This is a genomic window from Sinorhizobium sp. 7-81 (genome assembly GCF_030124405.1).
Taxonomy (GTDB): domain Bacteria; phylum Pseudomonadota; class Alphaproteobacteria; order Rhizobiales; family Rhizobiaceae; genus Sinorhizobium; species Sinorhizobium psoraleae.
In genome coordinates this window covers 1-162,163 of record NZ_JASKLT010000010.1, presented here as the reverse complement: position 1 = coordinate 162,163, position 162,163 = coordinate 1, and the positions used below count along the sequence as shown (strand labels likewise).

Sequence of the window (162,163 nt, the reverse complement as noted above, 5' to 3'; positions counted from 1 at the left end):
CGTGGCTAGCCGGAAACAGATTTCTGCGAACTGCCTCGAAATCGGAGATCATCTCGCAGCGCCCCTCATTGCTGTCGAGCAAGGTGATGTTTCTCTCGATGGACTTGGCTCTGCCGTGCAGGCATCTGAGATGAGGGCGCGTTAGGTGACACTCGGCTTTTCCACCAGCTTCTCGACCAATCGCCTGAGTTCCGACGGCGTCGTTTGGCGAGCCACGACCTCATGGTAGCCGATCCCAGCGCGGCGCAGCGCTTCCTTCTTTACCGCGTCGCGCGCGGCCGCGGCCCTTTGATGGTGCGCTCCGCCCTGATATTCGATAACGTGCCGCGGTTGGCAATTGCCATCCACCAGTAGCAAGTCGACACGTTTGGAGTTGATGCAACGGTAGGCGTCCGCGTCGGTGCTTCGGAGGATCTCGCCCAGTGAAACCTGAGCCATTACTTGCCAGGAAGAATTGCAGCCGATCACCATGCTGTCGAGTTCCCGAAACACGCGGGCTTCGCTCTTGTTCAGCAACGGCTGGATGGTGAAATCCGAGCGCATGACGACACGTAGTTGATCCGTGGCGTCGACCGGTCTCAATGGCTCCGCAGCTGGTATCTGGGGCCAAGGCCCCAATACGATGCGCTCGTGGCTGCGCCTTTCTTCCCAGCGTGACCTGTTTCTCTCCCGCCACGCCTGTTTTCTCATAGCGCCTAGGAACTGTTCAATGGCCATGCCGATGAGGAGGCCGATAAACAGCGCGGCGATCAGCAGTTCAGGCTTTTCGAAGTCTGCAACGGTTATACCGCCCGAAACGCCTACTGCGGCAACTCCGATGATCAGCCAAGGTGCTGCGAACAGCACCGACCTTTGCCGATAGTGCATGCCCCTCTCCAGATTTCCCGCCTGGATAGTAGAACGCGTGGACGACCCGCGAAAAGTCACCCAAAGGCATTAGATCTCGCACGAGGCCGGACTCGAATTCCAATGTCACTCGCGCGACGGTGGTTTACGGCGCCGCTACACGGCGTGTTGCTAGGTTGTTCACGTTCTGGGCCAAAATGATCGCATAATGTATCGACTGGAACGCTGCCTTCGACCTGCCCGTCTTGGGTTACTAGCCCACCTTGTAGCGGGCCGTCTGGCCATCTTGAGGTGGGTCACCGAACCCGACAGCCGAAATATGCACGAATGCGACCGCGTACACATGCTCGTGCCGAAGCGGTTCGTGACTGGAACCACCTGAACTTACAATTCTGGCAACCGCGTGCATCGGGGCGCTTTTTTGGTCGCACAGATCTGCTTAACCTAAGATTGAAAAAAGTCTTCGGGCCCGTATGGTGAGGCGGTCGCTCGAATCGAATTCATTGCCCGAGGTTTTCAGTGCCAGCCGACTCATACGAAGATACTCCAGCCGCCTTAAGAAGCCCGCGGCTTCAGAAAGTGGGAGGAAAAAACGGGATAGCAGGCGAGTTTTTCGTTCCGGCCTATCAACGCGGTTATCGTTGGGGACGACATGAAGTAGATGCGCTTCTGAACGACGTCTATGCCGACGGAAACCGCTCGCCGTCAGACAACTATTGCCTTCAGCCCGTTGTGGTGAAACGGCGTGCCGCGGACAACGCCTACGAGCTCATCGATGGCCAACAGCGTCTCACCACTCTGTACTTGATCTATCGTTATCTAAACCTGGAAGTGGGCGTTGAGCCGGGCCATCGGTTCTCGCTGACATACGAGACACGGCCAGCTAGCCAGGAATATCTGCGATCCCTCGATGCGGAGCGGATGAACGATAACGTCGATTTCTACCATATGCATGAGGCCTATGAGTGCATCGAAGACTGGTTCACGGCGACAGCGGCCCGTCTAGGCATTCCGTCGAAGCTCATCGCATTCAAGGTTTTGGATTATCTCGAAAATCTGGTTTACGTTATCTGGTACGAGCCCGATAACATCGACGCGACTACTCTTTTCATACGGCTTAACGTGGGGCGCATTCCGTTGACGAATGCCGAACTAGTAAAGGCGGTGCTTCTTTCCAAGGACCTCGACGCTCAAGACTACCAGCGACGTATCGAAATCGGATCGCAGTGGGACGCAATCGAGCAGGACCTACAACAACCGGAATTCTGGGCGTTTCTCAGCAATCTCGGCGGTGCGGATTATCCAACCCGTATCGAACTCCTGTTCGATCTGATGGCCAAACGCCGTCCGGATGAAAAAGACCGGTTCTTCACGTTCCTGCACTTCAAGAACACACTCGACGCACGAGCGAAAACCAACTCATCGAGCGTCTGGGCTGTAATCGTACAGTGCTACCAAGTCCTTCGGGAGTGGTACGAGGACCGCGATCTATACCACAAACTGGGCTACCTTATAGCGGCGGGCACGCCGTTGCGGCAGCTGCTGGATCTGTCGGAGCTGGAGCAAACGAAGTCGGCGTTCAGCCGCGCAGTCGATCAGTTGATAGTTCGTTCCATCGGCCTCCCTCAGGCAGGCATCATGGAGCTGAACTACGAAACCAGTTATCGGAAATGCGAGGACGTGTTGCTGCTGTTTAACGTTGAGACCGTACGGCGGCTCAAACATTCGACTGAGCGATATCCTTTCCATGCCCATAAGAGCGAGAAGTGGTCTCTGGAACATATACACGCCCAGAACGCGGAATTGCTGACGACGGTTGAGGAATGGCGCCATTGGTTGGCCGACGGTAAGGCAGCTCTGGGAAAGGTGCGCCTCAACGAACCGGACCTCGATACCGAAAGAATGGCCGTGATCTCGGAAGTGGAAAAAGCGCTGTCTACCCACCTAACCGAGAGCCGATTTACAAAGCTTTCTAGGAGGATAACCGCTCTCCTGAGCCCGGACGGAGATGACGACTCGATCCACAGCATCGCAAACCTGGCGCTTCTATCCCAGCCTATCAATAGCAGTCTCGGGAATCAGACATTTGCCGTGAAAAGATTGAAAGTTGTCGATCATGACCGGAAGGGAGCGTTCATTCCGATCTGCACCAGACAGGTGTTCCTGAAGTATTATGCCGACGCGGGAAGCGAGCAAATGCACTTGTGGAGCCGTAAGGATCGCGAAAGCTATTTGGAGGCGTTGATCTCCGCGGATCGTGGCGTGGGACAGTATCTGCTTGGTGCACAATGATGAAAACTTCATTCCGCAATATGTTTCGTTCTTCGGATATCAAGACTATTGAGATCCCTATAATTCAACGAGATTTCGCACAGGGACGACCGAACCCGGAGGTCAAGCGTATACGCCGGTCTTTCCTAGATGTCCTCAAGCAGGCACTGACGGGTAACGACGAAATAAGCCTGGACTTCGTGTACGGCGATACCAAAGACGGTCGATTCATTCCGCTCGACGGGCAACAACGACTTACGTCGTTGTACCTTCTGCACTGGTACATGGCCGTCCGCTGCGGCGTCGCCGATGCGGAGCGGGATTTCATCACAAGGTTTACCTATCACACACGCTTTTCGTCCCGCGATTTTTGCACGAAACTCGCAACGATCAGCCCGGAACTTGACGGACGTCCAATTTCCGCATGGCTTCAGGACCAGCATTGGTTTGCCGGTTCCTGGAGGAAGGACCCCACGATACAGTCCATGTTAGTCGTTCTCGACGACATTCAGGCGCTGTTCACCGACGTCGATATCGAAGCCTGCAGGGTCGCGTGGGGGCGTCTCACGTCGGAGGCGAGCCCTAATATCACGTTCGAGATCCTTTCGCTCGAAGAGATGGGGCTCACCGACGAGCTTTACATCAAAATGAACTCCCGCGGAAAGCCGCTCACGGAATTCGAACACTTCAAGGCGCAGTTCGAGCAGATCTTGAAGGAGTTCGAGGAAGCGTTGCCGGAGGATGCAAACCGAAGTAGCCGCTATGCCGAGTTCTCGAGGAAAGTCGACCAAGAATGGGCGGACCTAATCTGGCCCTTCCGGGGAACAAGCGACAACGCGGATGAGCAGTTTCTCCGACTTTTCAGTTTCATTACAGACATCACGATCTGGCGACACGGCTTGGAAACTCGGCCTGCAGACGAAGACTTGGAGGCCACTGCCAAGGCGATCTATGGAAGTTCCCATGCGGATGCCGCGTTGGCCGCACAAAAGTACTTGTTCTCGGTGCTCGATGGCCTCCGAGCAGAATTTGCTTCTGCAACCAAGATGGCGGAGATCGACCATTGGTTCGGAGCGCTGTTCGCGAACCACGAGCACAGCCCGGGCACCGTCACCATCTTCGACGACACCAATCTCCTCGATGATTGCTGCAGAAGCTACGGACTAAGCCACGGTCGCAACCGCGCGTTCAGCTTGCCGAGAGTACTCCTGCTCCATTCGGTTATCGAGTACATTGTTGCGAAGTCGAGGCCCTCGCGTGACGAGGTAAACGTAAGGATGCGTTGCCTGCGGAACGTGATCTTTGCGTCCCAGAACGAAATCCGCGTGGAAATTTTCCGGGCTCTTCTCGACGAAGTCTCTGCCTACGTCGTCAGCGGAGATCTGGCGGTGCTCAAGAGTTTCAACCGGGCACAGGTCGAGGAAGAGGTCGCAAAAGCGTCGTTTCTGTCGGCCCACCGATCGGCGGAACTTCGCGAGGCGTTGTACCGTCTCGAGGATCACGATCTTCTTCGCGGCAATCTCGCGATGTTCGACTTGAATGTAGACGAGCGGGTTTTCATTCGACGCGCCCGCGCGTTCGACGCTCTTTTCGGCGGAATAGCGTCGCACCAGGAAATATCGCAAGCGCTTCTGGCGTGCGGTGACTACTCGCAGAAGATCGCTGGCGACCGTTTCCAATTCGGAAGTCCATCGCTTCCGAGCGTCTGGCGCGACCTCTTCGTCGCGCGAAGCAGACCGGGGGTCGATAACACTAGGGCCACGCTTACGAAGCTGCTCGACGCACTTCAAGGCGAAGGCCTCGTCGACATCGAAGCGACCCTTCGCAGGATCTCGGAAGATTATCTGCGGGAGGCGGTGGCGTCGAAGAAATATGACTGGCGATACTACATGACCAAATACCCGGCCATGCGCTCGGGGAAGAGCGGCATCTTCATCTCGTCGAGCTACGAGATGGGCTTCGATCTCTGCATGATGGAGCAAACGCGGCTGAGCAGTTACTACTCCGATCCCTATGTCCGCGCAGTGCTGGAACTGGCTGGAGTGCCGCGAGACGAATACTTTTCAGTCTGGCACTACGGGTATGCCGGATACGAACCGGCTAGTCGCTGGAGTTTTTACTCGTCCAACACTCGGCACTTCGTGCGGGTTACACAAGAGGGCTTCGAGTTCAAATCCGGCCGTAAGTCGAGGATTCAGTCGATATTGGACGAACACTGCGCTGACGGCGATGGAAGACTGAATGTTCGTCAATCCACCATCGCTGGCACTGTGTTCGACAGAAAGGACCGCATCGTGGTGGCGGCCGATCTAGTCAGGGAAATAATCGAATGCGAAGACTAGGGCCTGTACTACGGGGCTTGAAGGAACCATGAGGTAGTGATTTTGATCCCAGTATTAACGGCGGCTGCGTAGAGGATACCAATTGAATAGTTTGGATTATCTCGTCTGAGGATTTTTGGGTTCGATTCCTTCAAGGCAAAGGATCTGAGATGGCGCCTTATGGCTGCGTTTCTGCTTTTCCGATGATGTGAACTGCCCCCCAATTTCGATTGGCAGTTGGCCCAAGCCTAAGTAGAAAGGCTCAAGCACAGGCTTTAGGTCAAGCTTATGTCCAACGAGTATCGACGTATTGAAGATGAGACTGCCGATTGTGACATGAATGGGGGTTATACTACGATTGGCACTGCAGAGGATAGGCACAGCGGCACCGGAAGGCGGGCAGCCAGGGCCCATCCGTTGATGACGCTTCTGAATTACCGTCCCCAATAAGGTGCACGCCAGCCGGCTTTAAGCGCCTGCGCTTCGTCGCAGAACCACCGTTCTCCTTGCTTGACGTCAATTTTGGTCTTCTTGTACCAGGGCGACCAAGGCGTATGGTATATCAGCCCGTTTTCAGAAATGTTACCCTTAATCGGGCATCCGTCAGGAGCTTCTTGCTGCCCGAGTTTCCAAAGTTCGGCGCGATAATCCCATGGAGCCGTTACTTTGTCGGTGATCCAAACTCCGATGTTATTTTGGTGGGCCCGATCTTCGAGATCGACATAGTCATTGGAATATTTGCGAAACGCCCAAGCATAACCGCTTGCAACCATCATTGCATTGATGTCTTTGCCGGCAACCTTGCAGACGGCGATTGTTCTCCCGTAGCCATCTTGACCACGGTCATCGCAGTCAACCGTTTGACCAAGGACGAGCCCTTCGAGAGCGGAGATGGCGGCCTTGCCGCAATCCCATGATGATTTGCCGTCCGGCTTCCTGCATTTTTGACCAGCCTCGGGCGCGTCGATCCCATGCAGCCGATAAACAATGCCATTCAGCGCTATTGTATCGCCGTCAATTACTCGCGTCGGAGATTTCGCCCAAGCATGGCCTCCAAAGACGATCGTGATTAGGCAAAGAAGGATTCGCACCACGGTTTCAAATTGTTGTTGAAGGAATCTAAAACTAAGCAATCAAAAAATCCCCGTTGGCTCCGCCAATTCTCGGTATAGGCCCGACACAAGCGTGTGTACCATTTGGCTGACATCTCCCGATCGCGCACTGTAGGATTTTTTAGCCAGCATACAGTCTCACCCAGTTTCGGTGAACCCAGCCAGATTTGCACGGTCCGGTATAAGGCTGTGTCGTAATCCACGGTGTGGTGACGTTGCAGTCTTGGCGCTGCTTGGAGTAAACGACACCAAGCCACTTGCCCTTTGTCTGACAGAGATACACCTGTTCGCCGTTGTAAAGGCGGTCGAGTTCAGCATACTTGGCTCCTGGCCCGCTTCTCACGGCAAGAAACCCGTCGCCTGATGGGTCGAGTCCCTCAATCACACCGTTCGCGCCGCATGCGTCGAAGTCGGGGTTGGCTACGATCACAATGGGAACCTCTGGCTTTCGGCGTGGTCCTTCGCTTGGGGAGGTTGCCGTTTCGACCGCCCCTTCTCGAGCCGGTTCCCGTTCGACATCCAATTTTCCGGTTTGAACCTTTTCCTGACCCGGTGGCGGAGTTGGGGGCCGATACCCGGCGATTGGGTTGCGGCTTCCCGCGTTCGAGGCGGAGTCCTGACGTGCGTTGCCTAGCGCAGCGAAGAGGCGGCATTGGTTCGTGGATGTTTGATGGTCGAAGCCAAGGCAGCCCTTCCTCTCGGTGCACACTTTGCGGCATTCATCGAGCGACATCAAAGTTTCCGCCGACGTCAGGCCGCCGAGTGAAGTTCCAGGATAGTTGAGGAGTTCACCAGTTGTAGCCTGTTGGGCAAGGAGCGAATGGACTGGGATAGTAAACAACAGGATGCAACAAAGAAACGCTGTGGCGACAATTGCCGCTGGGCGCACCTTGAAGTTTCCAGACAGGCGCATGCTCCCTCCAATTCTAAAACCAACACTTTGATGGGGGCTCCACCAGCGCGAGGCGTACTGCACAGATCAGCAACCGTCGAGAGCCTTGATCTGGGAAATGAGCGTCTTCCCAAAGATATAGACGGTAGTTACGTCTGCCCTGCCACGGCAGCGCCTGCCTTGATCCGTGACGTAGTCGTAGCTGACCCGAACGTTGTCGCGATCGTGGAGAGCCGTGCCGGTTAGGGTCAGCGGCTGCGACATCGCTCCGAAAAAGGACTGAATCGATACCACGCTAAACGGCCCTCTGCCACGTTTCTCTGGAACAACATGAGCCGAAGCGCTTTCGCCATCGGCCGCGGCAAGCGCGGAGTAGAAGGCGGTGACAGTTCCCATCGGGTCGTAAGGCGCTGCCGGCTCTTGAGCCCCGGGCGCGGTCCTCTCGACCGCTTTTCCTCGATCTACCGCCCGTTCAACATCTAATGTGCTGGTTTGAATACCTTCCCGGTCCGGTGGCGGAGTCGTGGCCCGATACCCCGCGATTCGACTACGAGTTCCCGCATTCGAGGATGGATCGGGAGTCGCGGACCCTACGCTCGCAAAAAGCCGACACTGGTTCGTGGCGGCCTGATGGTCAAACCCGACACAGCCCTGCCTGTCGACGCACAGCCTGCTGCAGGCACCGAGCGACGAACGGGTTTCCGCTGAGGTCAGCCCCCGGAGCGAAGTTCCAGGGTAGCGGAGGAGCTCACCGCCGGCAGCGGAGTCCTGGGCATGGACCGCCTGGGACAGGATTGACAGCGACAGGACGCCGCAAAGGGCGGCGACCGTTGCCGCTTCACGAACCTTGAAGCGCGCAGTCTGGCGCATGCTTACTCCATCATTCAAATCGATCATGGTCGGGGCTGAATTTTCGCGCCGCTTTCCATTCCGCCCCTCGGGAACCGATTGTCGGCGTGGTCGAACAAGTGACACTCCCGCTGCCGTATCGAGAAGCTGAAAGCAATGCACTGCTCTCGACCCCAGCACAAGTTCTCGCATTCGTCCCGTGAATTCGCAACGCGCGAATTGCCGATGCGGCTGCCGCTGATGATGTAGTCGCGATAGTATTCCATGACGACCGATGCGTCCCGGTAGCCGGGATGAGCCGTTCCGGTCAAGACGCCCGTAGTCGCCCTCGGCTCGAGCCTGAGTTCGGCAGTCCCGCTCTTCAGGAAGCACTTTTGGTTCCACTCGTTGAAGGTGAAGGCCCGGCATTGCTCGTTGCCCCGGCAGAAATTCTCGCATTGGGTCAGCGATGTCGCGGTCCCCTGGTCGAGATCGAATCCATACAGGTCATAGTTCGCGTAGTGGTCGAAGGTGCGGGGTGGTCCTGCGACCGGCGTCGGTTCCCTGTATCCGGTTATCGGGTAACGTGTCCCCGCGGTCGATGCCGTATCCTCGCGGGCGGACGCTATGCCTCCGAACAGCCGGCATTGGTTGATCGATGAAGAATGATCGAAGCCCGCGCAACCGGACCTGTCGGTGCATAGCTTTCGGCATTTGTCGGGCGTCATCGTGACTTCTGCGGTCACCAGGCCGTTCAACAGAGTTCCAGGATAGTTAAGGAGTTCTCCCGGGGACCCAGTTTCCTGGGCGAAGAGCATCTGGGCCGATACGACAGTCATTACCGCGGCGACCACGGCGCGCACGGTTTTCGTCCAATCGGAGAAGGCTACTTTGTACTGGTTCATGCTCTTCACTTTCGCAAGGACCGACGTAACGCAGAAAGAATTGAGAAACTCTCTCGATGGTTGAGGTGCTTCCGGTCGGGCGGTTTCTATCTCCGTGGCCTACTGTGGGTCGAAGCGCAGGTTGGCGTTCTCACCGGTGGTACTCCAGCTTTCGACAGTGCAGTCCCTGGCTCTTTTGGGCGCTGGTCCCCGGAGGAAGAACGGAACCGACGACGAGGGGTCGAACGTCCCCTGCACCTCATACTGAATGATGCCGCATCGGCTGTTGGTCAGCCGCGCATTGCCGACGAGACTGCCGCCCTCGTCGAGAGTACCCTTGAACAGAGTCGACCCGGAGCGGATGCCGACTTTCAGCAGTTTGCTCTTGGGGACGTCGTAGACGATCTCGATCTCGCTACTGCCGTTCTCCTTGGGCGTCTGGTGCAGGACCATGACGCTGCCATTGTGCAGCCAGGCCGATTGGCTCGGTTGGGGAAGGGGAGACGGCGGCAGATTTACGGGGTCGTGGTACCCGGAGACCGCCTGGCGCGTCGATGCGAACGAACCCCGTAACACCCTCGCAGACGTGATGTTAGTGAACATCCGGCAGGTATTGGTGGCGGAGGTATGGTCGAAGCCGGCGCAGCCCGAACGCTGATCGCAAAGCTGCCTACATCTTTCGAGCGGGTTGGGAACCTCAGCCGAGACGTTTCCACTCAGCATCGTGTCGGGATACTCCAGCAGCTGCTGGGCAGACGCCGGACCCCATATCCCAAATGAGGCTCCCGCCAAGAACAGCCACATCGCGCCGCGCGACATAGTGCGAAGACCGGCCCCGCATCTCTGCCCCGTAACAGCTGACTTCCGCGTAGCGACGCTGTCTCCTGTCATCTGCGGCCCCCTAAGTTGGATGCGGCTACGGCGTCCAAACCCCTCGGCTCCTACTCGACTTTGGCTGACGAAGAACTTGGGTACAGGCTGTTTTTCAGGCGCATCACTCTCCCGTAGGATTCCTTGATGCGGGCGAGGATCGTCGGATTGGCCCGCGCCTCCGTCAGGAGGAGATCGGAGATACGATCTGGAATTGTCGGATCGGGATGCTTGTCGTTGGCGAACACGAGCACGTCGTTGCCGGCGAGAACAGCCTGCCTGACCGTTTCTTCGAAACTTCGGGTTTTGATGATCGCTCCCATTTGCAGATCGTCACTGATGATGACGCCCTTGAATTTCAACTTCTTGCGCAGAAGTCCGACAAGGGTCGCCGGAGACATCGAAGCGGGAGTACCCTCGGCACCCGGGATGTTCCTGTTGATGACATGGGACGACATGATCATTTGGGCGTCGCCGCTGGTGATCAAGTCTCGATACGGAGCCAACTCCGCCTCGCTCCATGACTGGGTGACGTCGACGATTCCCTTGTGGGTGTCTCCGGCGCTCGATCCGTGTCCAGGAAAATGTTTAAGGGAGGTCAGCATGCCGTTCCGGCGGTGGCCGTCGACGAATGCCTTCGCAAAGGCTGAAACCTTCTGCTCATCCGACGAATAGCTGCGGCCGAGCCTGCCTATGATGGGGTTTTCGGGATTGGTGTTCAGATCGACGACGGGACCGAGATTGAGGTTGAAGCCCCACGATGCGAGTCCGGCCGCCATCTTCCCGTATTCCACCTCGGCCGCAGCCGGTTCCATCGTGTGCGCGACCGAAGCCGCGCTGGGGCTTTCCCTGAAGCCTACCGCCTTGGTCAGGCGTTCGATCCTGCCGCCTTCTTGGTCGACGGCCACCAGCAGGGGAGTGGGCGATTTGCTTTGGAGGCGCTCGTTCAGGTCCTTGACCGCCTTAAGGCCCCGGATGTTCCGCCCAAGATAGAGGACACCTGTTATCCGCCCCTGCGCGGCTTGGCCGAGTACGATCTTGTAGCCCTCGTCATCCGGTTTGTTGCCGACGAATCCCACCAGCACCATCTGTCCGATCATCTGCCGAAGGATGATGTCACCCGCGGCCGCTCCGGTTTTCGCTTCCCCTGCGTACGCGCCTCCGCTTGCGAACAGCGTGATCGCAGCGAAGATCGCGATGTTGACCCGTGATGTCCGTTTCGCCATGATTTCCACCTCAATCCCTGGCCGCGACGGGCCGGACGAATTGAGGCATCACCGTCCGGGTGATCTTGCGGGCGGACACCATGCCCTTGTTGCTGCGCACCGGATACAGACTGAAACCCTGTTTCAGGAAACAACGGTCCGGGCGGGTGAAGGTGACCCAGGTGAAGCCGCTGCAAAGGTTCGAGGCTTCGCAGTTCTGCTTGCATTGGTTGTATGATTGCGCGAAAGACTCGCCGAGATCGTTGCCCGGAAGATCGCTGAGGAGGAACAGTTCCCAATTCGCGTTCAATTCCAACGTGGCCTGAGATGGCTTCGCCCGGAAATACATCCCCGAAGTGACGCCCGCCACCGATTGGACGTACTCATAGCCGGTCTTCAGGAAGCATCGGTTCTGTTCGCTGTTGAAAGTGAAGGCACGGCACGAATTGTCCATCTCGCACCTGCTGGCGCACATGGACACGTCGTGAATCTCGAGTCCTTTCGGGACGAGGTCGCCTCCGTAGAGGTCAACGCCGACGAATTGCGCGAAATGCCAGCTCTCCAACTCTTGAGGCGGTGGCAGGTTCGCCGGATCGCGGTAGCCGGGAATTCTCGCGCGCGTGCCTGCGGTGTAGGTGAAATCAGCCTGGCCCGACGAGACGGCTGCGAAAAGTCGACACATGTTGGTGGTCGACAGGTAGTCGAAACCGACGCATCCGGAACGTTCCTCGCATATCCTGCGGCAATCCAGGCCGCCGCGTTTGAACTCCGCGCTGACAAAACCTTTGAGCATCGTCTGCGGGTACTCGAGAATGGCCGGGTCGGCCTGCTGCGCCGCGGCGGGCGCAAGCATGCCTGCCAGTGAAAGAACGGCGGCGAATGCAAAATTACGAAATCTCATTCTTCGAAATGTCCTCTGCCCATGCCTCCCTGGGCCATATCAAATGCTTTTTGTGCTACGGGTTGAGCGACCCCTCGCAGTACGTGCTTCCCAGAAAGCTGTCGAACGCGTTCGCGTGGGCCGACCCCGTGTTGCTTGCCTCGCGGCAGAGGGACGTCAGCAGGGTCACTGCCTTCTCGTTACCTTCCAGGGCAAGCTCGAAATAGGACCTGGCCGCCTTGTTCGCGTCGACGGCGGCGACACGGTCTGAGGCGAAGGTGCGCGGGTCGTACCACTGGGCGATCTCCAGCTTTGCGTCCGCGTTGCCGCGCTGCATGGAGAGCTGGATCGCCTGATTGCCGATATCCCGGTTTCCCTGCTTGAAAGCGTCATGGCTGAGAGCCAGCAATTCGTCCCCGTCGACGTCGGTTTGCTTCAGCTTTTCGAACCGTCCCGCGAGCGGCGGATTGGTTGGTTCGCCATATCCCGATATCAGACTGCGGGTTTCGGCGAGCGAGCCATCTGACGATCTGGCCGAGCCGATGCTGGAGAAGATGCGGCACAGGCCTTTCTCCGAGTGATCGAAGCCTGCGCATCCGGGGCGTTCAACGCATATCTTGCGGCATTCATCGACGGGCCTGGGAAACTGCGCGCTCGTATCGCCCCTGATCGCCGTGTTGGGATAGTTGAACAACTGGTTGGCTGCGTCTTGCGCATGGGCGGACGGAGCCGAGAGCGCAGCCAGGAGCAAGAGACTGGTCGTCGACAGTCGTCCCGAAGACGGCCCCAGCAGGCCGAACGATCTCGGAAACGTGTGCTTATTTATCATTGCTCTCTCCGATAGGGCTTTCGTCTCGCCAAGGTCATCTGTCATCCAGCATATCCAGCTTCCAGCCCGGCACTCACCGTCCCGCTGACGAGAGTGTCGGGATATTTGAACAGCTGGTTGTCAGCGAGACTTTCTTGGGCATGGGCGGAGGAAATCTCGAGAGCGAGAAGTATGAGGGTCGCTGATGATGCTTCGAGAAAACAACGGAGGAGGAGGATGGATTCCCCCCACGCATCCGATGGAGCCTCCCTCCCCAGAGCTTCGCGCGGCTGGTCACAGATCGAGGCTCCCCTGGCAATAAGTGCTGTCAAAGAAATCACGGTAGTTTTGTCCACCGGTCCGACTGTCCTCACAGATCGACGTCAGCAGTTGGCGCGCCTCGGCGTTGCCGCCGATTGCCAGTTCGAAATACGCGCGCGCGGCCCGGTTCGCGTCGATCGCCTGAGCGCGCTCCGAATTGAAGGTCCTCGGATCGTACCACTTGGCCTGCCTGAGTTTCGCGGCCACGTTTCCTCGCTGGACGGCCAGCTCGATCGCCTGCCACCCGATGCCGCGGTCATTCGCCTGGAACGCCTCCTCGCTCAGGGCCAGCAACTCGTCTCCGGCGTTGTCGGACTGTTTGAGGCGTTCGAACTTCGCCGCCAGCGACTCCGCCGGAGGCGTGGCGGGTTCCTGTTCAGTGGTAGTGGACTGGGGAGGCGTCGGAGCGGACTTCGGCCAGTACAAGTAGCCAAGTCCACCGCCGCCGACCAGCAACAACAGCAACAGGAAATAGACCCAGGCAAAGCTCCGCTTGGAAGGGGGAGGCGGCTCCTCCTTGACTGTCTCCAGTTTTGGAACGGGCGGAGGCTCGAAGACCGGAGGGGGTTCGAACGGAGGAGGTTCCGGCGGCTCCGGGGGGTCCTCTGGCTTCGTCAGCGTGACTTCAGGCCGGGATTTGACGCCCTCAAGTGTCCCGGAATATCCCTTTGGACTCTGCATTATCTCGGGCCAGAACGCCTGGCCATAGGCCTCCGCGCCGTCCAATTGCAAGCGGACATTCAGACTATAGGGAATTCGGTCGCAGATTTTCGGACCCGCCCGCAGCACGATCCGATCGTCGGATCGCGAAACGAGTTCCGCCTCCATCGCGGCTGGACCTGCCTGCCAACCGTCCGCCCCGAGATAGGGGGTGTCCGTCGATCTTCGCGAGACGACAAGCCGGACGGAGCCGTCCGCAACGGAGACATTGTGGAACGTTATGAGCGCGTGACCGAAATAACGCTCATCATCCTCGACTACGTCGACGCGGACCTCTCTCATCGAACGGCCTTCCCGAGTTTGACGGGTGATGCGGAGGGATCGCTCAGTCCGGCGATAATCGTCCTCAGGCGTTCGTTTTGCTCTACGTTGACCGTGAAGCCCTCTCCCGACATCACGTTGTCGATCACCAGTTGATGGAAGGCATACATCCATTCCGACAAGGCGAGGTAGGCGAAGTTGCGCCGTTCATGGGGAAGCTGATCGCAGTTTGTGTGCGACGGACGCTTGGCGAAAACGGTGAAGGTACCTTCGTCGCTGCCGTCCGGTGCCTTTGGCCGCTTGTCTTCCGGTACCGAGTCGAACCCGAGCGTGCTCGCGAAGCGGTTGATGTGGCTTGTCGCGAAGAAACCGGCCTTCTCGAGCAGGATGTCGGGGCGCTCGATCGCGTTGCCGGTGAGTTTCCCGAGATCGATGGCGATGCGGCTCTCAAGGTCGCAGCGACGCGCGCCGGCGACCAGTTCGGAAACCATTTCGCCCGCGGTCTCTGGGTCCAGGCCCATGGTTTGCAGGGCCTCGTCATTCCTGGTCAGGGCGAAAAGGTTCTCTGTCCAGTGTCCGACAGCGGCCCGCGCAAGGTAGGTCTCCTTTGCCATCGCCTTTGGCGTGGTGATGGTGGTGGAAACCACCGTTTGGGAAGTGTTCTCAGCCGCCGCCGCGAGTTTCTTCGCGCTACCGGGCAACGGCGGCCCGCCCTTTGTCGGCAGGGGAGGCGCTGGCGGGCGCTTGCCGTTCGGCTCGACAACGGCCCCCCGATTCTCGTCCGACAATGACAGGCCCCTCAGACGGCTTCCGTATGCTATGTGCAAGTGTTCGGCTATCCCGTTCTGGGATATCTGCAACATCCTGATGGCGCTGCCGAACTGGTTGCGGTTCCAGGATTCAGACAGGCCGGAAAGTATTCTTCCCGAAACTTCCTGGCGTTCCTCGAGGCGCTTGTTGATGTCGCTGTCCACGAAGTAGGGCGACACCACCCGGCGAATATCCTGGGCGATGGCGGCGATGCGTTCCCGAATCTGGTTGTACTTGATCTCCGGCCGGCATATCGGGGCGAGATTCTGCGCGAGGTAGGTGACCCCCCCGTCGTTGAGCTTCATCGCCTCGTCGAACGCGCGGGCGGGATTCAGGAAATGTTCTTGGACTTCCTCGACCTCGAGGTAAGCCTGCCTGAGTATCGCGACCTTCTCGACTTTTTCCGGCAGTATCTCCACTTCCTCGTTGCCGTCGTACCTGATCATGAACTCGGCTTTGAAATTCGGGTTCCGTAACCAGAAAGTGTTCTTGAAAGGGGTCCCTGGCGTCCATTCGAACGGCCACCTGTGCGCCTTGCCGAAATAGCTGGTCAACGACGCGCCCATGCGCGCCTTGAACCGGTCGGACGGATTTTGGCCTTCCTCGCCTGCCTTCTCGGTGAAGTGCTGGTCCATCATCGTCAGGATGAGGAAAAGCGCCGTCTCGGCTCGGGCGCGGTCGGCGGGTGTGGCTCCGTGCGTCGTCTGTATCCATCTGTCCATCATGTCGGGAAGTTCGACGACTTCCTGGTTCGACGGTTTGATACAGAGTAAGATGCTGGAAATCTCCTGCTCCGCGACGTAGCGGTCGAACAGGAAGGCGACCTTTCCTCGCCGGAACAAATCCTGGAGCGCGTCGGGCTTGTCCTCGAAAAAGGTTTCGAAATCGACCTTCTGTCTGCTTCTGGCACCGGGGAAATCGAGGAGATCGGTGTGTTCGAAGAACGGCCACGGCCGCTCGGCGATGGCTATCCTGAGTTCGGCCGCAAGCGCCGTGACTACCGACCTCGCCAGCATGACCGGGGGACCGTTCATCGAACGGATCGAAAGGTCCTCCTTCTGTTTATGGCTTCCAAGACCGCTCAGCGTGGCTACGTCGATGATGCTCTTTTCCCTCGGGATGAGCGCGTCGATCTGGCAGTAGGCGTCCGTCGGGAACCCCAGCCTCTCGAGCGCCGACACAAGCTCCACATAGACAGCCGTGAATTGGGGAATGCCGCCCCAGAGGACCGAAAGGAGTTCGGCGCGGTCGCGGACGGAAAGGCGCGGAGCGAGTTCCGCCGCTGTCTCCCAGTATGCGGAAAGGGTCTCGATATAGGAAAGCCCCGAGAACTGCTTCTCGAAGTAATCCTGCAAGTCCCAGACATCCTCCTCGCTCAGCCCGAGCGCTGGTTTCGACGCGGCGCGCCTTGCCGCCTCCAGCACGGAAAGCGCGGTTTCCGGCTTCAGCGGTGCCCTTTTCTTCGGTTCGCCGTCGAGGAAGAAGCTGTTGCCGAGGATTTTGGCGATGTCTGTCTCGCTCAGCATACGAAGTACGACCGGCGATCCTGCGGGGCTAGGTTCCTGCCGGATCGAAAAACGCGTGACCAGGCCCGTCGACTCGCGGTCGCCGCCCGGGTTGATCTCGCGGATGAAGTCGACGTCACGGCCAAGGTCGCCGAAGCGGGCCATGAGCGGATTGTCCTTGTCCCTTGCGAGGACCGAGACGAGGTAGGATTTTCCGGCCTGGCTGGGGCCGAACACGCCGACGCACATCGGGCGGTCGATGGCGGCGTTCACCTTTCTCGCTGCGATGATCGACTTCCTGATCTGCTGCTCGGCGATCTTTCGGCTCGCGCCCACGCGCTCGGCATTCGCGATATCGGAAACCCAGGTGAGGCTCTCCTGGGCCAGTTCGAGGGCGTTGCCGCAGATTTTCTTCAACTCAGCTTGCATGATGATCGTCCGAATTCATTGAATCGACAGTATCCCGGTGTCGAGCCAGTAGCCGTCGCCCGTGTCTATCGCCAGGGTGTCTAGCTTCAGTTCCATGAGCCGCTTGACCGGAGCGCCGGCCGCATCCTCCGCGTCCTCGATCACGAACTCCTCCCGCGTGAGCTCGCTGGACAGCAGGATGGCCTCGTTGGTTTCTTCCTCGTCCGCGTTCTGGGCGTTCCTCGCGATCGTGACTTTGATCGGCTTGGGGATGTTGCGGGTCGTCCGGGACTGGGCGACCGTGAGCTTGTACAGCGGTGTAGCCACCCAACGCTGCAACGGCAGCTGCCTGAAACCGATGCGTACGGGATTGTGATAGTCGAACGTGGCTTCCTCGACCTCCCCGACGCTGTCGAGATCGATGTCGTTGAACAGCAGTTTCTCGTCGGTCAACGTGGTTCCGCCCTCGAGGCGGCCGATGTAGCGCGCCGTCGAACGCATCCTCAGGTACTGGGAATAAAGCGTGAAATTGGTGATCGAGGATTCGGAGAGAGCGCAGAGCATCGCCCCCACGACCGCCGTCGTCTTGGGATCGTCGATATGTGTGTTGCTGACGCCGCGGAACGGATACCAGGTCCCGACCCTGTAATCCCTGATGGGAATAACGGCGTCGGTCCTCACCGCCATCTTGTTCGTGAACAGGCTGATCATCTGCGGGAGACGCATCGGACGTCCCGTCAGCAACACGACATCGGCGTTGAGGTGATTGATGGCCTCGCCGATATTGTCGAACACGCTGTCGAACGTCGCCAGAACGCATTCCTCAACGGCGACCGGGTCAATAAGAATCTCGCAGTCGGCGATGCGGAATTCTTCCGCTCCGAGGGCGTACGCCTTTCCCTTGAGGTATTCGAGTATTCTCTCCTCGATCGGGATTTCGGCTTCTTCGTCATCGTCGCCGCGCATGTCGAAAAAGTCGGCGGCCTTCCGTATCGTGGTATGTCGCTCGTTAGGCGACATCGCTTCGCATTCGGAGAGAACGCCGATGGCGATCGGCTGCAGGACCTCGAGCACGAACTGCCGTCTGAGGTGCTTTTCCTGCTCCGACATCGTCGGATTGTCGCCTGCGAAACGGTCCTTCAGGAAGTTGCGTGCGCTTCCGAGGCCCGCCGCAGCGAGTTGCTCCTCGAAACGGGGAATGATGAGGCTCTCGATGATCGTCTTCAGCAGATCGTCGCCGGCGATGCGGAACCCCTCGCGAAAGTTCTGATCCGGGTATAGGGCCACATTGTCGGTCTGGTAGTACGTCGTCACCATCAGGTCCGTGGTGCCGCCGCCGACGTCGACGCTGGCGATGCGCAGGCTCCGCTCTTCCTGTTTTGCCTTCGCCTTGTTCGACGGGAGGGATGCGGGCCTCTCCCTGTCCTTCCCGAGCAGGTCGAACAGCGCGCGTATCGAACCCAGTTTCTGCACCGCCTCGCCGTAGAGGTAGACGAGATGGACCGAACTCGCCTCGTCCCAAGAGCAGTGAACCTCGGGGCGCTTGCTGTTGATCCCGTTTTGCGTGTCGCTCCAGCCTGCCAATGACCACACGAGTTTGACCGCCGCCTCGGCCCGTGACTTGAGGATGCGCTGTTCCTGCACGGGGGTCGCCGACGGGATCGTCATGATGATTCGCCGCAGCCGCCTGGGCACGTCCTTGAGGCGACGTTGCCGCCTGACGCCCGGGTTGTTCATCATCGACATCGCCTGCGCGATCACCTCGGCGAGCATGAACGTGAAGAAGGATGATTTCGAGAAGGAGAACCGGCTAGCCGTCTGGAGTTCCTGCTCCATGACCTTCAGTTTGTATTTCTGTCGGTCATCCTCCAGTTGTTCCAGCACGTCGCCCCTGTCGTTGACGAACCTGTAGATCGTCCGCTCGACGAGGGGCTGCACAGTGCCGTCCTCGTCCGGCGTGGCGGACCGGAACTTCCACGGCTGCAGGACCGGATCGGAACTCCAGAGGTACCGTTTGGGAGACGACATGCCCGTCGCCGCTTCCGTGCCCTCGGATTCGCCGCGCAGCCTCGACGCTTCCGGGCCGATACGCAAAAGGCTCGGCCAAAAGAACGCTCTCGACCTGCCGGAACGCCGGGCCTTGTCCTCGGTGCCGAATTCGGCCGCGACAAGCTCGCACTGGCTCTCGAAAGGCTCGCGATAGATCAGCTCCGGCTTCGAAAGGTCGCGCAACTCCATCACCAGCGAATTGTTCAGGTCGACGTTCATGTCGTCGGGGAACGACTGGATGAGCAGACCGCATGAACGGGAGTTCCCGATGTCGAGCACGAGGTCGACGTCGATCGGTTGGACCGCCTTCGTTTCGCTCACGGTGTCGATCAGCGTCACCCTGCCGAGCTTGATGACGCTGGCGATGAACTGGACGAAGGTGATGTAGCGGGCGAGGTGTTCGAACTTGCCCGGGAAGTCCTCGGCCCGCAGCTCCCGTCCTCTCTTCTCCGCTTTCTTGTAACTGTAGAAAATGTCCCGAAGCCAGTCGTCCACCCATTGTTGGGCGTCCACGTCGCCCCTCTCGGGGACGTTGATCTTGTGGGACAGGAACGAAATGATGTCAGGAAGCCGGGTCATAAACCGGAACGACTCCGTTCGCGTGGCATCTTCCGGGGAAGGCGCGAGGTAGGGTCTGTTCGGTTTTCTCGGGGCAAGCGACGTGTCGAAGGCGAAGATGATGCGGTGGGTCGCGTCCTGGTCCTGGTAGGTCTTGCGCGTCTCCGTTACGCGCGCGCGGACCCAGTCGGTCGGCCCCTGCGCGTATATCTCGTTGCCGTAGTCGTCACGTCCCGGCTCGATCTTGAAGAACGGCATCGGCACCCATCGGTTCATGAAGGTGTTCAATGCAAGGGACTTGTTGACCTCGTAACTCGCCACATCGTCGGCATGCGACGAGTACGGGAAGGGCGCGCTCGGATCGTCTTCTTTCCAGTTCGTCAGCAACCGGACGAGCGTCTTGCCGTCAGCATCGACCTGGCCTGGCGATTTCCGTTCGACGAACGAGCGGGCCAGTCGCGGGGACTGGTCGAAATCGAACCCGAACTCGACAAACTGGATGCCGCTGTCTGGAACCAATGTGAATCCTTCGCTGAAATCCGCTAGGTTGGTCAGCATTTCTTCACCCTGGCGCAAGCTGTTTCGTAGATAGCCGTCACGGGACAGTGAACTCCAATAGTTTGGTATCGTTTATGGACTGGACGCTGCCAGATTGGACTATCGGCTCTTTCCCTTTCTGTTGTACAACCACTTTGAATGGCGTTGTTCCAGGGGCTTGTCCGCCGTTTACACCGTAGTACTTCACCTCGATGCCATATCGCCCCGGCATCAATGACCTCTCGCCAAAGCGAACGTGTTCTATGGGTTCTTGGCTGTATGTTTGATAGTTCTTGTCGATCTCCAGTTCCCCGCCGCATGCCTTCTTGTTGCCGTGGAAAATCCTCTCGCCGTTCGGACAAACGACGATAAGGTCGAGATCGTTTGTGTTGTTCCAGACGAGGCTTACCGTTGTCTCGTTCGGATTGAGATCGACCCCTTCCACACGGGTCCGTTCTCTCACCTCGTTTACCGGGTCGGGCGGGGGCGCTGGAATGCAGGTAGCGATCTTGACCTTCACCTGCTCGGCGAGACTTCCGAGTTCGGCCGTCAGCACATCGCTTTGTCTCCTGCTCGCCTCCATCTGCGGATTTGGAAGCTGCCTGCAAAACGCCCCGTCTCCCCAGCCGTAGAGGTACCGATCGGTGAAAGGCACCCGTATCCCGCAAGCGGGCAGCAGGAACCAGCCGATGACAAAAGACAGAACGAGCGCGACCGCCCAAAGTCCCGACGACAGGATGCCGAGCCAGTTTCTCGCAGCCGGTTTCCCCCCAACATCCTGGGGAGTGGGTTCGTCGTCGTTCTGGCTTATGAGAACCTGTCCGGGTTCGGGCAAAACCTTTACCGGTCTTTTGATGGCGTCACCGCGCCCGCCGGCAAGTTCCGAAGTTTGTGGTTCATAGCCCCAGGCGGTCAGGACAATGGCCGCCTTTCCGGAAGACACGTCTCCCAGAAGCCAGATGTTGTCGTCGCCGGGGAACTGTATCGCGTTGCGCAGCGCCGACGCAGTGTTTTGGGCGGCTTGGCCGCTCCGCGACTCGTAACCCGCCGCCGCGCTCGCGATTACCGACACGTCCGCCTGGAGGCGTCTCCTATAGTAATCCGCGAGTTCTGGCGGGATGGTGGTCAGCTGGGTAACAGCGTCGTCGCTGTCGACGTACCAGTCAACACCGGTTCTGTCGTTCCTTTCCACGGGTTCGGCAAGCCGGAGCGAAAGGCGTCCCTTGAACTCCCTCTCGAGTATCCCCTCCATTCGAGGCAAAGAGCGATCGGCGGCGGAACCGACGGGACGCATGTTAAGGAGGGATGTCGTCGTGATGAACTGGCTCATTGCGCATCACCCTGCTGGCCCGCTGGCGGATTTTGCGTCTGCGCTGCCTCTCGAGGCGGAAGCCCCACCAACCTCGGGTCGATCGCGCATGCGTCCTTGACGAACTCGGCTTTCAAATCGGTGATGTTCTGAGCGAGTTTTTCGTTGTCTGTCGCCAATTGGGAGAGAACGCCCTGGTCTGCCGGGCTCGCTGTTTCGTAGACCAGATTGCCCGGCCACGCCGTGTAGACGAGGATCGCTCCGAAGAATGCGACCAGTGCTGCCGGGACCCACCATCGGACCGGTCGTGGCGCTAGGGCAACGGGGGGCGGCGGCGACAGCATCGGACCCCGATGCGCCGATGGTGGGATGTCGCGCCTGCCGGGTGGCTGGTCTCTTGGCTCGATGTTACCGGAATTCGCCCACGGCTTTCCTGGCAGGCGCGCGGCCATATCAGTCTTCAAGAAGCGACCTATTGTGCCGTCGGTATGCTTCGCGTACGCGGCCTCGGAGCTTGTGGCCTCCAGTGGCAGCGCGCCCCAGTTGGTGAGTATCGCATGCTCTCCGACGGCCATGATGGAATTGTCGCCGTAGACGTTCAGCATGGCGGCGACCGTGTCCCCGATCTCTGGATCGCGCAGCGCCGGCCTGAGCGCTTCCAGCCGTTGGATCAGGTCTTCCTCGATACGGGACAGTTTCGCCCGGTCTATCGCACCCATTTCCTTCGGATCATCGTCATAGCTTCCGAACCAGGCGACGTTCAGAAGGTCTCCTCCATCCTCCCTCTTGACGTTCGGTTCCGCGAACACCCGAGACGCGCCCTCGCCACAAAGCGCGTCGATCCTAGAAAACGTGGCCGCGCAGGAGTTCCAAATAGAACCGCCCTTCGAGGACAGAACTTCTGAGGCTTTGACTTTCGTCGAGCGTACAAAATGAAAATTGCCCGCCTTTGCCATAAAGCACCCATGCCCAAACCGGTGTCCCCATGAGTATTTGCAACCGATGATCGATAGGTGTCAAGCTAGTGGAGTGGTGGTAAAATTCGGGTGTCTGAGTGACTACGATTCGGGTGAGGGGCAGTGGCCGAGTTTGAGAAGGACTTCGCCTCAGCGGCTACTTGCGGCGCGGGCGCGGATTATGATCGGAAAGAGCCGCGGACGTTCCGGCCGCGGTTCGGCGGCTCCGCCAGTAAGTCCGGATGAGAAGCGGTGCGGTACCTCGTTTGAAGCCGCAGCCCACTGCCCAGCTGCGGCAGGGTCGGGTTCCCACCCGGAGCGAGTGGAGTAAAGGCAAGACCGCCGCTTTGCGCCCCGGAGAGCAGAAACAACTGCCGTTTCTTCGTTGCCGTGACTGCCCCTCAAAGGCAAGGCACCCAGGTTGCAAACTACGGCCGCTGGCAATCAGAAAATCAGACTGAGATCAGGCCTTTTGAATAACCCAGGTTTGTTGGCGACTTTGTTAGGGCTGGTGCCTGCACAGAAGCCTAAATATCCGGCTTGTTAGCATTCACTTGTAGAAATGTGCAATGTGGGGTTTTATGTTGCAATAACATGCGGCAGCTTTTCGCGCTTGCCGCTCCGTGGCCAAGTAACATGCGTGAAACTCTGCGCTATCGGGCTTTCATCTCCTACAGTCACTCTGACGAGGCCTTTGTGCGCTGGCTGCATCGGCGGATTGAGACCTGGTCTATCCCGCGCGAGCTAATCGGGAGGGAATGCAGCTTCGGCAGGGTGCCCTCAACGCTCCGGCCGATATTTCGCGATCGGGATGACTTTTCGGGGGGTAGTTCGCTCAGGGTGGCCACGGCTGCGGCGCTGGAGGACAGCGAGGCCCTGATTGTCGTCTGTTCGCGCAGCGCAGCGAAAAGCCCGCACGTGGATTCGGAGATCCGCCACTTTAAGCAAATCGGTCGCGCGACACGTGTGATCCCTATCATCCTTGATGGCGAGCCGGGTGATCGGGAACATAACTGCTTTCCACCGGCACTCCTGGTCGATCCCGATCCGGACTACGCCGGACGAACGGTGCCGACGGAGCCGATCGCCGCGGATGCGCGCGATCAAGGTGATGGTCGTCAGCGTGCTACCGCCAAGGTGGTGGCCGGCCTGCTCGGTCTTCCCTTCGACGAAATCATACGACGGGATGAGAAGAACCGCCAAGCCCGTATTGCGGGCTGGAGCGGAACCGCGGCCGGTGCCATCCTGTTCGCCACCGCTCTCTCCTCCTTCGCGCTCTACAATGCCTACCAAGTGTCGTTGACCATCGAAAAGGGTGTCTTCGCGATCGGCGGCATGATCCAGGAGACCAGTCGGTCGCGCCTGGATCCGGCCGAACGCGACGCAATCATCGCCACCCAATGCGACCTGATGGACAGCCTAGCCGGCGAAAGGCGCGATCTTACCGGACCCGAGGAACGGGCAATCTGCTTCCATCGACGGGTATTAGCGGCCGACGACACCCAGCGCCCTGCAACGACCACGCGCGTAATCTGCGACTGGCGTGACGGCATGCTTCGGGAGATCAAGCAACAGTCAGACGGCGTTAAGGCGCTACAGATCAGGGCCGCGGCATATGCGCTGCAACAGGCCTTTGCGCGGCTTGTAGACAATCCCGAAACCATCGGGGAGTGCGATCCAAAGACTGCAGTCGATATCGACGCCCATGGCGACTACCTACTCGACCGGATCACTGAGTTGGTCAAGCTGAGGCCCGATCTAGACGATCTCAGGTCGACGCACGAGTACGTCACATGGGACGTAATCGCCCGCCACGAGGCCCGAAAGGACTGGCAGGGATCGGAAAGGATCATGCGCGATGCAGCAGATGTCCGGCTGCTGCAGGCTAACGGCGCGCTGGAAAACGACTATGTCCCGCAGTCGCTGATTGATCGTGCCGTTTATTTGAGGCGGTTGGCCTGGCTCAAACAGAGCTGGCTAGCCGACACTCCCGAGGCTGTGCGCCTGGCCGAAGAGGCGGTTACTCTATGGGACCGTATGGCAACTGTGCAGTCATCCGACGTCAAGCGCAACGCCGACCAAGTCGTGATCGCCCATTCCGTCCATTGCGAGGCCCTCGCCGCGGACGGGCAGAAGACTAAGGCTCTCATGATCTGCGAGGCTGCGCGGGCAATGGCCAACCGCTATCTCACGTCGTCCGAAGGCATCTCGAATGACATGCGAAAGTCTCTGGAGGCGATACGCGCCGAAATTTCGGCGCATATCTCCAACCTACGCCAGACAGGCACACCATGAGCCGCGTGCTCCTCCATCCACGCTTTTATGTTGCAATGGTCCTGACCTCGGGCCTGCTGCTGCTTGTTGGTTCCGGCCTAGCCTTTTTGGCCATAAGGGCGCCGCCGCGGTATTTTCGTACGACCTTCTTCGAATGGCCGATTCCGGTGGGATGGGAGTGCGACATCGAGGGTACGGAAACGGTCTGCAGCCCTGACGAGGACGGGCCAAAAGGTACCATTATCATCACCACCGCGAAGCTTCGCGGCCCTATGGATACGTTGGATGCTTACAAGGAACATCTGAAGATGCCGCTACCAGTAAAGACGAAAGATGGACATGAAGTTTTGTCGAAGCCCCTCTACGTTCGCGAGATTGAGCTCGGCGGGAGAACTTGGATTGACGGTCGCCACCATGGTAGCGAGATTCCAAACTACGACACCCGGTACCTGGCGACCGTAACCTCGCGGCTCGCCGTTTTGGCAACCTATGCCATTCATGCCGACCAATTTTACAAGTACGAAAAAGTCCTCAACAGCTCTTTCGAGCAAATGCAAATGTATGAACCCGCGACACTAGAACCGCTACCTTCAACTCGTTGAGCCGCCGTTCCTACCGCGCTCGGGTTCACGATGTGGGTTCACGAAGGCAGTCCAGGCGATCGGAATTGATGTCGAGACCCGCTCAACTGAAATGCCGAATTTGGACATGGCGAGCGTGGCGCTTACTGCCCGCCTGTTCCACGAACTACTGGCCTGGCGCCCGACGGGTGTGGCTCGCCAACTCGCAGACACGTCCGACCTGAGGCGCCGGAGGTAATGCCCGACGATGGGCCGCCGAGAGCCCCTCCGATACCGCGATCGTCGCCGATCGACAAACGGCGGGTTGCCCCAAATTCATGGTTGAGCGTGGCGCCGCATCTTAAATTCTAGGGTAGATTCGGCGCGGGAGCGAGCAGTCGAGATACGGTCCATATTATCCGAACTCGGAAGCCACCCTGCGCGCGGCGGCGATGTGGTTGGACCGGTGCCTTAGGACGGACTGCTCGCTGTTCGACGGCGAGCAGCTTTGGACTCCCGCGCTCCTCACCGAGGTTGACGCTTGGTTCAATGGACGACCCGTCAGGGATGGCTTCCATGTCAAAGCTTGAGCGGCAGATCGGTGAGGCATCGCCGAGCGCCTGCAAGCTGGTCGCCGAAATGCTCTGGACCCTCAATCTCTTCCCGCTAAACATGGGCCCGGACGACAAGCGGAGCGCCGTCGTCACCGCTTGGGGTTGGTCGGGGGACACGAGGGCCCCGCGCCACTCAACTCATGACCGACGAGGTGCTGGGTGGGCATTTTCGGTGAGTCCCACGAACGAACAAATCTCCTTCGCTCTCAACGGAGGCTATTGGGGTGTGACGCCCACCGTCACGGTCGGGCAGCCTGGGATTTTTTCTCGCCTAGGTGGAGGGCAGGGTGGTATAGTCAGGTCTATCTTGCGGCACGAGCACCAAGGGGGCTGAACGTGCGTGCGGCGCGGACCCTTTTTGGGATGAAATCCGAAGGCGCAATCCCGATCCGGGAGGGTGGTGCGGGCTATAGGTTTCGGGCATTTATTAGTTACTCCTCTTCGGATCGCTCGGCGGCAGAAAAACTCCAAAGGTCGCTGGAGTCATACCGGATACCTAAGCCACTCCGCAGGCCAGGGCTATATAGGAACGAGCGGGTCTCGCCAATCTTTCGGGATCGATCTGACCTAAAGGCCTCTGCAGACCTCGGTCAAACGATCCGCGAAGCCCTGGAGAACTCGGAATATTTGTTAGTGCTCTGCAGTCCCGCAGCCGCCAACTCACAGTGGGTAGACAAGGAGATTTCCTTTTTTAAGGAGCTCGGGCGGTCTGGCAACATTATCGCGGTGATCGTGCGCGGTGTGCCTACCGTTAACGATCCCGGCCGAGAGCCGCAGGGAGCTTTTCCAAAGGCTTTGGTCGGCCTACGCAGCGGTGATGGCTCCTTCACCGAGCCTTTGGCTGCAGACATCCAGGAGCCGACTGCGGACGGACGAGGCGGCGACGGGTTTAATCTAGCGAAGCTAAAAATCATCGCGACCCTACTTGGTGTTTCCCTTGCCGAACTCACGCAGAGACAGGCTGAGGTGGATCGACGGCGACGTCGCGTCGCGCAAGCCATTGCTGTCGGGATGCTTTTCCTTGCCGTTGTTGCGGGTGTAGGGGCATGGATAGCGTTGGCGCAAAGTAGGGCGGCCGAGCGACGCCTGCAAGGCGCCGTCGATAGCGCCGCCAGGCAAATAGGGGCCACTATCAAATATAGAGATCGATATGGGGTGCCGTCAGACGTGATCCATGAGCTGCTGAGATCTGCGGAGGTGGATTTCGGCAAACTGATCTCGGACGACGACACTTCGCCGATGCTCGTGTTTCAACGGGCGCGCCTTAATCTAGAATTCGCCGAATTGTTTAACCTTGTTGGCGATGAGCAATCGCAACAGAAGGTCGCGCCTCTCATCGCGGAGACGACAACAGCATTAGGTCGGCTGGAGCCACGGTTCCCATCGGCTTTGGAATGGATCGGCCTGTCTGCAACACCCGATCCCGCGGCGCTTGCGATGTTGCGATTGAAACTACTCGACGTGGTAGGGCGGGAAAAAAACTATGCAGGGAGGTTCAATGAAGCAATCGCGTCAGGGGAATCAAGGATTGCCTTGTCGCAGGCATGGTTCGTCAAGACAGGTGGCCTGTTATGGCTTCGGGAATTGGCCCAAGGACATTGCCGGCTGGGAGGATACAATTATCAATGGGGGAAGCTGATGGCTTCCGCGGCCTCATACGAAAAATGCCTGGAGACAACTAGGTCGCTCATGCAAAAGAGGAACCAGCCATCAGACCGCGGAGATCTGATGGCTGCGCTTTCCTCTCTGGCGACGACACTCGTGGAGATGGACCGTCGTCCCGATGCACTGTCGCGACAGCAGGAAGCTGCGAACACTGCGAAGGCTTTAGTTTCCGCCGAACCTCAAAACACCGAGTACCAGCGAACTGAGCTGGTCACGTTGACGAGGCTCGGCGATATGGTTCTTTCGGTGGAAATGGATGTTGCCAAGTCCCTAAGGGCCTATGAGCAGGCTTTGTTCATCTCTGATAAGCTCACAAGATCCGATTCCTCGCGACGCGACTGGCAACGGGACCGCTCTCTTCTGCTGGAGCGACTGGCGAGCGCCCACCTCCGTCTAGCAGATAAGGCGGATATCACGAGATCCTTGGAGAACTTGCGCCAGGCGGAACAATACGCTCGAGATGCTTTCGAGATCGCCGAGCGTATTCTGAATAACGATCCTCTTAATCAGGAATGGTTAAGAGATCGGAGCGTGCTCGAGGAAAGGCAAGGTCAAATAGCTTTCGCGACCTACAAGCGTGGGGGCGATACGAGAAAATTGGAGGACTCTGCGCGGTGGTACGCCAAAGCGATCGCCGATCGCCGCGTTATTCTAAAAGTGGATGCGGAGCGCTCGTTCTACAAGCTCGACTTGGCTGTTGCATTGGTTCAATTCGGCGAAGTTGCGATGGAAAGGCGGGAGAGCGATAGCGCGGAACGTTCACTACGAGAAGCGTTGTTGCTTTTGGAGGAGCTGACAAGCCGCAATGAAGCGCAGCCAATATGGTTGCGTGAGATTGCTAAGGTCCATTCTGCGCTTGCGAACCTCTTCCAACAACGGGGAAACATAGGGGGCGCCCAGGAGGAAATTCAGCTTGCTATAGCGCTAATCCGCGATTTGCGTGCAAAGTTCCCGGATATTGTTCAGTATCAACAGGATGAAGAGTACCTACTCGCCAAACGGGATGAACTTACGAGTTTGCAAAAATGACAGCTCGAGGCGTGGCCTCTGGGCATGTCTTTAGAATGCAACTCGCAACCCCCCTTTGACGCCATAATTCTCGACAAGGTCGTGTCCTAGGATGGCACGCCCGTCGATGTACGCCACCCCCCCATTAAAGATTTCGGCGACCATGCCGCTGCGTATCTCAAAGAAATCGCGGTCCGGTGGGTTTGATTTGAAAGTGAAGGAGAAGGGATCCGGACGCCCATCCTCGACAAAACTCACTCTAAGGGTACGTTGATCATTCGCGAACTCATGGATGTAATCCAGTTGAATGAATGGAACGATGGTTAGCGCGTTGACAACGAATGGCTTCGATACAGCCAGGCCGATTCGTGTCTGGACCGAGGAAATATCCTGCTCTTCATAACGAAGGCTGGCCCCGGTGATCGGAACGTTGAGACTGCCGGCGGCCTCCGATTCAGCGTACGCGTCAATGCTCTTCCACCATGTATTCAATGAAAACCGAGGACCAATGGCAATACCACCGAGATCCCAGTCGTATCCCGTGTGAATGTCTGCGGAAAAGCCAATATAGTCAGGATCGCCACTGATAATGCCCGCAGATGTATTTCGAGGGCCTAGGTTGAATGGGGGGTTTGTCTCACCTGCGACGTCGATTGTACAAAAGCCGTTACGGTATTTTTGACGGCCCTTGCTGAAGCCGACCTCGGCGTTGAAGAATCCATTGTCTAGGAAATGAGTCTGGTAAAATGCTGACCCACCGAATTCATCAGAATCCACGGCCCCCTCATTCGAGACGCCACATTCATTTTCGTAGTCGACGGGTAACACCCCAGAACCAACCCCCGGCGCCCTGAGAAAGACGGTTTCTGGCCCCGAATATCCACCACTACCCATCGAGTAAGTTCCTTTGAAACCTACGATGCTGTCACTCGAGATGTTCCAAGTTGCGCCAAGGTCCGCGCTGAAGGTGTCAATGTCCCAGGCAGGCTCATAGATCGTGGTCGACTGCTGATAATTTTGATATTCGAGCTCACCGAAAACGCTGAAACCATCGAACGGAATAAGTGCATTCGCGTTCAAAACCCCTCCACCATTGGCGAGTACACTAGAAAAAACGCTGCCCGATACGCTTCCCTGATAAAAATAATTCGAAACGGTATCGCTTGCGGGCCTTCTACATTCCGGGTCTTTAGTAGGATCGCATTCTTCGGATCTCCGCCGGCTCACATCAAACTGTGACACGGTTCGAGTTGACTGCAGGGAGGATAAGCTGCCCCCAATAACCGACCCGCCCGACAAGTTCGTCTCCTGATCGAGCGTTCTGCAATGCCGCAAAAGATTGGGCCCGATAAGTCCAGGTCCAGGGATGATGGGGTTACCAGTTGCAGTCTGAGGGATAAAGTTGCAAGTACCGCGCCCCGCCCCAAGGAGAAATCCCAAAGCCTGGCTGTAAGTCTCGAAATTATGCCTAAGGGGAGCACTCTGCGCATGTGCCCCATTCGAAAACAGAAGATTTGTGCAAGTTGCTGCGATGACCAGTTTTGCTCGCATCACGTCCCCCTCGACGCGTTGACGCCCCGCAGACCTGGCTCGCGGGGAGATGAAAAGCATTCTGCCGTCCGTATCGCCCTCTCACTGATTCCGATAATCGCGATTTCTCAAGTAAAGGCAATATAATGGACCCACTCTTTTTCTAATTCCGAGCAGGGATGCGTAAAGACAACAATCGCTAAAACAGAACCTCTTGGTATACTCTGCGTCGCGGCCCTCAACGGCGCGAGAGACGAAACAATGCAAGGGTGGCAAGCCGTCATAACACCGCCGCCTTACGGTGCGGCGGTTTCCAACTCTGGAACCCGGCTCGTTGTCTCGGTTTTCTGACCTCCTAGTCCCATTCATCAACTGCCCACGGCCGCGCAGAGATCGACAAGCGTTACTTCGGCGCCACCGGCGTACTCGATCATCGGAAACGGTTTGCTGGATATCCCCCGCGGGCAAAGCGTTTCGTCTGCGGTAACGCGATCTTGCGCTGCTCAAGATGTGATTGTCGGCGCCAAATGATCACTTCACAGAGCTAATACGCGATTTGTTAGAAGTTCCCGGACATTGTCCACATCGAGACGACGAAGAATAACTGATCGCCAGGCACGATGAACTTACTAGTTTTGCAGCAGTAACAGCTTGAGGCCCAGTCTCTGGGCGCACCTTAAAACGCAATTCTTAATCCACCTTTGACGCCATAATTGTCGACCCAGTCATGGCCTACGATGGCCCGTCCGTCGATGTAGGCTACCCCTCCATTGAAGATTTCGGCGACCACGCCGCTGCGTATCTCAAAGAAGTCACGGTCCGGCGGATTGGATTTGAAAGTGAAGGCGAAGGGATTGGGCCGACGATCCTCGACAAAACTCGCGTGTATAGTTCGTTGGTCATTCGCGAATTCATGAATGTAATCGAACTGCAAGAATGGAAGGACGGTTAGCGCATCAAAAACGAACGGCGTGGATACAGCAAAGCCGATTCGTGTTTGAACAGATGAAATATCCTGCTCTTCATAACGAAGGCTGGCGCCGGTGATCGGAACACCTTGTCGACCGCCGGCCTTTTCCGTTTCTGAGTACGCATCAATGCTCTTCCACCAAGTATTCAATGAGAACCGAGGGCCGATAGTGATGCCACTGAGATCCCAATCATACCCCGTGTGAATGTCCGCAGAAAATCCAACATAGTCAGGATCTCCACTGATGATGCCGGCGGTGACATTGGCGGGGCCTAGCTCACCTGGCTGCGTGTCGTCAATCGCTGCGTCGATTGTACATAAGCTGTTGCGGTATTTTTGACGGCCTCTACTGACGCCGACTTCGGCGGTAAGGAAGCCATTCTCTAGGATCTCAGTCTGGTAGAACGCAGATCCTCCGAATTCGTCAGTGTCGACATCACCTTCATTAGGGATGCCACAAACGTCTTCAAAGTTCGCAGACAGAAATCTTCCCGTACCCTGCTCCCTGATCAACACGGTGTTTGGCCCCGAATATGAGCCGTTTCCCGTCGAGTAGGTTCCCTTCAAACCTACGATGCTTTCGTATGAGATGTTCCAAGTTGCGCCGAATTCCGCGCTGAAGGTGTCGACGTCCCACGCAGGCTCGTAGACGGTAGGCGCCTGTTGATAGTTTCCATATTCGAGTTGACCAAAAACGCTGAAACCATCGAACGGGATAAGTGCATTCGCATTCCGCACCCCATCCCCACCATCGAGCATACTGGAAAAAACGCTGCCGGATACGTTTCCCTGATAAAAGTAACTCGAAGTGGTATCGCTTGCGGGTCTTCTACATTCCGGGTCTTTAGTAGGATCGCACTCTTCGGATCTCCGCCGGCTCACATCAAACTGTGACACGGTTCGAGTGGACTGAAGGGAGGATAAGCTGCCCCCAATAACCGATCCGCCCGACAAGTTAGTCTCCTCTGGTCTGCAATGGCGCGCAAGATTAGGTCCGATAAGATTGGGAACGGCGGCCGGGTTGTTCACGAATTTGCAAGGCTCCTCCCCCTGTCCGAGAAGAATTCTCAGCGCCTGGCTGTAAGTCTCGAAATTATGCCTAAGAGGAGTGGGAGCGCTTTGGGCATAGCCACCGCTAGAATACAGAACGCAGGCGCAAGTCGTCGCTGTTACCAGTTTTGTTCGCATCACGTCCCCCTCGACGCGTTGACGTCCCGTAATCTGGTTCCGGGAAGAAAGTGATGATCCGACGGCGGGTCAAGCTTTCACCGGATCGATGATCACATCATTTTTAAGGAAGACAACATATTATTCGGCTGCTCCTCTAGATTGCAGCCGAAGGATGCACAAAAACAACAGCCGCCAATTTAGTGGGAGCGCCCGGCGTGGATCGGTACTACAGCCCGCTGGTTTGCGACTGAAACCTTCCAGTGTGTAGATGGCGCCCAGACTCCGAGGCAGGAACCGATCCGAAAGGTGCAAGGATGGAGTAAGGGGACAACCGGGCAGTGAGCAAGCGGGTCTGCGTCAAGGAGTACGTGTCTCAATTTGCGACGGCGTTGCCTTCAGCTGAAGCGTAGGACCCGCGAAGAACCCAGGGCCTGTGAACGCGCGATGCAATTGCTGGGGTCGCGCAAGCTGAAATTTGTTATCCTTCGTGTACACTGCGGCGTTTTGAATATTCTGTTGGTCTCGTGCAGATCCCGGATCGGAGCGGCGATGGCGGTTTCTATTCTTTTCACCGGCCATATGATTGACCAACCGGCCCGGCCGAAGGCGCGTTTTCCCTCTGAACTGGAGACGGCGGCTGCAGCACGCATTGCTACTGCAATTGCACCCTACGCAACCTCAGAGAAGGGCTCTGTTATGGGGTTTGCGAGCAGCGCTCAGGGCGGGGACATATTGTTCCACGAACAATGCAGGGCCGTTCAAATCCCGACGACGATCGTGCTACCATTCGCTCCGGAGATCTTTGTCCAGACGTCGGTGAGCGGGATTCCCGGGAGCGATTGGGAGCGACGCTTCTGGGACCTGTGGAACACGACATCCGAGGCGCGGCGCGAGATCATGAACTTGCCGCAGTCGGAGGACGCATACAGCGCCTGCAATGTCCACCTGCTTGAGCGCGCTCAGCAGCATGGCGCGGTTCATTTGATCGCTCTCTGGGACGGCCAACAGGGCGATGGGCCCGGCGGGACGGCCGATCTCGTCGACCGTGCAAGTGTCTCGAACACGCCGGACATTTTTACGCCGGCGGATCTAGCGTCAGACCAGTAGCCGCTCGCTTCCAACCTCGTCTCGATCAGGGTGGGGCAGACAATCTCCCGACGAGAATTGATGTTCCGCCATGGTCATTGGCGAATTTAGGAATGCTATGTTACGATTAAGATTATCTGGCGTGAATCTTAGGAAATTAGTGACCTCCGCAAGTAAGCGCAAACATCTGCTAGACCAACGATTTGCCTGCAGGGATCGCGATGTCGTCGGGAAGGTTGACCCAGAAGTTGAAAGCAGCTGTAGCCGATAAGCGGCCCTTCTGCATTATCGCATGTACGTGCGCGTCGCCGTGAATACATACGGCAATGAGCGTCAGCCTTCTTATGGAGGATTAACGAATTTGGTTCCGGATGGGTGGCCGAACACCGCAAGTGATCGCAGCATTGCCGGGTGGTCCCGGAAATGCTTTGGCGTTTGTCGGAGCGGCTCCGTGATCGCGAGCTTCGGGCCGGATCAGGGTTCAGCTGTAATTTTCAGCGCCGTTGGAGCTACGCTTGCCCCCGTGCAGTGCGCCGTGAACGGCTGAGGCTAGATGCCACTTGCTCGAGCAATACCGCGGGCTGAAGGTACAACTGAGCTGAGGCCGTCCTTCGTGAACTACGAGCAACTGCGGGGAGGGACCAAAGCAGGTGAGATCAGTGCGGGGCCAAAGAGGCTGTAATTTGGTTCGCGTTGGCTTGCTCCGGCTTTCGATTGTGGGGAGGATCTGCATGGCCAGGGAAAATCTGCCAGATTCGATGCGTTTCATCATGAAGTGGGAGGGCGGCTTCGTTGACGATCCCGATGACCGCGGCGGTCGCACCAATAGAGGAATCACGCAGAAGGTCTACAACGATTGGCGGAGGGGCATCGGTCAGCCTTCGCGGGACGTCAAGCAGATCGGCGATGAGGAGGTTCAGGCCATATACGATGGCAACTACTGGATTCCTGCGGGATGTGATTTGCTGAGGCGTAACCTCGACTTGGCGCAGTTCGACACAGCGGTGAACATGGGAACCGGCCGCGCGATTCGGATTCTTCAGGAGGCTGTTGGCACGCGGGTTGATGGGCAGTTCGGACCCACGACGAAACGTGCCTGCGATGCCTGCGATCTCGGTACGACGCTGACTCATTACACTCAAATACGGGAAGGTCTGTACAGGAGATTTTCCGAGGCACCAGGACAATCTAAGTTTCTAAGGGGTTGGATGAACCGGTTGAACGATCTTCGCCGTGAGATCGGATTGCCGGGTTTCGAACACATTCCACAAAAACCAGACTTCGGGGATATGCCCTACATCGCTCGAATTCCCGATTTGCCGGAAAGCGCGCCATTGGAACACTGGGATTAGCGGAGGCGGCCCCTAGAGAAGAGAGGCGGACGCATGGCACATGTTACGATGATCCATGGCATCGGTCAGAAGCCGGAGGAGTCCGCGCTCCTGAGACTCTGGCGACGAGCGTTGGCGGGTGGTCCACAGGGGACAGGGATCGACCTCGGCGCGAAGGGCGTGAGCAGCTCGATGGTCTACTGGGCCGATGTGCTCTATCCGGCACCCGATCCAAATGTCGCGGCTCACGAAAGTGCAGATGAGCTGGAGGCGTTGAAGAGCGACGTCGACCACGTTGGGCAAGCGATAACAGTGGATGGGGCGGCAGACCCCGAGTGGCTCGCCAGACTGGCAGGACGGCTGCTTCTTGAGGATCCGGCGTTGAACGAGCCAGAATATCGGGCTGGTCTCGCCTCACGCGTGGAGGAGCGCTTTCCTCTCCCTTGGGCGCTTAAGCAACGCTTCCTTGCTGCTTTTCTGCGCGACGTGCATCACTATCTTTTCAACGTGGCCTGGACACCCCGACCAGGTGAGACCTACCAGGTTCAGCGCGAGATTCGGCGGCGCTTCATTGAAAAGATCGCAGCTGGCGCCGAAAAGGGGCGGCCCCATGTGGTCGTCAGCCATAGCATGGGCACCGTGATCGCTTATGACTGTCTAATGCGGGTACCGGAGTGCCCTGCCGTCGACGCCCTGATGACGCTCGGCAGTCCGCTCGGCATCGATGAGGTACAGGACAAGCTCACGCCAGAATGGACGCGATCGGATGGGTTCCCCAGCGAAAAAATTAAAGGTGACTGGATAAACATCTTCGATCGCCTCGATGTCGTCGCAGCACTCGATCCGGAACTGGCTAATGATTTTCGTCGCGGAGGACTTGATGTGGTCAGGGACATCCATGCGCCTAATAGCGGTCTGTGGCGTCACAGCCTGAGAAAGTATTTCGAAGGGCAACTGTTCAGGTCGGAGCTCCGGAGATTGCTGAAGCTATAGGGAACGCCGATGAACTGCTCGGCAGAGGCAATGAAGGTTCTCGTAGCGGCCGCGAGCCTTGAGGAAAATCAGGTTGAATCGGCATGCAGCGCCTGGATCGAGCGCCTGAGGGACGGGAGCGTAGTTCCGGAACCAGAGATCGCTCGACAGGTGCTGGGTGGACTTCGAAAGCACCGGCACATGGGCGCGCTAAAGCGGCTGGCCGACAATCTATTGCGCCTCGGATCGCGAGAGGACGTTGTCTACCGGCATTACAGCCAGGCCCTGATCGAGAGCGGCGAACTCATTGCAGCAATCGCGATGCTTCAGGACCTGGTAAAGAGAGCGCCCCCTGGAGCGAGGGAGTGGAACGAAGCTCAGGGGCTGCTCGGACGCGCCTACAAACAGATTTACATTGATGCCTGCGGCTCCAAGTTGGGAATGGCAGAGGATGCGTTGGAGGCTGCAATTGCTGCCTATCGTCAGGTATTTGACCGTGACCCAACGCAGATCTGGCACGGGGTCAATCTGGTCGCCTTGTTGGCCCGGGCTGAACGCGACGGTGTTAAGATTTCAGATTTCCCGCGAAAAGACAGCCTTATTGAGGGTTTGCGTCGCGAAGTCGAGCAGCGCTGGTCGGCAGGCACACTTGAGGCGTGGGACTATGCTTCTGCCGCTGAACTGTCACTCGCGCGTGGTGATCTGGCCGGGGTGCAGCGCTGGCTGAAAGAGTACCTGAGTGCGGCCGATGTCGACGCTTTCAAGATCGCCGGGACCCTGCGCCAGTTCACCGAGGTATGGAGGCTTCGCGCGGATGCGGGCGAAACGGGAGCTGTGATTGCCGTTCTTAGAGCCGCATTGCTTCGAAACAGGTCCGGCATGCTCAGCCTTACACCGCAGCAGGTCCAACGCACAGCTGCAGCGGACGTGGCGTCCTTCGAGCAGGTAATCGGGTCAAGTTTGGGTGAGACGTACTGGTGGGTGCGGACGGCGATGGACCGGGCACGCTCGGTTGCGCTGATCCGTCAGCCGGATGGGCGAGGCGTCGGAACCGGATTTCTGGTCCGCGGTCGCGACCTCCACGAACCGCTCGGCGACGAACTCTTTCTGCTGACCAATGCTCACGTGGTGAGCGATTCCCCAGAGCAGAGGGGAGTGCTCCGAAGCGACAAGGCATCCGCAGCCTTCGAAGCAACAGCCGATTTAGACCGGACTGCGCGGCGACATCGAGTGCGTGAGATTGCATGGAACTCGCCACCTGAACTCCTGGACGCCAGTCTGCTGCGTTTTGTGGAACCGCCGGTCGGGATAGAGCCTTGTCCCGTGTCGCAATCGCTTCCCGTGACAGATGAGGATCAGCGGGTCTACGTGATCGGCCATCCGCTTGGGGGCGAGCTCAGCTTCTCGCTTCAGGACAATCGACTGCTGGACCATGAAGGTCCGACCACCGGCAAGCCGACGATCGCCGGGCGAGTTCTCTTGCATTACCGAGCTCCGACCGAACCGGGAAGCTCCGGCAGTCCGGTTTTCTCGGCGAATTGGGACGTGATCGGTCTCCACCATGCAGGGGCGGACTTCATGCCAAAGTTGAACGGTAAGCAGGGAACCTACGCGGCTAATGAGGGGATATGGATCCATTCGATCAAGGAGGCGATTGCGCGCAGCTCCACAGGGGAAGGTACTCAGTCGACGGAACGCTAAGTGCCTCAGTCTAGTCATCCGGAGAACGACGCCGCGCATGCGCCCAGCAATGGCCCAGGAGAGGCAGAAGAACGGTGCCCGCGATGTCGTGCATGTCACAACCTGCTGCGCCGCGCGCGAGCGACCTGCTTCCCGTTTTCTGGACCGGGCTGAGCTGGAAAATACCAGATTAGGATGGGCTTGGAGGACGGGAAGCAGGTCGACACGGTGCCCTCGCCGCTCTCGGACTTCACCGGCGGTGGGACGAGATTGCGGCGTTGGTCGGGGTGCTGGAGGGGGCGACGCCCGAGCGATGATCAGCCTGCTTGCCGCACTAACGCGCCGCAGCTGGCACAACGACATTCAGCGAGGACTTGACCACCTCCGCATAAGACAACAGCATCACCCGTTTGCCCGCTGCCTGGAGTCGTTTAGCGCACGAAGCCGCCGTGGTTGAAAAAGTCCTTCCAGCGCGCACCGTCCCACCACTTCTGATAAACGGCACCGTCCGTTCCCCTCACGAACATGTCCAGTGGGTTGCGGCCCAGGAAGTCACCGAGAGCTCGCCGGTACCACAGTATGTGGACTGGAACCGCGTGGAAGGAAACTGGAAGCAGGTTAAAGGCAAGATCAAAGAGCAGTGGGGCAAGCTCACTGACGACGACCTCGACCGGATCGCCGGCAACCGCGACCAGCTTGAAGGCAAGATCCAGGAGCGCTACGGCATCGAAAAGGACCGTGCGCGGCGCGACATCGACGATTGGTATAATCGCCAGACCTGGGATTGGTAACGCCTAACGCACTCGCAATCCCCGTTACCTTGATTTTCTGGGCTTGGAACTTCTTCGGCCACTCTTGAGGGGCCCGATCTCCGTTGTGCCCGCCGGCAACTCTGCGAACAGCTCGGAAATATGACATTGCAGAGCCATTGCAAGCTTATCCAGCGTAGCAATGGTGGGGTTCTTGCTGCCGCGTTCCAAATGACCGGCGTAAGATCGCTCTATCCCGGCAGCAAGTGCCAAGTCGTCTTGCGATATCTCCTTCGCGACCCTCAAGCGCCGAAGATTCAATGCAACCAACTGCCGTACGTCCATGCGAACAAAACAGCATTTGACATTTTATGAAACCACGTATTATAGAACTATGAAAGCGATCAAGGCGTGCATCGGCTTGGACAAATGCTCGCCAGGGACGTCGGTAACATGGAACTGCGCCAGCTGAACTATTTCGTTGCGGTCGCCGAGGAGCTGCATTTCGGCCGGGCGGCGGCGCGGGTGCACATTGCCCAGCCGGCACTCAGCAACCAGGTGCAAGCGCTGGAGAAGGAACTTGGCGTCCAGCTGTTCACCCGGACGACCAGGCGCGTGGCGCTGACCCGGGCAGGGGAGGTGTTCTACGACCGCTGTATCCGGATCCTGAGCGAGGTCGATCTCTCCGCCGAAGTGGCGCGATCCGTTGCCGGCAAGCGGGTGAAGACGATCAAGATCGGAACCGTCTATCCGGCCACTATCGGCGTGCTGCCGGCGTTCCTTGCCCGCATTGCCAGAAAGTATCCGGAGATCCAGCTGCATATCGCAAGCGGCAGCACCAGCGACATCGTCCGTAACCTCGAGAACGGCCAGATCAATCTCGGTTTCATAAGGCCGGTCGAGAACATTGGCTCGCTGCGCTTTTTCTCGATCGCGCATGAGCGCTATCTCTTAGCGGTGGAAAAGACGAGCCCGCTTGCCGTCCAAAGCGAGATCGGCATCGAGGATCTTCGGGACCAGAAGATCATTTCTTTTTCCCGGTCGAATCTCTCCTACACCGAGCGTTATTTTGCTTCAGTGTTCGAGGAGCACGATCTGACGAAGAACATCGTCTATACCTGCGACGACACCTTCTCGCTCGTCTCGCTGGTCTCCGCCGGCCTCGGCATCGGCTTTGCGCCGGAATGGACGGAAGGCATGCCGAACCGCAATTTCGAACTGAGGAAGGTGACGGGCGTCGACTTTCGGATCGAGCTCGGGGTCGCCTGGAACAAGGAGGATCCGACCGCCGGCCGTGACGACATCATCGACATTGTCCGCTCACTGGCGCGGCCAGGAAGGTGAGGGGGCAGTGTGCCTCGATCGGAACAGGTGATTTCTCCTGATCGAGCGGAGCGGTTTACCGGCGGTCCCGGTTCCCGGCTGATACCGCCAGCGGGCTGAGCCGGCCGTTGGTGCCTGAGCGGCGATACGAGCCGGCGAGGCGACCGAAGGCCGGTGTCCCAGACTACGGTATCGCCGTTCTCGGCGATACCGTAGTACCTGGCACTTCTCGCTGAAGCGGACCGTCGGCGTGACACCCGTGCCGGGTCTCGCAGTGGGTCTGCGATCAGTGGGTTGCGCCCGAACCACCGGCTGCGACGATGGCGAAGGGTTGGCCCTCCACGGCAATCGTGCGCGTCTCCTTCAGCGTTTCACCATTCACGAGGCGCACAAGGCTGTGACGCGGGTCGGTGATGGCGACATGATCGCCCGGCACCGCCAGCCGCGGCCGTGGTCGCGCCAATGACCGTCCTTGCTGTACGGTTCGGTGACGGTTTCCGCCTTGGTGATCTTGCCGCTGACGATATCGAGCAGGTGGAGCTTGCCGTCTTCGGTCAGGACATAGGCATTGCGCGGCTGCGCCGGATCGAGCACGAAATCGACGCGGCGTGTCGGTAGCTCGACCAACCGGTAGTGCTCATCCTTGCTGTCCGGGTCGATTAGCACGATCTTGTCCTCGCCGTAGTTGCCGAGGAAGAACTGCATGGATGTGCCGCCCAGCAGCGTCGAGACCTTTCCCTCCGGCAGCGACGACGGGTAGGTCAGCATTTCGAGCTTCGGACCATCGATGCCGCCGGGCCGGACGACGAGCACCCCTTCCGCGCATCCGAAGGCCACGAGGCGCGCTGACGTCGCTTCGCCGTGAAGCCCTGTGCAGGTCGCGACGTCTCCGACCTGTTTGCCGTCATTACCGAGAACCCTTAGGCCAAGTCGCGGCGGCAGGTCGCCTTCTTTCACGGTCACTCTCATGTCCGGAACGGAGACGAGGAGATACCGACCCATCGAGACGGCGACGCCGTGATGTGCGGCAGTCGTGTCGAAGGATTTAATCTCCACGTTGCCGGTGCTGAGGGCGCTCTCCTTGAGGAGGTCGAACTTTCCGCCGCGATCGTAGAAGACGGCGATATCGTCGCCATGGGGAACGACGTGTCCGGGCTTCTCGCCCTTGATCGTCGTCGCGAGCAGCTTGGGATCGGAGAGCTCGATGTCGCGATGCTCGCCGTGGTCGGAGAGCGAGACGCCGGTGTCAATTGCATGGACGACGTTCCCTTCCCCTTGGACGGCGAAGACCGTTTTTCCTGATTGGCTCAGCGAAAGAGCGGCGTAACCGTCGCTGTCGAAGCGCCCGATTTCCCTCCCGGTCTCGACGTCGACGGCTCGGACGACAGGCAGAGTGTGATCGGCGATGAACAACCTCCAGGTGTCCTCGTCATCGGCGAGGGAAGGAAGGGCAAACAGCGAGACGGACGAAAGGATGGCGGCCGCGCCGAGGGTTGCGAGAGCAGATTCGGACATAATTACTCCTTTAATGTAATAACATTACAGGCGTACAGTGACCGGACGTGTACTATCTATTCCTGGAACGATGAACAGCAGATAACCCCTTCTGACGAGCGCCTACAACTCATCCGTTTCGGGCGAGGCGTCCGTTCTCGCGTAATTCTACACCTGCAGGGCGACGCCTAAGACGCCGGACTATTCAGCTGCTGCCGGCCACGATCAGCCGCTGAACTAGATCAAAAGATTCGATTTTCCTACGACGTAGCGTGCGTTGTTTCGCTTCGCTGCTGGACACGTGAAATTTGGCCGCATAGCGTGGGCGAATTGTCGAAATCTTACAACCAAATGAGATCATATGAACAACGCAGTTGTTAGTCGCGAGGCCGATTGGTCCGCGTTCTTGGATCGTTGGCCACTGGAAAGTTTGGCCAATATGAATTTGGAAGAGTACAGTGCTGCCGGTGATCAGGACTGTTTTGTGTATTGGCTAGAAACACGAACGGAAAGTGTAGGATCCATTTGGGGAGGATCTGCATTTAAGTTCGGAATCTAATGAAAGCCGTTACTATGGGTCAGACTATGCTTGGTATGCAAAGTACGGAAAAACTGCCAGAGAAGCCTTCGAGAGGGTCAGAGCTATAATAGTTGAGATTGCGACCGCCGCGCGGGGTGGCGAGCTTCGGTTAGTGGACCGAGCCGATCTAGGGCAAGCAGTGAAGTGGAAACTGGCATTTCTTTATCAAAACCGCCAGGCTCCGTGTGTGCTTCCCATTTTCAAAGCCGAGTACCTGCGCGCCTATCTCGGAAGCGGTGAAAAGCGCGCTTCGGAACTGCAAAAGCAGGTGTTGGCTAATCGCGTGCAGGCGGACGCTCCGCGCGACACTTGGTCGGGCCTGTTTGACTATGCGGATCAAGTTTGGAACGTAGCCCAACAAATTGTGCGTACAGAGCTTTCTCCTGCTGATGCCAAGGCATTTTTCGATAACCATGAACGCTTTGCGCCGATCAAGCCTCCAACTCAGAAGATTGCCGGATATCAAGCGTCCGACGGCGGCCAATTGGCGCTCGAATTGGAACGGCAGAAGACGACAATTTACCTGAGCGCTGGTGACTGGTTGAATAATGTCCCCGGACTTCGCGACATTGAGGAATATGAGGCGGACAGATCCCGCAGCAGCAATTTGCAGGCAAACGCACCACAGCTCGCTCTCGGCGAAGCAATCGTGAAGGTCGTGGTCCCCGATATGGCCACCCTGATCGCGCTGTGCGATGCCTATGAGACCGCTGACGCAAACATTGGAATATCGGGATCGAACACAGTGGAATTTCAACAGCAGTCCAATCAGCCGCTAAACCAGATTCTGTATGGCCCGCCCGGAACGGGAAAGACCTTCTCTGCGATTGACGCCACCCTGGAGATCCTTGATCCTTTGTTTCTGGCCGACCACCGCAAGGATCGACATCGAAGTCGATGTGCCAGACGTCGGATCGCTGGTCGTGGACATTGCCTATGGCGGCAACTTCTATGCGGTGGTCGAGCCGCAAGCGAATTGGGCAGGTCTTGACGGCATGACCGCATCCGAGATCGTCGGCCTCAGCCAGAAGCTCCGCACGGCGCTTGCGGAGGTCTGCGATCCCGTGCACCCCGACGATGAGAGGATTCGCGGCGTCCACCACGCGATCTGGTGCGATCGCCCAAGCAGCGAAAACGCCGACGGCCGCGGCGCGGTCTTCTATGGCGACAAGGCGATCGACCGGTCGCCTGGCGGAACCGGAACGTCCGCCCGCATGGCGCAGTTGCAAGGAAAAGGGCGGCTGAAGGTCGGCGACACATATCGGAATGAAAGTCTGATCGGCACGATATTCGAAGGACGGGTCGAAGCGGCCGCTAACGTCGGAACCCACGGAGGCATCATGCCGAGCATCGGCGCATGGGCGCGGATCACCGGACACAATACGGTCTTCGTCGACGACCGCGATCCTTTGGCCCACGGATTTCAGATCAGATGATCGTGGTGGCTAACGCTGAGAGGCCGCCTACACGCAGTTTCGTTCGGACGCAACGAGAGGAGCCAGAGTAACATGGGACATTCCGTTCACTCCTCGGCGCCGGGAGGCGCACCGCAGGCGCACCGCCTGAAAATCGGCTTCGTCCTCGCGCGATCGTTCACGCTGTCGGCCTTTGCGCTGTTCGTCGACACCCTCCGGCTCGCGAGCGACCAGCTCGACCGATCGGGCCGAGTGCTCGCGGATTGGCAGGTCCTCGGCAGCACGAGGCACCTGATCACCTCGAGCTGCGGTGTTCAGGTCGCTCCCACTTCGGACTTCGTCGATCCCGGCCAGTTCGACTATATTGTTGTCGTCGGCGGCCTTCTTACTGTTGAACAGCCGGTCGACCATGAAACCATCCGGTTTCTCAAGCTCACCGCTTCCAAAAGGGTCCCCCTGATCGGCCTTTGCACCGGTTCCTTCATTCTCGCGGAAGCGGGCCTGATGAAAGGACACGCCATATGTGTGAGTTGGCTCCACTATCATGAATTCCGCGAACGTTTTTCCGACCTTGAAGTTCGATCGGACCGGCTTTTCAACCTGGACCGCAAGCGCGGCTCTTGTGCAGGCGGAAGCAGTGCCGCGGATCTGGCGGCTGCCCTTGTGCGACGGCACATCAGTCGGGATGCCGAGCGGAATGCGCTTGAAGTGCTGCAGATCGAAAAGGCCCGTTCGCAGTTCGACATTCAGACGCGACAGCCGCTCTGCGAGTACGTCAACGATTCCCGCGTCGCGGCCGTTCTGATAAATATGGAACAGCATCTTGAAGGTGGCATGACCATCGAGCAGCTCGCGACCTCGGTCGGGCTCTCGAGGCGCCAACTCGAGCGGCTGTTCACCGAAAAGATCAAGATGTCTCCCGCTCTTTGTTTCCGACGCCTGCGGTTGGACCGGGCGAGGCAGATTCTGCTGACGAGTAAGAAACCGATCATCGAGGTCGCGCTCGACGTCGGGTTCGTGAACACCTCGCATTTTACGAAAGAGTTTCGGCGCACCTATGGGCGAACGCCCGCAGAAATCAGAGATTCCGCAGCACGCATTCAGGAGGCGCCTCAAGAAGCCGCTCTTCTAAGCTAACTTCCCTGCGGTTGCTGCGCTGAGCCTCCGGGATCCCTCCATCTACGTCTGCTTTGACCGAAGTTTAGGCGGCGCCTGCTCATCCAGCACGGATGACTGCAATGGGTCGAAGGGAGCCGTTCCTCAGGAGCCCTGTGCACGGCTTGTTGCGAGGATGTTCACGTTCTGGGCTAGAAGATCGCATAACGTATCAACGGGAACTGCTGCACGCCCGGACCGTTTGCCGTTGCCATTGGCGGCTTGAATTCAGTGCACCTTGACATCGCGGCACCGTTCGCGCGCGGTTATTCGAAGCTAAGATCCGTTGTTGCGTGGATCACGCAGGGCAGCGAGCGGATCAGGCGGAAGATCTCAATTGGAGCGTCGGTCGTGATTTGCCGCACTCTCGATCCTATTAGCCTACGTAGGACAGCGTCGCTGATCTGCCGGCCGGGATTGACTGTCCAGGCGTCAGTCTCGATGCCGAGCTCCAACAGACGCGCGACGAGAGGGAAGCCTCCCTGTTTCTCCGAGGCAACGATAGCATCGAATTGGAGGTAGGCGAGGCTCACGCCGGTCCTGCGCCGCTCGATGTGGCGCAGCAGCCGCTCCGGGTCGCGCAGACTTCTCTGGCGGGATACCGCCAGCATCGGATCGTAGCCTAGCCTGGCCCCGGGCATGGCGTCGACGAGACGGCGTGCAGCATCAAGGTGGTGCGATCCGACGACAATCGCGTCCTCTAGCCCGGCGACGGCCGCTGCCGCATCGGCGATTGCGGAATCCGGAAGCGCGTGTCCCTCGAGCAGCTTGAGGTCCAACTGAAGGTTGGCGGACGGCGCTCTCGACAGATTTCGAAGCGGCGCTACCAGCTCGGCAAGCGACAGAACCGGCGCATCGGGGTCTGGACTGCCGCCGGCGTCCCGGTGGAAAAGTCCGCTCATCGATGCGATCGGCATGCGCGAAATGCGGCCGTGGCCGGTCGTCGAGGGGCCGAGCCTCGGATCGTGGAGAACCGCAAAGCAGCCATCGGCGGTCGCGAGTATGTCCACCTCGAGGCTGGCGCCGAGCTGCCAGCCGAGGGCGAGGTTCGAGGGCTTGAACGGCGCCTCGGCGAGATGCGTGCGCAGCTTATGCCACTTGAGCCGGACAGGCCCGTAGGGACCCTCGACTGCTACTGGCGGATTTGCCGTATGCTTCATCGTCTCGGTCGCCATACGCGCGCTCCTCTCCGCTTTGGGAAATGACGCAGCTGTCGCTCGACCCGTCAAGCCGGTGCTTGGACATGTGCGCAGGCAATGAGCTTCTGTCGCTCCGTCTCGAACACAAGCGAATTCGCGGGCAGGAAACCGATCCTCACCTGCTCGCCTATCGCGTGCCCGGCGGAGGAGCCCTGTTCAAGCACGCGAACGGCGCCCATTGCGGTTTCGACGACATAGAGGATCTCGCGGCCCATCGGCTCGATCTGCGAAACCCGGCCGGCGAAGCCGGTATCCCCGAATCTGAGGTGCTCCGGCCTCAGCCCGATGGTCAGCGACCCCGACGCGCCCTCGACCGGAAATCTGACGCCGTTCACCGTTACCGTGCCGACCTCGGCTTCGCCGGCAATGAGATTGATGGGCGGCGAGCCGATGAAGCCGGCGACAAACAGACTCGAAGGTCTGAGATAGAGGTCGTCCGGTGTCCCGACCTGCTCGATCCGGCCGGCGCGCATGCAGATGATACGGTCGGCCATCGTCGTCGCCTCGATCTGGTCATGCGTGACGAGGACGGTGGTCACGCCGAGCTGCTGCTGCAGCGACTTGATCTCGGTTCGCATCGAAAGGCGAAGCGAAGCGTCGAGGTTGGAGAGCGGCTCGTCGAGGAGCAGCAGTTGCGGCTTCTTCACGAGCGCGCGTGCAAGGGCGACGCGCTGCTGCTGGCCGCCGGAAAGCTCGTTGGGGCGACGCTCCAACAGCTCCTCGATCCGGACAAGTTCCGCGGCGGTCTTCACGCGGGCGAGAGCTTCGTCCCGCGGCGTTTTCTTGAAGCGCAGCGGAAACAGGATGTTGTCGCGCACGCTCATGTGCGGATAGAGCGCGTAGGATTGAAACACGATGCCGACATTGCGGTCGCGTGCCTCCACCTCGTTGACGAGATGGCCGTCAAAGAGAAGCTCGCCGCCGCTCGGAAGATAGATGCCGGCGAGCATGAACAGGCTGGTCGACTTGCCGCAGCCGGAGGGGCCGAGAAGCGCGACGAATTCGCCATCCTCGATGACGAGGTTCATGTCGGGGATCACTTCGACGGCGCCGAAGCGTTTGACCACGTTGCGGAATTCGATCTTCGCCATCCCGTCAGCCCTTCACGCCGCCGATCGACATCTGCATGAGATAGCGCTGCGCCGCGATATAGAGGATGAGGCTCGGAACGAGGTAGAAGACGCCGACCGCAGAGACAACGCCGTAGTCGACGCCCATGACATCATCGCGCACCCAGTACATGTAAAGGCTCATCGTCCAGTTGCTGTTTCTGATCAGGAAGGTGAACACGAAGATGTATTCTTCCCAGCCGCGGATGAAGGTGAAGACGGCGATGGCGAGAATGCCGTTCCGCACCTGCGGCAGTACCACGCTCACGAATGCCTGCCGCCTTGACGCGCCGTCGGTGAGCGCGCTCATCTCGATGTCCCACGGCACGGCGTCGAAGAAACCCTTCATGATGAAGATCGCGAACGGCAGCTCGAACGCGACAAGCACAAGTATCACGCCGGAAAGCGTATCGAGGAGCCCGATCCAGTAGAGCATCAGGAACATCGGCACGATCAGCGTCAGCACGGGGAAGGCGTGGAGCACCAGGAGCCAGCGCAGCATCGAGGAGCGGCCGGGGAACTGAAAGCGCGACAGGTAGTAGGCTGCCAATGAGGCGACGGTGACGACGATGGCGGTTTGCGCGCCGGCGATCAGGATCGAGTTGCCGAAAGCATGCCAGACGTTCGGGAACTGGACCGCGCCTTTGACTTCCCCGATCCGCGACCGCACCACCGAGGCGAAGTCCGGCTCCCACAGGAAGATAAAGTTGCCGACGTGCAGGTCGGGGCTGACCAGCAGGGCGAAGGCAAGCCCGGCGATCGCTGCCACTGCTGCAATGCCAGTCCACAACTGGCGCCGGTTTTGCGCGAGCAGGGCCGTGAGCCAGAAAGCGATGACGGCCGGCACGGCGACAGCCATGGAGCGCCACAGAACCGCAGTCTCGGCAACGCCGGTTCTGGCCGAGAAGGCGATCGTGACGAGCCAGAAATAGGGTAGGATGATCGGCAGCGACACGGCGATCAGGAAGGCGTAGAGGACGACCGCCCTGGTGCGCCGGGCGGCACGCGCCCGCGCTGCCAATGCGTCCCAGTCGACCGCTGGTTCGGATGCCGTGGAAGCCATGGGGATTGCCTGCACGGCCATCTCAGTGCACCTCAATTCGCGGGCGCTGCAGCAGGCGCTCCATATCGAAGAACCGCCAGCCGATCAGCGCCACAACCACGCCGATGACGATGAGGAAAAGCGCCAGCGCCGCCCCGTAGGCGTATTGGCCACTCTCGAAGGCGCGGCGGTACACGTAAAGCGCATAGACGGTCGTGTCGTAGAACGGGCCGCCCTTGGTGAGGAGCAGGATGTATTCGAAGCTGACCAGCAGCGAGAGCGTCTGGTAGATCGTAACGAAGCTGATCGGCCAACGCAGCGCCGGCAGGGTGATGAAGCGGACCTTTGCCAAGGTTCCGGCGCCGTCCACCGCAGCCGCGTGGAACAGGTGCTCGGGGATCCCGCGGATCGCGGCGGTGAAGATGATCATGCCCATCGAAGCACCGATGAAGCCATTCGAGATGATGATGAGCGCAATCGGAGCCGAAGTCAGGAGGTCGAGCGGCGCGTCAAGGCCGAACGCCTGCATGAGCACCTGGTTTACGAGGCCGGCTTCCGTTGGGCTCACCGCCCACAGCCAGAGCAGGATGTAAAGGACCGACGGGCTCATCCGCGGCAGCAGCCACACACCCCGGAAGAAACTGCCGGAAACATTTCTGATCGCAGTGGTGGTGATGGCGAGGATCAGGCCAAAGGTCACATTGAAGATCGCCAGCGTGCCGAAGACGTAGATGAAGGTCAGTCCGATGACCTGCGACAAGCGGCGATCGGTTCTAAAGACCTTCTCGTACTGCTCTGTGGTGAACTCGCTGATGCGGAGCGAGCGGCTGAGGTCGGTGAACGACACTGTGATATCGATGATCACCGGGACGACGAAGAAGAGGACCGTGAGGACGATCGCGGGACCGAGAAAGATCACGAAGTTCGTGCGCCTGCGGGCGGCCGACCCCGCACGGCCGCGTCGTTCGATCGTGAGTTCATCTGTTATCGTCGTCATCGTTTGGCTCGCACGGAGGGCGTCTCGCAACCGTCGACCCCCGCGCCGTGCCGACGGTCGCAAGACCCCTTGGACCTATTTGACGGTCACGTCTTCGAGGGTGGCTGACGCCTCTTCGATGACGAAATCGGCTGCTTGCTGCGCTGACAGCCGTCCCGATTCTATGCCTTGAATTCCGGCAAAGATGATGCCGTTGAGCTCGCCGAACTGCGAGTTGTTGGGCAGGAACTTGGTGATCTTGAGCAGTTCCGTTGCCCTGGCGAGCGGCCAGGCCTTGGCATAGCGCGGATCTTCGAGTTGCTCGGGTTTGATGCCGAGATGTGTCGTTGTGACCGCGTGATCGGTGTTGAGATCAACCGCCGAAGCGTGGCCGAGCAGGCGGACGGCGAGTTCCGGCTCCTTCGTGTCGGCCGCGATCGCATAGACGATCGGATGGGTCAGACTGACCGGCGCGCCGCCCTTCTGGGGTGCCGGCCCGGTGATCCAGCCCCAATCCGCGAAGAAAGCCTTCTCGTCCTGCGGCAGCCCGTAGGTCGGGAACGCGACGCTGCCGAGGTCCCAGATGCCATACATCCAGAATGCGGCGTTGCCGGTGTAGAATTCCTTGCGCAGCGCATCGAATTCCATCGCTGTATTGTTGGCCGGGATGACCTTCTCCTTCACCCCGCGCTCGAACCAACCGAAGGCGGCAGCGAGCTTGTCGCGCTCGAGAAGCAGCTTGCCGGTTGCCGGATCGACGAAGTCGCTGCCGTAGGCCTGGAAGACCATGATGTAGTCCGGACCCTTGTTCGGCCGGTGAAGCACACCGTATTGCGCCTTGGTCTTGTCGACGACCTGCTTGGCGATCTCCAGCACCTCATCCATCGTCAGGTCGCCGGACAACGCCCGCTCCGGCATGGCGTCGACGAAAGCCGCGTCGTAGCCGGCCTCGCGCAGGAGCTTTTTGTTGTAGAAGAACATCCTCGCCTCGGCGTCCTGCGGAATAGCATAGGTGCCGTCGGGACATTTCGCCGATGACCAGAGTGACGGAAAGATCGTGCCGAAGTGCTGAGGGTATTTTGCGATATAATCATCGAGCTTGAGAACGAAGCCATCCTCCTGGAAGGCGCAGATCCATTCATGCGCGGCGATGAAGATATCGGGACCTTCGCCGATGCCGAATACCTTGAGAAGCTGTAGTGCATCGTCGTCGAAGCCCTTGGCGGGGCTCTCGCGCACCGCAACCTCGACGCGCTTGGGCGAGCCCTCGGCCTCGAGCTCCTTGTTCAGCCGCTCGGCAGCCTTGACCACGTTGCCCGGGCGCAGCGGCCCTGATGGATCCTGACGCGACCAGAGCTCGAGCTTCACGGTTTCTTGAGCCGACAGGGGCGTTGCTGCAAGGAAGGCCGCACTGCCGGCCGCCAATGCCGCGCTCAGAAACGCAGCAGTTCCGATTTTCCAGTGAATCATCTGATTTCCTCCCAGCCGCGACACGCGTGCATCGTGTCGTCATTGATTGTTGCAATGCTGTGCAACACGATTATGAATGCGCTTTGGGGAATGTCCAGCGGAGTCGAGCGGTGTCGGATACCAGAGAAAGAAACCCGGGCCGCTTCGTGAGCGCCCACGCAGTCGCTGAGCTTGCCGGTGTGTCACGGTCGGCGGTTTCGCGGGCCTTCACTCCTGGCGCAAGCATCGCGCCAGCAACACTGGCGCGGGTGCACGCGGCAGCTGCGGCGCTCGGATACCAGGTCAACGATCTCGCGCGCGGGCTCCTCGCCAACCGGAGCCGGCTGGTCGGACTTGTGACCTCCGACGCCGATACGCCATTCCGGGCCCAGATGATCGCGGCCCTCTCACAGGCCTTGATCGCACGCTCCAACGTGCCGGCGATCATCAATATCGGCCCCACTGCGGACGACGTCGCAAATGCAACCCGACAGTTGCTCCGCTATCGAGCGGAGGCGACCGTCTTCCTCTCGGGTTCGCCCCCGACCAGTCTTGTCGAGCTCACCCGGCGAAATGGGCAACCTCTGATCCTGATCAATCGGGCCGAGACCGGCCTCGACAGCGTCCATTGTGACGACAGGGACGGAGCCCAGCAGGCCTTTGAGGCGCTGCGCCTGACAGGAGCGTCCCGTTTCGCCGTGATCAACAGGGAGAACCCGAGTCCATGCCTTTCCGACCGCGAGCACGCCTTCACTCATATTGCCACGGCGTCCGGGTTCGAGGCGAAGATCGTTCGGGCGGGTCTTGCCGACTATGATGGCGGACAGGAGGCGGCACGACAGCTGCTGGCGAGCGGGCCGGCGCCCGACGCGGTCTTCTGTGTGAACGATCTCATGGCGTTCGGAACACTCGACCACTTTCGTGGCGCGGGCTTGCGCGTGCCCGACGATGTTTCAGTCATCGGCTTTGACGATGTGCCCATCGCCGCATGGTCTTCCTACCGTCTCACCACTTTGCGGCAGGATCCCCGACGGATCGCCCGGGATGTCGTATCGATACTCGACCGGCGCCTTGCCGATCCCGACTCGCCGCCGATGTCGGTCTACGTGCCGGTAGAGCTCATTGTTCGCGAAACAGTCAGAACGCGCGGTCGAGACGTAGCGCTATCACGGTAGAGGATCAGATCGAATATGGCTTTCAGCTTCCTTGTCCGCGAAGCGGGACGTGTCCATGTCTGTGGCCACCGCGGCCACAGCCTCCATTACCCGGAGAACACGTTGCCGGCGTTCGAAGCGGCAAAAGCCGCAGGGGCGACCACGGTCGAGATCGACGTGGTACTGACCGCCGACGGTGAGCCGATCATCCTGCACGACCTGACTGTCGACAGGACGACCAACGGACACGGCTTTGCGGCCGACCTCAGCCTCGAGCAGATCCGCGGACTGGATGCGGGGACCTTGTTCCCTTCCGCATTCGCCGGAACGAAGATACCGACCGTGGCGGAGGCGCTCGATTGGGCGAAGGCGGATAACATGGGTGTTGTGCTTGAGATCAAGGAGGCGGAGCGCCCGGACATGGCCGTTGATCAGGTGACAGCCTTGCTGCGATCGACGGGTACTCTCGACCGGGTCATTGTCATCGGCTTCGACCATGTGATGCTGAAGCGTGCGGTCGAGCGCCATCCGGATCTCAGGACCGAAGCGATCACCCACGCTCGACACGCCGACCTCGTTGGTGTTTTGAAGGCGTGCAGGGCGAGTTCGGTTTCGATCGAGCTCGACATGTTCCACCCTGACGATGCGAAGGCATTGCATGAAGCGGGCTTCAGCAACCGCGTCCACGTGCCTCGCCCTGACGTGCTCGCCGAGTACTGGCGGGGCGGACGCGATCCCCTGCCGGACCTCGTGCAATGGATCGCCGACGGCCTCATCGACACGATCTCAGGCGACGACGTGCCGTTCATCGCCATGCTCGTCAAGCGCGCCGGCCGCGCTGGCTGAGGCTTTTTCGAAGCGAGCCGACCACAGCCGATAACCCTCGCTGATCCTGCAGATGGCGCGCTGGTGCCCGGGACCATCTACAATCCAGTTGCGGCTGAGCTCTTTTCGGCGAGAATAGGAGGCCGTGACGTTCGGACGACATGCTGCATTCGGCAGCTCTGAATGAGGGACAGCCGAGACACGATGAAGGCCGTCTTCGTACTCTTTGACTCGCTCAACCGCCACGTGCTCGCCCCGTACGGGGGGAAGCGGCTCCCGACGCCCAATTTTTCGAGACTGGCCGAGCGTGCCGCAACATTCGAGCGCCACTACGTCGGCAGCCTGCCCTGCATGCCGGCGCGCCGCGACCTGCAGACTGGGCGGCTCAGCTTCCTTCACCGGAGCTGGGGGCCGCTCGAGCCGTTCGACAATTCCTTTCCGGAGCTGTTGCGCCAGGCCCACTGTTACAGCCATCTCGTCACCGACCACTTCCACTATTTCGAGGACGGTGGCGCCACCTATCACACCCGGTATGACAGCTACGACTTCATCCGCGGGCAGGAGGGCGATCCATGGAAGGCGATGGTGCAGCCACCATGGGAGCGCCTGCGCCAGAAGTATCATGAGCGGCAATTCAGCCAGTCGGCACGCGACAAGTTTCGCCGCAACATCGTGAACCGCGAGTTCATCCAGGACGAGAGCGAGTTCCCGTCGGTGCGCTGCTTCGCCGCCGGACTGGAGTTTCTCGAACGAAACAGGACAGCGGACAACTGGCTCCTGCAGATCGAGACGTTCGACCCGCATGAACCTTTCACTGCGCCGGAGCGGTTTCGCGAGGCATTCACGACGGGCTGGAACGGCCCGATTCGCGACTGGCCGCGCTACGGCCGTGTCGACGAACTGCCGGAAGAGTGCGAGGAACTGCGCGCCAACTACTACGCCCTCGTTGCGCTTTGCGATTTCCTCATCGGACAGCTACTCGATTATTTTGATCAGCACGACCTTTGGCGCGATACCGCACTTGTCGTCACGACCGATCACGGCTTTCTGCTCGGAGAGCACGATTTCTGGGCCAAGAACCGGATGAACATGTACGAGGAGATCGTGCATATCCCGCTCTTCGTCCACGATCCGCGCCGACTGGGAAGCGCCGGCATTCGACGTTCGGCTCTGACCCAGACCATCGATCTCGCGCCGACATTCCTCGATCTGTTCGGCGTTCCGGCCGTTGCCGAGATGGAGGGGTATTCCCTGCTGCAGTTGTTCGACGCCGATCGCTCGCTGCGGGGCGGGGCGCTGTTCGGCTATTTCGGCGGCGCAATCAACGTGACGGACGGACGCTACACCTACCACCGCTTTCCGCCCGACCCTCGCTCCCAGGAGCTCTACCAATACACACTGATGCCGACGCACATCTGGGAGCCGTTCACCCCAGAAGAACTCGCCGGAGCGTCGCTTCAACAGCCGTTGCCGTTCACGAAGGGAGCGCCCGTCCTCAAGGTACCGGTGATCGAGCGGTCGCCGATGTTCGACAATTACGGTCCCGGCGCGCTTCTTGAGAGTGAAGCCCGACTCTACGATCTTGCCGGTGATCCAGGTCAAAATACGCCCCTCGCTTCCCCGGAGATCGAGGAGGCAATGATCCGAATCATGCGGGATCTCATGCGTGCCAATGATGCTCCGCCTGAAGCTTACGCCCGTATTGCGATTGAAGCTACGTGAGTTGCCGTTCGGAAATATTGCACCGAGCGCTGCAATCCATCACTGCCGTTGTGGGGTCCGCGTTGTCTTCTCTCTTTATGAAGAGGAAAAACCATGAGCATGCAGGAGGAGGGTCTCGATCGGCGCTTTGCGTTAGCAAAGTCAATTGCCGAGGCGGCGGGGGCGCTCGCGCTCGACTACTTCAACAAGCGCTGCACCCTAGTGATCGAGACCAAGCGCGACATGCAGGACGTTGTCTCGATCGCAGACCAGAATGTCGAGACGCTGATCCGGGAGCGCGTCGCCGCAGAGCTTCCAGAGGACGGGTTCCTCGGCGAGGAGTTCAGCTACGTGGAGGGCGCCTCCGGCTATACCTGGGTTGTGGACCCCATCGACGGTACCGCGCCGTTCGTCAACGGCATGCCGACGTGGTGCGTGTCGATCGCCGTGCTACATGGCGGCCTGCCGGTGATCGGCGTGATCCATGTGCCCTGCGACGGTGAACTCTATGCTGCGGCCGCTGGCAAGGGTGCGACCCTCAACGGGATAAAACTGAGCCTCGATCCGTCGCGTACCATCCAGAACGCGATCACCGGCATTGGTTGCAATACCTATGTCGAGCCGGAGCGGGTGGGCCAGATCATCGCCGCTCTGCTCGCTATAGGCGGCAACTTCATCCGCAATGGCTCTGGAGCGCTGATGCTCGCCTATGTCGCGGCCGGCCGTCTGGTCGGCTATTACGAGCCGCACATGCATGCATGGGACTGCATGGCCGGTTACTGCCTCGTCAAGGAAGCCGGTGGCGACTATCTGTCCTTTCCAACAGAGGGCGAAGCCTTGTTTAAGGGCCACCCAGTGTTAGCCAGCAATCCGACGGCCTATGCTGACTTGTTAGCGATCCACCGCCATTGAGGAGGCAAGGCGTACAGCCATTTGTGTGGTAGGTGGGGAAGTGATTTTCAAAGCCTTTTCAGTGCGAATGCCGGCCCTGAGCTATTCATGAGTTTTGCGGCGATCCGTCCGGTTCCGTACAGAGCGGATCCAATGGGTGGAGCTATTGGCGTTCGCGGCCTATTCTTCAACCCCGCACTCCAATGGCTTGCATTTAGAACTGGCCCTCGGGCAAACGCTCGGAGGGCCTTTTTCGACTCCCTGCGGCTCGCGACGGCAGCATCATTTGCAGCAGGGCGGGCTGGATGCGTACTTTCGCGGGCTCAGAAGAGCGCAGTCATAAGTCGACGGTATTCTGCCTCCGGCTTACCATAGGCATCCCGGGCGAACTCTTCGAGGGCTTGCCTGTTCCGGATAATGATGTTGCCCCTGTTCGAGCGAATGAAACCGTTGCCTTCAAGGACGTGGAGCGACGTTGTGACGCTTGGACGGCGAACCGCGAGCATCAGCGAAATGAACTCGTGCGTCAGAGGAATCTCGTCGCCTGATACACGGTCGTGACACATCAACAGCCATCTGGCCAATCTCTCGTCCACCCCGTGCAACGCGTTCGAAATCGCAGTGTAGGTAAGCTGAATCGAGAAGGCCTCGATGCATCGGATCATCACCCTGGCGAAGTTCCGGTTATGATCCATCCACGTCCGGAATGCGCTGAACTCCATCCGGTAGGCGTCTCCTTCGATCTGCATGATGATGTCGTGCACACTGAGCTCTACACCCATAGCGGCAGAAGTCGGGATGTAACCTTCACTCCCGAAGATACCCGCCTCCGCTTTGTTACCCTCAGGCGTCGAGGCGACCAAGGAGCCAATCCCGGACGTGAGATAATAAACATGGTCTATGGGGGCGCCGGCCGTAGCAATCAGAGCGCCTCTAGTCACTTTGACATAGTCGAGTTCAGGCGCAATCTGGTTATAGTCAGGCTCCGGAAGCAGGGCCAGCAACCGGTTGTTAACCGAAGCTTGAGGAGGAATTGCCATTGCCTTCCCCTCAATGGGGAGCCGGCGCACCGCGGCTCTGTGGACCGCTTTCTGCCAAGAAACGCGGATCGGTATCACATTAGCATGCCGGCTGCCCATCGGCTATGTGCAAGCGAGTATCATTCTGAAGTCCAGTCTTCTCCAATCTCGCGGTGTCCGTACGGTTCCAGACCCTTTGTCCTTGGGGCGCAGTATTGACTCGCCATGTCGATCAAGACGCGTAGACTTTCCCCCGGCGACCGAGGCGATCGCCGGGCCAGGAGGAAGAGCTAATGAGACCCCAACGAGTATGCACCCTTGACCCACTAGGGCCTGACGAGCTCGAGATGATTGAGAGCATTTTCCGTCGCGAACTGCAATTGCGGGCATTGCCACTGAAGTCCGAGGAGGCTGAAATACTCGCGGCGAGGCTGATCGGTGCCTATCAGTCAGGAACACGCGATGCTGCAGGCCTGACTGCCGCGGCGGAACGTATGTGATGGGCTGCACCTACCGAGCACCTTGAAGCCCACCCGCGCCTGCTTTCTCACAAGCGTTGCAGGTTACCTGTTCCTCGATAAAATCCGTGTAACTGCTTTTAGCGTCCGTTTTCAACGCCAGCACAGGACATTCCGATCACTATTGGCCGATGCCTGCAACGGGTCGATTGTTTCGGTTCCTATCCGTCGCAGTCGGGTGGCGAGCGGAAGTCCAATGCGAAGAGCCGGACAGCAGCTTTGCGGGACTTAGCTGCCATTCACTAGCGGACTCGACCGGACACACAGGCCCGGAAGCTTGGTATTGCCCAGACCACTGGCCTTGTTAGCGGGGAAGATCACTTTCGCGCCGAAAGTCCAATTTGATTGTTCTCATTTCCATCGCTTCGAGCCTGGACGTATATAATGGCCAGGCAAAGCTTCTTTCTACAGATCGTCCTCGTCACCACGCTTCGGCACGGGGACTATTATTCTAGGTACGCCCCTTCTGAACGGCAAAGAGGATCGGTTTGGGCATCTATGGGAGCTGGTATTGAGCGCTAAGCCACGTCGGAAGATCGTCGCGATAGAACCGGATAGCGCAGCCGCTGCGGGAGAGCAGCCGAAGCGCCGGCGATTGCCGTCCGACGAACGTCGCGTCGCCATCCTTGCTGAGGCGGCGGCATTGTTCGCGGAAGAGGGCTTCGGAGCCTCGACGCGGAGGTTGGCCTCGCGCCTCGGTATCACGCAAGCCGCACTCTACAAGCATTTCAGGAGCAAGGATGAGATCGTCGCCGCGCTGTTCCAAGAGCGTGCCATGCGTTGGCGCAACGAGGACTGGCGTGCGGCGCTAAACTCGAACGAAGCGCCGCTTGCCGAGCGGCTCGGTCGTCTTTATGCTGGCTACCTCGGTGCCATCACCGGCCGGTCGATGCGCCTGTTCGTTCGTGCCGGTTTGGACGGCTATGGCCAGCCCGGTCGGCGCGGCGCCGTGCTGACCGCCTCGATCCTCGAGCCGGTCATCGGCGCGCTGAGACGCGAGGCCGGGCTGGCCGACCTTCCGACCCGCCCGATGCAGCACGAGGAGCGCGAAATCGCCATGACGCTGCACGGTTCCCTCATGTTCCTTGCGATCCGCAAGCACGTTTATCGGATGCCGTTGCCGGAGGATCTCACGGAGCATGCCATGCGCCAGGTGCGCCTTTGGCTGCCTGGTGCGATTGCCGAGATGCGGCAGCTCCACGCCAGTCCTCCGGAAGAGATTGTGCCGCAACTTGCCCCTCGGCGGTGAATCGGCGAACGGGCTCGCTCGATCAGATCCACGTTCGCCGGGGGAGCTACTTCCCCTCGCGATCCATGAGATACTTCGTGTAGGTGAAGTTGAAATCGCGGCCGGAGCGGTTCCGATGGCAGGAGAAGCATCCGTCGAATGTTGCATCCGCCTTGGGCGCGCCACCGGGCAGGTAGTGCGCATAGTCCCAGTCGCCATTGCGCACCTCTGGCGGATAGGCATCGCCCCAGCCCGTGCGCTTCTCCATGACGAAGATGTTGGTTATCTGGTCGGTAGGCACGAGGCGACCGTCCGGCCCAAATTCAACACTGCCCGAGGCGTCCAGCTTCGCCCGATGATCCTCCATGATGAGGATGGTTCCGTCAGGGGCCGGCTCGCCGGCCTTCGCTTTGGGATGGGTCTCGGGGCTTACGTACATGAAACGAATGGTCTTGCGATCCGGACGGTCCACGGTGTTGTAAAGCACGAAGCGTTCCGCATAGCCACTCGGGAAGGCGACCCTGTCCGGCCCAGCAAGGCTATAACCCACCAGGCCCGTGGCGAAGACGGCGGCCAGGCTGATGGCGACGATCTTGCGCATGGTTCCTCCTTCACGGCCTTACGACGACGCGGGCGTGCATGCCCTCGTGGATGGCGCATTCGACATCAAACGTTCCTGACTTGCGGACCGTAAGCGTTGTCTGGCTGCCCGGATCCTGCTTGCCAAGGTCGGTCGAAAAGCCGACCGTCGCTATCAGCACGTTGTGCGCCTGAGTATCGCCATTCACGAAAACGAGGGTGTCGCCCACCTTCGCCTCGATCATCGCGGGCGCGTAAGCCATGCCCGCCATGCCTATGCGGTGTTCGCCGGCATGACACACGGATGCCAAAACAGTGCCAGCCAGGGTGAGAAGAATTACTGCGCGCATGTCTCCTCCCACAGGTTCATGCGTGTTGCAGGTCAAGTAGCCTTGTCCCGATAGGCTAAGTTGTCAACCGACAACTTAGCCTATCGGTGAGGATCACGGATCTTTGAAAGGTCTCGGGCGGGCTTTCTTGCGAGCCCCGGACCTCGTGCGCTTGGCACCTCCTTGTTTGCGACCGGGTGACCGTCACGGGGCTCACGCATAGTTGAATCGCCGATGGTCGCCACTCCTTGCAAGAGCTTCGACAACCGCCGCTTGTTAACCCAATCTTTTCAGCCGTAGCCTTGCTCCTCCGGCGCCTTACTCGGTTGCCGTTCCTTCAGGTCCGCCGCGGTTCGTGAAAGCGGCACCAGCCATTGGGGCTGATCTCGCCGGCAACGATCTCGCAAGCGTTCGGCTCGAGGAAATGGGTGCATCCCGCACAGCGGCGTCCCCGGTCGGGAGAATTCTGGTAAGCCGTCTCACGCTTCGGGGTAGTTCCCGCGCCACGCGCCACGGGCGCCATGCGCGGACTTGTCATGCAAGAGGTGAGTCCGACGGCTCCGGCAACTGCAGCCCCAGTCCCTGAAACCTTCAAAAAGTTCCGGCGGGACAGCTTTCCTCGATCAGCGGCGCTCGGATCAACCTGACGATCGACTTCGGCTTTGGCGATGCGCTCGAGCCCGGGGCGGAGATGTTGGACTATCTTCCATGCTGGATTTCCCGGCGCCTCGCCTCCGAGCCTATGCGCGAGAGACGGTCATTGCGGAGAAGTTCCAGGCGATGGTCATGCTGGGGCGTGCAAATAGCTGGATGAAGGATTTCTACGACCTTTGGGTTCTCAGCAGGTCCTTTGATTTCAGCGGTGATCGGCTGGCGCGCGCAATCGCCGCTACCTTGAGCGGCGCGAGACGCCGATTCCCTACGGCCTACCGGATGCGTTGACGGACGCCTTTGCACGGGACGAGCAAAAGCAGCGACAATGGCGTGCTTTCGTTGAAGGCGTTGCACACAATCCGGGGAATCTGACGGAGATTGTTCCGCAGATTGCTACATTCCTGATGCCGCATGCGGTTGCGGCTGCGAGGCTGAGCTAAGAGGCAGTTCGAAGTGCGGCGCTGTGTCAAAGATCATATCGAGAGGCATAAAGCCCATGATCTCAAAGAGATGAATCAGGCGCGGGATCGACATTCGAGCTTCTGAGCCTCGCTCGTACCTCCCGTTAACAGATACCGACAGGCCTAGCAAAATGCGCTAACTCGGCGCGGGAGATGCCTTTGGCCTCGCGCGTTTTCTTGAGCAGGCCGAGATCTTTTCATCCATCTCCCTTGCGGTAAGGATGCCGTCGAAACCCGACTGCCGGAAGACCGGCCTGTCAAATCGGTTATTTCAACCAAACCTCGTGCGCTCATTAAGCTGATTGCATCAGTCACCGACCTTGCCCTTTTTCTTGGTTTCCGCCCCTCAGCGGTTACTATGCACCGAAGTGAAGCATTTTGGAGCGGCTGCTCTGCCGCCCCCTGGCCACATTAGTTCGGGCAATCCGGTTCGCCGAGTTCGCAGACACGTCGCTGCGGCCTGCGGCGGCCATTGTCACCACCCCTGCGGTCACGATTGTCGTCGCCGCGACGGATGACGCGATCGCCATCATCGCCCCTACGTTCGAAGTTCCGGCGGTTGCGATCGCCGCCGCCGCGCAGATCACGGTCAAAGTCCGGCCGACTACCGACATTGGGCCTGCGGTTGGGCGCGCGATCGAAATCCGGAAGGCGATCCGGGCGATCGTCAAGGTCCCGGCGTCTTTCAGGGGGACGGCGAAAATCGGGCCTCCGCTCCAATCTCCCGTCGAATTCCGGGGGCGGAGCTGGTCTCGGCTCGAATTCAGGTCTGCGGCTAGGCGCCGCACGGCGATCCGGGCCGCGATAGAAGTCCGGTCCGCGGCGCCAGCGATCGCGGTCGCGATAAAAGTCACGGTCGCGGTAGTGACGATCCCAATAGCTGCCGAAGCTAAAGACAACGACGGGAATACCAAGCCGGCGATAATATTGAGGACCGACATAAACGCGGCGCTGTTGATAAAGTGCCTGGATATATCGGCCGTGCACCCAGCCGCGGCCGTCGTAGAACTCCACGTCGCACCATGGCACGTCGGCAAGACAGCCGTAGATTTCGATCGATTCGCCAGCTGGAATCACGGTGATCGCCGGATATGCTGTGCTTGGGCCGGCGCGCATATTGACGTTTGCCGTCGCGAAGCCTTCTGCCGCCTGAGCGATCGTCGGAGCCAGCAAGAGCATACCTGTCGCGGCAATTTTCAAAAGGGTGCGTTTCACGTTTTCAACTCCCTGGGAGGCAGGGCGTCATGCCACATCCGGTATTTGATTTTACTCCGGTTTTTTCCGGTTCCCGGGCATAGTTGGAGCGCCTGCCAGCTCTTATTAGGCGGCTACCATCGTCTTGTCTTTCAATGGTTTATAGCGTGCTTTGCATGAACGCAGCTTGAACGCTTTGGCGGGATTTTCTTCATGTTCCTGCCTATGAGATCCGTTCGGTCGTGCGCATTAACGCCTCAATCTCCTGCACCTTCAACGAGTCGGCTATGGACTTGGCAAGGGAAACGTCCATCGCCCCGGCCTGGACCGCGTCGCCGTCTGAGCGCGCTCGTCGGCCCTAAATATGCGCGGAACCCTTCGCACATTACTCTCATAAAAAGACGTTTTAAGACACGTTTCGTCGCTCGACGGTGAAATGTACGGAATTGGTGATGTTACTGTTCGGATCGTCGCTGGATGGTGCGTGTCACCGCATAGGACGCAGGGAGGCACATGTCGCAGGAGGTCGGAGGCCGGGTTTTGATTGCGGAGCGCAACCCACTGGTGATTGCCGCTCTTCGCGGACTTTTTTCCGAAAATGCCAGGTTTTCCATCATCGATACGGCGCGGACATCGGCCGAACTTTGCGAGAAGCTTGCCTCCATCAAGACGGATTGCGTACTGCTCAGTTGGCAGCTCGACGATGCAGAGGCACCCGAGGTGCTAGCGGAACTCAGCCGGCTGGGGTTCGACCCACGGATTGTTCTCTTCGCCGATACCAGCAATCCTTCGATCCTCAACGAGACCATCCGGCTTGGTGTCAACGGTCTCTGCTACCAATTCGAAGATCCTGAAATCCTGTTCGCGACGCTCACCGCCGTAATGCAGGGTCGGATCTGCATTCCCTACACGGTGCTCTCGAAAATTTCGAACACGCCGTTCCAACAGCTCACCTCTCGCGAGACAGAACTGCTCGGCATGCTGGCCAACGGTTGGACCAATATCCAAATCGCCGCACGAACAGGCATTTCCGAGAATACCGTGAAATACCACCTCAAAAATCTTTACGACAAGCTCGAGGTGCGCAACCGCGCCATGGCGGTCGCCCTTTACGCCAAGGAACGTCGGCGCAGTCCAGAGTGACTACCTGCGGGTAGTCTTTTCCCTACCCATCCCTTGCAAGTGACCACCCGTTAGGGCCGCTCCTGCGCTGCTCGTCGGGCATTCTTTTCTGCCTGAGCGAGTGTTGTGCGGACATGGTCCGGAAGGCAGCTTTGGTGCCGACGAAACGCCGTCCGCGGACGCAGCCATTGGAGGAACGATGTCAGGCTACAATCATCTCTTCATTCCCGGCCCCACCAACATTCCCGAACAGGTTCGCCAGGCGATGAACCTGCCGATGGAAGACATGCGCTCCCCTCGATTTCCCGAGTTGACATTGCCGCTCTTCGCCGACGTCAAGAAGGTCTTCAAGAACCAGAACGGCCGCGTTTTCATCTATCCGTCCTCGGGCACCGGCGCCTGGGAAGCGGCGATGACCAACGTGCTTTCACCCGGCGACAAGGTTCTCATGAGTCGTTTCGGCCAGTTCTCGCATCTCTGGGTCGACATGGCAGAGCGGCTGGGCTTCGAGGTCGATTGCCTCGACATGGAATGGGGCACCGGCGTGCCGGTCGACCTCTATGCCGAACGTCTTGCCGCCGATAAAGCGCACCAGATCAAGGCCGTCTTCGTCACGCATAACGAGACCGCGACGGGCGTGACCTCTGATGTCGCGGCCGTGCGCGCGGCGCTCGACGCCGTCGGTCATCCGGCATTGCTTTTCGTCGATGGGGTCTCCTCAATCGGCTCGATCGATTTCCGCCAGGACGAATGGGGCGTGGACTGCGCCGTTTCCGGTTCGCAGAAAGGCTTCATGCTGCCAGCCGGCCTCGGCTTCCTCTCGGTCAGCCAGAAGGCGCTCGACGCGTCCAAGACCGCGCGCCACATGCGCTGCTACTTCTCCTTCGAGGACATGGTCAAGACCAATGACACGGGTTACTTCCCCTATACACCGCCGACGCAGCTCCTGCGCGGTCTGCGTGCCTCGCTCGACCTGATCTTCGAGGAAGGCCTCGAAGCCATCTTCGCCCGCCATCATCACCTCGCGAACGGCGTCCGTGCCGCGGTCTCTGCCTGGAGCCTGAAACTCTGCGCGACCGAGCCGAAGTGGCATTCCGATACCGTCTCGGCGATCCGCCTGCCCGCCGGCATCGATGGCGTCCAGGTCATCAAGCATGCCTACAGCACTTACAAGACCTCGCTCGGCAGCGGCCTCTCCAAGGTGGCAGGCAAGGTCTTCCGCATCGGCCACCTCGGCTCGCTGAACGAAGTCATGGTTCTGGGTGCGCTTTCGGCCGCTGAACTCACGCTGCTCGATTGCGGCTTGAAGATCGAGCCGGGCTCGGGCGTGGGCGCAGCGATCAAGCAGTTTCGCTCTGCCGCCACGGCGTCGACCGCCAAGGCAGCCTGAAGAGACCGGAAGGGGAAAACTCCGTGAGCCACACGATACATCATCTCAGCCGGCTGCGCCTGCAGCGAAGCGAACTCGCCGTCCCGGGCTCTAACCCCGAGATGATCGAGAAGGCCGCCAATTCCGAGGCCGACTACATCTTCCTCGACATCGAGGATGCGGTGGCGCCGGCGGACAAGGAGCGCGCTCGTGCCAACATCGTCGCTGCCCTCAATCAGATCGACTGGCGCGGCCGCGGCAAGACGATCTCGGTCCGCATCAACGGGCTCGACACCCACTACATGTATCGTGACGTCGTCGATCTTATGGAACAGGCGGGCGACCGGATCGACACGCTGCTGGTGCCGAAGGTCGGCGTGCCGGCCGATCTCTACATGGTCGAGGCCATGGTCAACCAGATCGAGATCGCCAAGGGCTACAAGACCCGCGTCGGCCTCGAGGCGCTGATCGAGACCGCGCTCGGCATGGCCAATGTCGAGGCCATTGCATCCTTCGGCGGCCGGCTCGAAGCGCTGCATTTCGGCGTTGCCGACTATGCCGCGAGCCTGAAGGCCCGCACCGTCAATATCGGCGGTCTCAACCCTGATTATCCCGGTGATCAGTGGCACTTCGGCCTGTCGCGGATGACGGTTGCCTGCCGCGCTTACGGTCTGCGTGCCATCGACGGCCCCTTCGGAGATTTCTCCGATCCCGACGGCTACAAGGCCGCTGCCCGCCGTGCCGCGGCCCTCGGCATCGAAGGCAAGTGGGCGATCCATCCGAGCCAAATCGCGTTGGCCAACGATATCTTCTCTCCGCCGGAGAAGGAGGTCGACCGCGCTCGCCGCATCATCGATGCGCTGAAGCTTGCCGAGAGCCAGGGCAAGGGCGCGGCATCGCTCGACGGCAAGATGATCGATGCCGCCTCGGAACGCATGGCGCGCAACGTGCTCGCCACCCATGACGCAATCACCGCCGGCCGCCGGTGACAGGAGGGGACCTATGGACATTCACGAATATCAGGCTAAGGAACTACTCTCCCGCTACCACATCCATATCCCGCGCGGCGGCCTTGCCTATAGTCCGGAGCAGGCGGCTTATCGCGCCAGGGAGATCGGCGGCGACCGGTGGGTGGTGAAGGCGCAGGTCCACTCCGGTGCGCGCGGCAAGGCGGGCGGTATCAAGCTCTGCTCGTCCGACCACGAGATCGTCGAGGCCGCCGATTCCATGCTCGGCCGCACGCTTGTGACGCACCAGACCGGGCCGCAGGGAAAACTGGTCAGCCGCCTCTATGTCGAAGAGGCGATGGATATTGCGCGCGAGATTTACATCGGCTTCGTGCTCGACCGAAAATCAGAGCGCATCATGATCGTTGCCTCGTCTTCGGGCGGCATAGAGATCGAGGAAATCGCCGAGGCCGAGCCGGACTCGATCATCCGCGCGACCGTCGATCCCGGCGTTGGAATGCAGGACTTCCAAGCCCGCGAGATTGCCTTTGGGCTCGGCATCGACAATGCCCTGATCGGCCGCGCCACGCAGACGCTCATCGGCTGCTACCGCGCCTTCGTCGACTATGACGCTTCAATGCTGGAGATCAACCCGCTTGTGGTCACTCGCGGAGGTGACCTCGTGGCTCTCGACGCCAAGATGAGTTTCGATGAAAACGCGCTCTTCCGCCGACCGCATATCTCGGAGATGCGCGACAAGAGCCAGGAAGATCCGCGCGAGACATACGCATCGGATCGCGGCCTCTCCTATGTCGGCCTCGACGGCAATATCGGCTGCATCATCAACGGTGCGGGCTTGGCCATGGCCACCATGGACATGATCAAGATCGCCGGCGGCGAGCCCGCGAACTTCCTCGATATCGGCGGTGGCGCCTCGCCCGAGCGGGTGGCGAAATCCTTCCGGGCCGTCCTCACGGACAAAAACGTCGAGACCATCCTCGTCAACATCTTCGCCGGCATCAACCGCTGTGACTGGGTGGCGGAAGGCGTGATCAAGGCATTGCGTGAAGTCGGCGTGCCGGTTCCGCTCATCGTCCGTCTGTCCGGCACCAATATGGAAGAGGGCCGGCGCATCCTCGCCAATTCAGGCGAGAACATCATCGTCGCGGAAACACTGGCCGAAGCGGCCGAGAAGGCGGTCGCCGCCTGGCGTTCGTTCACTGCCGGCAAGGCTGCCTGAGGAGGTCCAAGATATGTCCATTCTGCTTAACAAGAACACCCGCGTCATTGTCCAGGGCTTCACCGGCAAGATCGGCAGCTTCCATGCCGAGGACATGAAGCGCTACGGCACCAATGTCGTCGGTGGCGTCACCCCCGGCAAGGGCGGCCAGACCCATCTCGGCATGCCGGTCTTCAACACGGTCAAGGGCGCCGTGCAGGAAACCGGTGCGGATGCCTCGATCGTCTTCGTGCCGCCGCCCTTTGCTGCCGACTCCATCATGGAGGCGGCGGATGCCGGCATCCGGCTCTGCGTTTGCATCACCGACGGCATTCCCTCCCAGGACATGATCAGGGTCAAGCGATACATGAGGCGCTATCGCTTCGAGGATCGCATGACGCTGATCGGGCCGAACTGCGCGGGGATGATCACGCCTGGAGAGACGATGATGGGCATCATGCCTGGGTCCATCTATCTGCCCGGCCGCATCGGCATCGTTGGCCGCTCCGGTACGCTCGGCTATGAGGCCGCGAGCCAGATGAAAGCGCTCGGCATCGGCGTGTCGACCTCGGTTGGTATCGGCGGCGACCCGGTCAACGGCTCGTCCTTCAAGGACATGCTGGAACTGTTCGAAAAGGATCCGAACACCGATGCGGTCTTAATGATCGGCGAGATCGGCGGGCCGCAGGAGGCGGAAGCCGCGCTCTGGGCGCGCGACCATATGAAGAAGCCGCTGATCGCCTATATCGCAGGCCTTTCGGCCCCGAAGGGACGCCGTATGGGTCATGCCGGCGCGATCATCTCCGCCTTCGGGGAATCGGCGCAGGAAAAAGTCGAGATACTGAAGAGTGCGGGTGTCGCGATCGTTCCGACCCCATCGTCCTTTGGCGAGATCGTGGCGGAAGTGCTGTCCGCCATGGGCAAGGCCGCCTGAATGGGAAAACCCCGTCGCCAGCGCGACAAAGCAGGCGCGGACAGCGATGGGGATCAAGGTGGCCGAGAATATCACGACCTTCGGAGGACCGTATGGCTGGCTTGGCTGCTCGGTAGACGGTGGCCAAGAGTTTAACTGGGAGGACAAAAAATGCAGCAATCACGACCTAGTCAGATCGATCCGGCCGTATTCTGGCCAGCCATGTTCATCATCCTGGGATTCGTCGGCTGGGGCACGGTGTTTCCTGAAGGCCTGTCCTCGATTTCCAAGCTGGTTCTCAAAAGCATCATCGACGGCTTCGGTTGGGGTTTCGTCGTTTCTTCGGCCGGCTTTCTGATCTTTGCACTCTTCCTGGCCGTCAGCCGCTTCGGCAAGATCCGGCTCGGACAGGACGGCGAACGGCCGGAATTCCGTACCGCCTCGTGGATCTGCATGATGTTCAGCGTCGGCATGGGCATCGGACTGATGTTCTGGGGTGTTGCCGAACCCATCTATCATTTCGACAGCCCGCCTCATGGGCAGGCCGCCCCGAGAAGCCTCGAAGCGGCCCTCGTCGCGATGAAGTATTCCTACTTCCACTGGGCGCTTCACCCCTGGGCCATTTACGCGGTAGTTGGCCTTGCCATCGCCTATTTTACCTTCCGTAAGGGAAAGTCGAACTTGATCTCCGCTGCCTTCACGCCGATCCTCGGTGAGGCCGCAAGCGGACCAATCGGCAAGGCGATCGACGTGCTTGCGCTCATCGCGACACTGTTCGGAACAGCTACGTCACTCGGCCTCGGCGCGCAGCAGATCAACAGCGGCATGAACTTCCTCTGGGGCACGGGCGTTTCCAACATCATCGCGCTGACCATCATCGGCATCATGACGGTGCTGTTCATTCTCTCTGCGGTGTCTGGCGTGGGCAAGGGGATCCAATTCCTCTCCAACATGAACATGATCATCGCGATGGTGCTGCTGATCTTCCTGGTGTGCATCGGACCGACGATTTTCATCTTCAACACCTTCACGGAATCGCTGGGCTTCTATCTGAGCGACCTGGTGACCATGTCGTTCCGCACGGCTGCCTTCAGTGACGGCAAGTGGCTGGGGAGCTGGACTATCTTCTACTGGGCCTGGTGGGTCTCCTGGGCGCCATTCGTCGGCGTGTTCATCGCCCGCATCTCGCGCGGACGCACAATCCGCGAATTCATCATCGGCGTGCTGCTGATCCCGAGCGGCGTGACCTTCATCTGGTTCACGATCATGGGCGGTACGGCGCTCCATTCGGAACTGTTCGGCGCCGGCGGCATCGTTGATGCTGTAAACAACGAGGGTGCGGCCGTCTCGCTCTTTGCCCTTCTGGCGCAGTATCCATTCGCCTGGCTGACATCGTTGATCGCCATCTTTCTGGTCGCGATCTTCTTTATCTCGGGCGCGGATGCAGGCGCGGTCGTGATGGGAATGCTTTCATCCCGGGGGGCCCTGGAGCCAAAGCCCGGTGTTGTCGTCCTTTGGGGCGTGCTTGCCGGTGCCTCGGCCGCGGTGCTTCTGGTCATGGGCGGTCTTCAGGGCCTCCAGACCGCCTCGATCATCGCGGCCGCACCGTTCCTGCTGGTGATGGTCGGGCTTTGCATTTCGCTATGGCATGCCCTTCTCGATGAGCTCGAAGAAGGAAGCGGGCGTCGGCCGGTGACAGCATCCGCTACGCCGGAAACGGGAAATGTCGAAGCTTCCGGGTTCGTACCTGAAGCAGTGTCGTGATCTGAGATCGTTCGGTGCATGGCCGGCTCTACGGGGCCGGCCATGCAGAAGTGGTCTCTAACTAAAGCATCAAGGGACCGCCCGTGACAGCGCCTGTCGCCGCCAGGGGAGTTTAGTCGGGCCTGTTGGCCTACTCGCTGCGGCGTGATCTGAGTGGGACTGCCCCTACGGTCGTGCAGCAACCGAAGCGACGTCTTTCAGACGGCTCAAACCCAGCTCGGCAATGCGAGTTACTACAACGGCGCGTTCGTTTTTGACGGCCGTAGGATGTGCAGTCATGCGAGAGGCGCCGTGGAGGCACTTTATGCGGCCGTTGCACATGCGCCCGCGCGCGCGCCGCCGGCGCGTTCATGCTGCGAGCGCCCAAACATCTCGCGATAGCACTTGGAGAAATGCGAAGCTTTCCGCCACAGAACTATCAGCTTCAAGGGTGAGGCCGCAGCTTGCACGGACCTTGGCGCCGTCGGAAGAGACGACGCGCCACGAATAGGCTTCGTAACCGACGACGGCGTTTGCCAAACGCAAGGCATCGAGCGCCGATGAGAACGCCAGCGTTGTGAAATCCGGCTCAAGGTAGAATGCGAAGAGACGCTGTTCTGCGCTCACCATTTTCATGCACAATCCTCCCTTGACGGCTGAGCAACCTCGCGTTCCGGCAGCGTCGCATGGCAATCTCTCCCAGCTGCTTGGAATATTGACGCGTATTAGACTTCTGAAAAGAATGATTGCGTCATATCGGGAGTAGAAATGAGACATCAAGCGATGGCTGCAAACGAGGTTTTCCCGAGGAGTGTGCGGCGCGACCAGAATGCGCGTCTGACGGTGGGGGTTTGTTCTGGTGCACCGATTTACGCTCTGTACCTTCGCCAACTTCGTGGACGTGTTGCGCCTCGCTGTGGACGAGGCGACCGTAGCCGGCCAATTCAATGCCGATGGAAAGTTATTGCCCCCGATTTGAGGCCGATTACGGCCAGCTGCGGCGTTTCCGTTCAGCCTCAGGAGGTGTTCGGCAGCCCCAAACTCTTCGATTATATCGTCGTGGTCGGCGGGCTCATCGATGAGATGGACCGGTGTGACGAGAGGGTACAGGCTTTCTTGCAGAATGCAGCCGAAGCCGGGGTCCCACTCGTAGGCCTTTGTACCGGAACCTTCATCCTCCTGCCGGTTTGATGGAAGCTACCGCGGCTGTGTGAGCTGGTTCCACCATCAGGATTTTCTCTCCCAATTCGATGGCCTCAAGCCGGTATCCGACCAGATCTTCGTGGTCGACCGCGACCGCCTGACATGTTCCGGCGGCACCAGCACGGCTCACCTTGCGGGCTTACTCGTCGACAGGCACATCGGCAAAGCCCAATCCACGAAGAGTTTAAACATCATGATGATCAGCGGGCGGAGGAGGGGGAACACCGCAGCGAGGTCTGACGCTCGACTTCAGGGCCAAGGATCCACTTGTCAGGAAAGCGCTTCTCCTGATGCAGCAAAGTCTGGACGCGCCACTCTCCGTCGCCGAGATGGCAAGACATCTGGACGTTGAGAAACGATCTCTCGAACGGCATTTCAGGGAGGCACTTGGAATCTCGCCTCTGTCCGCGTTCATCGACATGCGGCTTTCGGTGGCGCGTACATGCTCGAGAGTACCGACAAGTCGATTGCTATGATCGCAGCGGAAAGCGGTTTCTGCGATTCCTCGCACCTCAGCCGGATGTTCCGGAGGCGGTTCGCTAGCACACCGCATTATTTCCGCGCGTCCTTGGAGTCTTTAGGGCGGTCAGAAGGTCGAAAGACTCCCGATTGACGCGTCGGGCGTATGATTTTTGCGCGGCCCACGATAGGTCGCTTCCCGCAGTCGCCGAACTTTGGGCCCTCGGCGGCGTCCCTTTCCGCATTAGTTCCGTCGAGGCCGTCGATGCGCTGCCAGCGCCGGCGGCAGCAATCCCTGACAGCAGGCGAACCCATGACGCATTCCGCGTGCTGTTCGGCGCATATGAGGTCTTCTTTCTGAAGTGTTCGATCCACTATCCGCGCATCCTCACGCCTCGAAAACAGATAGGCAGATCATGATGAATATCGCGCAGATGCAGGAACAGCGACTGAAGGCACTCCAACTGACCAGATCGGGCGCGCCGAGGCTGCCTTCCAATCCGTTCTTCGGCGTCGGCCCGATCACCGATGCGACCACCGACGAAGTGGACAGCCGCCTACGGCGCCTCGCCTTCGATGCGTGGATCGAGAAGACCTATCGCAAGTTTGACGACAGGGGCAACGACATCGGCGGTTTCACCACCGCCGAGATTTCGCGCAGCATGCACCGCGGCTATCCGGCGGACAAGATTCTGACTGACATGATGCGGGCGATCCATCGCTATTTCGGTTTTCCGAAGACGAACCGCATGGCCGTGGGGCTCGGCGGTGGCCACAGCGGCTTCACCGTCTGCGTCCAGCACCTGATGAACGCCAACGACGCCTCCCAGCGCATCTATGTCGATACGCCGCGGCCGGAGAGCGATCCGTCGAAGGCCGCGGGATTCTTCCGCCAGTCCTGGGCCACCCAGCTGATCGAGATGCAGCGCTTCGCCGAAAAGGGTTGCGAGAGCCGCATCCATTTCGCCGCCTCGGAAGGCGTGATCCCGTCGGCAGAAGAGCTCTCCGCCCTCGGCGTCTCGATCTTCGTCGGTGTCGGCCACGAGACGACCGGAGCCAATGCCTATACCAGCCGCGAGATCCGCGAACTCTTGAGCTGGATAGACGGTGATCCGGCAAACCGCCACGCGGTGTTCGATGCCACCTCGATGCTCGGCGCCATGCCGTGGGAGCCCGAACTGGTCGCCGCCGTCGTGGCGAAGTGCTGCCTTTTCATGCCGTTCCAGAAGGCGATCGGCGGGGTTTCGGGCTATTTTGTCGCCTCCTTCACGCCGCATGCCCTGGCATTGATCGAGAAGAACCAGCAAGATCCTGCCTGGGCGATCCCGCGCCAGCTGAAGATCGCGCCGCCGATCGATCCCAGGCAGCCGTTTTCGGCCAAACGCTCCGTCGATGCCGGGCCGTTCTACGATGCCGCCGAAGACCGCATGCTTGGCGGCGTTATCAACACGTACAGCGCGCTCGCCTTTGCCGAGACCACCTTTGGCCTGTTGCAGTCGGAGGCGCGCGTAGGCTCCGTCGTTGACCTCAACCGCCGCTCCGCTGCCAACCGTAAGGTGATCGACGAATGGGTCGCGTTGCATCCGCTTCTGTCGCTGACTGTCAACGATTCCGAGCGGCGCGGCGCGGCGGTGACGCTGCTTAAGGTCGAAGACGACGGCATCACCGACCCCGACATCCATGCCCGCATCATCGCCCGTTCGAAGCAACTGCTCGGGTATGAGGGCATTACCCATCCGAACGGCGAGTACGAGCCCGGCCTCGACGCGGCCCGGTACGTCAATGCCTTTCCAGGCACGCCCGGCGACTATCGCGCCTGGGTCGGCGGCATCCGCGAAGCGGAAGATGTCGTCGCGCTGCTGGAGAATCTCCAATACGCCTATCTGCGCGCCAAGATCGTTGTTCTCGAAGAGGAACTGGCGAAGAACGGCGTCACTTTCGAGGCCGCGGCCAGGGCCGACGGCGCTGTCCGCAAGGACGATCCGGCGCGCGCCTACACCGTGCTGATCGCCGATCTGGTCGGCCTGCGTTTCGGCGCCGACGGCCAGCCGGATCATAGCGAGATTAAAGCCTATATCGAGGAAAATGGCGGCGTCTTTCATGTCGGACCGCTCGGCGACCGCTCCGCGCTCGAAAAGGGCCGCATCCACTTCTTCTACCAACCGAACCTCAGCACCGAGGCGGAGATCCTGCCGCAGACCGACAAGGGCCAGTACGACGCGCTGATAGCGGCGGCGACGTTCATTCCGATGGCCTCCATCTTCCCGCTCGGCGGCGTGCGCATCGGCGCCGGCACCGGCAACATGGGCTCGGCCTCCTGGGGCGGCGGCAACGGCGAGGGCGGGGACGCGCCGCTGATGAACACGCCGGGCATCAACAGCCGGGCGACCGCCCAAATGGCGATGAAGGCGATCCTGAAGGTCGTTCCCGACCTGCCGGTCAACAGGCTGCACCGCATGGTCGCCGAGGGTGACTTCGACACAGGCCGCCAGCTCAAGGATTTTCCGACGGCCAAGCTCGAGGGCCGCAAGATCGCCGTTCTCGGCTACGGCAATATCGGTCGCGAAGTCGCCAAGCTCGCCAAGGCCTTCGGCATGAAGGTGGCGATCTACGCCCGCGAGCGTCACAAGCGCTGGATCGAGGCGGAAGGCTTCGAATACGCTGCAAGCCCGGTCGCGGCGGCGACCGGTGCCGACGTGCTCTCCGCCCATATCGGCCTCGGCCGCCTTGACGCGGCGACCGGCGTCTATTCCAACGCCGGAATAGTCGATGCGAAGGTGCTCGGCGCTATGAACGACCGCGCGGTGCTGGTCAACTACGACCGTGGCGAGGTCGTCGATGCCGCGGCCCTCGACGAGGCGCTCTCGTCCGGCAAGGTCGCGCACGCGGCGATCGACGCCGACCTCTTCAAGGACGCCGCCACCGGCAAGCTCAGCGGACCGATGCTGCCTTACCTGCCGCTCGAAGAGAAGCACAAGGGCAAGCTCGAACTGCTGCCGCATGCGGCTGCCGACACCGACCATCCTTCGCGGGTAACCGGTGCGAAGCAGGCGGTCGACCAGATCTTCGACGTCATCCGCTTCAAGTCGGTCACCAATCTCAAGGGCGATCTGCCGGAGGGTTACGTGTCGGCCGGCAGCCGTACGCCAGCCGGCATCGGCCGGGTGACGAAGCAAGTCGTTACCGAGGTCGGCGGCAGGGCGGAGCTTCTGGAGGAACTGCGGCAGACGTCGGAAAAGGTCGCGGCGATTCTGGGCGCGCTCTGTGGCGTTTCCGATCCGAACCACCGCGGCCGTATGATCGATCGCTATACCGGCCTCCTCGTCGAAAGTGTCGACCGGCAGCGGGTGCTGTTGGAGCAGCTCGGTCTCTACGGGCCGGCGGAGGAGTGAGACACGTTGCCCCTGACGAGCGCCGCCGGTTTCTGACCTCGCTTTTTGATGCCGCCGTCGCCGCTGCCGATCCGGCAAAGGTGATCGCCGCCAATCTGCCGCCGCGCCCTAAGGGCCGCACCGTCGTGATTGGTGCTGGCAAGGGGTCGGCGCAGATGGCAAAGGCGCTGGAGAGCAATTGGGACGGTCCGTTGACGGGCGTCGTCGTCACGCGATACGGCTTCGGCGTCGCCTGCGAGAGGATCGAGATCATCGAGGCGTCGCACCCGTTACCGGACGAGGCGGGTCTCGTTGCCTCGAGGCGGCTGCTGGAGGCGGTCTCGAGTCTGACTGCGGACGACCTGGTCATCGCGCTCGTATCCGGCGGCGGCTCGGCCCTCCTGCCGGCACCTCCCGAGGGCTTGACGCTCGCGGACGAGATCGCTGTCAACAGGGCTCTTCTGGCTTCCGGCGCCCCGATTTCGGCCATGAACGCGGTGCGCAAGCACCTGTCGACCATCAAGGGAGGCAGGCTTGCCGCGGCCGCCTATCCCGCGAAAGTGGTATCACTCATTGTCTCCGACATACCGGGTGACAAGTCGGCGCTCGTCGCCTCCGGTCCGACGGTACCTGACGACACCACGCGCCACGATGCGCTCGGGACGATCGAACGCTACCGGCTCTCCCTTCCGCAGTCGGCCACGCGCTACCTGCGGAGTGAGGCCGCCGCCGCACCGCATCCCGACGATCCGCGATTTGCCGGAAACGAGGTCAGCATCATCGCGTCGGCCGGGGTATCGCTGGAGGCGGCGGCGGCCGAGGCGAGACGCCGGGGCGTCGAAGCGGTCGTTCTGTCCGATGCGATCGAAGGGGAGGCGCGTGAGATCGCGCACATGCATGCCGCCCTCGCGATCCAAGTGGCGGAACGCAACGCACCGTTCCGCAAGCCCGTTGTTCTGATGTCGGGCGGCGAGACGACGGTCAGCCTTATCGGCAATGGCAAGGGCGGGCGCAACAGCGAGTTCCTTCTATCCCTCGCCATCGACATAGACGGCAGGACCGACATCTCGGCGATCGCTGCAGACACTGACGGCATCGACGGCTCCGAGGACAACGCCGGGGCTTTCGCGGACGGCACTTCCGTTGCCCGGCTTGCTGCACGATCGCTGGATGCGCGTGAGCTGCTCGACGCCAACGATTCCTGGTCGGCCTTTCACGCCATCGGAGACCTGTTCGTGCCGGGGCCAACCGGAACGAACGTCAACGACTTCAGGGCTATCTTTGTTGAATAGACGGCTCCATTCAGCGCTCGGGTATTTGAGCCCTCCAACAGCGGATCGACACATCCGACAGACCGGCAAATCAGCAGCCTGATCGATGTCCACTCGCGGCGCACTCCATTCAAGGGAGAAAGCTCCTGAAGGTCCCGAATGGATCAATTCGCGCCGTAGGCCCTGGTGGACCGCGACGGCCGGAGTCCTGCCGGATTCCGGTGAAGGGACTGGAAACGAGTTTGCTGACGGTTTAAAGCCCTCTGTGCTGTCCGACATGCTTGCCTTCCGTCACGGTCGCTCGGCCGTTGTCACCTGGACTGGCCTTCTTCGAGCGAACTGCAGGCCGGCAATGCCGGCGGTCAGGACCAGCGCAATGCTTACCGGGATAACGCTTGATGGCTGCTGGGCTCTTTTCAGCACTGCGACCACGTCGTATCCGACCTCGAGACCGATGCGCTTGGCATAGGAGCCGAAGGCGACATTGCTGATCATCAAGTTGTCGCCCGCAGGTGTGACGGTGAGCCCGATCGACCGCAACCGCTGCTGCGACTCGCCCGGTTCGCCGAGTGGAACGTTTACAGTTTTGTGAACCTCGTCCCCCATCAGGTCAAACCCTTGGACCACGAAGTTGATCCGGCCCTTCGCCGGAGCCTCTTCGACGGCTCTCAGGAATTCTGAGGCCGGCAACTCCTCGTAGGGCGGCGAGATCTGGTTCAGCCACCAGTCCGGGCGGAATAGCGTAAAGCAGGCAAGCAGCAGGACTGCGCTTTCCCAAAGCCGGCTTTTTGTCACGAACCAGTTCATCGTCGCGGCGGAGAAGATGAGGATGGCGGCAAGGGAGATGCCAGCGACCCAGATCGTATGTGCCCAGGTTTCGACGCCGATCAGCAGGATCGCTGGATTGAATACGAAAACAAAGGGCAGGATGGCGGTGCGCAGCGAATAGAACGCGCCCTGGAAGCCCGTGGCAATCGGATCTTCCTTGGATATCGCCGCCGCCGCGAAGGCGGCGAGTCCGACGGGCGGCGTGATGTCCGCCATGATCCCGAAATAGAAAACGAAGAGGTGCACCGCGATCAGCGGAATGGCGAGCCCTGCCTGAGCGCCGAGTTCGACGACCACGGGCGCCATTAGGGTAGCCACCAGGATGTAGTTGGCGGTCGTCGGTATGCCCATACCGAGCACCAGACTGATCGCTGCGATGAGAATAAGCATCAAAATGACGTTGCCGCCCGAGATGAACTCGACGAGTTCGGTCATCATGAGGCCGAGACCCGTGAGCGTGATCGTTCCGACGACGATACCGGCCGTGGCAGTGGCAACTGCGATGCCGATCATACTGCGCGCACCGAGCGCCAGGCCGTCGGTCAGGTCCCACGCTGCCGCGCGCACCGAACTTGCAAAATGCTTCTTCCGGAAAATAGCCATCAACGGCTTGCGAGTGGCGACGATGCCGATGATCGTCAGCGTGGCCCAGAAGGCCGAAAGTCCGGGCGAAAGCTGCTCGACCATCAGACACCAGAGCAGGACGGCAATGGGAATGAGAAAATCGAGCCCGGTTCGCGTCACATCCCATGCCCGTGGCAGTTCGAGGATCGGTGCGTTTGGATCGTCGAGCTCGAGATCCGGGTAGCGGGCCGAATACCAGATCGTCCCGACGTAGAGCGCCACGCCCGCGATCGCGAGCACAAGGGGCGACGTCTCGCCGAATGCCGCCTTAACGGCGACGATCCCGTAGTAGAGGAGGCAGACCGCGAGTACGCTCCCGGAAAGCCCGAGACCGATGCGGAGCCATCGCTCGCGCCTCGGAGTCGGGCGCCGCGGGATCGGCTGCATGTTCAGCTTCACCGCCTCCAGATGCACCATGTAAAGAAGGGCGATGTAGGAAAAGACAGCCGGCAGCAGCGCGTGCTTGACGATCTCCGCATAAGGAATGCCGGCATATTCGACCATCAGAAATGCGGCGGCGCCCATTACCGGCGGCATGATCTGACCGTTTATCGAGGCCGTTGCTTCGATCGCGCCGGCCCTTACGCCGGAAAGCCCGGTGCGCTTCATCAGAGGAATGGTGAAGATACCGCCGGAGACGACGTTCGATACCGACGAGCCGGAGACGACGCCATTCAAGGCAGAGGAAATCACGGCCACCTTGGCCGGGCCGCCGCGAAGGTGTCCGAGCAACGCGATGGAAATCTGCATCATCCAATTGCCGGCGCCGGCCTTTTCAAGCAACGTTCCGAACAGGACGAAGAGAAAAACGAAGCTCGTTGAGACACCGAGCGCAATGCCGAACACGCCTTCCGTCGTCAGCCACTGATGATTGATGAATTTCACCAGCGATGCGCCGCGGTGCTGGATGACGTCCGGCATGTATTGGCCGGCGAACGTGTAGAAGATGAAGGTGCCCGCGACGAACACCATGGGCAGGCCGAGCGCGCGGCGGGTGGCCTCAAGCAGGAGCAGGATGCCGGCCGTGCCGGTGACGAGGTCGAGTGTGGTCGGCTGGCCGGGCCGCCCGGAAAGCACGTCATAGAAGAGAAACAGGTATGCGCCGGCGAAGGCGCCCAGCACCGCAAGCGCCCAATCAGTGAATGGCACCCGTTCGCGAGGGGATCTTTTCAGAGCGGGATAGGCGAGAAGGGCCAGGAACAGCGCAAACCCGAGATGGATGGCGCGCGCTTCGGTATCGTTGAGGACACCGAAGCCAAAGACAAATGGCAGGGGAGACGCGTACCAGAGCTGGAACAGCGACCAGGCGACAGCGGTCCAGAGCAATATCTGCCCCGTCACCCCTTTAGCGTTGCGCCCACCGGTATCCGCCTCGGCGACCATTTGCTCCAGGTCCACATCGACCTGCCGTTCTTGAACGTCGCTCGTGACACCCTCCCACTTTTATTCGCCGGCGGGGACACCATGGAAACCGCCGGCCGCCGCGAGAATATACCGGTGCTTATTTCAGCCAGCCCCTCTCCTTGTAATACTTTTCCGCGCCAGGATGCAGTGGCGCCGAGAGACCGTCCTTGATCATCTTGGCCGGGTCGAGATTGGCAAAAGCCGGATGCAGCGACTTGAACTCATCAAAGTTCTCGAACACCGACTTGGTGAGCTGGTAGACGCTTTCCTCCGGAACATTGGCCGACGTGACCAATGTCGCCAGAACACCAAAGGTTTCCGTATCCTCCGGGTTGTTGTTGTAGAGGCCACCCGGGATGGTCGCCCGTGCGTAATAGGGATTTTCGGCGACCAGCTTGTCGACCGCTTCGCCGGTCAGCGACACCAGCTTTGCGCTACAGGTGGTCGTCGGATCCTGGATATTGGCGGAAGGATGGCCGACACCGTAGAAAAAACCGTCGATCTTGCCGTCGCAAAGTGCCGGGCCGTGCTCGTCGGCCTTGAGTTCCGATGCAAGCGAAAAATCGGCAAGCGTCCAGCCCATCGTGCCGAGCAGACGCTCCATGGAAGCGCGCGTGCCCGATCCCGGATTGCCGACGTTGAAGCGCTTGCCTTTGAAGTCTTCGAACTTTGTCACCCCGGCATTCGGATGAGCGAGCACCGTAAACGGCTCCGGATGAATCGAGAAGACCGCCCGGAGGTCGGCGTGCGCGCCGCCCTCCTTGAAGGATTCCTCACCCTTGAAGGCGTTGTACTGGACATCGGACTGCGCCATGCCGAAGTCGAGTTCGCCCTCCTTGATGGTGTTGACGTTGAACGCCGATCCGCCGGTCGATTCCACTGAGCAGCGGATTCCGTGCGTTTTCCGGTCTTTGTTCAAGAGCCGGCAGATAGCGCCGCCGGCGGCGTAGTAAACGCCGGTGACGCCGCCAGTCCCGATGGTCACGAACTTCTGTTGCGCCACGGCGCTGCCTGCAAACAGCAGTGCAGCCGAAAGAGCGGCGATCTGCGCTCCGCGCAGGGTAATCCGTTCATGTTTCATCTATTTCTCCCTTGATCCCGTGTGTGCCATTGCAGCCGTCCCGAGTTTTTGTGTCTGAGGCACGTCGATGCATGCTACGATCGTTGCGCTTCATCAAGCAAGAGGAATACTTGTTACATGGACGGGCCGGACATGAATTATGATGCGGTGCAGGCGCGCATCTTGACCGAGATTCCTGATTTGAGCTCGGAATTGCGCAAGGCGGCCCGGTTTCTCGTAGACCATCCCGATGAGGTCGCATTGGTATCGATGCGCGTGCTGGCGTCGCGCTCGGAGGTGACGCCGACGACCTTTGTCCGGCTGGCTCGGCGCCTCGGCTTCACCGACTGGGCGGCGTTTCGCAAACCCTTTGAGAACCGGCTTCGTTCCGGCAACGCTCCTTTCGCAGCCAAGGCCGATGCGCTGGTTTTGCGCGGTCCGGAAGCAATCTTCGTCGAATCGCTTCGGACCAACGCGGCTAACTTCGCGGCAGCCGAAGTCGCCAACGACGGCAAGGAGATTGCGAGAGCTTGCGCGATCCTGGAACGGGCACAGCATGTCCGAGTGGCCGGCTTCCGGAGTTGCCGCGCTCCGGCTCACGCACTTGTCTATCTCTGCCGGATGTTCCGACGCGACGTCACGCTGCTGGGCAGCGACGGCGGTTCATTGGAGGCGGAACTCGCGGCGCTGGACAGGAAGGACGCAGTCGTCGTTATCGGCTTCGCGCCATATTCTCGCGAACTCGGGCCTGTCGTGGAGACCGCGCAGCGGCACGGCGTCCCGATGATCGCGATAGCCGACAGCATCGCCGCCCCGATCGCGCGGCACGCCGAGGTCGCTCTGCGCTTTTCGACTGACAGTCCATCGTTCTTCCCATCGGTTGCCGCGGCACTGGCGATCGTCGAGGCATTGGCAGCGACGATGCTTGCGCGCAGCGGCCCCGCCGCGGCGGCCCGGGTTCGGGCTACCGAACTGGAGCTCCAGGGCCTGGGGGCCTATCTGCCGGAATGACGCGCGTTAATCGGCGATAGCCGCATCAATAGCTTCGCCCAGCCGCTCGACAACCGTGTCGACCGTCGCCGCATCGATGATGAAGGGCGGCGCGATCAGGATGTGATCGCCGCGTACGCCGTCAATGGTGCCGCCGCCCGGGTAGACCAGCAAATCGCGCGCCATTGCTTCACGCTTCACCCGTGCGTGAAGTTTGAGGTCAGGTTCGAACGGCGCCTTGGTCGAACGACCCTCGACCAGTTCGACGCCCATGAACAGACCGCGTCCGCGAATGTCGCCGACGTGCGGATGATTGCCGAATCGCTCGTCCAGCCGCCGCGAGAGATACGCACCCATTGTCCTGACGTTGGCCAGCAGATTGTCGCGCGCAATCACCTCCTGCACGGCAAGTGCCGCGGCACACGCCATCGGATGGCAGATGTAGGTGTGGCCATGCTGGAACTGGCCCGAGCCGTTGGCGAAAGCGTCGAAAATCCGCTGGTTGAGCAGCACCGCGCCGATCGGCTGATAGCCGCCGCCAAGCCCCTTGGCTATCGTCATCAAATCGGGAACGATGCCGTCTTGCGCGCTCGCGTGAAGCGTGCCGGTTCGACCCATGCCGCACATAACCTCATCGAGAATCAGAAGGATGCCGTAGCGGTCGCAGATGGCGCGGATGCGCTGGAAATAATCCGCAAGCGAAGGTACGGCGCCGGCAGTGGCGCCGACCACCGGCTCCGCGATGAATGCCATTACCGTTTCGGGTCCAAGTTCGAGGACCTTGTCTTCGAGCGCTTGCGCGGCGCGGACCGCATAGGCTTCGTCTGTTTCGCCGGGCTCCTGGAAGCGGTATGCGAAGCAAGGGTCGATATGGTGCGTTTCGATGAGCAGCGGATGAAATTGCGTTCGGCGCATTTCATTGCCCCCAGCCGCGAGCGCCCCAAGCGTGTTCCCATGATAGCTCTGTCGCCGGGCGATGATGTTGCGCCGTCCTGGCTGGCCAGTTTCAAGGTAATATTGCCGCGCCATCTTCAGTGCTGCCTCGATCGCCTCCGAACCGCCCGATACAAAATAGGCGTGGCTGATGCCTGCCGGCGCGCTTTCGATCAGCCGGTCGGCCAGTGCCTCGGCGGGCGCGTTGGTGAAGAAACTCGTATGGGCATAGGCAAGTCTATCGGCCTGCGCGTGCAGAGCGGCGATCACGTCCGGATGGCCGTGCCCGAGGCAAGACACCGCCGCGCCGCCGGATGCGTCGATATAGGACCGTCCGGCCGTGTCGACAAGATAGACGCCGTGCCCACCGTCCGCCGTCGGCAGTTTCGCATGGATCTGGCGGTGCAGGATTCGTGTCATGACGCCCCTCGGGTCAATGGTGTTACAAAGCCGAACTTCCGCCTGGCAGGAGGCAACGTCCCCGTGGCGCCGGGCATGCAACATATGTTACACTATCGCCGATCATAGAAACAAATGAATTGCGCGCATGGCCACATCTGATCCGACCACCCAGAGCGGTCCTACGCCAATCGCTATCGCCGTCGCGCCCAATGGAGGCCGCCGCTCCAAGGCAGACCATCCGGCCCTGCCGTTGACACCTGATGAACTCGCGGCGGATGCAACGGCCTGCCTCGAGTCCGGCGCTTGCATGATCCACATCCACGTGCGCGACAGGGATGGCAGGCATCTGCTGGATGCTGGGGTTTACCGGGCGGCGATCGCCGCAATCCGTGCGGCGGTAGACGACGAGCTCGTCATTCAAATCACCAGCGAGGCGCTCGGCATCTACCGGCCGGCAGAGCAGATGGAGGTGGTGCGCAAGGTGCGGCCGGAGGCGGTGTCAATTGCGCTGAGAGAGCTACTGCCGGATGAAAGCCATGAGACTGGATTTGCCCAGTTTTTGGAGTGGCTTCGCAGCGAAAGGATTGTACCGCAGATCATCCTCTACACGCCGGAGGAAGCGGCTTTACTCGCAGCGCTAACGGCGCGCGGCCTGATCCCGTTCGAGCACCTACCCGTCCTCTTCGTGCTCGGCCGCTATGCCGTCGAGCAACGCGCGATGCCCTCGGATCTTCTGGCGTTTCTGGCGCCCGGCATGCCGCGTTTTGCACACTGGAGCGTTTGCGCCTTCGGCCCCCGGGAGGCCGCTTGCGTGACGGCCGGCGCTTTATTCGGCGGACATGTCCGGGTCGGCTTCGAGAACAATCTCTGGCTGCCGGATGGTTCGCTTGCATCTGACAACGCGGCCCTTGTCGCGGCGAGTTCTGAAGCCTTGCGCGCCTCTGGGCTCATCATCGCGGATGCCGATCGTTTGCGTCGCATGTGGTGCGTGTGATGAGCCGGTCCATGTTGTCGATCACCGATCACCACACGAAATGAGCAAGATCCAATGACGTCCCAGTCCGAGATCGCAGTCGGCGGTTTTCTGTCAGAACTCAGTGGTAGTCAGGTGTCCCTGATTTGGTCGACGGCGGTCGCCAGCAGTTCGTCCATGATGACGCGAATCTGTTGATCGGACTGGGCGACGCCAGCCGCGTCGAAATCGGCGCGCACCTTGCGGAAGACATCGTTGTCACCTGCCTCTTCGAAGTCCGCGCGGACCACCTCCTTCGCATAGGCGTCGGCGTCCGCTCCGGTTTTACCGAGCTTTTCAGCAGCCCACAGGCCAAGCAGCTTGTTACGCCGCGCCATCGCCTTGAACTTCAGCTCCTCGTCCATCGCAAACTTCTTTTCGAAGCCTTCCTGACGGTCCTTTATGCTCATCGCTTGGCCTTCGTTTCAGGTTGTGAGTTTAGACCTTCATCCGACATCCAGAAGATAACCGGCTAGGCGCGACCGAGAGTGGCGCGAATGGACGTCGTTGGCAAGACCAGGCCATTCACGCAGATGATCAGCGAGGATTACAGACTCAAGCTGGAACGGCGCGGTTCTTGTTCTGGGCATCCGGACCTTCCGACCGGCCGTCGTGAACGCCCGGGTCGAGAGCAGCCCTACCTCCACGAGCCTAGAAGCGCGCTGTAGGTGATGTCCTCGTTCTGTGCTTCGAAAATCGCATAATGTATCGAGTGGGACGCGGCCTTGCTGGACGGGGCGGCGGTCTTCCCTCCGTTCCTTCACGAAGTGTTCGCCAATCCTGCGACCACCGACCATCTGACAAAACGAAGTAGCGACCTGAAGGTCTGGTTGCGTCCGGCGCGCCCCCACGAATAGCCAGGCAAAAGTGGGCGGCGCGGGGTCACCGTCCAGCTATGCCGCCGTCTCGATTTCGGGAATCAGTTCCAGTTCGGCGTGAAGTGCAACTTCCTCTGTCTTGAGATCGAAGCTGGTCTGCATGTTCATCCAGAACTCCGGCGTCGTGCGGAAATACCTGGCGAGGCGAAGGGCAGTATCCGTCGTTATCGGTGTTTGCTCCGCCGCGATACGCTCGATGCGGGTGCGGGGAACATTGAGCTTCTTCGCCAGTGCGCCGGCGCTCATCCCTAGAGGAAATAGGTATTCTTCGCGAAGGATTTCGCCCGGATGGACCGGGGGAAGGATATGGGTCATCTCAAGCTCCTTGTGTGCCACTATTGGCCCTCAGTGGTAGTCGACAATTTCGACGTCTTCGATACCAGCATCCGTTCAGACGAAGCATATGCGCCACTGATCATTGATCCGGATCGAATGTTGGCCTTTTCTATCGCCCTTAAGCGCTTCAAGTCGATTTCCCGGCGGGGGGAAACGAAGGTCGTCGAGAGCGGCAGCGCTGTTCAGGATTGTCAGTTTTCGAACGGCGGATCTCACGATGTCTGAAGGGAAGCCCTTTGGCGCTTTGCCCCGCGCTACAGCCTCGGTTTTGGCGTTCTTGAATGACCTGATCACGACTGGCTCTTTGATGTATGTATCATACGGTGATACGAACGGAAGTCAACCAAAATGTATCATCACGCGATACAATATCGCAATCGGCCAGGCGACTTTCTAAAAGGAAAGCGGATTAACAGGTCCGTGCTCCCCGGCGCAGTGATCCCGCTCGACACCATTCGTAAAGGGGATGGCAGGCGGTGTGACCGCGCATCTCAATTTGGTGATGGAGCCGGCCCTTGGTTCGGTTCCCTTCAAGAGCATCGTTCCAATGCCGCGGCGAAGTCCTGGCCGATCGTCGCAGGGATGCATTGGGGGGCTGTCTCCACAGCCCAACCGTAATCGCGTTGGCGGCGATAGATGCGATGTCCCGTCCCGACGGATCGGTGTAGTTTATGGAACGATTCTTCGCTTAAATCTGCAGGCATATGGAAACTTCGCTTTATCTGCCCGTCAAAGGCTTTCTCGAAAAGGCAGGTTACGTCGTCAAGGGCGAAGTTGGCGGCTGCGATCTCGTCGGCTTGAGCGACGGCGATCCGCCTGTGGTCGTGATCTGCGAGTTAAAACTGAGCTTCAATCTGGAGCTCATACTGCAGGCCGTCGATCGTGCAGCTGTCGCCGACGAGGTCTGGATCGCGGCGCGAGTCTCGGCCAAGGGCAAAGGTCGCGAGGCCGACAAACGCTACCGCGATCTCTGCCGCCGGCTCGGGATCGGCATGCTCGGCATTTCCGATACCGGCGACGTCAGCGTTATTGTCGGCTCCGTATCGCCGATGCCGCGAACCAATCCGAAACGGCGTTCGAGACTCATGCGTGAACACCAGAGGCGACGCGGCGATCCGGCAGTAGGCGGGAGCACACGCGCGCCTGTCATGACCGCGTACCGCCAGCAGGCGCTCGGCTGTGCGGTAGCGCTGGCATCAGGACCGCTGCGCGTGCGTGAAATCAGATTCAACATACCGGATGCCGGGAAGATCTTGCTTGCGAATGTCTATGGCTGGTTTGAACGGCTCGACAGAGGCGTCTACGGCTTGACAGACGCTGGACGGGAAGCACTGCAGCGATGGCCGCAGCAGGACATGCAGGCGACAATAGCCGTCCAGGCGTGATTTTTGTTCCACAATAGAGCTTTACGCCGCTCAATCGAAAACATGGCCTGTAGTTCGAGTCCCCTCAAGGCGAGGGATTGAGACATCCGGACCGGGCGGCATGTTGCCGGCCTCCGGGTCGTCTCAGTCGGCTGGAGAGTTCGCGTTATAGCCCTTGACCCCATGAAGCGTCAGGAGCGGATACTTGGCCAGTATGATCCGAGTGTTTCAATTGGGGCCGAGACCGGACTGGCAGCTTCCAGGTGGCGATAATGCAAAGCGGAAGAGAGCTCATTAAGTTACCCGTCCGAACCCATTGCGCGCTCGGCGGTTCTTTGGCCGCTCGGCTAGACCTCGGTCGACTCGGCGAGCCAGCGCGTCCTCGACGTCGACGCCAAGGTAGCAAAACTTTTTCTCGATTTCGGTGTGCCGAGGAAAATCAACATGGCATGTAAATCGCCAGTCGCCTTGTTCATTATGGACGCTTTTGTCCTGCGTAGCGAGTGGGCGCCGTGCTCTTGCCATCGACGTCCCGCGGCGAATATGCACTCATTGCCGAGGGGGCCTATTGCCGAGTACTTATATGCCCTCCCGATTTCGAAATGCGAACTCATTGACGGCTCGTCGCGTCCGAAAGGAGTAGGCCTGAGTCTAGGCATAATGAAGTTGCGAGGAGAAAATTCACCTTCCCGCCGAGCGAAGTATCCTCGACTAATCGCTAGGCTCACTGCACAGGAATATGGTCTGTCGCTGTCTGAGGCAACGGAACGGTTCTGCGGTTGGTGGACAGTTTCCGGTATTTTGTCGGTGTTAGGTTGTGGTGGCGGAGAAACACCCGGTTGAAATTTGACAGATTGCGATAGCCCACCTCGAAGCAGATGTCCGTTATCGGAAGAGAGGTATCGGTCAATAGCTGACCCGCCTTCCAGATACGAAGCTTGTTGACGTGGTCGGTGAAGCTGTGGCCGCTGTTCTTCTTGAAGAATCGCGAGAAAGCGCTGTCGCTCATCCCGACCATGCGAGCCATGTCCGGCAACCGGATATCTTCCGATAGATTGGCAAAGATATACGCGAAAACCTGTTGCAGGGTTTCGAGCGAGCCATAGCTCAGGTCCGGCACATAGGCCTCTGAAGACAGCGTATCGAACTCGTCCGTGTCTCGCAGCAGCGACAACAATGACAGGAAGGTCGAAAGCCGCACCGAGCCGGTCTGGAACTCCATGTCGAGTATCAGCGCCTCGGCCTGTTCCCGCGCCCGGCCTTTGAAGGAGAGCCCCCGCTGCGCGCGGGTGAGAAAATCACGCAGCCCCGCCAGTTCCGGCAGGAAGGCCGAAGCCTGCTCCAGCTTGGCCGGCAGAAACTGGATGACGATGTCGCGTCCTGGAATGCGCTCATCCGGTCCGAGCGGCGTCACCCAGTCGTGCGGCAGGTTGCTGCCGATGACGGAAATATGGCCCGGCGAAAACGCGCCGACATGATCGCCTGCAAGTAGGACGCCGCTGGCGTTGGGAATGTAGTGGATCTCCACCTCCGGGTGGAAATTCCAGACGTTGCGTTCCCATGGATAGTCGTCGCGGCGCCAGAGGAAAGACTCGTCCGCGCCGGTCAAGACATATTCAAATCTCGCGACCGTCGGCGAAACAACTGACATTGCGGACGTCCTCCCGTGCTTCCCGGCATCCTCGTTACGCTGACAAGTAATACTAGATTGTGCAACGCACACAAGATTTCATGCGTGAATTCGAGATTTCGCGCATGAGAGTATCAGTATCGCGCAACGACCGCGCTTGTGTCCACCCTTTCTTTCTACAACTATTGAGGTCCGTTGAGCGTGTCGGAGGAGAGTTTAGAACGCACAACCGGACCGATTTTGCGATCCAAATGGAGGAGAACAATGAACAGTTTTGTCAAAGCCGTGGGCGTCGGCTTTATCTCGCTTGGCCTTTGGAGCTCGACCGCTCTTGCTCAGGATTCCTGGTGGAAAACTGCCGCCCAGCCCTATCAGGGCGCGACCATCCGGGGCATCTCGGAATCGACCCCAGCGTCGAAATATGTCGAGCAGGTACTCGGTCCGAAATTCACCGAAGAGACCGGCATCAAGGTGGAATTCGAGGCCACATCTTGGGATCAGATGTACGACAAGGCGATCAAGGACATGGAGGCCAATACCGGCATCTATGACTTCGTCTATATCGAGCAGGACATCGTATATACGTATTTGGCCCGCAACTTCCTTGTCGATATCACCAAGTCGCTCGCCGATAATGCAAAGATCGCTTCGCCGGACTTCAAGCCGGAGCATTTCACCACTTTCGTGAACTATTTCAAGGATCCGAAGTCGGGCAATGTCATGGGTGTCCCCATGGAGGCATTCATCAAGCCTTACCTCTACCGCAAGGATCTTTTCGATGATCCGGCGATCCAGAAAGCCTACAAGGATTCCACCGGCGCGGATCTGAAGCCCGCGACGACGCATGAGGAGTATACCCAGATCGCGAAGTTCTTCACCGAATACGGCGCAGACAAGGAGCTCTGGGGAACCACCGTACAGGCCTCGTCGAGCCACCCCGCCGCCTTCTACGAATTCTTCGAGTCGATCGCGCCGACCTTCGGCGTGTACAACTGGGGCATCGATGGCACGACCTTCGCGGCGACCGAAGCTAACGGCGGCCAGATGAACTCGGCCGCCGCGAAGAAGGCGCTTAACTACTGGGTCGGCCTGCTGAAATATGCGCCGCCGGAATCGACGTCATCCACTTGGGACGAGGTTGCCGGGACATTTGCCGCCGGCCGCGCAGCCCAAGGCCTCGTCTACGGTGAAAACGCTGCGTGGATCGCTACCGACGAAAGCAAATCGACCGTCGTCGGCAAGGTGGGAGTGTCATTGCCTCCGGTTGAGGCGGGTGTCATGGAGGCCGCCGAATCCGGCAAAGGATATATCGGCTACTACGATGGTGGCGCGTTCGGGATCCCGCACTCGTCCAAGAACAAGGACGCGTCGCTGCTATTCCTGCAGTATATCGGGCAGGCTTCAGTGCAGACCGACTGGGCGCTGGCCGGCTCCCGCATCGTCATGAACTCGACCTACGACGATCCCAAGATCGCCGATCAGGACAAGAAGATGAACGGCTACTACACGCAGATGCGTGAGGATGGAAAGCTGTTCGCCGGAGCTCCGCCGTTCCCGTTCCATTCGCAAGTTCTGCAGGTAGTCGCGCCGTTCATCTACAAAGCGATCGTCGGTGAGATCAAGCCGGACGATGCGCTGGACCAGGCCGCCACCGCAGCCGAAGCCGAACTCGTGAAGCTCGGCTACCGCAAGTAAAAGACCGCACCTCCCGGCGGTTGGCGGTCGCCTTCAGCAAGGTGGCCGCCCCTTTCCTGACTGCGGTTTCGCGGGCCTGACCGCGACGCTGGTAGTCGGGCGAATAAGACTCAAGCACGATCTGACGGAGCGCAGGATGAGACAATCCAACATCGGATGGCTGTTTCTAGCACCAGCCACGCTAATCCTGTTCGTTGTCGGATTCGTTCCCTTCATCTACATTCTCTATGTCGGCTTCTTCGACTGGAACACCAACGCAGTCGATCCCACCCTGCGCTGGGCCGGCCTCCAGAATTATCGCAGCCTCGTTTTTGACACGACATTCCTGAACTCGCTTGCGCGCACGCTGGTTTTCGCCTTCTTCGTCGTTGTGAGCGAACTGTTGTTAGGCTATGTCCTGGCCCGCGCGCTGATGGCAGACCGCCTGTGGGGCCGGCAGTTCTTTCGCACTATCCACACATTGCCGATCGTTGTCGCGCCCATTGCAGTCGGCGCTACCTGGCGGCTGCTTTGCGTTCCGGGCTTCGGCATCGTGCCCTATTACCTTAAACTGTGGTTCGGCATCGACTACAACATCTCGACCAATGCCTATCACGCCTTCGCAACGGCGATCATCATGGACCTGTGGCACTGGACGCCGTTCGTCACGCTGTCGCTTATGGCGGGACTGACCGCCTTGCCGAAAGAACCGCTCGAACAGGCGCAGATCGACGGCGGCAACAAGCTGCAGATTTTCTGGTACGTGATCGTTCCGATGTTGAAGCCGGTGCTGCTGACAACCGTCTTCATCCGGCTGATGGACGCGTTGCGCTCGGTCGACGAAATCTGGATGCTGACCAAGGGTGGTCCGGCTGAGGCGACCCGGTTCATCGGACTTCATATCTGGATCAACGTCTTTCCGAAGACCGATTACGGCTACGGCGCGGCCATGTCGCTGCTGACGCTTTACGTCACGATCGTTCTGAGCTGGCTGCTGTTCGTCGCCATGACCGGCCGCAAGGGAGGCGCACAATGAGACGCTCCGGTATAGCATCCTTCCTCCTTTGGATATGTCTGACCATTCTGACACTGCTTCCGGTCTGGTGGATGCTGATAGTTTCGATGCGCCCCCGCGTGAAGCTTTATTCGAAGTCGTTCCTCATCGACGATCTTTACTGGGACAATTTCTTGGCGGTGCTGAATAGCTCGACCTTCCTGGAGTATCTCTGGAATTCGCTGATCGTGGCGACATCGAACGCAGCGCTGGTGTGCGCGCTCGGCCTGCTCGCGGCGTTCGGGCTGTCGCGTTACAAAATCAGCGGCGGTGACAACGTGTTTTTCTGGCTGATCACCAACCGCATGGCGCCGCCCGCCGTGTTCCTGCTGCCGCTCTTCCTGCTGTTCACCAAGTGGTTCGTGTTCGGCGATTTCATGCTGTTCGACACGAAGATTGGCCTGATCCTGCTGTATTGCGTCTTCAACCTGCCCTTCGCCATCTGGCTCTTGAAGGGCATGCTCGACGGGATTCCGCTGGAGCTTGACGAAGCGGCGCGGGTCGATGGTGCGACAACCGGCCAAGTGTTGTCCAACGTCATCCTGCCGCTGGCGCGGCCGGGGTTGGCCGTCACCTTCATCCTGACCTGGATTTTCGCCTGGAACGAGTACCTATTCGCAGCGACCCTAACGTCGTCGGCTGACGCAAGGACCGTGACGACAGCGCTTGCTGAATATGTCTCGGTCACCGGAACGAACTGGGGCGAGATGGCGGCGATGGCGTTCCTGACCACGCTCCCGGCCTTAATCGTGCTCGGCTTCGTCCAGAAGCACATCGTGACTGGCCTGACGTTCGGCGCATTGAAAGGGTAAGATGATGGCTGGCATTCAACCCCAGAAAACCGAACGCGACGGATTCCTGCCGATCCGAACCAACGGCTTCGACAGGGGCTTCATCTCGGTCGTGATCCTGATCCTGGTGCATCTTCTATGGATGCGCTTGCTGGAGGGCGTGTTGCCCCTATGGGTGGCGACGGTGCTCTGCCTGGCGCTGGCCGTGTTCATTATCCGAAAGGGCTGAAAACATGAGATCGCTCGTCCTCGAACGCAAAGACGAACTGCGCATTCGCGACCTGGACCCGAAGGAGGTGCTCGGTCCCACCGACGTGCGCATTGCCATCAAGACCGTTGGCGTCTGTGGATCGGACGTTCACTATTACACCCACGGCGCGATCGGCCCTTTTGTTGTGCGCGAGCCGATGATCCTCGGCCACGAAGCCGCCGGCATCATCGAAGAGGTCGGCAGCGCGGTCCAGAACCTGAAAGTGGGCGACCGCGTTTGCATGGAGCCCGGCATTCCCGACCCTCAAAGTCGCGCTTCGCGGCTGGGTCTCTACAATCTCGATCCCGCGGTGCGCTTCTGGGCGACGCCGCCGGTGCATGGCGTACTGAGACCGAGCGTGGTCCACCCGGCGGCCTTCACCTTTAAGCTTCCGGACAATGTTTCCTACGCCGCTGGCGCCATGGTCGAGCCGCTGGCTGTAGGCTTTCAAGCAGTCTCCAAGGCGAGGCTGACGCCCGGTGCGATCGCGCTGGTCACGGGTGCCGGGCCGATCGGCATGGTGACAGCGATCGCGGCGCTGTCGGCTGGCTGCGCCAGAGTTATCGTTACCGACGTTGTCGACGAAAAGCTTGCCGTGGCGCGCAGGCTCGGCCCTGCCATCATGACCGTCAACGTCCGCTCGCAGGACCTGAAGAGTGTCATAGCCCGCGAAACCGACGGCTGGGGCGTCGATGTCATCTTCGAATGTTCCGGTGCGGCCGAAGTGATCGCAGACACGGTGCACCATGGTTGCCCCGGCGGCGCCATCGTCTTTGTCGGCATGCCCCTGAAGCCGGCCCCGCTCGATGTCGTCATCGCCCAGACCAAAGAACTGCGCATCGAACACGTGTTCCGCTACGCGCATGTCTACCCGCGCATCGTCGCGCTATTGGGATCGAACCTGATCAACGTCGATGCGCTGGTCACCGATACCTACGCCTTCGAGGATTCTGTCGAAGCGTTCGATTACGCCGTGCGACCGAAGCCGTCCTCCGTGAAGATCCAGATCGAGCTTGGGAGGTAGCATGTACCTGCGGAAGTTAGATCTCAGTGGAAGAGTGGCGGTCGTCACCGGCGCGGGGCGCAACATCGGCTATGCCTGCGCTGATGCCCTATCGGAAGCCGGCGCGCATGTCGTGCTGACTGACCTTGATGAAGCGCTCGGTCAGTCAGCCGTCTCGAAGCTCGCCGCGATCGGGCGAAAGGCCGAATTCATTCGTCTCGACGTGACCGATTCCGGCGAAACCGACCGTGTCGCGGCGGCGATCGCGACAAAGCTTGGTCGCGTGGACATTCTGGTCGCCAATGCCGGCATCGCTTCGCACAGCCCGGCGGAGGAGATGTCCGATGCGGACTGGCTGAGAGTCGCAAACGTGAACCTCAACGGCGTGTTCTGGAGCAATCGCGCCTTCGGAAACCTGATGCTGAAGGCGGGCAAGGGCTCGATCGTCAATATCGGTTCGATGTCCGGAATCATCGCCAACCGGCCGCAGCCGCAAGCGGGTTACAACGCCTCGAAGGGTGCCGTTCACATGCTGACGAAGTCGCTTGCAGCCGAATGGGCCGAACGGGGCGTCCGCGTCAACGCCGTCGCGCCGACCTATATCGCGACCGACATGACGAAGACCGCCATCGAGAGGACCGGGTGGGACAAGGACTGGATGTACATGACGCCGATGAAGCGCATGGGCGAAGTCGAGGAAATTGCGTCTGTCGTCCTGTTCCTGGCCTCCGATGCCGCCAGCCTGATGACCGGCAGCATCGTCGTTGCGGATGCAGGATACACCTCATGGTGAAGCTGCCCGTGGACCCGTCCCGAATGATCGGCGGCCATGCCGCCACAACTGACTAAGGATTGATACATGGCGACGATCGAGCTCGACCAGGTCGACAAGCATTACGGCTCCTATCACGCACTGCGCGAGATCTCGTTCGATATAGCCGACGGTGAGTTCGTCGTACTGGTTGGTCCCTCCGGTTGCGGCAAATCCACGCTGCTGCGATCGCTTGCCGGCCTTGAGGAGATCACCGGCGGCACGATCAAACTTGGCGGACATCGCGTCGACAACATCGCCGCCAAGGACCGTGACGTGGCGATGGTGTTCCAGAACTACGCGCTCTATCCGCATATGACCGTTCGGGAGAACATGGCCTTCGCACTGAAGTTGCGCGGCGAAAATCTTGCGGATCGCAACGCGAAGGTCGACAAGGCTGCCGAGATGTTGCGGCTTACGCCCTATCTCGACCGATATCCGAAGGCGCTCTCTGGAGGCCAGCGGCAGCGTGTTGCCATGGGGCGCGCGATGGTTCGCCGCCCAAAGGCTTTCTTTTTCGACGAGCCGCTGTCAAACTTGGACGCCGCGTTGCGCGTAGATATGCGTTCTGAGATCAAAGCTCTTCACCAGCGCCTCGGCGCTACTTCCGTGTACGTCACGCATGACCAGATTGAAGCCATGACAATGGCGGACCGCATTGTAGTGCTTCGTGACGGCAAGGTGGAGCAGATCGGTGCGCCACTAGAGCTTTACGACAGGCCGGCAAATACCTTCGTCGCCGGCTTCATCGGATCGCCGGCGATGAACATGCTACCGGCCACAATCGATCTCTCTTTGAACTCAGCGCGGCTCGCTGAAGGGTCGGCCCTTCCCCTTCCACAAGGCACGCGGGCGAGTAACGGCAAGGAGGTGATATACGGGGTACGTCCTGACCAGTGGATACTGTCGAATGGCGATACGGGCGTACCGGCAACTGTCGAGTTGATCGAGCCGACGGGAGCCGAAATTCTCCTGGCAGCCCAATTGGCGGGCAAGCGGGTCTTGTGCGCCTTTCGCGAGCGCCACGCGCTGAAGCCGGGCGACAGGATACGGCTCGACGTCGATCCTGCCGCGGCTCATGTGTTCGACAAGCAAACCGAGCAAAGACTCCCGTTCTGAGCAACAGGCATCGGAAGGATCAACCATGTCGAACTTTACAGGAAAAACGGTAATCATCACGGGTGCTGGCAAGGGTATCGGTCGCGCCTGCGTTGAACTGCTCACCCACCGTGGCGCACGAATCGTAGGCTTGTCGCGTTCGCAGGCCGATCTTGATGATCTTGCGGCAAAGTTCGGCGCGACCGTAATATCAGTCAATCTCGCCGACAATGCAGCAGCACGCGCCGCCATGAAGAAAGCGGGACTGGCAGACGCGCTGATCAATTGCGCGGGAACCAACGTGCTTGAAAGCGTCATCGATATGACGGAGGAGGGCTATGAGCAGGTCCTCGGCATCAACCTGCGGGCCGCGCTGATTTGTGCGCAGGAGTTCGCGCGGGCTCGCATTTCAAACGGCGGCGGCGGTACGATCGTGAATGTGACCTCGATCGCCGGACATCGTGGTTTCGTGGATCACGTGGCTTACGCCGCTTCGAAGGCGGGACTGGAAGGCGCGACACGTGTCATGGCCAAGGAACTCGGTCCCTATGGAATCCGGGTCAATGCCGTGGCGCCTACGGTTACCATGACGGAGCTTGCCGCGAAGGCGTGGTCCGAGCCTTCCAAGCGTGACCCCATGATTGTTCGCCACCCCATGGCGCGCTTTGCCGAGGTCGACGATGTCGCACGCTCGATCGCACTGCTTATTTCAGAGGACGCGCCCATGATCAGTGGCGCAGTCCTGCCAGTCGATGGCGGCTTCCTTGCTGTCTGAAAGTCAAAAAGGCGAGACAAGATGATGACTAAACTACTCGAAGGAAAGATCGCTGCGGTCACCGGTGCAGCTTCCGGTATCGGGCTGGCGACGACCCGCGCCCTGATCGATGCCGGCGCCAAGGTCGTGATGGTGGACTACAACAGACAGGCGCTGGAAACGTACGCTGCCGAGTTCGGCGACGCCGTAGTCACACAGGTCACCGATCTTCTGGACGCCGCAAGTTGTGCGGCCATGGTGCCGGAAATCCTGGCAAAGGTCGATCACGTCGACATCCTGCACTGCAATGCAGGGTCATACATTGGCGGGAATCTTATCGATACCGATACCGCGACGATGGATCGGATGCTGAATCTCAACGTAAACGCCGTCATGAAGAACGTCCGCGACATCGTTCCGCATATGATGGAGCGCGGAACCGGGGACATTTTGGTCACTTGCTCCGTAGCGGGCCACGCGCCGATTCAGTGGGAGCCGGTCTATTCCAGCTCCAAATGGGCGATTACCAGTTTCGTCCAAATCATGCGCCGGCAATTGAAAAACCACGGCATCAGGGTCAGCCAGGTCTCGCCTGGTCCGGTCGTTTCCGCTCTGCTTGCCGATTGGCCCGCGGAAAACCTTGAGAAGGCAAAAGCTAATGGAAGTCTGATCGAGCCCTCAGAGGTCTCCGATGCCATTATCTTCATGCTGACCCGCCCCCGAAACGTCACGATCCGGGACATGATTGTCTTGCCGACAAATTTCGACGTGTAGGTAAGGAATACCAAGTCGTTGCGGGAGGTCAATTCCGGGCTTCACGCCATAGGTCTGCGATAACAAACAAACGATCGCACCGGGATGCATTTCTGTCGACTAGGAATTCTCGTCGTCGCGTCAAGTTTGTCGGAACGACGCGACGTCCACTTTTGCGACGTGCGGTCAATAGTGCAAACGTCCGAAATGGGGGCGCAACTGCGGCCCGCGTTGTCACTGCGTCCCTTTGCAGCAACAGCGACAGGTGGCTCGATGACCAGTATGGGGCGCGAAGCTGTCAGCGGCGGGCCGACACCCGACCGGCCGGTATAGGGTCAGCATTGCAACGACCGGACATTCGCTACGGCATGGTGTACTGAGGGTCCATGCGTATCGCAATTGAAACCCTCGGCACGCGGTGACATCCAGCCTCACATTGCGTTGGCTATGGGCCCGATGGCGCGTGGACATGAGGTCCAGGCGTGGCGCGCAAACACACTCGGCCTATCTGGAAAGACTACTCGCAAGCCGGCGGCAGGTACACTTTACGCCCAGGCCCCGCAGTACTCCCGAAACCGAGGGACGGATATTGGTTCCTCGACGGACCCGATTGGCACCTGACGAGGCGCTGGGTAGGCTCTGAACTAAATGCGAATTCACTAAGTCCGGGATGATCATCTGGCCTGCGACCAAGCGGCCAGTGGAAGCAGCGGTCCTCGGCGCGGACAGGTAGGTCGTTGGTGCAGGCATAGCGCTTTTGCATCAGAACCAGTTCCCACTGTCATCATGCCACTCGTATGCAAACCTAACGGCAATCCGGTTGCCGCCAAAGGCCCAGAGTTCCTTGATCAACCGGTAATCCAGCTCTCGCCGCCATTTTGTCGAAAGAAACGCTATGATCGCTCCCGCCCGGTAATAAATTCAGCGCGGTTACGCCACTGGCTATCTACAGTATAAGCCAAAGCGACCCGCGCTGGGTCGCGACTGTTCCAGCCGTCCTCAGCAAGCCTGACTTTCTCGACTGCGCTTTCAAGCGTAAAAGGGGGAAGGGGTGGTCGTTGAGCTTCGGTCATCTTTCAGGGTTCTCCAACCGCGCGCGCAAGGTCGCGTTCTCGGCTTCTAATCGCTGCAGTCGCTCACGAAGGGGAGAGAAAGCTTGTTCAACCTGCTGCTCGGTGTAGCGCGGGATGATGTGCTGTGGGCAATTCCAATCGAACGCCTCGAGCCGAAGCCTGAAGATCCGTTCTGCCCTTCCTTTGTAGTTCACGTCGGACACCAGATCCGTGAGTTCCTGGTCGGCATCAAGCGCCAGTCGCTCCACATGCGCATAGATTTTGAGCCGGGCCCGCCGCACATAATCCATCAGGAACAGGCAGGCCCGATCGTTAGCCGCAAAATTGCCGGCGCTGATGTACTGACGATTACCTCGGTAGTCGGCGAAGGCCGGTGTTCGCTGATCGACGACCTTGAGGAAGCCGACTTTTCCCCCACGATGTTGAACGTATGGCCAACCTGTCTCGGAGACCGATGCCATATAGAAGCTGTCACGTGAGGCGATGAAGGCGGTCTCGTCTTCTGTGAACGTGTCTGAAGGGCGGCTGTCAGCGCCCAGCCAGATCTGGTCCGCGCCCATGTCCGCCTGAGCGGCTCCGACGCTCCGCGTCACAGCAACCTCCAGGAAATGATATGGCATGCCTAATCTCCGTGCGTGGAACAGGCAGACTCGCATCTTTGTCTCACGGTGCGAGTCCGGATCTATCTTTGGCTAGCCGAAATCACTGCTTGGCAATTTCTCCCCGTAAGATCGCCGAGAGCGGACATCAGTCCTGCAAGGCCCAGTCTGCGACCTGCCAACGCACCTCCCCACGATCGGCGACGACACGGCCGAGCCCGGGGAAAGGCATGTGCGTGGCAGCGATGAGCGCGCCTTCCGAAGCGGCGCGAGGGAAAAACCGGTCGCGCATCGCTTTGGCCGCTGCAGGATCCTGCTCGAACAGGAAGAAAACATCGGTCGCCCCCGGATGGACGACGGGAAAGATCATATCGGAAACCATGATGAGGCTCTGTCCGCCATCTTCGACCCGGACGCCGATATGGCCGGGCGTATGGCCGGTGAGGTCGACAATCGAGACGCCCGGCACAATTTCGCGCTCTCCGTCAATTGCTTGCAGTTTCGGATAAAGGCGAACAACGTCTTCCGCCATCTTGAAGCTGGTCTGCAGATAATCGGGCGCGCCGCTGCGCTTGGCCGGGTCGGTCCAATGGGTGACGTCGCGACGATCGATGTAGAGCTCCGCCTTGGGGTAGTTGTTCTTGCCTCCGACGATCAGACCGCCCATGTGGTCCTGATGCATATGCGTCACGATCACCGCGTCGATCTGGTCGCGCTGCAGGCCGAGCGCGCCGAGCGCCTGCGGCAGTTCGCCGGTCTGCCCGATCGAGCCCGCTGGCCCGGCATCGATCAGGATGCGGCGCTCGCCATCCTCGACGAGATACTGGTTGAAGAGGAACCGCACCCCACTCGGCCGGGCGGTGAACTGCGCGATTGCCGCCTGCTCGACCTCGGCCGCGGCGCGTCCCGGAAAATAGTCGTAGGGCATATCGGCATAGCCATCGGTCAAGGCCGTCACCGTGAAGCGACCGATGCGGATCTGCGCGAGCGGCGTAACGCTGACAGGCGACTTGGCGGTAACTTGCGTCGCGGCAAGCGCGGGCGCGCCACCGATCAGTCCTCCCCCGAGCAGGCTTCCCCCGAGGAGGCCGAGTGGAAGAGCGCCTGCAAAGGCACGACGTGAAAGTTGAGGCATGAGGTCTTCCTCCTGATCATCGGCAATGCGGGGAGCCGGGCAGCGCCCCTGGACGACCCGAAAGCTATGATATCCACAACCAATGGGATATCCTGCCCATTCGGGAACTTTCCTCTCAATTTCCGGAAGGATTCGATGGATCGGTTTGAAGCAATGTCGGTGCTGTTAGCGGTGGTCGACGCCGGCAGCCTCTCTGCCGGGGCGCGGCTGCTGAATGCACCGCTCGCCACGGTCAGCCGCAAGGTCGCCGATCTCGAAAAGCACCTTGGTGTGCGCTTGGTCCTGCGCACTCGCCGGGGCCTCGTCCTGACGGAGGAGGGGCGCGCCTTCGTCGCCGCGTCACGTCGCATTCTGGAGGAACTGGACGCGGCGGAGCGGCAGGCCAGCGGCGATCATGGTGCGTTGCGTGGCGGGCTGCACGTGACCGCACCGATTGTCTTCGGCGAGCGCCATCTGCTGCCAATTGCGCTGGAATTCCTGAAGGAGCAACCCGATATCAACCTGCGGCTGACCCTGGTCGATCGGCAGTTAAGTCTCGCGGATGAGCACGTCGATGTGGCCCTGCGCATCGGGCATCTGGCGGACAGCGCGCTTATCGCAACGCGCGTGGGCGCCGTCCGCCGGGTGATCTGCGCGAGCCCCGACTATCTCGACCGCCGAGGAGTGCCGCGTCATCCGGATGACCTCGCCCAACACGACGGCATAAGTTTCCAGGGCTTCGCGACCGCGCCGGAATGGCGCTACCGCCGGGACGGTGCGGCCTTTGCCGTCGAGCCGCCCTCCAAACTCGCGGTCAATACGACAGAGGCTGCCATTCAGGGTGCACTGGCCGGTATCGGCATTATCCGCGTGCTGTCTTACCAGATCTCCGACCAGTTGCGCTCCGGCGCGCTGCAGGAATTGCTGACGGAATTCGCACCGGAACCGCTGCCGGTGAACGTTATCCATGGACCAGCCGATCCCATGCCGCTGAAGGTGCGGTGCTTCCTTGACTGGATCGGCCCCCGCCTGCGCGCGCAGATGGCATCCTAGCGTTCCGGCTGTCGGTGGCGCCTCTATTGATGGCGGTCAGGCTCACTGGTAATCGACCGTCTTGCATTAACGACCGCTGGCCCTTGCGGACCGGAATCGGACATCCGCCACCGGCGAGTTTATTTCCGCTTTGGCGCAAAGGCGACGACGCCGCTGCCAGGACGATGTCTGCCTTTAGGCAGGCCGATGATTTGCCTCTATGACCGACATGGGCCGCTCGATTGCAAAAGACAGAATTGAGACATTTCTCCCTACACATGCAGCCCCACTGTGCGCGGGGCCGCACGCGCTCAAATCTCAGTGTGCTCAGCTAGTTCCAGTGCATCCTCAATGTCCACGCCGAGGTATTTGACCGTCTTTTCGATCTTGGTGTGCCCCAATAGGATTTGAATCGCGCGAAGATTGCCTGTCGCCTTGTAGATCATTGCGGCTTTGGTGCGCCGAAGCGAGTGTGTGCCATAGTCTTCGCGTCGTAGCCCAACTGCAGTTACCCACTCGTCCACCAATCGGGCAACTGGCGAGTGCTCAGATGATCGCTATGATCGACCCGACTGGGGAAGGCGTAGTCGTCAACTGTTCCACCTCTTCGTTCAAGCCATGCAAGCAGACTAGCCCTAACGTCCGCCGTGATCTCGAACTGCACCGGACGGCCAGTCTTTTGCTGGACGACCATGGCACGGGTTCAGATTTCTGTCCCTGTTACGAGAGTGCCGATTTTGATTTTAACGAGATCGCAGCCGCGAAGCTTACTGTCGATTGCGGGGTCAAACAGAGCGCGATCTCGCATGCGGCCCTCCCGGTCGAGGAAGAAGCGAATCGCCCAAATCTGGCGCTGCTTCAGCGGCTTCTTGACGCCAACCTTTCGGCCAGAGTTCCATGCCGGACGGCCCAGTGCGGCAGGATCGTATTTTGCAATACCCATTTGAGTTCTCCTTCGGCCACCATTGGCCGGTAGGAAAAACGCGTGAGCTCAAGGAACGACGGGGGCCGGAAGCTGACTGTCCGCTTCTCTACTCAATTCCGGAGAGAGTTGCCGTCGGCGGAAAGCAGTCGGCCATCTTGTCGTGGTTGACGCAACGCTAAGCCCTGCCTTGCACTCACTTGCAAGCATCAGTTTGTTTCAGCACTGCGCTGTGTCTGTCGCCGAGGTCGGCCAAGCCACCGAGGACGGTCAGTAGCCTCTTTGCAATATCGGGCGTGAGAGATGCCCTAGCCTCTGCAAAACGCTGAACGACTAAGGCCCTACGAGCGGGTAAGCGAACGTGAGGCGCTAGGAATGCGCAGCGTGTGTGCACTGCGCACTCCTTAGGGGAACCCCTCCAAGGAGTGCGCGTGGAGGCCAATCCGTCAGGAAGATGCGGCAGCTTCAAGTGCCCCGCGAATGTCCTCATTCTCGCCGAGTCCTCACGGGAGAACGCGGATGACCGTCTTTCCCGCGCGCCGCTCCGTCGAATTGAAGGTGGCGACCGCATCATCCAGACTTGAAACCTTGCCGATGTTCGTCCGCAGTCTTCCGTCCCGGACCCGCTGAACGATCTCGGATAGCTGGGCACGATCAGCCTCGACGACGAAGTCGACCGTGAGGCCATCAGCAGGTCGAATATCCGTCGGTCCGACGGCTGTCACAAGCGTTCCTCCGGCCCGGATCAGCGCTGCGGACCGCTTCTGGACATCGCCGCCGATAACGTCGAATACCAGATCGACGCCGCCGACGTCTTCCAGGGTGTCGTTTGCAAGATCGACGAATTCATTTGCACCGAAGTCCAGAGCCTTCTGGCGGTCAGCGGCGCGTCCGGTGCCGATGACATAGGCGCCGGCTTCCCTCGCGAGCTGCGTCACGATCGAGCCGACGGCGCCAGCCGCGCCGTGTGCGAGGATGCTCTGTCCCGCCTGAAGGCGGCCATGCTGAAACAGTCCCTGCCATGCGGTCAGGCCGGATATTGGCAGGCTTGCGCCCACAGTGAAGTCGACGTCGCCGGGCAATGGCGCGAGGTTGCGGGCTTCCATGGCGACGTATTCAGCGAGTGTGCCGTCGCGATACCAATCCGACAGGCCGAATACCCGCTGACCGATCGACAGCCCCGTGGTGCCATAGCCCAGCGCAGTGATCACACCGGCCAGCTCATGGCCGAGGATCGATGGCGTCCGGTCACGGAAGGCCCGATCGGTCCAGGTCGAAGGCCAATCCAGTTCGGTGTTGACGAACCCCGCCGCATGGACCTGAACTACGACGTCATTTATTGCTGCCTGCGGCTCGGGTCGCTCCACCAGCTTCATTCCGGCAGTTCCCGCAGCCTGGTCCGTTACTACTATCGCTTTCATGGAAATGTCTCCTCAGTCATTTGTTGGTTCAGGATAAATGGCAGGCGCGGAAAGCCTTTTCGATCTCTCGCGCAGCGAGCTATCGGTTCGACGCCTTTCCGCGACGACCTTGATGTCGAATTGCTGTGTGATGCCGACGAGACATCTGCTCGGATTCCTGGGACCACCGCACCGATTTTGCGGAACCCAGGATCCCCGTGACATTCAACCGCGCGACGGTGGCGGGCGCTTCATCGTCAAAAGATCCGTCACATCATGCAGATCGTCTGGCGATGAGATGGCAACGGTCAGCCATTTCCCGTCAATGTAGGTTTTCGCTTCATCGTAGAGCTTGAACAATTGCGGACGCCAGACATAACGCCGCTCCTCGAACTTCTCTCGTTCTGCTCTCCCCATGACCACGACAGCCGAAAAGCGCCGGTATCCCGGCACCAGGGTGCAGAACGCCTTGGTCTTCTTGTAGCGCAAGGACCAACCGCGGTTCTTGCCACCGTAGAGCCAGTCCGGCGCGAATACTCCAGGGTAGAATTCGTCGATCCAGCTCCGCAATTCGGGCCAATGCTCGAATGCCTCTGCTCTGATCCATTCGCGGACGGCGCTGTCATCGGGCGGCGCTGATTTGTCGGTGATCCTGTCGCCGATTTGGGGAAGCGTACTGGTTGGTAAAATCATCTGAAGGCCTCGTGTTCACGGTCCGGCGGAGGTCGGAGGGTTAAGATGCGGGCGTGCCAAGAGCTTGCGGCGCGCCCTCAGAGCGTTCCAGTCGACACTCCGCCCAGCAGGCGGGCATGGCGGCTGGGTCTTCAGCCCGATCGAGCTGAGTGCCGGCTACAGATACGGCGTAAGAAAATCGGGTTAGTTTGCTCGGTCACCGGTAAAGACGCCGCCGGAAGCGGCGCCGATAAAAACCGGGCGGTCCCGGAGCATTCCCACCTTCCCGGCCGGCGTCGACTTCATCGTGCGACCGACGCGCAGGATTTGATCGATCCACGCTTTGAGGACCGAAGGAATGGTGAAATTGTGCATGGGCGTTCCGATGACAATTACATCGGCCGCTTCGACTTCCCGGATAAGCGCTTCGGCAACATCCAGAGAACCCTTCGGAGGGGCCGCCAATGTGGCCGGCGTCGATAGCGCGACCGCATAATCGGCCACGGCGTGGGCGAGGGTTCGGTCCCCAGATCACGCCGGCTGATGTTTGCCCCGGGCGCAACCTCGAGAAGCTTTTCGACGATCGCAGCCGAAAGCTCTCGGCTATGCGATTCTCGACGCGGACCGCTATCAATATGGAGAATGTTCATGATCGATCCCAATGACTTCGAGAGGTTGCGACGGGGCAAAGCTCAGATCGAGCCGGCCGGCGTTACGGCGGGAAAGTCCTTTTCCGGGTCGAACGCGTTATTGAAAAAGTTCGTCAGGGAGTACATCGCGACCAGCGCTACAATCTCGATGACGTTCGCATCCGTGTAACCCGCATCGCGGACGGCTTTCACATCGGCGTCGGCGACCTTGCCGCGGGTCTCGATGACTTTGCGTGCAAACTGGACGGCGGCATCCCGCTTCGGATCGCGGGCATGGCCCTTGCGAGCGAGAATGATGTCATCTGCCGGCAACCTGGCCATATGCTCGGCCGTGAAGCTGTGAACCGTCAGGCAGTAGTCGCAGCCATTCACTTCGGAAACGGCGAGGCCGATGCTGTCACGCGTTTTCACGTCGAGCGCCTTGCTCAGGGCGCCCAGCAGTGCGGCCCATGCGTTGAACGCGATCGGGCTCGCCGCGAAGGTCGCCATCATATTTGGGGTGAACCCGATGCTCCTGGTGAACGCATCGAGGGTCGGTTGAGAAGCAGCCGGCACTTGTTCCGGCCTCAGAGCAGCAGCTCTTGGCATCTTAAACTCCATAAGTTTCTGGATTGATTGAGAGTTATGCGAAGTCCAGCACGTCGGCCACGGGCATGCGCGGCTTCTGCGGCCAGTTGCCGGCGCGCTCTGGCCCTACGGTCAGCAGCATCACCGGGATTTCGTCGTCGGCGAGGCCGAACTCGCGGTGCACGGCTTCGTCGTCGAACCCGATCATCGGCGTCGAACCCAAGCCGAGTGAGCGGGCCGCATAGATAATCGCCGCGGCGCCAAAGGTCGCAGAACGTACGGCCTCGTCGCGCTGCCTCTGGGGCTGATCATCATAGAGGCCGCGAGCGGGTGCTTCCCATTCCGGCACCAGGTGCGCCGGCATGATGCCGGCTTCCACCACCGGCGCCAGACGCGCAGGGACGGTGCTCGCATCGGCCAACTGGCCGATGATGATGAAGGTAACGGCGGCGTCGGTGATCGCGGGCTGATTCCAGGCGATCGGACGTAACCGGGCCTTGGCCTCGGCTGTGCGGACTGCGATGAACCGCCAGTTCTGCAGGTGGAAGGATGTTGGCGCGGACGTGCCGATCTGCGCCAGGTCGCGAATCTGATCGTCGCTCAAGGTGGCGGCTGGGTCGTAGTACTTGGCGGCGCTGCGGCTCAGGATTGTGTCGATGACGGCGTTCGTCGCCACCGGCCTCGTGGGCGAATGGGAAGGCTGGGGTGCAGGGGCGATGCTGATGCAGTTCATTGGGTGGCTCCTCATCAAGTGATTACGGAACCGAATTTACGACCACGGGTGAAAATTTCGAGACTGAAGTAGCTCAATATGATGCTCGAAAGGATCAAGCATTACCATATAAGTCTGGAGGGGCCCGACGCTACGCGCGATTGTGCGCCAGTCGGCGCCACTCCCCGGGCGTCATCCCCATCCTTTCGGCAAACACACGCCGGAATGCCGAAACAGATTGATATCCAACTATGTCGGCCACAGCCTCTGTGCTGATCGCTGGCTTTTTCAATTCGTTGGCGGCCAGACTCATGCGCAGATCGGTCAACAGATCAAGGGCGGAGCAGCCTAGCCGGGCTTGAAAATGCCTCATAAACGTAGCGCGCGACATGCTGCACAGGTCCGCCAATTCAGGAAGTTTCCAAGACCGCGTTGGATCGGCGAACATCGCCGCAATTGCCGGAGCCAGGCGCGGATGGCCGGCCAGGGCCAACAACCCTTCGGGTGCGCTGTCTGCTTCGCTTGCCGCGCGCAATACCAGGGTGAATAGGGCCGAAGAAAGTGCGTTGAGGATGGCACGCCCTCCCGCTTTGTCCCTGGAAGACTCCATTCGCATCAGCCTCACCAGGCTGGCCAACTGGTTGGAGGCGGAGCCCAATCCATCTTCTTCATCACCGTTCAGAGCCCGCGTCACCAGATTTGCGGGCATGTAGTTGCGGATCAGTCGATCATGGGGCGGCGCGATGAAAAATCGACCACACAACAGATCGAGTTGCTCGCCCTGGCTATCGTTCTCGCTCAGCATCCATCCGCCAGACCCCCGGTGTTGCCGGGTACGGATAGGTGTTTGCCCACTACCGTCGTGCAGCACATGCGCAGCACCGTGAGGCAAGAGCACGATATCTCCACTCACCAGCTCTCGCGCTGTTCGCGTCTCCGGATCCTCGATAATGGCGCGGCCCTTGACTATGATGTGATAGGGGATTTCGTTCGCCGCGGCCTCGCCCCAGGCAACGCGCCATGGCGCGCCATACGCACAGCGGACCTCGAGCTGACCGGTTACAGTGACGATTTGCAGGAGATGACTTAACCAATCGACTTCAGACATTGGATCTCAAGAACCGGAAATGATGAAACATCTTATCGCAATTGTGCATTGGTTCTACTTGTCGCCACGTTTCCAAACCTGGCTCCGTGCCGGGCCTAGATCATGAGCGAACCACCGAGCGCCCCCTGATCGGAACAGGGGGCTGTATCAGACGTCGCCATAACGTCCGACTATCGACTCTATCGATGTGCCGTCACGATGCGCGTTCCGCCTGACGTGCTGCTCGAGCTGGCTCGTCGGATATCCGTGAAGCATGGTAGGCTTTCGGAAAGCTGGTTGTCTCTAGAGTTCTTGAAGTCGTCGTCCTGACTATGATGTTATGGAGCTGGTGCTAGCGCCTGGTCGCAATCCACAATACATGGCGGGCACCACCGTTCTTACTGTTGGCGCGCATGCTCACTTCGTCGGTGGCGAAGCCAACCTCACGCAATCGGCGCGTGAAAGCGCGATCCGGCGCGGATGACCAAACGGCAAGCACACCGTTCGAGCGGAGGGCAGTTTTGGCGGCCCGAAGACCGTCATGGCTATATAAATTGTCGTTGGAGGTGCGCGTCAGCCCATCGGGGCCGTTGTCGACATCAAGCAGAATCGCATCATATGCGGCCTTCTTCGACCGGATGAGCACGCCGACGTCACCGAGATGGATATCGACACGTGGATCGTCGAGTGTGCCGTCGTGGAGATCTGCCAAAGGTCCGCGCGCCCATTTGACGACAGCGGGAACGAGTTCGGCGACAACGACATGGGCGTCTTGAGGAAGCACGCTCAGAGCGGCCCGCAATGTAAACCCCATGCCGAGGCCGCCAACGAGCATGCTGGTGTTTTTCCGGCCCGCAATCCGCTCGCAGCTAAGCGCTGCCAGTGCCTCTTCCGAGGCGCTTAGCCTACTGTTCATGAGCTCCGTCGAGCCGAGCATGATCGAAAATTCGCTACCGCGCTGCTTCAGGCGCAGCTCGCCGACATCACCGGGAATGGTCGCGCGATCAAGGTGAATCCAGGGAAGCATTGGGGCATCTCATTGCGTTGTTCAGAGGCCTCGTAACATGGCGGTCGTGCCGAAGACATCACATTATCGGTGAATAGTAGAGTTGAATGCAAACCGGCCGTTCTCGACTGGGTTTCTCGTTCCTCTCAGATTCGCGAGGGGAAGCTGCAGCCTACGAACATTGCCTTCGGTTTCCCCGCAGCTCGAAGTGCAAAGGGGCGAAAGCGATGAAGTTCAGCATGGTTCGTCGTCCGGGAACCACGTCTTATTGTGGGCGGTTGGACTTCAGCCGAAAAATCGGGCGATGCGCTGTTTGGACACCAATGCGTCAACCCGTCCCGCTAGGCCACACTTTTCACCGACCCCTATACCGGGCTATTGCGGAGCCGCGGACGCGCTTGCCTATGAGAGGACCCGCGGGCGGCGGCGCCTGATCGCGCTAACAGGTGTCAGGGTCCGGTCCAGCACAAGGGGCGTTCAAGGTTCCGTCAGTCGCATGAAGTGACTGTGCAATTGATATCGAAACCAATGCCTTGATGAAGGGGACGAAGTCGGCCGGGATGCCGGCCGGATTGCTGACCTTGATGTCCGCGCCGTCCGCGCAGGGCTTTTCACGGTACGATCTACCGTGGAGTTCTAGTCGAGAGCGATGATGGTGCCGGCTTAATCAGACGCGGCCGGGCGTCGCGGCACGCATTTGGCCGATCTCGCTTACGACTGCCAGCCTCTGACAAACAGGGTCCGCGGTTCGACACCCTTCAAGACCGTGATTTCCAAAGCTACCGCGGCGCTGAAGTCAGTTAGGACGCTAGATCCGCGTGATAAGGGAGGTACGAGCGCCAGGATGTGCCAGGCGCTCGGAGAATGTATTAAAGCACGCGGACGTTTTCTGCCTTGGATTTGCCGGTCTTGCGATCCTGACCCAAGTCGTAGCTGACGCGCTGGCCGTCGCGCAGAGCGCCATCCTGCACTGCGGAAATATGGACGAATACGTCGCTTCCACCATTTTCGGGCGTGATGAAGCCGAACCCCTTGTCGTTGTTGAAGAATTTGACTGTGCCGTTCGCCATGATTTGATCTCCAGAATTCAGCGATGGACGATGGGCGAAAACCTATAGGCGCGAGGCGGTGGCCGCAATACCTCCGTTTGCCCTCGAGCGACACTTGAAACCAGAATGTACCTTCCTTGCTCAAAAGATCGCCTAATGTATCGACTGGAACGCCGTTGCCCCGGCGTTCCTGAATCCAGCAGAACTTTCAGGTTGTCCGCATCATCGGAGGCGAGTTTGCCTATTCAGAGCGCAAAGCCTCGGTTATTGCCTTGAAATGTATCTAAGGAAGATAGATGCTCCCCTTGCACTGTGGATGATGACGGAGCGACTTCATGGGGCAGTTGACGACCAGAGAACGGGAGCTGGCGGCGGCCACGTTGGTGATCCTGGCGGTGATCGGTATTGCCATGGCTGCCGCCGGCCGGGTGGATCCCCTTGGAGTTCACGGCGCGATTGTTCTGCTCTATAGCCTTGCTTTGCTGTACCTGATCATGTCGACATCCTTCGGCCCGCCCCCTGATCCAGCGCGCATCTCCCGCTATTACGACGATCCGATCAAGGTTGGCGTCTGGTTCACATTGCTCTGGGCGATCTTCGGAATGTTCATCGGCGTCTGGGCCGCAGCCCAGCTTGCATGGCCGAGCCTGAACTTCGACACCGCATGGGCCAGCTTCGGGCGGATCAGACCTGCCCATACGACCGGCGTGATTTTTGGGTTCGGCGGCAACGCTCTCATTGCGACCTCTTTCCATGTCGTACAAAGGACCTCCCGCGCCCGGCTGGCAGACCAATTCAGCCCGTGGTTCGTGCTCTTCGGCTACAATCTTTTCTGTATCCTGGCCGTGACCGGCTATTTCATGGGCGTGACGCAGTCGAAGGAATACGCCGAGGCGGAATGGTACGCCGATCTTTGGCTCGTCATTGTCTGGGTCACCTATTTCGTCCTTTACATCCGCACCCTGGCGCGCCGCAGGGAGCCGCACATCTATGTCGCCAACTGGTACTACATGGCTTTCATAGTGGTGGTGGCGATCCTGCACATCGTCAACAACCTTACGGTTCCGGTCTCCCTCGGACATGCCAAGAGCTACACGATCTGGGCAGGCGTCCAGGACTCGATGGTACAATGGTGGTATGGGCACAATGCCGTCGCCTTCTTCCTGACGGCCGGCTTCCTGGCGATGCTCTACTATTATTTGCCGAAGCGTGCCGAGCGGCCGATCTTTTCCTACCGTCTGTCGATCCTCAGCTTTTGGGGCATAACCTTTTTTTACATGTGGGCGGGGTCTCATCATCTGCACTACACGGCCTTGCCGCACTGGGTACAGAACCTCGGAATGACGTTCTCCGTAATGCTGCTGGTGCCCTCATGGGCATCGGCCGGCAACGCCCTGCTGACGCTCAACGGCGCGTGGCACAAGGTACGTGACGACGCGACGCTGCGCTTCATCATGATGGCGGCTTTCTTCTACGGCCTCTCGACCTTCGAGGGATCGTTCCTTGCGGTGCGTCCCGTCAACTCGCTGTCGCACTATACCGACTGGACCGTCGGCCATGTCCATGCGGGGGCTCTGGGCTGGGTCGCGTTGATCACCTACGGCTCGCTCTACACGCTCGTGCCCGCGATCTGGAAGCGCGAGAGGATGTATTCGGCAGCCCTTGTCGAGGTCCATTTCTGGCTCGCCTTCGCAGGCACCGTCATCTACGTCTTCGCGATGTGGAACTCGGGCATCATCCAGGGCCTGATGTGGCGGACCTATACCGGGGAGGGGACACTCGCCTATTCCTTCGTGGATTCCCTCGTGGCTATGTACCCCTACTATATCGCCCGCGCCTTCGGCGGCCTGCTGTTCCTGATCGGAGCCGTTGTCGCCACCTACAACATCTGGATGACCGTACGCGGCGTTCCCGTGCTGGCTGAACGGCACGACGATGTTCCGGTCGGCCCACCGATGCCGGAAGGCGCGGCGACGGGACCGGCGGAGTAACGACATGCGCGAACTCCTTCATCGAAAGCTGGAGCGAACGGCGATCGGTTTCGTGCTGGCGATCATATTGGCGGCCAGTGTCGGCGGGATCGTCGAGATCGCTCCGCTGTTCACCATCGACGAGACCGTCGAGGACGTCGAGGACATGAGGCTCTATACGCCGCTGGAGCTCGCCGGCCGCAACATCTACATTCGCGAGGGCTGCTATGCCTGCCACAGCCAAATGATCCGGACGCTGCGGGACGAAGTCGAGCGCTACGGCCCCTTCTCGCTGGCGGTCGAGTCCAAGTACGACCACCCCATGCTCTGGGGGTCGAAGCGAACCGGACCGGACCTTGCCAGGGTAGGGGGCAAGTATTCCGATTTCTGGCATGTAGCCCATCTCACTAATCCGCGTGACGTCGTGCCGGAGTCCAACATGCCGGCCTATGCCTGGTTGGCTAGAACGCTGCTACGGCTGGACGACCTAGGCTCTCATTTGGAGGCGCAGCGGAGTGTCGGAGTGCCCTATACCGACGAAATGATCGAGAACGCCGCACGCGATGCCTTCGGTCAGGCGGTGCCCGACAGCGAACAGGCATCGGGTGTCACCGAACGCTATGGAGAGGAGACGCAGGTCAGCGCCTTCGACGGGGTGGCAACGCGGGTCACGGAGATGGATGCGCTCGTCGCCTATCTGCAGGTCCTTGGACGGCTCACCAATGCGGCATACCAGAATACCGCGGCGCCGGAACAGGTACCCGATCCAGGCGATTGACAAGGAAGGACAAGGTCGTCATGGACGTTACACACGAGACATTGGTGGAGGCAGCGAAGACCTGGGGGCTCTTCTACCTCATCGGATTCTCGATCTGCGTGCTCGTATACACGTTCTGGCCGGCTAACCGCGAACGCTTCGATCGTGCCAAGAGGGGCATTCTCGACGAGGACGACCAGCCATGGACGTAGAGGAAGTCGATCCGATCAGCGGCAGGAAGACCACCGGACATGAGTGGAACGGCATCAAGGAGCTCGACACGCCGGTTCCCCGAGGCGTGCTGCTTTTCCTGGTCGTCACTCACGTCTTTGCGCTGATCTGGTGGGTGCTGCTGCCGACGTGGCCGCTCGGCACCACCTATACCAAGGGTCTGCTCGGAATCGACGAGCGCAACGTCGTCGAAGAGAAGCTCACTGCCGCCGCTGCAGCCAGGGCGGTTTGGGAGAAGAGGATCGACACGCTCTCCTACGAGCAGATAAGGGCGGACGAGCAGTTGATGGCGACGGTCCGTTCCACCGGCCATCAACTCTTCGGCGACAACTGCGCCGTTTGCCACGGCGTCGACGGAAAGGGCCGGAGCAACTATCCGGATCTGACCGACGACGACTGGCTTTGGGGCGGCGGACCGCAGGATATCGAACAGACCCTCAGGGTCGGCATCAACACACGGCACCCTGAAACCCGCGTTGCGCAAATGCCCTCTTTCGGACGTGAGCAGATGCTCGAACGCAATCAGGTCCGTGACGTCGCCGCCTATGTTTATTCGCTGACCAATCCGGGACACTCCACGCCGGAGAACATTGGCCGGATCGAGGCGGGCAGAGAAGTGTTCCTCGCCACTTGTGCCGCCTGCCACGGCGAAGACGCGAAAGGCAGTCGGGAGGTCGGCGCTCCCAACCTGACCGACGCTTATTGGATCTATGGCGGCACGATGCAGAGTATCATTGAGTCCGTGCATGGCGGGCGCCAGGGTCATATGCCGACATGGGACGAGCGGCTGACACCCACGGAGATCAAGATATTGGCGCTCTATGTGAATTCTCTGGGCGTGGAAAAGCCGTGATGACGAAAGTCGCTCCCAGACGAAGCAGATCGTGGCTGGCCTGGTGGGGCCTCGTCGCTGCGGCCATTTTCCTCGGAGCGAACGCCCACATGCTTTACGTCGCCATCGACAGCGCTCCCGGATGCGTCGCTCACCTGAAGCAGACGGGGTCGGCGCCGGGACAGTACAGGGCCGCGAAATCATCCTGCTAACGTCATGGTGTACCCGTGGAGAGACATATGTCCGGGACTGGAAAATTACAGCGATGGGTAGGCGAGGTCTCAGGCATAGAGGAGACCTGGAATCCGAAATGGCAACGCCATCTGCCGGCGCAGGCACCCTTTGAGTGGCTCGCGAAAGGTTGGCGTGACCTGATCACTTACCCGATGCTCAGCCTGAGCTACGGGGTAGCCGTTTTTGTCGTTTCCTTCCTGATCATTTGGCTGCTGTTCGCCACCGGACGCGACTATTTCCTGTTCCCCGCCATTGCAGGCTTCATGATCATCGCGCCGCTCCTCGCGACGGGGCTTTATCTGAAGAGCTCGCGCCTTGAGCGATCCGAGCCGGTCAGTCTCGGGAGCATGCTCCGCGTCAGACCGGTGGCCGGCGCCCAGGTGTTCTTTACCGGGCTTCTGCTCTGCATGCTCATGCTGCTCTGGATGCGAGCGGCTGTGCTCATCTATGCGCTATTTTTCGGCGTGCGGCCGTTTCCAGGCCTCGGGCATGTCACGCAACTTCTGCTGATGTCGCCCATCGGATGGGCCATGCTCGCGGTCGGCATTTTCGTCGGCGCCCTTTTCGCCGGATTTTCCTTCGCCATAAGCGTGTTCTCCATCCCGATGCTGCTCGACCAGCGCATCGATGCTTTCACGGCAATGGGCATCAGCGTCGCGCTCGTCTGGAACAATCTCAGGCCGATGCTCGTCTGGGGTGCGATCGTGCTGGGGCTGTTCCTGGTCAGTGTCGCCACGGGTCTGGTCGGGCTGGTCGTGATCTTCCCCTTGCTGGGCCATGCAACCTGGCATGCCTACAAAGCGGTGCGATAGCATGTCCTGCTGCCCGGACATCGCCGTTCCAGTCGCCGAGAAGGCGGGTCGGAAGACCGCGCGCGCTGAGGAGATCCGGCTCGCGAGCCGTGACCTCGGTGACGGCCTTCGGCAAACCATATTGACGTTGCCCGATGTTCATTGCGCTGCATGTATTGCTGCCGTCGAAGGCACTCTCGGGAAAACCCCTGGCGTCGAGCTTGCCCGAGTAAACCTGTCCACCCGGCGTGTCACCATCAACTGGCGCGGCAATGACGGCGAGAGCCCGGATTTCGCCGCCGCGCTTGCGAATATCGGCTATGCCTCGCATCTGGCCTCCATCGAGGAGGACACGCAGGATCCGGTGCTTTCCTTGCTTTTGAAGGCGCTGGCGGTCGCCGGTTTCTCGGCGATGAACATCATGATCCTCTCGGTTTCGGTCTGGTCAGGGGCCGATCCCGAGACCCGCCACGCCTTCCATATGGTTTCGGCAGCGCTCGCTCTGCCGGCAGTCATTTATTCAGGCAGGATCTTCTATCGCTCGGCGTGGGCGGCGCTGCGGCATGGTCGCACCAACATGGACGTTCCGATTAGCGTCGGCGTTCTCCTCGCCTTCGCCTTGAGCGTCTATGACACCCTCCACAACGCACCCTATGCCTATTTCGACGCGAGCACCTCCTTGCTGTTCGTTCTGCTGGCAGGGCGAACGCTGGACCATCTGATGCGGGGCAGGGCGCGTTCCGCGGTGGGAGCGCTTTCAAGGCTCGCGCCAAGGGGCTCCAGTGTCATCCGGGCAGACGGCACTATTGATTACGTCCCGCTTTCCGAGGTCAAGCCGGGCATGCATCTGCTCGTCACCGCCGGCGAACGTGTGCCCGTCGACGGCGTTGTCGTCAAAGGCGCCTCGGAGCTCGATTGCTCGCTCGTTTCGGGGGAGAGCCGGTGGAAGCGTGCCGAGCCTGGAAGCGCGCTGCAGGCGGGCGTGATGAACCTCGCCAATCCGCTGACACTGATTGCGACCGCATCCGCCGACGGTTCCTTCCTGGCCGAGATGACCCGCATGATGGAGGCGGCCGAGAGCGAGCGCTCCAGCTATCGCCGCATCGCTGATCGCGCGGCCGGATTGTATTCGCCCGTCGTGCATGGCGTCGCGCTCCTTTCCATGCTCGCATGGCTCTATGGAACCGGAGACCTCCACAAGTCCGTCACCATTGCCATCGCTGTGCTGATCATAACCTGCCCCTGCGCCCTTGGACTTGCCGTTCCGATGGTGCAGGTGGTGGCGGGGCGGCGCCTTTTTGAACGCGGCATCATGGCTCGTGACGGATCCGCATTCGAGCGGTTGAACGAGATCGATACCGTACTCCTCGACAAGACCGGAACGCTGACCCTTGGCGATATGCGCCTGGTTAACGCGGGCGACATTCAGCCCCGGCTCCTGTCCTTGGCAGCCGTGATGGCGAGGGTCTCGCGGCATCCCGCGTCCGTTGCTATTGCCGCCGCCAGCGCCGGTCGTCAGTCATCTCCCGTGACGTTCGACAGTCTCAAGGAGACCCATGGGTGCGGGATCGTGGGGCGGGCAGGGGACGCGGTCTATCGCCTCGGGCGCCCTTCATGGGCGTCTTCCGCGCCGCCCATCGAAGTCGGCACGTCGTCGACAACCGTGCTGTCGAAGGACGGCGAAACGATAGCGGTTTTCGCATTCGAGGACTCCATCCGTCCCGGCGCTCGCGAGCTTGTCCAGACGCTGCGCTCGGCTGGCCTTTCAGTGAGCATAGTTTCGGGAGATAACCATCCTGCGGTTTCGTCCGTTGCCAGACAGTTGGACATCGGGGAGTTTTCGGCCGAGCTGCTTCCAGGTGAAAAGGTGGAGGCCATCCGGTCGTTGTCCGCCGCCGGGCGCAAGGTGCTGATGATCGGCGACGGGCTCAACGACGCGCCTGCGCTGGCGGCCGCGCATGTGTCGATCGCGCCTGCATCGGCCACGGATATCGGCCGGAGCGCGTCCGACTTCGTATTCCTGGGGCACAGCCTGATGGCTGTCCGGGACATCATGCAGACGGCGTCTCGAGCCGATGCGCTGATCCGCCAGAATTTCGGGATGGCGGTCGCTTACAATCTCGTCAGTGTGCCGTTCGCGATTGCCGGACAGGTCACGCCGCTCGCTGCTGCAATTGCGATGTCCTTGTCCTCGATCATCGTCGTCGGAAACGCACTGCGCCTCGGGGCACGGACCGGGAAGTACGGCCGCAGCTTCCGTGCGAGAGAACCAGCCAGGGCAGCGAAATGAACTACCTCGCTGTTCTCATACCGATTGCCTTGGCGATGGGCGCGGTAGGCCTCCTGGCATTTCTCTGGTCGCTTCGTTCCGGGCAATATGATGATCTCGACGGGGCCGCGGAAAGGGTCTTGTTGGACGACGAGGCGGACGAGGCACCAATGGCAGGAGAAGGAACTGTGAGCAGGTATCAGCGTTCCCGATCGGAAGATAACGATGAACCGAAACTCCATCCCGGAGGATCCAATGCAGAGCAGGGATGAACGCGTGGACAGCCGCTCTCCCACGGAGAGGTCAAATTCGATGCAGAAAGAGCTGCCGGACCGGCAGATCGATCCTTCGGAGTCCGTGACGCTGTTTGCAATTGCATTTGGAGCGATCGGTGGTCTGATCGGTCTCGTCGCCGCAATCATTCTCCTGCCGGATTCCGGTGAAGGGACTATTTTCCTCAACTGTCTGATTGCGTTCCTTGCTGGCGGTTCTGCAGGGCTGGTCGCTGGCGGCACGCTTGGAGCGGCCCTTGGTGTGTTTCGCGGTGTCAGAGCGCCTAAAGTACACGGCCAGTGAAATGTCGAACACGCCAGCAGCCGACTGTAATGCGGCGGCTGCGCGGATACCTCCCCGTAGTCCGGTCGTCAAATCTCCACCTGACGGCGGTGGTGACCACCTTGTTAGTCGCTGCAGCGCCCCCGCCTTCACATCATCCGGCATTGGCGGATCGATCGGCAGGCGAATCGTCTGTGTGGATACGATCGCGGCCACCAAGCTTTGCCATGTAAAGTGCCCGGTCTGCGCGGGCATAGAGGCTAATAGCCGTATCCCCGGACTGGGCGCACGCAATGCCTGCCGAGAATGTGTATCGGAAGTCCGGATGCTCCGGCAATGGCCTGGATTTGCGCACGGAGGCGAGCATCCGATCGACGATCAAGTGTGCCTGGCCGACGGGAGTGGCTGGAAGTGTGAGCACGAACTCCTCTCCGCCGATACGTCCGAAGCAGTCGGTGCGCCGGACCAGGCGATGGACCCTCTTTGCAAAGTCTCTGAGCACCAGGTCGCCGATCTGGTGACCATATTCGTCATTGATGCTCTTGAAGCGGTCGATGTCGAGGACGCAAAGGCAGCCTAACGATGTCTCAGCATCCTCTTGCGGCTGCAACATGTCTTCAATTCGAGCGGTCACGAAGCGGCGATTGGCGATACCGGTCAGTTCATCGGTATAGGAGGCCTTTATCGCCAGATCCCGGTCCTGCCGGACGGTGCGCGTCTTGGCCCTTAAGCCCGTCACATCGCTGGCAACACAAAGCATCCATCCGTCTTTCTGGACCGTCTCGGTCATCCACAGCCAACGTCCGTCGATCAGATCGGTTTCAAAGGCTCTGAAGCCAACCTTCCCGCGGCGAGACTGGGTCGCGATCAGCCACTCTTCAAAGTCTGCAGCGTGGATAACAGTCCCGCGTTTGGCATGAAAATTCCGCCGCATCAGATCGGGCCAAAAGGGTGTCTCATCCGGCTCGATGAAGTACGCCGCTCGAAACGCCTTGTTCGCGTAACGAAGTCGGTCAAACTCGTCGTAGACCGCCGCGAGAACAGGGGAGGACTCGAATAGTTCAGCTAGTCGCGTGATGTCCTTATCCATGACCCGACGTTAGACGATTGTCGTTAATGCAAGTGGTAGGCAGAGTGAGATTTTCACCAGACATCACTACATTCGCACAGCCTGATGTCGAGAAGACGGCCGATAGCTGCGCCACGGATCATCCACATTGATCAGAATCAAATCTGTTAGGACGCGGGTCATTTGACCGCAAACGGCTCAAAAAAATCCAACAGCGGGTCGGGGATAATCCGAAGCGCCCGTGAGTAGTGATCGCCTGGTTGCATCCGCCGCCCCCAAAAACGCCTCGCGCGGGTAACGCACGAATTCGATCCAGTCGCTGCCCAATCAGGCTCCAACCATCGTGAAACGGGGCTTGGGATAGGTCCTGGTATCTCTGCCACGACCAAAAAAGGTTAGGGAGAGCTGTGTCTGAAACTTATCGTTGCGCGTGTGCCCCGACCCGGAGCGGAGATCATCTGGAAATCAGCTTTAGAGTTTTCGCGCAGCGATTGCACGATCAACTCGCCAAGCTTGCCGTGTTTGGGCCAGATTTCCCCTTCGGGCAGACCTATTCCGTCGTCCGCAACGATCACGCGATAACCATCATCCCCGAAAGTGCTTCGCAGAGTGATTACCCCTCCTTCGCGCCCCGTGAAAGCATGCTTGAGCGCGTTAGTGAGCAGTTCGTTGACGACCAGGCCCGTTGGCATGGCGACGTTAATCGAAACGGGATATGGGTCAATTTTCATGTCAAGGCTGACCCCATCGCAAGCGTTCGACGCCATGACGGCGGATGCGATCTGACCGATATAGACGCCAAGATCCACCTTCTGAGGGCTCTCTCCCTTTGCCAGGGCTTGATACAGGGTGGTGAGGGCTTCAATCCGCCCGGCCAACCTTTCGAAGGACCTCGTGTCTGGGGCCGGATTGCTGCGTGCTTCGAGGCGGATTAGTGCCGTGATCATCTGAAGGTTGTTCTTCACACGGTGTTGCAGCTCCCGAAGCAGGAGATCCTGCTCTTTGATACGGTTTTCGAACTCCTCGCGCTCGGCCTGCCGGTGCTCGGTCACATCCACAAGTGCGACCAGGCGGAAACACGGCGTTCCCTCGTCATCTTCGACCACACTTGAATAGACGTCCATAATGGCCGTCGTGTCCCCAGTACTTCTTTTGAAGGTTCCGACGTGGTCGGTCTGGATCACAATGGCTTGACCGAGCGATGACATTTCCTGCGCGACGGCAGGTTCTGCTTCAAGCACGCCCCAATCCTTGTTCTCAACCTCCGACGCGGCCAATCCTGAAAGGCGCTCGAACTCTGGGTTGGCGTAGATAATTCGGTCTCCCCGAGAGCCGATTTTAGAGAGGACGAGAGCGATCGGTACTTGATCGAGAAATCGTTTGAATTGTTTGTTTTCGAGAGCTTCCGCCAGATCGGCATTGTCGAGAAGTCGGTCGACCTGTTCAGGCAAATTGTCGGAAGTCATTTCGAGTCCCCGGTTAGGAATAGAGTGTAACAGAAACATCGAAGTTAGGGGGACCAAAATGCGTCAGGAGAGCAATGTCGGCGTGCATTGCCGGTGGCGGGGGAGGATCAACGCTCAATGCTCACCTGTTGCCGGCCCCACTCGGATATGGGTCACGATTTCCCTTCTGGCGCGCCCCGGAACGCCAGAGGATGGTCGAGAGCAGCCCTACCTCCACGAGACTAGAAGCGCGCTGTAGGTGATGTCCCCGTTCTGTGCTTCGAAAATCGCGTAATGTATCGACTGGAATGGTGCAGCTGCGCGATTGCCTCCATTGTGATTAGTGGCTGAGCCGCGACCCTTGTCCTATTCGATATCCCGGCGATTGCTTGATTGTTTGAGCGGCTGCCCCTTACGGAGTCGCAAAGGTCACTCGCTCAAAACTTGCGAGATGACTGCATAACGATCATATTGCTGTCATTGAAGGCGAGTGCGAGGATTTGACTATGGCTATCCTGACAGTTCGGAACGTGCCCGATGAGGTGCACCGCGCTTTGCGCGTGCGCGCGGCGATGCACGGCCGCAGCACCGAAGCGGAAGTCCGTGAGATTTTGGAAAGTGTAGTGAAGCCCGAGCAGCGCGTTCGTATAGGAGATGCCTTGGCGGAGCTCGGCCGGCGGCTGGGACTGACCAATGATGACTTCGCAGTGTTTGACCAGGTACGTGATGGGGCGCCGGCGGAACCAATGAGGTTTGAATGATCGTCTTGGATACGAATGTCGTCTCCGAGGCGATGAAACCAGAACCCGATCCGGCTGTGCGCTCATGGTTGAACGAGCAGGTCGCTGAAACCCTATATCTGTCCAGTGTGACGCTAGCCGAGCTGTTGTTTGGTATCGGTGCGTTGCCTGACGGGCGGCGCGAGCAGGCTCTGACCGAAACGCTTGACGGCGTGCTCGAACTGTTTGGCCATCGCGTGCTGCCCTTCGACATCGGCGCTGCTCGGCATTATGCCGACCTAGCGATGGCGGCGCGAGCGGCCGGGAAGCGATTCCCGACGCCCGACGGATATATTGCCGCCATTGCCGCCTCCAAGGGATTTATCGTAGCGACGCGCGACACCAGCCCCTTCGAAGCGGCAGGAGTCATCGTATTAAACCCTTGGGACCACCGATGAATTCAGACTGTAACGGGATTTCAGGCGAAACCAAATCAGCCTACCTGTTCCCTCAGGCGCCAAATCACATTCAGCAAGGTCCGCAATGCGGCCATTGATTTTGATAGTCCGGTCCCCAACTTCGATTCGGCTTATGATCGCACGCAGGTAGCTTTTCATTCGCGATCTGCTGGTGGACTTCCAACGGACGCTGATTGTGGAGAGGACAAGAGCTGGACCGGAAGCCGCCGAGCCTGCGGACGGAATGGCGAAGCGGTCGTAACGGGAGTTCCAACTCAGCCATGGGAAACGGACATCTATCTTAATCCCAGATACTAACTAACTTGATATACCCAGCAGCCGGGTGGCACAGTTCTTTCCCCAGCAAGGCATGTCCACCAAAAGGCTCCGCGTCGTTCGGCGGTCAAGAGTCTGACTGTCCCCGAACGCGATCAGTGCCGACCAATGACCAAACCTGCCGTTCTCGCTCCGATCTCCGAAATCCTCCGCGCGTACTGGAAGTCCGACCGCTGGATGCTGTTCCTCGTCGCCGTGGTCGTCTTGCTCTCCAGCGTTGCGAGCGTCGCCGCGCCCTTTCTCTTCTCGCGGCTGATCGATCGTTTGCCGCAGGAGGGCTTCCTGCCGATACTCGCCTGGGGATTCGTGGCCTATGCCGTGCTCTTGGGGCTCTCGTCGGCGCTGCAGCACATGATGCAGTACCTCTCTTTCATGAGCGCGGAGAATCTCGGCTTCATCAGCGGTACGCGCTTCTTTGAACGCATCCTGAAGAAGACCAGTACCTTCTTTGTCGAGCACAACCCGGCCGAGATCCAGAATGCGAGCGCGCGTGGACGCGAGGCGCTGACGACGCTGGTGCAGCTCGGCCTCATCGTTTTCATCCCCGGCGCAACGCAGATCCTGCTCACGCTCGCCACCCTTGGTGCGTTGATCAACATCGAGGTGACGGCAATCGTCGTGGTTTACGGCGTCGCCGCCGTCACCCTCACACTCATCTCCGCGCGTGGGGCCCGCGTCTTCCTCGACAAGGCTATTGAGGCCGGCCAGGAGAATGCCCGCTTCGTCGGCAACGCCATGAATGCCATGGAGACGCTGCGGCATTTCGGCAGCCATGGCTGGATGAGCCGGCGCTTCACGGCGCAGGCCGAAGAAGTGCGCGACAACTGGCGCGCCTATGTGCTGCAGCGTCTCGGCTACATCGCTGTGCTAGGGGTGGGGCTCACCATCCAGTTCGCCGTCACCCTCTGGCTACTCTTGCCGCGTTACGAGGCCGGCGCGCTGACCATCGGCGACATCGTCCTGTTCAACACGCTGCTGCTGCAGCTCAACATGCCCTTCGAGATGATCGCTCACGCCATCGATGACGTGGCGCGCTCGCGGGCGGCCCTCGTCCCACTCGCAACCATGTGGGCGGCCCCCGAGGAGCGGCAGGTGTCGCATGCGCCGAGCTTCGTGCCGACCGAGGGCCGCATCGTCGCCGAGCGTGTCAGCTACGCCTATGGCAACGGGCGTGGTGTGAAGGATATCGACTTCACCGCCGAGCGCGGTGCCATCACTTTCCTCGTCGGCGAGACCGGCTCCGGCAAGTCTACGATCTTCAGGCTAGCGCTGAAATCGATCGAACCGGATCAGGGGCGCATCCTCGTCGATGGCGTCGATCTTGCGACCATCGACCAGGCAGACTGGTACAGCGCGGTTGCCGTCGTGCCGCAGGAGGTCGTGCTGCTCAACGAGAGCCTGGCTGACAACATTCTGCTCGGCCGTGCGCGCGATGAGAAACGCTTGCGCCGGGCGGCCGAGAAGGCGGCGATCCTGTCCTTCATCGAGGCTCTGCCCGAGGGCCTCGAGACGACGGTTGGCGAACGAGGCCTGAAGCTATCGGGCGGCGAGCGTCAGCGCATCGCCATCGCCCGCGCGCTCTACGGCGATCCAGCGATCCTCTTTCTCGACGAGGCCAGCTCGGCGCTCGATGAGACGACCGAGCGCGACATCATGGAACATATCCGCATGCTCTCGCCGGATGTGACCGTGCTTGCGATCACCCATCGGCGAAGCGTGATCACGGAGACCGATAGGGTCATTCCCCTCAATGGCGGTGGTCTAGCCGACTCGTAAAGGCCGAGGTCGCGTTTGCGGCCGATCGACCACTAGATGCTGCCGCTCTCCCTGGCGACGCCGGCGACGTGCTGGCCGAGCTTGCGGTCGAGTTCGCGCGACCAGGGGACGCGCTGGAAGCCAAGGCCGTTGTCGATCATGGCGAAGCGACCGGAGGAGAGGGTGAGGCGTTGGCTAAGCATCGAGGAGCTTTTGTTTTTGGCCACGGTGTCGATCTCGCCAGAGTCTAGCTTCTCCGTCAGATCGTTCTGCGGCTGCGATGAACTGACGCTCCATCAGCTCGAGCACCTCCATAGATGCCATGACGCTGGCAATCGAGCCGTGCACCTGCAAACGTTGCCGGCTGATGACCCGGTGTCTTGCCGATCACCACCTTCTGGATCAGATAGCGCACCATCGGCATTGTTGCGGGCCAGGAAGATCAGCTTGCGGATGCCGACCTCGACGTTCTGCGGATTGAACTGCGCCTTTACCCTGGCTGCTTCTTGCGGGGCGGCGCTATGTGTGATTTTCTCATGCCCCTTTTGTTGTTTCCAAAAGACGGGAGCCTCGGAGCCCGCGGATGCAATCAGCAGGCTTGCGTTCACGCCGCCTACTTAAACGAGGGACTTCTGGAATGGGTATAATCTGGACCATCATCATTGGCTTTGTCGCCGGTATCGTGGCGAAGCTCATCGTGCCCGGCGAAAACGAGCCGAAAGGCTTCGTCCTGACGACAATCTTGGGCATTGTGGGGGCTTTCGTGGCCTCCTATCTGGGGCAGGCACTAGGGTGGTACAACGCCAACCAGGGCGCCGGGTTCATCGGCGCCATCGTTGGCGCCGTGATTGTATTGCTCGTATGGGGCGCCGTCGCCCGGCGCGCTTAAGAGCTCACCAAGCAGAAAGGAACCGACAATGGCTTCATCTCGCAACACCATGCCGTCGCTCGCGGCGCTATTGGGGCTGCTCGCGGTCGCTGGTTACCAGAACCGCGATAAGCTTGGCCAGATCTTTCAGGATGCAAAGGCGGGCGCGCAGAACAGCGGCGGTATTCTCGGCGAACTCGGCAAGATGTTCGGCGGCTCCGAGGAAGGTTCGCTCAGCAAAGGCGTGGGAGAACTTGTCGATGCTTTCAAGAACGGTGGAAACCAGGAGGCGGCAGACTCCTGGGTAAGCGCCGAGAAGCCGTCTCAAGGCATCTCGCCCGAACAGGTCGAATCGTCGATCGGCAAGGATACCCTTCAGGAGTTGGCCGCAAAGACCGGCCTGGATTACAATGAACTGTTGAGGCGCCTTTCGACATCGATCCCGGACGCGGTGGACAAGATGACCCCGAACGGTCAGTTGCCGCAGAACGATGAGGAAGTCCTTGGCCGATCCGCAGGTCCCGCTTCCCTATAGCCAGAACGGCGGGAGGCGCCACGCGTCTCCCGCTTTCGTGGCCCCTACACTCCGCCGCGCCCCACCCGACATTGACAGTGCATGCCAACCCACTATTTCAGCACGGTCGCATTCGAGGAAAGTGAGGCTGGACATCATCTTGCGCGCGCTGCCGTTCCTGTTGTCCAACCGATTGCGAGAGCGGCCGCGAACCTCGACGGTCATTTCCCCGCATTGGCCGAGAGATCGACACGATCAACGGGTTGGTTACTCGATCCTGGCATCCCGATCTGAAAATACTCAGCGGTGTTCCCGTCAGAGCATACCCGTGGCGGCAAGGACGTCGACGATCCCTAGAGTGCCGACCTGCGGTTCCGGCAGGGGGACGATGAGGGCTTCGAGGCGGCGGCTGCGCTCACGTCAATTCCCGTATTTGGCAGGGAAGGATCGATTTCGACCAGAATCGTCCTAAGCCCGCTGCACCTCAAGCTCTAGTCTCCTGGTTCTCGGCATCGTCGGGTGATAGCGGCTGAAAGAAGAGGGGAGGTCCTGACCGCCTGTGTGCCCGAAGCCGCCTCTTCGTGCCGCCTGAAACCGAGAGAAATTAGCTATCCATCGCCAAATACATGCCGGAGTCGTCCCCTTCCGGCGAAACGGCATCTGGGAACGGCTGTCAACGGCGACCAGGACCAGAGGTGATGTTCCCGGCGACAGACTGGTGGTCGTCGGAAAGCCTGCTACCGGTTCTGGAGGAACGGCGGTCAGATGACGGGCGCACGATTGCTTCCAGACTCATCTGCTGATGGGGCTCACAGCGGCTTCCTAGGTCCCCGTCACCTTCGATTGTCTCCAAGCTCTCAAAACCATCATTTCTGTAAACGAGCTCGTGCAAATTCGAGCCTGCCCTCCTCACTACTCCCGATCTCCAACCGGAAGGACCCTGTTCCACAGGCGAATTGAAGTCCTCCAGCGTCATGCCGAGAAGCGACAACGTCGCCGGAGTCACGTAGGTGAATTTGCCGGCGGCGTCGGTCGCCCATGCGTTGCCAACCACGCTTTCGATGATCCGAGCCGCTCGCCCTGCTTCGGAGTCGATTTCGCCAAGCGAGTTAAACGCCGTCGTCATTGCCTCCTCCTACGGACGAGAAAAGCTGCGGACCGTCAGCGCGTCGCGCAGCACTTGTTTTGAATATCTGTGTTGGCGAAATCACGCGCACAACCCTAATCGCGCCTTGCCTCAGCCGCACCCTATGGAAATCCATGCATTGCATGTCGATGGGGTGAACTGTACCTGCCCAAAGTTTATCGACACGACGATTGTCGGCAGCAATCCCGCCTCGGTCAATGTCCGCTTCGGGTCGGTCTTTCACTTTCCTCACAGGTTGCGAGAGGGTAGAATGGTGACCCTTCTTCGGTCGAGCTGCCGAGCGGCCGCGGGAGACTCTACGAAGCTGTGGGGGAGGCGCTTCACAGTTAGAACGTCTGTGATTTCGAGCAGAGGCCGGCCCCGTTATGCCACCTTACCTCTTTTCATGCGCCCGGGTGAATGAGAAGCTGCCCGGGCGCAGGTTGCCCGAAACCGGATAGACAGGTGACAGTTTTCTCGCTGTCGGGGAGGCCGGCGATGGTTTGGCGGGAGACCGGCGCCGTGGACGCTATCTGCTGGCGCTGGAGGCGAAGGGCTCGCCGAGCGAGGCGGAGGCATGGCCGATGTTCGGGCGCCGCAGACCCGCTCGCAAACGCTGCTTCACTTTTCGCACTACGCAACTCCCTGCCATCCCTCGCGGATGTGACGGTATCCATCGCGATAGACGGCCTCGGGCGTCTCGGAAAAGTCGCGCCAGACCTTCGTTGCAGCCGCAAGCTCCTTTAATGCACGACCGAAGGCTTCGATCGTCAGCCATTGGTCATAGCCGCTTGCGCGGATCGCCTTGAAGGTCTCGGTCCAGGGGATGTTCCCCCGGCCCGGCACGCCGCGGTCGTTCTCCGAGATGTGGACGTGTACGATGTGTTCCTTGTTACGGGTGAAGGCTCCGATGGGGTCGGCTTCTTCGATGTTGCTGTGGAAGGTGTCGTACATGGCGCGAATATTCGGATGCCCAATTGCATCAATATGGCCGGCAAGGTCGTCCATCGTGTTAAAGAGATAACATTCGAAGCGGTTCAGCGCCTCGAGCGCAACGGTGACGCCGCGCTCAACGGCATGATCGCCGATCGTGCGCTGCGAGAAGATGGACCGCCTCAGTTCCGCGGCGGTGGGCCCGGTGCCTGAGAACTGGCCCAGCGTAGAATGCAGGGGCCCGCTTAGCGTGTGCGCACCGAGGGCGGCGGCGCAATCGATAGCCCACCGCATGTAGGCGATGCCGCGCTTGCGCGTCGCGGTGTCAGGCGAAATCAGGTTCATGGAAGGGTCGCTCATGGCAGACACAGCAGTGCGCTCCAGGCCGATGCCATCGAGCAATGCGCCGAGGCGGCGGTAGTCGTCCGGAGTGCCCTCGAAGATCGGAATCTCAACCCCGTCGAAGCCGGTCGCCTTAATGTCCCGGAGTAGCTTCTCATGTTTCCGGCCGACGCTCGTCGTCCAAAGAAACATGCACATACCGATCTTCATCGTTCCTCCTCCGGCTGCGCGGTAACGGCCTCCCCATCTGCCAATCTGGTAATACCAAATGTGGCAATCTGGTCAAGGTGACAACGTCATGTGTTCGAATGCGAAGCGGCCGAGCTTCGCCCCGCAATCGCGTGAAACGCCGAGAAAGTCGAGGAGGCGCAGGCACGCTTGCTCCGCAGGCGATAATTTCAGATAGCGCCTTGACAAAGGAGAATTGGCCAAACCAGAATGGTGTCTAGTGGAGGAAGCGCCGCGCACCCCCTCGAGTGTTGGGAGTAGCGCCAGCCTGGGAGGGACGTTTATGCACCTTTCGACGCACAACTGGATGCGGGCGGAGCCTCTCGCCGTCACGCTGAAACGCATCAAGAAGTACGGCTACGAGAGCATCGAGATTTCAGGCGAGCCGGCCCAATACGACATCAAGGACACTCGCGCGCTGCTCAAGGAACACGGCATTCGCTGCTGGGGCGCGGTGACGCTAACGCTCGGCGAGCGCAACCTCGCAGCCAAGGACGAGGGCCAGCGCGCAAGCTCAGTGGATTACGTGAAGAGTGTCATAACGATGGTGAGTGAACTCGAAGGCGAGATCGTCACCCTTGTACCGGCGACCGTCGGCAAGGTCGTTCCGGATGGCACCGAGGAGGAGGAATGGAAGTGGGTCGTGGATGCGACCAAGGAGTGCTTCGCCCACGCCCAAAAAAAGGGCGTCCGGCTGGCAATTGAGCCGCTCAACCGCTTCGAGACTTATCTCTTCAACCGTGCTGCCCAAGCACTTGCGCTGGCCGATGCAGTTGATCCCGGTTGCGGCGTTTGCCTCGATGCCTTTCACCTAAACATCGAAGAGGAAGACATATACGACGCGATCAGGCTCGCCGGAAACCGACTTTTTGATTTCCATGTGGCGGATAACAACCGCTTTGCGGCGGGCCTCGGCCATCTCGACTGGCCGAAGATCGTCGCCACTCTCAAAGAGATCGGATACGACGGCGCGCTCACCAATGAGTTCGTGGCTCCGGTCGACCGCACGCCTGCGGCGAAATATCCGGACATGGTTGAGCGCAGTCCGGTCGACATCCCGCCGGAGCAGCTCAAGTTCATCCAGGATCACGGATCGAGCCTGCTGACCGAGAAGTTCTACGATGACCAGATGAGGATCACCGCCGAGACCATCCTGCCACTGATCAAGTGAGGACCGGTCCCGAGCATGCCCTGCGGCCGGCGCGCCGAGGTTGGGGAGGCGAAATGCGTATCAAGACCGTCCAAGCCTGGTGGATTCGCATACCCATCGAAGCAAGTCGGCAGCATCACAGCGATTTCGGGCGCCTGACAACCTTCGACGCGGCAATCCTGCGCATAGAAACAAATGACGGGATCGTTGGGTGGGGTGAGGGCAAGAATGCCGCGGGCAGCGCGGGTACTTACGGAGCGCTCGTGCACATGCTCAACCATGAGGTGGGGCCGAAGCTCGTCGGTCGCGACCCCTCCGACATCTCCGCGATCTGGGAGATGCTCTACAACGGCGTGCGCCACGAAACGGCGGCGATGTCGGGTCATGCAATGCCGGAACTCTCGCGCCGGGGCCTCTCCATTGCCGCGATCAGTGCGGTCGACATCGCATTGTGGGACATTCTTGGTAAATCGCTGGGTGTGCCGGTATGGAAGCTTCTCGGCGGGCGTAAGGCGGACCGCTTGCCTGCTTATGCATCCGGCGGGTGGGAGAGTGTCGAAAAGATCGGCGGCCAGCTGCAGTCCTACATTGGCAGCGGCGGTTTCAAATCGGTCAAGATGAGGGTCGGCGCAATGGACCGCGCGCCGCACGTCTCGGCCGCCCGCGTGCGTGCCGCCCGCAAGGCGCTGGGCCCTTCGGTGGAGATCATGGTCGATGCGCATGGCACCTATACGGTTGCCGACGCGAAACGTTTCATCCAGCTCGTCCAGGATTGCGATCTCGCCTGGTTCGAGGAGCCGGTGATCGCAGATGATAAGGCCGGCATGGCGGAAGTGCGCGCCGCTGGAAAGGTGCCGATCGCAGCCGGCGAGAGCGAAGCCACTCGTTTCGCCTTCCGCGATCTTGCGGTGCTGCGCTCGGCCGATATTTTCCAGCCCGATCCGGCCTTCTGCGGCGGCATCACGGAGGCCATGCGCATTGGTGTGATCGCCAGTGCCTTCAATCTCCGCTTTGCCCCCCATTTGTGGGCCGGTGCCCCATGCTTCTTCTCGGGCCTGCACATCTGCGCGGCCACTCCGGCAAGCTTTGTCGTCGAATATTCGGTTGGCGCGAACCCGATGATCCACGACCTCGTTGAGGAGACCGTGGCTGTGAGAGACGGGATGATAGAGATTCCTGATAAACCCGGCCTGGGATTTACGATAAACGAACGCGTCCTGGAGACTCACGCGCAAAGACTGTAACCATGAAAGAAAACAATCTGCTTTCCGATCTGGCGGCCCATCTATTTACGACTTCGAGCAGCAATGGGCGAACGCCATCGGAGCGAGAGCTCGCCGAGCACTTCGCCGTTAGCCGGGGGCAGCTCCGGGAGGCTCTGGCAATCCTGGAAGCCATGCGCATTGTGGAGCGCCGGGCGAAGTCGGGTATCTATCTGACGACGACGGAGGCGAGCGTCGAGGCGATCGCACTCTTCGCGCGTGCTGGCGTGCCACTGGACCCGATCGTGATCTACGAAACGGTGGAGCTCCGCAAGATCCACGAGATCAAGGCGGCGGAACTCGCCTGCGCGCGGGCGACGGAGGAGAACTATGAACGCCTGCGCGAGATTCTCGCCGCTTCCGAGGCGAAGATCGCTGCAGGCGAGGGCCTCGCGCGCGAGGACAGGGATTTTCATCTGGAGATCGTCCGGGCGACGAAGAACAGTGTGTTTCACCGCGTCTGCAGCGTTTACTACACGATGGGCGAACAGCGGCTGCCCATCTACTTCGCTGATATCGCCCGCAGCCGCCGCTCGCACGAGGAGCACATCCGTATCTACGAGGCGCTGCTCGCACGCGACGGCAATCTCGCCCAAGCTTTGATGAATGCGCATCTGCAGGGCGCGGAAAGCTACTGGAAGGGCCTCATCGGCGGGCCTGCGACAGCCGCGGAGTAGCCCGGTCGACAATGAGGAGGACGATGAGTTTCATTTTCTCGACCCATCCCCTGCATCCCCAGGCAGAGGCCATGTTGAAGGCGGCGGGTGATCTGCGGCTAGCGTCCGCCCTCGATCCCGAAACCTTGCTCCATGAAGGCGAGGGCGCGGAGATTGTCATCGTGCGCGCGCCGATCCCGCCCGCCTTCTTCGAAGAAGCATCGGCCCTGCGGGCGGCAGTCAGGCACGGCGCCGGGCTCGACATGATTCCCTACGACGCTGCCACGGCCGCCGGCGTGCTGATCGCCAACGTACCGGCCGTCAATGCGCCGACTGTAGCGGAACACGTCATCATGGTGACGCTTGCGCTGCTGCGCCAGTTCCGTCCCATGGACCGCGACCTCAGAAGTCGCGGGTGGAGTGCTGGGCGAGCTCACTCCGATCGAGCACTCGACCTCGCCGGCCGCACCATGGGCATCATCGGCATGGGCAATGTGGGAAAGGCGGTCTTCCGGATCGCGAAGTACGGGTTTGGGCTGGAGATCGTTGCCAACAGCCGCTCGCCGGAAAGCCTGCCCGACGGTGTGCGCTTTCTCTCGGTCGACGACCTGGTTTCGACGGCGGATATCGTCGTTCTCTGTTGCCCGCTCACGCCTGGGACGACCGGGCTCTTGAGCCGTGAGCGGATTGCGCGCATGAAGCCCGGCGCGATCCTCGTCAACGTGTCGCGCGGCCCCGTCGTGGATGACGCAGCGTTGATCGAGGCACTGGAGGCGGGCCGTATCGGCGGCGCGTCCCTCGACGTGTTCTCAACACAGCCCCTACCGCTCGAGCATCCTTACTTCCGGCTGGACAACGTGATCGTGACGCCTCACCTCGCCGGCATCACCGAGGAAAGCATGATGCGCATGGGAACGGGCGCTGCGGCCGAAGCCATCCGCATCTTGAAAGGCGGGTTGCCCATTAATCTCCGCAACCCTGAGGTCGTCGAACACTATCGGCGGCGCTTCCCGGCTTAGGCATCGGGATTTCGCGAATTCCGGATGGACACATCCTGCGTGGCCATATGAATGACAGGCAAACGGACTGGAAGTCACGACCCCGGATGGAAGCAGTTTTGGTCGTCGATGACTCAGCCAGCGTGGCGCAGGCTTATCCCGCTTCCGCCGTCGAAGAGCACGACCTTTTCCGGATTCCAGGAGAAGCGAACAGCCTCCTCGATCCCAAGGTCGGTCTGGGCCGGCACTGTCGCCTGCAAGAAATGGTTGCCTGTGCGAAGCGTGACGATCTTCTCGACGCCATGATTCTCGACGTCGTGCACGCGGGCTTCGCCGGGTGCGCCGCTTTCGAGGAAAAGATCTTCAGGGCGGATGCCGAAGGTGAGGGGCCTTCCGTCCACCGCAGTGCCGAACGCCGCGTCAAAAGGCAATCGGTAGCCCTCGTCCGCGATAGCCTCGCTGCCCGCAAGCCTCCCCGAGATCAGGTTCATCGGCGGCGAGCCAACGGCGCGTGCAACGAAAGTGTTGACCGGATTGCGATAGATCTCCTGCGGCGTGCCGGTCTGAACGAGCTGACCGTTGTTGAGTACGCCGATCTTGTCGCCCATCGACATGGCTTCGATCTGATCGTGGGTGACGAAGAGGAAGGTTGCCCCGAGATTCATCTGAAGGTTCTTGAGCTCAGTACGCAACGCCTCACGCAGTTTGGCGTCGAGGGCGGAAAGGGGCTCGTCCATCAGAAAGACGCGCGGCTTGCGCACGATAGCCCGGCCGATGGAAACGCGCTGCATCTCGCCACCCGATAGGCGGTCCGTCTTGCGGTCGAGCAGATGCTCAATGCGGAGCGTCCTCGCGGCGCGGGCGACACGCTCTTTGATCTCGGCCGGTTCGACACGCCGGATGCGAGCTTTGAGTGGGAATTCGAGGTTCTCGCGGACCGTATAGCGCGGGTAAAGGGAATACTGCTGCAGCACAAGCGCCACGTCGCGCTCGGCGGCGCCCCAGGCGGCGACATCCTCACCGTCGATGAAGATTTGTCCGCCCGTTGGATTTTCGAGCCCGGCAATCAGCCTAAGCGTCGTCGTCTTGCCGGCGCCCGTCTCGCCGAGCAGCACGAAAAACTCTCCGTCGGCAATTTCGAAACTGAGATCCTTCAGGGCCGTGTGGGTTCCGAAGGTCTTGGTGATACCTTTGAGTTCGATATGCGCCATCAGAGCCTAATCCCGAAAGATGTGCCGGTCGAGCTGTCGAAGAAATGCGCCTGCGCCGGATTTATCCGAGCCCAGACGGCCTCGCCGGGCCTGGGTACGAAGCCACTTTTCGTCCTTGCACGCAACATCTGGGCGCCAATCTGCAGGTCTATGATGTCATGCGAGCCGAGCGGTTCGATGATATGGGCCTCGACGGGCACGAAGCCCTCACGTGCTTCCCGTGAAACGAGAACCCCTTCCGGTCGCACGCCGAGGGTGAGCTTGCCGTTTTTGGCCCCAGCGGCAGCGAGCTGGGCCGTGAGACTGGGCGGAAAATCGACGGCGGTTGGAGCACCTCGGACCAGCACACGCGCATGCCCCGCGTCCTCGGAAACCGTCACTTCAGCCATATTCATGACCGGACTCCCGACGAATTGCGCGACGAACATGTTGGCAGGACGAGCGTAGACCTCGTGAGGGCTGCCGACTTGCTGCAGCACGCCTTCGTGCATGACAACAATACGATCGGCGAGGGACATGGCTTCGACCTGGTCATGGGTTACGTAGATCGTGGTCGAGCCCTGTTTGATGTGAAGCCGCTTGATCTCGGCGCGCATCTCTTCGCGGAGCTTCGCGTCAAGCGCGCCGATCGGCTCATCCATGAGCATCGCCTTGGGGCGCCGGACGAGTGCCCGGCCGATCGCCACGCGCTGCATGTCTCCGCCTGAGAGAGCGGACGGCCTTTTTGCGAGCAGGTGGGTGATCTGCAGCGTTTTTGCTACCGCCTGAACCTCCCGCTCGATATCCGTACGGTTGCCGCGCGTGGCGCGGAGCGGGAAGGCGATATTCTCGAAGACTGTCATGTGCGGGTAGAGCGAGAAGGACTGGAACACAAAGGCGATGTCCCGGTGCGAGGCCTTTATGTGCTGCACCGGCCGACCGTCTATGAGGATGTCGCCTTCATCGATCGTTTCGAGCCCGGCGATCGCGCGTAGAGTCGTCGTCTTGCCGCAGCCGGACTGGCCAAGCAGAACAATGAACTCGTTGTCAGCGATCGCGAGATTGAGGTTCTTGATGACCTGAACGGCACCAAAGTGCTTCTCAATGCCGCGCAATTCAATCTGCGTCATGGATTCCTGCTCTCGTCAGCTTTCTGTTCCGGCGGGACCTTCGACGTGATCATGAAGGCAATCAGCCCGACTAACGTCATCGTCAGTCCGTAGCGGTGGAGGAACAGGTTCCACGGTTGGCACAGCGCAATGATGCCGAATATCATCAGGAGCTGTGAGCCTGGCTCGAGGTACTTCTGGTTTATGGCACGAAACGTCATTTGCGGATCGCTCCGAAACTCATGCCGCGCAGGAGATGATTCCTGAGCAGGAAGGTGAAGATGGCGACCGGTAGCAGGAACAGGAAGGTCCCTGCGGCGATGACTGTCCAATCCGGAAGGCCGGAGCCGACCTGGCTTGGGATGAAGGGCGGTGCCGTTTGCGCGCGCCGGTTCGTCATGATCAGAGCGAAAGCATACTCGTTCCACGCTGTGATGAAGCAAAAGACGGCGGTCGCGGCGATGCCTGTGGCGGCCTCTGGCAGCACGATCTTGAAGAAGGCTTCCAGGCGCGTGTAGCCGTCGACAAGTGCCGCTTCCTCATATTCCTTCGGAATTTCGTCAATGAAGCCCTTCATCAGCCAGACCGAGAAGGAGAGATTGAAGGCGGTGTAGAGGATGATAAGACCCCAGTGGGTGTCGTTCAGCCCGACGGCCCGGTACATTAGGAACATGGGGATTGCCACGACCACGGGCGGGAGCATGCGTGTCGATAAAATGAAGAACAAAAGATCCGCTTCGCCCTTCATTTTGAAGCGCGAGAAACCGTAGGCCGTGAAGGTACCCATGCCGACGGCGAGCACCGTAGAGCTGATCGCCACGATCAGCGAATTCATGAAGCGGTTGGGATAGCCGGATAACTGCACCTCACCGCGTCCCGAGCGCACGACCTTTTCACCCCCGTCGAAGACCAGCCGTTCCCACCACGGAGCGGCAGCATAGTCTTCGGGCTCCGGTGCTGCCCGCAGCTGAGAGCGCTTGGTGAAGAGCTTGACGAACGGCGAGATCTCCGGCTCGAAGATGACCGTTGGGGGGATTGTCGTCGCGAGGTTGCGCGGTTTGAAGGCCGTAGAGGTGATCCAGTAGATCGGTGCGAGGAAGAGCAGGGTGATGACGAGCACGGCGGCGATCGCCACCCGATTCAGCGCGCGCTCGGAGCGAGTTTGGACGGCCGCCATCTCAGCGCTCCTTCACCCTGTTGAGATATTTGACGTAGATGTTGGTGATCGCGAGCACCATGATTAGAACTATGTAGGCGAGTGCGCAGGATCGCCCGGTCTGCCATTCCTGAAACGCCATCTTGTAGAGGCGGATAGAGATCACTTCCGTGGTCGGCTGGCTCGTGAGGATATAGGCGAGGTCGAAAGTCTTGAAAGCCTCCATCGTGCGGAAGATGATCGCGATCATGAGTATCGGTGCCACCAGCGGCAGGGTGATGCGGAAGAAGGTATAGAACGGTCCCGCGCGATCAATGGCCGCCGCCTCGTAAAGGTGCCTCGGTACGGCCGAGAGACCGGCGAGCGAGAGCAGCATCACGAAAGGTGACCACATCCAGATGTCGGTGATGGCGACAGCGTAGAGTGCCATGTCGGGATTCGCCAGCCACTCGAAAGAACCGAGGCCGAGCGCGTAGTTGATGATGCCGAAGGATGGATCGTAGAGCAGCTTCCAGAAGAGCCCGACCACCGCCATCGACAGCATCATCGGCAGCAGAAGCAGTGTCGTGATCAGACCCTTGAACGGAATCTCGCGGTTGAGCAGCATCGCCGTGCCGAAACCGACGACAACCTGACCGGTAACCGACACGATCACGTATTTCGCCGTAATCGCGAAGTTCGCCCAGATGAAGGGGTCGTTTAGCAGTTCCCGATAATTCTGCAGGCCGACGAAGGTGGCCGGCGCGTTCGTCGAAGCACGAAAGTCGGTGAAAGAATAGCCGAGCGAGTAGATCAACGGGAAGATGTTGAAGACGATCAGGAACAGGATCGTCGGAATAATGAAAAGATTGCGAATTTTGATGTCGCTCAAGCCCCGCGAAGCAGCGCGCGACTTCGAATCCAGCGATGTCATAACCACGGTGGCCAATGTGCTCCTCCTCCGAGAGCCCAGCGCTTAGGCGCACTTGCGGCGTCCTGTTGCGCATTGCCTGAACGCTGACGTCGCGTCCGCGCGAGCACCATTCGGTGCAGAGTTGAAGAAAAGGGGAGGGAGCCGGGCTCCCTCCCGCGAGGTCTCATCACCCGTTAGTGGCGGCCGTACTTCTTGAAGGTCGCGTTCCAGTCCTCAGAGAGAGCATCGAGCGCCTCCTTTGCCGTCCCCTGGCCGGCGGTCACATAGGGGTAGATGCGCTGGTTCATCTGGATCAGCAGCTCGGCATATTCGGGCGTTGCCCAGAAGTCCTTCACCTTGAACATCGTCTCATAGAAGGCCTTGTTGTAGGGCGTCGCGTTCTGGAACTCTTCCGATTCCAGGACCTTGGCGCTTGCCGTGTAACCGCCGAGCTCGGCCCAGCGCTTCTGCGTCTCATCCTTGATGAACCACTCGAGGAATTTCATCGCCTCATCCTTGTTTTCGGAATAGGAGACGATGGAAATGCCTTGGCCGCCGAGTGCGGCATACTGGTGGCCATCCGGGCCGGCCGGGTTGGCGAAGAAGCCGGTTACCTTCGCATTCGGGTTCGAGGCTTCGTTGACCAGCGCTGGGAAGAAGGCGAAGTAGTTCATGCTCATCGCTGCCAGGTTCTCGGTGATTGCCTGGTTGTTCTCGACGAAAAAGCTCTTCGCCCAGCCCGGAGGCGTGAAGCCGTAGAGCTCGCGGTAGGTCTCCAGAGCCTTGACGTTCTTCTCCGAGTTGATGATCCCGTCGACCTTGTAGGTGCTGTAGTCGCCGAGTTCTCCGCCGAAAGAGAAGATGGCGTTCTCTACACCCATTACGAGACCGTCATAGGAGTTATCGGTGTAGATCGCGATGCCGTACCGTTTCTGGTCCGGACGATGGAAGAACTCGGCGATGTCGCGCAACTGCTTCCAATCCTTCGGCGGGGCGAGGTCATAGCCATACTTCGCCTTGAAGGCTTCCATCTCCTTCGGGTCCTCGAACCAATCCTTGCGGTAGGACCAACCGACCGCGTCGCCCTCGGCCGGGATCGACCAGTACTTGCCGGAGTTCGCGGGATACTCCGAGTAGTACTTCACCGTGGCAGGAGCCATCACCTCGTTTAGCTTGTGCTTATTGAAGAACTCGGTGAGGTCGACGTAGTGGCCGGCCTCCGATGCGGCCCCGATCCACTGGGAGTCGCCGACGACCATGTCATAGGCCGAGCCCTTTGCGTTGAATTCGGTAAAGGCCTTCGTCTGAAAGTCCGCCCAAGGGGTCGTTTCGACCGTGACCTTCACGCCGGTCTCGGCCTCGTATTCGTTTACAAGCTCCTGGAGATAGTTTGCCGGGTCCCATTCGGCCCAGAAAATCGTCAGTTCTTGCGATTGCGCGGATGTCCCGCAGGCAAACATGAAACCGATACCGGCCATCAGGCCGGCCACTGTCTTGCGCATAATATTTCCTCCCCTTTTATGCACAATACCCGCCTTGCGGCGGGCGGTCCGCCTATCAAATCCTCCTGGTTGGCGCTTCTGCGGCGGGTCCTCCTCGACCCTTGTGCCTGATCTCAAGCCCAATGGGCCGCAGTACCAATCTGGTATTACCAAAGCTAACGAGCGTCAAGGTCCCTATTTCGTTGCCTTCTGCCCCGGATCACCGCTCGCAAGGCCGAGATCATACGGACTTTAAGTTGGCATGCTTTACCGCATTTCAATTTGGGAAGACCTGTCCAAGAGCCGCCATCCATGCGTATCATTCGAATTGGTCAAACCAGTTTCCTGTGGGCGAGAGGGGCCGATATCATGCCGCGGTTTGACCCTCCCGAATCGCCGCCTCAACCAAGGCTGCCGCCGCCCATTCTGCAACGGACTGCGCGCGTTCGGCCGAGAGGCCCCAAATATCCTTGAGCACGACCAGCACCTCGACACCAAAAACCAGCGAGAGGGCCTGAGCGAGCTGCTCACGGGCTTGGGCGGACAGCTTGCCCTCGAGCGGCACAGTGACCTGTCGCAGGAGTTCGACGCGGTGGCCGCGCGTGAGCTGTGGTTCATTACCAAGAGTGCCGGCCTGGCGCTGCGCCCACTGGTCAAGCGAGAGCTTGAGCGCCGCCTTAAAGGTCGCCTCGAATTCGTCGATGCGCGGCATGGCCGTGGCCAACAGATCGGCGACGCGGGTGAGCGCATCGGGTGCTTCGGAGCGCCAATCGAGGATCGGGCCGAGCGCCTCGTCCACCACCGCATGAACCAGCGCCGCCTGGCTCGGAAAGTAGCGATAGGCCGTGGCGCGCGAAACTTCGGCGGCTTCCGCGACCTCACTGACTGAGGGCGTGATACCGGACTGCATCAGCCGTGTGGAGGTCTCCAGCATGAGTTTGCGTGTGCGGGCCCGGGGACCGCGCTCGGCGCGTGCGGCGGATTCGTTCTGTTGACGTGAGACATCCATATCTTTATGATACGCACATCTCATAATTTTGCAAGAGCCGGCAAACCGGTCGGCATGAGGCGGCTTTTCAAGGCAGAGGAGGGCCAGAGCCGCCAGGGAGGAGAGATGAAGCACATCTACGTCGTCGGCACGGCCGACACGAAGGGGGAGGAACTCGCTTATCTTGCGTCCCGCGTCGAGGCAGCGGGCGGCGAGCCCGTTCTAGTCGATGTCGGCACGCGTCGCCCCACCATTGCGGTCGGCATCTCCGCCGAAACCGTGGCCGCCGCGCATCCGGACGGTGCCGCCGCGGTGTTTTCGGGCGACGACCGGGGGACGGCTGTCGCCGCAATGAGCGAGGCCTTCGCGCGGTTCCTTCCCGAACGCGAAGACGTCGTCGGCGTGGTGGGCATTGGTGGTGGGGGCGGCACATCAATCATCACCGCCGGCATGCGCAGGTTGCCGCTCGGGCTGCCGAAGGTCATGGTCTCGACGCTCGCGTCCGGCGACGTAGCACCTTATGTCGACGTCTCCGATATCATTATGATGCCGTCGGTCACGGACATGGCCGGGCTGAACCGCCTGAGCCGCGTGATCCTGCAAAACGCGGCCGAAGCGATTACCGCCATGGCCAACCGGCCGGTGAAGGAATTGGCCTCGAAGCCCGCTCTCGGCCTTACCATGTTCGGCGTGACGACGCCCTGTGTGACTGCCATCGTCGAACGACTCAAGGCCGACCATGACTGTATGGTCTTTCACGCCACGGGCACCGGCGGACGCACGATGGAGAAGCTTGCAGACAGCGGGCTTCTTTCGAGCGTGTTAGACATCACCACGACGGAGGTCTGCGATTTCCTCTTCGGCGGCGTTCTGCCGGCGACTGAGGATCGTTTCGGCGCAATTGCTCGCACCGAATTGCCCTATGTCGGCTCCGTCGGGGCGTTGGATATGGTAAATTTCTGGGCTCCCGAGACGGTGCCGGAGCGTTATGCCGGCCGGCTCTTATACCGCCACAACCCGAACGTCACGCTCATGCGCACGACTCCGGAGGAGTGCGCCGCGATCGGAAGGTGGATTGGCGCAAAGCTGAACCTCTGCAAGGGCCCTCTCCGGTTCCTGATCCCGGAGAGAGGCGTGTCGGCGCTCGATATCGAGGGCGGCGCCTTCTTCGATCCTGCGGCGGATGCAGCGCTCTTCGAGGCACTGGAAGCCACCGTCGAAAGAACCGACGCGCGCCGCATCGAACGGCTTCCGCTCCACATCAACGATCCGCAGTTCGCCGAGGCCGCAGTCGCCGCCTACCGAGATATCGCCAACCCTGAAAGAGACACCGATGCCAGTAATCCCCCGCAAGACCATACTTGAAAAGCTCCACGGCATGATCGCCGCCGGCAAGCCGATCATCGGCGGTGGGGCCGGAACGGGGATTTCGGCCAAGGCCGAAGAGGCGGGCGGCATCGATCTCATCATCATCTACAATTCCGGCCGTTACCGAATGGCGGGCCGCGGCTCGGCGGCCGGTCTGCTCGCCTATGGAAATGCCAACGAGATCGTGAAGGAAATGGCCTTGGAGGTCCTGCCGGTCGTCAAGGCGACACCGGTACTCGCCGGCGTCAATGGCACTGACCCATTCGTTTTCATGCCGCAATTTCTCACGGAACTGAAGGCGATGGGCTTTTCCGGCGTACAGAATTTCCCGACCATTGGCCTCTTCGACGGACGGATGCGGCGGAGCTTCGAGGAGACCGGGATGGGCTACGGTCTTGAGGTGGACATGATCGCCGAGGCCCACCGACTCGACCTGCTGACGACACCCTATGTCTTCAATGAGGAAGAGGCGATCGCGATGGCCAAGGCCGGTGCCGATATCGTCGTCGCTCATATGGGCGTTACCACGGGCGGCGCGATCGGCGCCACTTCCGCGATGTCGCTCGACGACTGCGTGAGGGAAATCGACGCGATCGCGAACGCCGCATGCTCGGTGCGGAAGGACGTTATCGTGCTCTGCCACGGTGGGCCGATCTCGATGCCGGAGGATGCACGCTACATCCTGGATCGTTGCCCGGGCTGCAATGGCTTTTATGGCGCAAGTTCCATGGAACGCCTGCCTGCCGAGGTGGCGATCCGCAAGCAGACGGAAGATTTCAAGGCGCTGGCCATCAGAACGGTGGTCTAAAGCGGGCAAGATGCGGGAGGAGGCCGCGGCATGGCAAAGGACAAATATTTTCTCTACCCGAAGGATGTCGACAGCTTCGGCTTCGACTGGGGTCGCCTCGCACTGACGGTCGCGCCCGAGGTGAACGGGGCGGAGCGCTTCTCGGGTGGTGTGGTGGACTTGCCGAGCGGCGAGGGGCATGCACGTCACAATCATCCCGGCTCTGAGGAGATCATCTTCGTCATCTCGGGCGAGGGCGAACAAATGGTGGAGGACGAGAACGGCAATCCGGTGACACATAAGGTTGGGCCTGGTTGCACCGTCTATGTACCGGAAAGCCGGTTCCACTCGACGAAGAACACGGGATCCGGCCCGATGCAGCTCTTCGTCGTCTATTCGCCGGCCGGCCCCGAGCGAGCGCTTCGCGACCTGCCGGATTTCCGATTAGTTTCGCCTGGTACCTGAAGGCGCACGGCAACGGCCTCTGGGAGAAAACCCATGAACATCAATCCAAGCGAAGCGCGGGCGGTGGAACCGCCTTTCGATGCGGCTAAACTCGACAGACTAATGGAGGAGGCGGGTATCGACGTGCTGCTCGCCACCTCCAAGCACAACACGCAGTACCTGCTCGGGGGCTACAAGTTCATCTTCTTCGCCGCAATGGATGCGATCGGCCACAGCCGCTATCTGCCGATCGTCGTTTATGAGAAGGGCTCACCCGATCACTCAGCCTATGTTGGCAACCGCATGGAGGGAGGTGAGCACCAGAACAACCCGTTCTGGACACCCGCCGTCCATACGGCGACCTGGGGTACGCTCGACGCTGCAGCACTTGCCGTCGAGCACCTGAAGAAGATCGGTAACGCGCGTGCTCGCATCGGCATCGAGCCGCCCTTCCTGCCCTCCGATGCGCGGGATGTGCTGGCTTCTCGTCTTGAAGGTGCGCGTTTCGTGGACGCGACGCACACGCTCGAGCGACTGCGCGCTATCAAGACGCCGCAGGAGCTGGAAAAACTCAAGCTTGCGTCCGAACTGATCACCGATTCCATGCTCGCCACCATCGCGGCGGCACGGGAGGGATCCACCAAGGCGGAGATCATTGAACGCCTCAGGCGAGAAGAGACCAATCGCGGGCTGCAATTCGAGTATTGCCTGCTGACCCTCGGCGCCAGTCACAACCGTGCGGCCTCGCCGCAGGCGTGGGCGAAGGGCGAGGTGCTTTCGATCGATTCGGGCGGCAACTATCACGGCTATATCGGTGACCTTTGCCGCATGGGCGTGCTCGGCGAGCCTGATTCTGAGCTCGAGGACCTGTTAGCTGAAGTCGATTCGATTCAACAGGCGGCCTTCACCAGAACCAAGGCCGGGGTTGCAGGCCGCGAAATGATTGCGGCGGCGGAAGAGGTTTTGAAAAGCTCGCCTTCGGCCGCCTTTACCGACTTCTTCTGCCACGGCATGGGTCTCATCAGCCACGAAGCACCATTCCTGATGACCAACCATCCGGTCGCCTATGAAGGCGTGGACGCGGATCGCCCCCTGGAGGCAGGCATGGTCATTTCCGTCGAGACGACGATGCTTCACCCGAAGCGCGGTTTCATCAAGCTCGAGGACACGCTCGCCATCACTAAGGACGGGTATGAGATGTTCGGCAACAGAGGGCGCGGCTGGAACCCCGGGGCGGTATAGCGGGCGGCGAATTCCTGCCGAAAGACGGAGCCCGGCGCACGATCGTGTGCCGGGCTCGCAGTCTATTTATTGTGGTAGATCTCGGTGCCGAGAACCTTTAAGGCACTCCCGCATGAAGGCGGCAAGGTTGTCCAGCCCTTTGCCGATACCATCGTGCCGTCGACATAAGCCTCGGTGGGGGAGAGGTCGATATAGGTGCCACCTGCCGGCGTGACTTCCGGCTCGCAGGCGTCGAGAGCGCCGACCTTCTTGCCACCACAACGCCCTCGACGGCGATCAGAATTTGTACGCCGTGGCAGATCGTGAAGATCGGCTTCTGCTCTTCGTGGAAGTGCCGCACGATTGCCTGCACGCGTTTGTCGGTGCGGATGTATTCGCGGCCTTTAAAATTGGAAGGAGATTTCAATGCCACGGGCTGGCGGCGGTCTGAACTCCGATCAAAAATTCAGCCGGACCATCATAGGGCAGTGATCTGAAATAGCCAGGACCTGGTCTTTCCCGTTCGGGGTGCCGGCTTTGTTGCCGCCAAGGTTTCCAATGCTCAGATGCTCGGCCGGGCCGTTGCTGTTGATCCCCGGGCCGACAAGGATGTGGTCAAGCCCCACTGGATTGCGGCATCCGAGATAGTTGTCCGAGGCGAGCAGCTGCGTCTCCGGCGTGGTCAGATCGCGGATGTCGGCCTGGGCGCAGAGTGCCTGTCCGGCATCGCTGATCTGGCAGTGCTCGTCGAGAACCTTGAGATTGGCGGCCGCTGGCTGACCGTCGGCGATTTCTTCTATGAGCGACCGGGACAGCACGCCCGCCGGCCGCTGCGTCGAGGTTCCGCTCGCGTCGGTCCTGGCCGGTCGCTGGTCGCGCAGCTCATGCCACAGGTTGCGGTTGAAATCGCCTAGCAGAACAATCTTGGCTCCATCGGCCGCCGCGCGTTCAACCCAACTTTCGAGCGGATCGATCTGTTGCTGCAGGATCGTGCAGTCTTTGCCCGATCCCTCGAGGTTTCCGCCGTCGAAGGGCGACACACAACTCGACTTGAGGTGGACATCCATGATGCGAAGCAGTTTCCCGTCAATTTTGAGCGTGGCCGCAAGACCCGGCCGCGGCCGCTTGTCGTCGGGATTCGCGGGCAGGCTGAGCGCATCCTCGATGGCGCAGGACACCGTTTCGCCCAGCGTTTTCTTCCAGGCGATGACCAGGCGCTGCACCTTGTAACCCGTCACGGGGCAGAAATCGTAGTTAACACCGCCATTCGGCAGTACTTCCCTGACTGACTGCTCGCCGCTGACCTCTTGGAAGGCGATGATGTCTGCAGGAAGGGACCGTGAGATGAAATTCGCGATTTGCTCCTGCCGCTTTCGGTAGGCATCGAGATTGACGCGAACCGCGCCGCCGGCGAAGTAAACGCTGCAGACCGGAAAGCGGGTCACGTCCCAGCCCTCGACCTTGAAGGCGTCGATGTCCCATCCCGGCTTGAAACCCGCCTCCTGGGACGGCTTGAATTTGCCAGTCGCGGGATCTTCGACATAGTTCTTCGAACATTCGCCGATCCAGTGCTTGGCGGTCTCCAGGTCCATGTGCCAGCCGAGGTTCCAGGTGGCGATGGCAATCTGGCTCGCCAGGGCCTCGGCGGATCCGAGCAGAACAAAAAGGCATGCTGCCAGATACCGGATCACGACGTCTCCCTCGCCTCAAAGTTGATCGAAGGGAGTGAATTACAATTTGCTAATCTGCGCAAGAGTTCTTGAGGGCCTGGCCGCGATATTCGCACTCGCCAGGATCGCGTGATAGCCGCTTAGACTACCCCTCAGAGGTAGTTCGGTTCAGCCTGGCTGGAGGCCTGCTCTCGACCCGTTTCACGACCGGCAGATGGCGGTGCTGACACGCGATCTTACGCATGGCTTGGCTCAACGGACTTGTGCCTGAGGACGAAATCCTCCGTCCGTTGCCAGCGGGAACTTCCGGATCAAACGCCACTCGAATGATCCAGCCCAGCCGATGCTGGCGGTCTAAAGCGCTAGCCGCAACTGCGGCGCCACTCCAGAGGTCTGCCGTTCCAGCGATGACAGCGTGACGCCGAGCAGGCGTATGCCTTTGCGCGGCGGAAAGATCGCCGCGAGAAGCAGGCCGACCACCTCCTCGAGGTCGCCGATCGTTTGCAGAGGTGCCGTAACCGTCTTGCTGCGGGTGATCTGGGTGAAATCGGCATATTTGACCTTGAGCGTGACGGTCTTGGCGCCGATTTCATTGGCCCCGCAGTAAGCCCACACCTTCTCCATCAACGGCTGAAGACCGTCGCGCGCCGGTTCGTAGGAGTGAATGTCCTCAGAGAACGTGTCTTCCGCGCCAACGGATCTCCGCACCCGGTCCGGTTTGACCTGGCGATTGTCGATGCCGCGGGCGATCCCATAGAAATATGGCCCCGATTTCCCGAAATGTTCGACCAGAAACTCGAGCGTCTTCTCCTTGAGGTCGGCGCCTGTCTCGATCCCCAGCCGATGCATCCTTTCGGCCGTCGCCGGCCCAACGCCGTGGAATTTCTTGACGGGGAGGGCCTCGACGAAGGCCGGCCCGTTCTTCGGCGTAATGACAGCCTGACCATTGGGTTTGTTGAGGTCGGATGCCATCTTGGCGAGGAACTTGTTGTAGGAAATCCCGGCCGACGCATTGAGGCCCGTCGTCGCTTTGATTTTAGCGCGGATTTCCGCGGCGATCTCGGTGGCGATCTCCATGCCCTTCAAGTTTTCGGTGACGTCGAGATAGGCCTCGTCGAGCGAGAGTGGCTCGATCATCGGCGTGTATTCGGCGAAGATCGCGCGGATCTGCAACGAGACGGCCTTGTAGACATCAAAGCGCGGTCTGACGAAGATGAGGTCGGGGCACTTCCGTTGGGCGGTCACCGAAGGCATCGCCGAATGAACGCCGAACTTGCGTGCCTCGTAGCTGGCGGCCGCCACCACGCCGCGGGCCGCAGGATAGCCGACGGCAACCGGCAGGCCCCGCAGCTCGGGATTGTCGCGCTGCTCGACCGATGCATAAAAGGCATCCATGTCTATGTGAACGATCTTGCGCGGTCGCTCGCTGCCTTCGTCGTTTGTCATCGCCTAGCTTCCATCAGGTCCCTCAACCAAACATGGGAAGTGCGCGCCGCATTTGTCACCCTCCGGCGTCTGCATGCGCTCGCAGCCCATTGCCATGCGTCGGCGGATCACAGCGAAGGTCATGTTGGCGCCAAACGCTTTCACTAACAGCTTGCGCTCAAACGCGCAGTGGCGATGACATGGCCGACAGATGAATTCAATGATCCGCTCACGATGATCCCTCAGTCTCGGACCCAGATCGTTCACAGGTCCCCCTCCCGCCATGAGAAAAAATTCCTATACCTGGCATCGGATTGAATCTCTTGAACGAATTTCTTCGACGGGCACTTTCGCTCAACTTCCGCGCGCCACATGCGCATTGACTCATTTTCGCTTTGAGAACAAATACAGAACATGTTCCTACTTCTCAAGCCGAAAACGGGTTGCCGTAAAGGAGATCATGACCGCCGTCGCCACTTCGAACGCAGTCCTCGACGAGTTACGCGAGAAAATCGCCAGCCTAGAAGGGGGCAGCCTGCGCCAGCCAAGCGTTCTGCCCTTCGGGGTCAGCGAGATCGATTCGCAGCTGCCGAGAGGTGGGCTCGCCTATGGCGCGCTACACGAAGTGGCCGGCGGTGGAAACGGCGCGATCGATGGCGCCGCGGCGGCACTCTTCATCGGGGGCATCGCGGCCCGCACGACCGGCAAGGTGGTCTGGTGCCTGACGCGCTTCGATCTTTTTTTTCCGGCGCTCGCCCAGGTCGGGCTTCATCCCGATCGCGTCATCTTTGTCGAGTGCGACAAGGAAGACACGGTGCTCGCAAGCTTCGAGGAGGCGCTGCGCTATGGCGGCCTTGGCGCGGTCGTCGCCGAACTGGTGCGCCTGCCGATGACCGCCTCGCGCCGGCTGCAGCTTGCGGCGGAAAAATCCGGGACGTTGGGCCTGGTGATCCGCCGCTGGCGGCGCCAAACGGAAGCTTCGGACTTCGGCATGCCGACGGCTGCGGCAACCCGTTGGCGGATATCGGTGCTGCCGTCGGAGCCGCTTCCCGTACCGGGCGTTAGCCGGCCGCGATGGTTGGCGGAACTGATGCGGGTCAGGGCAGGAGAGGGAGGAGAGTTTATCATCGGAGCATGCGATGGCCAGGGTCGTATCTGTCTTTCTTCCGACACTGCCGACCGACAGGATAAGACGAGCCGATCCTTCGCTCTCTCCTGACAAGCCTCTCGTAGTGATCGCCAGGAGCGGGTCGAAGCGATGGGTTGCGGCGGCCGATCGGGCAGCTCTCAAACTCGGGCTTCGCGTCGGCATGCCGGCCGCCAAGGCGCAGGCGCTGGTCCAGGAGCTCGTGGTGATCGATGCCGATCCGGCGGCCGACCTTGCCACATTGGAACGGCTGACGCTCTGGGCCTTGTCGCGATATTCTCCCGTTGTCGCCATGGATCCTCCCGACGGTATCGTCATGGAGACCGAAGGCGCCGATCACCTCCAGGGTGGAGAGGAATTGATGCTGTCCGGCCTCATCAACCGCTTCCGCGGCCGCGGTCTCGCTGCCCATGCGGCGATCGCCGATACCTGGGGTGCGGCGCATGCGCTTGCCCGTACCACCAGCCGTGAGACGGTGATCGTCGGCCGCGGCGAGACCGACAAGGCCGTGAACCCTCTGCCACTCTCGTCGCTGCGACTGCCAGCCGAGACCGTCGCAAGTCTCCGCACGCTCGGCTTCGCCACCGTCGGCGATCTGGCTGCCACACCGCGGGCGCCGCTTACCCTGCGTTTCGGGCCGGAGGTCGGGCGGCATCTCGACCAGATGTACGGCCGCGTCGCCGAGCCGATCGATCCGATCCGGCCGGCGGACCTCGTCGAGGTGAACAAGTCCTTTGCCGAACCGATCGGCGCACCGGAAACCATCGACAAATACGTCAGCCGCCTGGTGCGGCAGCTCTGCCTGGAACTTGAGAAGCGTGGGCTTGGCGTGCGGCGCACCGACCTCATCGTCCACCGCGTCGACAACACCATTCAGTCGCTCCGGGCTGGCACGGCCAAGCCCGTTCGCGACATCGCCTGGCTGACGAAACTCTTCCGCGATCGCATTGAGAGGATCGAGCCCGGCTTCGGCATCGAGAAGCTCAGCCTCGCCGCCACCCTCGCCGAGCCGCTCATCGAAACACAGTCGGCGTCATTGCTGATCGAAGAGCAGGTAACCGACGTGACGCCGCTGATCGATGTACTCGGCAATCGCGGCGGCCAGCGGATTTTCCGTGTCGCGCCGGTGGCAAGCGACGTCCCGGAGCGCAGTGTGCAGCGGATCGCGCCGACGGCCGATGAGGACGGCGCCACCTGGCCGCTCAATTGGCCGAGGCCGCCGCGGCTTCTGGAGCGTCCCGAACCGATAGAAGTGATTGCCCTTTTGCCGGATCATCCGCCGGTCTCGTTTACCTGGCGCGGCAAGCGCCGCCGGGTGAAGCGCGCCGATGGTCCGGAGCGGATCTTCGGGGAGTGGTGGAAACATAGCTCCGAATGGGTCGCGGTCCGCGACTACTTCGTGGTCGAGGATGATACCGGCGAACGCTTCTGGATATTCCGATCGGGCGACGGCGTCGATGCGGAAACCGGTTCGCATAAGTGGTTCATGCATGGGATCTTCGCGTGATGCGCTACGCTGAGCTTCAGGTCACCACGCATTTGTCGTTCCTCAGGGGCGCAAGCTCGGCGGAAGAACTCTTCGCGACTGCAAGGCTGATGGGCATCGAAGCGCTCGGCATCGTTGATCGCAATAGCCTGGCCGGTATCGTCCGGGCGCTGGAGGCGTCGCGCGCCACCGGCCTGCGGCTCGTTGTCGGTTGCCGGCTCGATCTGCAGGATGGCATATCGATCCTCGTCTATCCGACCGATCGCGCCGCCTATTCGCGGCTGACACGACTTCTGACACTCGGCAAGGGCAGGGGAGGGAAGGCGAACTGCATCCTGCATCTTGATGACGTGGCGCTGTACTCGGAGGGCCTGATCGGCGTTCTGGTGCCGGATATGCCGGACGACATCTGCGCCGTGCAGCTCCGGAAAATGGCGGAGGTTTTTGGAGACCGTGCCTATGTTTCTCTCTGTCTTCGCCGCCGTCCGAACGATCAGTTGCGACTGCATGAGCTGTCGAACCTCGCGATAAAGTACCGGATGAAGACAGTGGTCACCAACGACGTTCTGTTTCACGAGCACGGCCGCCGGCAGCTGCAGGACGTCGTCACCTGCATCCGCACCGGCACGACCATCGACGATGTCGGCTTTGAGCGCGAGCGGCACGCGGATCGCTTCCTCAAGCCGCCGGAAGAGATGGCGCGTCTCTTTCCCCGCTACCCCGAAGCCCTGGCAAGGACCACGGAGATCGTCGAGCGCTGCCGGTTCTCGTTGGAAGAGCTGGTTTATCAGTATCCCGAAGAGGCGCTGATCCCGGGCCTGACAGCGCAGCAGTCGCTGGAGCATTGTACCTGGGAGCGCGTGAAGACGCGGTATCCTGAGGGGCTGCCGGCGCATGTCGAGAAGACAATCCGTCATGAGCTCGCTCTCATTGAGACGATGAAATACGCGCCCTACTTCCTGACGGTGTTCTCCATTGTGCGGTTCGCGCGCTCCCAGGGCATTCTCTGTCAGGGCAGGGGATCGGCGGCCAATTCCGCCGTTTGCTATGTGCTCGGCATCACCTCGATCGATCCTGAGACCAACGATCTCCTGTTCGAACGGTTTGTCTCCCAGGAGCGCGACGAGCCGCCGGACATTGATGTCGACTTCGAGCACGAGAGGCGCGAGGAAGTCATCCAGTGGATCTACAAAACCTATGGGCATGACAAGGCGGCGCTCTGCTCGACGGTGACCCGCTATCGCGCCAAGGGGGCAATTCGCGATGTCGGCAAGGCACTTGGTCTGCCGGAGGACCTGATCAAGGCGCTCTCCTCCGGCATCTGGTCCTGGTCGGACGAAGTCGGTGAGCGGCAGGTGCGCGAGTTCGGCCTCAATCCTGACGACCGGCGTCTCTCCTTGACCTTGAAACTTGCCCAGCAACTAATGGGAGCGCCGCGGCATCTGGGCCAACATCCCGGAGGGTTCGTCCTTACCCACGACAGGTTGGATCATCTCGTGCCGATCGAACCGGCTGCGATGGCCAACCGCCAGGTGATCGAATGGGACAAGGACGATGTGGAAGCGCTCAAGATGATGAAGGTCGATGTCTTGGCGCTCGGAATGTTAACATGCATGGCCAAAGCCTTTGCGCTGATTCGCGAGCACAAGCATCAGGATCTCGATCTGGCCACCATCCCGCAGGAGGATCCGGCGACCTATGCGAGGATCCGCAGGGCCGATACGCTCGGCACCTTCCAGATCGAATCCCGCGCGCAGATGTCGATGCTGCCGCGCATGAAGCCGCGGACTTTCTACGACCTCGTCATCCAGGTGGCGATCGTCCGCCCCGGGCCGATCCAGGGCGATATGGTCCATCCCTATCTTCGCCGGCGCGAAGGCAAGGAGAAGGTTGAGTATCCGACGCCAGAGTTGGAGGCAGTCCTCCATAAGACGCTGGGCGTGCCACTGTTTCAGGAAAGCGCCATGAAAGTTGCCATGGTCTGTGCGGGGTTTACCGGCGGCGAAGCCGACCAGCTCCGGAAATCCATGGCGACCTTCAAGTTCACCGGCGGCGTCTCGAGGTTCAAGGACAAGCTTGTCTCGGGGATGGTCCGGAACGGCTATACGCCGGAATTCGCCGAAAAGACATTTTCGCAGCTGGAAGGTTTCGGCTCCTATGGATTTCCCGAAAGCCATGCAGCTCCCTTCGCGCTGATCGCCTATGCCTCCAACTACGTGAAATTCCATTTCCCGGACGTCTTCTGCGCGGCGCTTCTGAACTCACAGCCGATGGGGTTCTATGCTCCCGCGCAAATCGTCGCCGATGCCCGCAAGCACGGCGTCGAGGTCCGTCCGATCTGCATCAACCGATCGCGCTGGGACTGCATGCTCGAGCCGATAGAGGGCACGGACCGGCACGCCGTGCGGCTCGGCATGCGTCTTGTGCGCGGATTGGCGACCACCGATGCGGCGCACGTTGTCGCCGCTCGCGCCGACGAACGCTTCGCATCGGTCGATGACATGTGGCGGCGGTCGGGCGTGCCGGTCGCCTCCCTTGTCGAACTTGCCGAAGCCGATGCCTTCCTGCCGTCATTGCGTCTCGAGCGCCGCGACGCGCTCTGGGCGATCAAGGCGTTGCGCAACGAACCGCTTCCGCTCTTCACCGCGGCCGCGGAACGGGAGGCGCGGGCCATTGCCGAGCAGCAGGAGCCGGCGGTCGAACTGCGGCAGATGACCGACGGCCATAACGTCCTCGAGGACTACAGTCATGCCGGCCTCACGCTCCGGCGACACCCCCTGAGCTTCTTGCGGAACGACCTCACTAAGCGCCGGATCGTCACCTGCGCCGAGGCGATGGCGGCGCGCGATGGGCAATGGCTGATGGCGGCCGGCCTGGTGCTGGTACGCCAGCGCCCAGGGTCGGCGAAGGGCGTGATGTTCATCACCATCGAGGACGAGACCGGCGTCGCCAATATCGTCGTCTGGCCGAAGCTCTTCGAGCGGTCACGCCGAGTCGTGCTCGGCGCCAGCATGATGGCGATCAACGGCAGGATTCAGCGGGAAGGGGAGGTGGTTCACCTCGTCGCCCAGCAGCTCTTCGATCTCTCGGCCGATCTGTCGAGCCTTGCCGAGCGCGACGGAGCGTTCCGGCCGGCGAGTGGCCGCGGCGATGAGTTCGCTCACGGCTCCCCTGGAAGTCCGGATTCCCGCGAAAAGACGCCTCCAGGGGTTCGGCCGAGGGACATGTTCGTGCCGGATCTTCATATCGACAATCTGAAGATCAAGAGCCGGAATTTTCAGTGAGTGGGCAGCTGACTGGTCGTCGCGACAACCATCAACGTGGGCAAGAGCTTTGAGCGCCTGCTCGCCGAAACGAGGTGACGTCAATGCGAGTCGTTCGATCAGTTCGGTTGTCGTCGGCGCTGGACGACGGTAGGCGGCCGCTTGTATTGTGAGCGCCATCGTTGAGCCCTGTACTTGCTCAAGAGCTGGGCTGGCGATCCGGCAAGGCTTGCGGCAACTCATGTTCCTGAGGCAGAGCTTTCGCTACCAAGCCAGGCCTGGCTGTCGAGATGATACGGCGTGCGCTGGCAGCCGATGTGCCTTTTTCATGAGTGGCCGCAGATGCGGGTTTATGGCGTCGGGGAATTCGAAGGGACCCACCGCCGAGCCTGCAAAGCTACGTTCTTGGCGCATAGTTGCCGTGCCCATCAAGGCTGCGATTTCTTGCTGTCGAATCCAAGAAATACTCTCAAGGTGCGAGTAGCACGCCGCTTACGATGAAGGACGGCTTCGCACGCCTCAAGGCAGAAGGCAGGGACATTATCATAGACTGATGCAGTCGAGGTCGCCGGCGCGTGCCGGCGGTCTCATATCCAGAGCCCAGTAAGAGCGCTACTCGGCCCGCCATGCGCCGCCCACCTTGCGTCTTACGGATGCGCAAAGGTTGCACAGCATCTTCAGTCCGATTGCGCCTGATTGCTCAACCCGGAAGCAAAGATCAGCTGCGAGGCTGCAGCAGCGCCAAGAGAACCGTCGACGCAGCCAGGACAGCGGTAAGGGTCAAAGGCCCCCCAGCGCCGTAGTGGTCGACGATATAGCCGCCGAAAACCGCGCCGATACTGATCGCGACCTGAAAAGAGACGACCATCAGGCTGCCCGCCGCCTCCAGAGCGTCGGGTGCCCCGCGGGAAAGATTGGTCGGCAGCACGACCGGCGCCATGCCGAAGGCGAAGCCCCAAAGCGTAACGAGAGCGAACGCGATGCCGATATGAGCGCCCGAAAGCACCAAAGCGAAAGCAGCGAACGCCATTAACACTGCCGTGACAGCGAGTGCCAAGCGGATACTGGCGTCGGCCAGTCGGCCACCGGCAACGTTACCGATCACGGAGGCGATGCCAAAGCCAAGCAGCGCCAGGGCGATCGATCTGGTGTCAAGAAGCGTCACTTGTTCGAGGAAGGGACGCACGTAAACCGAGCCGGCAAAGTGCCCTGTCATCAGCAAAAGGATGGCAAGCATTCCCAGTTGAATGCCGCGCCGTCGTGTCAGCCGGAAAACATCGGCGAGACTGTTGCTTGTGCTTGCAGGCAGTGTTGGCAAGCTGAGTACCTGCAGCAGCATAGCAAGCGCGGCAAGCCCGGCGGTCATGGCCATGGCGATGCGCCATCCCAGCCAGTCGCTGATCAAAGCGCCCATCGATGGTGCAGCTATGGTCGCGAGCGAGACGCCGAGGGTGACGATAGCCATGCCCCGACCTGTCGCATTGGCGCCGACCAGCCTCGCTACCACGGCAACTGAAAGCGCCCAGAAACCGCTAAGCGCGATGCCCAGCCCAGCCCGGCCCAACAACAACAGCCAAAAATCGGTCGCCAATGATGCAAGAACATTGGAGCCGATCGCCAACGCACTGAGACCGACCAATACCGACTTGCGGTTCAGTCTGCCGATGAGAACATTGCTCAACAGGGCCGTCACGGCGCCGACGGAAGCGGTGGCGGTGACGACCTGTCCGGCTGTTCCCTCGGTAATCCCGAGATCGCGCGCCATTGGTGTCAACAGGCCCGCCGGCAGGAACTCAGCCGATACCAGCGCAAAGCTGGTGGCCGCCATCGAGAGAACGGCAAACCAAGTCGCCGCGGTCCACGCGGATTGCTCGACGGTCTCCAGGCCAATTGTTGCCCCGTCCAGCTGTGATGTTGTGTCCGTCATTGAAGTATCTCCTAGTTGGGAGATTTCATAGACGAACTTGCCGGGATGATATGTGTCTTAAAATCCGAAATCCATGTCCATTCGTCCGGAACCTGTGCGGCGCACAACGCCCGGCGAGACGCTGGTGATGCGCTTGAAAGCACGAGCGAAGGAGGCCTCCGACTCATAACCTAGACGAGTAGCAACTTCGGCAACCGACATGCCGCTTTGCCCCAACAACTCGCGGGCAAGCTGCATCCGCAGACGGCCAAGATAACGCGCCGCGCCCTCTCCTAAAATAGCGCTAAAGCGCTCTGCAAAGATCGAGCGCGACTGGCCTGCCACACCGGCGAGGCTTTCGAGAGTCCAGTTATGGCCGGGGTCTCGGTGTATCGCTGCCAACGCACGACCGATGTGGGGGTCGCGGATGGCGGCGAGCCAACCGGTGGTCGAGGCTCCGCTGCAATTGACCCAGCAGCGGATAAGCCGCGCTGCGAGCAAGTCCGCCATTCGCGATAAGACGGTCGCGCTCCCCATTTGTGGCTGTGTCGCCTCCACCGACATAGCCGCCAGCAGGGGTCCAACGATCGGGTCATTGCTGGCCACATCGCAGCCCTTGATGATTGGCGGCATCAGAGCGATCAAGGGGTTAAGCGCATGCGCGCCCAGCGCCATGGAGCCGCAGAAGAGGGTGCTGGTCGCACCCGTTCCTTCCCGCACTACTTCGCAGACGTTGCTTCCCCACCTTGTTATCTGACAACTTTCAAGCGAGTCGCCCTCAACATCTGGCGCGCTGGCCAACCGATGTGCGATGCCTTGCGGCAGCAGTACCAGATCTCCATCGTTCAACTCCTGCCAGCCTTGAGCTTCGGTATGGATCCAGCACGCACCCTGGCTGACAAAGTGAAAACGAAGCAACTGTTGTTGCGAAAAGGCGATGCTCCATGGATGTCTGAGTTCGCAGCGTCCATAGTTGACGCCACTCAAGCGAAAGTCTTGCAAGACTTCGCTTAGCGCATCCATTGGGATATTTGACGGCGACAACGGTCGGGACGAATGGTCAGGCATTTTGCCAATTTAAGTCTCGATCGTCTGGTACGCAAGCGCCAAGCGCCCCACAGCGTTGTCTTTCCGGCATCAACATTTGACTGCATAGAATTTATGAATTCAGACGGTCGTCGCTTCCAGCAGCTCTCTCTCTCTCTCTCTCTCTCTCTCTCTCTCTCTCTCTCTGCCCCCACACAGGCGAACCACGTTCAGGCAATGATTTCCACACCATCGCTGCTGTCGTGCCCGTTACGACTTCGCTTGCAAGGATGCTGCGCCATGGGAACAGCACGCGTGCAAGCTTTCCATCTTTAATCGCTGCCAACTATCTCTCGTTCGACGTAAGGGCCCGATCCGATCAGCTGCCGATTCGGCTCAAGCCGCGCCAAACACGAAAATGAACGCGAAGGTATCGCCGTCTCACGAAGGCGGCGGCGGCTTGGCAGATCGGCGCACCGCCCTACCCGAACTGGACGGCGGTGGGGGTCAAATGGCTCGCGGGCTTCGACTTCGAGATGAAGGCAATTGCCCGCATTGCTTGAGGATCGGCTACGAACTGGCGGACAGGCGCTGTCGTCCGTAACCGCTTGATTCAGCCTCCAAGATACCGACACGGGGCTTTCATTGCTCAACCGGGTCCACCCGGCGGCATGCCCCTGATGAAGTCGATGAAGGCCCGCAGGGGCGCGGGCACCAGCCGGCGCCCGGGGTAGTAGAGGAAGGGCCCGGAAAAACTCAGCCACCACGGCTCCAGCACGGGCTCCAGCGCTCCGCTTTCGAAGTGCGGGCGCAACCAGTCTTCGAAGATCGAGACGATGCCGGTTCCGGCAGCCGCCGCCGCGATGCCGAGATCCGAGCCACCGCCCGCCTGCACCACGAGGGACGTGGGCGGGTCAACCGTGACCGCCTCGCCGTCGCGCTCGAACTCCCAGGGACTTATTGGCCGGCCGGCGAAACGGCCGCGGATGCAGCTGTGAGAAAGCAGGTCGCGCGGATGCCGCGGCCGGCCGTGCACGTCGAGATAGGCTGGCGAGGCGCCGCTCGCATAGCGCTGGATGCGAGCCCCGATCGGCACCGCGATCATGTCCTGCTGCAGCCGTTCGTCGTAGCGGATGCCGGCGTCGCAGCCCGCGGCGATCACATCGACGAAGCTTTCGTCTGTCATGATCTCCAGCCGGATGTCGGGGTAGGCCGCGAGGAAGGGCGGCACGATGGACGGCAGGACCAGCCTTGCGGCGCTGACTGGCACGTTCAGCCTCAGCACGCCCGCCGGGCGGTCACGGAAACCGCGGGCGAAATCGAGCGCGGCATTGACCTCGCCGAATGCCGGTCCGAGCCGCTCCATCAGCCCCCGCCCAGCCTCGGTCGGCACCACGCTGCGGGTGGTGCGGTTGAGAAGCCTGACGCCGAGCTCCGCCTCGAGGCGTCGCACGGCGTCGCTCAGCGCCGACGCGCTGATGTCGCTCGCCCGGGCCGCCTCCCGGAACCCCCCGGCCCGGGCCACCTTCATGAAAGCGCCCACATCCGCCATGTCGGGCCTGTCACGTTCCATATTCCCGCTTCTCCCAATTGTCCGGCGTGCCGTACAGCCCGTCCGGATGGTAGCTGATTGTCCTACCAATGGAACAGGCTTAATCCCGTTTTCGTGGCTCAAAACGGAGATCAGCGCATGTCCAGTGTTGCAAAATCAGGAACTTTCATGCTCGGCGACCGGGCGGTGAACCGGCTCGGCTATGGGGCGATGCAGCTCGCCGGCAAGGGCGTTTTCGGTCCGCCGCGAGATCGCGCGGAAGCCGCCGCGGTCCTGCGCGAAGTGGTTGAGAGCGGCGTCAACCACATCGACACCAGCGACTTCTATGGCCCGCACGTGACGAACGAGATCATACGTGAAGCGCTCCACCCCTACCGGGACGACCTCGTCATCGTCACCAAGGTGGGCGCCAGGCGCGGCGTGGATGCTTCATGGATCCCGGCCTTCACGAAGGAAGAACTGACGCAGGCCGTGCATGATAATCTGCGGAATCTCGGACTTGACGGGATCGACGTCGTGAACCTGCGCGCCATGTTCAGCGTGCACGGTCCGGCCGAAGGTTCGATCGAGGAGTCGCTCACGGTGCTGGCCGACCTCAAGCATCAGGGGCTGATCCGGCATATCGGGCTTTCCAACGTGACCACAAGACAAGTCGAGGAAGGCCGCAGGATCACGGACATCGTCTGCGTGCAGAACATGTACAATCTCGCCAACCGCAGTGACGATGCCATGATCGACCGGCTCGCAGCGGAAGGCACCGCCTATGTGCCCTTCTTCCCGCTCGGCGGCTTTTCGCCCCTGCAATCCTCGACGCTGTCGGATGTGGCTGCCCGGCTCGGCGCAACGCCGATGCAGGTGGCGCTCGCCTGGCTGCTGAAACGCGCGCCAAACATCCTGCTGATCCCCGGCACCTCCTCGCGCGTGCATCTGAGGGAGAACCTCGCCGCCGCCGAAGTCGATCTCCCGGCAGGAGCGATGGCCGAACTCGACGGAATGGTGCCCGCCTGAAGGTGAACCTGCGAATGGACCAAGGCGCGGTGGGCGACCGCCGCGCCCGCCCTTTGTACCGGCCGAGCCTGCGGCAGCGGCGGGGAAACCTCGGGCGGCGATTCTGGGCGGTCGCAACAGAAAACTGGACTTTGCCCCATGGTCGGTGCTGCCCTCGTGGTACCTTTCCGCGAAATCGGTCAGGGCGTCTTGTCCGCGCGGGCAGACAAGCAATTGCCGCAGGTTCTTCTGGCGAAGGCCGAGGTACAGGCCGAGCCGCAACATCAGGAACGACCTGATAGCCTCGGCGACGGCCAACGAATAGCGACCCTCGGCCGCCCACTGGATGTTCGATCTGGGTCAGCCTTTCCGACGAGCTGGACATCCTTGTTTCGCGACGGATGAACGATGCAGAGAGCATCCAGTCGCTCATCACAGGCGGGACGCGCAATCGTTCCGCAGCGCCATTTTGAAAGGCCGCATCCGCACTTTCTCCGAATGGCACCGGGAAAACTGCTTTAAGCAATGAGTGCGGCGGTAATTCCAGAGCGGGCAGCATGGGGCCCCGCGGTTCAAATCCTTTCAAGGCGAGAGGTTCGTTAGTCGGCTTTCGTCCCGAAGCTGCCGTCGCATCACTGGCCCCGGGCAACTCAGCGATAGCCGCCGCCCGGATACAGCCGCCACCAGGTTGACTGATGGCGCTGGCAGGGGCCGTATCCGTTGATGGTGTCTTGGCTTGGCAATTTCACGAGAATTCTCTTTGTAGCGGGCCAATTGCTGGTTCGATGACGCCACCGCGATCAGAAAGACCGTGCTGCAGGCTCCTTAGTGTCACACGTCCGCACTCAATGCATAGTTGCTTTCATATCGCAGAACCTGATATGAAGCGTAAGAAAGTGTGTGGACGATATGACTGGTAAAGTACTCGTGATTGATCCGATCGAGCGGCAAGACCTTATCAAAGGTCTCGCAAGCGACGTTCGCGTGATGATGTTGAAGTTGCTTCGATCGAGCGGTCCGAAAAACGTGAACGAGATCGCGGAGGAACTAAGTCTTCCCCAGTCGACGGCGTCGATCAACCTGAAGGTGCTCGAGGATTGCGGACTAATCTATACTGAGGGACAGCGGGCCAAAAAGGGCAGCCAGAAAGTCTGTTATTCGGCTTTCCAGGAAATTCTCATTTCGTTTTCAGAGCCAGTGGTTGATCGATTAGCGGACGCGATAGAAGTTTCCATGCCGCTTGGTCTATATACCCAGTTTGAAGTCACGGGCCCGTGTGGGATGTGCTCCAAGGATGGTATCATCGGCCTTCTCGACGTACCAGACACCTTCCTCGATCCGGACCGTATGAAGGCGGGGCTTCTGTGGTTCAACACGGGGTTCGTAGAATATCAGTTCCCCAACAACACCCTGCTCAAGAAGGCGAAACCTAAGGCGATCGAATTCTCGATGGAACTGAGTTCTGAAGTGCCGGGGACGTCGGCAAACTGGCCATCCGACATATTTCTGCAGGTCAACGGAATCGAAATCGGCACGTGGACGTCGCCTGGCGATTATGGGGACAAAAGGGGTACTTTCACGCCGGACTGGTGGAAGCTCGCGGGTTCACAGTATGGCAAGCTCAAGAACTGGCGCATCAACGGGCAGGGAAGTTTCGTCGATGGAGTGAAGATATCAAACATCAACCTCGATGACCTCGGTCTGGACAAGCATCGTTCAATCCGGTTGCGGGTTGGCGTCAAGGACGGGGCCGAGCATCCCGGCGGAATCAACATTTTCGGCAGCGGCTTCGGCAATTACGACCAGGATATCGTGCTCCGCATTCAAGTTTGAAAAGTCATACTTTCGCTTGACGTGACCTCCAATTCGGCCTCATATACCAACAAATCGGATACGAACCGAAAACTTGGATATTGAATTCGAGGGGAGAGAGTTTTGGAGGCTCGGGTCACCGCGCATTCGCGCTATACAATCGCGGACATAGATAAGCGGCTATACGGATCGTTCCTGGAGCACTTGGGTAGGGCTGTCTATACAGGCATTTACGAACCCGGCCATCCGACGGCGCTCGCCAACGGGATGCGCAAGGACGTCATCGATCTGGTGCGGGAACTCGATACGCCGATATGCCGCTATCCAGGTGGCAATTTCGTGTCGGCCTACAATTGGGAAGACGGCATTGGGCCGAAAGAGGGCCGTCCGACGCGCCTTGATCTCGCATGGCGCACCTCGGAATCTAACCAGGTCGGTATCCATGAGTTCGCCGAATGGGCTGAGGCTGCCGGCACCGAAATGATGCTGGCGGTCAATCTGGGCTCGCGCGGCCTGGACGCCGCACGGAACTTCGTCGAGTACGTGAACCATCCGGGCGGCAGTCAGTGGTCGGACCTGCGCCGCCAGAACGGGCGCGCGGAGCCTTGGAATGTCAAGCTGTGGTGCCTTGGCAACGAAATGGACGGGCCGTGGCAGGTGGGTCATAAAAGCGCCGCCGAGTACGGCCACCTCGCAAACGAGACCGCAAAGGCCATCCGAGCCTTCGACGACAAACTTGAACTTGTCGTTTGCGGATCATCCCACTCCGATATGGCGACCTATCCTCGGTGGGAGGCAACGGTCCTCGACGCGACATACGACCAGGTCGACTACATCTCTCTCCACATGTATTTCGAGAACTACGAGAAGAGAACTTCAGAATTTCTCGCTCTTCCGGAAAAGCTCGATCGCTACATCGGGACCGTCAGTGGTGTTATCGATTTTGTGAAGGGCAGCAAACGATCCAAGCGAGACGTCAAGATTTCCTTCGACGAATGGAACGTCTGGTATCACGAGCGCAAGAACGACGCCAAGCGGATGCGAGAATGGAATTGGCCTCATGCGCCGGTTCTCCTCGAAGACATATATAACTTCGAGGATGTGCTCCAGGTCGGGTGCATCATCAACACCTTCATCCGCCGCTCGGACGTCGTGCGAGTCGCCTGCATAGCGCAGTTGGTCAACGTGATCGCGCCTATCATGACCGAGCCAGGCGGTAGTTCCTGGCGTCAGACGATCTACCATCCCCTCCATCTGGCATCTCGCTACGGTCGAGGCACCGCGCTGCAACTCGACGTCGACTGTGCGACTTATGTCTCCAACGTTTCCGAAGCTGTGTCCTATCTCGATATCGCCGGCGTTCATGACGGCGACGCGGGCACTCTCACCTTCTTTGCGGTCAATCGCCACTCGTCCGAAGCGGCGAGCATCAAGCTCGCCGTGGAGCGTTTCGGAACCATCAGGGGCGTCGAGCACACCCTGATCAAGCACGACGATCTCGAGGCCCGGAATACCAAGGACAATCCGGACAATGTCTCGCCGCGCAAGACGTTGGATGCGGTCATGGACGGCAACAGTGTCAGTGTTTCCGTTCCGCCATACTCATATTCGATGATCAGAATTCAACTTTAAGATCAATCGGTAGCGACGACACGCTGCTTGTCTGGGAGGAAAGTGACATGCCGAATTGGTTTAAACTTACGAAGGCAGTGCTTTTGGCGGGAGGTCTCATGACCTCCGTCGCCCACGCCGAGGAGACCGTCACGTGGTGGGACTTCTTCGGCGGCGGTGACGGCGTTCGCATGAAACAAATGGTCGCCGACTTCAACGAGGCCCACAAGGGCAAGATTAAGATCGATGCGACCACGCTGGAATGGGGAACGCCATTTTACTCCAAGGTCCAAACCTCTGCGGCGGTTGGCGAAGCCCCTGATATCATGACGTATCACGCCAGCCGCATCCCGCTGGCGGTGAAGCAGGGCATTCTGCAGGAAATCACCGCCGCCGACTGGAAGACCATGGGCCTCGGACAATCTGATTACGCCCCCGCGACTTGGGAGGCTGTGAGCATCGACGGCAAACAGTATGCGGTGCCGCTCGATACGCACCCAATCGTCCTTTATTATAACAAGGACCTGCTCAAGAAAGCTGGAGTTCTCGGCGACGACGGCAAGCCGAAGGGCATGGACTCGCGTGAGAACTTCACCGCGACGCTGAAGGCCTTGAAGGCCGCTGGGGTCAAGTTCCCGCTTGGCTCGGTGACTGCGGACGGCAACTTCATGTTCCGCACTATCTATTCCTTCATGGGCCAGCAGGATGGTGAGCTCATGACGGACGGTGAGTTTCTTGCTGGCGACAGCGCAAAGAAGCTCGAAAACTCTCTTGCCGTTCTGTCCGAATGGACGAAGGAAGGGCTTCAATCCACCTATACGGACTACCCTGCGACCGTGGCGCTCTTCACATCGGGTGAAGCTGCGATGATGATCAACGGGGTTTGGGAAGTCCCCACGATGACGGACCTCAAGAACAACGGCAAGCTCTTCGAATGGGGAGCCGTCGAACTGCCTGTAATCTTCGATCATCCCTCCACCTACGCCGACAGTCACACCTTCGCGCTCCCTGCGAACAAGGGCAAGGACATGAGTCCCGAGAAGCGCGCCGCGGTCCTCGAGGTCATGAGCTGGATGTCGAAGAATTCCTTGTTTTGGGCGACCGCGGGGCATATCCCCGCATATGGTCCGGTCACGAACTCGGCCGAGTACAAGGCGATGGAGCCGAACCACACATACTCTTCGCTCACCGCGAACATCATCTTCGATCCCAAGACTCCGCTGGCGGGCATCGCTGGGCCAATTTTTGACGTGATGTCGAATTTCTTCGTGCCGACGCTCAATGGTGAAATGGAGCCCGCGAAAGCGGTCGAGGAGATCAAGGCCGATTTGGCCGACCTTTGACGACCCGGGGCCCAGGCAGTCAATCGTTCGCCTGGGCCATCCTCGTCTGAAAAGAAGTGGAGCGGGAGGATGATGCTCAGAAACCGGCGCAACGAAGGTCTCTTCGGCTTGGCGCTCGTCGCGCCTTTCGTCGCCATTTACGGACTTGTGTTCGTCTATCCGACGATCAAGCTTTTCATGACAAGCTTCACAGATGCGCCCCTGATTGGCGATGGAAACTTCGTCGGGTTCGACAACTACGCACGCCTTCCTTCTGACCGACGGTTCGGCACCGCGGTGTGGAACACGGCCTACTTCGTACTCATCACCGTCGTCCCTGGAACGCTTGTGGCATTCGCAATAGCGCTCGGCGTCAATCGTCTTGCCGGACGACTTCAGGCAGCCGTGCTCGCTCTATTCTTCTTGCCATATATTCTTCCGGTTTCGGTCGTATATCTTCTCTGGGATTGGACGCTGAACTTCCAGTTCGGCATCGCGATGTACCTTTTCGACATGCTCGGCATCGCGCGCATCCCCGTTTTCAAGTCGACCGCCTGGTTCATGCCCGCCGTCGGCATGATCACAATCTGGTGGACCGCCGGATTTTCCATATTGTTGTTCCTCGCCGGATTGCGAACCATCCCGACGGAAATCTACGAGGCTGCGGCCTTGGACAACGCCGGCAGATGGTCGACCTTCCGCCGGATCACTTGGCCTTTGATGTGGCCAATCACGGCGCTCGTATTGACCATCCAGTTGATTTCGCAGCTCAAGATTTTTGACCAAGTCTACCTCTTCTCAGTCGGCGGACGACCGAACGACAATGTGGTCCTGGTCTATTATGTCTTTCAGCGAGCGTTCCAATCGGATCAGGGAGGCAGGGCGGCAGCCGTCGCGGTGGTCCTATTTGTGATCGTCATTGTCGTGTCGGTTTTGAATTTTCAGCTGACACGCCTTTCGGGAGGGCGGGACCGATGACCGCGACAACAGCGCGCCGACTTAACGCCATCGGCCTCATTATCACTGTCATAACCGTCTTCTGCGCCATCATCTGGGCGTTTCCCCTCTACTGGGCTGTGGCTTCGTCACTGAAGCCTGAGCACGAAGTCGTCAGGCCCTACATCGAGCTCTGGCCCGAGACTTTCACCGTATCGCACTATGTATTCGCCCTGACGCAGACAGAGATCGGGCGGTGGTATGTCAATTCCATCGTCACGGCGATAGCCGTCACGGTGCTGACTGTCAGTTCGTCACTGTTCTGCGGCTACGCCATCTCACAGCTGAACTTTCCGTTTCGGAATGTCTTATGGTGGCTAATCCTGGCGAGCTTCATGGTCCCCATGCAGACCCTGATCGTCAACCACTTCGAATTGGTGGCCGATCTTGGCCTGATCAATACCTGGAGTGGGATCGTGCTCCCGCAGCTCATTCATCCCGTCATCATCATCGTCTACAAGCAATTCTTTGACGGCGTGCCGAAGGATTTTCGCGAGGCCGCGGTTATGGACAATGCGTCTGAATGGCGGATTTTAGCCAAGGTCTATATTCCTATGAACTGGGGTGTGACAACGGCGCTCTCGATCGTCTGCTTCATCTGGTCCTGGAACGCGTTCTTGTGGCCATTCCTTGCGGTGACCAAGACCGACATGATGACGATTACTGTGGGAATCACGCAGGTGAACGATGCCTTCGGGGTCTATTATGCAAGGCAGCTTACTGCGGCGGTTCTTGCCGGCCTGCCTGTGGCGATGGCTTACCTGATCTTTCAGCGGCGCGTCACTGAAGCGATCACACTGTCAGCGGGTATTAAAGGCTAGATCGTTATTCTCCCGCTCGCCCTTGCACGGACCTCCGATTTGGTGATTGGAGGTCCGCTGCTATTTGGACGCGTATCAGATGGCTTGATAGGATTTCCCGTCCGCATCAAAGAGGTGAACGGCCAGAGGGTCGAGCCCCACGCGCACGCGATCTCCCGGACGGACTTCGGAACGCCCCGCATCCTGAGCGATAAGCTGTGAACCGTCCTCAAGCGTGCAATATGCCAGCGTCCGCTCGCCAAGTTGCTCGACGACGGCAACCTGTGCCTCGATCGAGGGCCGAGAGGGATCGTTTTCGCCAGTCATGATCCGGACCGACTCTGGCCGTATGCCAAGATCGAACCTGCCTGGCGCGGGCACAGGGGCCTCAATCTCGAGTTCGAACCCGTTCCCGAACCTGATGGGTGTCCGCCCTGGCCGGATGACATCGACCGGAAGGAAATTCATTCCCGGGCTTCCGATGAAACCTGCGACGAAGCGGGACGCTGGTTTGAGGTAAACCTCCATTGGTGTCCCGATCTGCTCAATCTTGCATTGGTTGAGCACCACGATCCGATCTGCCAGCGTCATCGCCTCCGTCTGGTCGTGCGTGACATAGATCATCGTAGACTTCATCCGCTGGTGAAGTTGCGCCAGCTCGACGCGCGTCCTTACGCGCAGCGCGGCATCGAGGTTCGACAGAGGTTCGTCGAAAAGGAACGCCTTTGGCTCCTTCACGATCGCACGCCCTATGGCTACGCGCTGCCTTTGGCCACCAGATAGCTGCGCGGGTTTGCGAGAAAGCAGGTTTTCCATCTCGAGCATCCGCGCCGCCGTCAAGACCCGCGTCTCGATCTCCGCCCCCGGAAGCCCGATGTTCTCGAGCCCGAACGCCATGTTGTCCCGCACCGACATGTGCGGATAAAGCGCGTAGTTCTGGAAAACCATCGCTACGTTGCGATGGCCGGGCGGCAGCGCTTCGCTGCGCATGCCGCCGATGGTCAGAGAGCCGGAGTCGATTGTCTCCAGACCGGCGATCATCCGAAGAAGCGTTGATTTTCCCGACCCCGATGGTCCGAGAAACACCATCAGTTCGCCGGCGTTCACCGTCAGGGATATGTTGCTGATCACCGATACCGAGCCGAAGCTCTTGGAAACGTTCTCCAGACGAATTTCCGCCATGTAATTCTCCCAATGTCTGCATCATTCTTTTCGGTATGTATCGGAAGTCAAGATATCGTCTCCAACAAACGCCGAGCGGCGGCACAAATGTGGGACCAACATAAGGGAGAACACGCTCGGCCGATGTCTCCTGCTGGGGGTCCTGGCGTGGCCGCTTGCTAAGCGTATCGACGGCTTTTATGAGCTTGAGCAGGTGGCGTGGACGACCGATGACGGCGCAAACCTGCCGTCCCGCGCAACGAATTGACAGTCCGCTTCGGGCTAAATCGAGCCGTAGATCGCGTCCGGCGCCAAAGTCCGCAGCGGGTTGAAGGGAGCCGTTCTTCACGAGCCCGTGCATGGCTTGTTGCGAGGAGTTCACGTTCCGGGCCAAGAAGATCGAATAATGTATCGATTGGAATTGGCCTCCGCCGGGCAGGCCCCGCAGCTAAAAGCGCGTACGTTCATGCGTACTTTGTCAAGGTATCCGGCCGGGATTTGCGTTACAGCGTACCTCCCGCACCGGCGCGCCTGTGTGTCGAACCGGTCCCGCCCTGGCTTCGGCCTATGCGGGTTTTCCTTTTTATGCGCGGTAAAATGCTCGGGCTTGGAACATCAAAAAACCCAAAAGAAGTCGAGGCAGGCGACGATGTTGTCGGGCGGGTCGAAGGAGTCGAGCAGGCGTTTGATAGCCACAATGGTCTACTGGACAACTTCAGGCGCTCTGTCACTATGAGGATGGCCAAAACAACTGGCCTTAACCGAGCCCGCCCTACCATGTCGTTCCGTGCGGGCTCTCTTTTGCCCTAATTAGTGGACGTTCAACCTTTCAAGCAGGTCAACCGGGTCCCTGAGGCCTTCCTGGTACAGCGCGATCAGCCGCTTTGCGAGCGCGTCAGCCTCGGGCATATCGATCTTCAGCTTCGCCCTCGCGAGTTCGTTGTCGAACACACGCTGCAGGAGATTGAAGTCATCCGGGCGGATGACACAGTCAAAGTCGCGGAAAGGATACACGATGCGGCCTCCCTAGTTGGGGCGAAAGCGTATGTATCTTTCAGCCAGCGGCGCCCTTGCGCATAACCACTGGTGGAAGGAAGAATGCGCCTGAAATGACGTATTTGGAAGGGCCTCTTCGGGGACGGTACCCATTTCTGGATACGCTATCGCAGCAGGTACTGAAGCCGCCTAAGCCTCAGTTCGGCGTGAAACTTCCAAGCGCGAAAAAGCCCCGGCTGGGGCGGCCGAGGCTTCTTTTAGGTGTCGCCCTGCAAACCCATGTCGGAGGGGGCCGGGTGCGGGCGGCTGGGGTGCCGGGCAGCAATTTCCCGACGCTGATATTTTGCCACCGACGCGATGCCGTTAAAATCGCAAAAACTTGGGGGTTTCGACGTACTCCAGGAGTCGAGGGATTTTTTCAGTATCAGAGGGCGATCTCTCGCTGTTGATTTGCGCGGCGTTTCCGCTAATTCACGCACCGTCGCCTTCCAGACCTATGCCGGATACCTGGGTGTCCGGCTGCCCGGAGCCTCGTTGCAGACCGGAGACGCCGATTTCGCTCAGTATTATTCGGCGTCCTCGACTGTCGAGGACAGCCTGCCGCCCGTCATCGACATTCTGAAGAGCGTTGACGCCACTTTCAGGGCGATACCACATCGATCAGACCCGCACAGGACCACACAGTTCGAGAATGCCGCCCGATACCGGGTCGAATTCCTCACACCCAATCGGGGTGCCGATGATTATGCCGATCATGCCAGCCCGATGCCTGCTCTTGGCGGGGCGTCGGCACAGCCGTTGCGCTTTCTGGATTTTCTGATCCATGAGCCCATCCGGACTGTCATGCTGCATCGCTCGGGTGTTCCCGTGATCGTGCCAATCGCCGGAGCGCTATGCAGTGCACAAACTGATCGTCGCCTCCCGCAGGCAGTCGGATGTAAACGGCATCGCGAAACGGGAGAAGGACGTGTATCAGGCCAGCCTCCTGATCGACGCGCTGGAAGCCACACGCCGACAAGAGGAACTCGCGGAGGTCTTTGCCGAAGCTTGGGGCAGAGGTCAGAGCTGGCGCGCCGCGATCCAGAAGGGCCTTAGCCTGCTTCCGGAAAAAAGAAAGGCAGCCGCCGAGCGCAGTCTTGGAGACGCCTTATCATCAATCGGAGCGGAACTCGAAGGCTTTACCGGCGCCGCGGTTAAATAGCAGACAAGCTCGTTGGTGGTTTTTTGGCTGCGTTTGCCCTTTGCATGAATGGCATCGCTGCGATTCTAAACTCCAGGGCATGCAGTTCCATTCCCTTCAAGGGGAGGGATAGGAGTCGACATCCCGGACTGGGCGGCATGTAGCCGGCTTCCGATCGTCTCACTCGGGTGATGGGGTGGACGCCCCCCGACGGCATCGCTGTGCCAGAATGGCGGTGTTGCAACCATTGGAGGGAGGCGTCCGTGCCTGAGGTTACCACGATCG

138 protein-coding genes and 13 pseudogenes are annotated in these 162,163 nt (G+C 60.0%); 79 read left to right on the top strand and 72 right to left on the bottom strand.

What is annotated here, in order from left to right:
* Nucleotides 1-141 precede the first annotated feature (141 nt).
* Nucleotides 142-867, bottom strand: coding sequence for a DUF2726 domain-containing protein (locus QN224_RS26090; RefSeq protein ID WP_283978976.1), 726 nt, complete (start codon nt 865-867; stop codon nt 142-144).
* A gap of 498 nt (nt 868-1,365) precedes the next feature.
* On the opposite strand from QN224_RS26090, the gene QN224_RS33935 reads away from it, so the two are divergent.
* Together QN224_RS33935 and QN224_RS26080 are read left to right on the top strand one after the other, a co-directional pair.
* Nucleotides 1,366-3,138 carry a DUF262 domain-containing protein gene (locus QN224_RS33935; RefSeq protein WP_283978975.1) on the top strand — a complete coding sequence of 591 codons (1,773 nt, stop codon included), beginning with the start codon at nt 1,366-1,368 and terminating at the stop codon, nt 3,136-3,138.
* Nucleotides 3,138-5,459, top strand: a complete 2,322-nt coding sequence (locus QN224_RS26080) for a DUF262 domain-containing protein (RefSeq protein ID WP_283978974.1) — start codon at nt 3,138-3,140, stop codon at nt 5,457-5,459. The genes QN224_RS33935 and QN224_RS26080 overlap by 1 nt, the downstream gene beginning before the upstream one ends.
* A gap of 413 nt (nt 5,460-5,872) precedes the next feature.
* Here QN224_RS26080 and QN224_RS26075 read toward each other — a convergent pair whose 3' ends face one another.
* The 14 genes and pseudogenes from QN224_RS26075 to QN224_RS26015 all read right to left on the bottom strand — a co-directional run bounded on the left by QN224_RS26075 (nt 5,873) and on the right by QN224_RS26015 (nt 22,351).
* On the bottom strand, nt 5,873-6,523 hold the full coding sequence (locus tag QN224_RS26075; protein ID WP_283978985.1) for a thermonuclease family protein: 651 nt from the start codon (nt 6,521-6,523) through the stop codon (nt 5,873-5,875).
* 148 nt (nt 6,524-6,671) lie between these two features.
* Nucleotides 6,672-7,463, bottom strand: coding sequence for a PAN domain-containing protein (locus QN224_RS26070; RefSeq protein WP_283978973.1), 792 nt, complete (start codon nt 7,461-7,463; stop codon nt 6,672-6,674).
* Nucleotides 7,464-7,529: 66 nt separating this feature from the next.
* Nucleotides 7,530-8,312 carry a PAN domain-containing protein gene (locus tag QN224_RS26065; protein ID WP_283978972.1) on the bottom strand — a complete coding sequence of 261 codons (783 nt, stop codon included), beginning with the start codon at nt 8,310-8,312 and terminating at the stop codon, nt 7,530-7,532.
* A gap of 23 nt (nt 8,313-8,335) precedes the next feature.
* On the bottom strand, nt 8,336-9,175 hold the full coding sequence (locus tag QN224_RS26060) for a PAN domain-containing protein (protein ID WP_283978971.1): 840 nt from the start codon (nt 9,173-9,175) through the stop codon (nt 8,336-8,338).
* A 99-nt stretch (nt 9,176-9,274) separates the two neighbouring features.
* Nucleotides 9,275-9,607: a hypothetical protein gene (locus QN224_RS26055; RefSeq protein WP_283978970.1), complete on the bottom strand. Its 333-nt coding sequence runs from the start codon at nt 9,605-9,607 to the stop codon at nt 9,275-9,277.
* A 126-nt stretch (nt 9,608-9,733) separates the two neighbouring features.
* Nucleotides 9,734-9,877, bottom strand: a pseudogene (locus QN224_RS34100) (PAN domain-containing protein); the annotation flags it as partial.
* 218 nt (nt 9,878-10,095) lie between these two features.
* On the bottom strand, nt 10,096-11,250 hold the full coding sequence (locus tag QN224_RS26050; RefSeq protein ID WP_283978969.1) for a glycoside hydrolase family 3 N-terminal domain-containing protein: 1,155 nt from the start codon (nt 11,248-11,250) through the stop codon (nt 10,096-10,098).
* 10 nt (nt 11,251-11,260) lie between these two features.
* Nucleotides 11,261-12,130 (bottom strand): PAN domain-containing protein, encoded by an 870-nt coding sequence (locus QN224_RS26045; RefSeq protein WP_283978968.1) that lies wholly within the window; start codon nt 12,128-12,130, stop codon nt 11,261-11,263.
* 55 nt (nt 12,131-12,185) lie between these two features.
* Nucleotides 12,186-12,938: a hypothetical protein gene (locus QN224_RS26040; protein ID WP_283978967.1), complete on the bottom strand. Its 753-nt coding sequence runs from the start codon at nt 12,936-12,938 to the stop codon at nt 12,186-12,188.
* 273 nt (nt 12,939-13,211) lie between these two features.
* Nucleotides 13,212-14,240, bottom strand: a complete 1,029-nt coding sequence (locus tag QN224_RS26035) for a hypothetical protein (RefSeq protein ID WP_283978966.1) — start codon at nt 14,238-14,240, stop codon at nt 13,212-13,214.
* Complete coding sequence (locus QN224_RS26030) at nt 14,237-16,963, bottom strand: virulence factor SrfC family protein (protein ID WP_283978965.1); 2,727 nt, start codon at nt 16,961-16,963, stop codon at nt 14,237-14,239. The genes QN224_RS26035 and QN224_RS26030 overlap by 4 nt, the downstream gene beginning before the upstream one ends.
* A gap of 15 nt (nt 16,964-16,978) precedes the next feature.
* Nucleotides 16,979-20,107, bottom strand: coding sequence for a virulence factor SrfB (locus QN224_RS26025; protein WP_283978964.1), 3,129 nt, complete (start codon nt 20,105-20,107; stop codon nt 16,979-16,981).
* A 37-nt stretch (nt 20,108-20,144) separates the two neighbouring features.
* Nucleotides 20,145-21,416, bottom strand: coding sequence for a hypothetical protein (locus QN224_RS26020; RefSeq protein WP_283978963.1), 1,272 nt, complete (start codon nt 21,414-21,416; stop codon nt 20,145-20,147).
* Entirely contained in the window at nt 21,413-22,351 is a 939-nt protein-coding gene (locus QN224_RS26015; protein ID WP_283978962.1) for a hypothetical protein, read from the bottom strand. The genes QN224_RS26020 and QN224_RS26015 overlap by 4 nt, the downstream gene beginning before the upstream one ends.
* Before the next feature lie 594 nt (nt 22,352-22,945).
* On the opposite strand from QN224_RS26015, the gene QN224_RS26010 reads away from it, so the two are divergent.
* From QN224_RS26010 to QN224_RS26000, 3 genes are all read left to right on the top strand, one after another.
* Nucleotides 22,946-24,646: a toll/interleukin-1 receptor domain-containing protein gene (locus tag QN224_RS26010; RefSeq protein WP_336621127.1), complete on the top strand. Its 1,701-nt coding sequence runs from the start codon at nt 22,946-22,948 to the stop codon at nt 24,644-24,646.
* Nucleotides 24,643-25,227, top strand: a complete 585-nt coding sequence (locus QN224_RS26005) for a hypothetical protein (RefSeq protein WP_283978961.1) — start codon at nt 24,643-24,645, stop codon at nt 25,225-25,227. The genes QN224_RS26010 and QN224_RS26005 overlap by 4 nt, the downstream gene beginning before the upstream one ends.
* 935 nt (nt 25,228-26,162) lie before the next feature.
* Entirely contained in the window at nt 26,163-28,493 is a 2,331-nt protein-coding gene (locus tag QN224_RS26000) for a toll/interleukin-1 receptor domain-containing protein (protein WP_283978960.1), read from the top strand.
* 30 nt (nt 28,494-28,523) lie between these two features.
* Here the strand turns inward: QN224_RS26000 and QN224_RS25995 are convergent, their stop codons facing one another.
* Together QN224_RS25995 and QN224_RS25990 are read right to left on the bottom strand one after the other, a co-directional pair.
* On the bottom strand, nt 28,524-29,552 hold the full coding sequence (locus QN224_RS25995) for an autotransporter outer membrane beta-barrel domain-containing protein (RefSeq protein WP_283978959.1): 1,029 nt from the start codon (nt 29,550-29,552) through the stop codon (nt 28,524-28,526).
* Nucleotides 29,553-30,678: 1,126 nt separating this feature from the next.
* Entirely contained in the window at nt 30,679-32,001 is a 1,323-nt protein-coding gene (locus tag QN224_RS25990) for an autotransporter outer membrane beta-barrel domain-containing protein (protein WP_283978958.1), read from the bottom strand.
* 585 nt (nt 32,002-32,586) lie between these two features.
* Here QN224_RS25990 and QN224_RS25985 point away from each other — a divergent pair.
* The 5 genes from QN224_RS25985 to QN224_RS25965 all read left to right on the top strand — a co-directional run bounded on the left by QN224_RS25985 (nt 32,587) and on the right by QN224_RS25965 (nt 38,002).
* Nucleotides 32,587-33,249, top strand: coding sequence for a hypothetical protein (locus QN224_RS25985; protein WP_283978957.1), 663 nt, complete (start codon nt 32,587-32,589; stop codon nt 33,247-33,249).
* A 710-nt stretch (nt 33,250-33,959) separates the two neighbouring features.
* Nucleotides 33,960-34,580: a glycoside hydrolase family 108 protein gene (locus QN224_RS25980; protein WP_283978956.1), complete on the top strand. Its 621-nt coding sequence runs from the start codon at nt 33,960-33,962 to the stop codon at nt 34,578-34,580.
* A gap of 48 nt (nt 34,581-34,628) precedes the next feature.
* The gene (locus tag QN224_RS25975; protein WP_283978955.1) at nt 34,629-35,552 is read left to right on the top strand and encodes a hypothetical protein; all 924 of its coding nucleotides are present in this window, start codon (nt 34,629-34,631) and stop codon (nt 35,550-35,552) included.
* A 30-nt stretch (nt 35,553-35,582) separates the two neighbouring features.
* Nucleotides 35,583-37,232, top strand: coding sequence for a serine protease (locus QN224_RS25970; protein ID WP_283978954.1), 1,650 nt, complete (start codon nt 35,583-35,585; stop codon nt 37,230-37,232).
* A gap of 560 nt (nt 37,233-37,792) precedes the next feature.
* A complete protein-coding gene (locus QN224_RS25965; RefSeq protein ID WP_283978983.1) occupies nt 37,793-38,002 on the top strand; it encodes a CsbD family protein in 210 nt (69 codons plus the stop codon).
* Nucleotides 38,003-38,026: 24 nt separating this feature from the next.
* Here QN224_RS25965 and QN224_RS25960 read toward each other — a convergent pair whose 3' ends face one another.
* Nucleotides 38,027-38,305 carry a helix-turn-helix transcriptional regulator gene (locus QN224_RS25960; RefSeq protein WP_283978953.1) on the bottom strand — a complete coding sequence of 93 codons (279 nt, stop codon included), beginning with the start codon at nt 38,303-38,305 and terminating at the stop codon, nt 38,027-38,029.
* A 108-nt stretch (nt 38,306-38,413) separates the two neighbouring features.
* On the opposite strand from QN224_RS25960, the gene QN224_RS25955 reads away from it, so the two are divergent.
* A complete protein-coding gene (locus tag QN224_RS25955; RefSeq protein WP_283978952.1) occupies nt 38,414-39,304 on the top strand; it encodes a LysR family transcriptional regulator in 891 nt (296 codons plus the stop codon).
* A gap of 265 nt (nt 39,305-39,569) precedes the next feature.
* Here QN224_RS25955 and QN224_RS25950 read toward each other — a convergent pair.
* A pseudogene (locus QN224_RS25950) lies at nt 39,570-40,798 on the bottom strand (hypothetical protein).
* A gap of 698 nt (nt 40,799-41,496) precedes the next feature.
* Between QN224_RS25950 and QN224_RS25945 the strand changes: the two are divergent.
* The 3 genes and pseudogenes from QN224_RS25945 to QN224_RS25935 all read left to right on the top strand — a co-directional run bounded on the left by QN224_RS25945 (nt 41,497) and on the right by QN224_RS25935 (nt 43,909).
* Entirely contained in the window at nt 41,497-42,348 is an 852-nt protein-coding gene (locus tag QN224_RS25945; protein WP_283978951.1) for a hypothetical protein, read from the top strand.
* Nucleotides 42,242-42,793, top strand: a pseudogene (locus QN224_RS25940) (proline racemase family protein); the annotation flags it as partial. The gene QN224_RS25945 and the pseudogene QN224_RS25940, both read left to right, overlap by 107 nt.
* Before the next feature lie 72 nt (nt 42,794-42,865).
* Nucleotides 42,866-43,909: a GlxA family transcriptional regulator gene (locus QN224_RS25935; protein ID WP_283978950.1), complete on the top strand. Its 1,044-nt coding sequence runs from the start codon at nt 42,866-42,868 to the stop codon at nt 43,907-43,909.
* A 284-nt stretch (nt 43,910-44,193) separates the two neighbouring features.
* Here the strand turns inward: QN224_RS25935 and QN224_RS25930 are convergent, their stop codons facing one another.
* The 5 genes from QN224_RS25930 to QN224_RS25910 form a co-directional block, all read right to left on the bottom strand.
* Entirely contained in the window at nt 44,194-45,102 is a 909-nt protein-coding gene (locus tag QN224_RS25930; protein ID WP_283978949.1) for a glycerophosphodiester phosphodiesterase family protein, read from the bottom strand.
* A gap of 50 nt (nt 45,103-45,152) precedes the next feature.
* Complete coding sequence (locus QN224_RS25925; protein WP_283978948.1) at nt 45,153-46,217, bottom strand: ABC transporter ATP-binding protein; 1,065 nt, start codon at nt 46,215-46,217, stop codon at nt 45,153-45,155.
* A 4-nt stretch (nt 46,218-46,221) separates the two neighbouring features.
* Nucleotides 46,222-47,298: a carbohydrate ABC transporter permease gene (locus tag QN224_RS25920; RefSeq protein ID WP_283978947.1), complete on the bottom strand. Its 1,077-nt coding sequence runs from the start codon at nt 47,296-47,298 to the stop codon at nt 46,222-46,224.
* A gap of 22 nt (nt 47,299-47,320) precedes the next feature.
* Nucleotides 47,321-48,274: a carbohydrate ABC transporter permease gene (locus QN224_RS25915; RefSeq protein ID WP_173514082.1), complete on the bottom strand. Its 954-nt coding sequence runs from the start codon at nt 48,272-48,274 to the stop codon at nt 47,321-47,323.
* 75 nt (nt 48,275-48,349) lie between these two features.
* A complete protein-coding gene (locus QN224_RS25910) occupies nt 48,350-49,723 on the bottom strand; it encodes an ABC transporter substrate-binding protein (protein ID WP_173514081.1) in 1,374 nt (457 codons plus the stop codon).
* A 110-nt stretch (nt 49,724-49,833) separates the two neighbouring features.
* On the opposite strand from QN224_RS25910, the gene QN224_RS25905 reads away from it, so the two are divergent.
* The 4 genes from QN224_RS25905 to QN224_RS25890 all read left to right on the top strand — a co-directional run bounded on the left by QN224_RS25905 (nt 49,834) and on the right by QN224_RS25890 (nt 54,294).
* Nucleotides 49,834-50,877, top strand: a complete 1,044-nt coding sequence (locus QN224_RS25905) for a LacI family DNA-binding transcriptional regulator (RefSeq protein WP_283978946.1) — start codon at nt 49,834-49,836, stop codon at nt 50,875-50,877.
* Nucleotides 50,878-50,892: 15 nt separating this feature from the next.
* The gene (locus QN224_RS25900; protein ID WP_283978945.1) at nt 50,893-51,702 is read left to right on the top strand and encodes a glycerophosphodiester phosphodiesterase family protein; all 810 of its coding nucleotides are present in this window, start codon (nt 50,893-50,895) and stop codon (nt 51,700-51,702) included.
* Between the two features lie 183 nt (nt 51,703-51,885).
* Entirely contained in the window at nt 51,886-53,403 is a 1,518-nt protein-coding gene (locus QN224_RS25895; RefSeq protein ID WP_283978982.1) for a sulfatase, read from the top strand.
* A gap of 93 nt (nt 53,404-53,496) precedes the next feature.
* Nucleotides 53,497-54,294, top strand: coding sequence for an inositol monophosphatase family protein (locus QN224_RS25890; RefSeq protein ID WP_173514079.1), 798 nt, complete (start codon nt 53,497-53,499; stop codon nt 54,292-54,294).
* A gap of 302 nt (nt 54,295-54,596) precedes the next feature.
* Here QN224_RS25890 and QN224_RS25885 read toward each other — a convergent pair whose 3' ends face one another.
* Nucleotides 54,597-55,313, bottom strand: a complete 717-nt coding sequence (locus QN224_RS25885; protein WP_173514078.1) for a Crp/Fnr family transcriptional regulator — start codon at nt 55,311-55,313, stop codon at nt 54,597-54,599.
* Between the two features lie 272 nt (nt 55,314-55,585).
* Here QN224_RS25885 and QN224_RS25880 point away from each other — a divergent pair, with 272 nt between their 5' ends.
* Both QN224_RS25880 and QN224_RS25875 read left to right on the top strand, forming a co-directional pair.
* Nucleotides 55,586-55,792 (top strand): hypothetical protein, encoded by a 207-nt coding sequence (locus QN224_RS25880; protein WP_173514077.1) that lies wholly within the window; start codon nt 55,586-55,588, stop codon nt 55,790-55,792.
* A 529-nt stretch (nt 55,793-56,321) separates the two neighbouring features.
* Nucleotides 56,322-57,059 (top strand): helix-turn-helix domain-containing protein, encoded by a 738-nt coding sequence (locus tag QN224_RS25875; protein ID WP_283978944.1) that lies wholly within the window; start codon nt 56,322-56,324, stop codon nt 57,057-57,059.
* A gap of 46 nt (nt 57,060-57,105) precedes the next feature.
* Here QN224_RS25875 and QN224_RS25870 read toward each other — a convergent pair whose 3' ends face one another.
* The 3 genes from QN224_RS25870 to QN224_RS34095 all read right to left on the bottom strand — a co-directional run bounded on the left by QN224_RS25870 (nt 57,106) and on the right by QN224_RS34095 (nt 58,559).
* Nucleotides 57,106-57,639 carry a cytochrome P460 family protein gene (locus QN224_RS25870; protein ID WP_283978943.1) on the bottom strand — a complete coding sequence of 178 codons (534 nt, stop codon included), beginning with the start codon at nt 57,637-57,639 and terminating at the stop codon, nt 57,106-57,108.
* A 10-nt stretch (nt 57,640-57,649) separates the two neighbouring features.
* Nucleotides 57,650-57,967 carry a plastocyanin/azurin family copper-binding protein gene (locus tag QN224_RS25865; RefSeq protein ID WP_173514074.1) on the bottom strand — a complete coding sequence of 106 codons (318 nt, stop codon included), beginning with the start codon at nt 57,965-57,967 and terminating at the stop codon, nt 57,650-57,652.
* 316 nt (nt 57,968-58,283) lie between these two features.
* On the bottom strand, nt 58,284-58,559 hold the full coding sequence (locus QN224_RS34095) for a twin-arginine translocation signal domain-containing protein (protein ID WP_369292614.1): 276 nt from the start codon (nt 58,557-58,559) through the stop codon (nt 58,284-58,286).
* Here QN224_RS34095 and QN224_RS33930 point away from each other — a divergent pair.
* Nucleotides 58,560-59,040: pseudogene (locus QN224_RS33930) on the top strand (nucleotidyl transferase AbiEii/AbiGii toxin family protein); the annotation flags it as partial.
* Nucleotides 59,041-59,053: 13 nt separating this feature from the next.
* On the opposite strand, the pseudogene QN224_RS25855 reads toward QN224_RS33930, so the two are convergent.
* Nucleotides 59,054-59,364, bottom strand: a pseudogene (locus QN224_RS25855) (helix-turn-helix transcriptional regulator); the annotation flags it as partial.
* A 108-nt stretch (nt 59,365-59,472) separates the two neighbouring features.
* Nucleotides 59,473-60,276 carry an SH3 domain-containing protein gene (locus QN224_RS25850; RefSeq protein ID WP_283978941.1) on the bottom strand — a complete coding sequence of 268 codons (804 nt, stop codon included), beginning with the start codon at nt 60,274-60,276 and terminating at the stop codon, nt 59,473-59,475.
* A gap of 492 nt (nt 60,277-60,768) precedes the next feature.
* Between QN224_RS25850 and QN224_RS25845 the strand changes: the two genes are divergently transcribed.
* The 6 genes from QN224_RS25845 (at nt 60,769) to QN224_RS25820 (ending at nt 67,589) form a co-directional block, all read left to right on the top strand.
* Nucleotides 60,769-61,398, top strand: coding sequence for a response regulator transcription factor (locus QN224_RS25845; protein WP_283978940.1), 630 nt, complete (start codon nt 60,769-60,771; stop codon nt 61,396-61,398).
* A gap of 178 nt (nt 61,399-61,576) precedes the next feature.
* Nucleotides 61,577-62,767 carry an aminotransferase class V-fold PLP-dependent enzyme gene (locus tag QN224_RS25840; protein ID WP_283978939.1) on the top strand — a complete coding sequence of 397 codons (1,191 nt, stop codon included), beginning with the start codon at nt 61,577-61,579 and terminating at the stop codon, nt 62,765-62,767.
* Between the two features lie 23 nt (nt 62,768-62,790).
* The gene (locus tag QN224_RS25835) at nt 62,791-63,735 is read left to right on the top strand and encodes a CoA ester lyase (protein WP_173514068.1); all 945 of its coding nucleotides are present in this window, start codon (nt 62,791-62,793) and stop codon (nt 63,733-63,735) included.
* A gap of 13 nt (nt 63,736-63,748) precedes the next feature.
* The gene (locus QN224_RS25830; RefSeq protein ID WP_283978938.1) at nt 63,749-64,933 is read left to right on the top strand and encodes a malate--CoA ligase subunit beta; all 1,185 of its coding nucleotides are present in this window, start codon (nt 63,749-63,751) and stop codon (nt 64,931-64,933) included.
* Nucleotides 64,934-64,946: 13 nt separating this feature from the next.
* The gene (sucD, locus tag QN224_RS25825; RefSeq protein WP_283978937.1) at nt 64,947-65,846 is read left to right on the top strand and encodes a succinate--CoA ligase subunit alpha; all 900 of its coding nucleotides are present in this window, start codon (nt 64,947-64,949) and stop codon (nt 65,844-65,846) included.
* Nucleotides 65,847-65,996: 150 nt separating this feature from the next.
* The gene (locus QN224_RS25820) at nt 65,997-67,589 is read left to right on the top strand and encodes a BCCT family transporter (RefSeq protein ID WP_283978936.1); all 1,593 of its coding nucleotides are present in this window, start codon (nt 65,997-65,999) and stop codon (nt 67,587-67,589) included.
* Nucleotides 67,590-67,937: 348 nt separating this feature from the next.
* Here QN224_RS25820 and QN224_RS25815 read toward each other — a convergent pair whose 3' ends face one another.
* On the bottom strand, nt 67,938-68,204 hold the full coding sequence (locus QN224_RS25815) for a hypothetical protein (protein ID WP_283978935.1): 267 nt from the start codon (nt 68,202-68,204) through the stop codon (nt 67,938-67,940).
* Between the two features lie 132 nt (nt 68,205-68,336).
* Here QN224_RS25815 and QN224_RS25810 point away from each other — a divergent pair, with 132 nt between their 5' ends.
* The 4 genes from QN224_RS25810 (at nt 68,337) to QN224_RS25795 (ending at nt 73,893) form a co-directional block, all read left to right on the top strand.
* Nucleotides 68,337-68,759, top strand: coding sequence for a DJ-1/PfpI family protein (locus QN224_RS25810; protein ID WP_336621126.1), 423 nt, complete (start codon nt 68,337-68,339; stop codon nt 68,757-68,759).
* Nucleotides 68,760-69,213: 454 nt separating this feature from the next.
* On the top strand, nt 69,214-69,384 hold the full coding sequence (locus QN224_RS25805; protein WP_312032750.1) for a helix-turn-helix domain-containing protein: 171 nt from the start codon (nt 69,214-69,216) through the stop codon (nt 69,382-69,384).
* Between the two features lie 262 nt (nt 69,385-69,646).
* Nucleotides 69,647-72,622 carry an NAD(P)-dependent oxidoreductase gene (locus tag QN224_RS25800; protein ID WP_283978934.1) on the top strand — a complete coding sequence of 992 codons (2,976 nt, stop codon included), beginning with the start codon at nt 69,647-69,649 and terminating at the stop codon, nt 72,620-72,622.
* Complete coding sequence (locus QN224_RS25795; RefSeq protein WP_283978933.1) at nt 72,619-73,893, top strand: glycerate kinase; 1,275 nt, start codon at nt 72,619-72,621, stop codon at nt 73,891-73,893. The genes QN224_RS25800 and QN224_RS25795 overlap by 4 nt, the downstream gene beginning before the upstream one ends.
* Before the next feature lie 270 nt (nt 73,894-74,163).
* Here QN224_RS25795 and QN224_RS25790 read toward each other — a convergent pair whose 3' ends face one another.
* A complete protein-coding gene (locus QN224_RS25790; RefSeq protein WP_283978980.1) occupies nt 74,164-76,665 on the bottom strand; it encodes a TRAP transporter permease in 2,502 nt (833 codons plus the stop codon).
* Nucleotides 76,666-76,825: 160 nt separating this feature from the next.
* A complete protein-coding gene (locus QN224_RS25785) occupies nt 76,826-77,809 on the bottom strand; it encodes a TAXI family TRAP transporter solute-binding subunit (RefSeq protein WP_173514062.1) in 984 nt (327 codons plus the stop codon).
* Between the two features lie 117 nt (nt 77,810-77,926).
* Between QN224_RS25785 and QN224_RS25780 the strand changes: the two genes are divergently transcribed.
* Entirely contained in the window at nt 77,927-78,799 is an 873-nt protein-coding gene (locus tag QN224_RS25780) for a MurR/RpiR family transcriptional regulator (RefSeq protein WP_283978932.1), read from the top strand.
* 6 nt (nt 78,800-78,805) lie between these two features.
* On the opposite strand, the gene QN224_RS25775 is transcribed toward QN224_RS25780, so the two are convergent.
* Nucleotides 78,806-80,131, bottom strand: a complete 1,326-nt coding sequence (locus QN224_RS25775; protein WP_283978931.1) for an aspartate aminotransferase family protein — start codon at nt 80,129-80,131, stop codon at nt 78,806-78,808.
* A gap of 127 nt (nt 80,132-80,258) precedes the next feature.
* Between QN224_RS25775 and QN224_RS25770 the strand changes: the two genes are divergently transcribed.
* A complete protein-coding gene (locus QN224_RS25770) occupies nt 80,259-81,107 on the top strand; it encodes a 3-keto-5-aminohexanoate cleavage protein (RefSeq protein WP_283978930.1) in 849 nt (282 codons plus the stop codon).
* 110 nt (nt 81,108-81,217) lie between these two features.
* On the opposite strand, the gene QN224_RS25765 is transcribed toward QN224_RS25770, so the two are convergent.
* From QN224_RS25765 to QN224_RS25755, 3 genes are all read right to left on the bottom strand, one after another.
* Nucleotides 81,218-81,535 (bottom strand): DUF1476 domain-containing protein, encoded by a 318-nt coding sequence (locus QN224_RS25765; protein ID WP_173514058.1) that lies wholly within the window; start codon nt 81,533-81,535, stop codon nt 81,218-81,220.
* A gap of 483 nt (nt 81,536-82,018) precedes the next feature.
* A complete protein-coding gene (locus tag QN224_RS25760; RefSeq protein ID WP_173514057.1) occupies nt 82,019-82,318 on the bottom strand; it encodes a HigA family addiction module antitoxin in 300 nt (99 codons plus the stop codon).
* Nucleotides 82,319-82,393: 75 nt separating this feature from the next.
* A complete protein-coding gene (locus QN224_RS25755; RefSeq protein WP_283978929.1) occupies nt 82,394-82,633 on the bottom strand; it encodes a type II toxin-antitoxin system RelE/ParE family toxin in 240 nt (79 codons plus the stop codon).
* Nucleotides 82,634-83,043: 410 nt separating this feature from the next.
* Between QN224_RS25755 and QN224_RS25750 the strand changes: the two genes are divergently transcribed.
* Nucleotides 83,044-83,724 (top strand): DUF2161 domain-containing phosphodiesterase, encoded by a 681-nt coding sequence (locus tag QN224_RS25750; RefSeq protein ID WP_283978928.1) that lies wholly within the window; start codon nt 83,044-83,046, stop codon nt 83,722-83,724.
* Nucleotides 83,725-84,427: 703 nt separating this feature from the next.
* Here QN224_RS25750 and QN224_RS25745 read toward each other — a convergent pair.
* Complete coding sequence (locus QN224_RS25745) at nt 84,428-85,354, bottom strand: AraC family transcriptional regulator (protein WP_173514056.1); 927 nt, start codon at nt 85,352-85,354, stop codon at nt 84,428-84,430.
* Between the two features lie 243 nt (nt 85,355-85,597).
* Here QN224_RS25745 and QN224_RS25740 point away from each other — a divergent pair, with 243 nt between their 5' ends.
* From QN224_RS25740 to QN224_RS25700, 9 genes are all read left to right on the top strand, one after another.
* The gene (locus tag QN224_RS25740; protein WP_283978927.1) at nt 85,598-87,028 is read left to right on the top strand and encodes an extracellular solute-binding protein; all 1,431 of its coding nucleotides are present in this window, start codon (nt 85,598-85,600) and stop codon (nt 87,026-87,028) included.
* 136 nt (nt 87,029-87,164) lie between these two features.
* On the top strand, nt 87,165-88,043 hold the full coding sequence (locus QN224_RS25735) for a carbohydrate ABC transporter permease (RefSeq protein ID WP_173514054.1): 879 nt from the start codon (nt 87,165-87,167) through the stop codon (nt 88,041-88,043).
* The gene (locus QN224_RS25730) at nt 88,040-88,873 is read left to right on the top strand and encodes a carbohydrate ABC transporter permease (protein WP_283978926.1); all 834 of its coding nucleotides are present in this window, start codon (nt 88,040-88,042) and stop codon (nt 88,871-88,873) included. Before QN224_RS25735 ends, QN224_RS25730 begins: the two co-directional genes overlap by 4 nt.
* Nucleotide 88,874: 1 nt before the next feature.
* Nucleotides 88,875-89,081, top strand: a complete 207-nt coding sequence (locus QN224_RS25725) for a DUF2160 family membrane protein (protein ID WP_283978925.1) — start codon at nt 88,875-88,877, stop codon at nt 89,079-89,081.
* Between the two features lie 4 nt (nt 89,082-89,085).
* Nucleotides 89,086-90,126, top strand: coding sequence for an NAD(P)-dependent alcohol dehydrogenase (locus QN224_RS25720; RefSeq protein ID WP_283978924.1), 1,041 nt, complete (start codon nt 89,086-89,088; stop codon nt 90,124-90,126).
* Between the two features lies 1 nt (nt 90,127).
* Nucleotides 90,128-90,898, top strand: a complete 771-nt coding sequence (locus QN224_RS25715) for an SDR family oxidoreductase (protein WP_283978923.1) — start codon at nt 90,128-90,130, stop codon at nt 90,896-90,898.
* Between the two features lie 66 nt (nt 90,899-90,964).
* On the top strand, nt 90,965-92,035 hold the full coding sequence (locus tag QN224_RS25710) for a sn-glycerol-3-phosphate ABC transporter ATP-binding protein UgpC (RefSeq protein ID WP_283978922.1): 1,071 nt from the start codon (nt 90,965-90,967) through the stop codon (nt 92,033-92,035).
* Nucleotides 92,036-92,060: 25 nt separating this feature from the next.
* Nucleotides 92,061-92,789 (top strand): SDR family oxidoreductase, encoded by a 729-nt coding sequence (locus QN224_RS25705; RefSeq protein WP_283978921.1) that lies wholly within the window; start codon nt 92,061-92,063, stop codon nt 92,787-92,789.
* 24 nt (nt 92,790-92,813) lie between these two features.
* Entirely contained in the window at nt 92,814-93,542 is a 729-nt protein-coding gene (locus QN224_RS25700; RefSeq protein ID WP_173514094.1) for an SDR family oxidoreductase, read from the top strand.
* A gap of 634 nt (nt 93,543-94,176) precedes the next feature.
* On the opposite strand, the pseudogene QN224_RS25695 reads toward QN224_RS25700, so the two are convergent.
* The 3 genes and pseudogenes from QN224_RS25695 to QN224_RS25685 form a co-directional block, all read right to left on the bottom strand.
* Nucleotides 94,177-94,594, bottom strand: a pseudogene (locus QN224_RS25695) (DUF1348 family protein); the annotation flags it as partial.
* On the bottom strand, nt 94,591-95,214 hold the full coding sequence (locus QN224_RS25690; RefSeq protein ID WP_283978920.1) for a pyridoxamine 5'-phosphate oxidase family protein: 624 nt from the start codon (nt 95,212-95,214) through the stop codon (nt 94,591-94,593). The gene QN224_RS25690 and the pseudogene QN224_RS25695, both read right to left, overlap by 4 nt.
* A gap of 127 nt (nt 95,215-95,341) precedes the next feature.
* A complete protein-coding gene (locus QN224_RS25685; RefSeq protein WP_173514044.1) occupies nt 95,342-96,328 on the bottom strand; it encodes an MBL fold metallo-hydrolase in 987 nt (328 codons plus the stop codon).
* 135 nt (nt 96,329-96,463) lie between these two features.
* On the opposite strand from QN224_RS25685, the gene QN224_RS25680 reads away from it, so the two are divergent.
* Complete coding sequence (locus QN224_RS25680; protein ID WP_283978919.1) at nt 96,464-97,360, top strand: LysR family transcriptional regulator; 897 nt, start codon at nt 96,464-96,466, stop codon at nt 97,358-97,360.
* 290 nt (nt 97,361-97,650) lie between these two features.
* On the opposite strand, the pseudogene QN224_RS25675 reads toward QN224_RS25680, so the two are convergent.
* The 10 genes and pseudogenes from QN224_RS25675 to QN224_RS25630 all read right to left on the bottom strand — a co-directional run bounded on the left by QN224_RS25675 (nt 97,651) and on the right by QN224_RS25630 (nt 105,425).
* Nucleotides 97,651-98,282: pseudogene (locus QN224_RS25675) on the bottom strand (tyrosine-type recombinase/integrase).
* A gap of 482 nt (nt 98,283-98,764) precedes the next feature.
* The gene (locus QN224_RS25670) at nt 98,765-99,682 is read right to left on the bottom strand and encodes an NADP-dependent oxidoreductase (RefSeq protein WP_283978918.1); all 918 of its coding nucleotides are present in this window, start codon (nt 99,680-99,682) and stop codon (nt 98,765-98,767) included.
* A gap of 204 nt (nt 99,683-99,886) precedes the next feature.
* The gene (locus QN224_RS25665; protein ID WP_283978917.1) at nt 99,887-100,354 is read right to left on the bottom strand and encodes a DUF3788 domain-containing protein; all 468 of its coding nucleotides are present in this window, start codon (nt 100,352-100,354) and stop codon (nt 99,887-99,889) included.
* Nucleotides 100,355-100,537: 183 nt separating this feature from the next.
* Nucleotides 100,538-100,837, bottom strand: coding sequence for an NAD(P)H-dependent oxidoreductase (locus QN224_RS25660; RefSeq protein ID WP_283978916.1), 300 nt, complete (start codon nt 100,835-100,837; stop codon nt 100,538-100,540).
* Nucleotides 100,726-100,983, bottom strand: coding sequence for an NAD(P)H-dependent oxidoreductase (locus tag QN224_RS25655; RefSeq protein WP_283978915.1), 258 nt, complete (start codon nt 100,981-100,983; stop codon nt 100,726-100,728). Before QN224_RS25655 ends, QN224_RS25660 begins: the two co-directional genes overlap by 112 nt.
* Nucleotides 100,984-101,025: 42 nt before the next feature.
* A complete protein-coding gene (locus QN224_RS25650) occupies nt 101,026-101,571 on the bottom strand; it encodes a carboxymuconolactone decarboxylase family protein (protein WP_173514040.1) in 546 nt (181 codons plus the stop codon).
* Nucleotides 101,572-101,605: 34 nt separating this feature from the next.
* The gene (locus tag QN224_RS25645; RefSeq protein ID WP_283978914.1) at nt 101,606-102,283 is read right to left on the bottom strand and encodes a nitroreductase family protein; all 678 of its coding nucleotides are present in this window, start codon (nt 102,281-102,283) and stop codon (nt 101,606-101,608) included.
* A gap of 130 nt (nt 102,284-102,413) precedes the next feature.
* On the bottom strand, nt 102,414-103,370 hold the full coding sequence (locus QN224_RS25640) for an AraC family transcriptional regulator (RefSeq protein WP_283978913.1): 957 nt from the start codon (nt 103,368-103,370) through the stop codon (nt 102,414-102,416).
* A gap of 331 nt (nt 103,371-103,701) precedes the next feature.
* Complete coding sequence (locus QN224_RS25635; protein WP_283978912.1) at nt 103,702-104,376, bottom strand: hypothetical protein; 675 nt, start codon at nt 104,374-104,376, stop codon at nt 103,702-103,704.
* Nucleotides 104,377-105,224: 848 nt separating this feature from the next.
* Complete coding sequence (locus tag QN224_RS25630) at nt 105,225-105,425, bottom strand: cold-shock protein (protein WP_173514037.1); 201 nt, start codon at nt 105,423-105,425, stop codon at nt 105,225-105,227.
* Nucleotides 105,426-105,739: 314 nt separating this feature from the next.
* Between QN224_RS25630 and ccoN the strand changes: the two genes are divergently transcribed.
* From ccoN to QN224_RS25585, 9 genes are read left to right on the top strand one after another with little or no spacing between them, the layout of a single operon-like run.
* Nucleotides 105,740-107,395 carry a cytochrome-c oxidase, cbb3-type subunit I gene (ccoN, locus tag QN224_RS25625; protein ID WP_173514036.1) on the top strand — a complete coding sequence of 552 codons (1,656 nt, stop codon included), beginning with the start codon at nt 105,740-105,742 and terminating at the stop codon, nt 107,393-107,395.
* A gap of 4 nt (nt 107,396-107,399) precedes the next feature.
* The gene (gene ccoO / locus QN224_RS25620; RefSeq protein WP_173514035.1) at nt 107,400-108,152 is read left to right on the top strand and encodes a cytochrome-c oxidase, cbb3-type subunit II; all 753 of its coding nucleotides are present in this window, start codon (nt 107,400-107,402) and stop codon (nt 108,150-108,152) included.
* A gap of 20 nt (nt 108,153-108,172) precedes the next feature.
* Nucleotides 108,173-108,343, top strand: a complete 171-nt coding sequence (locus QN224_RS25615) for a cbb3-type cytochrome c oxidase subunit 3 (RefSeq protein ID WP_173514034.1) — start codon at nt 108,173-108,175, stop codon at nt 108,341-108,343.
* Complete coding sequence (ccoP, locus tag QN224_RS25610; protein WP_173514033.1) at nt 108,334-109,215, top strand: cytochrome-c oxidase, cbb3-type subunit III; 882 nt, start codon at nt 108,334-108,336, stop codon at nt 109,213-109,215. The genes QN224_RS25615 and ccoP overlap by 10 nt, the downstream gene beginning before the upstream one ends.
* The gene (locus tag QN224_RS25605) at nt 109,215-109,406 is read left to right on the top strand and encodes a hypothetical protein (RefSeq protein ID WP_173514032.1); all 192 of its coding nucleotides are present in this window, start codon (nt 109,215-109,217) and stop codon (nt 109,404-109,406) included. Before ccoP ends, QN224_RS25605 begins: the two co-directional genes overlap by 1 nt.
* Nucleotides 109,407-109,433: 27 nt before the next feature.
* Nucleotides 109,434-110,240 (top strand): DUF2189 domain-containing protein, encoded by an 807-nt coding sequence (locus QN224_RS25600; protein ID WP_173514031.1) that lies wholly within the window; start codon nt 109,434-109,436, stop codon nt 110,238-110,240.
* Nucleotide 110,241: 1 nt separating this feature from the next.
* On the top strand, nt 110,242-112,509 hold the full coding sequence (locus QN224_RS25595; protein WP_283978911.1) for a cation-translocating P-type ATPase: 2,268 nt from the start codon (nt 110,242-110,244) through the stop codon (nt 112,507-112,509).
* Nucleotides 112,506-112,760: a cbb3-type cytochrome oxidase assembly protein CcoS gene (ccoS, locus tag QN224_RS25590; protein ID WP_283978910.1), complete on the top strand. Its 255-nt coding sequence runs from the start codon at nt 112,506-112,508 to the stop codon at nt 112,758-112,760. Before QN224_RS25595 ends, ccoS begins: the two co-directional genes overlap by 4 nt.
* Nucleotides 112,744-113,064: a hypothetical protein gene (locus QN224_RS25585; RefSeq protein WP_283978909.1), complete on the top strand. Its 321-nt coding sequence runs from the start codon at nt 112,744-112,746 to the stop codon at nt 113,062-113,064. The genes ccoS and QN224_RS25585 overlap by 17 nt, the downstream gene beginning before the upstream one ends.
* Before the next feature lie 133 nt (nt 113,065-113,197).
* On the opposite strand, the gene QN224_RS25580 is transcribed toward QN224_RS25585, so the two are convergent.
* Nucleotides 113,198-114,133: a GGDEF domain-containing protein gene (locus QN224_RS25580; protein ID WP_283978908.1), complete on the bottom strand. Its 936-nt coding sequence runs from the start codon at nt 114,131-114,133 to the stop codon at nt 113,198-113,200.
* 374 nt (nt 114,134-114,507) lie between these two features.
* Nucleotides 114,508-115,578 (bottom strand): sensor histidine kinase, encoded by a 1,071-nt coding sequence (locus QN224_RS25575; RefSeq protein ID WP_283978907.1) that lies wholly within the window; start codon nt 115,576-115,578, stop codon nt 114,508-114,510.
* A 485-nt stretch (nt 115,579-116,063) separates the two neighbouring features.
* Between QN224_RS25575 and QN224_RS25570 the strand changes: the two genes are divergently transcribed.
* From QN224_RS25570 to QN224_RS25560, 3 genes are all read left to right on the top strand, one after another.
* The gene (locus QN224_RS25570; RefSeq protein WP_283978906.1) at nt 116,064-116,318 is read left to right on the top strand and encodes a plasmid stabilization protein; all 255 of its coding nucleotides are present in this window, start codon (nt 116,064-116,066) and stop codon (nt 116,316-116,318) included.
* Complete coding sequence (locus tag QN224_RS25565) at nt 116,315-116,734, top strand: type II toxin-antitoxin system VapC family toxin (protein WP_283978905.1); 420 nt, start codon at nt 116,315-116,317, stop codon at nt 116,732-116,734. Before QN224_RS25570 ends, QN224_RS25565 begins: the two co-directional genes overlap by 4 nt.
* A 444-nt stretch (nt 116,735-117,178) precedes the next feature.
* A complete protein-coding gene (locus QN224_RS25560) occupies nt 117,179-118,846 on the top strand; it encodes an ABC transporter ATP-binding protein (protein ID WP_283978904.1) in 1,668 nt (555 codons plus the stop codon).
* 32 nt (nt 118,847-118,878) lie between these two features.
* Here QN224_RS25560 and QN224_RS25555 read toward each other — a convergent pair.
* A pseudogene (locus QN224_RS25555) lies at nt 118,879-119,049 on the bottom strand (DUF3363 domain-containing protein); the annotation flags it as partial.
* Between the two features lie 413 nt (nt 119,050-119,462).
* Here QN224_RS25555 and QN224_RS25550 point away from each other — a divergent pair.
* Both QN224_RS25550 and QN224_RS25545 read left to right on the top strand, forming a co-directional pair.
* Entirely contained in the window at nt 119,463-119,714 is a 252-nt protein-coding gene (locus QN224_RS25550) for a GlsB/YeaQ/YmgE family stress response membrane protein (protein WP_283978903.1), read from the top strand.
* 28 nt (nt 119,715-119,742) lie between these two features.
* Entirely contained in the window at nt 119,743-120,228 is a 486-nt protein-coding gene (locus QN224_RS25545) for a YidB family protein (protein WP_173514022.1), read from the top strand.
* Nucleotides 120,229-120,880: 652 nt separating this feature from the next.
* Here the strand turns inward: QN224_RS25545 and QN224_RS25540 are convergent.
* Both QN224_RS25540 and QN224_RS25535 read right to left on the bottom strand, forming a co-directional pair.
* Nucleotides 120,881-121,333, bottom strand: coding sequence for a PAS domain-containing protein (locus QN224_RS25540; protein WP_283978902.1), 453 nt, complete (start codon nt 121,331-121,333; stop codon nt 120,881-120,883).
* Nucleotides 121,334-121,966: 633 nt separating this feature from the next.
* A complete protein-coding gene (locus QN224_RS25535; RefSeq protein WP_283978901.1) occupies nt 121,967-122,818 on the bottom strand; it encodes a sugar phosphate isomerase/epimerase in 852 nt (283 codons plus the stop codon).
* Nucleotides 122,819-123,119: 301 nt separating this feature from the next.
* Here QN224_RS25535 and QN224_RS25530 point away from each other — a divergent pair, with 301 nt between their 5' ends.
* Genes QN224_RS25530 through QN224_RS25515 form a run of 4 tightly spaced genes read left to right on the top strand, consistent with a single transcriptional unit; the run spans nt 123,120 to nt 126,923 of the window.
* Nucleotides 123,120-124,007 carry a sugar phosphate isomerase/epimerase gene (locus QN224_RS25530; protein ID WP_173514011.1) on the top strand — a complete coding sequence of 296 codons (888 nt, stop codon included), beginning with the start codon at nt 123,120-123,122 and terminating at the stop codon, nt 124,005-124,007.
* A 53-nt stretch (nt 124,008-124,060) separates the two neighbouring features.
* On the top strand, nt 124,061-125,230 hold the full coding sequence (locus tag QN224_RS25525; RefSeq protein ID WP_283978900.1) for a mandelate racemase/muconate lactonizing enzyme family protein: 1,170 nt from the start codon (nt 124,061-124,063) through the stop codon (nt 125,228-125,230).
* Nucleotides 125,231-125,232: 2 nt separating this feature from the next.
* Nucleotides 125,233-125,925, top strand: a complete 693-nt coding sequence (locus tag QN224_RS25520) for a FadR/GntR family transcriptional regulator (RefSeq protein ID WP_026621795.1) — start codon at nt 125,233-125,235, stop codon at nt 125,923-125,925.
* Nucleotides 125,926-125,948: 23 nt separating this feature from the next.
* Nucleotides 125,949-126,923: a hydroxyacid dehydrogenase gene (locus tag QN224_RS25515; RefSeq protein ID WP_283978899.1), complete on the top strand. Its 975-nt coding sequence runs from the start codon at nt 125,949-125,951 to the stop codon at nt 126,921-126,923.
* A gap of 113 nt (nt 126,924-127,036) precedes the next feature.
* Here QN224_RS25515 and QN224_RS25510 read toward each other — a convergent pair whose 3' ends face one another.
* From QN224_RS25510 to QN224_RS25480, 7 genes are all read right to left on the bottom strand, one after another.
* Nucleotides 127,037-128,113 (bottom strand): ABC transporter ATP-binding protein, encoded by a 1,077-nt coding sequence (locus tag QN224_RS25510; protein WP_283978898.1) that lies wholly within the window; start codon nt 128,111-128,113, stop codon nt 127,037-127,039.
* Nucleotides 128,113-129,222 carry an ABC transporter ATP-binding protein gene (locus QN224_RS25505; RefSeq protein WP_173514006.1) on the bottom strand — a complete coding sequence of 370 codons (1,110 nt, stop codon included), beginning with the start codon at nt 129,220-129,222 and terminating at the stop codon, nt 128,113-128,115. The genes QN224_RS25510 and QN224_RS25505 overlap by 1 nt, the downstream gene beginning before the upstream one ends.
* Nucleotides 129,219-129,422, bottom strand: coding sequence for a hypothetical protein (locus QN224_RS25500; protein WP_085031456.1), 204 nt, complete (start codon nt 129,420-129,422; stop codon nt 129,219-129,221). The genes QN224_RS25505 and QN224_RS25500 overlap by 4 nt, the downstream gene beginning before the upstream one ends.
* The gene (locus tag QN224_RS25495) at nt 129,419-130,378 is read right to left on the bottom strand and encodes a carbohydrate ABC transporter permease (RefSeq protein WP_283978897.1); all 960 of its coding nucleotides are present in this window, start codon (nt 130,376-130,378) and stop codon (nt 129,419-129,421) included. The genes QN224_RS25500 and QN224_RS25495 overlap by 4 nt, the downstream gene beginning before the upstream one ends.
* Before the next feature lies 1 nt (nt 130,379).
* Nucleotides 130,380-131,285, bottom strand: a complete 906-nt coding sequence (locus tag QN224_RS25490) for a carbohydrate ABC transporter permease (protein WP_026616766.1) — start codon at nt 131,283-131,285, stop codon at nt 130,380-130,382.
* A 158-nt stretch (nt 131,286-131,443) separates the two neighbouring features.
* Nucleotides 131,444-132,751, bottom strand: a complete 1,308-nt coding sequence (locus QN224_RS25485; RefSeq protein WP_173514003.1) for an ABC transporter substrate-binding protein — start codon at nt 132,749-132,751, stop codon at nt 131,444-131,446.
* A 346-nt stretch (nt 132,752-133,097) separates the two neighbouring features.
* Nucleotides 133,098-133,739 carry a helix-turn-helix domain-containing protein gene (locus tag QN224_RS25480; protein ID WP_283978979.1) on the bottom strand — a complete coding sequence of 214 codons (642 nt, stop codon included), beginning with the start codon at nt 133,737-133,739 and terminating at the stop codon, nt 133,098-133,100.
* Nucleotides 133,740-133,844: 105 nt separating this feature from the next.
* On the opposite strand from QN224_RS25480, the gene QN224_RS25475 reads away from it, so the two are divergent.
* Genes QN224_RS25475 through QN224_RS25460 form a run of 4 tightly spaced genes read left to right on the top strand, consistent with a single transcriptional unit; the run spans nt 133,845 to nt 137,559 of the window.
* Nucleotides 133,845-135,083: a Tm-1-like ATP-binding domain-containing protein gene (locus tag QN224_RS25475; RefSeq protein WP_283978896.1), complete on the top strand. Its 1,239-nt coding sequence runs from the start codon at nt 133,845-133,847 to the stop codon at nt 135,081-135,083.
* A complete protein-coding gene (locus QN224_RS25470) occupies nt 135,052-135,894 on the top strand; it encodes a phosphoenolpyruvate hydrolase family protein (RefSeq protein WP_173514000.1) in 843 nt (280 codons plus the stop codon). Before QN224_RS25475 ends, QN224_RS25470 begins: the two co-directional genes overlap by 32 nt.
* A 30-nt stretch (nt 135,895-135,924) precedes the next feature.
* Complete coding sequence (locus QN224_RS25465; RefSeq protein WP_283978895.1) at nt 135,925-136,338, top strand: cupin domain-containing protein; 414 nt, start codon at nt 135,925-135,927, stop codon at nt 136,336-136,338.
* Between the two features lie 33 nt (nt 136,339-136,371).
* Nucleotides 136,372-137,559, top strand: coding sequence for a Xaa-Pro peptidase family protein (locus QN224_RS25460; protein ID WP_283978894.1), 1,188 nt, complete (start codon nt 136,372-136,374; stop codon nt 137,557-137,559).
* Nucleotides 137,560-137,621: 62 nt separating this feature from the next.
* On the opposite strand, the pseudogene QN224_RS25455 reads toward QN224_RS25460, so the two are convergent.
* Together QN224_RS25455 and QN224_RS25450 are read right to left on the bottom strand one after the other, a co-directional pair.
* Nucleotides 137,622-137,944, bottom strand: a pseudogene (locus QN224_RS25455) (DJ-1/PfpI family protein); the annotation flags it as partial.
* A 52-nt stretch (nt 137,945-137,996) separates the two neighbouring features.
* Nucleotides 137,997-138,983 (bottom strand): endonuclease/exonuclease/phosphatase family protein, encoded by a 987-nt coding sequence (locus QN224_RS25450; RefSeq protein ID WP_283978893.1) that lies wholly within the window; start codon nt 138,981-138,983, stop codon nt 137,997-137,999.
* 421 nt (nt 138,984-139,404) lie between these two features.
* Here QN224_RS25450 and QN224_RS25445 point away from each other — a divergent pair.
* Nucleotides 139,405-139,566, top strand: a pseudogene (locus QN224_RS25445) (SOS response-associated peptidase); the annotation flags it as partial.
* On the opposite strand, the gene dinB reads toward QN224_RS25445, so the two are convergent.
* Nucleotides 139,563-140,654 carry a DNA polymerase IV gene (dinB, locus tag QN224_RS25440; protein WP_173513996.1) on the bottom strand — a complete coding sequence of 364 codons (1,092 nt, stop codon included), beginning with the start codon at nt 140,652-140,654 and terminating at the stop codon, nt 139,563-139,565. The pseudogene QN224_RS25445 and the gene dinB sit on opposite strands and share 4 nt — an antisense overlap.
* A gap of 3 nt (nt 140,655-140,657) precedes the next feature.
* On the bottom strand, nt 140,658-140,918 hold the full coding sequence (locus tag QN224_RS25435) for a hypothetical protein (protein WP_283978892.1): 261 nt from the start codon (nt 140,916-140,918) through the stop codon (nt 140,658-140,660).
* Nucleotides 140,919-141,090: 172 nt separating this feature from the next.
* Between QN224_RS25435 and QN224_RS25430 the strand changes: the two genes are divergently transcribed.
* From QN224_RS25430 to QN224_RS25415, 4 genes and pseudogenes are all read left to right on the top strand, one after another.
* Entirely contained in the window at nt 141,091-141,852 is a 762-nt protein-coding gene (locus QN224_RS25430; protein WP_283978978.1) for an ImuA family protein, read from the top strand.
* A complete protein-coding gene (locus QN224_RS25425) occupies nt 141,773-143,287 on the top strand; it encodes a DNA polymerase Y family protein (protein WP_283978891.1) in 1,515 nt (504 codons plus the stop codon). Before QN224_RS25430 ends, QN224_RS25425 begins: the two co-directional genes overlap by 80 nt.
* On the top strand, nt 143,287-146,550 hold the full coding sequence (locus QN224_RS25420) for an error-prone DNA polymerase (protein WP_283978890.1): 3,264 nt from the start codon (nt 143,287-143,289) through the stop codon (nt 146,548-146,550). The genes QN224_RS25425 and QN224_RS25420 overlap by 1 nt, the downstream gene beginning before the upstream one ends.
* A 165-nt stretch (nt 146,551-146,715) precedes the next feature.
* Nucleotides 146,716-146,925: pseudogene (locus QN224_RS25415) on the top strand (transposase); the annotation flags it as partial.
* 322 nt (nt 146,926-147,247) lie between these two features.
* On the opposite strand, the gene QN224_RS25410 reads toward QN224_RS25415, so the two are convergent.
* Together QN224_RS25410 and QN224_RS25405 are read right to left on the bottom strand one after the other, a co-directional pair.
* A complete protein-coding gene (locus QN224_RS25410; protein WP_283978889.1) occupies nt 147,248-148,456 on the bottom strand; it encodes an MFS transporter in 1,209 nt (402 codons plus the stop codon).
* A 57-nt stretch (nt 148,457-148,513) separates the two neighbouring features.
* Nucleotides 148,514-149,503, bottom strand: coding sequence for an AraC family transcriptional regulator (locus QN224_RS25405; RefSeq protein WP_283978888.1), 990 nt, complete (start codon nt 149,501-149,503; stop codon nt 148,514-148,516).
* Nucleotides 149,504-149,925: 422 nt separating this feature from the next.
* Here QN224_RS25405 and QN224_RS25400 point away from each other — a divergent pair.
* Nucleotides 149,926-150,024, top strand: a pseudogene (locus tag QN224_RS25400) (RidA family protein); the annotation flags it as partial.
* An 86-nt stretch (nt 150,025-150,110) separates the two neighbouring features.
* Here QN224_RS25400 and QN224_RS25395 read toward each other — a convergent pair.
* Entirely contained in the window at nt 150,111-151,034 is a 924-nt protein-coding gene (locus QN224_RS25395; protein WP_283978887.1) for a LysR family transcriptional regulator, read from the bottom strand.
* A gap of 147 nt (nt 151,035-151,181) precedes the next feature.
* Here QN224_RS25395 and QN224_RS25390 point away from each other — a divergent pair, with 147 nt between their 5' ends.
* From QN224_RS25390 to QN224_RS25360, 6 genes are all read left to right on the top strand, one after another.
* Complete coding sequence (locus QN224_RS25390) at nt 151,182-152,021, top strand: aldo/keto reductase family oxidoreductase (RefSeq protein WP_283978977.1); 840 nt, start codon at nt 151,182-151,184, stop codon at nt 152,019-152,021.
* 888 nt (nt 152,022-152,909) lie between these two features.
* Nucleotides 152,910-153,833, top strand: a complete 924-nt coding sequence (locus tag QN224_RS25380) for a transcriptional regulator (RefSeq protein WP_173514090.1) — start codon at nt 152,910-152,912, stop codon at nt 153,831-153,833.
* 102 nt (nt 153,834-153,935) lie between these two features.
* A complete protein-coding gene (locus QN224_RS25375) occupies nt 153,936-155,444 on the top strand; it encodes an alpha-N-arabinofuranosidase (RefSeq protein WP_283978886.1) in 1,509 nt (502 codons plus the stop codon).
* A 47-nt stretch (nt 155,445-155,491) separates the two neighbouring features.
* Entirely contained in the window at nt 155,492-156,766 is a 1,275-nt protein-coding gene (locus tag QN224_RS25370; protein ID WP_283978885.1) for an extracellular solute-binding protein, read from the top strand.
* 72 nt (nt 156,767-156,838) lie between these two features.
* Entirely contained in the window at nt 156,839-157,723 is an 885-nt protein-coding gene (locus QN224_RS25365) for a carbohydrate ABC transporter permease (RefSeq protein ID WP_164819166.1), read from the top strand.
* Complete coding sequence (locus QN224_RS25360) at nt 157,720-158,562, top strand: carbohydrate ABC transporter permease (RefSeq protein ID WP_283978884.1); 843 nt, start codon at nt 157,720-157,722, stop codon at nt 158,560-158,562. Before QN224_RS25365 ends, QN224_RS25360 begins: the two co-directional genes overlap by 4 nt.
* Before the next feature lie 75 nt (nt 158,563-158,637).
* On the opposite strand, the gene QN224_RS25355 is transcribed toward QN224_RS25360, so the two are convergent.
* Nucleotides 158,638-159,723 carry a sn-glycerol-3-phosphate ABC transporter ATP-binding protein UgpC gene (locus tag QN224_RS25355; protein ID WP_283978883.1) on the bottom strand — a complete coding sequence of 362 codons (1,086 nt, stop codon included), beginning with the start codon at nt 159,721-159,723 and terminating at the stop codon, nt 158,638-158,640.
* Between the two features lie 789 nt (nt 159,724-160,512).
* Nucleotides 160,513-160,716: a hypothetical protein gene (locus QN224_RS25350; RefSeq protein ID WP_210267648.1), complete on the bottom strand. Its 204-nt coding sequence runs from the start codon at nt 160,714-160,716 to the stop codon at nt 160,513-160,515.
* Nucleotides 160,717-161,175: 459 nt separating this feature from the next.
* Between QN224_RS25350 and QN224_RS25345 the strand changes: the two are divergent.
* Nucleotides 161,176-161,899, top strand: a pseudogene (locus QN224_RS25345) (GSU2403 family nucleotidyltransferase fold protein); the annotation flags it as partial.
* Nucleotides 161,900-162,163: the final 264 nt, after the last annotated feature.

Coding starts and splice junctions, on each gene's coding strand:
- QN224_RS25405 (WP_283978888.1), bottom strand. CDS start 149,503: ATGCCTGACCATTCGTCCCGACCGTTGTCGCCGTCAAATATCCCAATG.
- QN224_RS25805 (WP_312032750.1), top strand. CDS start 69,214: ATGCTCGAGAGTACCGACAAGTCGATTGCTATGATCGCAGCGGAAAGC.
- QN224_RS25550 (WP_283978903.1), top strand. CDS start 119,463: ATGGGTATAATCTGGACCATCATCATTGGCTTTGTCGCCGGTATCGTG.
- QN224_RS25670 (WP_283978918.1), bottom strand. CDS start 99,682: ATGAAAGCGATAGTAGTAACGGACCAGGCTGCGGGAACTGCCGGAATG.
- QN224_RS25775 (WP_283978931.1), bottom strand. CDS start 80,131: ATGACACGAATCCTGCACCGCCAGATCCATGCGAAACTGCCGACGGCG.
- QN224_RS25630 (WP_173514037.1), bottom strand. CDS start 105,425: ATGGCGAACGGCACAGTCAAATTCTTCAACAACGACAAGGGGTTCGGC.
- QN224_RS25845 (WP_283978940.1), top strand. CDS start 60,769: ATGTCGCAGGAGGTCGGAGGCCGGGTTTTGATTGCGGAGCGCAACCCA.
- QN224_RS25540 (WP_283978902.1), bottom strand. CDS start 121,333: ATGACGACGGCGTTTAACTCGCTTGGCGAAATCGACTCCGAAGCAGGG.
- QN224_RS25885 (WP_173514078.1), bottom strand. CDS start 55,313: ATGGCAATTCCTCCTCAAGCTTCGGTTAACAACCGGTTGCTGGCCCTG.
- QN224_RS25720 (WP_283978924.1), top strand. CDS start 89,086: ATGAGATCGCTCGTCCTCGAACGCAAAGACGAACTGCGCATTCGCGAC.
- QN224_RS25735 (WP_173514054.1), top strand. CDS start 87,165: ATGAGACAATCCAACATCGGATGGCTGTTTCTAGCACCAGCCACGCTA.
- QN224_RS25510 (WP_283978898.1), bottom strand. CDS start 128,113: ATGGCGCATATCGAACTCAAAGGTATCACCAAGACCTTCGGAACCCAC.
- QN224_RS26080 (WP_283978974.1), top strand. CDS start 3,138: ATGAAAACTTCATTCCGCAATATGTTTCGTTCTTCGGATATCAAGACT.
- QN224_RS26060 (WP_283978971.1), bottom strand. CDS start 9,175: ATGAACCAGTACAAAGTAGCCTTCTCCGATTGGACGAAAACCGTGCGC.
- QN224_RS26020 (WP_283978963.1), bottom strand. CDS start 21,416: ATGAGCCAGTTCATCACGACGACATCCCTCCTTAACATGCGTCCCGTC.
- QN224_RS25635 (WP_283978912.1), bottom strand. CDS start 104,376: ATGCTTCCCTGGATTCACCTTGATCGCGCGACCATTCCCGGTGATGTC.
- QN224_RS26050 (WP_283978969.1), bottom strand. CDS start 11,250: ATGGCGAAACGGACATCACGGGTCAACATCGCGATCTTCGCTGCGATC.
- QN224_RS26005 (WP_283978961.1), top strand. CDS start 24,643: ATGAGCCGCGTGCTCCTCCATCCACGCTTTTATGTTGCAATGGTCCTG.
- QN224_RS26045 (WP_283978968.1), bottom strand. CDS start 12,130: ATGAGATTTCGTAATTTTGCATTCGCCGCCGTTCTTTCACTGGCAGGC.
- QN224_RS25645 (WP_283978914.1), bottom strand. CDS start 102,283: ATGAACTGCATCAGCATCGCCCCTGCACCCCAGCCTTCCCATTCGCCC.
- QN224_RS25980 (WP_283978956.1), top strand. CDS start 33,960: ATGGCCAGGGAAAATCTGCCAGATTCGATGCGTTTCATCATGAAGTGG.
- QN224_RS25435 (WP_283978892.1), bottom strand. CDS start 140,918: ATGGCGGGAGGGGGACCTGTGAACGATCTGGGTCCGAGACTGAGGGAT.
- QN224_RS25700 (WP_173514094.1), top strand. CDS start 92,814: ATGACTAAACTACTCGAAGGAAAGATCGCTGCGGTCACCGGTGCAGCT.
- QN224_RS25505 (WP_173514006.1), bottom strand. CDS start 129,222: ATGACGCAGATTGAATTGCGCGGCATTGAGAAGCACTTTGGTGCCGTT.
- QN224_RS25710 (WP_283978922.1), top strand. CDS start 90,965: ATGGCGACGATCGAGCTCGACCAGGTCGACAAGCATTACGGCTCCTAT.
- QN224_RS25475 (WP_283978896.1), top strand. CDS start 133,845: ATGAAGCACATCTACGTCGTCGGCACGGCCGACACGAAGGGGGAGGAA.
- QN224_RS25525 (WP_283978900.1), top strand. CDS start 124,061: ATGCGTATCAAGACCGTCCAAGCCTGGTGGATTCGCATACCCATCGAA.
- QN224_RS25935 (WP_283978950.1), top strand. CDS start 42,866: ATGGGACATTCCGTTCACTCCTCGGCGCCGGGAGGCGCACCGCAGGCG.
- QN224_RS25395 (WP_283978887.1), bottom strand. CDS start 151,034: ATGGAACGTGACAGGCCCGACATGGCGGATGTGGGCGCTTTCATGAAG.
- QN224_RS25480 (WP_283978979.1), bottom strand. CDS start 133,739: ATGGATGTCTCACGTCAACAGAACGAATCCGCCGCACGCGCCGAGCGC.
- QN224_RS25705 (WP_283978921.1), top strand. CDS start 92,061: ATGTCGAACTTTACAGGAAAAACGGTAATCATCACGGGTGCTGGCAAG.
- ccoO (WP_173514035.1), top strand. CDS start 107,400: ATGCGCGAACTCCTTCATCGAAAGCTGGAGCGAACGGCGATCGGTTTC.
- sucD (WP_283978937.1), top strand. CDS start 64,947: ATGTCCATTCTGCTTAACAAGAACACCCGCGTCATTGTCCAGGGCTTC.
- QN224_RS25890 (WP_173514079.1), top strand. CDS start 53,497: ATGAGCATGCAGGAGGAGGGTCTCGATCGGCGCTTTGCGTTAGCAAAG.
- QN224_RS25460 (WP_283978894.1), top strand. CDS start 136,372: ATGAACATCAATCCAAGCGAAGCGCGGGCGGTGGAACCGCCTTTCGAT.
- QN224_RS25895 (WP_283978982.1), top strand. CDS start 51,886: ATGAAGGCCGTCTTCGTACTCTTTGACTCGCTCAACCGCCACGTGCTC.
- QN224_RS25650 (WP_173514040.1), bottom strand. CDS start 101,571: ATGCCAAGAGCTGCTGCTCTGAGGCCGGAACAAGTGCCGGCTGCTTCT.
- QN224_RS25640 (WP_283978913.1), bottom strand. CDS start 103,370: ATGTCTGAAGTCGATTGGTTAAGTCATCTCCTGCAAATCGTCACTGTA.
- QN224_RS25820 (WP_283978936.1), top strand. CDS start 65,997: ATGCAGCAATCACGACCTAGTCAGATCGATCCGGCCGTATTCTGGCCA.
- QN224_RS25565 (WP_283978905.1), top strand. CDS start 116,315: ATGATCGTCTTGGATACGAATGTCGTCTCCGAGGCGATGAAACCAGAA.
- QN224_RS25880 (WP_173514077.1), top strand. CDS start 55,586: ATGAGACCCCAACGAGTATGCACCCTTGACCCACTAGGGCCTGACGAG.
- ccoS (WP_283978910.1), top strand. CDS start 112,506: ATGAACTACCTCGCTGTTCTCATACCGATTGCCTTGGCGATGGGCGCG.
- QN224_RS25765 (WP_173514058.1), bottom strand. CDS start 81,535: ATGAGCATAAAGGACCGTCAGGAAGGCTTCGAAAAGAAGTTTGCGATG.
- QN224_RS25585 (WP_283978909.1), top strand. CDS start 112,744: ATGCAGAGCAGGGATGAACGCGTGGACAGCCGCTCTCCCACGGAGAGG.
- QN224_RS25915 (WP_173514082.1), bottom strand. CDS start 48,274: ATGACGACGATAACAGATGAACTCACGATCGAACGACGCGGCCGTGCG.
- QN224_RS25770 (WP_283978930.1), top strand. CDS start 80,259: ATGGCCACATCTGATCCGACCACCCAGAGCGGTCCTACGCCAATCGCT.
- QN224_RS25815 (WP_283978935.1), bottom strand. CDS start 68,204: ATGAAAATGGTGAGCGCAGAACAGCGTCTCTTCGCATTCTACCTTGAG.
- dinB (WP_173513996.1), bottom strand. CDS start 140,654: ATGACAAACGACGAAGGCAGCGAGCGACCGCGCAAGATCGTTCACATA.
- QN224_RS25535 (WP_283978901.1), bottom strand. CDS start 122,818: ATGAAGATCGGTATGTGCATGTTTCTTTGGACGACGAGCGTCGGCCGG.
- ccoN (WP_173514036.1), top strand. CDS start 105,740: ATGGGGCAGTTGACGACCAGAGAACGGGAGCTGGCGGCGGCCACGTTG.
- QN224_RS25605 (WP_173514032.1), top strand. CDS start 109,215: ATGACGAAAGTCGCTCCCAGACGAAGCAGATCGTGGCTGGCCTGGTGG.
- QN224_RS25725 (WP_283978925.1), top strand. CDS start 88,875: ATGATGGCTGGCATTCAACCCCAGAAAACCGAACGCGACGGATTCCTG.
- QN224_RS26065 (WP_283978972.1), bottom strand. CDS start 8,312: ATGCGCCAGACTGCGCGCTTCAAGGTTCGTGAAGCGGCAACGGTCGCC.
- QN224_RS25920 (WP_283978947.1), bottom strand. CDS start 47,298: ATGGCTTCCACGGCATCCGAACCAGCGGTCGACTGGGACGCATTGGCA.
- QN224_RS25760 (WP_173514057.1), bottom strand. CDS start 82,318: ATGACCCATATCCTTCCCCCGGTCCATCCGGGCGAAATCCTTCGCGAA.
- QN224_RS25530 (WP_173514011.1), top strand. CDS start 123,120: ATGCACCTTTCGACGCACAACTGGATGCGGGCGGAGCCTCTCGCCGTC.
- QN224_RS25420 (WP_283978890.1), top strand. CDS start 143,287: ATGCGCTACGCTGAGCTTCAGGTCACCACGCATTTGTCGTTCCTCAGG.
- QN224_RS25465 (WP_283978895.1), top strand. CDS start 135,925: ATGGCAAAGGACAAATATTTTCTCTACCCGAAGGATGTCGACAGCTTC.
- QN224_RS25545 (WP_173514022.1), top strand. CDS start 119,743: ATGGCTTCATCTCGCAACACCATGCCGTCGCTCGCGGCGCTATTGGGG.
- QN224_RS26015 (WP_283978962.1), bottom strand. CDS start 22,351: ATGGCAAAGGCGGGCAATTTTCATTTTGTACGCTCGACGAAAGTCAAA.
- QN224_RS25900 (WP_283978945.1), top strand. CDS start 50,893: ATGGCTTTCAGCTTCCTTGTCCGCGAAGCGGGACGTGTCCATGTCTGT.
- QN224_RS25390 (WP_283978977.1), top strand. CDS start 151,182: ATGCTCGGCGACCGGGCGGTGAACCGGCTCGGCTATGGGGCGATGCAG.
- QN224_RS25600 (WP_173514031.1), top strand. CDS start 109,434: ATGTCCGGGACTGGAAAATTACAGCGATGGGTAGGCGAGGTCTCAGGC.
- QN224_RS25495 (WP_283978897.1), bottom strand. CDS start 130,378: ATGGCGGCCGTCCAAACTCGCTCCGAGCGCGCGCTGAATCGGGTGGCG.
- QN224_RS25750 (WP_283978928.1), top strand. CDS start 83,044: ATGGAAACTTCGCTTTATCTGCCCGTCAAAGGCTTTCTCGAAAAGGCA.
- QN224_RS25575 (WP_283978907.1), bottom strand. CDS start 115,578: ATGACTTCCGACAATTTGCCTGAACAGGTCGACCGACTTCTCGACAAT.
- QN224_RS25910 (WP_173514081.1), bottom strand. CDS start 49,723: ATGATTCACTGGAAAATCGGAACTGCTGCGTTTCTGAGCGCGGCATTG.
- QN224_RS26090 (WP_283978976.1), bottom strand. CDS start 867: ATGCACTATCGGCAAAGGTCGGTGCTGTTCGCAGCACCTTGGCTGATC.
- QN224_RS25665 (WP_283978917.1), bottom strand. CDS start 100,354: ATGATTTTACCAACCAGTACGCTTCCCCAAATCGGCGACAGGATCACC.
- QN224_RS25655 (WP_283978915.1), bottom strand. CDS start 100,983: ATGAACATTCTCCATATTGATAGCGGTCCGCGTCGAGAATCGCATAGC.
- QN224_RS25680 (WP_283978919.1), top strand. CDS start 96,464: ATGGATCGGTTTGAAGCAATGTCGGTGCTGTTAGCGGTGGTCGACGCC.
- QN224_RS26010 (WP_336621127.1), top strand. CDS start 22,946: ATGCGGCAGCTTTTCGCGCTTGCCGCTCCGTGGCCAAGTAACATGCGT.
- QN224_RS25745 (WP_173514056.1), bottom strand. CDS start 85,354: ATGTCAGTTGTTTCGCCGACGGTCGCGAGATTTGAATATGTCTTGACC.
- QN224_RS26035 (WP_283978966.1), bottom strand. CDS start 14,240: ATGAGAGAGGTCCGCGTCGACGTAGTCGAGGATGATGAGCGTTATTTC.
- QN224_RS26000 (WP_283978960.1), top strand. CDS start 26,163: ATGAAATCCGAAGGCGCAATCCCGATCCGGGAGGGTGGTGCGGGCTAT.
- QN224_RS25840 (WP_283978939.1), top strand. CDS start 61,577: ATGTCAGGCTACAATCATCTCTTCATTCCCGGCCCCACCAACATTCCC.
- QN224_RS25470 (WP_173514000.1), top strand. CDS start 135,052: ATGCCAGTAATCCCCCGCAAGACCATACTTGAAAAGCTCCACGGCATG.
- QN224_RS25370 (WP_283978885.1), top strand. CDS start 155,492: ATGCCGAATTGGTTTAAACTTACGAAGGCAGTGCTTTTGGCGGGAGGT.
- QN224_RS26040 (WP_283978967.1), bottom strand. CDS start 12,938: ATGATAAATAAGCACACGTTTCCGAGATCGTTCGGCCTGCTGGGGCCG.
- QN224_RS25800 (WP_283978934.1), top strand. CDS start 69,647: ATGATGAATATCGCGCAGATGCAGGAACAGCGACTGAAGGCACTCCAA.
- QN224_RS25425 (WP_283978891.1), top strand. CDS start 141,773: ATGGCCAGGGTCGTATCTGTCTTTCTTCCGACACTGCCGACCGACAGG.
- ccoP (WP_173514033.1), top strand. CDS start 108,334: ATGGACGTAGAGGAAGTCGATCCGATCAGCGGCAGGAAGACCACCGGA.
- QN224_RS25975 (WP_283978955.1), top strand. CDS start 34,629: ATGATCCATGGCATCGGTCAGAAGCCGGAGGAGTCCGCGCTCCTGAGA.
- QN224_RS25955 (WP_283978952.1), top strand. CDS start 38,414: ATGGAACTGCGCCAGCTGAACTATTTCGTTGCGGTCGCCGAGGAGCTG.
- QN224_RS26025 (WP_283978964.1), bottom strand. CDS start 20,107: ATGCTGACCAACCTAGCGGATTTCAGCGAAGGATTCACATTGGTTCCA.
- QN224_RS25500 (WP_085031456.1), bottom strand. CDS start 129,422: ATGACGTTTCGTGCCATAAACCAGAAGTACCTCGAGCCAGGCTCACAG.
- QN224_RS26055 (WP_283978970.1), bottom strand. CDS start 9,607: ATGGTCCTGCACCAGACGCCCAAGGAGAACGGCAGTAGCGAGATCGAG.
- QN224_RS25730 (WP_283978926.1), top strand. CDS start 88,040: ATGAGACGCTCCGGTATAGCATCCTTCCTCCTTTGGATATGTCTGACC.
- QN224_RS25830 (WP_283978938.1), top strand. CDS start 63,749: ATGGACATTCACGAATATCAGGCTAAGGAACTACTCTCCCGCTACCAC.
- QN224_RS25690 (WP_283978920.1), bottom strand. CDS start 95,214: ATGCCATATCATTTCCTGGAGGTTGCTGTGACGCGGAGCGTCGGAGCC.
- QN224_RS25780 (WP_283978932.1), top strand. CDS start 77,927: ATGGACGGGCCGGACATGAATTATGATGCGGTGCAGGCGCGCATCTTG.
- QN224_RS25355 (WP_283978883.1), bottom strand. CDS start 159,723: ATGGCGGAAATTCGTCTGGAGAACGTTTCCAAGAGCTTCGGCTCGGTA.
- QN224_RS26070 (WP_283978973.1), bottom strand. CDS start 7,463: ATGCGCCTGTCTGGAAACTTCAAGGTGCGCCCAGCGGCAATTGTCGCC.
- QN224_RS25615 (WP_173514034.1), top strand. CDS start 108,173: ATGGACGTTACACACGAGACATTGGTGGAGGCAGCGAAGACCTGGGGG.
- QN224_RS25870 (WP_283978943.1), bottom strand. CDS start 57,639: ATGCGCAAGATCGTCGCCATCAGCCTGGCCGCCGTCTTCGCCACGGGC.
- QN224_RS25485 (WP_173514003.1), bottom strand. CDS start 132,751: ATGCGCAAGACAGTGGCCGGCCTGATGGCCGGTATCGGTTTCATGTTT.
- QN224_RS25985 (WP_283978957.1), top strand. CDS start 32,587: ATGCAATTGCTGGGGTCGCGCAAGCTGAAATTTGTTATCCTTCGTGTA.
- QN224_RS25930 (WP_283978949.1), bottom strand. CDS start 45,102: ATGGCGACCGAGACGATGAAGCATACGGCAAATCCGCCAGTAGCAGTC.
- QN224_RS25925 (WP_283978948.1), bottom strand. CDS start 46,217: ATGGCGAAGATCGAATTCCGCAACGTGGTCAAACGCTTCGGCGCCGTC.
- QN224_RS25410 (WP_283978889.1), bottom strand. CDS start 148,456: ATGACGGACACAACATCACAGCTGGACGGGGCAACAATTGGCCTGGAG.
- QN224_RS25865 (WP_173514074.1), bottom strand. CDS start 57,967: ATGCGCGCAGTAATTCTTCTCACCCTGGCTGGCACTGTTTTGGCATCC.
- QN224_RS25970 (WP_283978954.1), top strand. CDS start 35,583: ATGAAGGTTCTCGTAGCGGCCGCGAGCCTTGAGGAAAATCAGGTTGAA.
- QN224_RS26030 (WP_283978965.1), bottom strand. CDS start 16,963: ATGCAAGCTGAGTTGAAGAAAATCTGCGGCAACGCCCTCGAACTGGCC.
- QN224_RS25595 (WP_283978911.1), top strand. CDS start 110,242: ATGTCCTGCTGCCCGGACATCGCCGTTCCAGTCGCCGAGAAGGCGGGT.
- QN224_RS25715 (WP_283978923.1), top strand. CDS start 90,128: ATGTACCTGCGGAAGTTAGATCTCAGTGGAAGAGTGGCGGTCGTCACC.
- QN224_RS25960 (WP_283978953.1), bottom strand. CDS start 38,305: ATGGACGTACGGCAGTTGGTTGCATTGAATCTTCGGCGCTTGAGGGTC.
- QN224_RS25520 (WP_026621795.1), top strand. CDS start 125,233: ATGAAAGAAAACAATCTGCTTTCCGATCTGGCGGCCCATCTATTTACG.
- QN224_RS25785 (WP_173514062.1), bottom strand. CDS start 77,809: ATGAAACATGAACGGATTACCCTGCGCGGAGCGCAGATCGCCGCTCTT.
- QN224_RS25360 (WP_283978884.1), top strand. CDS start 157,720: ATGACCGCGACAACAGCGCGCCGACTTAACGCCATCGGCCTCATTATC.
- QN224_RS25810 (WP_336621126.1), top strand. CDS start 68,337: ATGAGACATCAAGCGATGGCTGCAAACGAGGTTTTCCCGAGGAGTGTG.
- QN224_RS25685 (WP_173514044.1), bottom strand. CDS start 96,328: ATGCCTCAACTTTCACGTCGTGCCTTTGCAGGCGCTCTTCCACTCGGC.
- QN224_RS25365 (WP_164819166.1), top strand. CDS start 156,839: ATGCTCAGAAACCGGCGCAACGAAGGTCTCTTCGGCTTGGCGCTCGTC.
- QN224_RS25380 (WP_173514090.1), top strand. CDS start 152,910: ATGACTGGTAAAGTACTCGTGATTGATCCGATCGAGCGGCAAGACCTT.
- QN224_RS25560 (WP_283978904.1), top strand. CDS start 117,179: ATGACCAAACCTGCCGTTCTCGCTCCGATCTCCGAAATCCTCCGCGCG.
- QN224_RS25580 (WP_283978908.1), bottom strand. CDS start 114,133: ATGGATAAGGACATCACGCGACTAGCTGAACTATTCGAGTCCTCCCCT.
- QN224_RS25515 (WP_283978899.1), top strand. CDS start 125,949: ATGAGTTTCATTTTCTCGACCCATCCCCTGCATCCCCAGGCAGAGGCC.
- QN224_RS25740 (WP_283978927.1), top strand. CDS start 85,598: ATGAACAGTTTTGTCAAAGCCGTGGGCGTCGGCTTTATCTCGCTTGGC.
- QN224_RS25570 (WP_283978906.1), top strand. CDS start 116,064: ATGGCTATCCTGACAGTTCGGAACGTGCCCGATGAGGTGCACCGCGCT.